General features: G+C 29.5%; 245 protein-coding genes, 11 tRNA genes, 1 pseudogene and 1 riboswitch (2 of these 258 running past the window's edge). Of the genes and pseudogenes, 154 read left to right on the forward strand and 103 right to left on the reverse strand.

What is annotated here, in order from left to right; all coding sequences use genetic code 11:
• From ACTTA6_RS01480 to ACTTA6_RS01500, 5 genes are all read left to right on the forward strand, one after another.
• Positions 1-10,703 carry the 3' portion of a VCBS domain-containing protein gene (locus tag ACTTA6_RS01480; protein WP_440680356.1) on the forward strand. It extends 3,034 nt beyond the left edge of the window, so the window shows 10,703 of its 13,737 coding nt (coding positions 3,035-13,737); its start codon lies beyond the left edge, outside the window; the stop codon is at positions 10,701-10,703.
• Between the two features lie 14 nt (positions 10,704-10,717).
• Entirely contained in the window at positions 10,718-11,431 is a 714-nt protein-coding gene (locus tag ACTTA6_RS01485) for an efflux RND transporter periplasmic adaptor subunit (protein WP_440614207.1), read from the forward strand.
• A complete protein-coding gene (locus tag ACTTA6_RS01490) occupies positions 11,428-12,762 on the forward strand; it encodes an HlyD family efflux transporter periplasmic adaptor subunit (protein ID WP_440680357.1) in 1,335 nt (444 codons plus the stop codon). The genes ACTTA6_RS01485 and ACTTA6_RS01490 overlap by 4 nt, the downstream gene beginning before the upstream one ends.
• Entirely contained in the window at positions 12,759-14,861 is a 2,103-nt protein-coding gene (locus ACTTA6_RS01495; RefSeq protein WP_440680358.1) for a site-2 protease family protein, read from the forward strand. Before ACTTA6_RS01490 ends, ACTTA6_RS01495 begins: the two co-directional genes overlap by 4 nt.
• A gap of 125 nt (positions 14,862-14,986) precedes the next feature.
• Positions 14,987-15,316 carry a hypothetical protein gene (locus ACTTA6_RS01500; RefSeq protein WP_440680359.1) on the forward strand — a complete coding sequence of 110 codons (330 nt, stop codon included), beginning with the start codon at positions 14,987-14,989 and terminating at the stop codon, positions 15,314-15,316.
• Here ACTTA6_RS01500 and ACTTA6_RS01505 read toward each other — a convergent pair.
• From ACTTA6_RS01505 to ACTTA6_RS01520, 4 genes are all read right to left on the reverse strand, one after another.
• Positions 15,305-16,309, reverse strand: a complete 1,005-nt coding sequence (locus ACTTA6_RS01505) for an Ldh family oxidoreductase (RefSeq protein ID WP_440680360.1) — start codon at positions 16,307-16,309, stop codon at positions 15,305-15,307. The genes ACTTA6_RS01500 and ACTTA6_RS01505 overlap by 12 nt on opposite strands.
• Entirely contained in the window at positions 16,310-18,235 is a 1,926-nt protein-coding gene (locus ACTTA6_RS01510; RefSeq protein WP_440680361.1) for an ABC transporter permease subunit, read from the reverse strand.
• Positions 18,235-19,032, reverse strand: a complete 798-nt coding sequence (locus tag ACTTA6_RS01515) for an ATP-binding cassette domain-containing protein (protein WP_179850418.1) — start codon at positions 19,030-19,032, stop codon at positions 18,235-18,237. Before ACTTA6_RS01515 ends, ACTTA6_RS01510 begins: the two co-directional genes overlap by 1 nt.
• A gap of 87 nt (positions 19,033-19,119) precedes the next feature.
• The gene (locus tag ACTTA6_RS01520) at positions 19,120-20,061 is read right to left on the reverse strand and encodes an ABC transporter substrate-binding protein (protein ID WP_440680362.1); all 942 of its coding nucleotides are present in this window, start codon (positions 20,059-20,061) and stop codon (positions 19,120-19,122) included.
• Positions 20,062-20,262: 201 nt separating this feature from the next.
• Between ACTTA6_RS01520 and ACTTA6_RS01525 the strand changes: the two genes are divergently transcribed.
• From ACTTA6_RS01525 to ACTTA6_RS01535, 3 genes are read left to right on the forward strand one after another with little or no spacing between them, the layout of a single operon-like run.
• Positions 20,263-21,609, forward strand: a complete 1,347-nt coding sequence (locus tag ACTTA6_RS01525) for an aspartate aminotransferase family protein (RefSeq protein WP_440618275.1) — start codon at positions 20,263-20,265, stop codon at positions 21,607-21,609.
• Between the two features lie 30 nt (positions 21,610-21,639).
• The gene (gene ald, locus ACTTA6_RS01530; protein ID WP_440651546.1) at positions 21,640-22,758 is read left to right on the forward strand and encodes an alanine dehydrogenase; all 1,119 of its coding nucleotides are present in this window, start codon (positions 21,640-21,642) and stop codon (positions 22,756-22,758) included.
• 2 nt (positions 22,759-22,760) lie between these two features.
• Positions 22,761-25,205, forward strand: a complete 2,445-nt coding sequence (locus tag ACTTA6_RS01535; protein WP_440680363.1) for a GcvT family protein — start codon at positions 22,761-22,763, stop codon at positions 25,203-25,205.
• A gap of 9 nt (positions 25,206-25,214) precedes the next feature.
• Here ACTTA6_RS01535 and ACTTA6_RS01540 read toward each other — a convergent pair whose 3' ends face one another.
• Positions 25,215-25,688, reverse strand: a complete 474-nt coding sequence (locus tag ACTTA6_RS01540) for a DM13 domain-containing protein (protein ID WP_440680364.1) — start codon at positions 25,686-25,688, stop codon at positions 25,215-25,217.
• 58 nt (positions 25,689-25,746) lie between these two features.
• Between ACTTA6_RS01540 and ACTTA6_RS01545 the strand changes: the two genes are divergently transcribed.
• Positions 25,747-25,823: transfer RNA gene (locus tag ACTTA6_RS01545), tRNA-Met, on the forward strand.
• A 372-nt stretch (positions 25,824-26,195) separates the two neighbouring features.
• On the opposite strand, the gene amt is transcribed toward ACTTA6_RS01545, so the two are convergent.
• The 3 genes from amt to ACTTA6_RS01560 all read right to left on the reverse strand — a co-directional run bounded on the left by amt (position 26,196) and on the right by ACTTA6_RS01560 (position 29,697).
• Entirely contained in the window at positions 26,196-28,355 is a 2,160-nt protein-coding gene (gene amt / locus ACTTA6_RS01550; protein WP_440618281.1) for an ammonium transporter, read from the reverse strand.
• A 4-nt stretch (positions 28,356-28,359) separates the two neighbouring features.
• Positions 28,360-28,701: a hypothetical protein gene (locus ACTTA6_RS01555; protein WP_440618282.1), complete on the reverse strand. Its 342-nt coding sequence runs from the start codon at positions 28,699-28,701 to the stop codon at positions 28,360-28,362.
• Between the two features lie 468 nt (positions 28,702-29,169).
• The gene (locus ACTTA6_RS01560; protein WP_440618283.1) at positions 29,170-29,697 is read right to left on the reverse strand and encodes an adenine phosphoribosyltransferase; all 528 of its coding nucleotides are present in this window, start codon (positions 29,695-29,697) and stop codon (positions 29,170-29,172) included.
• 33 nt (positions 29,698-29,730) lie between these two features.
• On the opposite strand from ACTTA6_RS01560, the gene ACTTA6_RS01565 reads away from it, so the two are divergent.
• From ACTTA6_RS01565 to ACTTA6_RS01600, 8 genes are read left to right on the forward strand one after another with little or no spacing between them, the layout of a single operon-like run.
• A complete protein-coding gene (locus ACTTA6_RS01565) occupies positions 29,731-30,603 on the forward strand; it encodes an S-methyl-5'-thioadenosine phosphorylase (RefSeq protein WP_440680365.1) in 873 nt (290 codons plus the stop codon).
• On the forward strand, positions 30,600-31,670 hold the full coding sequence (gene mtnA, locus ACTTA6_RS01570) for an S-methyl-5-thioribose-1-phosphate isomerase (protein ID WP_440680366.1): 1,071 nt from the start codon (positions 30,600-30,602) through the stop codon (positions 31,668-31,670). The genes ACTTA6_RS01565 and mtnA overlap by 4 nt, the downstream gene beginning before the upstream one ends.
• Entirely contained in the window at positions 31,667-32,299 is a 633-nt protein-coding gene (locus ACTTA6_RS01575) for a class II aldolase/adducin family protein (protein ID WP_440680367.1), read from the forward strand. The genes mtnA and ACTTA6_RS01575 overlap by 4 nt, the downstream gene beginning before the upstream one ends.
• A 3-nt stretch (positions 32,300-32,302) precedes the next feature.
• Positions 32,303-33,343, forward strand: coding sequence for an adenosylmethionine decarboxylase (gene speD, locus ACTTA6_RS01580; RefSeq protein ID WP_440680368.1), 1,041 nt, complete (start codon positions 32,303-32,305; stop codon positions 33,341-33,343).
• A 57-nt stretch (positions 33,344-33,400) separates the two neighbouring features.
• Entirely contained in the window at positions 33,401-34,252 is an 852-nt protein-coding gene (locus ACTTA6_RS01585; protein ID WP_440680369.1) for a transporter substrate-binding domain-containing protein, read from the forward strand.
• A 44-nt stretch (positions 34,253-34,296) separates the two neighbouring features.
• Complete coding sequence (locus ACTTA6_RS01590; protein WP_440680370.1) at positions 34,297-34,989, forward strand: ABC transporter permease; 693 nt, start codon at positions 34,297-34,299, stop codon at positions 34,987-34,989.
• Positions 34,989-35,666: an ABC transporter permease gene (locus ACTTA6_RS01595; RefSeq protein ID WP_440680371.1), complete on the forward strand. Its 678-nt coding sequence runs from the start codon at positions 34,989-34,991 to the stop codon at positions 35,664-35,666. The genes ACTTA6_RS01590 and ACTTA6_RS01595 overlap by 1 nt, the downstream gene beginning before the upstream one ends.
• A 1-nt stretch (position 35,667) precedes the next feature.
• Complete coding sequence (locus tag ACTTA6_RS01600; RefSeq protein ID WP_440680372.1) at positions 35,668-36,456, forward strand: phytanoyl-CoA dioxygenase family protein; 789 nt, start codon at positions 35,668-35,670, stop codon at positions 36,454-36,456.
• Here the strand turns inward: ACTTA6_RS01600 and ACTTA6_RS01605 are convergent.
• Positions 36,446-36,835 (reverse strand): DUF6165 family protein, encoded by a 390-nt coding sequence (locus ACTTA6_RS01605; protein ID WP_440618291.1) that lies wholly within the window; start codon positions 36,833-36,835, stop codon positions 36,446-36,448. The genes ACTTA6_RS01600 and ACTTA6_RS01605 overlap by 11 nt on opposite strands.
• Before the next feature lie 32 nt (positions 36,836-36,867).
• Here ACTTA6_RS01605 and ACTTA6_RS01610 point away from each other — a divergent pair, with 32 nt between their 5' ends.
• Positions 36,868-37,809, forward strand: coding sequence for a glycosyltransferase family 9 protein (locus ACTTA6_RS01610; protein ID WP_440680373.1), 942 nt, complete (start codon positions 36,868-36,870; stop codon positions 37,807-37,809).
• On the opposite strand, the gene ACTTA6_RS01615 is transcribed toward ACTTA6_RS01610, so the two are convergent.
• The gene (locus tag ACTTA6_RS01615) at positions 37,799-38,872 is read right to left on the reverse strand and encodes an AbrB family transcriptional regulator (RefSeq protein WP_440680374.1); all 1,074 of its coding nucleotides are present in this window, start codon (positions 38,870-38,872) and stop codon (positions 37,799-37,801) included. The two genes, ACTTA6_RS01610 and ACTTA6_RS01615, sit on opposite strands and share 11 nt — an antisense overlap.
• A gap of 80 nt (positions 38,873-38,952) precedes the next feature.
• On the opposite strand from ACTTA6_RS01615, the gene ACTTA6_RS01620 reads away from it, so the two are divergent.
• The 3 genes from ACTTA6_RS01620 to ACTTA6_RS01630 are packed head-to-tail and all read left to right on the forward strand — an operon-like array spanning position 38,953 to position 41,928.
• Positions 38,953-39,933: a tripartite tricarboxylate transporter substrate binding protein gene (locus ACTTA6_RS01620; protein ID WP_440680375.1), complete on the forward strand. Its 981-nt coding sequence runs from the start codon at positions 38,953-38,955 to the stop codon at positions 39,931-39,933.
• 28 nt (positions 39,934-39,961) lie between these two features.
• Positions 39,962-40,432, forward strand: a complete 471-nt coding sequence (locus ACTTA6_RS01625; protein WP_023855083.1) for a tripartite tricarboxylate transporter TctB family protein — start codon at positions 39,962-39,964, stop codon at positions 40,430-40,432.
• Complete coding sequence (locus ACTTA6_RS01630) at positions 40,429-41,928, forward strand: tripartite tricarboxylate transporter permease (RefSeq protein ID WP_440614239.1); 1,500 nt, start codon at positions 40,429-40,431, stop codon at positions 41,926-41,928. Before ACTTA6_RS01625 ends, ACTTA6_RS01630 begins: the two co-directional genes overlap by 4 nt.
• Here the strand turns inward: ACTTA6_RS01630 and ACTTA6_RS01635 are convergent.
• The 3 genes from ACTTA6_RS01635 to ACTTA6_RS01645 are packed head-to-tail and all read right to left on the reverse strand — an operon-like array spanning position 41,925 to position 44,448.
• Positions 41,925-42,815 carry a DMT family transporter gene (locus tag ACTTA6_RS01635; protein ID WP_440614240.1) on the reverse strand — a complete coding sequence of 297 codons (891 nt, stop codon included), beginning with the start codon at positions 42,813-42,815 and terminating at the stop codon, positions 41,925-41,927. The two genes, ACTTA6_RS01630 and ACTTA6_RS01635, sit on opposite strands and share 4 nt — an antisense overlap.
• Positions 42,812-43,894 (reverse strand): glycosyltransferase family 4 protein, encoded by a 1,083-nt coding sequence (locus ACTTA6_RS01640; protein ID WP_440614241.1) that lies wholly within the window; start codon positions 43,892-43,894, stop codon positions 42,812-42,814. The genes ACTTA6_RS01635 and ACTTA6_RS01640 overlap by 4 nt, the downstream gene beginning before the upstream one ends.
• Positions 43,894-44,448, reverse strand: a complete 555-nt coding sequence (locus tag ACTTA6_RS01645) for a thioredoxin family protein (protein ID WP_440614242.1) — start codon at positions 44,446-44,448, stop codon at positions 43,894-43,896. The genes ACTTA6_RS01640 and ACTTA6_RS01645 overlap by 1 nt, the downstream gene beginning before the upstream one ends.
• Before the next feature lie 20 nt (positions 44,449-44,468).
• Between ACTTA6_RS01645 and ACTTA6_RS01650 the strand changes: the two genes are divergently transcribed.
• Genes ACTTA6_RS01650 through ACTTA6_RS01660 form a run of 3 tightly spaced genes read left to right on the forward strand, consistent with a single transcriptional unit; the run spans position 44,469 to position 46,228 of the window.
• Positions 44,469-44,981 carry a gamma carbonic anhydrase family protein gene (locus ACTTA6_RS01650; protein WP_440614243.1) on the forward strand — a complete coding sequence of 171 codons (513 nt, stop codon included), beginning with the start codon at positions 44,469-44,471 and terminating at the stop codon, positions 44,979-44,981.
• Positions 44,982-44,992: 11 nt separating this feature from the next.
• Entirely contained in the window at positions 44,993-45,913 is a 921-nt protein-coding gene (locus ACTTA6_RS01655) for an ROK family protein (RefSeq protein ID WP_440614244.1), read from the forward strand.
• 24 nt (positions 45,914-45,937) lie between these two features.
• Positions 45,938-46,228 carry a DUF1330 domain-containing protein gene (locus tag ACTTA6_RS01660; protein WP_262589034.1) on the forward strand — a complete coding sequence of 97 codons (291 nt, stop codon included), beginning with the start codon at positions 45,938-45,940 and terminating at the stop codon, positions 46,226-46,228.
• Here ACTTA6_RS01660 and ACTTA6_RS01665 read toward each other — a convergent pair.
• On the reverse strand, positions 46,225-46,830 hold the full coding sequence (locus ACTTA6_RS01665) for a flavin-binding protein (protein WP_440614245.1): 606 nt from the start codon (positions 46,828-46,830) through the stop codon (positions 46,225-46,227). The genes ACTTA6_RS01660 and ACTTA6_RS01665 overlap by 4 nt on opposite strands.
• A gap of 3 nt (positions 46,831-46,833) precedes the next feature.
• Positions 46,834-47,709 (reverse strand): NAD(P)-dependent oxidoreductase, encoded by an 876-nt coding sequence (locus ACTTA6_RS01670; RefSeq protein ID WP_440614246.1) that lies wholly within the window; start codon positions 47,707-47,709, stop codon positions 46,834-46,836.
• 11 nt (positions 47,710-47,720) lie between these two features.
• On the opposite strand from ACTTA6_RS01670, the gene ACTTA6_RS01675 reads away from it, so the two are divergent.
• The 5 genes and pseudogenes from ACTTA6_RS01675 (at position 47,721) to ACTTA6_RS01695 (ending at position 51,757) form a co-directional block, all read left to right on the forward strand.
• Positions 47,721-48,929, forward strand: coding sequence for an MFS transporter (locus ACTTA6_RS01675; RefSeq protein WP_440614247.1), 1,209 nt, complete (start codon positions 47,721-47,723; stop codon positions 48,927-48,929).
• A gap of 44 nt (positions 48,930-48,973) precedes the next feature.
• A pseudogene (gene rpoZ, locus ACTTA6_RS01680) lies at positions 48,974-49,354 on the forward strand (DNA-directed RNA polymerase subunit omega); the annotation flags it as partial.
• A gap of 180 nt (positions 49,355-49,534) precedes the next feature.
• The gene (gene dusA / locus ACTTA6_RS01685; protein WP_440614248.1) at positions 49,535-50,527 is read left to right on the forward strand and encodes a tRNA dihydrouridine(20/20a) synthase DusA; all 993 of its coding nucleotides are present in this window, start codon (positions 49,535-49,537) and stop codon (positions 50,525-50,527) included.
• A gap of 40 nt (positions 50,528-50,567) precedes the next feature.
• On the forward strand, positions 50,568-51,353 hold the full coding sequence (locus tag ACTTA6_RS01690) for a sulfite exporter TauE/SafE family protein (protein ID WP_440614249.1): 786 nt from the start codon (positions 50,568-50,570) through the stop codon (positions 51,351-51,353).
• 2 nt (positions 51,354-51,355) lie between these two features.
• Positions 51,356-51,757 carry an HIT domain-containing protein gene (locus tag ACTTA6_RS01695; RefSeq protein ID WP_440614250.1) on the forward strand — a complete coding sequence of 134 codons (402 nt, stop codon included), beginning with the start codon at positions 51,356-51,358 and terminating at the stop codon, positions 51,755-51,757.
• A gap of 102 nt (positions 51,758-51,859) precedes the next feature.
• Here the strand turns inward: ACTTA6_RS01695 and ACTTA6_RS01700 are convergent, their stop codons facing one another.
• Complete coding sequence (locus ACTTA6_RS01700; RefSeq protein WP_440614251.1) at positions 51,860-53,314, reverse strand: phosphomannomutase/phosphoglucomutase; 1,455 nt, start codon at positions 53,312-53,314, stop codon at positions 51,860-51,862.
• 179 nt (positions 53,315-53,493) lie between these two features.
• On the opposite strand from ACTTA6_RS01700, the gene ACTTA6_RS01705 reads away from it, so the two are divergent.
• The 3 genes from ACTTA6_RS01705 to ACTTA6_RS01715 are packed head-to-tail and all read left to right on the forward strand — an operon-like array spanning position 53,494 to position 57,072.
• Positions 53,494-55,431 (forward strand): ribonucleoside-diphosphate reductase subunit alpha, encoded by a 1,938-nt coding sequence (locus ACTTA6_RS01705; RefSeq protein ID WP_440614252.1) that lies wholly within the window; start codon positions 53,494-53,496, stop codon positions 55,429-55,431.
• Positions 55,422-56,435 (forward strand): ribonucleotide-diphosphate reductase subunit beta, encoded by a 1,014-nt coding sequence (locus ACTTA6_RS01710; RefSeq protein WP_440614253.1) that lies wholly within the window; start codon positions 55,422-55,424, stop codon positions 56,433-56,435. The genes ACTTA6_RS01705 and ACTTA6_RS01710 overlap by 10 nt, the downstream gene beginning before the upstream one ends.
• Before the next feature lie 4 nt (positions 56,436-56,439).
• On the forward strand, positions 56,440-57,072 hold the full coding sequence (locus ACTTA6_RS01715; protein ID WP_440614254.1) for a class I SAM-dependent methyltransferase: 633 nt from the start codon (positions 56,440-56,442) through the stop codon (positions 57,070-57,072).
• Between the two features lie 2 nt (positions 57,073-57,074).
• Here the strand turns inward: ACTTA6_RS01715 and ACTTA6_RS01720 are convergent, their stop codons facing one another.
• Genes ACTTA6_RS01720 through ACTTA6_RS01735 form a run of 4 tightly spaced genes read right to left on the reverse strand, consistent with a single transcriptional unit; the run spans position 57,075 to position 61,316 of the window.
• Complete coding sequence (locus ACTTA6_RS01720) at positions 57,075-58,199, reverse strand: bifunctional 2-methylcitrate synthase/citrate synthase (RefSeq protein WP_440614255.1); 1,125 nt, start codon at positions 58,197-58,199, stop codon at positions 57,075-57,077.
• Complete coding sequence (prpB, locus tag ACTTA6_RS01725; protein WP_440614256.1) at positions 58,199-59,095, reverse strand: methylisocitrate lyase; 897 nt, start codon at positions 59,093-59,095, stop codon at positions 58,199-58,201. The genes ACTTA6_RS01720 and prpB overlap by 1 nt, the downstream gene beginning before the upstream one ends.
• On the reverse strand, positions 59,095-60,597 hold the full coding sequence (locus ACTTA6_RS01730; RefSeq protein WP_440614257.1) for an MmgE/PrpD family protein: 1,503 nt from the start codon (positions 60,595-60,597) through the stop codon (positions 59,095-59,097). The genes prpB and ACTTA6_RS01730 overlap by 1 nt, the downstream gene beginning before the upstream one ends.
• A gap of 53 nt (positions 60,598-60,650) precedes the next feature.
• The gene (locus ACTTA6_RS01735) at positions 60,651-61,316 is read right to left on the reverse strand and encodes an HAD family hydrolase (protein ID WP_440614258.1); all 666 of its coding nucleotides are present in this window, start codon (positions 61,314-61,316) and stop codon (positions 60,651-60,653) included.
• 69 nt (positions 61,317-61,385) lie between these two features.
• Between ACTTA6_RS01735 and ACTTA6_RS01740 the strand changes: the two genes are divergently transcribed.
• The 4 genes from ACTTA6_RS01740 to ACTTA6_RS01755 all read left to right on the forward strand — a co-directional run bounded on the left by ACTTA6_RS01740 (position 61,386) and on the right by ACTTA6_RS01755 (position 66,730).
• On the forward strand, positions 61,386-62,009 hold the full coding sequence (locus ACTTA6_RS01740; protein WP_440614259.1) for a DapH/DapD/GlmU-related protein: 624 nt from the start codon (positions 61,386-61,388) through the stop codon (positions 62,007-62,009).
• 3 nt (positions 62,010-62,012) lie between these two features.
• Entirely contained in the window at positions 62,013-63,833 is a 1,821-nt protein-coding gene (glmS, locus tag ACTTA6_RS01745; protein WP_440614260.1) for a glutamine--fructose-6-phosphate transaminase (isomerizing), read from the forward strand.
• A 35-nt stretch (positions 63,834-63,868) separates the two neighbouring features.
• The gene (locus tag ACTTA6_RS01750) at positions 63,869-65,236 is read left to right on the forward strand and encodes a class II 3-deoxy-7-phosphoheptulonate synthase (RefSeq protein WP_440614261.1); all 1,368 of its coding nucleotides are present in this window, start codon (positions 63,869-63,871) and stop codon (positions 65,234-65,236) included.
• 153 nt (positions 65,237-65,389) lie between these two features.
• On the forward strand, positions 65,390-66,730 hold the full coding sequence (locus ACTTA6_RS01755; RefSeq protein WP_440614262.1) for a hypothetical protein: 1,341 nt from the start codon (positions 65,390-65,392) through the stop codon (positions 66,728-66,730).
• Here ACTTA6_RS01755 and ACTTA6_RS01760 read toward each other — a convergent pair.
• The gene (locus tag ACTTA6_RS01760) at positions 66,701-67,393 is read right to left on the reverse strand and encodes a glycosyltransferase family 2 protein (RefSeq protein WP_440614263.1); all 693 of its coding nucleotides are present in this window, start codon (positions 67,391-67,393) and stop codon (positions 66,701-66,703) included. The genes ACTTA6_RS01755 and ACTTA6_RS01760 overlap by 30 nt on opposite strands.
• Positions 67,394-67,436: 43 nt before the next feature.
• On the opposite strand from ACTTA6_RS01760, the gene nadE reads away from it, so the two are divergent.
• The 6 genes from nadE to rpsD are packed head-to-tail and all read left to right on the forward strand — an operon-like array spanning position 67,437 to position 73,410.
• Positions 67,437-68,174: an NAD(+) synthase gene (nadE, locus tag ACTTA6_RS01765; RefSeq protein ID WP_440614264.1), complete on the forward strand. Its 738-nt coding sequence runs from the start codon at positions 67,437-67,439 to the stop codon at positions 68,172-68,174.
• A 45-nt stretch (positions 68,175-68,219) separates the two neighbouring features.
• Positions 68,220-69,575, forward strand: coding sequence for a cysteine--tRNA ligase (gene cysS, locus ACTTA6_RS01770; RefSeq protein WP_440614265.1), 1,356 nt, complete (start codon positions 68,220-68,222; stop codon positions 69,573-69,575).
• Positions 69,572-71,173, forward strand: coding sequence for a citramalate synthase (cimA, locus tag ACTTA6_RS01775; protein ID WP_440614266.1), 1,602 nt, complete (start codon positions 69,572-69,574; stop codon positions 71,171-71,173). The genes cysS and cimA overlap by 4 nt, the downstream gene beginning before the upstream one ends.
• Before the next feature lie 2 nt (positions 71,174-71,175).
• On the forward strand, positions 71,176-72,039 hold the full coding sequence (locus ACTTA6_RS01780; RefSeq protein WP_440614267.1) for an urea carboxylase-associated family protein: 864 nt from the start codon (positions 71,176-71,178) through the stop codon (positions 72,037-72,039).
• Positions 72,039-72,752, forward strand: a complete 714-nt coding sequence (locus tag ACTTA6_RS01785) for an RNA methyltransferase (protein ID WP_440614268.1) — start codon at positions 72,039-72,041, stop codon at positions 72,750-72,752. Before ACTTA6_RS01780 ends, ACTTA6_RS01785 begins: the two co-directional genes overlap by 1 nt.
• 40 nt (positions 72,753-72,792) lie before the next feature.
• A complete protein-coding gene (rpsD, locus tag ACTTA6_RS01790) occupies positions 72,793-73,410 on the forward strand; it encodes a 30S ribosomal protein S4 (protein WP_440614269.1) in 618 nt (205 codons plus the stop codon).
• A gap of 9 nt (positions 73,411-73,419) precedes the next feature.
• On the opposite strand, the gene grxD is transcribed toward rpsD, so the two are convergent.
• Genes grxD through sfsA form a run of 9 tightly spaced genes read right to left on the reverse strand, consistent with a single transcriptional unit; the run spans position 73,420 to position 80,639 of the window.
• Positions 73,420-73,752 carry a Grx4 family monothiol glutaredoxin gene (grxD, locus tag ACTTA6_RS01795; RefSeq protein ID WP_440614270.1) on the reverse strand — a complete coding sequence of 111 codons (333 nt, stop codon included), beginning with the start codon at positions 73,750-73,752 and terminating at the stop codon, positions 73,420-73,422.
• The gene (locus ACTTA6_RS01800) at positions 73,752-73,982 is read right to left on the reverse strand and encodes a BolA/IbaG family iron-sulfur metabolism protein (RefSeq protein WP_440614271.1); all 231 of its coding nucleotides are present in this window, start codon (positions 73,980-73,982) and stop codon (positions 73,752-73,754) included. Before ACTTA6_RS01800 ends, grxD begins: the two co-directional genes overlap by 1 nt.
• A complete protein-coding gene (gene purL / locus ACTTA6_RS01805; RefSeq protein WP_440614680.1) occupies positions 73,982-76,174 on the reverse strand; it encodes a phosphoribosylformylglycinamidine synthase subunit PurL in 2,193 nt (730 codons plus the stop codon). The genes ACTTA6_RS01800 and purL overlap by 1 nt, the downstream gene beginning before the upstream one ends.
• Complete coding sequence (gene purQ, locus ACTTA6_RS01810) at positions 76,171-76,854, reverse strand: phosphoribosylformylglycinamidine synthase I (RefSeq protein WP_440614272.1); 684 nt, start codon at positions 76,852-76,854, stop codon at positions 76,171-76,173. Before purQ ends, purL begins: the two co-directional genes overlap by 4 nt.
• A gap of 3 nt (positions 76,855-76,857) precedes the next feature.
• Positions 76,858-77,100, reverse strand: coding sequence for a phosphoribosylformylglycinamidine synthase subunit PurS (gene purS / locus ACTTA6_RS01815; protein WP_440614273.1), 243 nt, complete (start codon positions 77,098-77,100; stop codon positions 76,858-76,860).
• Positions 77,097-77,882, reverse strand: coding sequence for a phosphoribosylaminoimidazolesuccinocarboxamide synthase (gene purC / locus ACTTA6_RS01820; protein ID WP_440614274.1), 786 nt, complete (start codon positions 77,880-77,882; stop codon positions 77,097-77,099). The genes purS and purC overlap by 4 nt, the downstream gene beginning before the upstream one ends.
• The gene (gene purB, locus ACTTA6_RS01825; RefSeq protein ID WP_440614275.1) at positions 77,882-79,174 is read right to left on the reverse strand and encodes an adenylosuccinate lyase; all 1,293 of its coding nucleotides are present in this window, start codon (positions 79,172-79,174) and stop codon (positions 77,882-77,884) included. The genes purC and purB overlap by 1 nt, the downstream gene beginning before the upstream one ends.
• 3 nt (positions 79,175-79,177) lie before the next feature.
• On the reverse strand, positions 79,178-79,948 hold the full coding sequence (gene map, locus ACTTA6_RS01830; protein ID WP_440614276.1) for a type I methionyl aminopeptidase: 771 nt from the start codon (positions 79,946-79,948) through the stop codon (positions 79,178-79,180).
• Positions 79,941-80,639 (reverse strand): DNA/RNA nuclease SfsA, encoded by a 699-nt coding sequence (gene sfsA / locus ACTTA6_RS01835; RefSeq protein ID WP_440614277.1) that lies wholly within the window; start codon positions 80,637-80,639, stop codon positions 79,941-79,943. Before sfsA ends, map begins: the two co-directional genes overlap by 8 nt.
• Before the next feature lie 20 nt (positions 80,640-80,659).
• Here sfsA and ACTTA6_RS01840 point away from each other — a divergent pair, with 20 nt between their 5' ends.
• The 8 genes from ACTTA6_RS01840 (at position 80,660) to ACTTA6_RS01875 (ending at position 86,842) form a co-directional block, all read left to right on the forward strand.
• Complete coding sequence (locus tag ACTTA6_RS01840; RefSeq protein WP_440614278.1) at positions 80,660-81,409, forward strand: competence/damage-inducible protein A; 750 nt, start codon at positions 80,660-80,662, stop codon at positions 81,407-81,409.
• Complete coding sequence (locus ACTTA6_RS01845) at positions 81,409-81,810, forward strand: gamma-glutamylcyclotransferase family protein (RefSeq protein ID WP_440614279.1); 402 nt, start codon at positions 81,409-81,411, stop codon at positions 81,808-81,810. The genes ACTTA6_RS01840 and ACTTA6_RS01845 overlap by 1 nt, the downstream gene beginning before the upstream one ends.
• A gap of 7 nt (positions 81,811-81,817) precedes the next feature.
• A complete protein-coding gene (locus ACTTA6_RS01850; RefSeq protein ID WP_440614280.1) occupies positions 81,818-83,110 on the forward strand; it encodes an NAD(P)H-dependent oxidoreductase in 1,293 nt (430 codons plus the stop codon).
• A 44-nt stretch (positions 83,111-83,154) separates the two neighbouring features.
• Positions 83,155-83,240, forward strand: a tRNA-Leu gene (locus ACTTA6_RS01855).
• A 4-nt stretch (positions 83,241-83,244) separates the two neighbouring features.
• Complete coding sequence (locus ACTTA6_RS01860; protein WP_440614281.1) at positions 83,245-84,015, forward strand: NAD kinase; 771 nt, start codon at positions 83,245-83,247, stop codon at positions 84,013-84,015.
• 54 nt (positions 84,016-84,069) lie between these two features.
• Positions 84,070-84,300: a hypothetical protein gene (locus ACTTA6_RS01865; protein WP_440614282.1), complete on the forward strand. Its 231-nt coding sequence runs from the start codon at positions 84,070-84,072 to the stop codon at positions 84,298-84,300.
• A 21-nt stretch (positions 84,301-84,321) separates the two neighbouring features.
• Complete coding sequence (locus tag ACTTA6_RS01870; RefSeq protein WP_440614283.1) at positions 84,322-85,119, forward strand: hypothetical protein; 798 nt, start codon at positions 84,322-84,324, stop codon at positions 85,117-85,119.
• Between the two features lie 49 nt (positions 85,120-85,168).
• A complete protein-coding gene (locus tag ACTTA6_RS01875; protein WP_440614284.1) occupies positions 85,169-86,842 on the forward strand; it encodes a hypothetical protein in 1,674 nt (557 codons plus the stop codon).
• A 128-nt stretch (positions 86,843-86,970) separates the two neighbouring features.
• Here the strand turns inward: ACTTA6_RS01875 and ACTTA6_RS01880 are convergent.
• Positions 86,971-87,046, reverse strand: a tRNA-Thr gene (locus ACTTA6_RS01880).
• A gap of 33 nt (positions 87,047-87,079) precedes the next feature.
• Positions 87,080-87,823, reverse strand: coding sequence for a 23S rRNA (guanosine(2251)-2'-O)-methyltransferase RlmB (gene rlmB, locus ACTTA6_RS01885; RefSeq protein ID WP_440614285.1), 744 nt, complete (start codon positions 87,821-87,823; stop codon positions 87,080-87,082).
• Between the two features lie 130 nt (positions 87,824-87,953).
• Between rlmB and ACTTA6_RS01890 the strand changes: the two genes are divergently transcribed.
• The 42 genes from ACTTA6_RS01890 to ACTTA6_RS02095 all read left to right on the forward strand — a co-directional run bounded on the left by ACTTA6_RS01890 (position 87,954) and on the right by ACTTA6_RS02095 (position 117,506).
• Positions 87,954-88,039 (forward strand) — tRNA-Tyr (locus tag ACTTA6_RS01890).
• A 46-nt stretch (positions 88,040-88,085) separates the two neighbouring features.
• Positions 88,086-88,159, forward strand: a tRNA-Gly gene (locus ACTTA6_RS01895).
• 49 nt (positions 88,160-88,208) lie between these two features.
• A complete protein-coding gene (gene tuf / locus ACTTA6_RS01900; protein WP_262589086.1) occupies positions 88,209-89,399 on the forward strand; it encodes an elongation factor Tu in 1,191 nt (396 codons plus the stop codon).
• A gap of 10 nt (positions 89,400-89,409) precedes the next feature.
• A tRNA-Trp gene (locus tag ACTTA6_RS01905) sits at positions 89,410-89,485 on the forward strand.
• Between the two features lie 17 nt (positions 89,486-89,502).
• Positions 89,503-89,694, forward strand: coding sequence for a preprotein translocase subunit SecE (gene secE / locus ACTTA6_RS01910; RefSeq protein ID WP_262589088.1), 192 nt, complete (start codon positions 89,503-89,505; stop codon positions 89,692-89,694).
• Positions 89,694-90,224, forward strand: coding sequence for a transcription termination/antitermination protein NusG (gene nusG / locus ACTTA6_RS01915; RefSeq protein ID WP_262589089.1), 531 nt, complete (start codon positions 89,694-89,696; stop codon positions 90,222-90,224). The genes secE and nusG overlap by 1 nt, the downstream gene beginning before the upstream one ends.
• Positions 90,224-90,649 (forward strand): 50S ribosomal protein L11, encoded by a 426-nt coding sequence (gene rplK / locus ACTTA6_RS01920; protein WP_262589090.1) that lies wholly within the window; start codon positions 90,224-90,226, stop codon positions 90,647-90,649. The genes nusG and rplK overlap by 1 nt, the downstream gene beginning before the upstream one ends.
• Positions 90,649-91,338, forward strand: coding sequence for a 50S ribosomal protein L1 (gene rplA / locus ACTTA6_RS01925; RefSeq protein ID WP_440614286.1), 690 nt, complete (start codon positions 90,649-90,651; stop codon positions 91,336-91,338). The genes rplK and rplA overlap by 1 nt, the downstream gene beginning before the upstream one ends.
• 5 nt (positions 91,339-91,343) lie before the next feature.
• The gene (rplJ, locus tag ACTTA6_RS01930; protein WP_428081222.1) at positions 91,344-91,862 is read left to right on the forward strand and encodes a 50S ribosomal protein L10; all 519 of its coding nucleotides are present in this window, start codon (positions 91,344-91,346) and stop codon (positions 91,860-91,862) included.
• 6 nt (positions 91,863-91,868) lie between these two features.
• Complete coding sequence (gene rplL / locus ACTTA6_RS01935; RefSeq protein WP_440614287.1) at positions 91,869-92,234, forward strand: 50S ribosomal protein L7/L12; 366 nt, start codon at positions 91,869-91,871, stop codon at positions 92,232-92,234.
• Positions 92,235-92,290: 56 nt separating this feature from the next.
• Complete coding sequence (gene rpoB, locus ACTTA6_RS01940; protein WP_440614288.1) at positions 92,291-96,376, forward strand: DNA-directed RNA polymerase subunit beta; 4,086 nt, start codon at positions 92,291-92,293, stop codon at positions 96,374-96,376.
• Positions 96,376-100,548 (forward strand): DNA-directed RNA polymerase subunit beta', encoded by a 4,173-nt coding sequence (rpoC, locus tag ACTTA6_RS01945; RefSeq protein ID WP_440614289.1) that lies wholly within the window; start codon positions 96,376-96,378, stop codon positions 100,546-100,548. The genes rpoB and rpoC overlap by 1 nt, the downstream gene beginning before the upstream one ends.
• A gap of 169 nt (positions 100,549-100,717) precedes the next feature.
• Entirely contained in the window at positions 100,718-101,089 is a 372-nt protein-coding gene (gene rpsL, locus ACTTA6_RS01950) for a 30S ribosomal protein S12 (RefSeq protein ID WP_075506813.1), read from the forward strand.
• A complete protein-coding gene (gene rpsG / locus ACTTA6_RS01955; protein ID WP_075506812.1) occupies positions 101,089-101,559 on the forward strand; it encodes a 30S ribosomal protein S7 in 471 nt (156 codons plus the stop codon). The genes rpsL and rpsG overlap by 1 nt, the downstream gene beginning before the upstream one ends.
• Before the next feature lie 6 nt (positions 101,560-101,565).
• Positions 101,566-103,644, forward strand: coding sequence for an elongation factor G (gene fusA / locus ACTTA6_RS01960; RefSeq protein ID WP_440614290.1), 2,079 nt, complete (start codon positions 101,566-101,568; stop codon positions 103,642-103,644).
• Positions 103,644-103,952 carry a 30S ribosomal protein S10 gene (rpsJ, locus tag ACTTA6_RS01965; protein WP_023853699.1) on the forward strand — a complete coding sequence of 103 codons (309 nt, stop codon included), beginning with the start codon at positions 103,644-103,646 and terminating at the stop codon, positions 103,950-103,952. Before fusA ends, rpsJ begins: the two co-directional genes overlap by 1 nt.
• A 2-nt stretch (positions 103,953-103,954) precedes the next feature.
• A complete protein-coding gene (gene rplC, locus ACTTA6_RS01970; RefSeq protein ID WP_440614291.1) occupies positions 103,955-104,665 on the forward strand; it encodes a 50S ribosomal protein L3 in 711 nt (236 codons plus the stop codon).
• Positions 104,665-105,288, forward strand: coding sequence for a 50S ribosomal protein L4 (gene rplD / locus ACTTA6_RS01975; protein WP_440614292.1), 624 nt, complete (start codon positions 104,665-104,667; stop codon positions 105,286-105,288). The genes rplC and rplD overlap by 1 nt, the downstream gene beginning before the upstream one ends.
• 1 nt (position 105,289) lies before the next feature.
• Positions 105,290-105,583 carry a 50S ribosomal protein L23 gene (gene rplW, locus ACTTA6_RS01980; RefSeq protein ID WP_262589101.1) on the forward strand — a complete coding sequence of 98 codons (294 nt, stop codon included), beginning with the start codon at positions 105,290-105,292 and terminating at the stop codon, positions 105,581-105,583.
• 4 nt (positions 105,584-105,587) lie between these two features.
• Positions 105,588-106,427 (forward strand): 50S ribosomal protein L2, encoded by an 840-nt coding sequence (gene rplB / locus ACTTA6_RS01985; RefSeq protein WP_075506807.1) that lies wholly within the window; start codon positions 105,588-105,590, stop codon positions 106,425-106,427.
• Positions 106,427-106,717 (forward strand): 30S ribosomal protein S19, encoded by a 291-nt coding sequence (gene rpsS, locus ACTTA6_RS01990; protein WP_075506806.1) that lies wholly within the window; start codon positions 106,427-106,429, stop codon positions 106,715-106,717. The genes rplB and rpsS overlap by 1 nt, the downstream gene beginning before the upstream one ends.
• 2 nt (positions 106,718-106,719) lie before the next feature.
• Positions 106,720-107,118: a 50S ribosomal protein L22 gene (gene rplV, locus ACTTA6_RS01995; RefSeq protein WP_440614293.1), complete on the forward strand. Its 399-nt coding sequence runs from the start codon at positions 106,720-106,722 to the stop codon at positions 107,116-107,118.
• Complete coding sequence (gene rpsC / locus ACTTA6_RS02000) at positions 107,102-107,782, forward strand: 30S ribosomal protein S3 (protein ID WP_075506804.1); 681 nt, start codon at positions 107,102-107,104, stop codon at positions 107,780-107,782. Before rplV ends, rpsC begins: the two co-directional genes overlap by 17 nt.
• Positions 107,782-108,192, forward strand: a complete 411-nt coding sequence (gene rplP, locus ACTTA6_RS02005) for a 50S ribosomal protein L16 (protein ID WP_075506803.1) — start codon at positions 107,782-107,784, stop codon at positions 108,190-108,192. Before rpsC ends, rplP begins: the two co-directional genes overlap by 1 nt.
• Positions 108,193-108,384 carry a 50S ribosomal protein L29 gene (gene rpmC, locus ACTTA6_RS02010; RefSeq protein ID WP_075506802.1) on the forward strand — a complete coding sequence of 64 codons (192 nt, stop codon included), beginning with the start codon at positions 108,193-108,195 and terminating at the stop codon, positions 108,382-108,384. It abuts the gene before it with no gap.
• Positions 108,377-108,613 carry a 30S ribosomal protein S17 gene (gene rpsQ / locus ACTTA6_RS02015; RefSeq protein WP_428080011.1) on the forward strand — a complete coding sequence of 79 codons (237 nt, stop codon included), beginning with the start codon at positions 108,377-108,379 and terminating at the stop codon, positions 108,611-108,613. The genes rpmC and rpsQ overlap by 8 nt, the downstream gene beginning before the upstream one ends.
• Positions 108,613-108,981 (forward strand): 50S ribosomal protein L14, encoded by a 369-nt coding sequence (rplN, locus tag ACTTA6_RS02020; protein ID WP_008544079.1) that lies wholly within the window; start codon positions 108,613-108,615, stop codon positions 108,979-108,981. The genes rpsQ and rplN overlap by 1 nt, the downstream gene beginning before the upstream one ends.
• 1 nt (position 108,982) lies before the next feature.
• Positions 108,983-109,228, forward strand: a complete 246-nt coding sequence (gene rplX / locus ACTTA6_RS02025) for a 50S ribosomal protein L24 (protein WP_262589105.1) — start codon at positions 108,983-108,985, stop codon at positions 109,226-109,228.
• Positions 109,228-109,782, forward strand: a complete 555-nt coding sequence (rplE, locus tag ACTTA6_RS02030; protein ID WP_262589106.1) for a 50S ribosomal protein L5 — start codon at positions 109,228-109,230, stop codon at positions 109,780-109,782. The genes rplX and rplE overlap by 1 nt, the downstream gene beginning before the upstream one ends.
• 2 nt (positions 109,783-109,784) lie before the next feature.
• Positions 109,785-110,090 carry a 30S ribosomal protein S14 gene (gene rpsN, locus ACTTA6_RS02035; RefSeq protein ID WP_075506797.1) on the forward strand — a complete coding sequence of 102 codons (306 nt, stop codon included), beginning with the start codon at positions 109,785-109,787 and terminating at the stop codon, positions 110,088-110,090.
• 11 nt (positions 110,091-110,101) lie between these two features.
• Positions 110,102-110,497: a 30S ribosomal protein S8 gene (gene rpsH, locus ACTTA6_RS02040; protein ID WP_440614294.1), complete on the forward strand. Its 396-nt coding sequence runs from the start codon at positions 110,102-110,104 to the stop codon at positions 110,495-110,497.
• Positions 110,497-111,036 carry a 50S ribosomal protein L6 gene (gene rplF / locus ACTTA6_RS02045; protein WP_262589108.1) on the forward strand — a complete coding sequence of 180 codons (540 nt, stop codon included), beginning with the start codon at positions 110,497-110,499 and terminating at the stop codon, positions 111,034-111,036. Before rpsH ends, rplF begins: the two co-directional genes overlap by 1 nt.
• The gene (gene rplR / locus ACTTA6_RS02050) at positions 111,036-111,392 is read left to right on the forward strand and encodes a 50S ribosomal protein L18 (RefSeq protein ID WP_440614295.1); all 357 of its coding nucleotides are present in this window, start codon (positions 111,036-111,038) and stop codon (positions 111,390-111,392) included. Before rplF ends, rplR begins: the two co-directional genes overlap by 1 nt.
• Positions 111,393-111,394: 2 nt before the next feature.
• Positions 111,395-111,910: a 30S ribosomal protein S5 gene (gene rpsE, locus ACTTA6_RS02055; RefSeq protein ID WP_075506793.1), complete on the forward strand. Its 516-nt coding sequence runs from the start codon at positions 111,395-111,397 to the stop codon at positions 111,908-111,910.
• Positions 111,910-112,362 (forward strand): 50S ribosomal protein L15, encoded by a 453-nt coding sequence (gene rplO, locus ACTTA6_RS02060; RefSeq protein WP_075506792.1) that lies wholly within the window; start codon positions 111,910-111,912, stop codon positions 112,360-112,362. The genes rpsE and rplO overlap by 1 nt, the downstream gene beginning before the upstream one ends.
• A 9-nt stretch (positions 112,363-112,371) precedes the next feature.
• A complete protein-coding gene (gene secY / locus ACTTA6_RS02065) occupies positions 112,372-113,652 on the forward strand; it encodes a preprotein translocase subunit SecY (RefSeq protein WP_440614296.1) in 1,281 nt (426 codons plus the stop codon).
• Entirely contained in the window at positions 113,653-114,216 is a 564-nt protein-coding gene (locus ACTTA6_RS02070) for an adenylate kinase (protein ID WP_440614297.1), read from the forward strand.
• Positions 114,217-114,271: 55 nt separating this feature from the next.
• A complete protein-coding gene (rpsM, locus tag ACTTA6_RS02075; RefSeq protein WP_075506789.1) occupies positions 114,272-114,655 on the forward strand; it encodes a 30S ribosomal protein S13 in 384 nt (127 codons plus the stop codon).
• A gap of 2 nt (positions 114,656-114,657) precedes the next feature.
• Complete coding sequence (rpsK, locus tag ACTTA6_RS02080; protein ID WP_075506788.1) at positions 114,658-115,107, forward strand: 30S ribosomal protein S11; 450 nt, start codon at positions 114,658-114,660, stop codon at positions 115,105-115,107.
• Positions 115,107-116,135: a DNA-directed RNA polymerase subunit alpha gene (locus ACTTA6_RS02085; RefSeq protein ID WP_075506787.1), complete on the forward strand. Its 1,029-nt coding sequence runs from the start codon at positions 115,107-115,109 to the stop codon at positions 116,133-116,135. Before rpsK ends, ACTTA6_RS02085 begins: the two co-directional genes overlap by 1 nt.
• Entirely contained in the window at positions 116,135-116,578 is a 444-nt protein-coding gene (gene rplQ, locus ACTTA6_RS02090) for a 50S ribosomal protein L17 (RefSeq protein WP_440614298.1), read from the forward strand. Before ACTTA6_RS02085 ends, rplQ begins: the two co-directional genes overlap by 1 nt.
• A 10-nt stretch (positions 116,579-116,588) precedes the next feature.
• Positions 116,589-117,506 (forward strand): RluA family pseudouridine synthase, encoded by a 918-nt coding sequence (locus ACTTA6_RS02095; protein WP_440614299.1) that lies wholly within the window; start codon positions 116,589-116,591, stop codon positions 117,504-117,506.
• On the opposite strand, the gene lipB is transcribed toward ACTTA6_RS02095, so the two are convergent.
• A complete protein-coding gene (gene lipB / locus ACTTA6_RS02100; RefSeq protein WP_440614300.1) occupies positions 117,484-118,101 on the reverse strand; it encodes a lipoyl(octanoyl) transferase LipB in 618 nt (205 codons plus the stop codon). The genes ACTTA6_RS02095 and lipB overlap by 23 nt on opposite strands.
• Before the next feature lie 61 nt (positions 118,102-118,162).
• On the opposite strand from lipB, the gene mgtE reads away from it, so the two are divergent.
• Positions 118,163-119,536, forward strand: a complete 1,374-nt coding sequence (gene mgtE / locus ACTTA6_RS02105; RefSeq protein WP_440614301.1) for a magnesium transporter — start codon at positions 118,163-118,165, stop codon at positions 119,534-119,536.
• Here the strand turns inward: mgtE and panC are convergent.
• Positions 119,533-120,378, reverse strand: coding sequence for a pantoate--beta-alanine ligase (gene panC / locus ACTTA6_RS02110; RefSeq protein WP_440614302.1), 846 nt, complete (start codon positions 120,376-120,378; stop codon positions 119,533-119,535). The genes mgtE and panC overlap by 4 nt on opposite strands.
• A gap of 4 nt (positions 120,379-120,382) precedes the next feature.
• Between panC and ACTTA6_RS02115 the strand changes: the two genes are divergently transcribed.
• Together ACTTA6_RS02115 and ACTTA6_RS02120 are read left to right on the forward strand one after the other, a co-directional pair.
• Positions 120,383-121,198: a sugar phosphate nucleotidyltransferase gene (locus tag ACTTA6_RS02115; protein WP_440614303.1), complete on the forward strand. Its 816-nt coding sequence runs from the start codon at positions 120,383-120,385 to the stop codon at positions 121,196-121,198.
• Positions 121,195-122,490, forward strand: a complete 1,296-nt coding sequence (locus ACTTA6_RS02120) for a UDP-glucose dehydrogenase family protein (protein WP_440614304.1) — start codon at positions 121,195-121,197, stop codon at positions 122,488-122,490. The genes ACTTA6_RS02115 and ACTTA6_RS02120 overlap by 4 nt, the downstream gene beginning before the upstream one ends.
• Before the next feature lies 1 nt (position 122,491).
• Here the strand turns inward: ACTTA6_RS02120 and ACTTA6_RS02125 are convergent, their stop codons facing one another.
• The 7 genes from ACTTA6_RS02125 to ruvX are packed head-to-tail and all read right to left on the reverse strand — an operon-like array spanning position 122,492 to position 129,193.
• On the reverse strand, positions 122,492-122,953 hold the full coding sequence (locus tag ACTTA6_RS02125; protein ID WP_440680376.1) for a RidA family protein: 462 nt from the start codon (positions 122,951-122,953) through the stop codon (positions 122,492-122,494).
• Position 122,954: 1 nt separating this feature from the next.
• Entirely contained in the window at positions 122,955-123,269 is a 315-nt protein-coding gene (locus tag ACTTA6_RS02130; protein WP_440614306.1) for a hypothetical protein, read from the reverse strand.
• A complete protein-coding gene (topA, locus tag ACTTA6_RS02135; protein ID WP_440614307.1) occupies positions 123,269-125,851 on the reverse strand; it encodes a type I DNA topoisomerase in 2,583 nt (860 codons plus the stop codon). The genes ACTTA6_RS02130 and topA overlap by 1 nt, the downstream gene beginning before the upstream one ends.
• Positions 125,852-125,888: 37 nt before the next feature.
• The gene (gene plsY / locus ACTTA6_RS02140) at positions 125,889-126,467 is read right to left on the reverse strand and encodes a glycerol-3-phosphate 1-O-acyltransferase PlsY (RefSeq protein ID WP_440614308.1); all 579 of its coding nucleotides are present in this window, start codon (positions 126,465-126,467) and stop codon (positions 125,889-125,891) included.
• A gap of 2 nt (positions 126,468-126,469) precedes the next feature.
• Positions 126,470-127,756, reverse strand: a complete 1,287-nt coding sequence (pyrC, locus tag ACTTA6_RS02145) for a dihydroorotase (protein WP_440614309.1) — start codon at positions 127,754-127,756, stop codon at positions 126,470-126,472.
• Positions 127,757-128,695: an aspartate carbamoyltransferase catalytic subunit gene (locus tag ACTTA6_RS02150; RefSeq protein ID WP_440614310.1), complete on the reverse strand. Its 939-nt coding sequence runs from the start codon at positions 128,693-128,695 to the stop codon at positions 127,757-127,759. It abuts the gene before it with no gap.
• A gap of 42 nt (positions 128,696-128,737) precedes the next feature.
• Complete coding sequence (ruvX, locus tag ACTTA6_RS02155; protein ID WP_440614311.1) at positions 128,738-129,193, reverse strand: Holliday junction resolvase RuvX; 456 nt, start codon at positions 129,191-129,193, stop codon at positions 128,738-128,740.
• A 50-nt stretch (positions 129,194-129,243) separates the two neighbouring features.
• Between ruvX and gatC the strand changes: the two genes are divergently transcribed.
• Genes gatC through ACTTA6_RS02190 form a run of 7 tightly spaced genes read left to right on the forward strand, consistent with a single transcriptional unit; the run spans position 129,244 to position 135,893 of the window.
• Positions 129,244-129,531, forward strand: a complete 288-nt coding sequence (gene gatC, locus ACTTA6_RS02160; RefSeq protein ID WP_075506772.1) for an Asp-tRNA(Asn)/Glu-tRNA(Gln) amidotransferase subunit GatC — start codon at positions 129,244-129,246, stop codon at positions 129,529-129,531.
• Positions 129,531-130,988 (forward strand): Asp-tRNA(Asn)/Glu-tRNA(Gln) amidotransferase subunit GatA, encoded by a 1,458-nt coding sequence (gene gatA / locus ACTTA6_RS02165; RefSeq protein ID WP_440614312.1) that lies wholly within the window; start codon positions 129,531-129,533, stop codon positions 130,986-130,988. Before gatC ends, gatA begins: the two co-directional genes overlap by 1 nt.
• Entirely contained in the window at positions 130,985-132,448 is a 1,464-nt protein-coding gene (gatB, locus tag ACTTA6_RS02170) for an Asp-tRNA(Asn)/Glu-tRNA(Gln) amidotransferase subunit GatB (RefSeq protein WP_440614313.1), read from the forward strand. Before gatA ends, gatB begins: the two co-directional genes overlap by 4 nt.
• 4 nt (positions 132,449-132,452) lie before the next feature.
• Complete coding sequence (locus ACTTA6_RS02175; protein WP_440614314.1) at positions 132,453-133,103, forward strand: O-methyltransferase; 651 nt, start codon at positions 132,453-132,455, stop codon at positions 133,101-133,103.
• A complete protein-coding gene (trhO, locus tag ACTTA6_RS02180) occupies positions 133,103-134,008 on the forward strand; it encodes an oxygen-dependent tRNA uridine(34) hydroxylase TrhO (protein ID WP_440614315.1) in 906 nt (301 codons plus the stop codon). The genes ACTTA6_RS02175 and trhO overlap by 1 nt, the downstream gene beginning before the upstream one ends.
• Before the next feature lie 20 nt (positions 134,009-134,028).
• The gene (locus ACTTA6_RS02185; protein ID WP_440614316.1) at positions 134,029-135,366 is read left to right on the forward strand and encodes an MATE family efflux transporter; all 1,338 of its coding nucleotides are present in this window, start codon (positions 134,029-134,031) and stop codon (positions 135,364-135,366) included.
• Complete coding sequence (locus tag ACTTA6_RS02190; RefSeq protein ID WP_440614317.1) at positions 135,366-135,893, forward strand: thermonuclease family protein; 528 nt, start codon at positions 135,366-135,368, stop codon at positions 135,891-135,893. Before ACTTA6_RS02185 ends, ACTTA6_RS02190 begins: the two co-directional genes overlap by 1 nt.
• A 3-nt stretch (positions 135,894-135,896) precedes the next feature.
• On the opposite strand, the gene ACTTA6_RS02195 is transcribed toward ACTTA6_RS02190, so the two are convergent.
• From ACTTA6_RS02195 to ACTTA6_RS02210, 4 genes are read right to left on the reverse strand one after another with little or no spacing between them, the layout of a single operon-like run.
• Complete coding sequence (locus ACTTA6_RS02195) at positions 135,897-136,460, reverse strand: sarcosine oxidase subunit gamma (RefSeq protein ID WP_440614318.1); 564 nt, start codon at positions 136,458-136,460, stop codon at positions 135,897-135,899.
• Entirely contained in the window at positions 136,453-139,458 is a 3,006-nt protein-coding gene (locus ACTTA6_RS02200) for a sarcosine oxidase subunit alpha family protein (protein ID WP_440614319.1), read from the reverse strand. Before ACTTA6_RS02200 ends, ACTTA6_RS02195 begins: the two co-directional genes overlap by 8 nt.
• Positions 139,459-139,463: 5 nt before the next feature.
• Positions 139,464-139,739, reverse strand: coding sequence for a sarcosine oxidase subunit delta (locus ACTTA6_RS02205; RefSeq protein ID WP_075506763.1), 276 nt, complete (start codon positions 139,737-139,739; stop codon positions 139,464-139,466).
• On the reverse strand, positions 139,739-140,992 hold the full coding sequence (locus ACTTA6_RS02210; protein ID WP_440614320.1) for a sarcosine oxidase subunit beta family protein: 1,254 nt from the start codon (positions 140,990-140,992) through the stop codon (positions 139,739-139,741). Before ACTTA6_RS02210 ends, ACTTA6_RS02205 begins: the two co-directional genes overlap by 1 nt.
• Before the next feature lie 67 nt (positions 140,993-141,059).
• Between ACTTA6_RS02210 and ACTTA6_RS02215 the strand changes: the two genes are divergently transcribed.
• Positions 141,060-141,151 (forward strand) — tRNA-Ser (locus ACTTA6_RS02215).
• Here the strand turns inward: ACTTA6_RS02215 and ACTTA6_RS02220 are convergent.
• On the reverse strand, positions 141,152-143,338 hold the full coding sequence (locus ACTTA6_RS02220) for a lytic transglycosylase domain-containing protein (RefSeq protein ID WP_440614321.1): 2,187 nt from the start codon (positions 143,336-143,338) through the stop codon (positions 141,152-141,154).
• Between the two features lie 43 nt (positions 143,339-143,381).
• On the opposite strand from ACTTA6_RS02220, the gene dapA reads away from it, so the two are divergent.
• Genes dapA through recO form a run of 10 tightly spaced genes read left to right on the forward strand, consistent with a single transcriptional unit; the run spans position 143,382 to position 150,704 of the window.
• Positions 143,382-144,257 carry a 4-hydroxy-tetrahydrodipicolinate synthase gene (gene dapA, locus ACTTA6_RS02225; protein ID WP_440614322.1) on the forward strand — a complete coding sequence of 292 codons (876 nt, stop codon included), beginning with the start codon at positions 143,382-143,384 and terminating at the stop codon, positions 144,255-144,257.
• Positions 144,257-144,727 carry an SsrA-binding protein SmpB gene (gene smpB / locus ACTTA6_RS02230; RefSeq protein ID WP_440614323.1) on the forward strand — a complete coding sequence of 157 codons (471 nt, stop codon included), beginning with the start codon at positions 144,257-144,259 and terminating at the stop codon, positions 144,725-144,727. Before dapA ends, smpB begins: the two co-directional genes overlap by 1 nt.
• Entirely contained in the window at positions 144,693-145,211 is a 519-nt protein-coding gene (folK, locus tag ACTTA6_RS02235; RefSeq protein ID WP_440614324.1) for a 2-amino-4-hydroxy-6-hydroxymethyldihydropteridine diphosphokinase, read from the forward strand. Before smpB ends, folK begins: the two co-directional genes overlap by 35 nt.
• A gap of 20 nt (positions 145,212-145,231) precedes the next feature.
• On the forward strand, positions 145,232-146,977 hold the full coding sequence (locus ACTTA6_RS02240) for a RelA/SpoT family protein (protein WP_440614325.1): 1,746 nt from the start codon (positions 145,232-145,234) through the stop codon (positions 146,975-146,977).
• Positions 146,934-147,521 (forward strand): orotate phosphoribosyltransferase, encoded by a 588-nt coding sequence (gene pyrE, locus ACTTA6_RS02245; protein WP_075506756.1) that lies wholly within the window; start codon positions 146,934-146,936, stop codon positions 147,519-147,521. The genes ACTTA6_RS02240 and pyrE overlap by 44 nt, the downstream gene beginning before the upstream one ends.
• Positions 147,518-148,237, forward strand: a complete 720-nt coding sequence (locus ACTTA6_RS02250; RefSeq protein ID WP_440614326.1) for a pyridoxine 5'-phosphate synthase — start codon at positions 147,518-147,520, stop codon at positions 148,235-148,237. The genes pyrE and ACTTA6_RS02250 overlap by 4 nt, the downstream gene beginning before the upstream one ends.
• Complete coding sequence (acpS, locus tag ACTTA6_RS02255) at positions 148,237-148,620, forward strand: holo-ACP synthase (RefSeq protein ID WP_440614327.1); 384 nt, start codon at positions 148,237-148,239, stop codon at positions 148,618-148,620. Before ACTTA6_RS02250 ends, acpS begins: the two co-directional genes overlap by 1 nt.
• Complete coding sequence (gene lepB / locus ACTTA6_RS02260) at positions 148,620-149,357, forward strand: signal peptidase I (RefSeq protein ID WP_440614328.1); 738 nt, start codon at positions 148,620-148,622, stop codon at positions 149,355-149,357. Before acpS ends, lepB begins: the two co-directional genes overlap by 1 nt.
• Positions 149,357-150,022, forward strand: coding sequence for a ribonuclease III (gene rnc / locus ACTTA6_RS02265; RefSeq protein WP_440614329.1), 666 nt, complete (start codon positions 149,357-149,359; stop codon positions 150,020-150,022). The genes lepB and rnc overlap by 1 nt, the downstream gene beginning before the upstream one ends.
• 1 nt (position 150,023) lies before the next feature.
• A complete protein-coding gene (gene recO, locus ACTTA6_RS02270; RefSeq protein ID WP_440614330.1) occupies positions 150,024-150,704 on the forward strand; it encodes a DNA repair protein RecO in 681 nt (226 codons plus the stop codon).
• Here the strand turns inward: recO and hemB are convergent, their stop codons facing one another.
• Positions 150,705-151,694 (reverse strand): porphobilinogen synthase, encoded by a 990-nt coding sequence (hemB, locus tag ACTTA6_RS02275; protein WP_075506750.1) that lies wholly within the window; start codon positions 151,692-151,694, stop codon positions 150,705-150,707.
• Between the two features lie 73 nt (positions 151,695-151,767).
• Between hemB and ACTTA6_RS02280 the strand changes: the two genes are divergently transcribed.
• From ACTTA6_RS02280 to ACTTA6_RS02330, 11 genes are all read left to right on the forward strand, one after another.
• On the forward strand, positions 151,768-152,406 hold the full coding sequence (locus tag ACTTA6_RS02280; RefSeq protein ID WP_440614331.1) for an aspartyl/asparaginyl beta-hydroxylase domain-containing protein: 639 nt from the start codon (positions 151,768-151,770) through the stop codon (positions 152,404-152,406).
• 1 nt (position 152,407) lies between these two features.
• Positions 152,408-152,833, forward strand: coding sequence for a ribose 5-phosphate isomerase B (gene rpiB, locus ACTTA6_RS02285; protein WP_075506748.1), 426 nt, complete (start codon positions 152,408-152,410; stop codon positions 152,831-152,833).
• A 6-nt stretch (positions 152,834-152,839) separates the two neighbouring features.
• Entirely contained in the window at positions 152,840-154,147 is a 1,308-nt protein-coding gene (gene glyA / locus ACTTA6_RS02290) for a serine hydroxymethyltransferase (protein WP_075506747.1), read from the forward strand.
• 3 nt (positions 154,148-154,150) lie between these two features.
• Positions 154,151-154,609, forward strand: a complete 459-nt coding sequence (nrdR, locus tag ACTTA6_RS02295; protein ID WP_075506746.1) for a transcriptional regulator NrdR — start codon at positions 154,151-154,153, stop codon at positions 154,607-154,609.
• A complete protein-coding gene (gene ribD, locus ACTTA6_RS02300) occupies positions 154,590-155,702 on the forward strand; it encodes a bifunctional diaminohydroxyphosphoribosylaminopyrimidine deaminase/5-amino-6-(5-phosphoribosylamino)uracil reductase RibD (protein WP_440614332.1) in 1,113 nt (370 codons plus the stop codon). Before nrdR ends, ribD begins: the two co-directional genes overlap by 20 nt.
• The gene (locus ACTTA6_RS02305; RefSeq protein ID WP_440614333.1) at positions 155,695-156,288 is read left to right on the forward strand and encodes a riboflavin synthase; all 594 of its coding nucleotides are present in this window, start codon (positions 155,695-155,697) and stop codon (positions 156,286-156,288) included. The genes ribD and ACTTA6_RS02305 overlap by 8 nt, the downstream gene beginning before the upstream one ends.
• Positions 156,275-157,375: a 3,4-dihydroxy-2-butanone-4-phosphate synthase gene (gene ribB / locus ACTTA6_RS02310; protein WP_440614334.1), complete on the forward strand. Its 1,101-nt coding sequence runs from the start codon at positions 156,275-156,277 to the stop codon at positions 157,373-157,375. Before ACTTA6_RS02305 ends, ribB begins: the two co-directional genes overlap by 14 nt.
• Entirely contained in the window at positions 157,375-157,764 is a 390-nt protein-coding gene (gene ribH, locus ACTTA6_RS02315; protein WP_440614335.1) for a 6,7-dimethyl-8-ribityllumazine synthase, read from the forward strand. The genes ribB and ribH overlap by 1 nt, the downstream gene beginning before the upstream one ends.
• A complete protein-coding gene (locus tag ACTTA6_RS02320) occupies positions 157,761-158,162 on the forward strand; it encodes a transcription antitermination factor NusB (RefSeq protein ID WP_262589163.1) in 402 nt (133 codons plus the stop codon). The genes ribH and ACTTA6_RS02320 overlap by 4 nt, the downstream gene beginning before the upstream one ends.
• Positions 158,155-159,114 (forward strand): thiamine-phosphate kinase, encoded by a 960-nt coding sequence (gene thiL, locus ACTTA6_RS02325; protein WP_440614336.1) that lies wholly within the window; start codon positions 158,155-158,157, stop codon positions 159,112-159,114. Before ACTTA6_RS02320 ends, thiL begins: the two co-directional genes overlap by 8 nt.
• A 76-nt stretch (positions 159,115-159,190) precedes the next feature.
• Positions 159,191-161,296 (forward strand): sodium-translocating pyrophosphatase, encoded by a 2,106-nt coding sequence (locus ACTTA6_RS02330; RefSeq protein WP_075506739.1) that lies wholly within the window; start codon positions 159,191-159,193, stop codon positions 161,294-161,296.
• Here the strand turns inward: ACTTA6_RS02330 and bamE are convergent.
• Positions 161,283-161,765 carry an outer membrane protein assembly factor BamE domain-containing protein gene (gene bamE, locus ACTTA6_RS02335; protein ID WP_440614337.1) on the reverse strand — a complete coding sequence of 161 codons (483 nt, stop codon included), beginning with the start codon at positions 161,763-161,765 and terminating at the stop codon, positions 161,283-161,285. The genes ACTTA6_RS02330 and bamE overlap by 14 nt on opposite strands.
• Between bamE and ACTTA6_RS02340 the strand changes: the two genes are divergently transcribed.
• Genes ACTTA6_RS02340 through ACTTA6_RS02365 form a run of 6 tightly spaced genes read left to right on the forward strand, consistent with a single transcriptional unit; the run spans position 161,764 to position 164,278 of the window.
• Positions 161,764-162,231 carry a ubiquinol-cytochrome C chaperone family protein gene (locus ACTTA6_RS02340; RefSeq protein ID WP_440614338.1) on the forward strand — a complete coding sequence of 156 codons (468 nt, stop codon included), beginning with the start codon at positions 161,764-161,766 and terminating at the stop codon, positions 162,229-162,231. The two genes, bamE and ACTTA6_RS02340, sit on opposite strands and share 2 nt — an antisense overlap.
• Before the next feature lie 2 nt (positions 162,232-162,233).
• A complete protein-coding gene (gene rpmF, locus ACTTA6_RS02345) occupies positions 162,234-162,416 on the forward strand; it encodes a 50S ribosomal protein L32 (protein WP_023853776.1) in 183 nt (60 codons plus the stop codon).
• Positions 162,417-162,429: 13 nt separating this feature from the next.
• Entirely contained in the window at positions 162,430-163,431 is a 1,002-nt protein-coding gene (plsX, locus tag ACTTA6_RS02350) for a phosphate acyltransferase PlsX (RefSeq protein ID WP_440614339.1), read from the forward strand.
• Complete coding sequence (locus ACTTA6_RS02355; protein ID WP_440614340.1) at positions 163,432-163,731, forward strand: HU family DNA-binding protein; 300 nt, start codon at positions 163,432-163,434, stop codon at positions 163,729-163,731.
• Entirely contained in the window at positions 163,724-164,086 is a 363-nt protein-coding gene (locus ACTTA6_RS02360; RefSeq protein WP_440614341.1) for a MerR family transcriptional regulator, read from the forward strand. Before ACTTA6_RS02355 ends, ACTTA6_RS02360 begins: the two co-directional genes overlap by 8 nt.
• On the forward strand, positions 164,087-164,278 hold the full coding sequence (locus ACTTA6_RS02365; protein ID WP_023853780.1) for a 50S ribosomal protein L33: 192 nt from the start codon (positions 164,087-164,089) through the stop codon (positions 164,276-164,278). It abuts the gene before it with no gap.
• Between the two features lies 1 nt (position 164,279).
• On the opposite strand, the gene ACTTA6_RS02370 is transcribed toward ACTTA6_RS02365, so the two are convergent.
• Complete coding sequence (locus ACTTA6_RS02370; protein ID WP_075506733.1) at positions 164,280-164,570, reverse strand: chorismate mutase; 291 nt, start codon at positions 164,568-164,570, stop codon at positions 164,280-164,282.
• Between the two features lie 88 nt (positions 164,571-164,658).
• Between ACTTA6_RS02370 and ACTTA6_RS02375 the strand changes: the two genes are divergently transcribed.
• Positions 164,659-165,639 carry a COX15/CtaA family protein gene (locus ACTTA6_RS02375; RefSeq protein WP_440614342.1) on the forward strand — a complete coding sequence of 327 codons (981 nt, stop codon included), beginning with the start codon at positions 164,659-164,661 and terminating at the stop codon, positions 165,637-165,639.
• Between the two features lie 27 nt (positions 165,640-165,666).
• On the opposite strand, the gene ACTTA6_RS02380 is transcribed toward ACTTA6_RS02375, so the two are convergent.
• On the reverse strand, positions 165,667-166,995 hold the full coding sequence (locus ACTTA6_RS02380) for an O-acetylhomoserine aminocarboxypropyltransferase/cysteine synthase family protein (RefSeq protein ID WP_440614343.1): 1,329 nt from the start codon (positions 166,993-166,995) through the stop codon (positions 165,667-165,669).
• Positions 166,996-166,997: 2 nt separating this feature from the next.
• Positions 166,998-167,064, reverse strand: a riboswitch (SAM riboswitch).
• Between the two features lie 142 nt (positions 167,065-167,206).
• Here ACTTA6_RS02380 and rplM point away from each other — a divergent pair.
• The 7 genes from rplM to ACTTA6_RS02415 are packed head-to-tail and all read left to right on the forward strand — an operon-like array spanning position 167,207 to position 172,440.
• Complete coding sequence (gene rplM, locus ACTTA6_RS02385; protein WP_440614344.1) at positions 167,207-167,665, forward strand: 50S ribosomal protein L13; 459 nt, start codon at positions 167,207-167,209, stop codon at positions 167,663-167,665.
• A 1-nt stretch (position 167,666) separates the two neighbouring features.
• Entirely contained in the window at positions 167,667-168,104 is a 438-nt protein-coding gene (gene rpsI, locus ACTTA6_RS02390; protein ID WP_440614345.1) for a 30S ribosomal protein S9, read from the forward strand.
• 33 nt (positions 168,105-168,137) lie between these two features.
• Positions 168,138-169,160 (forward strand): N-acetyl-gamma-glutamyl-phosphate reductase, encoded by a 1,023-nt coding sequence (gene argC, locus ACTTA6_RS02395; RefSeq protein ID WP_440614346.1) that lies wholly within the window; start codon positions 168,138-168,140, stop codon positions 169,158-169,160.
• A complete protein-coding gene (locus ACTTA6_RS02400; protein WP_440614347.1) occupies positions 169,157-169,381 on the forward strand; it encodes a hypothetical protein in 225 nt (74 codons plus the stop codon). Before argC ends, ACTTA6_RS02400 begins: the two co-directional genes overlap by 4 nt.
• Positions 169,378-170,670: a homoserine dehydrogenase gene (locus ACTTA6_RS02405; RefSeq protein WP_440614348.1), complete on the forward strand. Its 1,293-nt coding sequence runs from the start codon at positions 169,378-169,380 to the stop codon at positions 170,668-170,670. The genes ACTTA6_RS02400 and ACTTA6_RS02405 overlap by 4 nt, the downstream gene beginning before the upstream one ends.
• Positions 170,670-171,572, forward strand: coding sequence for an AEC family transporter (locus ACTTA6_RS02410; RefSeq protein WP_440614349.1), 903 nt, complete (start codon positions 170,670-170,672; stop codon positions 171,570-171,572). Before ACTTA6_RS02405 ends, ACTTA6_RS02410 begins: the two co-directional genes overlap by 1 nt.
• Positions 171,573-171,588: 16 nt before the next feature.
• Positions 171,589-172,440: a DMT family transporter gene (locus tag ACTTA6_RS02415; RefSeq protein ID WP_440614350.1), complete on the forward strand. Its 852-nt coding sequence runs from the start codon at positions 171,589-171,591 to the stop codon at positions 172,438-172,440.
• 543 nt (positions 172,441-172,983) lie between these two features.
• On the opposite strand, the gene ACTTA6_RS02420 is transcribed toward ACTTA6_RS02415, so the two are convergent.
• The 3 genes from ACTTA6_RS02420 to ACTTA6_RS02430 are packed head-to-tail and all read right to left on the reverse strand — an operon-like array spanning position 172,984 to position 174,197.
• On the reverse strand, positions 172,984-173,259 hold the full coding sequence (locus tag ACTTA6_RS02420; RefSeq protein ID WP_440614351.1) for a methylated-DNA--[protein]-cysteine S-methyltransferase: 276 nt from the start codon (positions 173,257-173,259) through the stop codon (positions 172,984-172,986).
• Positions 173,240-173,677: an N-acetyltransferase family protein gene (locus ACTTA6_RS02425; protein WP_440614352.1), complete on the reverse strand. Its 438-nt coding sequence runs from the start codon at positions 173,675-173,677 to the stop codon at positions 173,240-173,242. The genes ACTTA6_RS02420 and ACTTA6_RS02425 overlap by 20 nt, the downstream gene beginning before the upstream one ends.
• A 43-nt stretch (positions 173,678-173,720) precedes the next feature.
• Positions 173,721-174,197 carry a DUF2938 family protein gene (locus tag ACTTA6_RS02430; RefSeq protein ID WP_440614353.1) on the reverse strand — a complete coding sequence of 159 codons (477 nt, stop codon included), beginning with the start codon at positions 174,195-174,197 and terminating at the stop codon, positions 173,721-173,723.
• Between the two features lie 312 nt (positions 174,198-174,509).
• Here ACTTA6_RS02430 and ACTTA6_RS02435 point away from each other — a divergent pair, with 312 nt between their 5' ends.
• The gene (locus ACTTA6_RS02435) at positions 174,510-175,463 is read left to right on the forward strand and encodes a site-specific integrase (RefSeq protein ID WP_440614354.1); all 954 of its coding nucleotides are present in this window, start codon (positions 174,510-174,512) and stop codon (positions 175,461-175,463) included.
• On the opposite strand, the gene ACTTA6_RS02440 is transcribed toward ACTTA6_RS02435, so the two are convergent.
• From ACTTA6_RS02440 to ACTTA6_RS02485, 10 genes are all read right to left on the reverse strand, one after another.
• Complete coding sequence (locus tag ACTTA6_RS02440; RefSeq protein ID WP_440680377.1) at positions 175,453-176,157, reverse strand: FkbM family methyltransferase; 705 nt, start codon at positions 176,155-176,157, stop codon at positions 175,453-175,455. The genes ACTTA6_RS02435 and ACTTA6_RS02440 overlap by 11 nt on opposite strands.
• A gap of 43 nt (positions 176,158-176,200) precedes the next feature.
• Positions 176,201-177,181: a glycosyltransferase gene (locus tag ACTTA6_RS02445; protein WP_440614356.1), complete on the reverse strand. Its 981-nt coding sequence runs from the start codon at positions 177,179-177,181 to the stop codon at positions 176,201-176,203.
• Complete coding sequence (locus ACTTA6_RS02450; RefSeq protein ID WP_440614357.1) at positions 177,178-178,026, reverse strand: glycosyltransferase family 2 protein; 849 nt, start codon at positions 178,024-178,026, stop codon at positions 177,178-177,180. Before ACTTA6_RS02450 ends, ACTTA6_RS02445 begins: the two co-directional genes overlap by 4 nt.
• On the reverse strand, positions 178,027-180,144 hold the full coding sequence (locus tag ACTTA6_RS02455) for a glycosyltransferase (protein ID WP_440680378.1): 2,118 nt from the start codon (positions 180,142-180,144) through the stop codon (positions 178,027-178,029).
• Positions 180,122-180,382, reverse strand: coding sequence for a GIY-YIG nuclease family protein (locus tag ACTTA6_RS02460; RefSeq protein WP_440614359.1), 261 nt, complete (start codon positions 180,380-180,382; stop codon positions 180,122-180,124). The genes ACTTA6_RS02455 and ACTTA6_RS02460 overlap by 23 nt, the downstream gene beginning before the upstream one ends.
• A gap of 18 nt (positions 180,383-180,400) precedes the next feature.
• Positions 180,401-180,475 (reverse strand) — tRNA-Glu (locus tag ACTTA6_RS02465).
• A 41-nt stretch (positions 180,476-180,516) separates the two neighbouring features.
• Positions 180,517-181,464 carry a class II fructose-bisphosphatase gene (glpX, locus tag ACTTA6_RS02470; protein WP_440614360.1) on the reverse strand — a complete coding sequence of 316 codons (948 nt, stop codon included), beginning with the start codon at positions 181,462-181,464 and terminating at the stop codon, positions 180,517-180,519.
• Positions 181,464-182,456 carry a putative transporter gene (locus tag ACTTA6_RS02475; RefSeq protein WP_440614361.1) on the reverse strand — a complete coding sequence of 331 codons (993 nt, stop codon included), beginning with the start codon at positions 182,454-182,456 and terminating at the stop codon, positions 181,464-181,466. Before ACTTA6_RS02475 ends, glpX begins: the two co-directional genes overlap by 1 nt.
• Positions 182,457-182,459: 3 nt before the next feature.
• On the reverse strand, positions 182,460-182,741 hold the full coding sequence (locus ACTTA6_RS02480) for an ETC complex I subunit (protein ID WP_440614362.1): 282 nt from the start codon (positions 182,739-182,741) through the stop codon (positions 182,460-182,462).
• 5 nt (positions 182,742-182,746) lie between these two features.
• Positions 182,747-182,823: transfer RNA gene (locus ACTTA6_RS02485), tRNA-Pro, on the reverse strand.
• Positions 182,824-182,917: 94 nt separating this feature from the next.
• Between ACTTA6_RS02485 and ACTTA6_RS02490 the strand changes: the two genes are divergently transcribed.
• Genes ACTTA6_RS02490 through ACTTA6_RS02500 form a run of 3 tightly spaced genes read left to right on the forward strand, consistent with a single transcriptional unit; the run spans position 182,918 to position 185,115 of the window.
• Positions 182,918-183,388 (forward strand): zinc-ribbon domain-containing protein, encoded by a 471-nt coding sequence (locus ACTTA6_RS02490; RefSeq protein WP_440614363.1) that lies wholly within the window; start codon positions 182,918-182,920, stop codon positions 183,386-183,388.
• A gap of 6 nt (positions 183,389-183,394) precedes the next feature.
• Positions 183,395-184,576: a Na+/H+ antiporter NhaA gene (nhaA, locus tag ACTTA6_RS02495; protein ID WP_440614364.1), complete on the forward strand. Its 1,182-nt coding sequence runs from the start codon at positions 183,395-183,397 to the stop codon at positions 184,574-184,576.
• Positions 184,573-185,115: a glutathione peroxidase gene (locus ACTTA6_RS02500; RefSeq protein ID WP_440614365.1), complete on the forward strand. Its 543-nt coding sequence runs from the start codon at positions 184,573-184,575 to the stop codon at positions 185,113-185,115. The genes nhaA and ACTTA6_RS02500 overlap by 4 nt, the downstream gene beginning before the upstream one ends.
• Here ACTTA6_RS02500 and ACTTA6_RS02505 read toward each other — a convergent pair.
• The 9 genes from ACTTA6_RS02505 to rarD are packed head-to-tail and all read right to left on the reverse strand — an operon-like array spanning position 185,110 to position 193,546.
• On the reverse strand, positions 185,110-185,880 hold the full coding sequence (locus ACTTA6_RS02505) for an MBL fold metallo-hydrolase (RefSeq protein WP_440614366.1): 771 nt from the start codon (positions 185,878-185,880) through the stop codon (positions 185,110-185,112). The two genes, ACTTA6_RS02500 and ACTTA6_RS02505, sit on opposite strands and share 6 nt — an antisense overlap.
• 5 nt (positions 185,881-185,885) lie before the next feature.
• The gene (locus ACTTA6_RS02510; protein ID WP_440614367.1) at positions 185,886-186,647 is read right to left on the reverse strand and encodes a TatD family hydrolase; all 762 of its coding nucleotides are present in this window, start codon (positions 186,645-186,647) and stop codon (positions 185,886-185,888) included.
• The gene (gene metG, locus ACTTA6_RS02515) at positions 186,640-188,181 is read right to left on the reverse strand and encodes a methionine--tRNA ligase (protein WP_440614368.1); all 1,542 of its coding nucleotides are present in this window, start codon (positions 188,179-188,181) and stop codon (positions 186,640-186,642) included. The genes ACTTA6_RS02510 and metG overlap by 8 nt, the downstream gene beginning before the upstream one ends.
• Positions 188,174-189,103 carry an AAA family ATPase gene (locus tag ACTTA6_RS02520; protein ID WP_440614369.1) on the reverse strand — a complete coding sequence of 310 codons (930 nt, stop codon included), beginning with the start codon at positions 189,101-189,103 and terminating at the stop codon, positions 188,174-188,176. Before ACTTA6_RS02520 ends, metG begins: the two co-directional genes overlap by 8 nt.
• Positions 189,100-189,714, reverse strand: coding sequence for a dTMP kinase (gene tmk, locus ACTTA6_RS02525; protein WP_440614370.1), 615 nt, complete (start codon positions 189,712-189,714; stop codon positions 189,100-189,102). Before tmk ends, ACTTA6_RS02520 begins: the two co-directional genes overlap by 4 nt.
• Positions 189,707-190,858 carry a D-alanyl-D-alanine carboxypeptidase family protein gene (locus tag ACTTA6_RS02530; protein ID WP_440614371.1) on the reverse strand — a complete coding sequence of 384 codons (1,152 nt, stop codon included), beginning with the start codon at positions 190,856-190,858 and terminating at the stop codon, positions 189,707-189,709. Before ACTTA6_RS02530 ends, tmk begins: the two co-directional genes overlap by 8 nt.
• Positions 190,851-191,690 (reverse strand): SPOR domain-containing protein, encoded by an 840-nt coding sequence (locus ACTTA6_RS02535; RefSeq protein ID WP_440614372.1) that lies wholly within the window; start codon positions 191,688-191,690, stop codon positions 190,851-190,853. The genes ACTTA6_RS02530 and ACTTA6_RS02535 overlap by 8 nt, the downstream gene beginning before the upstream one ends.
• Complete coding sequence (locus ACTTA6_RS02540) at positions 191,680-192,681, reverse strand: lytic murein transglycosylase (protein WP_440614373.1); 1,002 nt, start codon at positions 192,679-192,681, stop codon at positions 191,680-191,682. Before ACTTA6_RS02540 ends, ACTTA6_RS02535 begins: the two co-directional genes overlap by 11 nt.
• Positions 192,668-193,546 (reverse strand): EamA family transporter RarD, encoded by an 879-nt coding sequence (gene rarD / locus ACTTA6_RS02545; protein ID WP_440614374.1) that lies wholly within the window; start codon positions 193,544-193,546, stop codon positions 192,668-192,670. The genes ACTTA6_RS02540 and rarD overlap by 14 nt, the downstream gene beginning before the upstream one ends.
• Positions 193,547-193,631: 85 nt before the next feature.
• On the opposite strand from rarD, the gene ACTTA6_RS02550 reads away from it, so the two are divergent.
• Positions 193,632-193,721 (forward strand) — tRNA-Ser (locus ACTTA6_RS02550).
• Between the two features lie 5 nt (positions 193,722-193,726).
• On the opposite strand, the gene ACTTA6_RS02555 is transcribed toward ACTTA6_RS02550, so the two are convergent.
• Positions 193,727-193,984: a succinate dehydrogenase assembly factor 2 gene (locus tag ACTTA6_RS02555; RefSeq protein ID WP_440614375.1), complete on the reverse strand. Its 258-nt coding sequence runs from the start codon at positions 193,982-193,984 to the stop codon at positions 193,727-193,729.
• 23 nt (positions 193,985-194,007) lie between these two features.
• Here ACTTA6_RS02555 and recG point away from each other — a divergent pair, with 23 nt between their 5' ends.
• Positions 194,008-196,059, forward strand: coding sequence for an ATP-dependent DNA helicase RecG (gene recG, locus ACTTA6_RS02560; RefSeq protein ID WP_440614376.1), 2,052 nt, complete (start codon positions 194,008-194,010; stop codon positions 196,057-196,059).
• Here the strand turns inward: recG and ACTTA6_RS02565 are convergent.
• Positions 196,056-196,712, reverse strand: a complete 657-nt coding sequence (locus tag ACTTA6_RS02565) for a DUF502 domain-containing protein (RefSeq protein ID WP_440614377.1) — start codon at positions 196,710-196,712, stop codon at positions 196,056-196,058. The genes recG and ACTTA6_RS02565 overlap by 4 nt on opposite strands.
• 112 nt (positions 196,713-196,824) lie before the next feature.
• Here ACTTA6_RS02565 and ACTTA6_RS02570 point away from each other — a divergent pair, with 112 nt between their 5' ends.
• Complete coding sequence (locus ACTTA6_RS02570; protein WP_440614378.1) at positions 196,825-197,652, forward strand: M48 family metallopeptidase; 828 nt, start codon at positions 196,825-196,827, stop codon at positions 197,650-197,652.
• Between the two features lie 10 nt (positions 197,653-197,662).
• Here the strand turns inward: ACTTA6_RS02570 and ACTTA6_RS02575 are convergent.
• The 6 genes from ACTTA6_RS02575 to ssb form a co-directional block, all read right to left on the reverse strand.
• Positions 197,663-197,738 (reverse strand) — tRNA-Lys (locus ACTTA6_RS02575).
• A gap of 152 nt (positions 197,739-197,890) precedes the next feature.
• Complete coding sequence (gene tgt / locus ACTTA6_RS02580) at positions 197,891-199,003, reverse strand: tRNA guanosine(34) transglycosylase Tgt (RefSeq protein ID WP_440614379.1); 1,113 nt, start codon at positions 199,001-199,003, stop codon at positions 197,891-197,893.
• A gap of 8 nt (positions 199,004-199,011) precedes the next feature.
• Complete coding sequence (locus ACTTA6_RS02585) at positions 199,012-199,572, reverse strand: peptidylprolyl isomerase (protein WP_262589211.1); 561 nt, start codon at positions 199,570-199,572, stop codon at positions 199,012-199,014.
• On the reverse strand, positions 199,565-200,059 hold the full coding sequence (gene coaD / locus ACTTA6_RS02590) for a pantetheine-phosphate adenylyltransferase (protein WP_440614380.1): 495 nt from the start codon (positions 200,057-200,059) through the stop codon (positions 199,565-199,567). Before coaD ends, ACTTA6_RS02585 begins: the two co-directional genes overlap by 8 nt.
• On the reverse strand, positions 200,059-202,638 hold the full coding sequence (gyrA, locus tag ACTTA6_RS02595; protein ID WP_440614381.1) for a DNA gyrase subunit A: 2,580 nt from the start codon (positions 202,636-202,638) through the stop codon (positions 200,059-200,061). Before gyrA ends, coaD begins: the two co-directional genes overlap by 1 nt.
• Positions 202,639-202,643: 5 nt before the next feature.
• On the reverse strand, positions 202,644-203,096 hold the full coding sequence (gene ssb / locus ACTTA6_RS02600) for a single-stranded DNA-binding protein (protein WP_262589214.1): 453 nt from the start codon (positions 203,094-203,096) through the stop codon (positions 202,644-202,646).
• Between the two features lie 89 nt (positions 203,097-203,185).
• Between ssb and uvrA the strand changes: the two genes are divergently transcribed.
• Together uvrA and ACTTA6_RS02610 are read left to right on the forward strand one after the other, a co-directional pair.
• Complete coding sequence (gene uvrA, locus ACTTA6_RS02605; RefSeq protein ID WP_440614382.1) at positions 203,186-206,038, forward strand: excinuclease ABC subunit UvrA; 2,853 nt, start codon at positions 203,186-203,188, stop codon at positions 206,036-206,038.
• A gap of 50 nt (positions 206,039-206,088) precedes the next feature.
• Positions 206,089-206,691 (forward strand): urate hydroxylase PuuD, encoded by a 603-nt coding sequence (locus tag ACTTA6_RS02610; RefSeq protein ID WP_440614383.1) that lies wholly within the window; start codon positions 206,089-206,091, stop codon positions 206,689-206,691.
• On the opposite strand, the gene secF is transcribed toward ACTTA6_RS02610, so the two are convergent.
• The 13 genes from secF to ACTTA6_RS02675 are packed head-to-tail and all read right to left on the reverse strand — an operon-like array spanning position 206,688 to position 217,479.
• The gene (gene secF, locus ACTTA6_RS02615) at positions 206,688-207,584 is read right to left on the reverse strand and encodes a protein translocase subunit SecF (protein ID WP_440614384.1); all 897 of its coding nucleotides are present in this window, start codon (positions 207,582-207,584) and stop codon (positions 206,688-206,690) included. The two genes, ACTTA6_RS02610 and secF, sit on opposite strands and share 4 nt — an antisense overlap.
• Positions 207,584-209,137: a protein translocase subunit SecD gene (secD, locus tag ACTTA6_RS02620; protein ID WP_440680379.1), complete on the reverse strand. Its 1,554-nt coding sequence runs from the start codon at positions 209,135-209,137 to the stop codon at positions 207,584-207,586. Before secD ends, secF begins: the two co-directional genes overlap by 1 nt.
• Before the next feature lie 13 nt (positions 209,138-209,150).
• Positions 209,151-209,441 carry a preprotein translocase subunit YajC gene (gene yajC, locus ACTTA6_RS02625; protein ID WP_262589219.1) on the reverse strand — a complete coding sequence of 97 codons (291 nt, stop codon included), beginning with the start codon at positions 209,439-209,441 and terminating at the stop codon, positions 209,151-209,153.
• Between the two features lie 53 nt (positions 209,442-209,494).
• Positions 209,495-210,754, reverse strand: coding sequence for a serine--tRNA ligase (serS, locus tag ACTTA6_RS02630; RefSeq protein ID WP_440614386.1), 1,260 nt, complete (start codon positions 210,752-210,754; stop codon positions 209,495-209,497).
• Positions 210,747-211,517 carry a twin-arginine translocase subunit TatC gene (tatC, locus tag ACTTA6_RS02635; protein ID WP_440614387.1) on the reverse strand — a complete coding sequence of 257 codons (771 nt, stop codon included), beginning with the start codon at positions 211,515-211,517 and terminating at the stop codon, positions 210,747-210,749. Before tatC ends, serS begins: the two co-directional genes overlap by 8 nt.
• Positions 211,510-211,728 (reverse strand): Sec-independent protein translocase protein TatB, encoded by a 219-nt coding sequence (tatB, locus tag ACTTA6_RS02640; RefSeq protein WP_262589222.1) that lies wholly within the window; start codon positions 211,726-211,728, stop codon positions 211,510-211,512. Before tatB ends, tatC begins: the two co-directional genes overlap by 8 nt.
• Positions 211,729-211,733: 5 nt before the next feature.
• Entirely contained in the window at positions 211,734-211,934 is a 201-nt protein-coding gene (tatA, locus tag ACTTA6_RS02645) for a twin-arginine translocase TatA/TatE family subunit (RefSeq protein ID WP_262589223.1), read from the reverse strand.
• Positions 211,935-211,980: 46 nt separating this feature from the next.
• A complete protein-coding gene (gene scpB / locus ACTTA6_RS02650; RefSeq protein WP_440614388.1) occupies positions 211,981-212,682 on the reverse strand; it encodes an SMC-Scp complex subunit ScpB in 702 nt (233 codons plus the stop codon).
• Entirely contained in the window at positions 212,675-213,418 is a 744-nt protein-coding gene (locus tag ACTTA6_RS02655) for a segregation and condensation protein A (protein WP_440614389.1), read from the reverse strand. The genes scpB and ACTTA6_RS02655 overlap by 8 nt, the downstream gene beginning before the upstream one ends.
• 9 nt (positions 213,419-213,427) lie before the next feature.
• On the reverse strand, positions 213,428-214,378 hold the full coding sequence (locus tag ACTTA6_RS02660) for a glycoside hydrolase family 3 N-terminal domain-containing protein (protein WP_440614390.1): 951 nt from the start codon (positions 214,376-214,378) through the stop codon (positions 213,428-213,430).
• Positions 214,368-214,631, reverse strand: a complete 264-nt coding sequence (locus ACTTA6_RS02665; RefSeq protein WP_262589227.1) for a hypothetical protein — start codon at positions 214,629-214,631, stop codon at positions 214,368-214,370. Before ACTTA6_RS02665 ends, ACTTA6_RS02660 begins: the two co-directional genes overlap by 11 nt.
• Positions 214,631-216,364, reverse strand: a complete 1,734-nt coding sequence (gene argS / locus ACTTA6_RS02670; protein WP_440614391.1) for an arginine--tRNA ligase — start codon at positions 216,362-216,364, stop codon at positions 214,631-214,633. The genes ACTTA6_RS02665 and argS overlap by 1 nt, the downstream gene beginning before the upstream one ends.
• Complete coding sequence (locus tag ACTTA6_RS02675; protein WP_440614392.1) at positions 216,361-217,479, reverse strand: deoxyguanosinetriphosphate triphosphohydrolase; 1,119 nt, start codon at positions 217,477-217,479, stop codon at positions 216,361-216,363. The genes argS and ACTTA6_RS02675 overlap by 4 nt, the downstream gene beginning before the upstream one ends.
• A gap of 50 nt (positions 217,480-217,529) precedes the next feature.
• Here ACTTA6_RS02675 and ACTTA6_RS02680 point away from each other — a divergent pair, with 50 nt between their 5' ends.
• Both ACTTA6_RS02680 and xth read left to right on the forward strand, forming a co-directional pair.
• The gene (locus ACTTA6_RS02680; RefSeq protein WP_440614393.1) at positions 217,530-217,847 is read left to right on the forward strand and encodes a HesB/IscA family protein; all 318 of its coding nucleotides are present in this window, start codon (positions 217,530-217,532) and stop codon (positions 217,845-217,847) included.
• On the forward strand, positions 217,847-218,623 hold the full coding sequence (gene xth / locus ACTTA6_RS02685; RefSeq protein ID WP_440614394.1) for an exodeoxyribonuclease III: 777 nt from the start codon (positions 217,847-217,849) through the stop codon (positions 218,621-218,623). Before ACTTA6_RS02680 ends, xth begins: the two co-directional genes overlap by 1 nt.
• On the opposite strand, the gene ACTTA6_RS02690 is transcribed toward xth, so the two are convergent.
• The 4 genes from ACTTA6_RS02690 to ACTTA6_RS02705 are packed head-to-tail and all read right to left on the reverse strand — an operon-like array spanning position 218,615 to position 221,588.
• Positions 218,615-219,613, reverse strand: a complete 999-nt coding sequence (locus ACTTA6_RS02690) for an Ldh family oxidoreductase (RefSeq protein WP_440680380.1) — start codon at positions 219,611-219,613, stop codon at positions 218,615-218,617. The two genes, xth and ACTTA6_RS02690, sit on opposite strands and share 9 nt — an antisense overlap.
• Positions 219,613-220,011, reverse strand: coding sequence for a Fur family transcriptional regulator (locus ACTTA6_RS02695; protein ID WP_440614396.1), 399 nt, complete (start codon positions 220,009-220,011; stop codon positions 219,613-219,615). Before ACTTA6_RS02695 ends, ACTTA6_RS02690 begins: the two co-directional genes overlap by 1 nt.
• Before the next feature lie 25 nt (positions 220,012-220,036).
• On the reverse strand, positions 220,037-220,840 hold the full coding sequence (locus tag ACTTA6_RS02700; protein ID WP_440614397.1) for a metal ABC transporter permease: 804 nt from the start codon (positions 220,838-220,840) through the stop codon (positions 220,037-220,039).
• 1 nt (position 220,841) lies between these two features.
• Positions 220,842-221,588 carry an ATP-binding cassette domain-containing protein gene (locus tag ACTTA6_RS02705; RefSeq protein WP_440614398.1) on the reverse strand — a complete coding sequence of 249 codons (747 nt, stop codon included), beginning with the start codon at positions 221,586-221,588 and terminating at the stop codon, positions 220,842-220,844.
• Between the two features lie 70 nt (positions 221,589-221,658).
• On the opposite strand from ACTTA6_RS02705, the gene ACTTA6_RS02710 reads away from it, so the two are divergent.
• From ACTTA6_RS02710 to ACTTA6_RS02730, 5 genes are all read left to right on the forward strand, one after another.
• Entirely contained in the window at positions 221,659-222,759 is a 1,101-nt protein-coding gene (locus ACTTA6_RS02710; protein ID WP_440614399.1) for a zinc ABC transporter substrate-binding protein, read from the forward strand.
• Positions 222,760-222,891: 132 nt separating this feature from the next.
• Positions 222,892-223,773 carry a phytanoyl-CoA dioxygenase family protein gene (locus ACTTA6_RS02715; protein ID WP_440614400.1) on the forward strand — a complete coding sequence of 294 codons (882 nt, stop codon included), beginning with the start codon at positions 222,892-222,894 and terminating at the stop codon, positions 223,771-223,773.
• A gap of 50 nt (positions 223,774-223,823) precedes the next feature.
• Positions 223,824-224,048, forward strand: coding sequence for a DUF6552 family protein (locus tag ACTTA6_RS02720; protein WP_440614401.1), 225 nt, complete (start codon positions 223,824-223,826; stop codon positions 224,046-224,048).
• Positions 224,048-224,479: an arsenate reductase ArsC gene (locus ACTTA6_RS02725; protein ID WP_440614402.1), complete on the forward strand. Its 432-nt coding sequence runs from the start codon at positions 224,048-224,050 to the stop codon at positions 224,477-224,479. Before ACTTA6_RS02720 ends, ACTTA6_RS02725 begins: the two co-directional genes overlap by 1 nt.
• Positions 224,469-225,125 carry an MIP/aquaporin family protein gene (locus ACTTA6_RS02730; protein ID WP_440614403.1) on the forward strand — a complete coding sequence of 219 codons (657 nt, stop codon included), beginning with the start codon at positions 224,469-224,471 and terminating at the stop codon, positions 225,123-225,125. The genes ACTTA6_RS02725 and ACTTA6_RS02730 overlap by 11 nt, the downstream gene beginning before the upstream one ends.
• Here the strand turns inward: ACTTA6_RS02730 and phoB are convergent.
• The 6 genes from phoB to ACTTA6_RS02760 form a co-directional block, all read right to left on the reverse strand.
• Positions 225,114-225,794: a phosphate regulon transcriptional regulator PhoB gene (gene phoB / locus ACTTA6_RS02735; RefSeq protein ID WP_440614404.1), complete on the reverse strand. Its 681-nt coding sequence runs from the start codon at positions 225,792-225,794 to the stop codon at positions 225,114-225,116. The genes ACTTA6_RS02730 and phoB overlap by 12 nt on opposite strands.
• Positions 225,795-225,796: 2 nt before the next feature.
• Complete coding sequence (gene phoU, locus ACTTA6_RS02740) at positions 225,797-226,489, reverse strand: phosphate signaling complex protein PhoU (protein WP_262589241.1); 693 nt, start codon at positions 226,487-226,489, stop codon at positions 225,797-225,799.
• 3 nt (positions 226,490-226,492) lie between these two features.
• Positions 226,493-227,254, reverse strand: coding sequence for a phosphate ABC transporter ATP-binding protein PstB (pstB, locus tag ACTTA6_RS02745; protein ID WP_440614405.1), 762 nt, complete (start codon positions 227,252-227,254; stop codon positions 226,493-226,495).
• The gene (gene pstA / locus ACTTA6_RS02750; RefSeq protein ID WP_440614406.1) at positions 227,254-228,516 is read right to left on the reverse strand and encodes a phosphate ABC transporter permease PstA; all 1,263 of its coding nucleotides are present in this window, start codon (positions 228,514-228,516) and stop codon (positions 227,254-227,256) included. Before pstA ends, pstB begins: the two co-directional genes overlap by 1 nt.
• Complete coding sequence (gene pstC, locus ACTTA6_RS02755; protein ID WP_440614407.1) at positions 228,509-229,912, reverse strand: phosphate ABC transporter permease subunit PstC; 1,404 nt, start codon at positions 229,910-229,912, stop codon at positions 228,509-228,511. Before pstC ends, pstA begins: the two co-directional genes overlap by 8 nt.
• A gap of 110 nt (positions 229,913-230,022) precedes the next feature.
• Positions 230,023-230,686, reverse strand: partial view of a substrate-binding domain-containing protein gene (locus ACTTA6_RS02760; protein WP_440614408.1) — the 3' portion only. Its footprint extends 356 nt past the window's final position; only the last 664 of its 1,020 coding nucleotides appear in the window; the start codon falls outside the window, past its right edge — the gene reads right to left on this strand; it ends in the stop codon at positions 230,023-230,025.

Raw genomic sequence — 230,686 nt, forward strand, 5'->3', positions numbered from 1 at the left:
GAACTTTAACAGTTGCAAACAGTGCCAATGCTAATGTTTCAGGATCTTATGATGCAACAGGTGAAAATTCTGGGGATGTAATTGATACAAGTTCTGCATCACATTCAGACTCTGATGCAGATGCAAGCTCTTCCTTAACAGTTACTGCTATTCGAAAAGGACAAGAAGGTGGAAGTGGTGACTCTGGAACAGTTGGAGTTGCGCTTACGGGTACTTATGGCCAATTAACAATCGCAGCGGATGGATCTTATAGTTATATTGCAAACCAAAGTGCTGCAAACGCTTTAGCAGCAGGTGAAAGTGCTAATGATTATTTTACCTATACTGTCTCAGATGGTACTGCAACTGATACTGCACAAATCACAATAACTGTTCTTGGTTCAAATGATGCGCCTAGTGCAACAGCTGATACAGGTTATATCCAAGAAGGAAAAACATTAACAGTTGCAGATGGAGCTTCAGCTAACGATGCTGATAGTAGTTCTAATACAAATGATGCAACAGGAGATCATTCAGGTGATATTTCTGCAAATGATACTGATCCTGATACAAATGATACATTAACTATTACAACATACTCACACACAAGTTCTACGGGTCAAGGTGGAGCTGCTGGTGGATCAAATAGTAATAGTGGTACTGCAGGAACTGATAGTGTTGTGGGTGCTTATGGTACGTTAGATTTAGAAGCAAATGGTTCTTATACTTATACAGCAAACTCAGACATTACTGATTTAGAAACAGATGATGAAACATTTACAGATGTCTTTACTTACACACTTTCAGATGGAACAACTACTACTACTGCAACCATCACCATTACTATTGAAGCTTCAGGAGATGTAACTGCACAAAACGATACGGGTACAGTTAATGAAGATGCAACTCTAACAGTTTCTAATAGTGGTAATGCAACAAGTGTGGCTACAGCTACATTCAGTTCCTCAGATTCAAAATCTCTCAGTGGCCTATCAACCCGATCTTCTGGTGTAGTATTTAATGATGATGGAACCAAAGTGTATACCTCTGATGCTCTTAATTCTAGAATATATGAATTCCCTCTATCAACTGCCTTTGATGTATCCACCGCAGGTAGTTCTTCTAATTTTAGCCATGGTACAAATGCGAATTCTGTATCGTTTAATAATGATGGAACAAAAATGTTTGTACTACAAGCTACTGGTCATGAACTTACCGCAGTATCAATTGTAAGAGAATACGGTCTTTCAACAGCATTTGATGTAACCACTGCAAATACTTATACAGCAGGTACCCTTACTACCCAAGATTCAGTTATGACCGGGTTAACTTTTAATAACGATGGAACCAAGATGTTCACCACTGGTCTCAATAATGATAGTGTATATGAATACGCCCTGAGTTCGGCTTTCGACGTTTCAACACTTTCATATACTGATAGTGTTAGTGTTTCATCTCAAGATACATCTCCACAAGAAATAAAATTTAATAACGATGGAACAAAAATGTATATCTCAGGTTCTGTAGGTAGTGAAATTCACGAATACACGTTGTCAATTGCTTTTGATATTTCATCTACCGTTACCTATAAAGGTGCTTATGATGTTGACCCTGCAGAGAGTCATACTGGGGCGGTGGGTTTTTCTTTTAATAATGATGGAACAATACTATTTACTACAGGTACTGCTAGCGCTAAAATTAACGAACATAATTTAACAACTCCTTTCAGCCTAGTGGATGTCTCTGGGGAAAATACTGGAGATGTTATTGATACAAGCTCAGGATCTAATTCAGATAGTGATGCTGATAGTGATACATTAACTATTACAGCCATTAGAACAGGTTCATCAGAGGGAAGTGGCACAGCAGGTACAGTTGGTGCTGCACTTACTGGTACATATGGTCAATTAACAATTAATGCTAATGGTTCTTATACTTATGTTGCCAATCAAGCAGCAGCTGATGCTTTAGATCCAGGTGATACTGTAACAGATACGTTCAATTACACAGTTTCAGATGGTAATGGTGAAGATGATATTGCTGTTTTAACAATTACAGTTGTTGGTATTAATGATGCTCCAACTGCAGTAGATGATACTGACTCAGTTACAGCTGGAAACACAGTTACTGATACCACAAATAGTGCTGGAACTTTAGTTTCAGATGATACAGATCCTGATGCAAGTTCAAGCTTATACATTACACAAGTAACACCATCAGGAGGATCTGCATCCCAACTTACATACAACTCTACAAAAACTTCAAATGCTACAAATATTTCAGGATCTAAAGGTACTTTAACTATTGGATCAGATGGTAGTTATTCTTATGCTGCAAACTCTGATGCAACAACAGGAAATGATGTTTTCACCTATACTTTAACGGATGGAACATCCACAACGACAGCTACATTAACCATTTCAGTTACGGCTATCTCAAATAATGCACCAACAGCATCTAACTCAACTGTTTATATTAATGAAAATAACCAAGTATCTTCTGCAGGAGATAGAACACCATCAAATATCACAAAAATATTTGCAGCGAGTGATTTCAACTATTCAGACAGTGACAGTGATAGTTTGTCAAAAATTCAAATTACTACATTAGAAAGTGCAGGTGCATTAGAATATTCATCTGATGGATCAACATGGACTGATGTAACTTTAAACCAAGAAATTACAGCAACTGATATTGGTAACAATAAATTAAGATTTACACCAGCAGCAAATTCAGAAAGTGATGTAACTTTTGGATTTAAAGTTCACGATGGAACTGAGTACAGCTCATCAGCTTACACAATGACAGTATCTGTTAATGCTGCCCCTAATGTAACTGATACTACAGTTGCAGGAACTGTTGCTGCAGGAGCAACTACTTCAAGTGCTGATATTCATGATATTGTAGCTGATAGTGATGATAATGATAGTGTTTTAGTTGTAACAGGTGTTGCATCAGGAAATGAAAGCTCGAATAATACAATTATAACTGATGCAACAGGAGTTGGCTCAGCTGTATCAGGCACTTATGGTTCTTTAACAGTTGCTGCAGATGGAACTTATACATATACAGCAAGTGCAACTAATAGTATTGCATTTGGTGCAACTGCAACTGATACCTTTACATTTACAACTCGTGATAATGAAACAAATTCAGGTTCATTTGCTTATGATGTTGGTACAATTACATTTACTGTTGGAAGTTCAATTTCTTTAACTGATGATACTGATAGTGTTAACGAAGATGCAACGGTAACAAAAACTGGTGCACAAGATGATGTTTTAAACGATGATACAGCCGATAGTAATGGTTTAGTTGTAACTCATATTAAAAAAGATGGTGGATCAAACTCAGCAGTTACAAGTAGTAGTACTTATAATTCAAATGGAACATCAGTTACAGGTACTTACGGTACTCTAACAATTGGTGCAGATGGTTCTTATACTTATACAGCTGATCAAGCTGCAGCTGATGCGTTAGATGCAAGTGATCAAGTAACTGATGTTTTTGTTTACACAGCAGATGGCGATACAGCAAATTTAACTATCACAGTTACAGGTGTTAATGATGCACCAGTTGCTCAAGATGACGTTGGTGTAATTAGAGAGAATGCAACATTAACAGTTGCAAATAGTGCTAATGCAAATGTTTCAGGATCTTATGATGCAACAGGTGAACATTCAGGAGATGTAATTGATACAAGCTCAGCCTCACATACTGATAGTGATGCTGATGACAGTGCTTCTTTAACTATCACAGAAATTAGAACTGGAGCCACTGAAAACGCAGGTACAGCAGGTACAGTTGGTGCTGCTTTAACAGGAACTTATGGTCGATTAACAATTAATGCAAACGGTTCATATTCTTATGTAGCAGATCAAGCTGCTGCAGAAGCTTTAGATGATAGCGAGTCGGCAGTAGATAGTTTCAATTATACTTTATCAGATGGAACAGATACCGACTTTGGAGTAATTAGAATTACAGTCCTTGGTTCAAATGATGCGCCTACAGCTGTTAATGATACCGATACTGCAACAGAAGGATCTGTTACAACAGTAACAGGATCTGAAGATGATGTTTTAAATGATGACAGCGATGTTGATGTTGAAACAATTACAGTAACAAATATCTCTCACACTAATGGAAATTCAGGAAGTGTAACAGCAAGCACTACTTATTCTAATGGTCAATCTATTGCTGGTACTTATGGTACTTTAGTAATCGGTGCAGATGGTTCTTATGAATTTACACCAAATGATGTTTTAGGTGCTAGTGAGACAGGTAATGATGTTTTCACTTACACAGTTTCAGATGGTACAACAACTGATACAGCTACACTAACAATTACCACAACAGGTGCTAATGATACTCCAGTTGCTGATAATGAAACAGGTGCTGTAAATGAAGATGCAACTTTAACAGTTACAGATGGAACTTCAGATTTATTACATGGTGATACCGATGCTGATAGTAGTGACACTTTAACAATAACAACTTATTCTCATACATCAGCTACAGATCAAGGTGGAGGAAGTGCATCAACTGGAAACGGCAATAGTAACACTGCTGGTAGCGGAGCTGTTGTTGGTTATTATGGTACTTTAACTCTAGCAGCAGACGGGACTTATACTTATGCTGCAGACCAAGATGTTGCAGATGCTCTTGATGCAAGTGATACAGCAACAGATGTATTCACTTATACTGTATCCGATGGTAATGGTGGAACTGATACCGCAACTCTTACAATTACAATAACAGGTGTTAATGATGATCCAGTTGCAAATGTTGACACAGGTGCAGTTAATGAAGATGCTACACTTACAGTATCAAGTGCTGCAAGTGGTGTTATTCAGGATAATGATACAGACGCTGACACAGATGATACTGTTTCTTCATTAGAAATAACTACAATTACATTTAATGGTTCAGACTCGGCAGTAACTAGTGGAAGTACATATAATTCTGGGACACCAACTTCAGTTACCGGAACATATGGTACACTTACAATTGGTGCTGATGGTACTTATAGTTATATTGCAGATCAGTCAGCAGCTGATGATTTAGATGCAAGTGACACTGCAACAGATGTCTTTACTTACACACTATCCGATGGAACTGGCACAGATACAGCTACCCTAACAATTACAGTTACAGGAATAAATGACGCTCCAGTTGCAGTCAACGATACGGATGCAGTTAATGAAGATGCAACGGTTACTCAAAGTTCAGGTGCAGGATTATTAGTTGCTGATGACACTGATGCTGATGATAGTGCATCGTTAACTGTCACTCAAATTGCTGTTACCGGTGGATCTAATTCAGCTGTTAGTTCTGGAAGTTCATATAATTCTAGTGGAACATCAATAACAGGAACTTACGGTACGTTAACTGTAGGTGCAGATGGTACCTATACTTATGTTGCAGACCAAGCAGCAGCTGATGCTTTAGATGCAAGTGATACTGAAACTGATAGCTTTACTTATACAATGTCAGATGGCACAGCCACAGATACTGCTACATTGATTATAACTGTCACAGGTGTCAATGATGATCCAGTAGGTGTTGCAGATACAGATTCTGTTCAAGTAAGTAGTACTGTTACAGACACAACAAACAGTGCAGGTACTGTTATATCAGATGATACAGATGCAGACGATAGTTCTTCTTTAACTGTTACAGCCATTCAGCATAGTGGAGCAGGAAGTGCTACTTCTGTAACTGCTGGAACAACTAGAGCAGATGGTGCTTCAAGCGTTGGTACTTATGGTACTTTAACCATCGGTGCCGATGGTTCTTATTCTTATGTTGCAGGTTCAAGTGTTGGAACAGATGTATTTACTTACACAGTTTCTGATGGAACAGCTACAGTAACAACTACTTTAACTTTTACTGTTAGCAATGGAAATCCTCCAGTAGGTGTCAATGACACAGATAGTGTCAATGAAGATGCCACAGTTACTCAAAGTTCGGGGGCTAGTTTGTTAGTTGCAGATGATACTGATGCAGACGGCAACTCATTAACAGTTACACAAATTGCAGTTACAGGAGGATCCAATTCAGCTGTTTCTTCAGGTAGCACATATAATTCAAGTGGTACACAGGTTACAGGAACTTATGGTCAATTAACTGTAGGTGCTGATGGTTCTTACACATATACAGCTAATCAAAGTGCTGCGGATGATTTAGATGCAGGTGATACTGTTACTGATAGTTTTACTTACACAGTATCAGATGGAACTAACACAGATACAGCAACATTAATTATTACAGTAACAGGTATTAATGATGATCCAGTTGCAGTAAATGATACTGATGCAGTCAATGAAGATGCAACGGTTACACATTTAACAAATAGTGCAGGCACTTTAATTTCAGATGATACCGATGCAGATGATAGTGCCTCTTTAACAGTAACTCAAATTGCCGTTACAGGCGGATCTAATAGTTCAGTTGCAAGTTCAAGTTCTTATAATTCTAATGGTACTTCAATAACCGGTACTTATGGTACTTTAGTAGTAGGTGCTGATGGTACTTATAGTTATATTGCAGATCAGTCAGCAGCTGATGATTTAGATGCAAGTGATACGGCTACTGATAGCTTTACTTATACTGTCTCAGATGGAACAGCTACAGACACTGCAACAATTATCATTACAGTGACAGGAATAAATGACGCTCCAGTTGCAGTCAACGATACGGATGCAGTTAATGAGGATGCAACAGTAACACAAAGTTCAGGCTCAAGTTTATTAATGGCTGATGATACAGATGCTGATGATGATGACAGCTTCACAGTTACACAAATTGCAGTAACCGGAGGTTCTAACAGTGCTGTAACAAGTGGTAGTTCTTATAATTCAAACGGAAAAACAGTTACAGGAACTTATGGTCAATTAACTGTTGGTGCAGATGGTACTTATACTTATGTAGCCAATCAAAGTGCAGCAGATGATTTAGATGCAAGTGATACTGTAACTGATAGTTTCACTTATACAATATCTGATGGTGATGCTACAGACACTGCAACATTAATTATTACAGTAACAGGGGTTAATGATGATCCAGTTGCGGATAATGAAACTGGTGCGGTTAATGAAGATGCAACACTAACAGTTACTGATGGGACTTCTGACTTGTTACATGGTGATACTGATGCAGATGATAGTGCATCGTTAACAATTTCTGCAATTAGAACTGGAGCTGAAGGAGCAAGTGGAACTGCTGGCTCAATTGGCTCAGGTTTAACAGGTACTTATGGAACTTTAACTGTAGCAGCAGATGGAACTTATACATACATTGCAGATCAAAGTGCTGCTGATGATTTAGATGCAGGTGATACTGCAACAGATGTATTTACATATACAGTATCAGATGGAACTGCAACCGATACAGCAACACTTACAATTACCATTACAGGTGTTAATGATGCTCCAGTTGCAGTCAACGATACGGGTGCAGTAAATGAAGATGCAACACTGACTGTTTCAAGTGCTGCTAGCGGAGTTGTTCAAGATAATGATACCGATCCTGATACAGATGATACTGCAGCATCACTTGTTGTTTCTCAAATAGCTGTAAGTGGCGGATCTAACTCAGCAGTAAATTCTGGGAGCACTTATAATTCTGGTACACCTACAACAGTTACTGGAACATATGGACAATTAACAATTGGTGCAGATGGTACTTATACTTATGTAGCCAATCAAAGTGCTGCAGATGATTTAGATGCAGGTGATACTGTTACTGATAGTTTCACGTATACAATATCTGATGGAACCGCGACAGACACCGCAACATTAATTATTACAGTAACAGGGGTTAATGATGTGCCAACTGCTTCGAATAAAACAGTAACTACAAATGAAGATACAGCTTATGTATTTTCAGCATCTGACTTTGGATATACAGATGCGGATGACGATGATGCTTTAGTAAGTATAAAAATTACTACACTAGAAGATGCGGGTGCTTTACAATATTATAATGGAAGTACTTGGGTAGATGTAACTTTAAATCAAGTTATAACAGCAACGGACATTGCTGCAAATAAATTGAGATTTAACCCAGCTGCAGATGAAAACGGATCTTCTTACACTACTTTTAATTTTACAGTAAACGATGGGGATTCAGATAGTGCTACTCCTAACACAATTACTGTAAATGTTACTCCTGTTAATGATGCACCAGTAGCGGACAATGAAACAGGTGCAGTTAATGAAGATGCAACACTAACCGTTACAGATGGAACATCAGATGTTTTACATGGTGATACTGATGCTGACAGTGACACTTTAACAGTTACTTTAATTGGTATAGGCACAAACTCTGATCAAGCAGTTGCATCGTCAAGTACATATAATTCTAATGGAACAACTGTAACAGGTACATATGGACAATTAACAATTGGTGCAGATGGTACTTATACTTATGTAGCCAATCAATCTGCAGCAGATGATCTAGATGGATCAGATACAGCAACTGATACGTTTACATACACTGTTTCAGACGGTAATGGTGGAACTGATACTGCTACGTTAACCTTTACAGTTACAGGAGTTAATGATGTTCCAACAGCAGCAGATAACACAGTTACAACTACAGAAGATACTCCATATGTATTTAGCACATCTGACTTTGGTTATACCGATGCAGATGATGATGATGCATTGGTAAGTGTTAAAATTACAACTTTAGAAGATGACGGTGCGCTTCAATACTATAACGGTACAACTTGGACAGATGTAACCTTAAATCAAGTAATAACTACAACTGATATTTCAAATGGATATTTAAGATTAAATCCTGATGCAAATGACAATGGCTCGCCTTATACAACATTTGCTTTTACTGTTAATGATGGAGATGCAGATAGTGCTACTCCTAATACTATGACAATCAATGTGACATCAGCAAACGACGATCCAGTTTCAGATAATGAAAGCAATTCTGTTACAGAAGGTAATACTTTAACAGTCACAGATGGTAGTGATGATTTATTAGATGGGGATACTGATACAGACGGTGATACTTTAACTGTTTCAGGTATTAGAACGGGTAGAGAAAGTGGTAGTGGTACATCAGGCACAATTGGATCTGCATTAACAGGAACTTATGGAACATTAACTGTCAATTCAGATGGAACGTATACTTACACACCTAATGATATTTTAGGAGCAGGTGACACAGGTAGAGAATATTTCACATACACAGTTTCAGATGGTAATGGAGGAACTGATACTGCAGAATTAGCATTTGTTGTAACTGGTATTAATGATGATCCAGTTGCTACGAATGATAGTAATACAATAGATATTTCAACAAGTTCAACTTTAACAGCAATTAATAATTCAATTAAAGATGTATTAACAAATGACAGTGATGTCGATGTCGGTGATACTTTAACTGTATCTGCAATTAGAACAGGTGCTACTGAAGGAGCAGGAACAGCTGGAACAATTGGTAGTGGTCTTGAGGGCACTTATGGAACATTAACTATGAATGCTAATGGTAGCTACACTTATGTGGTTAATGCTGGGCTTAAAGATACACTAGATCCTGGTCAAATTGTTTTTGAATATTTCAATTATACTTTGGCTGATGATAATTCAGGTACTGATACTGGCTCAATAATTGTTAAATTACAAAATGGTGGAGCAAAAGTTAATGAAATAAAAGAACAAAAAGCTGAAAAGAGAATTGAAAAAAAAATAAAGAAAGAATCTAAAGTTACAATCAGAAAACTAAAAGTAGAAGGTGATAACGAAGTAGAATTAAGTTTAAATAAATTTGAATTTGAAAAAACTATTAGAAAAACTTCATATTCACAAGGTTTAAAACTAGTAGATCTTGTTGCTGAAACCGAAAGTGTTCAATTATCAGATGGTGCGTTAGCAAAAGTTAACGCTAAAGAAAAATCAGATGCATTAAAACTTAACTTTAAGGTTATGAATGAAATTGATAACGAGATTATAAAGTTTGAAGGTAAAATGGCTGATGGTTCTGATTTACCAAGTTGGATCAAAGTTAATTCTAAAACAGGTAAAACCACAACAACTATTCCAGATGGTGTAGATAAACTTGATATTATTATTATTGCAACCGATAAGAAAAATGAGACAAGAGAAATCACTATTGAAATTGATCCAGAGCAAATCAAAAGAGATAAACAAATTGTAAAAGTCGCTAAAAAAGTAAATGCATTAATTTCAGTTGGCTCAGATGGAAATATTAATTTAATTAGACAAAAAGCAGATGGCACAATTGATACTGTTCCTACACAAAACTTAAACTTTAATAATCAAAGAGATATCAAAGATATTATTGAAGCCTTCAAACCTGAGAGAATTTTCCAATTAAGAGCGATTAATAATGGAACAGACATAGCTATTAATCTTTCAACTGAGATTTTAGGAAGTTTTGAGAGAATAAAACTTGTTTTAAAAGATGGATCAGAAGTTCCAGAATGGTTAGAATATGATCAGGCAACAGGTGAAATTATAGCTGCAAATCCACCAGAAGATCTATCATTATTAGAATTAAAATTAATTATCGAAAGAGATGGTGAGATAATCGTTAAAGATTTAGAAATTGATTTAGGAAACACTGATGTCTCAGAGTTTATTGATCTTGAAGAAAAAAATAAGTTTGTTGCATTTAACGACCAATTAGAGAGAGAATTTAATGATTGGGATGATTATGGCAATAATTTCATTAATAGATTATAATTTTTACTAATTTCATGAAACGCTTATTCTATATATTTTCTGTTTGCTTAATATTTCTAACACCTATTAGTGCTGAAGAAATGGAAGCAAGAGCTTTAGTAAATGCCACTGAAAAAGTATCGATATCTAGTGAAATAGCAGCAAGAGTAGAAAGTATAAATTTTTTTTTAGGGGATGCATTTAAAAAAGGAGATGTTCTTGTTAGCTTTGACTGTGAAATCTACAAAGCTCAAAGAGATGTGATTAAAGCAGAATATACAAGTGCTTCTATCCAATTAGAAAGTGACAAAGAATTATTAGACATGAGGTCAATTGGGAAACTACAATATCAATTAACAGTTTCAAATTATGAAAAGGCGAAAGCCGAATTAAATATTGCAAACTTAAATCTAGATCGTTGTGAAATTATTGCACCTTACGATGGCAAGGTGATGGATGTTTATACAAGTGTATTTTCGAGTATTGAACAACGACAACCCTTGATGGATATTGTTGGTGATGGTTTGTTAGAAGCCGAAATCGTAGTGCCTAGCAGTTGGTTGAAGTGGTTAAAAAAAGATCATGCTATAAAAATTATTATAGATGAGACAGGTGAAACTTTAGATGCAACAGTTATAAGCTTAGGTGCAGCTGTTGATGCTGCTAGCCAAACTATAGAACTTAAAGCCCAATTTAATAAAAAGTACAATAAATTAATTCCGGGTATGAGTGGGATTGTTAAGTTTTGAGTAAAGATAAAAACATTAAAGTTGCTCGTTTAATTGGTTTAGAAAAAAAAGCTAGAGAAGCAAGTTCTAAAGATGAATTATATTTTGTTATTGTAAACGAAACTAGACAAATCATTGATTACGTTAACTCATTTTTATTAATTAAAACACCTACAGATAAATTTAAAATTAAAGCAACTTCAGATCTTGCAACAATAGATAGAACTTCACCTTTACTTACCTTTATAGAAAACTTCATTAATAATGATAAAACAATCGATACAAAAGAAATTCAAAACCTTGATGTTGAAAAAATATCAAAAAATATAAAAGCTGAAAAACCAAAAAACCTTCCACAAAATATTTTGTTTATCCCAATTATTTCACCTCAAAAAGGGATGCAAGGCTATTTATTATTAGGAAGGCAGAAACAATTTTCTGATAGTGATACTGAACTGTTAAGGCATTTATCCATGTCTTATGGTCATGCCTTTAATTCTTTTTTAAAAGATATTTCAATTAATAATTATTTTAAAAAATATTTTACGGGAAAAAAATCCTGGAAGATTTATTTATCAATATTCATTATACTTTTTTTACCATTAAGATTAACAAGCACAGCTCCAGTTGAAGTTGTTGCTAAAAAGCCAAAACTAGTAACAGCTCCTTTTGATGGTGTTGTAAAAGAGATCGTTGTAAATAATAATGATAAAGTAAAATTTGGTGACCTATTAATATTACTTGAAGATATTGAACTTAATAATAACTACAATCTAGCAAAACAATCTTTGCAAGTTACTCAAAAGGAATTGCTTAGAAGTAGACAGTCTTCATTTTCAAACAATGAGGAAAAAGCAAGATTAGCAGAGCTAGTTGCACAAGTAGAATTAAAGAAAGCAGAGGTTGCGTCTGCTGAAGAAAAATTAAAAAACACTAAATTATTTGCCAAACAAAAAGGTATTGCAATTGTTGATCAAAAAAATGATTGGCAAGGAAGACCTGTTAAAGTAGGTGAAAAAATAATGACAGTTGCAAACCCTGATGAAGTTGAATTTTTAATTTGGTTGCCGGTAAAAGATAGCTTGGTTATAAAAGAAAATTCAAAAGTAAAAGTATTTTTAGATGTAAATCCAATTAGTTCGTTAAAGGGAAAATTATTAAGAGCATCTTATGCTCCATCATTGTCACCTGAGGAAGTTTTATCTTACAAAATAGGAGCAAGTTTTGATGGTAAGAAACCTCCTAGAATAGGATTTAGAGGTACTGCAAAAGTTTATGGATCAAGAGTGCCATTATTTTACTTTGTATTAAGAAAACCAATTACATTCATGAGACAATATATTGGAATATGATAGTTCCATATTTAAGACAAGACTTAGAGATTTTCAGAGGAAACAGTAGAGAAGATGGTTTGCCTGCTTGGCTTTTATATGATGCTGTAAGAAACAAATATTTCTCACTTGGTTTGACTGCATTTAAATTGATTAAAAATTGGAAGGGTGGAGAAGATATTAAAAATTTCGAAAAGAAAATTAACTCATCAGGAATTGCTACTAGTGAGGAAGAGATTAAAAGTTTTATAAATTTTCTACATCAAAACAATTTAATTATTCAACCAACTGGTCAAAATATAGCTTATTTAATGCAACAGAAAAACAGCATGAAAAAAAGCTGGCTGATGTATGCAATACATAGTTATCTTTTTTTTAAAATTCCATTATTTAAACCTGATGACTGGCTTTCCAAAACTTTAAAATACGTAAAGCATTTTGCTTCAAAAAAATTTAGAAACTTGGTTTATCTTTTTGGCTTCATTGGATTATTTTTAGTTTTTCAACAACTTGAAACGTTTAAGAGTACGTTTTTATATTTTTTTTCCTTTCAAGGTTTAATGTTGTATTTTTTAACCTTAGTTTTTGTAAAGTGTCTTCATGAATTAGGACACGCCTATATTGCTAAACATTATGGATGTAGAGTATCAGCAATTGGAATAGCATTTTTAGTATTCTTTCCTTTTTTATATACAGATACAACAGATGCTTGGAGACTTCGAAATCACAAAGAAAGATTATTAATTAACTTTGGTGGAATACTAACCGAATTACACTTGGCTATCATAGCAACTTTTCTTTGGGCAGTATTGCCAGATGGGGGATTTAAAAGTGTAGCATTTTTTATAGCAACAACATCTTGGATTTCCTCATTAACAATTAATGTAAGCCCGTTTATGAGGTTCGATGGTTATTATGTGTTCTCAGACTGGTTGAAGGCTGAAAATTTACAACCAAGATCATTTGCACTTGCAAGATGGAAGATAAGAGAAAGTTTATTTGGATTAAATCATCCACCACCAGAAGAAATCAATCCATCAAGAAGATGGACGTTTATAGTATATGCTTGGACAACTTGGGTTTATAGATTTTTCTTATTTCTTGGGATTGCTTTGTTAGTTTATCATTTTGCTTTTAAAATATTGGGTATCATATTATTTGTAATTGAAATTCATTGGTTCATTTTACTGCCAATTATTCGAGAGATTAAAAATTGGTACAAATTAAAATCTGAAATTAAATTTAATAAGCAAACCACAAGAACTTTAATAATCCTTTTGTCATTTTTTATGATTTTGTTTTTACCTTGGAAGTCTTCTTTAAAAATTCCAGCTGTATATGTTTCTGAGCAATATTCAAAAGTGTATGCGCCTTATCCATCAAAAATTAAAAAAATTCTAGTAAATAAAGATGATGCGGTAGAGAAGGGACAAGAATTGATAGAACTTTATTCACCTGAGTTAGATAGAGAAATTTTTTCAATTAGTAGAAAAATTCAATTAACAAAAACAAAGATCAATAGATTGAGTAAATCTGCAGGAAATATGGATCAATTTTTAACATTACAACAAAGTTTAATTGCTCTTCAAACAGAAATGACTGGTTTAACAAGAATTAAAAATAAGCTTATTATTAAAGCGCCGATCAAAGGAAAAATAAAAGATTTTTATGATCTTTCCGAAGGTATGTGGGTTAGTAATTTTGATCAGTTACTAGAAATTGTTCATTATGGAACAGGTAAAGTCAGAGGATTTATTAAAGAAGAACAAATTGAAAGATTTTTAAAGAAAAACCCTGCAGTATTTATTCCCAATGATGGTATTCATGATAAAGTTTATTTAGTTTCAAAATCTTTAGATCTATCAGCTATTACCAATCTTCCTTATATCTCTTTAAGTTCAGCTCACGATGGACCAGTTGCCGTAAGGAATTTTACAGGAGGAAAATTTCAATATAGACCTGAAACCGCACACTATATTGCAGAATTTGATCTTGCTAAAAAAAGTGAAATTCAATTTGAATTACCAGGCTATGTTCACATTAAAGGCAGCAGATATAGTCCGTTTGCAAATTTAACTAAAGGTGTGATTGCTATAATTGTAAGAGAAAGTGGATTTTAAATTAATTTAGTTTTGACCCTTTTTTAAAAAATTTAATATAAGTTTTATCAAAAAACTCATTTTGGGCATCTCTAATATTTAAAAATTAAATTACTAATGATTATATAACATTGTGTTTAAAGATTATGAGTTCAGAAAACTTAAATAGTACATCTGTTGAAATTGAGAACTTCTCTCAAATTACCGAAGCTCCACAAAGAGTAACTGAAGCTCCACAAAGAGTAACTGAAGCTCCACAAAGAGTAAATGTAGATGTTCTGAAGCAAAGACTTCTTGAAGAGAAAAAAAAAGGAATTGAGAACTTCTCTCAAATTACCGAAGCTCCACAAAGAGTAAATGTGGATGTTCTAAAGCAAAGACTTCTTGAAGAGAAAAAGAAGGAAAAAATAAAAAGAACAATTATAGTTTCTTCTGTTGTTGCTTCTTTATTAGTTTTAACTTCTTTAATTTATTAAAGTTTCTAAATCTTTTTTAATAATATCTGGAATATTGATTTCTTTTTTAAGATTTTGTTTGTAACGATTAAATTTGTTTTGTCCTGGATACATTATTTCTTTAACACCTTTGATTTTAGGAAGTTTTTTAATTGTTTTAATATTGTCTTTAATTCTTTGATTATAATTTTTTTGAAATAAGTTTGCTTTAAACGTTATAAACAAATGTCCAATATTTTGTGGTCCTGAAAAATCATCAAAAGGATCTTTAACACGACCCGCATGATTTCCTCCAGTTAGTACTCCACTTAAAATATCAACCATCCAAGCAAGTCCTGAACCTCTAAAACCAGCAATAGGTAACTGAACTCCTGCTAATGCTTTTTTTGCATCAGTAGTTGGTTTTCCAAATTTATCTAAAGCTACACCTGCAGGAATTGTTTGATTGTTTCTTGCAGCAACTCTAATTTTACCTCTGTTAATCATTGAGATTGATGTATCTAAAATAAAAGGAATTTTAGAACCAGTAGGGGTTCCAAAACAAATTGGATTAGTTCCAAATAAAGTTTTTAATGCACCATGAGGAGCAACTGCTGGAGGAGCATTTGTATAAATCATCGCTATTAAATTTTTTTTAACAGCTTGTTCTGCGTAATAACCTGACAATCCATAATGACCACTATTTTTTACCGCAACCATTCCTATTCCAGTTTTTTGTGTATGCTTAATTGCAGTTTTAATTCCAAGATCAGCAGCTACAAATCCAATACTGTTATTTGCATCAATATGAGAAATAGAAGATGAAATTTTTTTAATTTTTATTTTTGGTTTTGGATTAATTACTTTCTTGGAAATTCTATCACAATACATTTTAAGTCTTGATAAACCATGACCATAAGCACCAACTAGTTCTGCATTAATTAAAGCATTAGCAGAAATTAAAGCATGATCTTTACTCAAACCAAACTTTTGAAAAATTTTAATTACTTGATTTTTTAATAAAGGAGTTTTCATTTATCCTTTTCCACGCCATGGAATAGTTTTATCGATTATTTTTCTTAAAGTAACATCGAACAATAAACCAAGAAGACCCATTATAAATATCGTTATCCAAATAACTTCGTACTGGAAGTATTTTTTAGCAACGTTTTCAACAAAACCAATACCTGTTGTTCCAGCTAAAAATTCTGCTGCGACTAGTGTCCCCCAACACATACCAACTGCAACCCTTATTCCAGTTAAAATTTCTGGAAGAGAATTTGGAAAAATTACATATCTTAATATTTGTTTTTTTGTAGCTCCTAATGAGTGAGCAGCATGAATTTTTGATAATTGAGTTCCTGATGCTCCAGCTCTTGCTGAAATAATCATAATGGATAAAGAGACCATAAATAATAAAAATATTTTTCCAGAGTTATCAATTCCAAGTACAGAAATAATTAAAGGAGCCCAAGCAAGTGGTGGGACCGGTCTATAAAGTTCAATTAATGGATCAAAGAAGCCTTTTGCAAATCTATTAAGACCCATAAATAATCCTAATGGAACACCAATAATAATTCCAAACACTAATCCTAAAAATACCCTCATAAAAGAGTCCCAGATATGCCCGTATGGAACTGGAACTTTGAATAGTTTAAAGTCACCACTAACAACTTTTAAAACATTGCTTTTAAAGTTCTCTTTAACTATTCCATCTTTTGTATGAACCGGATATTCACCAGGCAAAATATCAGCTATCCAATCTGGTAAAACGAAGCCAATCATTTTACTTACATCAACCATTTCAATCCATAAAAGAGGAACATTTTTGTATCCAACACTTGGTTTAGACATCAATACAAACTTATTAAAAGTATCAGATGGTTTAGGTAGCCATCTACCAGAACCTTGTTCTGAACAAGTAGGTCCACTTGCTACAATTGTTCCAGCAGGAAATAAAAGTATATCGATTAATCTTAATCCAGCTTGTTCTTTATTTTGTAACTCATCAAACTCTATGATTGCTGCTTGCATTTCATTTAATGCATTAGGAGGGTAGATACTTGCAAATTCTATTCTTCTTGCAATTTTAACTATATTTTTTGCATAGTCAGATGCTATCTCTTCACTATCATCCAAACCTTTTCTGTAAGCTTTAATGTCATCTTTAAGTTGTTTAATTGAGCTTTTGAAAGGTGGGTTATGGTTTTTTAATTTAAAGAACTTGTCGTCAATTTTTTTTAATTCTGCTGCAGCTGCACTAAATTTTAAACCTTTATTCGTTTGAGGTGCAGTTGGTATTTCAATTGTATTTTCAATAGAACCACTTCCAGAGTCAATTGTGGTAATTCCCCAGCCACCTTGTTCATCAATAAGTTTTTGTCTTTCAGTTTTTTGAGCATCTGTTTCAAAAGGATAATCTTTTTTTTGGAAGTTTGAACTTAGAAGTTTTATTTCCTCCGTTATTTCTTGAAGTTTAATTTTGGTATCCATTTCCATTAATTCTTCACTTGTTAGAAGTGGAATTAATTTAGAAGTTCTATCAATGTAGCTTACAAGAATTGTTTTTTGTTGATCATTTAGATCTGGAGATCCTTTTATTTCATTTGCAATTTTTACAAGATTTTTATTTTCAATTTTAATAATGGATGTACTTTTGAACTCTCTTTCTTCAATAGGGAACTGATATTTTAAACCTAATAACGACTCATTTATTTTAGCAACCTGACATAATTCATTTGCTGATTTTGGATAAAAACCTTTTGCTATATCCCATGAATAATAAAGCCATAGCATTAAGATCGCACTACTACCAACAATTACCCAGTGCGTTCCACCTTTAGCTCTTTCTGGGTTTCCAAAAACAGCATCTACTTTTTCAGTTCTGATTAATCTTCTTCCATAAAGAACACACCCAATAACAGAAACGATAATAAGTATTGTTACAAATTGTGTTAACATTAATTATCTTTCCCCATTATCTCTTCTTCCATGTTCCAGATCATTGATAAAATTTCTTCTCTAGTAGATGAAAATTCTTTATTTTTTTTAATTTCTCTTAAATCTTGAGTAAGACCCATTTCTGCAAATGGAAGATTGTACTCTTTATGTATTCTTCCAGGTCTTGGTGCCATTACATATAATCTTTCACCTAGTAAAAGAGCTTCTTCAACAGAGTGAGTAATTAAAATAATTGTTTTTCCAGTTTCTTTCCAAATTTTTAAAACTAAAGACTGCATCTTTTCTCTTGTTAATGCATCCAAGGCACCCAATGGCTCATCCATTAAAATTAAATCAGGGTCATTAATTAGACATCTTGCAAGAGCAACTCTTTGCTGCATACCACCTGATAATTGATAAGTAGGAGTGTTACCAAATCCTTTTAACCCAACTATATCTAACCATTCTTCAACTTTTTTTGCTGTTACTTCCGGATCCTCACTTTTCATACGAAGACCAAAGTTTACGTTTTCAGCAACTGTTAACCATTCAAATAAAGCACCTTGTTGAAAGACCATTCCTCTTTCAACACCAGGTCCATCTATTTCATTATTGTTTAAAGTAATCTTTCCTGAAGTGGGTCTTAAAAATCCTGCGGTAATATTTAATAAAGTTGTTTTTCCACAACCAGATGGGCCAAGAACAGTAAGTAGTTCTCCTTTTTTTAAAGTAAAACTAACATCTTTTAATGCATGAACTGTTTCTCCTTTTGGAGTTTTAAAAATCATATTTAGATTTTGAGAAACAAGATCACTCATAGCGCCCTTATATTAGAAATTTTTTAAAAAAAATAGGCACTAATTTTTAAATCAGTGCCTATTTAAAAAAGTCTTAAACCTTTAAAATTATAAAGGTAAGAAACTTGTGTCTACGTTACCAGCTGGAGTTCCCATTCCTTTTAAGAACCCATCTAGGTTTCCGCTCTCCATAGAAGCTTTAGTTTCTTCTGGAGTTAAGAATTTAAATCCACTTAAAGTTTCTTTCATGTCAGCAACAGTCATTTCAGAAGCTTTTGACATAGCATTCATATCAGATTTACCTGATCTGTATCTGTCGTTTGCTTCGTGAGTTACTTCGATGAAAGTTCTTAGCATTCCTGGATTTTCTTTCATGAATTTATCTGTAACAGATGTGATATCTATACCTAAGATACCAGCAGCTCTTGCTTCATCTACAGTTAATAATCTTGAACCAACTGCAGTTGCCGCTTTAATAGAGTTACCACCAAATAAACATGCCATTACAACATCACCACTTACTAATGCAGCAGCACCTTCTTCTGGGTCCATTTGAATGATATCCATTTTGCCTCTGTCAGCACCAACAACTTTCATACTTTCATCAAAAACGTATTCAGCCATTGTTCCAAGTGGAACAGCAACTTTTTTACCTTCTAATTCAGTAGCGTTAGCTTTTGTAATTCCAGATGCATTTGATGTTACACAAGTAGTTCCACCCATTCCGTATTCCATAGCAATATCCACTAACTTAAGTGGTGCATTAGATTTTACAGCATTGATGAAAGGTACTAAACCTTGTGAGTAAGAAATATCAATGTCTCCTGCTAACATTGCATCAGTCATTGCTCCACCGTTAGTGAAGTTTGTCCACTTAACTGGTACACCAAGAGCTTTTGCAAAATTTTTCTTCTGCATGTCCTCTAGATTTGGACTTGGCCATTCTAGAAAGTATGCAACTCTAACTTCAGTAGCTGCAGAGTTTGCAACTGAAATTGAAAGGTTAAGAGCAAAAATAGATCCTAGAATAAAACTTAGTATTTTTTTCATTTATTCCCCTATGTTAATTTAATTAAATTAACCTTATTTAAATTCAATTTAGAGCGGTTGTAAAACAAAAAGATAGGTTCAATTAAAAGTTGTATACATATGACGCATCATTTTGGATGGTCAAAATATTTCTAGCAAACTAATTGATTTAGTCTAATAGTTGGAAATATTTATAACAGTTAATAAAGAGAGAAAAAATTTATGAGCTCAGAAACAAGAACTTCAGTTCCAAATTCATTAAATGAACATTGGATGCCGTTTACATCGAATAAAGATTTCAAAGCAAACCCAAGATTAATTACTGAAGCAAAAGGAGTTTATTTAAAAACTCACCATGGAAAAACACAAATTGATGCGAGCTCAGGATTATTTTGTAATCCATTAGGACATGGAAGAAGAGAAATTACAGAAGCAGTTACTAAACAATTAGAGACTTTAGATTATGCTCAGCCTTTCCAACAAGGTTTTGGTGGTTCATTTGAATTAGCTACAAAAATTTCAAAACACACTCCAGGTGATTTAAATAAAATGTTTTTTACTATTTGTGGTTCAACTGCTGTTGAGACTGCAATTAAGATTGCTGTTGCTTATCACAGAGCAAAAGGAAACGCTCATAGATTTAGATTTGTAGGACGTGAAAGAGGTTATCACGGGATGAACATTGGATGTGTTTCAGTTGGTGGAATGATCAATAATGTTAAAACATTTGCAAGTATCTTGATGCCAGGTGTTCAACACATGAGACACACACATTTACCAGAACACAAATTTGTTAGCGGTCAACCTGAAACAGGAGGAGATCTTGCAGATGACTTAGAGAGAATTGCAAGTAACTTTGGACCAGAAAATATCGCAGCTTGTATTGTAGAACCAATTGCTGGATCTACTGGAACTTTAGTTCCACCTAAAGGATATTTACAAAGATTAAGAGAGATTTGTGATAAGCACGGAATACTTTTAATTTTTGATGAAGTAATTACAGGATGGGGAAGAACTGGTTCAGTTTTTGCAAGTCAAGAGTTTGATGTTACTCCAGATTTAATGACTATGGCTAAAGCAACAACTAACGGTGTTGTTCCAATGGGAGTAGTTGCATGTAAAGATGAAATTTATGATGCAGTAATGGATTCTTCTCCAATGGGATCAGTTGAATTATTTCACGGTTATACTTATTCAGGAATTCCAGTTGCAGTAGCAGCAGGTTTAGCTGTTCAAGATATTTTTGAAAAAGAAGATATCTTTAACAGAGCAAAAAATTTAGCACCTTATTTCCAAAAAGGATTATTTTCTCTTCAAGACTTAGAGTCTGTTGATAACATAAGAGGTTACGGAATGATGGGTGGTATTGATATGAAAATGAATACCAAACCAGGTAAAGCAGGTTATGAATGCTTTAAAGCTTGTTACGAAGCAGGAGTAAACTTTAAAGCAACTGGTGACTGTTTAATTATCGCCCCTCAATTTATATGTGAAGAAAAACATATAGATGAGATCATTGATAAACTTAGAACAGGTATTACGAACTATCAAAAAAACCAAAAGAACTAATTAGTTTTTTAAAAGACATGGAGAGTGCTTATGAAGATAGGCGTACCTAAAGAGATAAAACCTCAAGAAAATAGAATAGGACTAACACCAGATAGTGTTAAGACTTTGGTTTCAGAAGGTCACGAAGTTATTGTTGAAAACAATGGTGGTTTTGAAGCTGGATTTGAAAATGATCAATATACAAATGCAGGTGCAAAAATAGCAAGTACAGCAGCTGATATTTTTAATGATGCAGATATAATTGTTAAAGTTAAAGAACCTCAAAAAGTTGAAGTTGATATGATTAGAGAAAATCAAATTGTTTATACATATCTTCACTTAGCTGCAGCGAAAGAATTAACTGAAGGATTAATTAAATCAAAAAGTGTTAATATTGCTTACGAGACTGTAACAGATGATAATGGTAGATTACCACTGTTAGCGCCAATGAGTGCAGTTGCTGGTAGAATGTCAGTACAAGCTGGCGCTCATTGTTTAGAAAAAAATCAAAGTGGAAGAGGACTTTTGTTAGGTGGTGCTCCAGGTGTAACTGGTGGAACTGTTGTAATTTTAGGTGGTGGTGTTGTAGGTGAAAATGCTGCAGTCATTGCAACAGGTATGCAAGCTAAAGTTCATATTGTCGACAAATCTGAAGCTAGATTAAAACAATTAGTAGAGATGTTTGGTGATAAAATTATTCCAGAGCAAAGTGATAAAATTGATCTTCCAAAGTTAGTTTCTGAAGCAGACTTATTAGTTGGTGGAGTTTTAATTCCAGGTGCAGAGGCTCCAAAATTAGTTACTAAAGATATGATCAAAAGTATGAAGAGAGGTTCTGTTATTGTTGATGTTGCAATTGATCAAGGTGGATGTGTTGAAACAAGTAAACCAACTACCCACGGTGAGCCAACTTATATTGTTGATGATGTTGTTCATTATTGTGTAGCAAATATGCCAGGTGGAGTTCCAAGAACTTCTACTTTAGCTTTAAACAATGCAACGTTACCTTATCTAGTTAAACTTGCTAACAATGGTTATCAAAAAGCATTAAGTGAAGATAAAAACTTTTTGGCTGGATTAAATGTTCATAAAGGAATGGTTACTTATAAGGCAGTTGCAGATGTATTTGGTCACAACTTTGTAGATCCAGGAGAAGCTGTCAAGCATTAGTAATGGAAAAAAAGTATCCTTCTAGCACAAAGGTAGTTGTTGTTGGAGGCGGAGTTATTGGTTGCTCTGTTGCTTATCACTTAACAAAATTTGGTTGGAAAGATGTTGTTCTTTTAGAAAGAGATCAATTAACATCAGGTACAACTTGGCATGCAGCAGGATTAGTTAGTCAGTTAGGACCTACAGCAGCCGTTACAAAGATTAGAAAATATACTTTAGATCTTTATAAAAAATTAGAAAAAGAAGTTGATCATTCGGCTGGTTTAAGAATTAATGGAGCTTTATCTATTGCTCAAACTGATGCTAGATGGCAAGAACTTCAAAGACAGGCAACTACGGCTCAATTGTATGATGTTGATATTAAGATTTTAGATAAAGATCAAATAAAGAAAAATTATCCAATCATGTACACAGAGGATTTAAAAGGTGGTGTGTTAATGCCTGGTGATGGTGCAGCTGATCCAAGTGGTGTTACACACATGTTAGCAAAAGGAGCAAGATTAGGTGGGGCAAAAATTTTTGAACATTCTCCTGTTGAAACAATTTTAACTAAAAATGGTAGAGTAAGTGGTGTTAGGATTAATGGGCAAGATATTGAATGTGAGTATGTGGTTCTTGCAACAGGTATGTGGTCTAGACAAATTGGAGAAAAAATAGGAGTTAGTATTCCTTTATATCCTGCAGAACATTTTTATGTAATTACAGAACCAATTGAAAATCTTTCACCAACATTACCTGTAATAAGAGATTTTGACAGCAGTACTTATATTAAAGAGGATGCTGGAAAGCTTTTAATTGGAATATTTGAAGGTAAATCAATTCCAGCATTTAAAGATACTAATAAAGTTCCAGAAGATTTTTCATTTGGTGAATTTCCAGAAAATTTTGATCATTTTGAACCTTATTTAGAACAATCTATGAAAAGATTTCCAGTTTTAGAGCAAGCTGGAATTAGAAAGTTTTTTTCTGGTCCAGAGTCTTTTACACCTGATACCAATTCTTTATTAGGTGAAGTTCCTGAAGTTAAAAATTTATTTGTGAGCTGTGGTTTGAATAGCATCGGTATTGGTAGTGGAGGAGGAGTTGGAAAAGTAACTGCAGAATGGTTAATGACTGGTCATATTAACGAAGATATTTTTAATTACGATATAAAGAGATTTCAAAAGTTTCATTCAGAATTAGGTTTTATTAAAGATCGTATTACAGAGTCACTTGGAGACTTGTATGGAATGCATTGGCCTTATAAACAATACAAAACATCAAGAAATGTAAAAAAATTACCATACCACGATGAATTAAAAAGTTTTGGCGCATGCTTTGGAGCTTCGGCTGGATACGAAAGACCAATGTGGTTTGCTTTAGATGGTGAAAAATCAGAGTACGAATATAGTTACAATTATCAAAATTGGTATCCATCAGTTGAATACGAAACTAACAACACACTAACAAATGTTGGATTATATGATTTGTCTCCATTTTCTAAATTTGAAATTAAATCTGAGAAAGCGCATGAAGATCTTCAGAGAATTTGTACTTCAAATATAAAACAGGAACCTGGAAAATGCACTTATACACATATGCTTAATAATGATGGAGGAATTGAAACTGATCTTACAGTAGTTTGTATTGATCAAAATCACTTTAGAATAATTAGTTCTGCAGCAACAAGAGAAAGAGATAAATTTCATATTAAAAAGCATTTATCGGATAATGTTGAGTTAACTGACATTACTGATGATTATTGTGTGTTTGGAATATTTGGGCCAAAGAGTAGGCTGTTAATGCAAGATTTAAGTTCAGATGATTTTAGTAATGAAAATTTTAAGTTTGCGAATTCGAAATATATAGAAATTAACGGAACTAAAATATGGACCCAAAGATTATCTTACGTTGGAGAGTTAGGTTATGAGCTTTATGTTAAAAATTCTGATTCTAAAAATATATATGAGAAATTAATAGAAAAAGGTAAAAAATATAATTTATCTAATTGTGGAATGCATGCGTTAGATACTATGAGAATGGAAAGTGGTTTTTTACATTGGGGCCATGATATTTCACCAGAGGAAAATCAATACCAAGCAGGTCTTAACTTTACAATTAGCTATAAGAAAGAATTTAATTTTATTGGAAGAGAAGCACTAGAAAAAATTAAAGATAAAAAAGTAGATAGGAAATTTGCTATGTTTGTTCTTAAAAATAATGAACCAGGAAAACCTCTTCTGCTTCACGATGAACCAATCTATTTTGATGATAAAATAGTTGGAAGAACTACATCGGGTAATTATTCTTTTAACTTCAAAAAAAATCTTGCATTTGGTTATATAAATAATGACTATACAGATGATGAACTTCTAAATGGAAATATTTCAATTGAAATAGAGAAAATTAAATATCCTGCTGAAATTATCTTCAAACCATTAAAGCAAACTAATTTTAAAAATAGTTAATTAAAAAGATTATTGGTATTTAGCTGCAGTTATAAATTCACTAAAACTTTCACACCAAATAACTATGGTATTGAATTTACTTACATCTACATTTGAGGGAACATCAACAACAAAGTTTTCAAAGCTTTTAACCTCTGCAACATATTTGGCACTATCTTTAATTGGCAAAAATTCATCTTCATGTTGTGTAAATTCATTTGTTAGATAAAGTTTGTAATCTGGCCCGGGTGCAATTGCTCCATTAACTGTAATTTTTGTGTTTGAAATTGTAACTTTTGCTTCTCCCCAGTGAAATGGATCACTTCCTCTTAAATCTCTTACAAACTCAGTTTGATATTGAGATTTATTTTCATACTCATTAATTTTACTTACCTCGACTGACTCTGGTGCAGTTAAAATTGGTAGAAAATATACACCTAAACCAAACCCAATTATTAAAAAGAAAAAGTGACTGATAAATAGAAAAGTAATTTTTTTTTTCATAAGAAATTTACTTATAGTTGAAAGAGTTAATAAATGTAGTATAAATCTTTCACTTTATGGCGGGGTAGCTCAGTTGGTTAGAGCGCGGGACTCATAAGCCCGAGGTCAGTGGTTCGATCCCACTTCCCGCTACCATTCTAGACGATCGTAAGCGTTTTGCTCCAATAGTGCTCCAATGGGAATTGGTTATTAGTTTAAGTTTCTTTAATTTTTCACCAAATAGAATTTCAGTTCAGGATTTTATAATCTTGTATTATGGTATTTGATACTCTAACAGTGTTTTATTTTTTTGTGATGTATAGAAAAAAATTTCTACTTATGAATAGTTAAATTATTAAGAATTAGAATATAAAAAAAAATCCATTTTAGAAGAAAGGAGAGAAAAGATGAACTTTTTAAACAATTGGTTACACGGTTAGCACTACTATAATTATGTAGACAAGAGATGAAGCTAATGAAAGTACTAATAAAATATCCGATAATTAATATTATAGAAGAGAGTAATAATTATTTCCCAAATCCAACAAATGTCATATCATCATTTAACTCAACTGGTTTATTGCCAGTAAATGTAGTTTTGATCATTAAAGCTCTTGTAGTTGCTTCAATTTCTTTTTTAATTTGTTCATTTTTATTTTCTAATAAAACTTTTTTAATTCCTTGTTCCCCTATTTCATTTCCATTAGAATCAAAAATTTCAGATAATCCATCTGTGTAAATATAAAATCTTTTATTCTTCAAATTTATTTTATTAATTTGATAATTTTTTGGATCATTAACTTCTGCTATACCAAGTGGGAATAATTTTTCATCTTCAATTTTTTCAAAACTATCATTCTTAAGTTTTACAATTGGTGTTTGATGACCGGCATTTACAAATCTCATTTCTTCACTATCTTTATTGTAAATTCCAATTATTGCAGTAGCAAACATCCCTCTTGTTTTAGTTAAGAAAATATCGTTATTTATTTTTTGAGCCACTTCATCAATACCATGTTTGTTTCCAACCAACATTTCAAACAAAGTAATGGATTTAGCCATCACCATAGCAGCATTTATTCCCTTACCTGCTACATCTGCAACAATAAAATAAACATCTTTGTTATGAGGATAGATATCAAAAAAATCTCCTGATAATTCCCTAGCTGGAATGTTTTGGCCAAAAACAGGATATTGGGTAAGATCTCTTTCTGGTTTAAAGTTTTTTTGAACTTCTACCGCAAGGTTTATTTCTTTTAAAACTCTAGACCTCCACATTTCTACTTCTTTTTCTGATTTTTCTAATTTAGTTAACATTTGGTTTACGTAATAACCTATAATTCCAAAGTTAGTAAAAGGGTCTTGATTAGTTCTTAACTTTAAATCTTTTGTTTTAATTTGTGTTTTAAGAAATTTAATTAGGTCTAATTCAGTTGTATTTTCATCGTGTTCAGCAATATTTAATCCTAATTCTTCATCAATTCCTGTAACTCTTAATTTATAAAATTTATTTACTGTTTTTAAAATTAAAAATGTTGAACTAAATGCAAATAACCCAACAACTAACACTCCTACTAATTGTGATTTAAGAATATCAAATCTTGAAGCGTTATTAAAAAAATCATTATCGATATTAGCAAACAATGCAACAGCAATTGTTCCCCAAATACCTGCTGATAAATGAACTGGAACAGCACCAACAACATCGTCTATCTTAAATTTTTCTAAAAGCTCATCAGCTTTTAAAGCAATCAATGAAGCTATGGCTGCAATTGTTAAAGCCTGAATTTGATCGATTATATTTGCTGAAGCGGTTATGGAAACCAATCCTGCTAATGGAGCAATTAAAATTGCTCTAGGAGATATATTTTTTTGTTTAAAGTAACCGTAAAGAACACCTATTAACAATCCTCCTGAACCACCTGCAAAAGTATTCATCATTATGCGTGGAACATTAAAATCTAATTTTCCATTACTTGCGCCATTAAAACCAAACCATCCAAACCATAATAAAAAAATTCCAAAAATAGCTAATGGAAAACTAGTATACATTTTTATATTACCAGTGTTGTTAAATCTTCCTGTTCTAGGGCCAATTACAATTAAAGAAGCTAAAGCAATCCAACCACCAACAGAATGCACAATAGTACTACCTGCAAAATCATAAAAACCTAAAACAACCAACCAACCAGGATCAGCATTAGCTCCATAATCTGCTATAACTAACGAAGCCCAACCCCAATGACCAACAATTGGATAAATTAAACCAGATGTAATTAGTGAAATTAAAATATAAGCTTCAAATTTAGTTCTCTCTGCTATTGCACCTGAAATGATACTTGTTGCTGTTGCAACAAATACTGCTTGGTATAAAAAATAAACTTGATAAGCGCCATAATCTGAAGTGAAGAAAAAAAATTCTGTACCAAAAATTCCATAAAAGCTTGATCCAAACATCAAGCCAAAACCAAACATCCAGAAAACTGTAATTGCAACAGACATGTCTGTAATATTTTTTAAAGCAATATTGATGCTATTTTTGGGACGAGTGATACCTGCTTCTAAACACATGAATCCACCCTGCATAAGAAATACTAAGCAAGTGCAAATTAAAACCCAAAGAGTATCTATTTGTGAAGTAAAAATTAACTGAAACGTGTCTAGCTTTTGTGCTAGCTCTTCAACCATTTTTTTAATTTACAGATTTAAGAATTTTAACACCATCTTTTGCAGAGTTTATATACTCATTGATGGTAGTAACTTTTTTTACTTGAAAACCATTGTTTTCTATAATTTTCTTAAATTCATCTTCTGTAATGTTTGCTTTATTTTTTGAAGCAACCATTGCAACTCCTTCTGGCCAAGCTACTTGAACATGAGTTTTAACACCAGCTTTATCTGTCAAAGCTTTTAAAAGTTTAATTTGGCAATCCATACAAACTAAACCATTAACCTTTCCAAGAACAGTTTCAGCACTGCAGGTAATTGTTGAAGAAAATAACAATATTAAGAGAGCTAAAATATTTTTTTTCACATTAATATTTTTACTTTTTTTTTGCTAAGTTTAAATTAATAAAATAAGCGATGTTGTTCAATTTGAGTTTTTTTATCTGTTATTCCAACAAATTGGTATAACTGAAATAGCGTTTTCGCTATCTTTAGTTTTTACAATTCACATTATTTCATTCAATGTTTGAAATTATTAATATATTTTTTTATCAAAGCTTAAGGATATTTGTAGGAGTTTTCTTATAGGTTTTATTCTATTTTCTTTGTATTTTAAATTTATTAAATAATATTTAATTGTTTAATAAAATATCTTTGCTCCATATACGCTCCAATGACATTGGTTCTTGACTAAGTTTCTTTAATTTGATTCAATATGTATAGAAAGGAAAGAGAGCATTTACAGGAGTAATTGTTCTAGTTGAGTAGAGCAGGGTTCATGGCGATAGACTCATAAGCCCGAGGTCAGTGGTTCGATCCCACTTCCCGCTACCATTTAATGTCCTGGAAATTCTATTAAGTTTTCAACTTTATAATTTTTATTTACCAAATTATCTGATCCACCTAAATCAAATAAATTAATAACAAAAACAAATGCAGCTACTTTTGCATCACACATTTCAACCAATTTAGCAGCAGCTTCTGCGGTGCCACCAGTTGCAATTAAGTCATCAATTATTAAAACAGACTCATCTTTTAAAATAGAGTCTTTATGAACCTCAATAGTTGCAGTTCCATATTCTAATTCAAAATCTACTGAATGTACTTCAGCTGGTAACTTATTTTTTTTTCTCAACATTATAAAAGGTTTTTTAAGTATATAAGAAACAGCAGAGGCAAACACGAAACCTCTTGATTCTATTGCAGCAATTTTATCAATTTTGTATTTTTTAGATCTTTCAATAATTTGATTAATTGTTTCAGCAAAAGCTTCCTCATTTTTAATTAGAGTAGTTATATCCCTAAATAAAATACCTTTTTTAGGATAATCAGGAATTGATCTAATATGATCTTTTAAATTCATAATACTCAATTATAAATAAATATATTTTAAATTATGACAACAAATAAATTAGCGATAATTGGTGGAAGTGGTCTTTATGATGTTGAAGAATTTACTGACAGAGAATTATTACAAATTGATACACCTTGGGGTAAACCATCTGATCATATATTAAAAACTAATTATAAAAATAAAGAAGTATATTTTTTACCTAGACATGGAAGAGGGCATTTTGTTTCTCCATCTAATATAAATTTTAGAGCAAATATCGATGCGTTAAAACAGTTAGGTGTTACTGATATTGTTTCAGTTTCAGCCGTAGGATCTTTGAAAGAAGAGTTGCCACCTGGAAAATTTGTTATTGTTGATCAGTTTATTGATAGAACTTTTGCAAGAGTAAAAACTTTTTTTGATGATGAAATCGTTGCCCATGTATCGATGGCACATCCTACATCTAATGGACTAATGAATGCTTGTGAAGAAGCAATCAAAAAATCCAATATAGAATATCAAAGAAATGGAACTTATGTTGTTATGGAAGGTCCACAATTTTCTACATTGGCAGAATCTAATTTATATAGATCTTGGAAAGCAGATGTAATTGGTATGACTAATATGCCTGAAGCAAAATTAGCTAGAGAAGCTGAAATAAGATATGCATCAGTTTCAATGGTTACAGATTTTGATTGTTGGCACCCAGATCATGAAAATGTTGATGTTCAACAAGTAATAAAAGTTTTGTTAGGAAATGCTGAAAAAGCAAAAGTTATGATTAAAAATTTAATTGATGATTTTGAGAACCATATAGATGCAAATGATCCAACCAATAATTGCTTAGATGTAGCTATTATTACTGCTCCGAAAAAACGAACCCAAAAAACAATAGATAAGTTAAAAACGGTTGCAGGTAGAGTTTTGAGTAAATGAGAATTCAAGGAAAAGAATACCGAACAATATGGTACGAGGATAAAATAGTAAAAATAATTGATCAAACAAAACTTCCACATCAATTTATAATAAAAGATCTTAAATCAGTTAAAGATGCAATAAATGCAATCAAGGTTATGGAAGTTAGAGGTGCTCCTTTAATTGGGGCAACAGCTGCTTATGGAATAGTTTTGGCCATTCATGAGAACAACTCTCAAGAATTTATAAGTAAATGTTCAGAAGAATTAATTAAATCAAGACCTACTGCGATAAACTTAAAATGGGCAGTTAATCGTGTGATGAAAAAATTATCTGGCATCAATAGTGATCAAATTTTAGATATAGCTTTAAAAGAAGCTAAGGAAATTTGTGATGAGGATGAAAAATTTTGTGAAAATATAGGTATTAATGGATTAAAAATAATTGAAGAAATTTACAATAAGAAAAAAAGTACAGTAAATATTTTAACTCATTGCAATGCAGGTTGGTTAGCAACTATTAATTGGGGAACAGCAACTTCACCTATTTATCATGCTCATAAAAAAGGAATTCCAGTTCATGTCTGGGTAGATGAAACAAGACCAAGAAACCAAGGTGCAAATTTAACTTCATATGAGCTAAATGAGGAAGAAATTCCAAATACAATTATTGCTGATAATACTGGAGGGATTTTAATGCAAAGAGGCGAAGTTGATATGTGTATTGTTGGAACAGATAGAACTTTGTCCAATGGAGATGTATGCAATAAAATTGGAACTTATCTAAAAGCTTTAGCTGCACATGATAACAAAGTCCCTTTTTATGTTGCACTTCCAAGTTCAACAATTGATTGGAATATCAAAGATGCAAAAGACATTCCTATTGAGGAAAGAAATTCTCAGGAATTGTCTCATGTTGAGGGTATTGATGAAAACAATCAAGTTAAGAAAGTTTTGATATACCCACAAAAAAGTAAAGCAATGAATTTAGCTTTTGATGTAACTCCTGCAAAATATGTAAGTGGATTAATTACTGAAAGAGGAGTATGCAAAGCTTCCACCGATGGACTAAAAAACTTATTCAAATGAAAAATTTAAGTTCTGAAATTATTCGATATTCAAAAATGTTGAATACAAAAAAATTATCAGCTTTAAGATCTGGAAATATCTCAGTAAGGTATAAAAATGGTTTTTTAATTACCCCGTCTGGAAAAAAATACTCAACTTTAAAAAATAAAGATATAGTTTTCGTTTCATTAGACGGTAAGTTTGACAAGAAAAAAGGTATTCCCTCTTCAGAATGGAAATTTCATCAAGATATTTATAAAAATAAAAAAGAAGCTAAAGCTATTGTTCATGCTCATTCAACAAATGCAACTGCCGTATCTACTCATAATAAAGGAATACCTCCTTTTCATTACATGGTTGCAATGGCAGGTGGCTATGACATTAAATGTGCAAAATATGCAACCTTTGGAACAAGAGAGTTATCTATAAATATTTTGAGAGCTCTAAAAGGTAGAAAAGCTTGCTTAATTGCAAATCACGGTCAGATTGCATTTGAAGATAATTTACCAAAAGCTTTTGAGTTAGCTGAAGAGGTTGAAAATATATCGCTTCAGTATATAACGAGCCTGAAATTGGGTAAGCCTAAAATTCTTTCTATAGCAGAAATGAATAAAGTTTTATCCAAAGCTAAAAATTATAAAAAAGGATAGCTAATGACCAAAGTTGGAGAACATATAACTCTAGACATCATTGGAACTACAAAAGAGTACGATCCTTCTGTTTATGAAAAAGTAATTCATGAAATTGCAAAAGCTGCAAAAGTTACAATATTAAATATTTCTAAATATAAATTTGAACCACAAGGTTTCACAATATTGGCTCTTTTAGCAGAAAGCCATATTAGTTTTCATACATTTCCTGAAAAAGGAATAATCAGTTTTGATTTTTTTACTTGTGGAAAAGTAAGTCCGACAGTTGCAATTAATATAATTAAAAAAGAATTTGAACATACAAGAATTGTTAAAAAAGAATTTAATAGAGATACAAAATCACTTTATCATGACATTTATAGTTCTCCAGGTTTACAAAAATCTTATGTAGTAAATGATGTTTTGGAAGATTTTAAATCCAAAGTTGGTCAACATATTGAAATTTTAGATCTTGAGCAGTTTGGAAAATCATTGTTTATAGATGGTGAAATTCAAGTTGCTGCAACCGATGAACACTTATACAGCTCTACATTTGTTGGTTCAGGTTTAAATTTAAACAAAGATAATGAAAGAGCAGCTATCATCGGAGGTGGAGATGGTGGAGTTGCAAGAGAATGTATTTCAAAAAATTTTAATTTTATTGATTGGTATGAGTTAGATCCAGAAGTTGTTGATGTTTGCAACAAACATCTTGGTGATATTGGAAAAAAAGCTACAGAAAAAAATTCAGTTAAATGTGTATGGGGAGATGCATTTGAAAGTATTAAATCAGTTGCTGATGATACTTACGATCATATTTTTGTAGATTTAAATGATGACCAGTTTTGCATAGATCTAGCAGCAAAAAATATGGACTCATTGGTTAGAATATTAAAACCAAAAGGGGTGATAACAGCTCAAGTTGGAAGTCAGGATAAAAAACCTAAGCAAGTTGATAGTTGGTTAAATGTTTTTAATCAAAATTTTGGTAATGCTAAATTATCTAGAGTTTACATACCAAGTTTTGATTGTGCTTGGAACTTTTCATCTTCAATAAATCATTAATTTTTCTTTTTTCTTTCTAAAAATTGTGAAATAATTATTCCAATTAAAGGAGAAAAAATGAATATATTCAAAAAAACTATTTTAACAGTTCTGGCTTCTTTTTTAATCATCGGAAATGTTTCTGCTGAGAAAATTAAAATTGGAACTGAAGGTGCTTATCCTCCATGGAATTCAAAAGATGCTTCTGGCAATTTAATTGGATTTGAGGTTGAGCTAGCTCAAGAGCTTTGCAAAATTATGAAGTATGAGTGTACAATCGTTGAGCAAGATTGGGATGGAATGATACCTGCATTAGTAATGAGAAAATTTGATGCAATCATGGCCGGTATGTCAATCACTGATGAAAGAAAGAAAACAATTACTTTCTCACAAGGTTATGCTGATGAAGTTGCATCTCTTGCTGTAATGAAAGGTTCAAGCTTAGAAGGCATGAATACACCAGAAGGTATCAACTTATCTTTAGGTGGTTCTAGTGTTAAAAAAGCTCTCAAAACTCTAACTGATGCTCTAGCTGGAAAAACAGTCTGTACTCAAACAGGTACAATTCACCAAAACTTTTTAGAATCTGGTGATATTGGAAGTGTAAATGTTAGAACTTACAAAACTCAAGACGAGGTAAACTTAGATTTAACTTCTGGAAGATGTGATGTTGCACTTGCTGCAGCTGTAGCGTTTACAGATTATGCAGATAAATCTGGTAAGCCAGTTGTTTTAGTTGGACCAACTTTTTCAGGAGGTGCATTTGGAAATGGAGTTGGTGTTGGAATCAGACAAGCTAGTGATAGCAAAATCGGAAAAAGAGACGCTAAAATCTTAAAAGATTTCAATAAAGCAATTAACAAAGCTAGAAAACAAGGAATAATAAGCAAACTTGCAATTAAACATTTTGGTTTCGACGCTTCTATGTAATTAATTTTGGATTTGGCGACTATAATATATAGTCGCCAGTCTATATGGAACTTCTTGCATTTGGAAAAACAGGTTGGGGTGACGAGTTATTTTACGCAACCTTAATGACTGTTGCTGTATCTGTTACAGCGATGTTAGTTGGCTTCCTGTTTGCTTCAATTTTTACTCCTTTTAAACTTTCAAAATATAAAACACTAAACTTTATAGGTAATTTTTACACGACAGTAATTAGAGGTGTGCCAGAACTATTAGTAATATATTTATTATTTTTTGGGGGGAGTGGTGCAATCATGTATGTTGCATCAATATTTGGTTATTACGAATACATAGAGATTAATGCATTTATTACTGGCGCAGTTGCGATTGGTATAATTTCAGGAGCTTACTCAACAGAAGTTTTTAGAGGAGCCATTCAGTCTATTGATAAAGGGCAGTTCGAAGCTGCTAAAGTTTTAGGAATAAGCAAGTTTGGTCAATTTTATAAAATAATTCTTCCTCAAATGTTAAGATTAGCAATTCCAAATTTAAGTAATGTTTGGCAAATTACTTTGAAGGATACCTCTTTAATATCAGTAACTGGTTTGGTCGAAATCATGAGACAATCTTATATTGCTGCAGGATCTACAAGAGATCCATTATTTTTTTATTCTTTTGCAGCAGTTCTATATTTATTGCTCACTTACATAAGTATGAAGTTAATTAATAAATTAGAAGCAAAATATAGTAGGGGTTATTAATGGATTTTGATTTAATGATCACTAGTTTTCCAAAACTCTTAGGAGCAACTGTTATTACTTTAAAACTTTTATCAGCATCTTTGTTTTTTGGATTATTTCTTGGATTATTTTTTGCAATCTTAAGATTAAACAAAAATATATTTATTAATAAATTTGCTTATGGATACTCTTATGTTTTCAGAGGTACTCCTTTATTAGTTCAAATTTTTATTATCTACTTTGGATTAGGACAAATTGAATATTTAAGATCAACAGTTTTATGGGTTGTTTTAAAAGAGCCTTATTGGTGTGCAATTATTGCCTTTACATTAAATACAGGCGCATACACGTCTGAAATCTTAAGATCTGCATTTCAAACTATAAAACCAGGAATTATTGAAGCTGGGAAAAGTCTAGGTATTTCAAACAAAATTATATTTTATAAAATTCAACTACCTATTGCGATTAGACAATCTCTTCCTGCCTATGGAAATGAAATAATTTTAATGATGAAAGGCACTTCGTTAGCAAGCACAGTAACACTAATGGACTTAACTGGTGTTGCTAAATACATCATATCAACAACATTTAAGCCTATAGAAGTATTTATTGTGGCTGGTGGAATATATTTGTTTATGACTTTTGTTATTCATAATGTGATTAAGTATTTAGAAAAAAAATATAGCTTCCAACAATAAAATGTATCTTTCTCAAAAACAGATTGATGATTATCAAAATCTTGGTGCAATAATAATTAAAGGTGCATTTCAAGATTGGATTGAGCCATTAAGAAATGGTTTTCAAAAAGTTTTAGACAACCCTAGTCAACATGGAAGGGAAAATGTGAGTGTGAATGAGGGAAGATTTTTTGAAGATTATTGCAATTGGGAAAGAATAAAAGAATTCAAAAATTGTATGTTTAATTCTCTTGCTGCTCAGATAGTTGCTGAAGCTACAAATTCAAATTCTATACAAATTTTTCATGACCATCTTTTTATAAAAGATCCAGGTACAAACAAAGAAACACCTTGGCATCAAGACATGCCATATTATTGTGTTGATGGAGATGATACAGGAAGTTTTTGGATACCATTAGATGAAGTAAATAAAGAAAATACCCTTAAATTAATTTTAAGATCACATAAATGGAAAAAACTTTTAAAACCTACTAAATGGTCTAATGATCAACCTTGGTATGAAGATGACAGTTCATTTATGAATCTTCCAAAAAAAGAAGAATTTGAAGAAGATGTATTAGTTCCCGACCTAAAATTAGGTGATGCAGTTTTATTTAATTTTAAAACTGTTCATGGTTCCACAGGAAATCAAAGTTCTCAATCTCGTAGAGCATTTTCTATGAGATTTATAGGTGATGATGTTACTTTTGTTAAAAGAAGTGGCCCAACATCACCACCATTTGATGGAATTAATTTAAAATCAGGAGATCTGATGAGAGAGGATTGGTTCCCAAAAGTTTTTAGTAACTAGTATACTCTTTAATCTCTTTAATAGCAGAGCCAGTATGGTTATTCATTTCTAATTTTATTTTTGCACGATCATCATTTAAAAAATGAACGTCTCTAGAAAGTTTTATAAATTTTTCTCCAAAATCTTTATTTTTTTCACAATCTCTCTTGTCATCTTCAATAACCCAAAGTTTAGCATTTATATCTTTTAAATCTTGAAATAATTTTTCAAGTTTCTCATCAGACTTAACATTTTTTTCTAACTGATTTTTAAGAATAGAGTGCTCGTTATTTATAAAACTTAATTTTTCTGGGTCTTTAATTTTACCTTGTTTAATTTCTAATATTGAAATCTTATCTAAAAGCTCTCCAACTGAAACCTCTACTATAATTTTATTCATAAAACTTTATACTATGTTAAGTTGTTAGAATTATGTCTAATATTTTAATTATTAAACATGGATCCTTAGGCGATATAGCTCAAGCATGTGGGGCAATTCAAGATATTTCTGAAAATCATAAAGATGATCAAATTCACTTATTAACAACAAAACCTTATTTTGAACTATTTAAAAAAAACCCACATATTTCAAATGTTATTCTAGATAAGAGATTATCAAAGATTAACTTAATTTATTTATATTTACTAATGAGAGAGATTAAAAAACATAATTTCTCAAAAGTTTATGATCTTCAAAATTCTAGCAGAACATCATTTTACAAAAATATATTATTTCCTAAAGCTGACAAAACTATTTGGTGTTCAACAGAAACAACTCTACCAGAAGGAACAACTAAAAAAGATTTTGATAAAGATTCTGTTCTTTCAAGATTTGATCATCAGTTAAAATCTTCAGGAATTAATACCAATCATACAATAAAACCAGACTTTTCGTGGAGTACAGTTGATATTTCAGAAATAAAAAACAATTACGAACTAGATAAATACATAATACTTTTTCCTTTTTGCTCACCTCATTTAACTTCAAAGAAATGGCCTTACTATAACGACCTAATCGCTATGATTAATAAAAAATTCGAGAATAAATTTAAAGTAGTTTCTGCACCTGGACCAGATGAAATTAAAGATGCAAAAAATATAAATGCTTTATGTGTTTTAGATAATGGCAAAGCTTTAAATATTTCACAATTATCTGCATTGATTAAAGATAGTTCATTTGTGGTCGCTAATGATACTGGACCCGCTCATATAACCGCACACTTAGGATCAAGGGGTGTTGCTTTATTTGGTTCTCACACTACTCCATTTAAAGTCAGTATTGAAAGAGATAACTTTACAGCAATACAAGCCCCCGAATTATCAAAACTCTCAGCAGAAAAAGTTTTTGAAAGACTTTCTAAAATTATTTCTTAATTTTTTCTAAAACTCTTAAAAATATTGGAACTGTGAAAAGTATAAACAGCAATCTTATTATATGGTGAAAAGCAACAAAGTCTGGGTCTAAATCAAAAGCAATTGCTATAACTGCCACTTCATAAATTCCTCCAGGACTAAAAGATAATATTAAAGTTAAAATATTTGTATCAACAAAGAATGTTGCAACAAATGAAGCAAGTAAGCCCAATGTCACCAATATTACTGTCGCCACAATACTATGCAGTGAATTGTTTGCAATTTCCTTCACTGTTTTTTCAGCAAATCTACATCCAACAGAAGAACCAAGAATTAACAGACAAAAATTTACTGTTTCGTTTGGCAATTTATACGTTGCTACATCTGTAATTTGTAATAGGCCGCTTGCAAATAATGTTCCTGATAATAAGGCTGCTGGCACTCTAATTTTCTCAAAAACAAAAATAAAAAATAAAGAAGCAACAATAAGTAAAATTAAATTTAAATGATTTTGAGCCAAGTAATTAAATTCATCATTTAACAAAACATCATTTTGAGTGTTATTTACTATAATAAATGGAATGACGGTTATTATGATGATTAATCTAATTAAGTGAGAGGTTGCAACTTGAGATAAATCCGTTTTTTCATTTTCAGCTAAAATCATTAAAGGACCCAGTGCACCTGGAGCTGCTGAAAAGATTGAAGCTTTTTCTCCATAACTTGCAAATTTTTGGAGGTATTTAGCAACAACTAAAATACAAATTATTATGTAGATTAACATAATTAGCGAAGTCCAAATCCAATCAAACATTTGATTAAATAGATTTTGATCTATGTAATTTCCAATATGCAAACCTAAAATAATTAGAATAAAGCTCAAAACAATTTTAGGCATAATGATTTTTATTCCTGATAAAGCAGCAATTGATGTGATAATCATTGGACCTAAAAACCAAGCAAGTGGAATATTTAATTGTTCTGCAATTATTGCACTTGGTACACTTATCAAAAAAACAGTTATAAATTTTAATGTAAATAACTGAGACAAATTTTCTTTAATTTTCTGTGTTGATGAATTCATCTTTAAATTTCTATATCATTGACACTACTTTATATTAAATGTTTAATATAATTTAATTAATAAACAAGAAGAGAGGTATTATGAGTAATCTTAAAAAATTATTTTCAGTATTATTCTCAGCAATCTTACTATTCTCAGCAACTACCACTAGCTCAGTAGCAATTGATAAATTGCACTTTGTAATCGGTGGTGGTGCTGGTGGTGGTTGGGATGGAACTGCTAGAGGTACTGGAGAAGCTTTAACAAAAGCTGGTATGTTAAAAAGTGCATCATTTGAAAATATGTCAGGTGGTGGTGGTGGTAAAGCACTTGCTTACATGATTAATACTAAACCTGCTAATACAGTTTTAGTTCAATCTACACCATTAGTATTAAGATCAATTACTAGACACGAAGGTTACGTAAAAGGTAGTGGAACTTTATCTTATAAAGATGTTGTGCCGATTGCTGGTGTTATTGGTGACTACGGTGCTATTGCAGTTGCAAAAAACTCACCTTACAAAAACTTTAAAGATGTAGTTGATGCATACAAAAAAAATCCAAGCTCAATTAAAATGGCTGGTGGATCAGTAAGAGGAAGTATGGACCATTTAATTGGTGCTTTAGCATTCCAAGCTGCAGGTGCAGATCCAAATGCTGTTGCATACATTCCTTACGATGCTGGTGGAAAAGCTTTAGCTGGACTTTTATCTGGAGAAACTCAAATTATTTCAACTGGTTTAGGTGAATTGATGGGTGCAAGAGACCAAGTAACAATCATTGGTATTACTGCTCCTTCAAGAGTTTCTGATGCACCAGATGCACCAACTCTTAAAGAACAGGGTTATGATGTACAATTCGTTAACTGGAGAGGTTTCTTTGGCCCTCCAGGCATGAGCAGCGCTGATAAAGCAGCAATTGCAAAAATGCTTGGCGATGTACAAAAAACTCCTGAATGGGAAACAGTAAGAGCAAGAAATGCTTGGGTTAATATTTATAACCCTGAAGGTAAGTTTGTATCTTTCCTAGAAAAACAAACTGAAGAAATGACAGCTCTTATGAAAAAACTAGGAGTTATCTAACCTTTGGTTAGAAATTAAAATTAGAGCAGTGAATATAAATACTACAAAAATTATATCACTGCTCTTTTTTATTTTTTCAGCATTTTATTTATATTTAGCTTATCAAATTCAAGTTTTCACATTCGATGAAAATGCTCCATTTAATGCTAGAACATTTCCAATTTATTTAGGTTATGCAGGATTATTTTTTTCTGGATTAAAACTTATTTTACCAGACCCAAACACAATTAAAGTAGAGCATAAAAATTTAGAGTATAAAAAAACTGGTATACTAATATTAATCGCAATTATTTACGGAGCTACAATTTTAAAAGTTGGTTATTTTTTAACAACTTCATTATTTTTATTTGCTTCATATTATTTTTTAGGAGAACGAAGGTGGATTTTAATGTTTTTATTATCCTTTCCATTTGTTGCTGCCTTTATGTATTTGCTTCATGGTATTCTTGATATTTATTTAAGAGATCCATTTTTACAATTAATTGGAGTAATGGGATGATTGAAGGAATACTAATTGGATTAACAACTGCACTTACGCTTCAAAATATATTAATGGTAATGGTTGGTTGTTTCTTTGGGACAATTATTGGAATGCTTCCTGGTCTTGGTCCAATGACTGCAATTGCTTTAATGATACCTATTACATATGGTTTTGAACCTGCAACTGGATTAATTTTAATGGCTGGAGTTTATTATGGAGCAGTATTTGGTGGATCAACTTCTTCAATACTATTAAATGCTCCCGGTGTTCCAGGAACAGTTGCAACTTCATTTGATGGTTATCCAATGGCACAGCAAGGTAAGGCTGGAAAAGCTTTAGCAATAGCTGCATGGAGTTCATTCGCTGGTGGAACATTATCTGCAATTTATTTATTATTTATGGCACCAAGTTTATCTAAAGTAAGTTTATCTTTTAGATCACCTGATTATTTTGCTTTGATGATTTTAGGTTTAACGGCCATTGCAGCTTTCTCATCTAAGGGACAATTTTTAAAAGCAATGATGATGGTTGTTTTAGGCTTGATGTTAGCATCTGTTGGTCAAGATAGTTTGTCTGATATTACAAGATATACATTTAACAATATGAACTTAACTGATGGTATTAGCTTTGTATTAGTTGTGATGGCAACTTTTGCGATGAGTGAAGCTTTAACAATTATTTTAAAGAGAAATGATCCAACAACTGCTGCTAAACAAGTTTCATTAACTGAATTAGGCTCAATTAAGATTAATAAAGAAGAACGAACTAAAATGTATAAAACAATTCCAAGATCATCAGTAATTGGTTTTTTAATTGGTGTTTTACCTGGAGCTGGCGCAACAATTGCATCCTTTTTAGCTTATGGAATGGAACGAAACGTAGTTAGTGATCAGGAAAAAGAAAAATTTGGTAAGGGAAGCGTAAATGGTTTGTCAGCACCAGAAACTGCAAACAATGCTGCTTGCTCTGGTTCTTTTGTACCAATGCTTACTTTAGGAATTCCTGGAAGTGGAACTACAGCTGTAATGCTTGGGGCTCTTTTAGGTTTTGGTGTTCAGCCTGGTCCTAGACTTTATATGACCAATCCAGAGATTTTTTGGTCTATTATCATGTCTATGTATATTGGAATGGTAATACTTCTTATATTAAACTTACCACTCATTCCCTATATAGCTAGAATTCTTGCTGTTCCTAAAAATTATTTAATACCTTTAATTTTATTTTTTTCTGTTACTGGGATTTACGTAATGTCATTCAATAATTTTGATATTTATTTAATGATTGGAATTGCAGTAGTTGCAACGTTTTTAAGATTATATGATTTCCCTATGCCACCTTTGATATTAGCTTTTGTACTTGGTGGATTGATGGAAGAAAACTTAAGACGTTCTTTATTATTAAGTAATGGTTCTTGGGAATTTTTGTGGGACAGAACATTAACTGCATGTATCCTAGCTACTACAATTTTAATTGTAGTTTGGCATATTTACAAAACCTTTAAGAGAAAAAATTAAGATTTAATATCTATTCGTTTTCTTATTATTTCTTTATTGAGCTTCATTTCACGGTATGACATAATGAAAACTCCTAAAAATATTATACTTGCACCAATCCAAGTAAAGAGATCAGGAATTTCGCTAAACACAAAGTAACCAATCAGAGATGCAAATACTAAACTCAGAAAAGAATAGGGTTGGGTCATGCTTACATCAACTAATTTATAAGCGTGATTAATACAAAGATGCAACAATGTGCCAGAAAGACCTGCAAAAAATAAATAAATCAAAGTTTGTAAACTAGGTGTTTGCCAATAAAACAATGCAATAAAGAAACTAAAAATAGTCATATAACAGTATCCATAAGATAAAATTGTAATCGAACTATCCTCTTTTGTTATAGTTTTTGTAATTATAATCACTATTGACCACATAAAAGAAGATGCCAGCGCCATATACACTCCAATAGAGATGTCAATCATACCTGGTCTTAAAATTACTAACATGCCAATAAATCCTAAAACTAGCGCAAAACTTCTGTAGATATAAATTTTTTCTCCAAGAAACAAAACAGCCAAAATAGTTACTATGAAAGGAACAACAAAAGATATTGCGGTAGCTTTTTCAATTGGCATCATTGTTAAAGCTGAGAAATATAAAAGCATTGAAGGTAAGTTTAAAACTGCTCTAAGAAAATGTTTTTTATGATGATTTGATTTAAAAACTGCAAACTTAGTTTTTAACATATAAGGAAAAATAATCAGGAAACCAAATAAAAATCTAAAAAAACCTGCCACATAAACATTAACTTCCTCTTGTGCTAATTTTAAAAAGGTTAACATTAATGTTCCACAAAAAACTGAGATTATAATTAAAAAAATTGCTAATTTATTATTTGAAATCAATTTAGTATCTTTTTGTATTCCTCAATTATTTTTGACCATTGAAATTTATTCACAAATTCTTTTGCATTTTTTCCATATTCTAAATATTTTTTATTTTCTAACATTGAGTTAATTGAGGAATAAATATCATCAAGATTATTTCCATCACATATTAAACCAGTTTTTTCATGATCTATTGCATCTGCCGCACCTCCATCTTTACCACCTATAGATGGTACACCGTATTGTGCTGCTTCAACATAAGCAATTCCAAACCCTTCAACAGATTTTTTATGAATTACAGAAGGCATTACAAATAAATTTGATTTAGCGATTAGTGCATTTTTTAAATCATCACTTATATCTTTAAAAAACATTACTTGTTCATCTAAATTTAATTCTTTTACTAATTTTTTAATATTTTCTTCTTCATCACCGTATCCAATACAAATATAGACAATATCTGGATAAATTTGTTTTAGATTTCTAAGAGCCATCACTACTTTTTCATGATTTTTCCTTTTATCAAATCTTGAAACAGTAATTAATCTTGGAGTTTTGACTTTTAGTAAGCTTTCAACTTTTTCTAATGATTTTTCGTTTAATTCTTTTGGTAGATCTACTCCACAATTTATAACAACAATTTTATTTTCATTAACACCACATTCAATAGCAAGGTTTTTAGTATATTGTGAGTTAGCAATAACTTTTTCTACATTGTTAAGAACATTTAAAACTCTTTTATTTTGATTTGACCCTTTAGGATGATTGATTTCTTTACCATGTATAAGACAATATTTTTTTTTGGAAGTTTTAATTAATTCTAAACTTTTCCAATGATCTCCAATTATTCCTTCAACCTTATTCTCTTTGATAAATTCATTAATTAATTGAGCTTTTCTATATTTTCTAAGAAGTTTTATTCCACCAACTCTTTCAATTGAAAACGAAGCTTGTTCATCAAAATCTTTATGATTATCAATATAATCTGCAAACACTTTGATCATAAAGTTTTTAGATAACTCTCTTGATAAACCCCACATCAAGCTCTGCATTCCACCAAGTTCAGGAGGAAAAGATCTGGTAACAATTAAATACATTAATTAGTTTTCCACTTTATGCTGCAGCCAGCACTAGGAATTTGTTCTTTAGGACCTTCGCCTGTTTCAGCAATTTGTTTCAAAGCTTTTAACAAATCACTTTCACCTTCTTTAACGGGTATAAGATTTCTTAACTCTCTTAATCTTCCTCGATATTGAAGTTCTAAATTTTTGTTATAACCAAAAAAATCTGGTGTACAGACAGCGTCATATGCTTTTGCAATATTTTGTATTTCATCGATTAAATATGGAAAATTAAAATTATTATGTTTAGAAAATTTAATCATATTTTCAAAAGAGTCTTCAGGATAATTCTCAGCATCATTTGCACAAATTGCAACTGAATTTATTCCAATTTTTTTTAGTTCATTACAATCTTCAACTATCTCTTTTGTAACTGCTTTTACGTAGGGACAATGATTGCAAATAAACATTATCAAAGTTCCATTTTCTCCTTTGATATCATCTAAAGAGAGAATTTTATTTTCAGTTGATTTTAATTCAAACGGAATAGCTTTTTGACCAAAATCACATATTGGAGTTTGTATTGGCATACTGTAAGAATATATAAATTATGTTTTATGATTTAAAAGATAAAAAACCAAAAAACTCTGGCGAAAATTGGGTAGCTCCTAATGCAACTATAATTGGAGATGTTACATTGGAGAAAAATACAAGCATTTGGTTTAATGCTGTTTTAAGAGGCGATATAGAAAATATTCACATAGGCGAGGGATCTAATATTCAAGATGGCAGTGTTTTACATACAGATCCCGGGTGTCCTTTAAAAGTAGGAAAGAATGTTACTGTAGGTCATTTAGTGATGCTTCATGGTTGTACCATTGGAGATAATAGTTTAATTGGAATTGGGGCAGTAATTTTGAACAAAGCAAGTATAGGGAAAAACTGCATCATTGGAGCAAAAGCATTAATTACTGAGAATAAAGTGATACCTGACAATTCATTAGTAGTTGGTTCTCCAGGAAAGGTTATAAGAGAAGTGACTGCTGAAGAAAAAAAAGCTGTAGAGGAAAACACTAAACACTACCAAGATAACTGGAAGAAATATTCGAAATCAATATTTTAAATATTAAATCTATGAATAAAAAATTTAAAATCGGTATTGATTATGGAGGTACTAAGATTGAAGGAATTTTAATTGATGATAAAGGAAATCAAATTGAAAGAAAAAGATATATACACGAAAAAAATTATAGTTCTGGAATTCAAATAGTAAAAAAACTTGTTGATGAATTTGATAAAATTAGCAACCAAACTTGTAGTGTAGGACTAGGCTTGCCGGGATTTTCATCAAGAGATACGGGGTTAGTAACTAATGCTAATTGTTTGTGGTTAAATGATAAGCCATTTGAAAAGGATTTAGAAATTGCTTTAAAAAGACAAGTAAAATTAATGAATGACGCTAATTGCTTAACTTTATCTGAAGCAATAGATGGTGCAGGAAAAAATTATGAAACTGTTTTTGGAATAATAATTGGCTCAGGTTTAGGTGCGGGTTTGTCTCACAAAAAAGAAATTATTGAAGGAGCTAATCAAATAGCAGGAGATTGGGGGCATCAACCATTACCTTATCCAACTGATGAAGAAATTAAACTTGATGTTAAATGTCCTTCAGGGAATTGTGGAAGACCTTTATGTGCAGAACAATTTATTTCAGGAACTGGTTTTACAAATATATTTAATAAAAAATATAATACAAATCTTACAACCAAAGAAATTGTAGAATTAGATAAAAATAATGATGATCATGCTAATTTAGAATTTTCTTTATATGAGGATAGAATGGCAAGATTATTAGCTGTAATGATTGGGATTTTTGATCCTAGTGCAATTGTCTTAGGCGGAGGGATGTCAAATATTGATAGACTTTATAACAACATTCCAAAATTAATTCCCAAATATACATTTGCAAAAAAAATAGAAACGAAAGTTTTAAAAAATCTACATGGTGACTCAAGTGGTGTGAGGGGAGCAGCTTGGCTTTGGAATAATGAATAGAGCAACTAAAAAAGGGAGATAATTATGTCAGCAGGTTACGTTATAGCTCAATTAAAAGTAACAAATCCAGAAAACTATAAAGAATATGTAGCTAAAGTTACAGAGGTTGTAAAAAAATTTGGTGGAGAATATCTAGTTAGAAATGGTGAATATCAAGTAGTAGAGGGCGAAGATAATTTTCCAAGATTAGTAATCATTAAATTTCCATCATATGAAAAAGCTTTAGAATGGTATCACTCTGATGAGTATAAGCCAGTTAAAGATATTCGTCTTCAAAACTCTGAAGGAAGCAATATAATTGTAAAAGGGATTTAAGGTACTAACCAGGTATCTTTATTATTTACTAAATCAAATTTTGCTCTTCGATGACCTTTAGCGGCTAAATATAACCATTCTATTGATTTTATTTTGCACTGAATAACCGTAAAGTTTTTGTAACCTTCTTCACTTTGTTCTTTAGTGTAATCAAAATTATCAAGCTCAGGTTTCAGTCCAGATGTAGGAGTATCAGACACAGTTCCTGGTCCATTATCAACTAAATAACATTTTCTAGATATGTGTTGGGTTTTTGACCAAGATTCTTTAGTAACTTCGTTATTATGATTAATGGTACACTCTACTTTTAGCCTAACCTGAATTTTTTCATCTTTATCATAAAATAACATTGCTGCATTTTTGTTAGATTTTAATTTTTTAATTTTATCAGAACGAATATCGCTATGATACTGAACTAAGTTATTAGATTGATCTGATTTTCGAAGAACTACAATTCTACCATCTAAATCAGATTGGCTTCCACATATAAAAACAGGTATTCTAAAAGGTGAGCTTCTGTCTTTGACAGCATTATCCAACATAGACCAAATTTTCTTTTTGATCTCTACAAAGTCCTCATAATAAGGAACAGTATCAGTCACAAATTATTTTTTCTTTTTTAATCGAGCAATAAGTGCAGAGCTATCCCAACGGTTACCACCCATTTCTTGTACTTCCGCATAGTAACCATCTATGATTTCTGTAATTGGCACAGGTGAACCATTTCTTTTTGCTTCTTCAATTGCAATTTTTAAATCTTTTCTCATCCAATCAATTGCAAATCCATAATCAAACTTATCATCTGTCATAGTTCGATATCTATTTTCCATCTGCCAAGACTGTGCTGCACCTTTAGATATAGTTTCCATTACTTTATCCATATCTAAACCTGCGTTTATTCCAAAATTAATTGCTTCTGATAAACCTTGCACTGCTCCAGCAATACACATTTGATTCATCATTTTAGTAAGTTGTCCGCTTCCACAAGATCCAATTAATTTTACTTTTTTACTGTAGCAATCAATTATTGGTTCTGCTTTTTTAAAAACTTCTTCATCACCACCAACCATTACAGTAAGTATTCCACCCTCCGCACCAGATTGACCTCCAGATATAGGCGCATCTAAAAAATCAAAACCTTTATCTTTTGCAGCTTTATATAATTCTCTAGATACTTCTGCGGATACAGTTGAGTTATCAATAAATATTGATCCAGCTTTTGCTGTATTAAATAATCCATTCTCTCCTGTAGCTACTTCTCTTAAATCATTATCGTTACCTACACATGTAAAAATAAAATCCGCACCTTCTGCTGCCTGAGCAGGAGTGTCAGCCATTTTTCCTTTGTATTCACCAATCCATTTTTCAGCTTTTGATTTTGTTCTATTAAAAACAGTTACATTGTGTCCGGCTTTTGATATATAACCAGCCATTGGGTAGCCCATAACCCCAAGACCTATGAAAGCAACATTACAAGTCATAATTTTTATCTATGTTTAAAAGTTTAAGTTTAAAAGTAATTATATTTGGTTTTATTTTTACATTTTTTTCAAGTTTTGGACAGAGTTATTTTCTTGGTTTGTTTAACACTGGTATTAGAGAAACTCTTTCTATTTCTCATGGACAATTTGGATCAATTTATGCTTCCGCAACTTTATGCAGTAGTTTTATATTAATATGGGTTGGAAAAAAAATAGATGATTTTAGTGCAATTAAATTTGCATATTTTGTAATTATATCATTAAGCATATCTTCATTTATATTTTCTAAAATCAATTCAATAGTTTTTTTATTTTTAGCAATTTTTTTAATGAGGTTATTTGGTCAGGGGCTGATGTCTCATACTGCTAGTACTACAGTTTCAAGATATTTTGACAAATCCAGAGGAAAAGCATTAAGTACTTCTTGGCTAGGTTTGTCATTAGCAGAATTTATTTTACCAGTTTTAATAGTATATTTTTTAACTTTCATTCATTGGAGAGAGTTATGGGTAGGATTTTCTTTACTTATTATTTTATTTCTACCTGTTGCCTCAATGTTTTTAATAAATAATTTAAATATTAATTCTAGAGAGTCTGACAGTAATAATGATTCTCAAGAAGATACAATTAAACAATGGTCTAGAGGAGAAGTATTAAAAGATTATAAGTTTTATATTATATGTGGGAACTTATTAGCAATGCCATGGATTTTTACAGGCTTTGCAGTTTTTCAATCATTTGTTCAAATTTCTAAGGGATGGGGTCCATATGTGATAGCTCAATCTTTTATGGCCTATTCGATTTGTTCTGTTTTGACTTTATTTATGACTGGTATTTTAATTGATAAGTTTTCAAGCAGGAAATTATTAATTTTTACAAACATTCCTATGTTGATTGCTGCTTTGATATTGATATTTTTTGATCATCCTATCGTTTCATTTATTTTTTTAGGATTATTAGGAATGACCAATGGTTTTGCAAATGTTTTAGGTACATCTACATGGGCAGAATTATATGGTGTAAGATTTATTGGAGGGATAAAAGCTATGACTTCTGCTTTAATGGTTTTCTCCACTGCTTTTGGAACTGCTTTATATGGATTTTTAATAGACAAAGGTTTTGGTATTGAACAAATCACTACTTTTTCCGCAATATACGTTGGATTTATGCTTGTACTTTTATTCATGATAAAAAATAAGTTAAATCCCCATTATTTGTAAAAATATCCCTTGATTTTATTTGACTCACTGTGTAGATACTGCGCATGGCTAGAGTAACAGTAGAAGACTGCATAGATAAAGTAGAAAGTCCTTATGAACTTGTTTTAGTAGCTAAAGAGAGAGCTACTCAACTTAATGCTGGTTTAGAACCAACAATAGATAGAGACAATGATAAAAATACAGTGATATCTTTAAGAGAAATTGCTGAAGAAAAAATCAAAGTATCAGATTTAACTGAAAGCGCTGTTTACAAACTTAGAAAACACGTTGAGCAAGTTGATGACGGTGTAGAAGACGATGAAGATATAGGTGATGATTTTGAAAATCTTTACAAAGGAGAAATTTCAAAAAGTGGTACTCCAATTTTACCATCTAAAAGAGCAAGAAAAACTCCAGAAAAAATTCAAGTATCAAAGGAAGATTTAGCTGAATTATCTGAAACAGCTACACCTGAAGTTGACGCTTCAGTTGGTCAAGAAACTATGAATGAACAAGGTGAAGTTTCATTAGATGAAGTTTCAGAATCAGAAAATCAAGAGGCAGATGTTGCTTCTGAAGATCCAGAAGCTTCAAACTCATAAAAAAATAATATAAAGTCTTAGTTTATGAATAGGTTGGTATCAGTTGCTCCTATGATGGATTGTACAGATCGTCATGAAAGATATTTTTTAAGACTAATATCCAAAAATATACTTCTTTATACTGAAATGGTTGTCGATGAAGCAATCAATAGAGGTGATAAAAAAAAATTACTCGAATTCAATATCAATGAAAAGCCAGTAGCACTTCAATTGGGTGGATCTTCACCCAAGTTACTTGCGGAGGCAACAAAAGTTGGAGAAGACTTTGGTTACGATGAAATTAATTTAAATTTAGGCTGTCCAAGTAGAAAAGTAGAGAAAAATAAATTTGGTGCTTGTTTAATGAAAGAGCCAAACTTAGTTGCAGATTGTCTAGCTGAAATGCAGTCAAAAACTAAATTACCTGTAACCATAAAAACTAGAATTGGATATGACAATGTCGAAGATTATGAGAACTTACATAATTTCATATCTACTCTAAAATCCACAGGTATTAAAACTTTTATTATTCATGCAAGAAAGGCTATGCTTGGCAAGTTTACGCCTAAACAAAATCTAAATATTCCGCCTTTAAAATATGAGTTTGTTTATAAATTAAAAGAAGATTTTCCAAATGAAGAAATAATAATAAATGGGGGAATAACTTCTGTAGATCAAATTAAACCACATTTAGAAAAAACAGATGGAGTTATGATTGGAAGAGCTGCTTATCATACACCTTATTTGTTAGCAGATATTGAGAGAGAAATTTTTAATAATGAGGATATTCCTAGTAGGCAAGATGTTGTTGAGCAATTAATTCCTTATGTAAAAGATGAATTGAAAAAAGGAACTCGGTTAAATCAAATCATGAGACATACATTAGGTTTGTTTCACGGTCAATCTGGTGCCAGCCATTGGAAAAGATATTTAAGTGAAAATATGTGTGTGAGAGATGCTGATGTAAAAAAAATTGATCACATAATGGATAAAATTAAATACAACAATGTTGATGTGAGAGAAGGTCAATCTGCTTAGTTCAATCTTAGCAAATGAATATATCTATATAGTTTTATTAATGGTTTTGACTGCAATTCCAGTTGGATTTGTAGCTGGCCTTTTTGGTATTGGTGGCGGTTTAATAACTGTCCCGTTTCTTTATTACATATTTGGCAAACTTGGAATTGATCAAGCTTATATAATGCACTTAGCGGTAGGAACTTCTTTTGCAATAATAATTCCAACATCAATAGTCTCAGTTTTAACCCATCATAAATTTAATTCAGTCGATTTTAATGTAGTTAAAAGCTATGGTTTTTTTGTAGTTGCAGGAGTTGTTTTGGGAACAATATTTGCTGCAACTTTCAAAACAAAATCATTAGTACTTTTTTTTGCAATCGTAATCTTTTTTTTAGGAATTTATTTACTTACGATTAAAGAAAAGGAGCAAAATGTAATATCTGAAATGAAATTGTATTTAAAAATAATACTTGGTGCGATTGTTGGATTTATTTCAGCTATAACAGGTATAGGTGGTGCTGTTATGAATGTGCCAATCCTTAAATTTTTCGGTTATTCAATTAATAAAGCAATTGGAAGTGCTGCAGCGATTGGTTTTTTAATTGCACTATTTGGTGCTACAGGTTTTTTTATTTCAGGTAGTTATTTAAAAACAAATTTACCATTTAGTATTGGATTTTTAAATGTACCAGCTTTTTTAATCTTCATTCCGATTACAACTTTTATGGCAAGAATAGGTGCAAGAACGGCTCACAGAATAGATAAAAATAAAATTAGTAAATTACTTGCTATTTTCTTACTATTCGTAGCAGTTAAGTTTTTCTACGAATATATTAAATTATAAGCATGTCGTTTAAGTTAAATAGGAAATTTTTAAAGACTTCACATCATCTTATTGATCTTAAATTATGCACTATTAGGTTAAACGATAATTCTAAATTTCCATGGATAATTCTAATTCCCAAAAGAAATAAGATTACCGACATAAGCGATCTTAATTCTAAAGATCAAACTCTGCTAATGAAGGAAATTGTTTATGCAAGTAAAGTAATGAAAAAATTATTTAAAACTTCGAAGCTCAATGTAGAAAAAATTGGAAATATTGTTCCTCAGTTGCATATACATATTATTGCTAGAAGTAAAAAAGATAGTTCCTGGCCATTATCTGTATGGGTTGTTAAGGGAAAAAATTACCCAAAAACAGCTCTAAAAGTAATAGTCAATAAATTAAGAAAAGCTCTAAAATAAAAAGAGGTGACTTCAGTCTCCCTCCATCACCTCATCTAATTTTTAAATGATTCTTTACAGTTTTATGAACACTTATTAGTTGAAAATTAACTTTATTAAGCACTAAATTTTTTGATCGTATTCGCCTATTTTCCCCGTTTTTTGAAGTAAATCGTCAATAAAATCAAAAATTTTCTTCTTTCTATTATCTGAGGTCGGGCTTTCAGTTACAATTACCAATGAAGGTTTATTAGATGATGCTCTTATTAATCCCCAAGATCCATCTTCAAAAGAAAATCTTACACCATTAACTGTAAGAACTTCGGTTATTACCTGATCATCAATTTTAGTTTTATTATTTTTTAATTGTTCTACTTTTTTAACTAATTCTTCAACTACTTGATATTTTTCTTCATCTTTACAAAATGGCGCCATCGTTGGTGTTTGAAAAGTATTTGGTAATTCATTAATTATTTCACTCATTTTTTTATTTTCATTATCTAATAAATGACAGACTTGAATGGCTGAATTTATTCCGTCATCATAACCATATCCCAAAGGCTGATTGAAAAAGAAATGTCCACTTTTTTCAAAGCCTGCTAATGCCTTTTCAGTGTTAACTTTACGTTTAATATGGGAATGACCTGTTTTCCAATAAATTGTTTCACAATTGTTTTCTAATAAAATTTTGTCTTTTGAGTATAAACCTGTTGATTTTACATCTACAACAAATTTAGAATTTTTGTGTTTAGTAGATAGGTTTCTTGCTATTAGTAAACCAATTTTATCAGAGAATATTTCGTTACCTTCATTATCAATAACACCAACTCGATCTCCATCACCATCAAAGCCAAAACCTATATCAGCATTATTTTCTTTTACCACTTTAGCAATTTCATAAAGCATTTCTAAATCTTCTGGATTAGGATTGTATTTTGGAAAATTCCAATCTAGGTTACAATCTAACTCGATCACTTCACACCCAATACCCCTTAAGATATCTGGTGCAAAAATACCTGCAGTTCCATTACCACAAGCAACAACAGCTTTAATTTTTTTATTTATTTTGTTTTTATTAATGAGGTTATTTTTATAAATTTTATCGAAATCTTTTATTTCTTTTTCGTTTCCATCACCCTTTGAAAACTTTTCATTTAAAGTAATTTCTTTTAATTCTTTCATCTCTTCAGGTGCATGAGTTAATCCTTTTTTGATACCCATTTTTACACCAGTCCAACCATTTTCATTATGACTTGCTGTAATTATAGCAACTGCATCTGCATCTAAATTAAATTGTGCAAAATAAACCATTGGAGATAATGACAAACCAATATCTTCTATATGACATCCTGTTGACTTTAATCCTCTTTTAAGTGAGGTTTTTATCTCCTCACTGTAAGATCGATAATCATGTCCAACAATAATTCTAGGATGATCTTTTTTGGTGTGATTTTTTATTTGTGTTCCAAGTCCTTTGCCGAGATTCTCTATTCCTGCTGAGTTTATGTCTTTCTCATACAACCAACGGGCGTCATATTCTCTAAAACCATAAGGATCTATTTTTAAATTTTCACTCATTTATCCACTACTTACTCTTTTTATGTTAATTTCTTTAAAAAAATTTTATTTTTTTATTGATAATCATATTGTCGCGTTCTATAAATGTTCCATTGATTAAACGTTTATTTAGTATACTTAATCAAAGCGCCTACAACATATAGTTGTTTTCGCAAAACTAAAATAATATAATAATAAATATGAACAAGATTCTATCTCAAGCCCTCAAGAAAGCTGTCTCTGAATATAGCCCAGAAGTTAAAGAAGTTTCAAAAGCAAATAAGCCTGATTTATTTTCTTTAAATAATGAAACAGAATTATTTCAAAACGACAAAGGTATAATAATCAAAATTGATCGTTCTAAAGATTCGAAACTTACAGATTTTGGTAAAGCAACTTTAAAAGATAGATATCTTGGTTTAAACGAATCTTATCAAGATTTATTTGCAAGAGTAGCAAGCACTTATGCTGATGACAATCTACATGCACAAAGAATTTATAATTACATAAGCAATCTTTGGTTTATGCCAGCAACACCAGTTTTATCAAACGGTGGAACTAAAAGAGGTTTACCTATTTCATGTTTTTTAAATGAAGCATCTGATAGCTTAGGTGGAATTTTAGATCTTTGGAGTGAGAATGTTTGGCTTGCTGCGAAGGGTGGAGGAATTGGAAGCTACTGGGGTAACCTAAGATCTATTGGAGAAAAAATTGGCAGAGTTGGAAAAACTTCAGGAATAATTCCTTTTATTAAGGTAATGGACTCTTTAACAATGGCAATTAGCCAAGGTTCATTGAGAAGAGGTTCTGCTGCTTGTTATCTTCCTATCGATCATCCTGAAATAGAAGAGTTTATTGAAATGAGAAGACCAACTGGTGGAGATCCAAATAGAAAAGCATTAAATTTACATCATGGTGTTTTAGTTTCAGATGCTTTCATGAGAGCAGTTGAAACGGATGAACAGTGGGCATTAAAAAGTCCAGCAGACGGAACTGTGCAACAAACCATTTCTGCAAGAAATTTATGGATAAGATTATTGACTGCTAGAATTGAAACTGGTGAGCCTTATATAATTTATATAGATACAGTTAACCGACAAATTCCTCAACATCATAAGTTAGCAAATCTTACTGTTAAAACTTCTAACTTATGCAGTGAGATAACTCTTCCCACAGGAATTGATAAAGACGGTAGAGATAGAACAGCGGTGTGCTGTTTATCATCTTTAAATTTAGAAAAATATGAAGAATGGAAAGATGATCCAGATATGATTAGTGATGTAATGAGATTTTTGGATAATGTGTTATCTGATTTCATTAACAAAGCTCCTGAACAATTTAAAGATGCTAAATACTCTGCTGAAAGAGAGAGAAGTGTTGGTTTGGGTGTGATGGGCTTCCATTCTTTCTTACAGAAAAATAGAATTCCACTTGAGTCTGTAATGGCAAAATCATGGAATAAAAAAATATTTAAAAACATTCATGAAAAAGTTAATCAAGCTTCTAAAGATTTAGCTGAAGAAAGAGGAGCGTGTCCTGATGCTGCAGAGTATGGTTATCAAGAAAGATTTTCCAACAAAACTGCAATTGCACCAACAGCATCAATTTCTATTATTTGTGGAGGAGCTTCTCCAGGAGTAGAGCCCATTGCAGCAAACAGCTATACTCACAAAACTTTATCTGGTTCGTTTAATGTGAGAAACAGATATCTTGAAGAAATTCTTGAAAGTCATGGTAAAAATGATGAGGAAACTTGGTCTAGTATTACTACAAACCAAGGCTCAGTTAACCATTTAGATTTTTTAACTGATTTAGAAAAAGATGTATTTAAAACTGCATTTGAACTTAATCAAAGCTGGATAATTGAATTGAGCGGAGACAGAACTCCTTTTATTTCACAAGCTCAATCAGTTAACTTATTTTTACCTGCAGATGTTCATAAAAAAGAATTACATAAAATTCATTTTGATGCGTGGAAGAAAGGTTTAAAGAGCCTTTACTATTGTAGATCAAAATCAATTCAAAGAGCTGAGAATGTTAACGACTCTAAGTCAACAGACATCATGGCTAATGTATATAAAAATAAATCAACAGAAAATAGTGAACCAGAGTACGAGGAGTGTTTATCATGTCAGTAGCAGAAAAAGTTAAGTCAGAAATTATTCAACCACAAAAAAACAATAATGGATTGCTTGTTGCAAATCCAGTTTACAAACCTTTTAGATATCCATGGTGCTATGATGCATGGTTAACTCAACAAAGAATTCACTGGTTACCGGAAGAGGTTCCACTTGGAGATGATGTAAGGGATTGGCAAAAAAATCTTTCAACTTCAGAAAAAAATCTATTAACACAAATTTTTAGATTTTTTACGCAAGCAGATGTCGAAGTTAGCAACTGTTATATAAGACATTACATGAATGTATTTAAACCAACTGAAGTATTAATGATGATGTCATCTTTTGCTTCAATGGAAACTGTTCACATTGCTGCTTACTCACATTTGTTAGATACAATTGGTATGCCAGAGTCTGAGTATTCAGCATTCATGAAATACAAAGAAATGAAAGATAAATACGATTACATGCAAGGTTTTGATGTTAAATCAAATCATGATATTGCAAAAACAATTGCTGTATTTAGTGCTTTCACAGAAGGTCTTCAGTTGTTTGCAAGTTTTGCAATTTTGTTAAACTTTCCAAGACATAACAAGATGAAAGGAATGGGTCAGATTGTTACTTGGTCGGTGAGAGACGAAACATTGCATTGCAATTCGATGATCAGATTATTTAAAGATTTCATTAAAGAAAATCCTGAAACATGGACACCTCAATTGAAAAAAGAAATTTATGAAGCTTGCAGAACAATTGTTGAGCATGAAGATGCTTTTATTGATTTGGCTTTTCAAATGGGTCCAATGGAAGGTTTGACTGCAGATGATATTAAAAAATATATTCGATTTATTGCAAATAGAAGATTAGATCAATTAGGATTAGAAGCGATCTATGACATTGATAAAAATCCATTAACTTGGTTAGATACAATGTTAAATGCTGTAGAACATATGAACTTCTTTGAAGGAAGAGCTACAGAGTATTCTAAAGCATCAACCCAAGGAACTTGGGCAGAAGCATTTAGTTAATCTTTTGGAATATAAAAAATATTACCGTAAAACCAGCTTAAAACAAAAAGGTGTTGGTTCTTTCTTTTTAGAAGAAGTTTCAAAGTATAAACCTAGAGCCTTTTTGGAAATTGGGGTTTTTCACGGAGTTACTGCTCGGAATGTTTGTGAACTATTATCCAAAATTCATGGAAAAAATTTTAAATACGTTGGTTTAGATCTTTTTGAAGAAAGTGATGAAAACAAAAATGAGGTAATCCCAAACACCACTTTTTCTTCAAATCCTATAAAGAGATTTTATTTTAAATACATAAAAAGACAAAACCCATATAGCTTAGAAGCTGTTGAGGAATTACTAAAAAAATTTAAAGACAATATTCATTTGATAAAAGGTAACTCTCACAAAATTCTTCAAAAAATAGATATGTCTAAAATTGATTATGTCTTTTTAGATGGTGGTCACGAATATAACACTGTTTTAAATGATCTTAATTGTTGTTATGAAGTAATTAATAATAATGGAATAGTTTTATGTGATGATTACGATCTTAATCAAGCACCTGGTGTAAAAAAAGCGATTGATGATTTTGTAACTGAAAAACAATTGAAATGCTCAATAATATGCAATGGTAGATTTGCAAAAATTCAGAAAAATTAATCCTATCTATAATTTAATTCCATCACTTTTCTGTGCTTGCTACCCTTATATTTAGCAAGTGGTCGAATAAGTTTGTTGGCAGCGTGTTGTTCCATAATATGAGCTGACCAGCCTGTAATTCTAGAAATAACAAAAATAGGTGTGAAAAAATCAGTATCAAATCCCATTAAATGATACATTGGACCAGTAGGGTAATCCACGTTGGGGTGGATATTTTTCTTTTTGATCATAACTTTTTCAACAATATCGTAAATTTTTTCAAACTTTTTATCTTTTTTAAGTTTAGCAACTTTGCCAAAATAATTTCTCATAGTTGGAACCCTAGAGTCTCCTGATTTATAAACTCTATGACCAAATCCCATAACTACTTCTTTATTTTTAAGAGCATTGTTAATCCATTTTAACGCGTTTTCTGGTTTTTTAATTTTGTTCATCATGTGCATTACTTCTTCATTCGCACCACCATGTAATGGACCTTTTAAGCTGGCAATTGCACCTGTAATTGCTCCATGAATATCAGATAAACTACTTGTAATTGTTCTAGCAGTAAAAGTTGAAACATTGAAGCTGTGTTCAGCGTATAATATTAGAGAAACATCAAATGCTTTAACAATTTCTTTTTGAGGCACTTTTCCAAAACACATATAGAAAAAATTTTCCGCAAAAGTTAAATTCTTTTTAGGCTTAATTATTTTTTTACCACTTCTAATTCTGTAAAAGGCAGCAAGAGCCGTTGGTGTTTTAGCAAAAATTCTTAATGCTTTTCGCATATTAGACTCTGGAGTAGAGTTAGAGGTTTCTTTGTCTTCTAATCCCATTACACTAACAGCAGTTCTTGCAACATCCATCGGATGGGATTTTTTTGGCATGTGTTTTATAATTTCATATAAATTTTTTGTAAGCTCTCTATTATTTCTCTCCTCTTTTTCAAATTGTCTTAATTGAATAGTGTTAGGTAGATCTTTATTTAAAATTAAATAAGCAACTTCCTCAAATCTGCAATATTCACATAAATCTTGAGCAGCATAACCTCTATATGTCAGAGAGTTAATCTCCGGCATAACTTTTGAAACTTCAGTTTCATCTACAACAATTCCAAGTAAACCTTTTTTAATATCATCACTCATTATTCATGTCCTTCTGTACTAAAATTATAAATTTTTTCATCTAAAGAATTGTATTTTTCGTATTCCACCAATTCATACAATCTTTTTCTTGTCTGCATCTTATCTATTATATTATTTTGATGTCCATTTGCATAAATGTCTCTTAATCCATCTTCAACATTTTTCATTGCTAGTCTTTGTGTAGTTACTGGATATATAACAATATTATAGCCAAGGTTTTCTAACTCCTTATAGTTTAATAACTTGGATTTACCAAATTCTGTCATGTTAGCTAACAAATAACATGAAAGTTCTTTTCTTACTTTTTCAAAATCTTTTTCATCATGTAAAGCTTCAGGAAATATAATTTCAGCTCCAGCATCAATATAAGCTTTGCATCTGTCAATCATTTTATCAATTCCCTCAACACTTTTTGCATCTGAGCGTGCTATGATTTTGAAATTTTGATCTTTTTTTGTAGCTACACATTCTTTTATTTTTGAAACCATGGCCTCTGTTGAAACAAGTTCTTTATTATCTAGATGCCCGCATCTTTTTCTTTCAATTTGATCTTCCAAATGAACACCAGTTAATCCAAACTCCTCGAAAGTCTCTATAGTTTCTTTACAAGATTTAAATCCTGTATCTATATCAACAATTGTTGGAAGATTTGTTACCCTAGATATTAAATAAGATCTGGTACTCACATCTTGAAGTGTTGTTAAACCAATATCAGGAAAACCAAGATCATTAGCCATAACACCTCCTGACACGTAAACAGCATCATAACCAATTTCCTCAATCAATTTAGCTGTTAGAGGATTGTAAGCTCCAGGAACCCTCAGAATTTTATTTGATTTAAGTTTTTGGTCGAAATCTATTCTTTTTTGGCTTGGTTCTTTTTCAACAAAGTGCATTAAAAAATTCCTTTTTTCAAATTTCTTTTTAACTTACTTTTTTTAATCTCAATATTAAGTTTATCTAATTGACCATCTTTTAAGTTTTTTAGGTTTTGAACATTTCTTAAAAAACGAGCACTCTCTTTTTTATCTAAAATGCCATCTGTTAAAGTTAAAAATTTATTTATATAATTCTCTCTTTTAAATGGTCTTGCTCCATATGGATGAGCATCAGCTCGATCAAGTTCTTCAGTTACTTTTTTCCCACTGTTCAATGTAACAACAACTTTTGCTCCAAAAGATTTCTTTTTTGGATCTGGATCATGATATTTTTTTGTCCATTTTTTATCTTCATAGGTTGTTATTGAATTCCATATCTTAATAGTACTTTTTCTGTTAGCTCTTGATTTTGTATAAGATTTTACATGATGCCAATCACCATCTTCTAGAGCGACTGCAAAAATATACATTATAGAGTGATCCAATGTTTCTCTACTTGCATTTGGATCCATTTTTTGTGGATCATTTGCACCTGTCCCAATTACATAATGTGTATGATGACTAGTATGAATATCTATTTTTTTGATTTGATTTAAATTTGGTATTTTAGTTTTTAATTTCTTTGCAAGATCTATCAAAGCCTGAGATTGATACTCTGCAGAATATTCTTTTGTATAAGTTTCTAATATAGCTTTTTTACTTTCTCCTTTTTTAGGTAATGGAACTTTATATTTTGCTTTTTTTCCATCAAGTATCCTTGCAATTACACTGTCTTCACCTTCATAGATTGGACTTGGAGCACCTTCACCTCTCATAACTCTATCAACAGCCTCTATTGCAAGTTTACCCGCATGTGCAGGTGCATATGCTTTCCAACTAGATATCTCTCCTTTTCTTGATTGTCTTGTAGAAATAGTTGTGTGTAGTGCTTGCTGAACTGCTTGATAAATTGTTTCAGTATTTAATTTTAACATCGATCCTAATCCTGCAGCAACACTTGGACCTAAGTGAGCAATGTGATCTACTTTATGCTTATGTAAACAAATACCTTTAACTAAATTCACCTGAACTTCATAAGCAGTAATAATTCCTCTTAATAGATCTAAACCACTTTTTTTATTTTGTTGAGCTACGCTTAAAAGTGGTGGAATATTATCACCTGGATGACTGTAATCTGCAGCTAAAAAAGTATCATGAAAATCAAGTTCTCTTACAGCAGTTCCGTTTGACCAAGCTGCCCACTCGCAATCAAATTTTAATTTTGAATTAACACCAAAAAGAGTTGCTCCATTTTTTCTAGAATGCTTCAAAGCCATCTCTCTTGATGAAATAACGGGTTTTCTATTCAAAGAAGCAATAGCAACTGATGCATTATCAATAATTCTATTGATCACCATTTCAACTGCTTCTTTATTTAATTTGGCATTATCACTTGCAATTTCTGCAATTTTCCAGGCAAGTTGTTTTTTCTTAGGTAAATGAATTTTAGACGGAAAAACTTTAACTGTATGTAGTAACAAAATAACTCCTTATAAGTAATTTTGTTTTAATAGCTAAAATAAATTAATCAATATTAAAGATATTCAGATATGATTTTTTCAATGCCAACAAAATCTTTTATTAAGTGATTATGGTAGATTTCATCAGACCTTTTTTCTGTATATCCATATTTTAATAGTATCATTGGAATATCTGCTGCTTTTGCTGAGTTTGCATCAGTTTCGCTATCTCCAATCATGATAGATTTTTTCAAGTCTCCATCTAAAATTTCTATTACTGTAGTTAAGTGTCTAGGATCAGGCTTACAATAATCAAATGTATTGTATCCTGCCACATACTCAAAGTAATCATAAATTCCTATTTTTTTTAAAAGATCAACAGCAAGATGTTCTGTTTTATTAGTACAAACTGCCATAGATATTTTTTCATTTTTGCACCAATTTAAAAATTCTTTTACTCCATTTATTAAAGTGCTTTTGTTATAAATATTCTTTCCATAGAAAGACAAAAATTCATCAGTCATTTCGTTTTGAATTTTTTCATCAAACCATTTCCATTGACCGTTAGCTTTTGCCATCATAGCTTTTGCACCTTTACCAACTGCATTTTTTAATTCACCTAATGTTTTTGTTGGATAACCAAATTTTTTCATTACATGGTTGTGTGCTGTTATTAAATCTGGCGCTGTATCTATTAAAGTTCCATCTAAATCAAATAATACTGTAAATTTTTGTTTCATATCAAAAGTATTTTAAAGAAATAATTTGTGAATTAATTAACATATATACTTAATGTAAAGAAAATCTAGATGAAACTTACAAAGCAGCAAAATAATCAAAACAAACTTCGAAATAAGTTTTTAAAAGCTGGTGTTAAAATGATAGGTCCTGAAACTATTTTTTTTTCAAATGACACCAAAATTGGAAAAGGAGTTACAATCGAACCATATGTGGTAATTGGTTCGAAAGTTAAAATAGGAAATAATGTTGTTATTAAATCTTTTTCGCATTTAGAATCTTGTAAGGTAGAAAATAAAGTTGAGATAGGTCCATATGCAAGAATTAGACCCGATACAATTCTTAAAGCAGGTTCAAAAGTAGGTAATTTTGTTGAGGTAAAAAAATCAATTATTGGAAACAAATCAAAAATTAATCATTTATCTTATGTTGGAGACAGCGAAATTGGTAAGATGGTAAATATTGGTGCTGGAACAATTACTTGTAATTATGACGGTATAAAAAAAAGTAAGACAGTAATAAAAGATAAAGTATTCATAGGATCAAATTCATCTCTAGTAGCACCTGTAAAAATTGACAAAGAAAGTATTGTTGGTGCAGGATCTGTAATAACAAAAAATGTTAAAAAAAAATCTTTAGCACTAACTAGATCTGTACAAGTAGAAATTAAAAATTATAAAAGAAAGACAAAATAAATTATGTGCGGAATAATAGGAATATCCAGTAACAAGTCTGTTTCTGCTAATATTATAAATTCTCTAAAAAAACTTGAATATAGAGGTTATGACTCTGCTGGAGTTGCAACTTTATTTGATGGTCAGTTAAATGAGGTTAAATCTGAGGGAAGAGTTGATAATTTAGAACAAAACTTTGATCTAAAAACTTTAAAAGGAAATATAGGAATAGGTCATGTCAGATGGGCTACTCATGGAGTTCCAAATAGTATTAATGCCCACCCACATTCATCAGACAGCGTATCAGTTGTCCATAATGGAATAATAGAGAATTCAACAATTCTTAAAAAATATTTAATTAACAAAGGTCATACGTTTAAATCTCAGACTGATACCGAGGTTATAGTTCATTTAATTACAGAAAATTTAAAAACAATGGAACTTGAAGATGCAATAACCAAAACCTTAAAACAGCTTCATGGAAGTTTTGCATTAGGTATAATTTTTAAAGATATTCCAGATTTAATTGTAGGGGCGAGGAGAGGCTCACCATTAGCTGTTGGTTATGGTCCTAATGAAAATTACTTAGGGTCAGATTCTTACGCTTTAAAATCAATGACAAACAAAATTACTTATCTTGATGATGGAGAATTCTGTATTGTTAAAAAAGATCAAGTTCATTTTTATAATGAGGAGGGCAAGAAAATTAACAAAAAAATTTTAGAATTATCATCTAATGAGTCAAGTTATGATAAAGGTGACTTTAAACATTTTATGGCTAAAGAAATAGAAGAGCAGCCCGTAACAATTAAAACAGGAATCAAAGAGTATTTAGATAGCGCAAATAATGAGATAAATATTTTCAATTTTCCTTGGAAAATTAACGAAATTAAATCAGTTACTTTAATTGGCTGTGGCACTGCTTACCATTCTTGTTTAATGGCTAAATATTGGTTTGAAGAATTAACGTCTTTAGATGTTAATATCGATATAGCTTCAGAGTTTAGATATAGAAAAAATAGATTTAAAAAGGACAGTTTGTATATTTTTGTTTCCCAATCAGGTGAGACTGCGGATACTTATGCAGCTTTAGATCTTTGTAACAAAAATAATATGAAGACATGTGCTGTAGTTAATGTAATTGAAAGCTCTATAGCAAGAGACTCAAATTTTGTTTTACCAATTCACTGTGGACCCGAAATTGGAGTTGCATCAACAAAAGCATTCTTAGGTCAAATACTTGTTTTATATATTTTAGCTTTAAAAATTGGATCTTTGTCTGGTCAAATAGATAAAAAAAATTATCAAGAAAAAATTAAAGATCTTAAAAACTTACCAAGCTTAATAGAAAAAACTTTATTAATAGATAATGATATTCAAGCAATATCTTCAACATTCAATGAAGCTAAAGGATCTATGTTTCTTGGAAGAGGTTTCTCTTTCCCAATAGCTTTGGAAGGAGCATTGAAACTAAAAGAATTATCTTACGTTCACGCTGAGGGTTATCCTGCGGGAGAAATGAAACATGGACCACTAGCGCTGATAGAGGAAGGAATGCCAGTAGTGGTTTTAGCTCCAAGAGACAATTACTATAAAAAAACAATTTCTAACATGCAGGAAGTTATAGCAAGAGGTGCCAAAGTACTTTTAATTACAAACAAGAGCAAGGATGAAATTGTTTCAGAGAATATTTGGGAAACTATTGAAGTTGAAAATACCAATGATGATCTATTGCCATTCCTTTTAACAATTCCACTACAAAAGCTTGCTTATTATTCAGCTTTGAAAATGGGTTATGATATAGATAAGCCAAGAAACTTAGCTAAATCCGTCACAGTTGAATAAAGTTTAAACTCTGCTAAAACACCCCTAGGTTGAATATGAAAAATTGGAAAAAAAATAGTTGGAGAAAATATCCGGTTAAACACATACCGGAATATCCAGATAAAAAAGAACTTAATAAAGTTTTAGATAAAATTGGAACTTTTCCTCCTTTAGTATTTGCTGGAGAGACTAGGCATCTAAAAGATCAATTAGCTGATGTTGTAGATGGAAAAGCATTTTTACTTCAGGGTGGAGATTGTGCAGAAAGTTTTGCTGAATTTAACCCTGATAATTTAAGAGACACATTTAAATTAATTTTACAAATGTCTTTAGTTTTAACTTATTCAGCTTCATTACCAGTCGTTAAAGTTGGAAGAATTGCTGGTCAATTTTCAAAACCAAGAAGTTCTCCAGTTGAAAATAAAGATGGTGTGGAGCTTCCTAGTTATTTAGGTGATAACATAAATGGAATGGAATTTACCGAAAAAGCGAGAATTCCTGACCCAAAAAGATTATTTAAAGCTTATTCTCAGTCAGCGTCAACTCTTAACCTTATAAGAGCATTTTCAAAAGGAGGTTTTGCAGATTTGAACAAAGTTCATTTATGGAATTTAGGCTACATTAAAAAAAGTCCAGAAGCAAAAAAATTTAAAGATTTAGAGGATAAAATTGCAGATGCCATAGCATTTATGAGAGCGTGTGGAATTACATCAGATTTTAACAATAGATTATACACTGTGAATTTTTGGACATCACACGAAGCGTTACTATTACCTTTTGAAGAGGCAATGACTAGAACAGATTCTACAACAGGAGAGAACCATGACACTTCAGCTCATTTTGTTTGGATAGGAGATAGAACAAGACAACTTGATGGAGGACATGTAGAGTTTTGTAGAGGAATTGAAAACCCCATAGGTATAAAATGTGGACCAACACTAAAACCAGATGATTTGATTAATTTATGTAATCGAATTAATCCAAAAAATGAAAAAGGTAAAATAACTTTAATTTCAAGATTTGGTGCAGATAATGTTTCAAAATTTTTACCAAAATTAATTAGATCAATTAAAAAAGAAGGATTGAATGTAATTTGGTCTTGTGATCCATGTCATGGAAATACAATTAAAGCTGCAACAGGTTTCAAAACTAGACCATTTAATAGTGTATTGAACGAAGTAAAAAATGTTTTTGCCTGTCACCATAGTGAAGGAAGTTATGCTGGTGGTCTACATATTGAGATGACAGGTCAAGATGTAACAGAGTGTATTGGAGGTTCGCAAGAAATTTCTGAAAAAGATCTTTCTTCAAGATATCATACACATTGTGATCCGAGATTGAATGCTAATCAAGCTTTAGAATTAGCATTTATGATTTCAGATGAGATTAAAAAAAATTCAAAATATTTTAAAGAAGCAATCTAAATATTTTTGACCAATAATAAATTTTTTTATAAACATTTTCTTAAGATTTTAATTGGGATTTTTTTATTTTATTTAGTTTTTCAATTAAATTTTTATCGGCACTGGTCATCGATAAGTGATCAGGATTTAACCATAATTCATAACAGCTTACTATTGAACTCAGGATTAAAAGCTGAATATCACGATCACCCAGGACATACATTAATATATTTTCTTTCTATATGGTTAGAATTTTTAAAAAGTTTATCATTAGTTTCTTTCTCATCGTACAATGATATTCAAAATTCCCAAATTTTAGAAAAAGATTTTACACAGGTTGTAATATTTTCAAGGTTATTTAATTTTTTTATTTCATTTTCTATAGTTTATTCAATTTCAAATATTCTTAAATTAAACAAAGTAGAGAGATTAACTCGATATTTATTAATTTTATCAATTATTTTTAGTCAAACTTTCTTAAATTCTATTGGACATATTAGGACAGAAATGTTGTCAGCTGGGTGTATATTTTTAGCTTTGTTATATTTTTTAAAGTTAATTAAAAATAATTTTTTAAATAGAAAATATATAATTTTTTCTGGTTTCTTTGTGTTGTTGAGTATATTTTGTAAGTGGCAATCGATTTTTGTTTTAGTTGTTTTTCCATTTATATTTTTAATGTATGAGAAAAAAAAGATATTATCATCATTAAATAATTTTGAGCTAAGATATATACATATATATTTTAATTTATTCTTTTTAGTCTGCATTGGACTCTTGTGCAAAAAATATATGCATGGTTTGAATTTAATTATCATACCTTTCGCATTAATTTTTCTTATTTTTTTTATTTCTATTATTAATGAAAGGTATTTTAACAAAGAAGAATTTATAAATATTTTTATATTTTATTTTTTAATAGGTATAGGTTTAGGTTTTATTTTATTAATCGCTTTCAAACCTTTTCATACAAATAATATTGGAATGGTTTTAAATTTTATAGGTTCAGGAAATATGTTTATTTCATCAGAAAATCCTTATACTTATAAATTTAGTGATATTTTAGAATTGTTAATACTTTCCATTAAAAATATTGACTATTACACTGCTAAGATTGTTTCAAATAGGTTTAATGAAATATTTATATTCTTATTATTTTTATATATTTTTTTAAATGATTTTAACAAAAAAAATATTAAAGTTTTTATAAACTATATATTTATTTTATTTTTTATAATTGCAATTTTTTCTACAAGACCTCAGCTAAATTATACAATTTATATTGCACCAATTATGTATATTTTTTTTGGAATAATAAATATTTCAAATAAAAAAATTTTTAATACATTAATTTCATTAATAATTATTTTCAATTTTGTTAATTCTTTTGAAATAATTCAAAATCATAAGCTAATTACGGAATATGAAAGTATTTGTAATCAAACAAGTCTTAATAAAAAAAATTTTTTTTGGGATAGAATGAGGTCAGATATTTTTATTAATATTTGCAAATAATTTTATCATTGAAATCAAAATTTTATAACCATCTACAAAAGATCTAACCTTTATTTCTCCAGTTATTCTTTTTCTTTCTATTGTAGGTATTGAGTTATATTTAAATTTACCTTTATGTACTTTAATTGGTAATTCAACACAAAAGCCAAAATCATTAAATGTAAAATTTATTTTTTTAAACTTTTCATTTTTGCATATGAAAAATGTATGCAATATATCATTCATCTTTATTCCAAAAAATATTTTTCCAATTAAGGTAAAAATTCTATTTCCAATATGTGTCAATAATGTATCATCTAGGCTACCAGCTCCCTGTCCATATCTTTCAGCAAATACAAAGTCCGAGTTTGAGTTTACAATTTTTTCTATAAGATTTTTAATATAGGTTGGATTTTTTGAACCATCTCCATCAAGAATTATACTATAATCTGAATTTGCTTCATTAATTCCTTTTATTATTGCATCTCCATAACCTAACTTAATCTGTTGAATTATAATTTTGCAATTATATTTTTTTGCAATTTCAATTGTTTCGTCATTTGATTGTCCATCAACAACAATTATTTCACAAATATTATCATTAAATTTTGAAAGTTCATTTAAAAGTATATTCAAACTATCTTCTTCGTTTAAAGTAGGAATGATTATGGATACTTTTGTCATATTTTAAATTTTTATTATAATGTTATATCTATATTAATTAATCATGAATACTTCTGAAAAAGCGAAATTTATATCTGATTGGATTATGAATTATGTAGACAATATGCCTTTAAAGGCACAGTCTCTTGTTATAGGAATATCCGGAGGCATTGACTCATCTGTTTCAAGCACCTTAAGTGCTATGACGGGTTTGAAAACAATTGTTTTGTCGATGCCAATTAAACAAAAATCACATCAACACGATCTAAGTTTAAAACATCAGGAATGGCTAGTAAAAAATTTTAAAAATGTTGAAGCACATACAATTAATTTAGATGAATTGTTTTTGGCATTTAGCTCAAGTTTATCTAAATTTGACAACGAGCATGGAATGGCAAATTCTAGAGCAAGATTAAGAATGACCACTCTTTACCAAGTGGCTGCTGCCAACAAAGGAATAGTAGTTGGAACTGGTAACAAAGTGGAAGACTTTGGTGTTGGTTTTTATACAAAATATGGAGACGGTGGAGTTGATATTTCACCAATAGCGGATTGCAATAAAACTCAAGTATGGGAACTTGGAAAAGAGCTTGGAATATTAAATGAAATAATTGAAGCTGCACCTACCGATGGATTATGGGATGATGGTAGAACAGATGAGGGTCAGCTTGGGTTAAAATATGAAGAACTTGAGGAAGCTATGGATAATCCCAAATCATCCAACAGAGCAAAATACGAAACCATTAGAAAACAAAATTTGCATAAAATGGAGCCTATTCCAGTATGCAAAATTCCAAATTAATCAAATAGATTCACAAATCTATAATTTAAGTATATTTCTAAAATTATGAGTAATGATATTTTTTTAACGAATAATCTTACAAACAGAAAAGAAAAATTTGTTCCAATAGATGAACAAAATATAAGAATGTATGTTTGTGGACCAACAGTTTATGATGATCCTCATATTGGAAATGCAAGACCAATAGTTGTTTTTGATATCCTTTATAAAATTTTTAAGAAAAAATATTCAAAAGTTACTTATGTTAGAAATATTACAGATGTAGATGATAAAATTATTAAATTTTCAAAAGAAAATAATATTTCAATTTCAGAGTTAACAAATAAAGTTACAGAAAGTTTTGGTGAAGATTGTAATTATTTAAATTGTGAAATACCAACTCATCAACCCAAAGCAACTGAAAATATTGATTTGATGATTAAAATGGTTTCTGAATTAATCAAGAAAGGTTTTGCTTATGAGAATAACAACCATGTTTATTTTGAGGTTAAAAAGTTCAGTGATTATGGTCAACTATCAAACAAAAAACTAGAAGACCTAATTGCTGGATCAAGAATTGAAATAAGTGAAAATAAAAAAAATTCAGAAGATTTTGTTTTATGGAAACCATCAGCAAGTGACGAACCTTATTGGGATTCCCCATGGGGAAAAGGAAGACCCGGATGGCATTTAGAATGTTCAGCAATGTCAAAAAAATTTTTAGGAGATGAGTTTGATGTTCATGGGGGCGGTATAGATTTAATATTTCCCCACCATGAAAATGAAATAGCACAATCAAGATGCGCTAATGGTACAAAAGTATTTGCTAATTATTGGTTGCACAATGCATTTATTACTATGTCCAATGAAAAGATGGCAAAGTCTCAAGGTAACATTTTAAAAATAAAAGATTTTAGAAATAATATTAGTGGCCAGATTTTAAGATTAGCTTTAATGAGCGCACATTACAAACAACCACTGGATTGGAATGAAAAGCTTTTAGAAGATTGTCAAAATACAATTAACAAATGGTACAATCTTTATGTAGATATTAAAAAAAATACAGATGTCTCAAGTGAAATTCTTCAACCCCTATATGATGATTTAAACACACCAGGTTACATAGCAAATTTACACAAATTATATGAAAAAGCACTAAAAGGTAATGACAATGATAAAGCTTTATTTGTTTCTGCTTGTCGATTTGTAGGTTTATTAAATCAAAACAAAGAGGAGTGGTTAAGTTTCAAGAAAAGTAAAGCCTCTATTTCTGAAGAAGAAATATTGAGGAGAATTGACGAAAGAAACAAAGCAAGAGAGAAAAAAAATTATGAAGAAGCTGATAAAATTAGAAATGAACTCTCAGACAAAGGTGTTTTAATAGAAGATAAAGATGGTAAAACGATTTGGAAATTTAAATGAATAAAGAACAACTATATATTTTTGATACAACATTACGTGATGGTGCACAGACACAAGGTGTCGATTTTTCTATTGATGATAAAGAAAAAATTGCATCTGCACTTGATTTGTTAGGAGTAGATTATGTTGAAGGAGGTTGGCCCGGCGCTAATCCAACAGATACAGAATTTTTTAATAAAAATCATAATTTTAAATCAACTAAACTAACTGCATTTGGGATGACAAAAAAATCAGAGCATAGCGCTGAAAACGATCCAATGTTGTCATCATTAATTAATTCAAAATGCTCATCTGTTTGTTTATTTGGTAAATCATGGGATTTTCAAGTGAAAGTTGCCTTAGGAATTACTAACGAGCAAAATTTAAAGAACATAAGTGAAAGTGCAAAGCACATAGTAAAATCAGGTAAAGAATTTATGTTTGACGCTGAACATTTTTTTGATGGATATAAATCTAATTCTGAGTACGCATTGTCTTGTTTAAAAGCTGCATATGAAAATGGAGCAAGATGGATTATTTTATGTGATACTAATGGTGGAACACTACCTCATGAAATTTCTAAAATTGTAACTGAAGTAACTAAATATATTCCGGGAAAAAATTTAGGAATACACGCTCACAATGATACTGAAAACGCTGTTGCTAATAGTCTTGCAGCAGTTCAAGCTGGCGCAAGACAGGTTCAAGGTACTATAAATGGATTAGGTGAAAGATGTGGTAATGCAAACTTGATGTCATTAATACCTTCATTTTTCTTAAAGAAAGATTTTTCCGATAAATTTGAACTTAGTATTAAGAGAGAAAATTTGAAAAATTTAACTCAATGCTCAAGATTACTAGATGAAATATTAAATAGAAAACCCAACAAACATTTACCTTATGTTGGTGCATCAGCTTTCTCACATAAAGGTGGAATGCATGTATCTGCAGTTCAAAAAGATCCAAAAACTTATGAGCACATTAATCCTGAAGAGGTTGGAAATTCTAGAAATATCGTAGTTTCAGATCAATCAGGACAATCAAATATAATGTCTAGATTAAATTCAATTGGGATTAATGTTCAGAAAAGTGATCCAAAAATAAAAAAACTTTTAGATGAAGTAAAAGATAGAGAGTTCATTGGTTATAGTTACGATGGTGCTGACGCTTCTTTTGAATTATTAGCTAGAAGACTAATGGGAGAAATACCAAGATATATATCAATCAATGAATACGATGTTTCCGTAAAGAAAGATAAAACTGGAGAGATAATATCATATGCTAAAGCTCAATTAGAAGTGGATGGAGACAAAATTTTATGTGAGGGAAAAGGAAATGGACCTGTGAACGCCTTAGATAACGCAATAAGAAAAAACGTTAATAAGCTTGCAAAATATTCAGAGTATTTGAAAGATTTAAGGCTTGTTGATTATAAAGTTAGAATTTTGAATACAGGTACAGAAGCAGTTACAAGAGTTAGTATTGAAAGCACAGATGCAAAAGGAGTGAACTGGTTCACAATTGGAGTATCACCTAATATAATTGATGCTTCATTCAAGGCTTTAGTGGATAGTTTAGATTATAAATTATTTAAGGATAAAGCGCCTGGAAGTTTATAAAAATGAAAATTAAAAAATTTTCAGAAAAACCAACAGATATCGATAGTAGAATAGGGGCAAAGCCTATCGTTTGTTATCCAAATACCACTATCGAAGATAAAAATTTAAGTATTTTACATTCTGCAAGAGAGCATTTGGTTAAAAAAGATGAAGTAATCATACCTCCAAGAGACGCGAAAACATTTGAGGTTAAATTTGGGGAGTTTTTCAGAATTGAAAGTGTAGATGGCCCACAGGTAGGAGATCTAAATTTATTTAATTTAAATAATCTAGAGGAAAAATTTTATTCAGGAAAAACAAGAGCTTTATATGGAACACATCTTTCTGTTGGAGACAAAATGTTTAGTAGTTTTCCATATCTAAGGTCTTTGGCTACAATAACTTGGGATACTTTGGATTGGTATGATTATGATAAAGACGGTGGTTCTGTTCATGATGTAATTGGTACTAGATGTGATCCTTATACTTCTAAACTTTTAAGTGATAATGATTACCACTATTGCTGTCATTCAAATCTGACAAGAGCACTAGTCAAAGAAAAAAATATTCAATTAGATCATGCTGAAAAAATAGTTCATGATGTATTAAATGTATTTATGCTTACTGGTTTTACTAATGATACTAAACAATATTTTATGAAAGCTAGCCCTGTTAGACCTGGGGATTACTTAGAGTTTTTTGCTGAAACAGATATATTTGGAGCTCTTTCTGCTTGTCCCGGAGGAGATTGTGGATCTGAACATTCCTCTGATGTTGCAAAATGTTATCCATTAAAAGTTTCTATTTGGTCAGTAGATCCCAAGTATTTAACAGATATTAAACCATCTGCTGTTTCTAGTTATAACAGAAATCATGGCATTGATTAATGTCCATTAATAATATCTCTTTTATTTTACATAAACCTCAGCTTTCAGAAAATATCGGAGCTTGTGCCAGGGGAATGAAAAATTTTAATTTTAAAAAATTAATTGTTATTGATCCAAAACCAATTTTTCCAAACGATAAAATTTTAGCAACATCAGTTGGTTCTAAAAATATTATTAACACAGCAAAGAGTTATGATAATTTAGAAAATTCTTTAAAGAATATAGACACTGTTATTGCGACATCTGCAAGATTTAGAAATAAAAATATAAAACACATTCAATTAGAAGATTTAAAAAAAATTAATTATAAAAAAAAAGTCGCCTTCTTATTTGGATCAGAAGCATCAGGTTTATCAAATAATGAAATTAGCTATGCAAATTACACACTTCAAATTCCGACAAATCCTGATTTTAAGTCGTTAAACCTATCTCATAGTTTGATAATTATTGCTCAATATGTATCAAGTATTCTTTATTCAAAAGTGTCCTCTTTTAATAAATCAAATAAGGTAAAATCTGCCTCTAAAAAAGAGATAGTTGCAATGGCAAATTTATGTATCCAGAATCTGGAGGAGATTAATTTCTTCAAATCAAAAGAGAAGAAGCCAATAATGCTAGAAAACCTAAGAAATATCTTTTACCGAATGGAATTATCATCAAAAGAATCACGCATTTTATCTGGTGTATTTGCGAGTTTAGGTAAAAAACGTTGATTGACAAAATTAAGAGTAAGTTTATAAAGCCCACTATTAAATGACAAAAAGATTAAACTCTAAACATAAAGTAGATAGAAGATTAAAAGTTAACCTTTGGGGTAGACCGAAAAGTCCTTTTAACACTAGAGCATATGGACCTGGTCAGCATGGTCAAACAAAAACATCTAAGCCTTCAGATTACGGAATTCAGTTACAAGCTAAACAAAAATTAAAAGCTTACTACGGAAATATTAATGAAAAACAGTTCAGAAATATTTACAAAAAAGCAGTTATGCTCAAAGGAGACACTGGAGAAAATTTAATTGGTCTTTTAGAGAGAAGATTAGATGCAGTGATTTACAGAGCAAAATTCGCAACAACTATTTTCTCAGCTAGACAACTAATCAACCATGGGCATGTAAGAGTAAATGACAAGAAAGTTAACATTGGAAGCTATTTAGTAAAAGAAGAGGATACAATTGAAATTAGAGATAAATCTAAACAATTAGCAATCATTGATATCGCTCTAGCAAATAAAGAAAGAGAAACACCTGAATACATCCAAATGGATGAGAAAAATAAAAAATTAAAATTTGTAAGAATTCCTAAATTTGAAGAAGTTCCTTATCCAGTAATAATGGAACCTAATCTTGTAATTGAATATTACTCTAGATAATTTCTTAATTTAATTTTTAAAATTAATACCTTTATCTTCGAGAACTTTTTTAAGTTCTCCGTTTTCGTACATTTCTTTTACGATATCACATCCACCAACAAATTCTTTTTTAATATACAATTGAGGAATTGTTGGCCAATCACTGTAAACTTTAATACCTTCTCTGATGTTTTGGTCTTCTAAAACATTTACTCCTTTAAAATTTACTTCAAGAATTTTTAATATATTTGAAACAGCCATTGAAAAACCACACTGTGGAGCATCAGGTGTTCCTTTCATAAATAAACAAACATCATTGTTGTCTATATGATTTTGAATTATATTTTTTGTATTATCGTCCATTATTGCTCCTTTGTTTTAATTGCTAGGGCATGTAATTCATTTCCCATACGTCCTTTTAGAGAATTATATACCATTTTATGTTGTTCAATTTTACTTTTTCCTGAAAACTGAGAAGAAGTCACAGTCGCTGAATAATGATTTCCATCACCTGCTAAATCTTGAATCTCCACAATAGCATCAGGCATTGCTTCTTTAATTAAACTCTCAATTTCTTTTAAATCCATTGCCATTAGTTACTCATATAGTCTGTAAGCCACTTTGTATTTGAACTTGTTAATTCGTCAATTGTAACTTTTGTCTTATCATCAAAATATAGTTCATTTTCACTGATTGTACCAAGTTCGTCAAAATGAACAGCATTTTTATTCAATATATTTGTGACTTTTTTTAAATCTTTTTTACTAACCTCAATAATGTAACGCCCTTGATCTTCACTAAAGAAATATTCCAATTCATTGATTAAATATTTTGGTTTATTTAAATTTATTCCTTTTTTACCTTTGATGCACATTTTGGCTACCGCTGTAATAATTCCACCTAAAGAAACATCATGAGCACTTTTGATTAGGTTACTTTCGATAAGTTTCAATAAAGTTTCTCCATTATTTTTTTCATTAAATAAATTTATTTCAGGAGGAGGACCATTTTTTTCATCTAATACATTTCTTGCAAATAAAGTTTGATCTAAATGTCCCTCTGTTTTTCCAATAACCAAAACCACATTATCAATCTCTTTAAAATCCATAGTGATCATTTTATTATAATCCTTTATCAAACCCACACCTCCAATAGTGGGAGTTGGCTTTATACCTTCATCTTTAGTTTGATTATAAAAAGAAACATTTCCTGAAACCACTGGGAATTTTAAATATTCACTTGCTTCACCAATTCCTTGAACACATTCGACAAACTCACCCATATTTTCTTCATTCTCAGGGCTTCCAAAATTTAAACAATTAGTAATAGCTATAGGTTTTGCACCAACAGCAATTAAATTTCTAAAACTTTCACAAACAACTTGTTTTCCACCGGTAAGGGGGTGAGCCCAACAATATACAGCAGAACTGTCGACTGAAGCAGCTACGGCTTTATTTGTTCCATGCACTCTCACAACTCCAGCATCCCCACCTGGTTTTTGAATAGTATCCCCCATAACCGTATGATCATACTGTTGCCAAATCCAATCTTTGCTACAAATATTTGGGTTTGATAAAACTTTTTTCAGAACATCTATAATTTTGAAATTTTTTAAATCTTCTTTTTTAATTTTATTCTTTTTAGGTAGCTTTGCTTTTTTCCATTTACGATCGTACATAGGTGAATTTTCGACTAATGTATTCACAGGGATGTCCGCTACCTTTTCATTGTCAAAGTAAAGTTGTATTTTTTTTGAATTAGTAGTTTTGCCAATTACTGAGAAATCTAAATTCCATTTATCAAATATTTTTTTTGCTTGTTTTTCTTTTCCATTTTCTAAAACAATCAACATTCTTTCTTGGCTTTCAGAGAGCATAATTTCATAAGGTGTCATCTTAGTTTCTCTGCAAGGAACTTTGTTTAGATTTATTTCAATTCCAAGATTTCCTTTTGATGCCATTTCTATACTTGATGATGTTAATCCAGCAGCTCCCATATCTTGTATAGCTATAATTGAGTCACCAGCCATTAATTCTAAACAAGCTTCCAGTAAAAGTTTTTCAGTAAAGGGGTCTCCAACTTGAACAGTGGGTTTCTTTTCCTCTATTTTTTCATCAAAACTTGCTGAAGCCATGCTGGCTCCATGAATTCCGTCTCTACCTGTTTTTGAACCAACATAAATAACTGGCTTGTTTAAACCAGTTGCTTTTGAGTAAAAAATCTTATCTTTTTTAACCAACCCCAAGGTCATTGCATTAACCAAGATATTTCCATTATAAGAACTGTCAAAACTCGTTTGCCCTGCAACAGTTGGAACACCCATACAATTTCCATATCCTCCAATTCCATGAACAACACCTCTTAAAAGATTTTTTGTCTTTTTGTGCTGAGGGGAACCAAAATGAATAGAGTTTAAATTTGCAATAGGTCTAGCACCCATTGTAAATACATCCCTCATAATCCCACCAACGCCAGTTGCTGCACCTTGATAGGGCTCAATAAAAGATGGGTGGTTATGGCTTTCAATTTTAAAAACAATGGCATCATTATCTTCAATATCAATAACACCAGCGTTTTCTCCGGGACCTTGAATGACTTTTTTTCCTTTTGTTGGAAGTTTTTTTAAATGAAGTCTTGAAGATTTATATGAGCAATGCTCATTCCACATCGCAGAAAAAATACCGAGTTCAGTAATATTTGGTGTTCTTTTTAATAATTCACAAATTTTAGCATATTCATCTTTTTTTAAACCATGATCAATAGCCACTTGTTCGTTTACCATTATTTTAAATTATTAATTAAATTATTAAAAAAAATTGAACCATCTTCTCCTGATAAGCAATTATCAATCATTCTTTCAGGATGAGGCATCATACCTAAAACATTTTTTTCTTTATTAAAAATACCAGCAATATTTTTAATGGAACCGTTTGGATTGAATTGTTCTTCTATTTTTCCATTTTCATCACAATAATTTATTGCAACTTGTTCATTATCTTCAATTTCTTTTAATTGATCTTTTGTACAAAAATAATTTCCTTCATTGTGAGCAATATGAAATTCCAAAACATCATTTTTAATATTATTAAAATAATTATTTGTTTTATTGTTAATTTTTACAAATACATTTTTGCAAATAAATTCTAAATATTTATTTCTTAATAACACACCGGGAACTAGTCCAGTTTCAACTAATATTTGAAATCCATTACAAATTCCCATTACCATACCACCAGAGTTGGCGAAATTAATGACTGACTTCATAATTTTAGACTTTGATGCCATGCTCCCACATCTTAAATAGTCACCATATGAAAATCCTCCTGGTAATACAATTAAATCACTTTTTGGAAGTTCAGCATCATCATGCCAAACCATTTTATTCTTGAATCCAAACTTTTTTAGAGCAACATCTATATCTCTATCACAATTGGATCCAGGAAAAGTAATGACAGATGATTTCATTGATTACTTTAGATCGATAATTTTATAGTTTTCAATTACAAGATTGGCTAAAAGTTTTTTACACATTTCTTCAACTTTATCTTTAGCTTTTATTGGATCATTTTCTTTTGTATCAATTTCAAAATATTTACCTTGTCTAACTTCATCAACATCATCAAAGCCCATTCCATCTAAAGTTTGATGAATAACTTTACCTTGTGGATCTAGCACATCTTTTTTTAAAGTGATTACTACTGAGATTTTCATTTCTTTTCTCTCTTAACAGATGATAATTTTGTTACATTTACTGCACTTACATTAGATTGTTCGTGCAAAATACCTAATCTTTTAGCAACTTCTGTGTAGGCTGGAATTAAATCACCTAAATCTTTTCTAAATCTGTCTTTATCAAGTTTTTTATCAGTAATACTGTCCCAAAGTCTGCATGTATCTGGGCTAATTTCATCTGCTAGTATTACTTCTTGCTTCCCATTAGATTTTAATCTTCCAAATTCTAGTTTAAAATCAATCAACTTAATTCCAACTCCTCTAAACATACCAATCATAAAGTCATTAATTCTCAAAATCATTTTTTTAACCTTATCAATTTCATTTTTAGTAGCCCAATCAAAGGCTATTATGTGTTCTTCTGCAATTAGAGGGTCACCTAACTTGTCATCTTTTAAACAGTATTCAATTAATGGTTCTTTTAAAACAGTTCCATCTTCAATACCTAGTCTTTTAGTGATAGATCCTGTTGCAACATTTCTAACAATAAATTCAATTGGAATTATCTCAACTAGTTTTATTATTTGTTCACGCATATTTAATCTTTTTACTAAATGATTTTTAATTCCTATTTGGGATAAGTTTGAAAGAATATGTTCAGATATTCTATTGTTTAAAACACCTTTACCTTCAATTGTAGTTTTCTTTTGATTATTAAATGCTGTAGCGTCGTCTTTAAAATATTGAATAACTATATTTTTATCATTTGTTGCATAAATGATTTTTGCTTTACCTTCGTATAGTTTTTTTCCTTTTTTCATTATTTAAAAACTCTTCTAAAGATCAAATTCACATTTTTAAAGTGTTTTGCGTAACTAAATATTGATTTAAGCCTTTTCGTTGTAATTTTGCTCATAATAAACTTATCATTAGATATCACATCAAATAAATTTAGATTTTCTGCAAAACATTTTTTCGCATAAGATTGAACCATTTTGTAAGATTTTTCTCTACTTAAACCAGATTTGGTTAATTCTAGCATAACTTCTTGAGAGAAAATTAGTCCTTTTGTTATATTCAAGTTTTCTAACATTTTTTTAGGATAAACAATCATGTTATCCAAAATATTTGTTAATCTAACTAATGCAAAGTCTGTTGTAATATTTGCATCAGGACCAATGTTTCTTTCAACACTTGAGTGTGAAATGTCTCTTTCATGCCACAGCGCTATATTTTCTAAAGCTGGTATGACAGCACTTCTAACCATTCTAGCTAAACCAGTTAAGTTTTCACTTAAAATTGGATTTTTCTTATGTGGCATCGCAGACGATCCTTTTTGTTTTTTTGAAAAGTACTCTTGTAATTCATAAACCTCTGTTCTTTGCAAATGTCTTATCTCAATTGCAACTCTCTCAATTGAACCTGCAATAATACCTAAAACTGAAAAATAAAATGCATGACGATCTCTTGGTATAACTTGCGTTGAAATTGGCTCAACTTTTAAACCTAATTTTTTTGCAACATGTTTTTCCACATTAGGGCTTATATTTGCAAAAGTTCCAACAGCTCCTGATATTGCACAGGTTGATACCTCATCTATTGCATCTTTAAGTCTTTTTCTGTTTCTTTTAAATTCTTCGTAAAAAGAAGCTAATTTTAATCCAAAAGTAACTGGTTCAGCGTGAATTCCATGACTTCTTCCCATACATGGAGTCATTTTATATTTTTTTGCCTGCTTCTTAAGTACTTTTAAAAATTGATCGATATCTTTAAGAATTATTTTTCCAGATTGAACTAATTGAATATTAAAACTGGTATCAAGTACATCTGATGAAGTCATCCCTTGATGCAAATATCTTGCTTTAATTCCTGCTTTTTCTGTAACAGAGGTAAGAAAAGCTATAACATCATGTTTAACTTCAGATTCAATTTTATGTATTCTATTTACATTGATGACTGCTTTTTTTCTAACAATTGAAGCTACCCCTCCTGGTATTTTACCAAGTTTTTCCATAGCCTCAGCAGCCGCAACCTCTACATCTAGCCAAATTTTATACTTATTTTCCTCTGACCAAATATCAGTTAATTCTTTTCGAGAGTATCTTTTAATCATTAATTATAAGTATGGAGGCTTTGAATAACCTTTAGCAGATTCTGTAAAGATTTCATAACCATTTTCAGTAATTCCTAACGTATGTTCAAATTGAGCTGATAAAGATTTATCTTTAGTGACAGCAGTCCAACCATCATTTAACATTTTAACATCATATTTACCTGAATTTATCATAGGCTCTATTGTAAAAGTCATTCCAGGTTTTAACTCTGGTCCTGAGTTTTTATTTCCATAATGTAAAATGTTTGGTGGTTCATGAAATGTTGTACTTATACCGTGACCACAAAAATCTCTAACAACAGAGTATCCTTTTTCTTCAACAAATGATTGAATTTCGTGACCAATATCACCTAATTTAACTCCTGGTTTTAAAATTCTAATTGCTCTCATCATAGACTCATATGTTGCATCTATTAGATTATTTAATTTAATTGGTGTTTTGCCAATGCAAAACATTCTACTGGTATCACCATAATGTTCATCTACAATTGCAGTGACATCAACATTTACGGCGTCACCATCTCTTAAAACTCTATCCGAAGGAATTCCATGACACACAACATGATTTAATGAAGTACATAAAGATTTTGTAAAACCTCTATAGTAAAGTGGAGCAGAGTGTCCTCCATTATCTCTTATAAACTCATATCCCAATTTATCTATATAATCTGTTGAGACACCTTCCTTAATGTTATCAGTTAACATATCAAGTGTCCTTGCCGCTAAATCACCAGCAACTCTCATTTTTTCAAATTTTTCTTTATAATCACTCATCTAAAATTTTTAGTTTTTTATCTATAATAATTTTTTTTGAACTTAAATCACATCTATAAGCTAGAAAATTTACCCCAGCTCTTTTAGCTTTTTTATAATTTTCATAATATTCTTCATCGATATCTTTAGCTATTTTAAAATATTTCATATTTTGAATTTGAACTAAAAATATCAAATAACCTTCATAACCTTTATTTATGGCATCAATAAGAGTTAATAAATGCTTAGATCCTCTTGAAGTAATAGCATCTGGAAACTCAGCGGTTTCTTTATCTCTAAATAAAGTAACGTTCTTGACCTCTACAAAGCTTTTTTGATTTTTTTTTTCTAGTAAAAAATCAAATCTAGTTTCCTTATTAAAGAATACCTCTGGATTTATTTTATCATTATTTTTTAATTCTTTGATCAAATTATTTTTGATAGCATGATTTACTATCTTGTTAGCCATATGGGTATTGACACCTACTAAATTTTTTCTTGATTTAATTATTTCAAGTCCAAACTTTAGTTTTCTCTTAGGGTCATTATTTGGAAGTAAATAAACTTCATTACCTTCATCTAATAAACCTTTCATAGAACCTGTGTTAGGACAATGAGCTGTGACAATTTCTTTACCAAGTTTTATATCGGTAAAAAACCTTTTGTAACGTTTGATTAGTTTGCCTTTTACTAAAGACTTGGTAAATTCCATCAGTAAATTATATATTTCATATGGATAAAAATGCAAAATTTAAAGCTTCAATTTTAATCATTGGTAATGAAATTTTATCTGGAAGAACTCAAGATACTAATACATCAACATTAGCAACCTGGTTAAATTCTATAGGGGTAAAGGTTCAGGAAGTTAGAGTAATTCCCGATGTAGAAAATATTATAGTTGAAACACTCAATTTACTTAGATCAAAATATGATTATGTTTTTACAACTGGTGGTATTGGTCCTACTCATGATGATATAACAGCTCAATCAGTTTCAAAAGCATTTGGAATAAAATATGAAGTTCACAAAGAAGCATTCAAAATTCTAGAAGAATATTATCAACCTGGAGAATTTAATGAGGGAAGACAAAAAATGGCATGGATGCCTGAAAATGCAAATCTTATTTTAAATCCAACAAGTGGCGCACCAGGTTTTAATGTTGATAATGTTTTTTCTCTTCCAGGAGTTCCTTCAATTTTAAAATCAATGTTAGGTGGATTAACAAATAATATAGTTGGTGGAGAACCAATTAAAAGTCACACTATTAGTTTAAAAACAGTTGAAAGTGAAATAGCAAACTCTTTAACTAAAGTTCAAAATGAAAATAAAGATGTTGAAATTGGCAGTTATCCTTTTTTTCATGCAGGTAAACTGGGAGTTTCAATTGTAATCAGATCAGAAGACCAAAGTAAGATTGATAATTGTAATTTACAAATTTTAAAATTTGTTAATGAAAAAAAAATTGAAGTAGTGGATCGTTGATGTTGTATTTTGCTTATGGTAGTAACCTCCATCACTTTCAAATGAAACGTAGATGTAAAGACAGTATTTTTTTAAAAAAAATAAATTTAAAAGATTTTAGACTAACTTTTAGAAGCAAATATAGAGCCGCAGATATTGAGCCTAAAAAAAAATCTTCTGTGCCTGGAGCTCTTTTTGAAATTTCTAAAAGTGATGAAAAAAAATTAGATGTTTATGAGGATTTTCCTATTCTTTATAAAAAATATTATTTTAGTTATTATGGAAAAAAAGTAATGACCTATACAATGGTTAAAAAATCTCCATTTAAATTTCCAACAGAAAGATACCTAAATGTAGTTAAAAGGGGTTATAGAGATTGTAAGCTTGATAAAAAATTTTTAATTAAAGCACTACAAGCATAATATAAAAATGTTTTTACACACAAAATTAGAGACTAGAGAAAAACCTATTAAAATAGCATTTATTGGGTGTGGAAAGTTTGTAAGCATGTTTTTAGCCCAATATAATCATTTAAATAAAATAAAAATTGATAGCATTGTTGATATTGATGTTGATCAAGCAAAAAAAAATTGCATTAACAGCGGCCTTAGCTCAGAAACAATTGAAAAAATAAATTTTTCAAATTCAATTGATGAAATTATAGATCGAGAGATTGAAATTTTTATTGAAGCTACTGGAAATCCAATAATAGGTACAGTTCATGCGACTAAAATTATAAAAAGCAAAAGGCATGTTATTTTAGTTAATGTTGAGGCAGATATAACATGTGGAAAATATCTATCTGATTTAGCTGCAGAAAATGAAGTAATTTGTTCAATGGCATATGGCGATCAACCATCATTAATTTTAGAACAAATTGAGTGGGCAAGATTAAATGGTTTTGAGGTTGTTTGCGCTGGGAAAGGAACGAAGTATCATCCTAGTTTTGAATATTCAACACCAGAAACTGTTTGGGGTCATTATGGCTTAACTAAGGAAAGAGCAGAAAATGAATCTGGAATGAACCCTAAAATGTTTAACAGTTTTTTATGTGGAGATAAATCAGCAATAGAAATGTGTGCGGTAAGTAATGCAGCAAATCTAAATTGTCCAAGTAATGGTTTAACTTTTCCACCTATTGGTGTCTATGACATAGCAAAGAAAATGATACCTAAAAAAGATGGAGGATTAATTGATAGTGAAGGCCAAGTAGAGGTTATTTCAAGTATCGATTTAGAAAAAAAAGAAATTGGAAATGATTTAAGATGGGGTGTTTACATTGTTTTAAAAGCAAAAAATGAATACGTAAAAAATTGTTTCAAAGATTATGGAATGGTTACAGATTCATCTGGTAATTATTCTGCAATCTGGAGACCCTATCATTATATAGGATTAGAACTTGCTCAATCCATATACTCTATAGCTTTAGATAGTAGGGCAACTGGTTTTACAAAAAATTATAATGCTGAGGTTGCTAGTATTGCTAAAAAAGATTTAAAAAAAGGTGAAAAACTTGATGGTGAGGGTGGATTTTGTGCAAGAGGTAGATTGATAACTTCAAAAAAATCAAAAAAAGAAAAAATATTACCATTAGGTCTTACTGATAATGCAATTTTGAATAAAGATATAAATAAAGATGAAACAATAAAACTTGATGATGTAATACTTGATTTACCTAATGAGGTAATAGAGGCTAGAGATTATCAGTACAATTTAATATAGTTGAGTTATAAATAATTGAAGATATAACAATGAAATTCATTAATGCCCTCGTGGTGAAATTGGTAGACACAAAGGACTTAAAATCCTTGCCGCTTGCGGAGTGCCAGTTCGAGTCTGGCCGAGGGCACCATTAAATGAGTAAACTTCAAATAATTTCTGACTCAAATAAAAAATCTTTGAAAATAAAAAATTTGTTATTTAAGAAAATTAAATCTAAAAATTTTAAAAAAGAAAATCTTATAATTGTTATTGGAGGTGATGGTTTTATGCTTCAAACACTGAAAAAGAATAAAAATTCGAATAAACACTTTTATGGCATTAATTCTGGAAATTATGGTTTTCTTATGAATAAATTTTCCTCAAAAGATATAATTAAAAATTTATTAAAAGCAAATATGGTCTCAATTTCTCCTTTAGAAATGATTGTTAAAAATAAAAAAAATCAAATAAAAAGATCTATAGCAATCAACGAAGTTTCAGTACTAAGACAGAGTAGACAGGCTGCATTTTTATCAATAAATCAGGGATCAAAAAAAATTATAAAAAAATTAGTATCCGATGGTGTTCTAGTTTCCACACCTGCAGGCAGCACAGCTTACAATTTATCGGTACATGGACCTATTTTGAGTTTACATTCAAAAAAATTATCTATATCCCCAATCAGTGCTTTTAGACCACGAAGGTGGAAAGGAAAAATTGTTAATGACAAAACTAAAATAATTATAAAAAATTTAAATCCCTTAAAAAGACCAATTAGTGCTGTTGCTGATAACTTTGAATTCAGAAACGCAAAATTAATCACAATTAAAAAAAATGAAAAAATTAAATTTGATTTGATGTATGATAAAAACAGAAGTTTGCAAAAAAAAATTAAAATTGAGCAGTTGAGAAAAGAAACAAGTTAATTTTTATAAATTGAGATTGAAAAGATTTAGAAACAGTATATTTATAATCAAAAAATGAATTATAAATCATTATTATTAAACTCTTTTATTTTCTTTTTAATTCTAACCAATAATTCTTATGCCTATTTAGATCCTGGTAGCGGAAGTTTTCTATTGCAAATTGTAGCCTTAGTTGCATCATTTTTTTTAGTTTTATGGAATAAAATAAAAATTATTATAACTTCAATAATATTAAAAATTAAATCAATCTATCAACTTTTTAAAAAAAAATTTTTTAAAACATAAAAAAAATTAATTAATAAAATTATGACATTTAATATTGGATTAATTTTTCAAGAAGGTCCAATAGCTAGATCGTATTTAGAAGTTTTAAGTTTAAAAAAAATTAAAATCAATAAATTATATTATTTAAATAATAATTTATTATTTTCAGGTTATTTAAATTCTAGAATAAAATTTTATACAACCAATTCTTTTGCAATCAAATTTTTGTCAGTAAAAAATAATATTTCCTTTTTAAAAAACTTACAAAATTATTTTCATTTAAGTGAGGATTTTTTTCAGAATATTTATTTAAATAAAATTATAAAATTATCTAAGTTTAATTGTGATTTTGTTGGGGAAAGTTTAAATTCAGATAAATTTATTCAAAGTTTAAAAAAGGATAATAATGAAATTTTGTTAAATACCACTAATAAAATATATAAAGATATTTTAAATTATAAAAATAATATTTTACATATTCACCCAGGTTTTCTTCCTGATATTAGAGGAGCAGATGCATCCCTATGGTCAATTTTAAAATTAAATTGCTTTTCAAGTTCAGCAATTTATATAAATAAAAAAATTGATGAAGGTAAAATACTTTATCGAGAAAAGCTCGCATACAAAAAATTTAAACTAGATAACATTTATAGTGAAAATGATTTACATAAAATATGGTTTTCCTTTATTGATCCTGCTATCAGATCTTCAAATTTAATGAATATTTTAGAAAATAATATTTTACTATCAGAACCCAAAATAGAAAACATTGAGGGTGAATATTTCTCTTTTATGGAAAATAAGAGCAAAATTAATTTATTAAAAGATTTTTTCTTTTAATTTCATAAAAATATTGTCTAATTTAGAATAAATAATTAATAAAGTTGATATGCCTATTTTTAATTTAAGAAAAACTAATTTAAATATGAATGATTTTTTTTCTATTTCATCTTTTATTTTATTTTTAATTTTAATACTTGTTCCTTTAGATGTGATGATAAATAATTTGGATGAAATCCCAAAAATTATCGATAGTACTACCTTGGCTATCTATCTAATGAATGTTTTTTTTATTTATACTATTTTTTATGTAATAAGTTACAAATTCGAATCTTTTTTTAAAAATAAATATTTTATTTATTTCCTAACTATCACTTTAGTTTGGATTATTTTAAATGGTACTCTGCTACCATCGATAAGTGGAAAAGTAGATTTTTGGAAACAATATGAGGATTCTTTCAGATTAAGACATCTATATATTTTTAAATTAATCATCACTTTATTAATTACATTTTTAATATTCAAAATACAGGTTTTTAAAAACAACTTTATGAAGTTGATTTTTTATTATTTTATATTTCTATTTATTATAAATTTATATTTTTTATTTAATAATTTTTTAATTTTAAATAAAAATGTAAAATTTGATGTAAATGAACTGAATTTAGGCAAAAACAATATCATAACCATATCTTTTGATGGTATTAATGGAAACATTATCTCAGAATTAATAAATGAAGAAAAAAATAAAAAAATATTTAGAGATTTTGATTTATATTCAAATTACATAGTAACTTTTCCAGCGACACTTATATCCATCTCAAGTGAATTAACTGAACAGACTGATTTAGAAACAATTAACAACGATAATTTAATTATAAACAAAAACAAAACAAATTTTAAAAATATTTATACTTACGGGTCGTACAATAAAATTTTTAATGGAAATAATCAGATTTTTGAGGGACAATATTTCAAAAATAATAATTCTGTAAAGTTAAATGCTTTTTTTCAAACTGTTTTGTTTCCTTCATTTGCTAGATGGTTAACAATTAAGGTTTATTATTTGTATGAATATGGCTGGAGAAATACTAAATTTTATAATTATATATTAGAACTAACAAGTTTAAATTTCTTTAATGATAATCAGGCGACCTTTAATGATATTAATAGAATTAGTTTCTATGAAGTTTTAGAAATTTTTAATCAAAGAAATTATTTAAATTCAAATACAAATAATGCTTTTTTTTTCCATTTCAATTTTTCACATTGGTATATTCTTTTTGATGAAAATTGTAATTATGTTCCCATACTCGACTCTAATGGAAATATAAATAAGTTACAAAATTTTGAGGGAAATGTTAAAAATACGAAATGTATATTAAAAAAAATTAGATCCATAATTAAATCATTTCAAGATAGTGGTATTTACGACGAGAATACGATTATATTTAAATCTGACCATGGAAAACCAAAGAGCTATCATAAATCAGATAAATTTAATAAGGGAATAAATGAAAATATGAGATGGAGCGTTGGTAGATACAATTCTTTTTTAATGATCAAAAAAAAAAATATATCAAAAAATAATATAAATATTATAGATGAAAAAGTTGGCTCAAAATTTATATATGATTTTTATTGTGAAAATTTACCTTTTAATGTGAAATGTAAAAGAAAGAGTAAAAATATAGTTTTTATTCCGACTAATGAAAGTGCTTTTCATAATTTTAAAGATTTTAAAAAAATAAACTTAGATCAATTTTTCTCATTATATTTTTAATTTAAAAAGACTTGAAAAAAATTAACCTAGTTTTACTCCTTTCTATTCTAAAGTCTTATTAAATGATTTTTATATTAAAAAAAAAATTTAAGTAAAATTGAGTTTGTTGAAAATAAATGAGATTTTAGTGGTGCCCCCGCACGGATTCGAACCGCGGACCTATTGATTACAAATCAATTGCTCTACCAACTGAGCTACAAGGGCATGCGCAATAATTATTAATTATTTGTTAAATAATCAACTCTTTTTTTTTAAATAACTTAGGTGATGAAACACTATTGCTGCACTATTTGATATATTCAAACTTTCTATTTCTTCATTAATGTCAATTTTGACAAAAAAGTCAGCATATTTTCCAGTGTGTTGCCTCATTCCAAATCCTTCTGATCCAAAAAGTAAAATATTATTTCCCTCCCATTTGATATCAGTAAAATCTTTTTGGCCTTTTGAGTCAAAACCGTAAACCCAAAAATTTTTTTCTCTTAAATTTTTTAAGGTAGAATTAATATTTGAAACTTCAAAAATATTTACATGCTCCATACACCCACTCGCTGATTTATACATTAGTTTACTGTCCTTTGGGAAATGTCTCTCTTTAATTATTACACCATCAATATTAAAAGATGCAGCACTTCTAATAAGTGAACCTATATTTCTTGGATCAGTAACTTCATCCAAACATACAAAGGTTAAATTATTTTTTTCTTTAATAAATTCTTTTAATTCTGGTTGATCTAAATGTTCAATCTCTGCAACATATCCATTATGTATCAATTGTTCTTTTGATGAATATTTGTCTAATTCTTTTTTTGATTTAAAGTAGACCTTTACCTCTTCAAGAAGATTTTTATTTGGATTTTTTCTATGAATATTTTTTTTAGCATCCTCTGTTAAAAACACTCTTAAAACTTTCCTATTTGGATTACGTAATGCTTCCATTACCGCATGTTGACCAACAATAAAAAAAGATGATTTATTCATAAAATTATGATGTGTTTTACACGTTTTTTAATAGTTTTTCTTAATAAATCACGTGTTGCATTTGGTTAAATAAAATATATAAAACGCATGTAATTTGAAGCTATATTGAACAAGGGGACACTTCCCCAAAGGAGGGGTTCCAGAGCGGTCAAATGGGGCGGGCTGTAAACCCGTTGACTTCGGTCTTCGAAAGTTCGAATCTTTCCCCCTCCACCATTTAATATAATTTTAAATAACAATGGAGTGTTACTCTTGGGGTTGTGCGGGTGTAGTTCAATGGTAGAACGCTAGCCTTCCAAGCTGGATGTAAGGGTTCGATTCCCTTTACCCGCTCCAAGAAATTAAAGTAAGAAACAAAAAAAAAAAAAACTGAGGTTAAAAAGAAATGTCAAAAGAAAAATTCGTACGAAGTAAACCCCACTGTAACATTGGGACTATTGGTCATGTCGACCATGGTAAAACAACTCTTACTGCAGCTATAACAAATGTATTAGCTGAAGCTGGTGGTGGAACAGCTGTAGCATACGATCAAATTGATAAAGCTCCAGAGGAAAAAGAAAGAGGAATTACAATTTCAACAGCACACGTTGAATATGAAACTGAAAAAAGACACTATGCTCACGTAGACTGTCCTGGTCACGCTGACTATGTAAAAAATATGATTACTGGTGCAGCACAAATGGATGGAGCAATATTAGTTGTTAATGCAGCTGATGGTCCTATGCCACAAACAAGAGAACATATTCTTTTAGGAAGACAAGTTGGTATTCCAGCAATTGTTGTTTACTTAAATAAAGTTGACCAAGTTGATGATAAAGATATGATTGAACTTGTAGAGGAAGAAATTAGAGAACTTTTAACTTCATACAAATATCCTGGAGATACAACTCCAATCGTTAAAGGTTCGGCTTTAGCAGCAGTTGAGAAAAGAGATGATGAAATTGGAAAAAATTCAATTTTAGAATTAATGAAAGCTGTTGATGAACATATTCCGCAACCAGCTAGAGAAGTTGACAAACCATTCTTGATGCCAGTTGAGGACGTATTTTCAATTTCAGGAAGAGGAACAGTTGCAACTGGAAGAGTAGAATCTGGTGTAATTAAAACTGGTGAAGAAGTTGAAATCGTTGGAATTAAAGAAACAAAAAAATCAGTTTGTACTGGTGTAGAAATGTTTAGAAAACTTTTAGACTCTGGTGAAGCTGGTGATAACGTAGGAATTTTATTGAGAGGTATTGAAAGAACTGACATTGAAAGAGGTCAAGTTCTTTGTAAGCCTGGATCAATAACTCCTCACACTAAATTTGAAGCTCAAGCCTATATTCTTAAAAAAGACGAGGGTGGAAGACACACTCCTTTCTTTACAAAATATAGACCGCAGTTTTATTTTAGAACAACAGACGTTACAGGGGAAGTAGAATTACCAGCAGGTACTGAAATGGTTATGCCTGGTGATGATGCTAAATTTACTGTTAAACTGATTACACCCATTGCAATGGCAGAAAAATTAAACTTTGCTATTAGAGAAGGTGGTAGAACTGTTGGAGCAGGAGTAGTAACTAAAATTATAGAGTAACTCTATAAATAGGAGTGTAGCTCAATTGGTAGAGCGCCGGTCTCCAAAACCGGAGGCTGAGGGTTCGAGTCCCTCCGCTCCTGCCAATTTGAGCTAAAGAATTATGAAGAACCCGATTAAATTTATTCAGGAAGTAAAACAAGAGGCTTTCAAAGTTACTTGGCCTACTTGGAAAGAAACTTTGCAAGGTGCTTTAATGGTATTTGTTATGGCAGTTGTAATGTCTTTATTCTTTCTCTTATTAGATCAGGTTCTTAAATTCTTCTTAGAATTGTTGTTAAAGGTGAGTATTTAATGAAAAATTGGTACATTGTTCAATCACACTCCAGTTTTGAAAATAAAGTTGCTTCATTAATTAAAGAAGAAGCTGATAAGGCCAAAATAAGTGAGAAATTTGAGGAAATTATAGTTCCAACTCACGATGTTACAGAAGTTAAAAGAGGAAAGAGAATACAAAGAAAAAAGAAATATTTTCCTGGATACGTACTAATTAAGAGTGAAATGGATAACAATATTTATCATATGATCAAAGGAATAAAGAGAGTTAGTGGTTTCCTTGGATCAAAAGGCATCCCAGTACCTGTTTCTGATAAGGAAGTTGAGAAGATTTTAGGCCAAATTAAAGATGGTGTGGCTCAGCCAAAATCTGGTATAGATTATAGCGTTGGTGAAAAAGTTCAGGTTGTTGATGGTCCATTTGCATCATTTAATGGAATGATTGAAGAAATTGATGAAGAAAAAGCTAGACTTAAGGTGTCAGTTTCTATATTTGGTCGTCCAACACCGGTAGATTTAGAATATAACCAAGTTGAGAAAGTAAGTTAATGGCAAAAGAAATAAGTGGATTTATAAAGTTACAAATTAAAGGCGGACAAGCTAATCCCGCTCCTCCTGTTGGTCCTGCTTTAGGTCAGCGTGGCGTTAATATAATGGAATTTTGTAAAGCATTTAATGACAAAACAAAATCTATGGCTGGAAAACCTGTTCCAGTTGAAATTACTGTTTATAAAGATAAAAAATTTGATTTTAAAATTAAATCACCACCAGCATCTTTTTATATTAAAGAAGCTGTTAAATTAAAAGGTGGATCAAAAGAGCCAGGGAGAAATATTGTAGCTTCAATTTCAAAAAAACAATTAGAAGATATTGCTAAAGAAAAAATGAATGATTTAAATGCCCACGATATAAACGAAGCAGTAAAAATTATTGCAGGTTCAGCTAGATCAATGGGTATAGAGGTGAAAGAATAATGGCTTCAAAAAGATATAAAAAATTGCCAGAAAAAACTAAAGACTTAAATGCAGAAGCTATTGAAAAATTATTACCTGAACTTAAAAAAAACTGTACAACAAAATTTGATGAATCTCTAGATTTAAGTTTTCAAATAAATAACAAACAAAAGAAAAGTGAAGTCAACATTAGAACTGTAGTAAATCTTCCAGGAGGAACAGGCAAGAAAGTAAAAGTTGCTGTTGTTTGTGAAGATAATAAAGCTCAAGAAGCCAAAGATGCAGGCGCAGATATTGTTGGTGGAGATGAATTTGTTGAACAAATAAAAGGTGGGGATTTAAATTTTGAAAAATTAATTTGTACACCAGGAATGATGATTAAACTTTCGAAATTAGGAAAAGTTTTAGGTCCAAAAGGATTAATGCCAAATCCAAAACTTGGTTCAGTATCTGAAAATATTAAACAAGCAGTTACTGATGCAAAATCAGGACAAGTTGAAATTAGAAATGATAAAGATGGAAATATTGGGGTAAGTATTGGAAAAAAATCTTTCAGTGATGATCAATTATTAAAAAATTATAATGCAATAATAGATGCATTAGAAAAAGAAAAGTCTAACAACACACTCAAAGGTGATTTAATAAAAGGTGTTTTTGCAACTTCTACTATGGGTGTTTCATACAAAGTTAAATTAGGAAAATCGATATAGTTATGATGAACAAAGAACAAAAGAAAAATTATATTGAAGAAATGACTTCTAAATTTGAGAGTAGTAAAGCTGTGATGGTTACACACTATCAAGGCTTAACAATGACTCAATTAGATGATTTAAGAGCAAAAATGAGAGAGCATGGTATCGTCTTTAAGATTACTAAAAACAGAATCACAAAATTAGCATTAGAAAAAACTAAGTGTAAAGATTTATCCAATCTTTTCACAGGTCCAACAGCGGTTGCATTCGGTGAAGATGCAATAATGTCTGCAAGGATCTTATCCAAATTTGCTAAAGATAATGAAAATCTCAAATTAATTGGTGGAATAATGGATGATGAGGTCCTGGATCAGGCCGGTGTCCAAAATGTTGCTAGTTTACCTACACTTGATGAAGCAAGAGCTAATATTGTAGGTATTTTAAACGCTCCAGCCTCAAAATTAATTAGTATTTTGCTTGCACATTCGGAAAAAATGAGTAGTTTGTCCGCAGAAAATTCTGAAACACAACCCAAAGAGTAGAAAAATATGCCTGACCTAAATAAAATTATTGAAGACTTATCAAGTTTGACTGTCGCTGAAGCAGCCGAACTTTCAAAACAGTTAGAAGAAAAGTGGGGTGTAACTCCAATGGCAGCAGCAGCTCCAGCAACAGCAGGTGGTGCAGCTCCAGCAGAAGAAAAAGATGATTTCACTATCATGTTAGTTTCTGCAGGTGATAAAAAAATTAATGTTATTAAAGAAGTAAGAGCGGCTACTTCATTAGGTTTAAAAGAAGCAAAAGATCTTGTAGAGGGTGCACCAAAAGAAGTTAAATCAGGTGTTAACAAAAAAGAAGCTGAAGAGATCAAAGCTAAATTAGAAGCTGCTGGCGCAAAAGTAGAACTTAAATAAATTAATTAGAAAGAATTCAAATACTGATTATTTTTAGTCAGTATTAATAAATATAGATGCAATTATCTTTTACTGAAAAGAAAAACATTAGAAAAAGTTTTGGTAAACTAAAAGAAAGCTTATCAATTCCAAATCTTATTGAAGTTCAAAAAAATTCTTACAAAGAATTAACCGAATTCTATGCTGAAACCGAATTAACAAAAGGTTTTGATAGAGTTTTTAAGAGTATTTTTCCAATTGAAGATTTAAATGACAAAGCAACTCTTGAATATGTTTCATACAGGTTAGAAAAACCTAAATTTGATGTTGAAGAATGTATAACAAGAGGTTTAACTTATTCTTCAGCTCTTAAATGTACTTTAAGATTAGTTGTTTACGAAATAGATCAAGAAAACAATACTAAAGATATTTTATCAGCAAAAGAACAAGAAGTTTACATGGGTGAAGTACCTATGATGACTAATAGTGGGACGTTTATTACCAATGGTGTTCAACGTGTTGTTGTAAACCAAATGCATAGAAGTCCAGGAGTTTTCTTTGACCATGATAAAGGAAAAACTCATGCAAGTGGAAAATTATTATTTAATTGTAGAGTAATACCTAACAGGGGATCATGGTTAGATTTTGAATATGATGTTAAAGATTTTTTATATTTTAAAATTGATAGAAAGAAAAAAATATTTGCTTCAACGTTACTTTTAGCTTTAGGTTTTTCTAAATCAGAAATTGTTGATGAGTTTTATGATAGTGAGCAATATACTTTTGATCCTAAGACAGAAAAATGGAAAACTAAATTCAATCCTGAGAATTATAAAGCTAAAAACTTTTCAGAAGAAGTAATTGATGCAAAAACTGGTGAAGTAGTAATAAAATTAGGTGATAAAATTAATTTTTTAAATGCTAAAAAATTAGCTAATGACGGACTTAAAGATATTTTAGTTTCAAGAGAATCTCTTTTTGGAAAATTCTTACATAGAGATGTTAAAGTAAGTGATGAAGAAGAAGGTACTTTTAAAATTGGTACCGAACTTAATGATACAATTATTCAACAAATACTGGATGCGAATATTCACAATTTACAAATATCCGTAACAAATTCCATAAATAAAGGACCATATTTATTAACAACCGTTTTGGCTGACAAAAATAACTCTAAAGATGAAGCTATAACTGAAATATATAAAATGCTAAGACCTGGTGAGCCACCAACAATAGAGATAGCCACACAAATATTTAACAATCTTTTCTTTAGCTCAGACAGATACGATCTATCTGATGTTGGTAGAGTTAAAATGAATTCAAGATTAAACCAAGAGTGTTCTGATAAAATTACGATCTTAAGAAATGATGATATTATTGCAATTATTCACAAAATGTTAGATTTGCGAGATGGTAAAGATGATGTTGATGATATCGATCATTTAGGAAATAGAAGAGTACGTTCTGTTGGTGAATTAGTTGAAAACCAAGCGAGAATTGGTGTTTACAGAATGGAAAGGGCTATTAAAGAAAAAATGACCACTTTAGATGTTGAGTCAGCGATGCCACAGGATTTAATTAATGCAAAACCTTTAACTGTTTCACTAAAAGATTTTTTTGCTAGCTCTCAACTTTCACAGTTTATGGATCAAACGAACCCATTGTCAGAAATTACACATAAAAGAAGAGTTTCTGCTCTTGGACCAGGTGGACTAACAAGAGAAAGAGCAGGATTTGAAGTTCGAGACGTTCACCCAACTCATTATGGAAGAATTTGCCCAATTGAGACTCCAGAGGGGCCAAACATCGGTTTGATAAATAGTTTATCAACTTATGCAAAAATAAATAAATATGGCTTTATTGAAAGCCCATATAAAAAAGTAAAAGATGGAGTTGTACAAGATAAAGTTGAGTATTTATCTGCAATGGAAGAAACCAAATTTACAATTGCTCAAGCAAATACAAAGTTAGATAAAAATGGAAAGATAGTTGAGGAGCTTGTTTCTTGCAGACAAAATTTAAACTTCCTTTTATCAAAACCAGATGCAATTGATTATATCGACGTTTCACCAAAACAACTTGTTTCTGTTGCAGCATCTTTAATACCTTTCTTGGAAAATGATGATGCTAACAGAGCTCTAATGGGTTCAAACATGATGAGACAAGCAGTTCCTCTTTTAAAACCAGAATCACCATTGGTTGGTACTGGAATTGAAAGTGATGTGGCTTTAGACTCTGGTGTAACGATTGTTGCCAAGAGAGATGGAGTTGTTGATAAAATTGATGGTAAGAGAATTGTTATTAAAGTAACAGAAGAAACTGATTTTAGTGAGTCAGGTGTAGACATTTATAACTTGCAAAAATTTAAAAGATCAAACCAAAATACATGTATTAACCAAAGACCACTTGTTAGAGTTGGTGATAAAGTTAAATCTGGTGATATTATTGCAGATGGTCCATCAACAAAATTAGGTGAATTAGCACTTGGAAAAAATGTAACAGTAGCTTTCATGCCATGGCAAGGTTACAACTTTGAAGACTCAATTTTGATTTCAGAAAGATGTGTAACTGACGATGTATTTACTTCAGTTCATATTGAAGAATACGAAATAATGGCAAGAGACACTAAATTAGGAGAAGAAGAAATTACTAGAGATATTCCTAATGTTAATGAAGAAGCTTTGAAAAATCTTGATGAGTCAGGAATAGTTTACATTGGAGCTGAAGTAAACGCTGGTGATATATTAGTTGGAAAAGTTACACCAAAAGGTGATTCAGCATCAGGACCAGAAGAAAAACTATTAAGATCAATTTTCGGAGAGAAAGCTATTGATGTCACTGATACATCTTTGAGAATGTCACGAGGTGCTAGTGGTACGGTTGTTGATGTAAGAGTATTTAACAGACATGGTATTGAAAAAGACGAAAGATCAATAACTATTGAAAGAGCTGAAATTGAACAAGTTCAACAAGATAAATTAGTAGAGGAAGAAATTTTAGAGAGAAGTATTAAACAAAGAGCTTCACAAATTTTATCAGGATCATCATTAACTAAAAAAGTAAAAGATTTATCTGAAGGAACAAAACTTGATTTTGATGCAATCAATAATCTTTCTATAAATGATGTATTTAAAATAACAGTTGGAAATGTAAATGATGAAGCAACTTTGGCACAACTTAAAAATCAATACAACAAAGCAAAACAAGACATTACAGAAAGATTTGAAGATAAAGTTTTGAAAATTAGAAGTGGTGATGATTTATTACCAAGTGTTATGAAAATGGTAAAAGTTTTTGTAGCTATTAAGAGAAGATTAAGACCAGGTGATAAAATGTCAGGAAGACATGGTAATAAGGGCGTTGTTAGTAAAATAGTGCCAGTTGAAGATATGCCATACAGAGAAGATGGTAGACCAGTTGATATTGTTTTGAATCCTTTAGGTGTTCCAAGTAGGATGAATGTAGGTCAAATTTTAGAAACTCACCTAGGTTGGGCTTGTAAAGAATTTGGTGAACAGATTAAAAATTTAGTTAACGAAAATAATAAAAAGATCGAAAGAACTGAAAAAATAGAAAAATTTTTAAAATCTGTTTATGGAGAAGACACTTTCAATGAAAAAGTAGATAAATTAAGTAAGAACGAATTTAAAGACCTGTGTGAAAACTTACAAAATGGTATTGCAATATCAACTCCTGTTTTTGATGGTGCTAAAGAGAAAAATGTAACTGACATGTTAGAGTTAGCGAACTTGCCAGGATCTGGACAAACTTATTTATGGGATGGAAGAACTGGAGAAAAATTTGATAGACCAGTTACAGTTGGAATAATTTATATGTTAAAACTTCATCACTTAGTTGAAGATAAAATTCACGCAAGATCTACAGGTCCTTACAGTTTGGTTACACAACAACCTCTTGGTGGTAAAGCACAATTAGGTGGTCAAAGATTTGGAGAAATGGAAGTATGGGCTCTTGAAGCTTACGGAGCTTCTTATACTTTACAAGAAATTTTGACTGTAAAATCTGATGATGTTGCTGGAAGAGTTAAAGTTTACGAAACTATAGTTAAAGGTGAAGAGAATTTCGAGTCTGGTATTCCAGAGTCATTTAACGTCTTAGTTAAAGAAATTAAATCATTAGCATTAAACGTGGAGCTTAATTAATGAAAAAAGAATTAACTGATTTATTTAAAGGAAGCGAAATTTCAGAAGCGCAAAATTTTAATAGCATTAAAATTTCTTTAGCTAGTCCTGAAAAAATTAAATCTTGGACATTTGGTGAAATTAAAAAACCAGAAACTATAAATTATAGAACATTTAGACCAGAGAAAGATGGTCTATTCTGCGCAAGAATTTTTGGACCAATCAAAGATTACGAATGTTTATGCGGAAAGTATAAACGAATGAAATTTAGAGGTATTATTTGTGAAAAATGTGGCGTTGAGGTAACAAAATCTAATGTAAGAAGAGAGAGAATGGGTCACATTAATCTTGCAACTCCTGTGGCACATATTTGGTTCTTGAAATCATTACCAAGTAGAATTGCACTTGCAGTAGACATGAAGTTGAAAGAGATTGAGAGAGTTCTTTATTTTGAAAACTTTATAGTAATCGAACCAGGATTAACTGGCCTTCAAAAAAACCAACTTTTAAATGAGGAAGAATTAGCAAAATATCAAGATGAATTTGGAGAAGAAAGCTTTACTGCAGGTATTGGAGCAGAAGCTGTTCTTGAGATGTTAAAAAATCTTGACTTAGAATTAGAGAGAAAAAATCTTGTTAGCTTTATTAAAGAGACTAAATCTAAAGTTAATGAAGAAAGAGCAATTAAGAGATTAAAATTAATAGAGTCATTTATCGAAACTGGTCAAAAACCAGAGTGGATGATTATGACTGTGGTTCCAGTTATTCCGCCAGAATTAAGGCCATTGGTTCCGCTAGATGGTGGTAGATTTGCTACTTCAGATCTTAACGACCTATATAGAAGAGTTATTAACAGAAATAATAGATTAAAAAGATTAATGGATCTTAAAGCTCCAGACATCATTGTTAGAAATGAAAAAAGAATGCTTCAAGAGTCTGTTGATGCTCTTTTCGACAATGGAAGAAGAGGTCGTGTTATTACTGGAACAGGTAAAAGACCACTTAAATCTCTTGCAGAAATGCTTAAAGGAAAGCAAGGTAGATTTAGACAAAACTTGTTAGGGAAAAGGGTAGATTACTCTGGAAGATCAGTAATCGTTGTCGGTCCAGACTTAAAATTACATGAGTGTGGATTGCCAAAAAAAATGGCTTTGGAGTTATTTAAACCATTTTTATACGCAAGATTAAATAAATTGGGATTAGCATCTACAATCAAACAAGCTAAAAAATTAGTAGAGAAAGAAACTAATGCTGTATGGGATGCATTAGAGTTAATCGTAAGAGAACACCCTGTTTTATTAAACAGAGCACCAACACTTCATAGACTTGGTGTTCAAGCTTTTGAACCAAAATTAATTGAAGGTGATGCAATTGAGCTACACCCTTTAACTTGTGCAGCTTTTAATGCTGATTTTGATGGTGACCAAATGGCTGTTCATGTACCTTTAAGTTTAGAAGCTCAGTTGGAAGCAAGAATATTAATGCTATCAACAAACAACATTCTATCTCCTTCAAATGGTAAACCTATTATTGTTCCAAGTCAGGATATGATTTTAGGAATATATTATCTTTCTCAGGAACCAGTATCGGATAAACCATCTGGATACTTTACTAATTCTGATCAAATAGAGTTTGCATTGTCTTCAGGTGAAATTAACGTTCATAGTACTATAATTTCAAGATATGAAACTGTTGATGAAAAAGGAAATAAGAAGATTGAAAAATACACATCAACTGCAGGAAGATTTTTATTAGCCAACCTATTACCAAAAAATAGCAATATTAAATTTTCATTAGTTGATAGATTGCTACCAAAAAAAGTTGTTTCTGAGATAATTGATGTGGTTTTCAGATTCTGTGGTCAGAAAACGACAGTTATTTTCTGCGATAAGCTTAAAGATTTAGGATTTAAGCATGCATTTAAAGCAGGAATTTCATTTGGAAAAGATGATTTAATTATTCCTGAAAATAAAACTCAATTAATTGATGATACTAAAAAATTAATTGCTGATTATGAAACTCAATATGCTGAAGGTTTGATTACAAGAGGCGAGAAGTACAACAAGGTTGTCGATGCATGGTCTAAATGTACTGATAAAGTTGCGGGTGAAATGATGAAAAGAATTTCTGCAACTGAAAAAACAGAAGAGGGCTTAAAAATAAATTCAGTATTTATGATGGCGGATAGTGGTGCAAGAGGTTCAGCAGCGCAAATGAAACAATTAGCTGGTATGAGAGGATTAATTGCAAAACCTTCAGGTGAAATTATTGAAAGTCCAATTATCTCCAACTTTAAAGAGGGTTTAACAGCCTTAGAGTATTTTAATTCTACACACGGAGCAAGAAAAGGATTAGCAGATACCGCGCTTAAAACAGCAAGCTCTGGTTATTTAACAAGAAGATTGTGTGATGTTGCTCAAGATTTAACAGTAACAAAAATTAAATGTGAAGAACCAGGTTTTATTGAACTATCAGAGATCTTAGAGGGTGGTAATGTAGTTGTTAGTTTGGCAGAAAGAGCACTGGGTAGAGTTACAGCTGCTGAAGTGAAAAATCCTTTGAGTGGTGAAGTAATAATCAAAAAGTCTGAAATGATTGACGAGGCAGGCTGTGATAAAATTGATGCAGCAGGTGTTAAATCTATAAAAGTTTATTCAGTAATGACTTGTAGTTCTAAAGAGGGTGTTTGTGCTACTTGTTACGGAAGAGACTTATCTAGAGGTAAAATGGTGCATGTCGGTGAAGCAATTGGTATGATTTCAGCTCAATCAATTGGAGAACCAGGTACACAGTTAACGATGAGAACATTCCACGTTGGGGGAACAGCTTCGGTTAAACAAGATAACCAAATTATCAGCAAAAGTGATGGAACATTAAAAATTATTAACTCAAATATTCTAGAAGACTCTAAGAAGAATTTAATTGTTATGGGGAGAAATACTCAACTTTCTATTGAGGATGATAAAGGAGTTCAAATAGCAGTTTATAAAGTTGCTTATGGATCAAGATTATTTTTTAATAATGGAGATAAAGTTAAAGCAAATACAAAAATTTGCGAGTGGGATCCATATACAACTCCAGTTATTGCTGAAAAGAGTGGTATTGCAAGTTATGTTGATTTAATAGATGGTGTTTCAATTCAAGAAACTACTGATGATGCAACTGGTATTTCATCAAAATCTGTGATTGATTGGAGAGGTCAATCTAAGAGTACAGATTTAAAACCAAGAATTACTTTAAGAGATGAAAAAGGAAATGTAATTAAAAAAGCAGATGACAATGAAGCTAGATATTACTTAGTACCAGATTCGATTTTATCAATTAAAGATGGTCAAAAAGTTTACGCTGGTGATGTTATTGCAAGATTACCTAAAGAAACAACGAAAACTAAAGATATTACTGGAGGTCTTCCAAGAGTAGCTGAACTTTTTGAAGCTAGAAAAGCTAAAGACAGTGCTATTATTGCCGAAAACGATGGAAGCGTTGTTTTTGGAAAAGAAGTTAGAGGTAAACAAAGAATTTCGATTGTTCCTGAAGACGGATCAGAACCATCAAATTATTTAATTCCAAAAGGAAAACACATTAACTTTAATCCTGGTGAAAAAATTCAAAAAGGTGAATACCTTTTAGATGGACAGCCATTACCGCATGATATTTTAAGAATTTTAGGTATTAAAGAATTAACAGAATATTTTGTTAATCAAGTCCAAGAAGTATATCGATTACAAGGTGTAATTATTAACGATAAACATATTGAAACAATTCTAAGACAAATGCTTAAGAAAGTTGAAGTTAAGGTATCTGGAGATTCAAGCTATTTACCGGGTGAAGTAGTTGATAGAATCAAGTTTGATAATACTAATGAAAAATTAGTTGCTGAAGGCAAAACTCCTGCAGTTGGAGAAAGAGTTTTAATGGGTATTACTAAAGCTTCACTTCAAACAGAATCATTCATTTCTGCTGCATCTTTCCAAGAGACAACAAGAGTATTAACAGACGCTGCAATTAAAGGGAAAGTTGATCCATTAAACGGTTTAAAAGAGAACGTAATAGTTGGAAGATTAGTTCCTGCTGGAACGGGTAATATCAAGAACAGATGGAACAACAAGGCCTTAGAAGATGATAATAGCTTCTTAGCAGAACAAGATAAACTTGAAGCTTCTGAGCCTGAAGAAACACAAGTAAATCAATAAAAAAATCACCTAAAAATTGCAGTTTTAGTTTGACAATAGCTGATTAATAAGTATTTTGGCGATGTTTTTGGTTGGAATGTAGTGCTCTTGAGGTACTAAACGCTGCCACAAAATAACCTGTCAGTTATTTTCATCTCAAAAATAAATTAATTAATTTTAAAAAAAAATTATGCCAACTATTAATCAGTTGTTAAGAAAAAAAAGAGTTAAACAAGTTTCTAGGAACAAAGTTCCTGCTTTACAGAAGCAACCTTTGAAAAGAGGTGTTTGTGTTAAAGTTTATACAACCACTCCAAAAAAACCAAACTCTGCATTAAGAAAAGTTGCTAGAGTTAGATTGTCAAACGGTTTTGAAGTAACTGCTTATATTCCAGGCGAAGGTCATAACTTACAAGAACACTCAGTAGTACTAATTAGAGGTGGAAGGGTTAAAGATTTACCTGGTGTTAGATATCATATCTTAAGAGGAAATTTAGATACACAAGGTGTTGCAAATAGAAAACAGAGAAGATCTTTATACGGAACAAAAAAAGGTAAATAATGTCTAGAAAAAAAACTCAACCCAAAAAAAATGTAGTTCCTGATCCAAAATTTAATTCAACTATAATTCCAAAATTAATAAATAACATCATGTATGATGGTAAAAGAGGAATTGCTGCAAAAATAGTTTATGAAGCAATAGAGAAAATCAAAACAAAAACTAAAGATGAACCTATAAATATTTTTAATGAAGCAATTAACAACATTAAACCAACTGTAGAAGTTAGGTCACGAAGAGTAGGTGGTGCAACTTACCAAGTGCCTGTTGAGGTAAAAAGTAAAAGAGCCCAAGCGCTTGCAATAAGATGGTTAGTTGATTCAGCTAGAAAAAGAAAAGACAAACACATGGCAGATAAAATTTTTAACGAACTGTATGATGCTTATGAAAAAAAAGGTGCTGCAGTAAAAAAACGAGAGGATGTTCATAAAATGGCAGAGTCTAATAAGGCATTTGCTCATTTTAGATGGTAAAAAATTATGGCTAGAACTCATAAATTAGATAAATATAGAAACATTGGGATCATGGCCCACATAGACGCTGGTAAAACAACTACTACAGAGAGAATTTTATATTATACAGGAAAAAGTCATAAAATTGGTGAAGTACATGATGGTGCTGCAACAATGGATTGGATGGAGCAAGAACAAGAGAGAGGTATCACAATTACTTCTGCAGCAACAACTTGTTTCTGGAATGACCACAGAGTTAATATAATTGATACTCCGGGCCACGTCGATTTTACAATTGAAGTAGAAAGATCTTTAAAAGTACTAGATGGTGCTGTGGCTGTATTTGATGGAGTTGCTGGTGTAGAGCCTCAATCTGAGACAGTATGGAGACAGGCAGACAAATACAAAGTTCCGAGAATTTGTTTTGTAAATAAACTTGATAGAACTGGTGCTGATTTCTTTAGATGTGTTGATATGATCAGAGATAGATTGGGTGCTAAACCATTAGTTTTACAAGTACCTATTGGAATTGAAGCTTCATTAACTGGTGTTGTTGATCTAGTTAAAATGAAAGCCCAAGTATGGAAAAATGAAGCACTAGGCGCAGAGTGGGAATATAAAGATATACCTGATGATTTAAAAGAAATTTCAGAAAAATACAGAACCGAACTAATTGAGTCTGCAGTTGAGCAAGACGAAAAGTTAATGGAAGCGTATTTAAACGGCGATGAAATTAAAGAGGAAGATTTAGTTAAATGTATCAGAAAAGGAACTTTAAATTTTAGCTTTGTTCCTGTTTTAACTGGTTCAGCTTTTAAAAATAAAGGTGTTCAACCTTTATTAGATGCTGTTATTAATTACCTTCCAAGTCCAGTAGATATTGGATCTATTAAGGGAACTAAAGTTGGTTCAGATGATGAAATTGAAATGAAGTTTGAGGATGGATCATCTTTTTCAGGTTTGGCATTTAAAGTTGCAAATGATCCTTTTGTTGGTTCATTAACATTTGTTAGAATTTATTCCGGTACAATTAAATCTGGTACAGCTGTGTACAATTCTTCATCAGATAAAGAAGAAAGAGTTGGTCGTATGCTTTTAATGCATGCAAACTCTAGAGAAGATATTAAAGAAGCAAATGCAGGTGATATTGTTTCCTTGGCAGGTTTAAAAAATACTATGACAGGTCATACTTTGTGTGACAAAGAAAATCCTGTTTTATTAGAGCCAATGGAATTCCCTGAACCAGTAATTGAAATTGCTGTTGAGCCTAAAACAAAAGGTGACCAAGAAAAAATGGGTGAAGCTTTAGCAAGATTAGCTAAAGAAGATCCATCATTTAGAGTATCATCTGATGAGGAATCTGGTCAAACAATCATCAAAGGTATGGGTGAGTTACACTTAGATATTATTGTTGATCGTATGAAAAGAGAATTTAAAGTTGAAGCAAATGTTGGAGCTCCACAAGTTGCTTACAGGGAGACAATAGAAAAATCAGCTGAATTTGAATATATACATAAAAAACAAAGTGGTGGCGCTGGTCAATTCGCTAAAGTAAAATTATTTGTTGAACCTCAAGAACCAGGTAAGGGTAGAGAGGTTGAAAGTGCCATTAAAGGTGGAGCTATTCCAAAAGAATTTATCCCCGGTGTTGAAAAAGGTATTGAGACAGTTTCTGATAGTGGAATATTAGCAGGTTTTCCTATGATTGATTACAAAGTAACGATTGTTGATGGTTTGCATCATGATGTAGACTCAAGTGTTCTAGCATTTGAACTTGCCAGCAGAGCATGTTTTAAAGAAGCTTGCACTCAAGGTGGATTAAAGCTTTTAGAGCCCATCATGAGAGTGGAAGTTGTTACTCCAGAAGATTATATGGGTGATGTAATTGGTGATCTAAACAGTAGAAGAGGCCAAATTAGCACTCAAGAGCAAAGAGGTAATGCAACTGTAATCACGGCAATGGTTCCTTTAGCAAATATGTTTGGCTACATAAACAATCTAAGATCAATGTCTCAAGGAAGAGCGCAATATTCAATGTTCTTTGATCATTATTCTAAAGTTCCACAAAACGTTCAAGATGAAGTAACTAAAAAGGTAGCAGGTTAATGGAAAAACAAAATATTAGAATTAAACTAAGAGCATACGATAATAAAGTTTTGGATGCTTCTACCGAAGAAATAGTTAATACAGTTAAAAGAACTGGAGCTACTATAAAAGGTCCAATACCACTTCCTACTAGAATTGAAAGATATACAGTTTTAAGATCTCCACACATTGATAAAAAAAGTAGAGAGCAATTTGAGTCTAGAACTCACAAAAGATTAATAGATATTATAGAACCAACACCACAAACAGTAGAAGCTTTAATGAAATTAGACTTAGCTTCAGGTGTAGATGTGGAGATAAAAATTTAATTATGAGCGAGATAGCTTTATTAGGTAAGAAAATTGGCATGACTAGAGAATTTTATAAATCTGGTCAGTTGGTGCCTGTTACAGTTCTTAAAGTTGAAAAAGCTAGAGTTATTCAAGTAATTGAAGAAGAAAAAAGAGGCTACAAAGCTGTTCAACTTGGATATGGAAAAATTAAAAATTCAAAATTAACAAAAGCAATGAAAGGTGTTTTTGCAAAGAAAAACACTGAAGCTAAGAAAAAATTAAAAGAATTTAGAGTAAACGATACTTCTGCTTACAAAGAAGGAAATGAATTTGGTTTAGAAATTTTTAAAGATATAAAATTTGTAGACACAAGATCAAAAACGATTGGTAAAGGTTTTGCTGGTGCAATGAAGAGACATAATTTTGGAGGCTTAAGAGCTAGCCACGGTGTTTCTATTTCTCATAGAGCTCATGGTTCAACAGGACATAGTCAAGATCCAGGTAAAGTTTTTAAAGGAAAAAAAATGGCTGGTCATATGGGTGATAAGTTAAGAACAATGCAAAATATCGAAATAATAAAAACAGATTTAGAAAATGAGTTACTTTATTTAAAGGGATCCATTCCAGGATCAAAAAATGCTGAAGTGATGGTTAAAAAATCAGTAAAAAATATAAACAAAATGACAATCAGTGAAAAGCAAGCTGCTGCTGAGGAAGCAAAAAAAACACCAGATAAAAAGAAAAAATAATGAAATTAGATAAAATTAGCATAGACGGAAAAAAAGATACTATTGAAGTCTTAGATAAAATATTTTCTGCAAAAATTAATCAAAAGTTAGTTGCTAGTGTTTTATACAAAACAAATGCCAACTACAAAGGTAGACACGCTAAAACTAAACAACAAAATGAAGTAAAAGGTCCAACATCAAAAATTTATGCACAAAAAGGAACTGGTGGAGCAAGACATGCTAGTAGAAAAGCTCCTATTTTTGTTGGTGGTGGTATAGCTCATGGTCCAAAAGGTGAATTAGCTTACAAAAAAAGAAAGTTAAATAAAAATGAAAAGAAACAAAGTGTTGCTTCTTTAATTACTGAAAAAAATAATAATAAGAACTTATTAATTTTAAGTGATTTTAATTCTGAAATTAAAAAAACAAAAGAAATGAATTCAATAATTAATAAACTAGAGATTTCTAATTCATTAATTATACTTGATAAAAACTCTAAAGATAAGATAGAAAAATCTGTAAGAAATATTCCTAACGTAAAAGTTACTGACGTAAATCATTTTAGTGCTTACGATATTATAAAATTTAAGAAAGTAGTTTTTACTGAAAGCTCAGTAAAAGAATTGGAGAAAAGGTATTCTTAATATGGATAAAATTCATTTATACGACAAAATTCTTTTTCCAGTTGTTACTGAGAAATCAACAAATCTATCAGAATTGAACAAAATTACTTTTAAGGTTCCTGATGGTGCTAATAAAAAAAACCTAAAAAAAAATATTGAAAAAATTTTTAAAGTTAATGTCACTAAAATTAACATCATCAATAAACAAAATAGAACTAAACTCACTAGAGGTAAAAAAGTGAAAGTTTCAGGATACAAAAAAGCAATTATAACTCTAAAAAAAGGTCAAAGCATTGATCTAACAACAGGAATTTAAGAAAATGGCATTAAAAACTTTTAAACCATACACAAAATCTACCAGAGGTACTATTTTAGTTGATAGAACAGGTCTATGGAAAGGCAAACCTTTTAAAACTCTTGTTTCTCCAAAAAATGCTATGAAGGGTCGAAATAATAATGGACACATCACTTCAATTAACAGAGCGGGTGGTCATAAGAAGATGTATAGACATGTTGATTTTTATAGAAAAAAATTTGACATGGAGGCTACTGTTGAAAGAATAGAATATGATCCGAATAGATCTTGCTACATAATGTTGGTTAAATTTGAAGATGGAACACATTCGTATTTTTTAGCTCCTCAAAAAATTAAAGTCGGAGATAAGATTGAGAGTGGATCGAAAAAAGAAATTAAAATTGGAAATTGCATGCCGTTACAAGATATACCTGTTGGTATCAATATTCATAACGTTGAAATTCAACCAGGTGGTGGAGGTAAAATAGCTAGAGCCGCTGGTTCTTCAGTTACAATTAGTGGATTAGATGGAAATTATAGTTTAATTAAATTAGCGTCAGGTGAAGTACGTAAAATAGACTCTAGAGCTTTAGCTACTATTGGAATTTTAAGTAATCCTGATCAAAAAAATATTAAAATTGGAAAAGCTGGTAGATCAAGATGGTTAGGAAGAAGACCTCATACTAGAGGTGTTGTTAAAAATCCAGTTGATCACCCACATGGAGGTGGTGAAGGTAAGTCAGCAGGAGGAAGGCATCCAGTGTCTCCAACAGGACAATCAGCAAAAGGTTTAAAAACTAGAGATAATAAGAGAACAGATAAATTTATAGTTAAGAGAAGAAATAAAAGGAAGGATACTAAGTAATGGCTAGAGCTGTATGGAAAGGACCATTTGTTGAAGAAAGCTTGATGAAAAAAGTAGACAAGTACAAAGATGATCCGAAGAAAATTCCAATTAAAACTTGGTCTAGAAAATCTACTATTCTTCCAGATTTTGTAGGGGTAGCTTTTCAAATATATAATGGTAAAAAATTTATTCCAATAACAGTATCAGAGGATATGGTTGGTCATAAATTAGGAGAGTTTGCGCCAACAAGAACTTTTTTTGGACACACACCAGCCGATAAGAAAGCTAAACCAGCAGAGAAAAAATAATTATGGGAAAGAAAAAGAAAATTGATAAAAACAATAATAAGACTGTAAAGTCTATAAACAATGGAATTAGATCTAGCGTAAGAAAGATTAATCCAATTCTAAAAAGTATTGTTGGTAAAAAGGTTGATGTAGCTATTAGAGACCTGCAGTTTTCAGAAAAAAGAGTTACAAGAGATATTAGAAAGACAATTAGTTCAGCTGTTGCAAACGCTGAAAATAACTTTCAATATGATATTGACAATTTAATTGTCAAAGAAGCGTATTGTGGAAAAAAAATTGTTATGAAAAGATTTAGACCAAGAGCAAAAGGTAGAGCGGCACCAATTTTAAAACCTTGGTCAACAGTAACTATAATTTTATCAGAGGCAAAACAAATGGAGAAACATGGGACAAAAGGTTAATCCTGTAGGTTTTAGATTAGGTGTAAACAGAGGTTGGGACTCTGTTTGGTATGCTAAGAAAAAAGATTTTGGCAACTATCTAATTGAAGATTTTAAAATAAGAGAATACATCAAGAAGAATGTAATTAATTCAGGTGTATCTAAAGTGATGATAGAGAGAACATCAAACAAATGTTATGTTACAATTTACACATCTAGACCTGGATTTGTAATTGGTAAAAAAGGTAGTGATATTGATAAAATTAAAAATAACTTATCAAAATTTACGACAAATGAAGTCAACTTAAATATCAAAGAGGTTAAAAAACCTGAAACAAACGCATATTTAGTTGCTGAAAACATTGCACAACAGTTAGTAAAAAGAATTTCATACAGAAGAGCCATGAAAAGAGCTATGCAATCATGTATTAGATTAGGTGCAAAAGGGATTAAAGTTTCAGTAAGTGGAAGATTAGGTGGTAATGAGATCGCTAGAACTGAATGGTTAAGAGATGGTAGTATACCATCACACACTTTAAGAGCAGATATAGATTATGCAGAAGCGGAAGCTCTTACAACATATGGAATTATTGGAATTAAGGTTTGGATCTATAAAGGTGAAGTTTTTGCAAGAGAATTTAGCCAAGAAACAAACAAAGTCACTCCAAAGGAAGGTAAACAATAATGCTTCAGCCAGTAAGAACTAAATGGAGAAAAGCTCATAAAGGAAGAATTCACGGTAATGCTACTAGAGCAAGTACTATTAATTACGGTGCATATGCCCTGAAGGCATTACAGCCTGAAAGAGTTACTGGAAAACAAATTGAAGCTGCTAGGGTTGCTTTAACTAGACACATGAAAAGACAAGGAAGAGTATGGACAAGAGTTTTTCCAAATATTCCAGTTTCTAAAAAACCTATAGAAGTTAGAATGGGTAAAGGAAAAGGATCACCAGAATATTTTGCTTGTAGAGTGAAACCTGGTAGAATTTTATTTGAAGTTGATGGTGTTTCTGAACAAATTGCCAAAGAGGCACTTTATAAAGCTTCAGCAAAGTTACCAATAAAAACAAAGACAATAAAAAGATTTGCATAAATGAAAAAACAAGAGATTAAAAAATTAAGCAAAGATGAGGTTATCAAAAATATTGATAAGCTTAAAAAAGATTTATTTAATTTTCGATTTCAAAAAATGAATTCTCAAATAACTAATCCTGCAAAAATTGGAGAAACAAGAAAAACAATTGCAAGATTGAAAACAATTTTAAAAGGAAAATCAAATGCCTAAAAAAATATTAACAGGAGTGGTGATAAGCGACAAACCTAATAAAACAATTACAGTTATGGTAGAGAGAAAATATTCACACCCTGTATTGAAAAAAGTCATTAGAGTCAGAAAAAATTATAATGCTCATGATGAAAATAATACATTTAAAACAGGTGATAAAGTTTCAATTATTGAAAGCAAACCATTTTCAAAAAATAAAAAGTTTCAAGTTATGGAGAATAATAAATAATGATTGGTGTACAGACAGAATTACAAGTTGCTGACAACACTGGTGCAAAAAGAATAGAGTGCATCAAAGTATTGGGTGGATCTAAGAGAAGATATGCCAGCATTGGAGATACAATTGTAATTGCTGTGAAAGAGGCTATCCCTAAGGGCAAAGTAAAGAAAGGAACCGTTCATAAAGCTGTAGTAGTAAGAGTTAAAAAAGGAATTCATAGAAACGATGGATCAAAAGTAAAATTTGATAATAATGCTGCAGTATTAGTTGACGATAAGGGTGAACCAGTTGGTACTAGAATATTTGGCCCTGTTACTAGAGAATTAAGAAGTAGAGGGCAAATGAAAATAATTTCACTAGCGCCGGAGGTTTTATAAGATGATTAAAAAAGGTCTAAAAGTAAGAGTGCTAACTGGAAAAGACAAAAAAAAAGAGGGTGAAGTTATCGAAATCGACAGAGCAAATAATAGAGCCAAAGTAAAAGAAATTAATATGGTTAAAAAACACGTTAAAACAACAAAAGAGAAAAAAGGTGGTATTTTTTCAAAAGAAGGTTTTATTCATTTATCAAATTTAAAATTAATAGATGAAAAAGCAGAAAAGAAAAAAGAGGCTAAGAAATAATGACTCCAAGATTAAAAGAAATTTTTAATAAAGAAATACAACCAGCTTTAAAAGACCAATTTGGCTTCAAAAATATTTACATGGCGCCAAGAATTGAAAAAATTGTTTTAAATATGGGTCTTGGTTTAGATGGTTCAGACTCTAAAATTCTTAAATCGTGTGAAGAGGATATGGCTAAGATAACAGGCCAAAAACCTGTAACTACAAAATTCAAAAAATCTGTAGCTAATTTTAAGACAAGAAAAGGATCTAATGCAGGCTTAAAAGTAACTTTAAGAAAAAATAAAATGTATGAATTTTTAGATAGATTAGTAAATATTGCTCTTCCTAGAATTAAAGATTTTAGAGGATTGTCGCCAAAAGGTTTTGATAAATTCGGAAATTATACTTTTGGCATAAAGGAACACATCATTTTTCCAGAAGTTAGTTTTGATAGAGCTGATAAAGTTAGAGGCTTAGATATCGTTATTGTTATAAAAGCTATTAACAAAGAGCACAGCTTTGCATTGTTAGAAAAAATGAATTTTCCGTTTATTAAAAAAGGAGACAATTAAAAATGGCTAAACTTAGTGCTGTAAATAAAAACAAAAAAAGAATTAAACTTTCAGACAAGATGTTCAAGAAAAGACAAAATTTAAAAAAAATAATAATGGATAAAAAACTTCCATTAGAGGAAAGATTTAAGGCGCAGCAGAAATTATCAAAATTGCCAAGAAATTCAGCTAAAACAAGAGTGATGAATAGATGTGAGATAACAGGTAGACCACATGGTGTTTATAGAAAATTGAAAATATCAAGAATTGCTCTTCGACAATTAGGTTTACAAGGAAAAATACCTGGCTTAGTTAAGTCGAGCTGGTAGGAAGGAAAATTATGAGTTTAAGTGACCCAATAGGAGATATGATAGCTAGAGTTAAGAACGCTCAAGCAAGAAATCATAAAAAAGTAAATCTGCCATCATCAAACTTTAAATCAAAAATTGCAGATATACTAAAAAATGAAGGTTTTATAAAAGATTTTAAAATTAGTTCAGAGGATAATAAACCAACATTGTCTTTAGAACTTAAATATCATTCTGGTAACCCAGTAATTAGTGCATTTGAAAGAGTTTCTAAACCAGGAAGAAGAATTTTTTCTAGTGCTGAAGGTTTACCTAAAATTAATAACGGTCTAGGTATTGCAATAGTTTCTACACCAAAAGGTGTAATGACTGATATTGACGCCAGAAAACAACGTGTTGGTGGAGAAATTATTTGTAAGGTATTTTAATGTCTAAAATTGGAAAAATAAATATATCAATCCCAGAAAAGGTTAAAGTTGCTTTAGCTGGCAACATTATAAATATAGAAGGGCCACTAGGAAAGAAATCAATAAATATTGATTTAGATATGTTTAATTTGGATATCAAAGAAGGAAAAGAGATTTCAATTAAACCAAAAAAAATTGACCAAAATTCAAAAAGACTTTGGGGTATGAACAGAAGTTTAATTAATAATGCCGTGATTGGCTCGAGTACTGGCTACGAAAAAGTGTTAGAGCTTGTAGGTGTTGGATATAGAGCGGCATTAAAAGGAAATCAGCTAAATTTACAATTAGGCTACAGTCATGATATTGATTTTGACATTCCAGAAGGAATTAAAATTGCTGTAGAAAAACAAACTACACTTAAGATCACTGGATCTGACAAACAATTAGTTGGTGAAGTTGCATCAAAAATTAAAACATTTAGAAAAATTGAGCCATATAAGGGTAAAGGTGTTAGAGAAAAAGGCCAATATGTACTTAAAAAAGAAGGTAAGAAAAAATAATGAAACTAAACACTAGTATTAGAAAAAGATTTAGAGTTAGCAACAAAGTAAAAAAAGTTGCTCCAAAAGATAGATTTAGATTAAGTATTTCAAGATCTGCCAAAAATATTTCAGCTCAAATCATTGATGATACAAAAAAAGTAACTTTGTTATCAGCTTCATCCATTGAGAAAGATGTAAAATCATCTGATAAAATTAACAAAACAGAGCTTTCAAAATTAGTTGCCCAAAAGCTTGCAAAAAAAGCTCAGGAAAAAAATATTACAAAAATTTATTTTGATAGAGGATCTTATAAATATCATGGTAGAATTAAAGCATTTGCAGACACGTTAAGAGAAAATGGGATGGAATTTTAATTATGGAAAATAACAAAGACAAAAAAACAGACGATATTTTAGAAAAGTTAGTTCATATCAACAGAATTACAAAAGTTGTAAAAGGTGGAAGAAGATTTGGTTTTTCAGCTCTTGTAGTGGTAGGGAATCAGGCTGGAAAAATTGGAATAGCACACGCGAAAGCAAAACAAGTTCCAGATGCAATTAAAAAAGCTAATGAAATGGCGAGAAGAAAATTAACACATATACCTTTGAGAGAAGGAAGAACAATTCATCATGATGTAAAAGCTAAAGATGGCTCTGGTAGAATAGTTTTAAGAGCAGCATCAAAAGGTACAGGTATTATTGCAGGTGGTCCAGTTAGAGCAGTATGCGAAGTATTGGGTGTAAAAGATATTGTTGCTAAATCAATGGGCACATCAAATGCACACAATGTGATTAGAGCTACTATGAAAGCTTTAATGAAACAAAATTCACCAAAACAAATTTCAGCAATAAGAAATAAAAAAATATCAGAAATTATTGAAAAAAGAGGATAATGATTACATTAAATACAAGACAGAAAATTAATAAACCTAAAATTAGAGTAGGAAGAGGTATTGGTTCTGGAAAAGGTAAGACATCTGGGAGAGGTGTTAAAGGTCAAAAATCTAGATCTGGTGTTGCAATAAAAAGTTTTGAAGGTGGTCAAATGCCTTTATACAGAAGATTACCTAAAAGAGGTTTTAATCCAATTTCAAGAGAAAACATTGCAATTTTAAACTTGGAAAAAATTCAGTCTTATATTGATAAAAAAAATATTAATCCAAATGAAGTGCTTAATTCTTCATCTCTAAAAAAATTAAAATTAATAAACAAAAACTCTACAAAATTAAAAATATTAGGTACTGGAGAGTTAAAAGATAAAATTAATATTGAGGCTGACTTGGCATCAAAATCAGCAATAGAAAAACTAGAAAAAATTGGTGGATCTATTCAATTAAAAAAATAATTTGTTTAAATGAGCGCATCATCTTCAACAAATGATCTAAGAAATAGAATAATTTTTACCATAGCAATTCTTGCGGTATATAGATTTGGTACGTTTGTTCCTTTACCGGGAATTGACCCAGAACAATTAAAAATCATGATGGACGGTAATCAAAAAGGGTTACTTGGTATGTTCAATGTTTTTGCTGGCGGTGCCGTCAGTAGAATGGCAATTTTCGCGCTTGGTATAATGCCATACATATCATCAGCTATTATAGTTCAGTTGTTAACAGGGGTTTCTGATTATTTTAAGAATTTAAAGGCTCAGGGAGAAACTGGCAGAGCAAAGATTACTCAAATTACAAGATATGGAACAGTTTTACTCGCTACAGTTCAAGGTTATGGTTTATCGGTAGGTTTAGAGTCTTCTGCAGATTTAGTAATTAATCCAGGAGCATTTTTTAAAATTACAACAGTAACAACCATTGTTGCCGGTACAATTTTTCTTATGTGGCTAGGTGAACAAATCACTCAAAGAGGAATTGGAAATGGAATTTCTTTAATTATTTTTGCGGGTATCGTTGCTGAAATACCTAGAGCTTTAGTTACAACTTTTGAATTAGGTAGAACAGGCGCTGTATCAACTTTCATGATCTTAGCAATTTTTGTTCTTTTAATATTAACTATTTTATTTGTTGTTTTTATGGAGAGAGCTTTAAGAAAAATTCTTATCAATTATCCTAAAAGACAAATGGGAAACAAAATGTATGGTGGAGAGTCTTCTCATTTGCCACTTAAAATTAATCAAGCAGGAGTAATACCAGCAATTTTTGCCTCTGCTTTATTATTGTTACCAGTAACTTTTTCTAATTTTTCTTTTTCAAACAATGAAACTTTTTTAAACTTAAGTTCTTATTTTACTCAAGGTCAGCCTTTGTACATGTTGCTATATGCATCTGGAATAATATTTTTCACATTTTTCTATACTTCAATTACATTCAACCCAACTGAAACTGCAGAAAACTTGAGAAAATATGGTGGCTTTGTCCCAGGAATTAGACCTGGTGAAAGTACAGCATTATATATTGAAAATATTTTAACTAAACTTACTACATTAGGTGCTCTATATTTGACACTTGTATGTTTAATGCCAGAATTTTTAATAGCTAATTACCCAATTCCTTTTTATTTGGGTGGTGCATCTATTTTAATTGTTGTTGTTGTAGCCATTGATACTGTAACTCAAATTCAAACAAGATTAATGAGTTCTCAATACGAACAATTAATTAAGAAAACTAAATTTGGAAAGTAAGTGAATATAGTTTTGTTTGGACCACCTGGCGCTGGCAAAGGTACTCAAGCTAAATATTTAGTAAAGAAATTAAATTCCTTTCAAATCTCAACGGGTGAACTTTTAAGAGAAGAAATATATAAAAATTCAGATATTGGTAAGACGATAACTAATGACATGAAAAATGGTAAATTTGTAAGTGATGAAATCGTAAATAAGCTTATTGAAAATTTAGTTTCTGACCCTCAAAAAAAAAATAGATTAATATTTGATGGATACCCTAGATCTTTGAGCCAAGCAAAAAATTTAGATATCTTACTCGAGGCATCAAATCAAAAGATAGATTTAATTTTGTATCTCAAAGTTGATAAAGATACAGTGGTAAAAAGACTAGAGAAAAGAAAAATTATAGAAAATAGATCAGACGATGAAACAAATACTATTCTAAAACGTTTTGATACATACATGAACACAACAGAGCCAGTGCTGAATTACTACTCAGAGAATCCTAAATTTAAGGAAATTGACGGCAGCTTAGAAATAGACGAAATAACAAGGAAAATAGAGACTTTTATAAATGTTTAAGACGTTGACTTTGATTAATCTTCTTATATAAAAGGCACAATTTATCACAAAAATTATGGCTCGTATCGCAGGTATAAACATTCCACAAAATAAACTTGTCCACATTGGACTTACATATATTTATGGAATTGGAGATAAATTCTCACAACAAATTTGTTCATCTCTAGAAATTCCAAGAGCCAAAAGAGTGAATGAGTTAACTGATGATGAAATTTTAAAAATAAGAGAATACATCGATCAAAATTTTAAAGTCGAAGGAGATCTTAGAAGAGATTATTCCTTAAGTATTAAAAGATTAATAGATCTTGCATGTTATAGAGGAACAAGACATAGAAAAAAATTACCTGTAAGAGGTCAAAGAACAAGATGTAATGCAAGAACAAGAAAAGGAAAAGCAATCGCTATTGCAGGGAAGAAATTAACACCAACTAAAAAATAATAATGGCAAAAACAGAAAAAACTGACAATAAAGATCAGAAGGTAGAAAAATCTTCTAAGAAAAGTGCAAAGAGTTCTTATTCAAAAAAGAAAAAGATAAAAAAAAATATTTTAAATGGGATTGCTTATGTGCAGTCAACATTTAATAACACAATAATCTCAATTGCTGATACAAATGGCAATGTAATATCCTGGGCATCTGCAGGACAGAAAGGATTTAAGGGATCAAGAAAATCTACACCTTATGCAGCTCAAATAGCAGCGGACTCTGCAGCATCAAAAGCATTAGAGTATGGAATGAAAACTTTATCTGTTGAGGTAAAAGGACCTGGTTCAGGAAGAGAAACAGCATTAAGAGCTTTACAAGCAAGAGGTTTTAAAATTTTGTCAATTAAAGACACAACACCAATGCCTCATAACGGAACTAGACCACCAAAAAAAAGGAGAGTTTAATGGAAGTAGAAAATGTTAATGTTAAAAATTGGAAATCTTTGATTAAACCATCTAAATTAGATGTTCAAATTAGTGATGACTTAACACATGCTAAGATTATAGCTGAGCCTCTAGAAAAAGGTTACGGATTAACTTTAGGAAACTCCCTAAGAAGAATTTTGCTTTCTTCAATCAGAGGAGCTGCAGTTACTTCGATACAAATAGACGGTGTTTTACATGAATTTACATCAATTAAAGGTGTAAGAGAAGATGTAACAGACATAGTATTAAATGTTAAATCACTAGCTTTAAAATGTAATTCTGAAGGTACAAAAAAATTAGTTTTAGACGCAAAAGGTCCAGGTGAAATAAAAGCTTCTGACATTGCTCCTGTGACTGATGTAGAAATATTAAATCCTGAATTAGTAATTTGTAACTTAGATGAAAATACTACTTTTCATATGGAAATGAATGTAAACACTGGAAAAGGTTATGTTCCAGCTGAGCTAAATAAACCAGAGGAGCCACCATTAGGTTTAATTGCCATTGACTCTTTGTATAGCCCTGTAAAAAAAGTTTCTTATTCTGTTAGCACAGCAAGAGAAGGTAAGGCTCTTGATTATGATAAATTGACAATGGAAGTGGAGACTAATGGTTCAATTTCTGCAGAAGATGCTGTTGCGTATTCTGCTAGGATTTTTCAAGACCAGTTGAAAATGTTTGTTAATTTTGATGAGCCAGTTGAAGCTCCAGTAAAAGAAGTTTCATCTGAACCTGAGTTTAATAAGAATTTATTAAGAAAAGTTGATGAATTAGAGCTATCTGTTAGATCAATGAATTGCTTAAAAAATGACAATATAATTTATATTGGTGATTTAGTTCAAAAATCTGAAGGTGAAATGTTAAGAACACCAAATTTTGGTAGAAAATCCTTAAATGAGATTAAAGAAGTTCTAACTGGAATGTCTCTGTATTTAGGAATGGAAATACCTAACTGGCCACCAGATAATATTGCAGAAATGTCTAAAAAATTAGAGGAAGCAATTTAATGAGACACGGCTTAGCCAACAAAAAGTTAAATAGAACTTCTGAGCATAGAAAAGCTCTGTTAAAGAATATGTTAAATTCTTTAATAAAATATGAACAGATTAAAACTACATTGCCAAAAGCAAAGTTTTTAAGACCTCAGGCTGACAAAATTATTACTTTAGGTAAAAAAGATACTTTGCAAACAACTAAGATGCTTGTGTCTCAATTGCAGGATGTTAAATCAGCTAATAAAGTAAAAAAAACTCTTTCTAAAAGATATTCAAATAGAAAAGGTGGCTACACTAGAATTATTAAAGCAGGTTTTAGATATGGTGATAATGCTCCAATGGCAATTATAGAATTTGTAGATAGAGATGTTGAAGCCAAAAGAGTAGATAAGAAGAAAAAAGATACATCAAAAGAAGCTCTAAAAACAGAAGAAAATAAACAAGCTACAGCTTAAATCCTAAGTCATGAACAAGTCATACATCGTTGATTCAACGTGTAATGATATGCGTATTGATAGATGGATGAGATTTAATATTGGAAAAATACCTCAAGGTTTAATTGAAAAATATCTTAGGACAGGAAAAATTAAAATTAACAAAAAAAAAGTTAAAAGTTCTCATAAAATAAAAAAAGGAGATCAAATAAATATCTTTAATATTGAATTTAAAGAAAGAGTAGAACAAAAAAAAATAAAATTTTTACCAACTAAAGAAATAATAAAATCAAACGAAGATCAAATAATTGATGATAATGATAATTTTGTTGTATTAAATAAAGCATCCGGAATATCAGTACAAGGTGGTACAAAATCTAAAAAAAACTTAGTTGATATTTTCGCAAAGAGTGAAATTTTTAAAGGAACAAAACCTTATTCTGTTCATAGATTAGACAAAGATACATCTGGTGTATTTATAATGGCGAAAAATAGAGAGAGCGCACAGTTACTAACATCATTATTTAGATTAAGAAAAGTTCACAAAACTTATCTTGCCATATGCCAAGGAGAAATAAATAAAAATACAGGTGTTTGGGATGATGACTTAATAAGATATGATGGAGATAAAAAGTTAGTTGAAAAAGCGAAAACTATATTCAAGGTAATAGATAAAAATTCTGAAGCATCTTTATTGGAGTTAAAACCAATAACTGGAAGAAAACATCAGTTACGTAAACAACTTTTTGCAATTGGAAATCCTATATTTGGTGATACCAAATATAAACTATCTAAGTCAGATAAAGGTATAAATAAAAATCTTATGCTGCACTCGTATCAAATTAAATTTAAAATTAATGATATGAAGCATACTTATTCAGCTTTATTACCAGAATATTTTAAAAAGTTATTAAAATCAAAAAGACTTAGTTTTTCAAATTTGAAATAAAATTTTCAATAATTTCATTATTCAAGTTAGAGTAATCTTGTTTTGAAATTTTTTTTAAATTTGTAACACCTTTATCGGAAATTCCACATGGTACTATTTTTTTGTAATTTTCTAAGTTGTTATCAACATTTATTGCAAATCCATGATATGCAATCCATTTTCTCACCCTAATACCTATTGCAGCAATTTTTTGAATTTCATTTTTGTCTTTATACCATATTCCAATATTTTTTTTATCAGGAAATGTTTCAATATTATATTTTTTCAAACTTTGAATAATTGTATTTTCAATAGTTGTAACAAATTTTCTAATGTCTTTTTTTTCTCTTAGATCAATAACAAAATAACAAATTAATTGACCTGGACCATGATACGTAATTTTTCCACCTCTGTTTGTTTTTAATAGATCAATTGATTTATCAATTATTTCATTTTCTTTGTATGATGTACCTGCAGTAAAAATTTCGGGATGCTCTAAAATCCAAATTAATTCTTTTTCTTTATTAGCTGCAATATTTTTTAATCTAGACTCCAAGAGATCAATTGCTTCAAAATAATTTACCGGTTTTATTGACTTTTTGATCTCTATATCCATTTAAAATTTGTAATATTTTAATTATGTATTAATAGTGCACAACTAAATTATAGGTACATTTATGTCTTTAATTAAAAAAACTAAAGATAAAAAAGTAAATTTTGAATTCAATAAAGAATATTTGAGAGTTGTTACCTCTAAAATAGCTAACAATGATGCAAAATTTATTAACGATTCATTTAATGAAATGCACCCTGCTGATGCAGCAGACATAATTGAACACTTAAGCATTAGTGATAGAGAAAGTTTAATTAAATTAAACAATTTTAATATTGATGCAGAGGTTTTTGTAGAATTAAATGAGTCTATACAAACTGAAATAATTAAATATTTATCTTCAGATTCAATTGTAACTATTCTTACTAACCTTGAATCAGATGATGCTATTTCGATTTTAGAAAATGTACCCGAAGAAGATAAGAACACTATATTAAGCTCATTACCACCTAAAGACAGATTTGCTCTGTTAGAAAGTTTAAGCTATCCTGAAGATACTGCTGCTAGACTTATGCAGCGTGAGTTTACAGCTATACCAAGCAACTGGTCTGTAGGTCAAACAATTGACTATTTGAGAGAAAATAAAGATTTGCCTGAAGAATTTTTGGAAATTTTTATTGTTAATGAAGAATTTAAACCTATTGGAACAGTTCCATCATCAAGAGTGCTTACTTCACCAAGAGACACAAAAATGGCAAGCATCATGTCAGAGTCTCAACTATTAGTTCCTGTTGATATGGACAAAGAAGAGGTGGCTAATCTATTTGAAAATTATAATCTAAATTCAGCAGCCGTAATTGATAAAAATAATAAATTGGTAGGAATGATTATGAACGATGATGTTCTTACAGTCCTAAAAGAAGAGGCTGAGGAAGATGCATTAAGACTAGCAGGTGTAGGTGACGAGGAAATTACTGATGGTGTTGTTACAAAAACTAAAAGGAGATTTAATTGGCTTTTATTGAATTTATTTACAGCCTTTTTAGCAACTTGGTGTATTAGCTTGTTTGGAGCAACTATTGAGCAAATGGTTGTTCTTGCTTTTCTGATGCCTATTGTTGCTTCAATGGGTGGAAATGCAGGAATGCAAACATTAGCTGTTACAGTCAGAACAATTGCTACAAATGACTTAACTCAAAATAATTTTTCATCAAATGTTTTTAAAGAATTTTCAATTGGTATATTAAATGGAATTATATTTGCTGCCATAAGTGCTTTAATAGTTCAAATTTGGTTTCAAGATAGTATTCTTTCATTAATCATTTCAATATCAATGGTACTTACTATGATTATAGCTGGACTGTTTGGAATACTTGTTCCTTTTACTTTAAAAAAAATGAATATTGATCCCGCAATTGCATCGAGTGTTTTTGTTACCACTATTACTGATGTTATAGGTTTTGTATCATTTTTAGGTGTTGGGGCTTACTTTCTCTAAAAATTATCAATTAATCTTACGTTATCAATGTAATACGCAACAAATAAACGTGAGCCTTTAACAGTATTAGATATTTTAAGATTTTTAATTGATCTTAATTCTAAGTATTCAATATTAATTTTTAAAAATTTCTGAAAATATTTCATTTGAATTTTTAAATTTTGTTTTATTTTTTTATCATTTGCTAAATTTTTTTTTAATTTAATTAGACTTTTACTTAAGAAACTTGCTTTTTTAATTCCATTTAAATCCAAATGATTATTTCTTGAAGACAACGCTATTTTGTTTTTATTTCTAATCGTTTTGCATGGAACAATAGAAGCTTTATATTTATTTTTTAGATAATTTTTTATTAAGAAATATTGTTGATAATCTTTTTTGCCCATAAATATTTTTTTTGGATTTACTAAATTAGTTAATCTTCCCATTACATCTAGCACCCCTTCAAAATGACCTTTTCTAAATTTGGCGCATAAAATTTTATCTTTTTTTGTGATTTTTATGTTTGATTTTTTATTATTATTGTAAATATCTTTAAATTTTGGAATGTATAAGAAATCTACCTTTTTAGTTTTTTTTAAAATTTTAATATCCTCTTTAATATTTGTTGGATAGTTTTTGAAATCTTTTTTATTGTTAAATTGTTTGGGATTAACAAAAATACTTACTATTGTCTTTTTGCAAGTTCGATTTGATCTTTCTATAAGTGATAAATGACCCTCATGTATACTCCCCATTGTGGGAACAAAGCCAATATCATTAAATGGCCTTAAAACTTTAAATAATGAATTATTATTTAATATAATTTTCATTTGTATTAGAAATCTAGATAAGTAAAACATTTATATGATTAAACAAGCAATTATTCCTCTAGCAGGTCAAGGAACTAGACTTTTGCCTTTAACAAGTGTTTTTGCCAAAGAACTGCTCCCAATAAATGGAAAGCCAGGTATTGAGTATATTTTAGATGAGTGCATTGAAGCAGGAATTAAAGAAATTGTTCTTATCATATCAAATAAAAAAAAAATGATTAAAAATTATTTTTATAGTGACACTTTTTATAAAAAAATTATTAAAAAAAAAAAAGATCCCAGAATAATTGCTGAATATAAAAAAATATTAAAATATAAAAAACTAATAAAATTTGTTTATCAAAATATACCTAAAGGAACAGGTGACGCTGTTTTTAAAACAAAAAAATATATAAAAGATAAATATTTTTTAATGTTGCTACCAGATGATTTGATAATAAAAAAAAACTGTTCTAAAGATATGATTAAAGTACATCAAAAGTACAAATCCTCTGTAATGGCTAGTATGAAAGTTAATTCTAAAACAGTTTCAAGATGGGGCATCTATAGTTTAAACAAAAAAATTTCCAAAAATGATTATTTTATTGATGATGTAGTTGAAAAACCTTCAACTAAAAATGCTCCATCTAATAAAGCAGTAATAGGAAGATATATCCTTCCCAAAACTATATTTAATAAATTAGCCAAACAAAAACCTGGTAACGGTGGTGAAATACATATAACAGATGCTATTCAAACTTTAATAAAAGAAGGTGAAAAATTTATTGCTCATAATTTTTCAGGTAAATATTTAGATTGTGGGACAATGCAAGGATTTATTAATTCTAATAAAGAAATAGGAAAAATATGAAACTTTGTATGATAGGTACTGGTTATGTTGGTTTAGTGAGTGGCGTTTGTTTTTCAGACTTAGGTAATGATGTTATTTGTGTAGATAAAGATAATAACAAAATTAATAATTTAAAAAATGGTAAAATACCTATCTACGAGCCAGGTTTAGAAGAATTAGTCAAAAAAAATATAAAAAATAATAGATTAAATTTTTCAACAAATTTAAAAGAATCTGTAAGAAAATCTGACATAGTTTTTATATGCGTTGGAACACCAACAAAAAAAAATAGTAATAGCGCTGACCTTTCTCAGGTTTATTCAGTTGGAAAAGAAATATCTAAATCAATTAACAAATTTAAAATAATTATAACAAAATCAACTGTTCCTGTTACTACAGGTGATGAACTAGAAAAGATTATTTCAAAAAAAGTAAATAAAAGATTGTTTTCAGTAGTGTCTAATCCTGAATTTTTAAGAGAAGGTGAGGCGATTAGAGATTTTATTTATCCTGATAGAGTTGTAGTTGGTTCAAACGAAGAAAAATCAAAAAAAATACTTAAAAATTTATATTCTCCATTAATTTCCAAGGGTGCAAAATATGTTTCTACAAATAGAAGAGCTGCTGAGTTAATTAAATATGCTTCTAATGCTTTTTTAGCAACTAAAATTACATTTATAAATGAAATTGCTAATTTATGTGAAAAAACTGGTATCGATGTTGAAGATATATCCATAGGAATTGGACTTGATAAAAGAATAGGAAGTAGATTTTTAAGATCTGGTCCTGCATATGGAGGTTCTTGTTTTCCAAAAGATACTAAAGCTATTGTGTCTACAGCTGATAAATTTAAATCTAATCTATCTGTAATTAAAAGTGTTATTAAATCTAATCAGAATAGGACAGATTTATTACTTAAAAGACTTCATTCAATAATTAAAAAATTTAATAATAAAAATGTTTCATTTTTGGGAGTTACATTTAAAGCAAATACTGACGATATGAGAGACTCTTCAAGTTTAAAATTAATTCCTTATCTATCCAAAAAGGGAGCAAAGATTAAATATTATGATCCCACTGGTTCAAAAAAAGAATTCAATAATTTAAAAAATGTTGAATTTGCTAATTCAATACAAAACTGTATTCTAGGTTCAGACCTTATAATTATTCATACTGAATGGAATGATTTTAAATCAATTAATTTTAAAAAACTTTCTAAGAATAAAAAACTTATTATTTACGATATGAGAAATTTATTCTCACCAACTAAAATCAAGAAACTAGGTATAAAATATTTTGGTATAGGAAGATAATTTAGTTTAACTCAAATATAGCATCAACTTCTACAGATACTCCAAGTGGTAAACTGTTAGTACTTACTGCAGCTCTTGTATGTATGCCTGCATCTCCAAATATTGATGCGATTAAATCTGAAGCTCCATTAATTACTTTTGGTTGTTCGGTAAAGTCATTTGTCGAATTAACAAATCCAGTTAACTTGATACATGATTTTATTCTAGATAAATCACCATCACAAGCAGTCTTTGCTTGAGAAACCAAGCTCAATCCACATCTTTTCGCAGCTTCGTAGCCTTGCTCTGTACTTAAATCTTTACCAACTTTACCTTTAATTAACTCTCCGTTTTCATTTATTGATATTTGACCTGAAATAAAAAGTAGATTACCAGTTACTTTAGTTGCAACATATGAGCCAACAGGAGGTTTTGCTTTTGGTAAAATAATATTTAATTCTTTTATTTTTTTTTCAAAATTCATTTTATTTCTCTGTGAATTCTTTGTGTGATTTACTATTTTTAAATTTAATTAATTTCTCTTTTAAATTTAATTTATTAAGTTTTTTTTTTCCTTCTTTATATTTTTCAGAAGTTTTTTCTTTGATCAATTCAGCTTTTTCTGAAGTTTTTTCTTTAATCAATTCTGCTTTTTCTGAAGTTTTTTCTTTAATCAATTCTGCTGTACATTTTGCATATTCTTTACTTAATTTATCAAATTTATTACAATCATCTGCCACAGACAAGTTAACATTAGTGATTGTCAAAATTAATAAATAAGCAAGTAATTTAATTTTCATTATTTTTTAGTTTTTTTCTTCTTTTTAGTTTTATCGTATTCTTTCCTTTTCTCAATAAGGATTAAGGCCTCTTCCATAGTAAGCTCTGTTGGATCTTTTTCTTCAGGAATTGTTGCATTTAAAGATTTATATTTAATGTAAGGACCATATTGCCCCTTCATAACCCTAACTGGTTTTTTATCTTCTGGATGTTCTCCTAAATCCTTAATAATTGAAGAAGACATTCTGCCTGGTTTCGCTTCAGCAATTAGGGTAATTGCTCGATTTAATCCTATAGAGAAAATTTCTTCTACATTTTCTATTCTAGCAGATTTGTTTTCACACTTAAGATAGGGACCAAATCTTCCAGTATTTAAAATAATTTCTTTTTGATTATCAGGGTTGATTCCAATTGATTTTGGTAGAGAGCATAAAAACTGAGCTTTTTCTAAGTCTATACTTTCCAACTCTAAACCTTTTGGTATAGAAACATTTTTAATTAATTCATTAACATCTGGTTTAGATTTTTTGGTTTTTCTTTTCTTTTTAGTTTTTATCTCTTCTAATTCCTCTTCCTTAAGTTTTTCATATTGCAGATAGGGACCAAATCTTCCATTTTTCAGATATATATCATTACCATTTTCATGTTTTCCTAAAAATTTAGGTTCTGCTAACTGCGATTGAGCTGCTGCTTTTGCTTTAGACAAGGGTCTAGTAAATTTACACTCTGGATAATTTGAACATCCTATAAAAGCTCCACCTCTAAAACTATTTTTAAGACTTAGTGAACCAGTATCACATATCTGGCATTTTCGAACAATTTTTCCATCTTTATCAGTATCAAAAATTAAAGCACCTAGACTTTCATTTAAAAGATCTAATACTTCTCTAGTTCTTTTCTCTTTAACTTCAGAAACATTATTATTAAAATCTTTCCAAAACATCTCTAAAACTTTTATCCAGCTTTCTTTACCAGATGTAATTTCATCTAATTGATCTTCCAAACCTGCAGTAAAGTTATAATCAACATATTTAGAAAACAATTTTTCTAAAAATGCAGAGATAAGTTTGCCACGATCTGTTGGAAAAAACCTTTTATTTACTATTTCCGCATAACCTCGATTAGCTATTGTAGAAATTATACTTGCGTAAGTAGAGGGTCTACCAATTCCTAATTCTTCTAATTTTTTGACCAAACTTGCTTCAGAATATCTTGGAGGTGGCTGTGTAAAATGTTGTTCATCTATTAATGCTTCAATATTAATTGGCCCTTTAGACATTTCTGGTAAAATTTCTTCATCATCATCTTTGCTTGTATTTGAGTAAACTTTTAAAAAACCATCAAATTTTAATACAGAGCCACTTGCCTTACATATTGTCTGATTATCCTCTGACTCTATTGTTATGGTATTTCTGTCAAATTGGGCAACTTCCATTTGTGAGGATAAAGCTCTGGACCAAATTAAATTGTATAGTTTTTGTTGATCACTGCTTAAATATTTTTTTAAAGTATCGGGTGCTCTATTTATATCTGTCGGTCTAATAGCTTCATGAGCTTCTTGTGCATTTTTAGCTTTTTTACCAGAATAATTATTTGCAGATGCAGGCAAATATTCATTACCATACTCATTTTTAATAAAATTTCTAAAATCATTTACTGCATCCGCTGATAAATTAGTTCCATCAGTTCTCATGTAAGTAATCAATCCAACAGTATCCCCATCAATCTCAACACCTTGATATAGTTTTTGTGCAATTTGCATTGTTCTTGAAGCTCCAAAACCCAATCTACTAGATGCTACTTGTTGTAATGTAGAAGTTGTAAATGGACCTGACGGGTTTCTTTTTACAACTTTTGAAGAAATATCTGTTATTTTAAATTTTTTCTCTTTTATTTCTTTTATTGCTTTTTCAATACTATTCTTGTCTCTAAAAGTAAATTTTTCTATTTTGTTACCATTAAATTGTGAAATGCTTGCAGTAATAGTGTTTTTATTATCATCTCCAAATTTAAGAGTAAGTGTCCAAAATTCCTCTGGATTAAATAATTCTATTTCATGCTCTCTTTCAGTGATTAATTTTAAAGCTACAGACTGAACTCTTCCAGCTGATTTTGAACCAGGTAGTTTAGTCCAAAGTATTGGAGAAATATTAAAACCAACCAAGTAATCAAGAGCTCTTCTTGCCATGTAGGCATCCACTAACAAAGGTTCGATTTGTCGTGGATTTTCAATGCCATGTATCACGGCTTTTTTTGTTATCTCATTAAAAACAACTCTTTCAATTTCTTTATCTTTTAAAAGTTTTTTTTCATCAAGATATTCTTTAACATGCCATGCTATAGCTTCTCCTTCACGGTCAGGGTCGGTAGCTAGTATTATTTTAGAGGATTCTTTAGCAACATCGGTTATTTCTTTTAAATATTTTTTTGAAAAACTATCAACTTCCCATTCCATCTTAAAATTATGATCAGGATCAACCGATCCATTTTTTGATGGCAAATCTCTTATATGACCATAACTAGCTAAAACAGTATAATCATCGCCAAGATATTTGTTTATAGTTTTAGCTTTTGCGGGACTTTCAACTATGACTAGATTCATAATTTAACAAACTACTTAAAAGTGTTTGATAGTCAAATTAATAAATTTTAGTCTTGTTTTCTTCTTTATTTATCAGTCGTTTAATATTTTCTCTATGTGTATAAAATATTAAAATAAACATTATTCCATAAAATATTTTATTTCCTGTAGCATCAAAAAGTAATAAATAAATAGGAACTGAAAAGGATCCAATTAGAGATGCTAATGACGAAAATTTAGAAATAAAAAAAGTTATTAGCCAACAAATACCAAAAACTATTCCAAAAATTATATTCATACTGCATAATATACCAACATAAGTTGCGACTCCCTTTCCACCTTTAAACTTTAACCAAACTGGAAAAACATGACCTAGAAAAGCACATAAAGCTGATACATAAATCAGATCAGGAAAATTTACTTTTACATATAAAACGGGAATAATTGCTTTGACAATATCAAGTACTAAAGTTGAATAACCAATAAATTTATTTCCTGTTCTCAGAGCATTTGTTGCACCAATGTTACCTGATCCAATTTCTCTAATATCTTTTTTTAAAAATATTTTAGTTAATATTAACCCAAAAGGGATAGAACCCATTAGGTACGAAACAATACCTATTGTGAATAATTCCATTTTTATATCTTAAATAATTCTTTACCTTTTACAAATGTATTGGTTACTTTTCCTTGAAGTTTTTTGTCCTCAATAGACGTATTTTTGGATTTAGAAATTAAATTTTCTTTTTTTACAATCCAAGGTTTATTTATATCAACTATACAAAAGTCAGCATTATTACCAATTGAAAGATTTCCTTTATTGATATTTAAAATTTTAGCTGGATTAGATGTTAGTGCTTGGATTATTGTTTCAAGTTTTACAGATCCATTATGAAATAGTTCTAAACTTAAAGACAATAAAGTTTCAATACCTGAAGCACCTGTTGCTGCTTGAGAAAATGTCAATCGTTTTGATTCTTCATCTTCAGGTTTATGATCTGAAACAATGACATCAATTGTTTTATCTTTTAATCCTTGGACTAAAGCCAATCTATCTTCTTCTTTTCTCAATGGCGGAGATAATTTTAAAAATGTTTTAAAATCTCCAATATTATTTTCATTTAAGGAAAGGTTATTTATTGAAACTCCACAAGAAAATTTAATATCATTTTTCCTTTCTTTGATGATTTCTACTGATTTGCCTGATGATAGTTGAGATATGTGATATCGACACTTTACTTTTTCTAACAATGTTAAATCTCTTTCAATAATTATTCTCTCAGCCACATCTGGTATACTTGATAATCCAAGTTTTGTAGCGATTATGCCCGAATTTATCATGCCGTTTTTTGCTAACTCATAATCCTCAGCATGTTGCATTATTAGGCATCCTAAATCCTTTGCTGAATTCATTATTCTTGACATTAATCTAGTATTTTGAATTGTCTTTACACCATCTGTAAAAGCTACAATTCCTTTATTAGCTAATAATCCAAACTCTGTCATATTAGTTCCCTCAACATTTTGTGTAAGAGATGCGCATGGAAATATATTAATCTTAGATTTATCTCGTCCTCTCCGTTTTAAAAAATCTACAATTGAAACATTATCAATTACAGGATCTGTATTAGGCATTGTTACTACGGATGTTACACCTCCAGAAAGTGCTGCATTACTTAAAGTTCTAAAATTTTCTTTATACTCATACCCAGGTTCTCCAACAAAAACTCTCATATCAACTAAACCAGGGAATATATATTTTCCTTTTAAATCAATTGGTTTTTCTCTAGATGGTAAATTATTTGTATTTACTTTTTTTCCTATTGCTTCAATTTTACCTTCTTCTCCAACAATTAGTCCTCCATTTTCATTTATTGAATTTTGAGGATCAATTATATTTGCGTTAATAAAGTATTGTTTTTTCATTTATTCACAAAATATTTTTAAACAAGCCATCCTAACGGCAACTCCAAGTTCGACTTGCTCTTTGATTACACTTTTATTTATATCGTCAGCCAATCTTGTATCTATTTCGATACCTCTATTCATTGGGCCAGGATGCATTATTAGTGCATCAGGTTTAGCATGATCTAATTTATCAGGTGTTAAACCGTAATATTCATAATACTCTCTATTTGATGACAAATAAGAACTTGTCATTCTCTCATTTTGTAATCTTAGCATCATTACAATGTCACAATCTTTCAATCCTTTTTTCATATCGGTAAAAGTATTAACACCAAACTTTTCAATTTCTTTTGGCATCAAATTTGTTGGGGCAACAATATTTACTTCAGCACCAAGCATCGTTAGTAAATAAATATTTGATCTTGCGACTCTTGAGTGGAGAATATCTCCACATATAGCAATTTTTAATCCTTCAATTTTTTTTTTTCTATTTCTTATTGTTAAAGCATCTAGTAATGCTTGAGTAGGGTGTTCACGTCTGCCATCACCAGCATTTAATACTACACAATTTACTTTCTGAGATAATAAATTGCATGCTCCAGAGTCTTGATGCCTTATTACAATAATGTCAGGATGCATCGCATTTAAAGTCATTGCTGTATCAATTAAAGTTTCACCTTTTTTAATTGCTGAATTATTCATATTCATTGACATCACATCAGCACCAAGTCTTTTTCCAGCTAACTCAAATGAACTTTGTGTTCTTGTTGATGGTTCAAAAAATAGATTAATTTGAGTTTTGCCTCTAAGAACATCATTTTTCTTGTTCTTACTCTGATTTAATTTAATGAAAGTTTCAGATTCATCTAAAATGTAGTTTATATCACTAACTGATAGATCTTGGATACCTAACAAATGTTTTTGAGAAATTTTAATAGCTTTGATGTTTTTTGCCATTAAAATTAACTCTATAACTATAAAGCCATTGAATGGCAAGGATTAATTATTTAGATAGTCTATAGCTCCCTGAAGAATAAAAGCTGCTGCGTTCTGATCTATATTCTTTTCTCTTTTAGATACATTAACATCTAATTGGCTTGATAAATTAAAAGCTCCAACAGTTGACAATCTCTCATCCCAGAGACAAACATCAACATCTATCTCTTTATCTATATTTTTAGATACATCATTGACCGACTGTGCTGAAGAGCCTGAAGATCCATCCATATTTAAAGGGTAACCAATGATAATTGCCCGGATATCATTCTCTTGAATAATGTTTTTTAGCTCTTTAATTAATTCATTATTTTTTGATTTATGTATAGTTTTATAAGGGGTAGCAATTAATTGCTTTTCGTCACAAATTGATACACCAATTCTTTTTGAGCCTAGATCTAAACCTATCAAACGACATTTTTCTGACTGTTTTTTTTTAAATTCTTCTATTGTGATCATGTTGTATATTTTAAACTATAGTGATAGTTTGCGTCATATTTAAATATCATATGAGCATCGATCTTAAAACCATAAAGCATATATCTAAATTATCAAGAATTTCTGTAGATGAGAAAAAAGCTGAAAAACTTGCAAGTGATTTGAATTCAATTTTTGATTTTATTGAGAAACTTAATGAACTTAAAACTGAAAATGTTGAACCACTTACATCTGTGGCTGAAACAACTTTAAAATTAAGACCTGATGAAGTTAAAAGTAAAAATTTAAGGGAACAAATAATAAAAAATTCTCCAAAAGATAATGAAGACTATTTTGTTGTACCAAAAGTTATAGAATAATGTCTGATATAACCAAGCAAACACTTTCTGAATTAGTTAATAATATTAGAGAAAAAAAACTCTCTTCTTCAGAAGTTACTAGAGCTTTTGTTGATAGATCAGAAAAATCCAAAGAATTAAACACTTATATTACTGAAGATTTTAGTAATGCTATAGATAAAGCTAAAAAATTTGATGACAAACCAAATTTAGATTTAAAGTTACCAGGAATTCCTATGGCTGTAAAAGATTTATTTTGTACAGCTAATGTAAGAACAACAGCTGGTAGTAAAATATTAAATAATTTTATACCTACTTATGAGTCTACTGTTACTCAGAATATTTGGAATGAAGGAGCAATTCTTATTGGTAAATTAAATTGTGATGAATTTGCAATGGGATCTTCAAATGAAACAAGTTTTTTTGGAAATGTTCAAAACCCAATTGATAAAAATTTAGTTCCAGGTGGTTCATCTGGAGGTTCATCTTCTGCTGTAGCAGCACAACTAACACCAATTACAATTGGAACAGATACAGGTGGATCTATTAGACAACCGGCGTCATTTACAGGAACAGTGGGTTTAAAACCAACTTATGGTAGTTGTTCTAGATATGGAATAGTTGCTTTTGCATCTTCTCTTGATCAAGCTGGTCCAATGGCTCAAAATGTTAAAGATTGTGCTTTGTTGCAAGAGGTAATTAGCTCATATGATCAAAAGGACTCAACTTCTATTGATTTTAAAAGAAACCAATACAGCAAAGAATTAACAAAAGACATTAAAGGAAAAAAAATAGGTATACCAAAAGAATATAGAGTTGATGGAATGCCAAAAGAAATTGATGATCTTTGGCAGAAAGGTATTGAGTACGCTAAAGATTGTGGTGCAGAAATAATCGATATTTCTCTTCCACACACAAATTACGCTTTACCAACTTACTATATAGTGGCACCAGCTGAAGCATCTTCTAATCTTGCAAGATATGATGGTGTTAAATATGGTTTTAGAGCTGATGGAGAAAACCTAATTGATATGTATGAAAAAACTAGATCAGAGGGATTTGGAGCTGAAGTTCAAAGAAGAATAATGATAGGTACATATGTTTTATCTTCAGGTTATTACGATGCATATTATTTGAAAGCTCAAAAAGTTAGAAAACTAATTAAGAATGATTTTGATGAAGCGTACAAGAAAGTAGATGCAATATTGACTCCATCAACACCTAGTTCCGCTTTTAAAATTGGTGAAAAAACAAATGACCCAGTTTCAATGTACTTAAACGATATTTTTACTGTTCCAGTAAATTTAGCAGGTTTACCAGGAATTTCTATTCCTGCTGGTCATGACAGCAAAGGTTACCCTTTAGGTTTACAAATTATTGGAAAAGCATTCGATGAACAAAATATCTTAAACATTGCTTATGCAATGGAAGAAAAAATTAATTTTAAAAATAAAATTACCGATTGGTGGATTAAGTGAGCAAAGAAAAGTCAGAATATTTAATTAATAGAAATGACAATCAATACGAAGTTGTCATTGGTTTAGAGGTTCATGCTCAAGTACTTTCCCAATCAAAGTTATTTTCTACGTCAGCTACTAAATTTGGTGCTGAACCAAACACACAGGTAAGTTTAGTAGACGCTGCTTTTCCTGGAATGCTTCCAGTGATCAATGAATTTTGTGTTAAGCAAGCAATCAAAACTGGAATAGGATTAAAAGCTAAAATTAACAAAAGATCAGTATTTGATAGAAAAAATTATTTTTATGCTGATTTACCACAAGGATATCAAATCTCTCAATTTAAGGACCCAATAGTTGGTGAAGGTAAAGTTATTTTAGATATGCCAGATGGTCAAAAAGAGGTTGGTATTGAAAGATTACACTTAGAACAAGATGCGGGTAAAAGTATCCATGATTTAGATCCAAAAAACACCTTTGTTGATTTAAATAGATCAGGAGTAGCTTTAATGGAAATTGTTAGCAAACCAGATTTAAGATCACCAGAGGAAGTTAATGCTTATATTAAGAAATTAAGATCAATAATGCGATATTTAGGAACTTGTGATGGTAATATGCAAGAAGGATCTTTAAGAGCAGACGTTAATGTTTCTGTAAGAAAAAAAGGATCAAAAGATTTTGGTACCAGATGTGAAATTAAAAATGTCAATTCTATTAAATTCATGCAAATGGCAATCGAATATGAAGCAAATAGACAAGTTGATTTAATTGAAGATGGACAATCTGTTGATCAAGAAACAAGACTTTTTGATACTAAAAAAAATGAAACAAGATCCATGAGATCAAAAGAAGATGCTCATGATTATAGATATTTTCCAGACCCTGATTTATTACCATTAGAAGTTTCTGATGAATTCATAAATCAATTACAATCAGAAATACCAGAGTTACCTGATGAAAAGAAAAAGAGATTTATAGATCAATTTAAATTAACTCCATATGAAGCAAATATCATGGTTTCAGATATAGAAACCTCAAATTATTTTGAAGATGTTGTTAAAAAATCTGACGTTAAATTAGCAACAAACTGGATCATAGGTGAATTATTTGCTGCACTTAATGAAAAAAATTTAGAAATAACCGATAGTCCAATTAGTGCTGGTAATTTATCAAAATTAATTAATTTAATTAAGGATGGAACAATTTCTGGAAAAATTGCAAAAACTGTTTTTGAACAAATGATGGAAGGGGACAAGGATCCTAAGAAAATTGTTGAAGAAAAAGGTTTAAAACAAGAAAGCGATCCAAAAGCTTTAGAGGCTTTAATTGATAAAGTAATTGATAGTAATAGAGATAAAGCTACTGAATATAAATCTGGTAAAGTTAAATTATTTGGCTTCTTTGTTGGACAAGTAATGAAAGTTTCAGGTGGTAAAGCTAACCCTCAGCTAGTAAATGAGATTTTAAAGAAAAAACTTTAGGTTCATGGGCTCAGACCTAAAAATTAGCAACAAAATTCAAGAGTACATTTTAAATAATGGACTAGATATTCATCCAGTTCAAAAAGAAATCATTTCTTATAATGAGTCTCTGGGAGATATTAAAAGGATGCAAATATCTATCTCACAATCTCAATTTTTACATTTAATAGTAAAAATATCTAATGTTAAAAAAATACTAGAGATTGGTACTTTTACTGGCTTAAGTGCTTTATCAATGTCTCTTGCTTTACCAGAAGATGGTAGAATTATTGCTTTAGATAAAAATGAAGAAACTAACAAAATTGCAATAAAATTTTTTGAAAAAGCAAAACAAAGTCATAAAATTCAAACAATAATTAAACCTGCTTTAGAAAGTTTAAATGAATTAAAAGAAAACGATTTTGATTTAATTTTTATTGATGCTGATAAGAAAAATTATAAAGAATATTATGAAAAATCTTTAATATTATTAAAGAAACATGGCTTAATAATAATTGATAATGTTCTATGGTACGGTCAAGTTGTTGATGACAATTGTGATGACAAAATTACTTTAACTATTAAAGATTTTAACAATTATGTTTCTAAAGATAAAAGAGTTGAAAAAATTATAGTACCATTAGGAGATGGTATGACAGTTTGTAGAAAATTATAATGTTTGATGTTTTTGGATTTTATAAGTTTATTAAAATTTCTTATTTAAAGAAAAATCAAAAAATACTTCACGAGCAATTATTAAACACAAATATACGTGGAACAATTATTATTTCTAAAGAAGGTTTAAATGGAACAATTGCTGGAAAAAACAAAGACATTAAATTGATCAAAAATTATTTATACAAATTATTTAAATTTGAAAAATTTGATAGCATTAACAATTCAAAAAGCTCTTTTCAGCCGTTTCATAAACCAAAAGTAAAAATTAAAAAAGAAGTGGTTCCAATGAATTTAAGTTTAAAAAAGAGAATTAAAAAAAAGGATAGTCATGTTAACCCTCAAAAGTGGAACTCTTTAATAAAAGACAAAAAAACAGTCTTAATTGATGCAAGAAAACCTTTTGAATATAAAGTTGGAACTTTTAAAGGTTCAATTAATCCAGGTGTAGATAATTTTCGAGATTTTCCAAAATATCTTAAAAAATTAAAAAAAAATCAACCTATTGCTATGTTTTGTACTGGAGGTATTAGGTGTGAAAAAGCGTCAGTCTTTTTGGAAAATAAAGGATACAATAATGTCTACCAACTTAAGGGTGGTATTTTAAACTATTTAAAAAAAACAGACCCAAAAAAAAGTTTATGGAAAGGTGAGTGCTTCGTCTTTGATAACAGAATTAGTTTAAAGCATGGTTTGAAAATAGGTTCTTACTCAATGTGTAGTGGTTGTAGAAAGCCTATTTCTACAAAAGATAAAAAATCTAAAAAATATGAAGAAGGTGTTTCTTGTCCAAATTGTCACGATAATTTAACAAATGATCAAAAATCAAGATTTAGAATGAGACAAAAACAAATTAACCTTGCCAAAAAAACTGGAAAAAGTCATATCTTTCAAAAAGAATATTAAAATATTTTTAGTTTAAAGAAATGAATTTATTAAAAGATGAAGTCTCTCAACTTATAAAAAAACTTGCAATACCAGCAAGTGTTGGAACATTATTTCAAACATTATACACTTTAGTTGATACTTTTTATGCTGGGAAAATTTCGCCTGAAGCTTTATCTGCTTTAAGTAAATCCTTTCCAATCTACTTTCTAATTATTGCTACATCTATTGGTGTCACTGTTGCCGGTACTTCATTAATTGGAAGTAGTATTGGTGAAAAAAATGATAAAAATGTGTTAGGTTATTTTACAAATATCATTCTTTATTCAGTAATAATTTCAATAATTGTATCAATAATCGGTTTTAGTTTCTCTGAAAAATTATTTTTAACCATGAATTCATCAAGAGAAGTAATTACCCTTGGCCTTGAGTATACTAATGTAATATTTTATGGAACTATTCTCTTTATCATGGTTGTTGCTTTAAACTCATTTCTTCATGCTGAAGGAGATACAGTTACATATAGAAATGCTCTTATATTATCTTTTTTTTTAAACATTTTATTAAATCCAATATTTATATTTGGATTTTTATTTATCCCAGCTTTTGGTGTTGCCGGCATAGGTTATGCAACTTTGATTGCCCAATTTCTTTCTTTAATAATTGTTTTAATCAAATTGTTAAAAAATAATCGTATTAAAGAGATCACTATTCAAAAGTTTAAGATTAAATTTTTCTACATTAAAAACATTTTCTTCCAATCAATGCCAATCACAATAGCTATTCTTGGTTATTCAATTGCTGCAACGATTGTATTTACTTATGTTGCATTTACAGGAGAATATGCTGTAGCTGGTTATGGAGCAGCAACTAGGATAGAGCAGGTTGTCTTACTACCTGTATTAGGGATAAATACAGCAATAATATCAATTATTGCTCAGAATATAGGTGCGAAATATTATCATAGAGTAAAACAATCTTATTTTACATCAGTAAAATACGGCTTGATTATAATGTTAGCGTCTGGAGTTTTAGTATTTTTAACTGCAGATCTGATGCCAAAATTTTTCTCATCTAATACGGAAGTTATTGAATATGGGTCAATGTATTTAAAAATTTCTGCATTTATCTTACCAGCATACCCAATTTTTTTTCTATCAAATGGTTTTTTTATGGCTTTAAAAAAATCTGAGAAAGCAATGATTAACAATATATTAAGGAACGTTTTGGTTCCATTTTTATCTTATTATATAGCACGTTCTATTGATGCAGACTTTAAAACTTTTTTTTATATCTGGGCAATATTGCAATGGTTAATATCAATCTTACTATTCTTTTATGTTAAATATTATATTAACAATAAACTAACTACTGGTTAATGTTTTATACAAAAAAGAAATTGATAATTTTGATAATTATTTCATCTATATTTTTTATACTTACATACAACGATGTAAGATCTGAAAATATAAATAAAATATCGGGTTTTGCTAAAGTTGTTGATGGAGATACAATTAAAATCAATTCAAAAAAAATTAGATTATACGGTATTGATGCACCTGAAAAAAAACAAAAATGTAAAAAAACTTATTTAACAATATCTTTTATGTCTTTTACTAAAGATTATATGTGTGGAGAAGTATCTACTCAAAAGTTAATTAAAAAAATTAATAAACAAAAATTAAATTGTAATATTTTAGATGTTGACAGGTATAAAAGGTTAATAGGAGAGTGTTTTAAAAGAAATATAAATTTAAATTCTTGGATGGTTTCAAATGGTTATGCAGTAGCATATAGAAAGTATTCTAAAAAATATGTAACTGATGAAATTAATGCCAAAAATAATAAATTAGGCATTTGGCAAGGTAAATTTGAAATGCCATGGGATTACAGGCGAAAAAATTAATCTTTATAGTCTTGAAGAACTGTCTTCCATCCATTCCCAAAGATGTTTAGCAAATGATCTTCTGACAAATAAATTAACAAAATCTTTGTCTTTATTGTGAATAATAACATCTATGTGATTTAGCAAAGTTTGAGTAGTTGACCCTTTTTTTTCACGAAATAAGTTAAAATTAAAAGGACATCCTGAGGAAAAAAGTTCATATATTTTTTCACCTTTTATCTCTAATTGAACAAATTGGTCAGTTACATCAGTTACTGCTCCTAATGATGTTTTTGAAATATTGTTAAATAATATATCATTTAATTGGTATGTATTGGTTTCTTTGCTAGTAGTCTCATTTGATACAATCATCCATTCATCTGGACTTAACCATATCGCAGTAAGTTTATCACTAGATGAGGATGTATTTGCTTCTGTTGGCAAAATCATATTTAAAGTTTTTCCTACATTTGTAAAAAATTCTCTTGTTTTGCCTCTTAAATTTAATTTCATTATTGGTGCAATTTCTTTTATGGACACACCGTTGTTATTAATTTCACTATTTGTTACTTGATTATAACTAAGCATTTAATCTTTCATTAGTTTGATCAAAAAATACTGGATTTGAAACAGTTACATTAATTGTTTTATCTTCCATAGGGATAAATAGTTTTTTACCCATCATATCTTTCCCACCTCTGACAACAGCTAGGGCTATAGATTTATTTAAATTAGGGCTAAAGTAACTTGATGTTACATGACCAAGCATTTCAACAGGACTTTTATTTAGTTCAGAAACAATTTGTGCTCCTTCCTCTAATACAACATTAGGGTCATCTGTTAATAATCCCACCAATTGTTTTCTGTCTTCTCTCATAGTATCTGATCTGTAAAGAGATCTTTTGCCAATAAAATCATATTTCTTTTTACTAACAATCCAATCCATCTGTAAATCTATTGGTGTCATTGTTCCGTCTGTATCTTGGCCAACAATAATAAAACCTTTTTCAGCTCTTAGTAAATGCATCGTTTCTGTACCATAAGGAGTAATATTAAATTCTTTACCAGCCTCAATACATTTCTCCCATAGATCTTTTCCATAACTTGCTTGCACGTTAATTTCAAAACTTTGCTCACCAGTGAAACTTATTCTCATAATTCTGCAAACAATGCTTCCGATTTTTGCTTCTTTAAAAGACATGTGTGGAAAATTTTCATCAGACAAATCTAAATCAGGAATAATTTTTTTTAGGATTTTTTTACTATTTGGGCCACACAAACTTGCTGTAGCAAATTGATCTGTAACTGAAGTTAAATATACATCTAATTCTGGCCATTCAGTTTGAAGGTAATCCTCTAATTTTCCAAGAACATTTGCTGCACCACCAGTTGTTGTTGTCATTAGATAGTGATTTTCGCCTAAACGTGTAGTAACACCATCATCATATACCATACCATCTTCATTTAACATTAAGCCATATCTACATTTGCCAATACCAAGTTTTGACCATGCATTTGTATAAACTCTATTTAAAAACTCTGAGGCATCACTTCCTTGTATATCAATCTTACCAAGTGTGGACGCATCCAATATTCCTGAACTTTCTCTTGCAGCTTTGCTTTCTCTTTGAACTGCTTGGTGCATAGTTTCACCATTGATAGGGTAGTACCAAGCTCTTTTCCATTGACCAACATTTTCAAATTCTGCTCTATTTTCAACATGCCAATCATTCATAGGTGTTCTTCTAAAAATATCAAAAAACTTACCAACATTACGTCCTACAATTGTTCCAAATGTTAAAGGAGTATAAGGAGGTCTAAAAGTAGTCGTTCCAAGTTCTCCCATCTTAACACCTGCTGTATCTGCTATTATTCCCAAAGCATGCATATTTCCTAATTTTCCTTGATCAGTTCCCATCCCAGTTGTTGTATATCTTTTGACATGTTCGATAGATCTGAAACCCTCTCTTAGTGCTAATTTTATATCCTTTGCAGTTGCATCATTTTGAAAATCAACAAAAGGCTTAGTTTTGCCTAAAGTTTTATCAGACGGTAATAACCATATATTTCTTTTTGAAATTTCTTGGTCGTTATTAACAGTAATATTTTCAAAATCTGTTTTATTTATATCTAAAAAATCTTTTAGTTTTTCATTTAAGTTTTTAAGTATTTCATCAAGCTTAAAATCCCCACAACAAGATCCAACACTTATTTGATCTGAATTATTTTTATTTGGAATAAATATTTTTTTATCCTCATCAAAAGCAAGTTTGCTACCTGACTGAGTATATAGGTGAACAGCCGGAGTCCATCCACCAGCAACCCCCAAACAATCACATAAAATAGAAATTTTATTTCCAGTTACTGAAGTTCCATCATTTGATAGTTTCATTATTGAGACATTGTTTAATCTTTTATAACCAGAGGTATCAACAACTGTATGTTCCCAGTATATCTTTATACCTGCATCAATAACTCTTTTTTCTAAATTTGTTTTGGATTGCTTTCTAATATCAACTACTGCTTCAACTTTGATACCTTTATCGTTTAATGAAAGTGCACTTTCATATGCACTGTCATTATTTGTAAAAAATACAATCTTTCTACCACAGGCTACACCGTAAAAATCACTATATTTTTTAATTGCAGAAGAAAGCATTATCCCAGGTCTATCATTATTATTAAATACCATCGGTCTTTCCAAAGCACCTGTTGCTAAAATCACCTTCTTTGCTCTTATTTTAAGTAACCTTTGTCTAATTTTATTTGTCTTATCTTTTTTTTCTAAATGATCTGTTAAATTCTCTCTTGCTAGTAAATAATTATATTGATGGTACGCAGCAACACTTGTTCTAGTTTTTATTTCTAAATTTTTAATATTTTTAAGTTCTTCAATTTCTTTTTTTAACCATTCAGATGAAATTTTGTTATCAATTTTATTACTTTCATTGTTTTCATAAATAGTTGATCCTCCCAATTCATTTTTTTCATCTAAAAGTAAAGTTTTGTAGTTATTCTTTGCAGCATTTTTAGCTGCTAGAATTCCAGATATACCTGCGCCAACTACAAGAACATCACAATGAATATTTCTGTGATCATAAATGTCAGGATCGTTTGATGTTGGAGATTTCCCCAGTCCTGCTGAGTGTCTTATAAAGTATTCATATTTTTCCCAGAAGCTTGCAGGCCACATAAATGTTTTGTAATAAAATCCTGCAGGAAGTAGGGGTGATAAAAAATTATTTATTCCACCAATATCAAAGTTTACACTTGGCCAGCAATTTTGACTTGATGCCTCCATACCTTCATATATTTCAACTTCAGTTGCCCTAACATTTGGTTCAGTTCTATTAGTATTGGGATTAATTTGAACAATTGCATTGGGCTCCTCAGAACCTGATGTCATTATACCTCTTGGTCTGTGGTATTTAAAACTCCTACCTACTAAATGAACATTATTTGCCAATAAAGCAGAAGCAAGCGTGTCTCCTTTAAATCCATAATAAGTTGTACCATTAAATTTAAATGAAACTCTTGTTGTTTCATCAATATATTGACTAGATTTAACTCTTAAATTTTCTGACATTTGTTTTATATCGAAGGGGGTTTTTCTCCCATTTTATAGATTGCTTTAATCTCATCATTCGAAGTGTCTCTAATCATATTAAACCATTTACGACAACCATGAGCATGGTTCCATCTTTCATATTGAACACCTTTAATATTTTTTCTCATAAATAAATATTCTGCCCATTCATCATCACTAAGTTCTGTCGGTTGTTTTGGTCTTTCAATATGAGCTTCACCACCAGCTTTAAATTCTTGCTGATCTCTCTCACCACAATATGGACAATTAATAACAAACATTAGTGAGCAACTGCTGCAGCGCCATGTTCATCAACAAGGTCTCCACTTACAAATCTATTTAAATTAAATGCTGCGTTGAGTTTGTGTGGCTCATCATTAGCAATTGTGTGTGCAAACAAATCTCCTGATCCAGGTGTAGCTTTAAAACCCCCTGTACCCCAACCACAATTAAAATAAAGTCCTTTGATAGAAGTTTTACTTATTATTGGACTTGCATCAGGACATATATCCACAATTCCTCCCCATTGTCTTAGCATTCTCATTCGGCTGAATATTGGATACAATTCTAAAATAGCATTTAGAGTACCTTCAACTATTTGATGACTTCCTTTCTGAGTGTATGAAACATAATCATCTGTTCCAGCGCCAATAACTAATTCACCTTTATCAGATTGACTTACATAAGCGTGTACAGCATTTGACATAACAACTGTATCAATAATTGGTTTCACCGGTTCCGACACTAGTGCTTGAAGAGGTTTACTTTCTAGAGGAAGTCTTATTCCAGCCATATTAGCGATCACACTTGAATGTCCAGCTGCCACAACTCCAATTTTTTTTGTTTTAATAAATCCTTTTGTAGTTTCTAGACCTTCAACATTATCACCATTTCTTTTTATACCTTTTACTTCACAATTTTGAATTATATCAACACCCATTTCATCAGCACCTCTAGCATAACCCCAGGCAACAGCATCATGTCTTGCTGTACCAGCTCTTCTTTGCAATGTACCACCAAGTACAGGATATCTTATATCTTGAGATGTATTTATAATTGGACAAAACTTTTTAACTTCTTCTGTGCTCAAATAAACAGCATCAATGCCATTTAGTCTATTTGCGTGTGTTCTTCTTTTTAAATCTCTTACATCTTGCAAATTGTGAGCAAGATTCATTACACCTCTTTGACTAAACATTACATTGTAGTTTAACTCTTGAGATAATCCCTCCCAAATTTTTAGAGCGTGATCATAAAGTCCAGCACTAGCGTCCCATAAATAATTTGATCTAATAATTGTAGTGTTACGACCAGTGTTTCCTCCACCAATCCATCCTTTTTCAACAACGGCAATATTTTTCATATTGTGTTTTTTTGCTAAATAGTATGCTGTCGCTAAACCATGACCACCTCCACCAACTATAACAGCATCATACTCTTTTTTTGGAGTAGGGTCTTTCCATGCTCTTTGCCAATTCTCATGGTATGAAAGAGCGTTTTTGATTAATGAAAATACTGAGTATTTATTTCCCATAATAATCGAATAATTACTTTATAAATATTGAATTTTCAATAAAATCACTTATTACACAATGTCATACGGAGAGATGGGTGAGAGGCTGAAACCAGTCGTTTGCTAAATGACCGTGCGAGGAAACTTGTACCGAGGGTTCGAATCCCTCTCTCTCCGCCACTAATATAAAGGCTGATCTTTAAAAAAATCTTTCATTACTATTGGGTTTTGTTCCAGCACATATCTGTAAACATTATAATTTTCCAATACACGCTGAACATAGTTTCTAGTCTCTCTAAATTTAATCAGCTCAACCCAATCAACATAATTTATTTGTTTTTTTTGTGGATCCTTATTTAATTTTTTCCAATATTTAACTCTATTTGGGCCAGCATTGTACGCAGCTATTGCAAATGGATAAGCCCCATCATATTGCTGAATTAAACCAGCAATATAATGAGACCCTAAATTTATATTGTACTCTGGATCGGTTGTTAATCGAGATTTTGCGTAAGGAAGCTTTGCTTGTTTAGCAACTAATTTTGCTGTGTAAGGCATTAATTGCATTAAACCTTTTGCACCCGCATGACTATTTGCTTTTAAATCAAATTCACTTTCTTGTCTTATAATTGATAAAATTAATGCGCTTTCAGGAATCTTTCTTCCATTAATGTATTTAGGTGTGCTTATTAATGGATAATTGTATTTGTTATGAAATCTTTTTTGATAAGAGGCAATTTTTGATACTTGTATTGCAAAATCATATCTACTGATACTTGTAGCAAGTTCAGCAGCTAAAAGTTCACTGCCTTCAGAAACGTTATCATTAGCAAGATGTCTTAAGATGAATTTTGTATACTTGTCTTTATCTAACTCATGTAAAAGATGTGTAATTTTTACTAATTCTTTATTAAAAAAAGCTTTTCTATATTCATCTTCAACCAACATTGTTTTATCAAGTTCAAATTTTCCATTAGGATTAATTTTTAAAAATGCTAGTTGTCCGTAATATGTAGTTAAATATTTTGTAGCCTCTTTATACCATTTTTCCGATTGATCCTTATCTTTTAGTTTTTCATATGATCTACCTAACCAATATGCGCCCCTAGAAACACTTATTGGATAATTAACATTATCAAAAAAGTTTTTAAAATGATCTTTAGCAAGAAGTGGATCATTTAAAAAACTTAGTGCTATCCAACCACTCATCCATTCTGCCTCTGCAAATTCAGACCCTTCAGACATTCCGTGATTGCTACTAATTTTATAAGCTAGTTCATATTGTTTTTTATAAATTAACTTTCGAGAAATAATTTCTCTTTCTTTCCACCATTTATCAGGTCTAACTAAATAATCTTTATCATTTCTTATCTTGAGCAAAATTTCAGTAGAAGACTCCAATCGTCCTTTTTTTCTCCTCCACTTTAAACGATCATAATTTAATCCAGCATCATTTTTAAATTTATTTGGAACATTTTTGATTGCTTGATCTACTCCGTATCCCTTGGTCATCAAAATATGTCTTGCTGTATAGAGCAATTCATAGTCTTTAGGTAAATATCTGATTAGTCTTTTTAAATCCCAATGATCACTATTCCATGCAAGATGATCAGCTCTCTTAATATAGTCATTTGCATCAAGATATTTTTTATATTTTTTTCTGAAAAACCTTAACTCACTTTTTGATAAATCTGCAGAAATCCATCCATTTTTAATTAGAGCAATACCTTTTGCTTTATCTCCTGATAAAATATGACTTTCACCTAAAATCATCTTACCATATCCACTTAAAGGTTCATTTTTTGAAAACCAATTGATTATTTTTCTTGGAGAAACTTTTTCCGTAGAAAGTTTATGCTCAGCCAAATATCTCAATCTATCTATTCTTGGATAATCTGAATTTTCTTCGATAAAGACTTGGTAATCAAAAAATGACTCTTGATTACCTGTAGTTAATAAATGTCTCCATTTTATAAAATTATATATAGATCTATCTTTAGCTTTTTTTGAGATTTTAATTGCAGATTTCCACTGGCCTTTTTGCATTTCACCAATGGCTTTTTTTGCAATCCCAAAATCTTTTTTATTATAAAATTTAGAAATTTTTACTGTTTCTGAATTAATTAATCCTCTAATAACTGGTTTTTTTTTAGGTAAAAGAAAACTAAGTTTGGTTTCTTTTTTAGCTACCTTTTTCTCAACTTTAACTTTTGAAGGTTTTTTTAGAGGTTTGATTGTGTTTAATATTATTTTTTTATTTAATTCCTCAGAGGATAGCGATGGTTTTTTTAAAGGTACAATCTGTGCACCACTGAAATTAAAGCTAATCAAGGAAGTTATTATTAAAAATAATAATTTTTTAATCATAATCTTTTGGTATATGAATCTTTAAACTATGTTATAAGTATTTATGTTCAAAGGATCAAATGTTGCTTTAATTACGCCGTTTAAAAACAATCTCTTAGATGAGGAGGCGTATATTAAATTAATACATTTTCATATTGAAAATGGAACTAGTGGGCTTGTACCTGCTGGTACAACAGGAGAATCCCCAACATTAAGTCATGATGAACATCAAAAAGTAATTGATCTCTGCATAAAAGAAAGTAATGGAAAAATTCCAGTTATAGCTGGAACAGGTTCAAATTCTACTGAGGAAGCTATTTCTTTAACTTCACACGCTGAAAAGGCAGGTGCAAATGGTGCTCTAATCGTAACACCTTATTATAATAAACCTACTCAAGAAGGTTTGTACCAGCATTATAAAGCTATAAATGACAAATGTGGGATACCAATAATAATTTATAATATTCCAGGTAGATCAGTTATTGATATGAATGTTGATACAATGGCAAGACTGTTCGAGTTAAAAAATATAGTTGGTGTAAAAGATGCCACTGGAGATTTGGACAGAGTTGATCAACAGTTATCAAAAATGGGTAAAGAATTTATTCAATTGACTGGTAATGATGACAATGCACTAGAATTTAATAAAAGAGGTGGAGTAGGCGCAATAAGTGTAACAGCAAACATAGCGCCAAAACTTTGTTCAGATTTTCAAAAATTTTCTAAATCTGAAAATGATATCAGTGAAGCTGAAAAATTAGATAAAATTTTACAGCCAATTCATCATTCAATGTTTGTTGAAAGTAATCCTAGTCCAGTAAAATATGCTGCTAAATTATTAAATCTGTGCGAAGATGATGTTAGATTGCCTCTGGTAAAAGTTACCGATCAAACTAAGGAAATTGTTAAAAAGTCTCTTCAGTCAGCAAAATTGATTTAATGAACAAAAAAACCAATTCTGGTTTAAAAATAATTTGTTTAAATAGGAAAGCTAGTTTTAATTATTTTTTTGAGGATATTTTAGAAGCAGGAATTGTTCTTAAAGGTTCTGAAATTAAATCAGTAAGAGATGGAAAAGTTAATATAGCAGACTCTTATGCAGTTGAAAAAAATGGAGAAATAATTTTAATTAATTCTCATATTTCACCTTACAAACAAGCAAGTTATTCCAATCATAACCCAACCGATGAAAGAAAGTTGCTACTAAATAAAAGAGAAATAAACAAATTGATTGGAAAAATGCAAAGAGATGGCTTTACTATTGTTCCAACAAAAATGTATTTTAAAAAAGGAAAGGCCAAAATTGAATTAGCAGTTGCTAAAGGAAAGAAGGAATACGATAAAAGAGCAACAAAAAAGAACAGAGACTGGAACCGTGAAAAGGCAAGATATATCAGAAAATCAAGCTAAAATTGTTTACTTAGGTATTGGCTCTAATTTGGGTGATAGAAAAAAAAATATAGAAATTGCAAAATCTCATTTAAGCGAAAATAATCTAGATTTTTTATCTATCTCAAGTTTTTATGAAACACCTTCTTGGCCGGACCCCAAAAAACCTAAATTTTTAAATGTAGTTATCAAGGCAAAGTTTTGTTTTGATCCTGAAAGTCTCCTTAAAATATGTAAGAAAATTGAAATTTTACTAGGAAGAAAAAAAGGTAAAAAAAATGATCCACGTATTTGTGATATTGACATTATTGATTTTAATAAAAAGATTTTAAAAGTAAAAAACAAATTAACTTTGCCTCATAAACTTATGCATAAAAGAAATTTTGTACTCATCCCTTTTTTTGAAATTCAAAAAGAATGGCATCATCCAATTATTAAAAAAGATCTTAAAAGCTTGATTTCTTCACTCTCTCAAGCAGACATTAGGTCTATTAAACAAATTTAAATTAATGTTATAATAGGGTTATGCTAAATTCTAATGAACTAATTAATAAAGTTAAAAATTATAATAAATTTTTAAATCCTGAAAAATTAGATAAAGCTTATAATTTTGCCGTAAAGGCCCATAAGAGTCAAAAAAGAGCTTCCGGTGATCCTTACTCTGTACATCCAATTGAAGTTGCAAATATTTTAACAGAGTTAAAATTAGACAGTGCTACAATTGCCACTGGGTTATTGCATGACACTATTGAAGATACCTTTGCAACTTATGAAACAATAAAAGCTGAATTTGGTGATGAGGTTGCTGACTTAGTAGATGGTGTCACTAAAATATCTGTTTTTGAAAATACAGCTGGATCAAATTCTAAAGTAGAAAACTTTAGAAAATTAATTTTAGCAACATCAAAAGATATTAGAGTTTTATTAGTAAAAATTGCAGACAGATTGCACAACATGAGAACGATTAAAGCAATTACTAAAGTGGAAAAAAGACAAAGGATTGCTCAAGAAACAATGGAAATTTATGCTCCATTGGCAGACAGAATGGGTATGCACAGAATACGTGATGAGCTTGAAGATTTATCGTTTGAAATTTTAAATTACGATGCGAGAAAATTAATAAAAAAAAGACTTGATGAAATAAAATTAGATAGAAAAGATATTTTTGAAGAACAATCATATGAACTCAGTGAAATATTGAATGATCACGAAATTAATGCTGAAATTTATGGAAGAGAAAAAACTCCATTTTCAATATGGAGAAAAGTTCAAAAAAAAAGAGTTTCATTAGAGCAGATAACAGACATCATTGGCTTTAGAATTATACTAGATACTATTGATGACTGTTATAAAACTCTTGGTATATTTCATAAGAAATGGAACTGTATTCCTGGTAAATTTAAAGATTACATCTCTTCGCCCAAAATAAATGGATATAAGTCAATTCATACTTCAGTTATTGGTTCAAATAAAAAGCCTATAGAGATTCAAATTAGAACTAAAGAAATGCATGACTTTGCACAAAGAGGTGTTGCATCGCATTGGCAATATAAATCTTCTGAAAAATTTAATTCATTAAGTTGGAAAGAGTATGATTGGTTAAAAGATTTAGTGGAGATTATTGAAAAAAATGAAAATCCTGAGGACTCTTATGAATATACAAAGCTTCAAATGTTTCAGGAAAATGTCTTTTGCTTCACACCAAAAGGATCTGTAATTAAATTGCCAAAAGATGCAACAGCAATTGATTTTGCTTATGCTGTTCACACTAAAATTGGTAATTCCGCAATTGGTTGTGAAGTAAATGGAAATAACTGTGAATTACAAACAATATTAAGAAATGGTGATAGGGTTAACATTCTCACATCTAAAAATAGTTCACCATCTCTGCATTGGATACCTACCACCAAAACAGGTAAAGCAAGAGCTGCTATTAGAAGATATTGGCATGACAAAGGTGAACAAAAAGAGGAAAAAACAAAAAAATATAACACTACACTTTGGATTTCATTACCTGATAAACCCGGTCAACTTGGTGATATAAGTTCTTTAATTGGAAGTCATAAACTTAACATTTCTAATTTAGAGATGGCGGGTAAAAATCCAAACTATATTAATTTTAAATTTAGATTAATAATCAGAAATCTTAAGAATTTTACAAATTTTATTGCAGAGCTAAAGCAAAAAGGTATAAAATTTAAGATAATTAGACACGAAGAAAAAAGAAATGCTTTCACTCAAAAAATCCTTAAATATTTTAAAAAAGACTGATGCGTTATTAGAAGGACATTTTGTTTTATCCTCAGGACTACACTCTCCAAAGTATATTCAATGTGCTAAACTTTTAAGCTTTCCTTATTTAGCTGAAAAAATTTGCAAATCACTAGCAAATAAAATTAAAAAAAATTTTAAAAAAATAGATTTAATACTCGCTCCTGCTATGGGTGGTGTAATAATAGGCTATGAAATTGGTAAAATTTTAAAAAAAGAAACAATTTTTTGCGAAAGGGTGAATGGAAAATTTACTCTCAGAAGAGGTTTTAGTATAAAAAAGGGAGCAAGAGTTTTAATTATAGAAGATGTGATTACGACAGGTAAATCTAGTTTGGAATGCGTAAAACTTATAAAAAAATCAAATGCAAGACTTGTTGGATTTGCTTCTATAATTGACAGATCAACAAAAAAATCTCTGAAAATAAAAAATAAAATTGTTTCTCATTTAAAAATAGATGTGCCTAGCTATAACCTTAAAAATATACCTAAATCTCTAAAATCAATTCCCATTACTACTCCAGGAAGTAGATTTATTAAGTGAAAAGATTAGGTGTAAATATAGATCATATTGCAACACTGCGTAATGCACGTGGTGAAAAACATCCTAATCCAGTATTTGCAGCAAAAAAAGTTATAAAATTGGGTGCAGACTCCGTAACTATTCATTTGAGAGAAGATAGAAGGCACATAAATGATTTAGATACTAAAGAGATTTGTGCTTTGAACAAAGTGTTAGTGAATCTTGAAGTCTCAATGAATAGTGAAATAATTAAAAAAGCTTTACGATATAAACCAAATTACATTTGTATTGTTCCAGAAAACAGAAAAGAAATAACCACAGAAGGTGGTTTAAATCTAAAAGATAATTATAAAAAATTAAAAGAAATAATTTTCAAATTTAAAAAGTCAAATATTAGAACTAGTTTATTTATCAACCCCAACTTAAATGATATTAAACTTTCAAAAAAATTAAATGTGGATTGTGTTGAAATCCACACTGGAAAACTAGCTAATTATGTTAAATCGCATAAAAATTTTTCAAGCGAATTAAATAGAATTAAAAAAAGCTCAAAACTTGCATCTAAGCTAGATATAGAAGTACATGCAGGTCATGGTTTAGATTACAAGACTACTAAAATTTTAACAAAAATTAAAGAAATCGAGGAATTCAACATAGGACATTTTATTATTGGAGAGTCGATATTTTATGGTCTACCCAAAGTAATTAAAGATTTTAAAAAAATTATTAAAAATTAATGAAAATTTTAGGTATTGGAGTTGATATAATTGAAAATAAAAGAATTAAAGAAGCTATAAAAAATAAATCTTTTATTAATCGAGTTTATAGTGTGAGAGAGCAAAGACAATCAAACTTAATAAAGAATAAAGTGGCTTTTTTTTCAAAAAGATTTGCAGCAAAAGAAGCATTTGCCAAAGCTTTGGGTACCGGATTTAGAATGAAATTGAACTTTAAAGATATAGAAGTAGTTAACGATAAAATGGGTAAACCAAATTATGTTACAAACAAAAAAATCACCAAAATGATCCAAAATAAATTTAAAATTAAAAAATATAATTGTTTTCTATCCATTTCGGATGAAAAAAAATATTCAACAGCATTTGCTATTATTCAATCATAATGAAATTAGATAAAAAATTTTTTTCAGAAAATATAAAAACTTTATTTTATGCTTTGATAATTGCAGTAATAATTAGATCACTTTTAGTGCAACCTTTTTATATACCTTCTTCTTCGATGGAACCCACATTACTTGTAGGTGATAGATTATTTGTTACAAAATATTCTTATGGGTATAGTAAACATTCTTTCCCTTTTAGTCCGCCAATACTTAGTAAAAGAATAATGTTTAAAAGTCCTGAAAGAGGGGATGTAATTGTATTTAAAACACCAGCTGACAATAGAACAGATTATATAAAACGTTTAATTGGGTTGCCAGGAGATAAAATTCAGTTTATTGACGCCAATCTATATTTAAATAGTAGCGAAATACTTAAATCTAAAATCCCACTTAAAACAAAAATTTATTGTGGTGACACAACAATAGATGTCTTAAAGTTTGAGGAAAAATTACCTAACGGTAAAAAATTTCATACAGTTTATTTAAAAAATTATACATATCAAAATTCAGATGTTTTTACAGTTCCAGATGATCATTATTTCTTTTTGGGTGATAATAGAGATTGTTCTAAGGATAGTAGATTTCTTTCAAGTGTTGGTTATGTTCATAAAGATAACCTGGTTGGTAAGGCTCAATTTATTTTTTTTTCATCTGATAAAAAAATAGGAAGTTTTATTGAATTTTGGAAATGGCATAAATCTATAAGATTTAAAAGAACCTTTAATGTTATTGATTAATGAAAATAAAGCATCAAGAACTAGAAAAAAAAATAAATATAGTTTTTAAAAACAAAAATTTATTAGACCAATCTCTTACTCATAAAAGTTTTAATTCCTCTAAAAATAATGAGAAAATTGAATTTTTAGGTGATCGTGTACTAGGACTGGTCATGGCTAAAAAATTATTAGAAATTTATCCCAATGAAAAAGAGGGAATACTTGATAAGAAATTTGCTTCACTTGTTAATAAAAAATCTTGTCTTGAAATTGCAAAATCAATTAATTTAGAAAAATATATTAAAACTTTTAATCCAAGAAATAAAAAAATAAAAATTGAAGATAAAATTATTGCAGATAGTTGTGAAGCTTTAATAGGAGCAATTTATCTCGATAAAGGCTTTAATATTGTTGAAAAATTTATTTTAAAGCAGTGGGAAGCAAAAATTAGCGATAGTATTGTTACCGAAATTGATGCCAAAACCAAGTTACAAGAACAAACATTAAAAAAATTTAAAAGTCTTCCTAAATATAAATTAATCTCAAATACTGGTCCAAGACACAAACCTGTATTTAAAGTAGGGGTAAAATTACCCAATACAAAATACTTTATTGGCATTGGCAATTCCAAAAAAAATGCCGAGCAAAGTGCAGCTACAGAGTGTTTAAATAGTTTCAATAAATAATATGAATTGGTCTGATGAAGGTTTTTTAATAAGTAAAAATAGATATAACGAAAACTCCTTAATTGTAGAAATTTTCACCAAAGAAAAAGGTAAAGTATCAGGCATCATATTTGGTGGAACATCAAAAAAAATTAAAAATTATCTGCAAATAGGAAATAAGTTGCATGTTAATTATAATTCAAAAAATGAGAATAAGATTGGCTATTTTAAAGTTGAAATTTTAAATGCTTACAGCCCTTTGTATTTTGATGATAGACAAAAATTATCATGCTTAACTTCTGCAATGAATTTGATTAAAATTTTAACAGCAGACGCACAATCAAATGAAAAAGTTTTTTTCATAATTCAGAATTTTTTTTTAATTTTACAAGATAAAAATTGGTTAAAAAAATATATTTTTTGGGAATTAGAATTACTCAAAATATTAGGTTATGATTTAGAATTAGAAAACTTAGTAGAGAAAGATACTGAAAATAACGAAACTGTTTACTATGTTTCATCATCAAATGAAAAAAAATATGTTCCAAACTTTCTTATTGAAAAAGATAAAGAGGTTGAAGATATTAAAATTTTACTAAAAGGTTTGAAGTTAGTTAATGACTATCTAGATAAAACAATTTTAAAACCAAATAATATTAATTTTCCAAACAATAGATTGTTATTTCTAAATACTTTAAGGTGATTACTTTATTATTTTGTCAATTCGATCAGCGTAATAACTCACAATCGCATTTGCACCAGCTCTTTTAAAAGATACTAAACTTTCATACACTGCATCTTTATTTACAAGGTTTTTATTAATAGCATTTTCTATTAGACTGTACTCACCAGATACTTGATATGCAAAAACTGGGATTTTGAATTTTTCTTTAATTGATTTAATTATATCCAAATATGGCATTCCTGGTTTAACCATAACCATATCAGCTCCTTCTTTTATATCCAAAGCAACTTCTCTTAATGCTTCATCAGAATTTCTAAAATCCATTTGATATGTTTTTTTATCACCCTTTAATGAACTTTTTGATCCCACAGCATCTCTAAAGGGACCATAAAAGCTGGATGCATATTTTGCTGCATAAGATAAAATCTGAACGTCTTGGAAATTGTTTTGATCGATTGCTTTTCTAATTTTACTAATCCTTCCATCCATCATATCTGATGGAGCTAAAACATCACAACCCATTTCAGCTTGAAGTAAAGATTGGTTTATTAAAACTTGTATTGTTTCATCATTTAAAATTTTATTAGATTTGATTAATCCGTCATGTCCATGAGAGGTATAAGGATCTAATGCAACATCACACATAATTCCAATTTGATTTTTGTATTTTTTTTTAATCATTCTTGATGCTCTACAAACAAGATTATTTTCATTGAGCGCTTCTGATCCTAGTTCATTTTTTAATGACTTTTTTGTGTTTGGGAAAAGGGCAACCATCGGAATTCCTTTGCTTATCGCTTTATCAATAATTTGACCGATTCTATCCACTGAATACCTGTAGACGCCAGGCATTGATTTTATATGTTGTTTTTTATTTACTCCATCAATAAGAAAAATTGGAAGAATAAAATCATTAGGACTTAGGGTATTTTCCTGTATTAGTTTTCTAGTCCAAGAAGATTTTCTGTTTCTTCTTAATCTTAGGCTTGGATATTTTCCTACAATCATGTTTAAATTTACTTTATTAATGCGACAAATGTATTATACAAATAACTCTTAATTTAAGTACAAAACCATTTTTATGAGCATTGATAACACAAAAGTTGTAAACCTAAACCTAAAAAAAGAAGAAAGAGTTTTAGATTTTAGCGATTTTCAAAAACAAAACTTGAAATTTGATATAAACAAACTTCAAGAGGCCTATAACCAAATTATTAAGACAAAAAAATTCGAAGATGCTGGAATAACACACTTTGGAGCAATTTCATTAACTCAAATTCCTGGTGATCCTGACTCAATCAAAGGCAATAAAGCTAGAGGTGTTTACTGGACTAAACCTGATAAAACTGGACAAGAAGTTTCTAGAGATGTTGAAATTGATGAAGCAGCTTATTCTGAATTTATAAAAGATTATGAGAACACTTATTTTAAAGAAGTTTATGATGTTTTATCAAGCAAATACAAATTGGGTAGAGTAAGAATTTTGCTAAAAGAACCAAGATCAACTTTAAGTTGGCATAGAGATCCAGAACCAAGATTGCACATTCCAATTGTAACTAATCCTGGATGCTTAATGGTTATAGATAATGTTGCAAAACATATGCCAGCAGATGGTTCTGTGTGGGTGACTAATAACACAAAATATCATAATGCATTTAATGGTGGTGAAGAAAATAGAGTCCACCTTGTTGCTTGTGTGCTAGATTATAAATTCAATTAATTTGAAAAAGATATTTATTTCATCAGACCACGCTGGTTTTAAACTTAAAGAAGCAATTAAAATTTATTTAGAAAAGAAAAAAATTAATTTCCAAGATTTTGGTCCCTCAAATGAGAATAGCGTTGATTACCCAGATTACGCACATAAAGTTGCAAGAAAAGTAAATTCATCAAAAAAAAATATTGGTATTTTGGTATGTGGATCAGGAACTGGAATGAATATTGCGGCAAATAAACATAAAAATGTTAGAGCCGCTCAATGCTTTAATGAAAAATCGACCAAATTATCTAGATTGCATAATGATGCAAATATCATTACATTAGGATCGAGATTACTAACTAAAAAAAATGCATTAAAATTTATTAGCATTTTTTTAAATACAAAGTTTGAAGGTGGGAGACACTTAAAAAGAGTAAAAAAAATATAATTGATTATGTCTAGTGAAAAAAGTTATTTAAACGATAGTTATAAGAGTTTCTTTGAAGATGGTTTGTCTAGCAAGGACCCTGAATTATATAAAGCTATAAAAGATGAACTCTTAAGACAACAACAACATATAGAATTAATTGCTTCAGAAAATATAGTTTCACAAGCAGTTCTTGAAGCTCAAGGATCAGTTTTAACTAATAAGTATGCCGAAGGATATCCTGGAAAAAGATACTATAATGGTTGCGAACATGTAGATGTTGCAGAAAGTCTTGCAATTGAGAGATTAAAAAAATTATTTAATTGTAAATATGCAAATGCACAACCGCACTCTGGAGCACAAGCAAATGGAGCTGTATTTTTAGCTTTATTAAATCCTGGAGATACATTTATGGGAATGAGTTTAAATTCAGGTGGACACATAACACACGGATTGAAAATATCTATGTCAGGTAAATGGTTTAACGCTATAGGTTATGACGTTGATAAAGAGTCTGAGCTTATTGATTATGATAATGTTGAAAGACTTGCTTTAGAACACAAGCCTAAATTAATAATAGCAGGCGGCAGTGCTTATTCTCGAGTAATAGATTTTAAAAGATTTAGAGAAATAGCTGATAAAGTAGGAGCCTATTTAATGGTTGATATGGCACATTTCTCAGGACTTGTGGCTGGTAAAGGTTATCCAAATCCATGTGATTATGCTCATGTTGTAACCTCAACTACACATAAAGTATTTAGAAGCGCAAGAGGTGGAATAATTTTGTCTAATGACGAAGAGCTAGGTAAAAAGTTTAACACAGCTGTTTTCCCTGGTTATCAAGGTGGACCTTTGATGCATATTATTGCAGCTAAAGCTGCTGGTTTTCTAGAGGCTCTTCAACCAGATTTTCAAGATTATATAAAATCTGTTTTAGCTAATGCAAAAATCTTAGCCGAAACTTTAAAAAACAATGGATTTAAAATTTATTCAGATGGAACTGATACTCATTTAATGCTTGTTGATTTAAGACCTTTTAATGTTAAAGGAAATCTTGCAGCGGAAAGTCTATCAAGAGCTAACATAACGTGTAATAAAAATGGAATACCTTTTGATACAGAGAAGCCAATGATTACATCGGGTATTAGATTGGGTACTCAAGCTGCTACAACACGTGGATTTGGATTAAATGAATTTAAAACTGTAGGTGAATTGATAACAAAAACTATTAAAGGTTTATCTGAAAATCCTGATGATAACAGTAAAGTTGAAAACGAAGTAAGAAATGAAGTTATTAATCTAACTTCATCATTTCCAATATATAAAAATTTATAAATAATGATTTGTCCTTGTGAAAAAAAAGGTGATACATCTGTTGTAGATTCTAGACCAACTGAAGATGGAACTGCAATCAGAAGAAGACGATTATGTATATGTGGTGAAAGATTTACTACCTTTGAAAGAATTCAATTTAGAGAATTAATGGTTGTTAAAAAAAATGGAAGAAAATCTTCTTTTGACAGAGATAAATTATCTAAATCAATCTATATAGCACTAAAAAAAAGACCAATTGATACTGAAACTGCAGAAAAATTTATAAGTAAAATCTCAAGATCATTAGAAGAACTTGGACAAACAGAAATATCAACAAGTACAATTGGAACAATGGTTATGGAAGGATTAAAAGAACTTGATCCTGTAGCATATGTGCGTTTCGCTTCCGTTTATAGAAATTTTAGAGAAGAAAAAGACTTTGTGCAATTCGTGGACAGATTAGATGTCTACAAAAAAAGATAATTTTACCAGCAAAGATAAACAATTCATGCAAATTGCCCTTAATTTGGCAATTGCTCGTGAAGGTTTAACCGGTACAAATCCATCTGTTGGATGTGTAATTGTTAAAAATAATAAAATTATATCTATAGGACAGACTTCTCATGATGGAAGGCCTCATGCTGAACGAAATGCAATTAAAGACTCTATTGAAAATGTTGCTGGCTCAAAGATGTATGTCACATTAGAACCTTGTTGTCATAAAGGAAAAACACCACCTTGTACAAATTTAATAATTAAATCAAAAATATCAGAAATTATTTATTCAATTTCTGATATTGATGAGCGTGTTAGTGGCAAATCTTTTAAAGTTTTAAAATCAAGTAAAATAAAAGTTAGAAAAAATCTTTTAAAAAAAGAAATTAGTCGGTTTTACTATCCTTATTTTTTTAACAGAAAAAACAAAATACCTTTTGTTACAGGTAAAATTGCAGTTTCAAAGAACAATTTAATTTATAGTAAAGAAAAGCAAAAAATTACTAATATTTATTCTGATAAGTTTTCGCATTTTTTAAGATACAAAAATGATACGATACTAATTTCATACAAAACCTTAAATAAGGATAATCCAAAACTTAGTTGTAGACTTAAAAACAAAAATAATTTTTCACCTATAAGAGTTATTTTAGATAATAAGCTAAATTCTAATCCAAACTCTTATTTAATAAAATCTGCAACTAAAATAAAAACAATTATTTTTTATAATGAAGCGACAAAATCAAAAATCTCATTATTTAAATCTAAAAAAGTCTTATTAATCAAATCTAAAATTAATAAAAATAAAGAATTCAAATTAAAAGAAATATTAAAAAAACTTTATACTTTAGGATGTAGAAATTTATTGGTTGAAGGTGGAGATAAACTTACAAAATCATTCATAAATGATAAAATTTTTAATAAGTTTTATTTGTTTAAAAGTTCAAATAATTTATCTAAAAATACAGAATTTGTTGAATTTAACAGTTTAAATACTTTAAAATCAAAATATAGATATACTTCAAAACTAAATCTGAAATTAAAAAAAGATAAAATAGAATTATATAAAAATTATGTTTAACGGAATTATATATAACCAAGGTACTGTCAAAAGTATTACTAGAAGACCAAAAGGCATCAATATATTTGTTAAAAGTAACTTAAAGGTTTCATCAAAAAATATGGGATTGTCAGTTGCATGTGATGGGGTATGTCTCACACTAATTTCCTATAAGTCAAAAATAATGGAATTTTATTTATCTAATGAAACTTTAATTAGGTCCAAATTTAAATTTCTCAAAACAAATGATGTTTTGAACTTAGAATTACCTTTGAAATATGGAACTAAAATTTCTGGCCATATTTGTCAGGGTCATGTGGATACGGTTGGAATAGTTAATAGTATTAGTAAAATAGATAAATCTTATCTTTTTGATTTTGAGATACCAAAAAAAGAAAGAAAACATTTAATAGAGAAGGCGTCAATATGTGTAAATGGTATCTCTCTTACAATTTCAAAAATTACAAAAAAAGGTTTTCAAATTTGGATTATTCCCCATACTTATAAAGAGACCAATTTATCTACTTTAAAAAAATCTAGTTTGGTAAATATTGAGATTGATATCTTGTCTAAATATGTAAGAAATTATTTTAATGACAAAAAATAATTTTGCATCAATAGAAACTATCATCAGTATTGCCAGAAAAGGTGGAATGTTCATTTTAGTTGATGATGAAAAAAGAGAAAATGAAGGCGATTTAGTAATATCCACATCAGATACTAATACAAAAAACATAAATTTTATGGCTAAGTATGGCAGAGGTTTAATTTGTTTAGCTTTAGATAGCGTTCAGGCCAAAAAATTAAACCTTTCATTAATGTCACCAATTAATCAATCAAGAAATAAAACTGCATTTACCATTTCTATCGAAGCTAAAAAGGGAATTACAACAGGAATTTCAGCAAAGGATAGAGCCAAAACAATTAAAGTAGCTTCAAAGAAAAATGCTAACAAAAATGAAATTGTATCTCCAGGTCATGTGTTTCCAATAATAGCAAAAGATGGAGGTGTACTTGTTAGAGCTGGTCACACAGAAGCTTCGGTTGATATTTCAAAATTGGCAAAAAAAAATAATTCAGCTGTTATTTGTGAAATCATGAATGAAGATGGAACAATGGCCAAAGGTAGGGATTTATTTAATTTTGCAAATAAGCATAAACTTAAAATAGGTAAGATTGAAGATTTGATTGCTTATAGACTTAAAAAAGAAAAATTAATTAAATTAAAAAAACAAAGCTCAATAATTGTAAAAAACCAAAAGTATAATATTCGAATTTATGAAAATTTAATTGATGGTGCAGAACATTTTGCTCTAATTAAAGGAAAAATAAAAAAGGGTATTACTCCAAGGGTAAGAGTAATCTCTTCAAATGTAGTTCAAAATTATTTAATAAATCAACAATTACCAAACTCATTTAACAAAACTTTAAATTATTTTAAAAAATATAACAATTGTGTATTAGTCTTTATTAAAGACTCTAATTTAAAATCTGTAACACAAACTTTGAAAGATTATAAAAATAAAGATTTTTATAAAAAGGGTAATGACAAATTAATAAGAAATTATGGAATTGGAGCTCAAATTATAAAAGATTTAAAAATTAAAAATATGATACTAATCACGAAATCTCCAAAAAAAGTTATTGGTTTAGATGGTTATGGTATAAAAATTACTAAACAAGAATTGATATAATGAAGAAAAAAATTTTAATTGTTATTGCTGATTATTACAAAGATATTGCAGATGGGTTACTTAAGAGTGCTTTAAAATTAATCTCAAAAAAAAATAATATAAAAGTGATTAACGTTCCTGGAGCTTTTGAAATACCTGTAACTATTTCAAAAAACATAAATAAGTATGATGCCTTTTTAGCTCTAGGCTGTGTTATTAAAGGTCAAACTCCTCACTTTGATTTTATTTCTCAAGCAGCAACTAATGGTATTATGGAATTATCAATTTCAAGTAAAAAACCAATTGGGAATGGAATAATTACTTGTTTGAATATGTCTCAAGCTAAAGCGAGAAAGAAAAAAGGTGCGGAAGCAGCTGAAGCAGTAATTTCTGTTCTATCTCAAAAATGAGAACACATTTTAATCCAAAAAATAATCCTAGGGTTATAATAATTCAAAAACTCTATGGTAAATTTTATAACGAAGATGATGAATTACAGTTTCCAAAACACAGATTTAAAAAATTTATTAAAGATATTGTACTAGGAACTATTGAGAGAAATGATTTAATTATAGATGAATTAAAAAATAAATTAGGTGATGAATTTGTTTTTGAAAATTTAGATAAGGTTTTTCAAACTATTTTAAAAGCTGCTACATATGAATTAATGTACAAACCTAATTTATCCTTAAACATTATCATTAAAGAGTATTTAAATTCATCAAATTATTTCTTAGAAAATTCACAAACTAAGTACCTAAATGCTTTGCTTGATAATGTTGGAAAAAAATTAAGAACAAATGCATGAATTTGAATTAATAAATAATTATTTTTCTAATATTTCTAAAAAAAATAAAGCTGCTTTAAATTTAAATGATGATGTTTTTTTTGATAAAAAAAAAGGATTAGTTATTTCAGTAGACACATACAACATAGGTACACATTTTATAGATTTTAAAAGACCAGATTTAGTTATTAAAAAAATTTTAAGATCTTCAATTTCTGATTTGATTTGTAAAGGAGTTAAGCCAAAATATTATTTTATTGCTGGATCAGGAAACAAAAAAAACTTTACAAAAAACAATCTTAAAAAAATATCTACTTCTTTGAGGGAAGAGCAGAAAAAATATAATTTATTATTAGGAGGAGGGGATACAACTTTTTCTAATAAACTTAGCTTTACAATAACCTCAATTGGTTACTCAAAAAAAATAATCTATAGAAATCAATCTAATGTAAATAATGATATATATGTTACAGGAAATTTAGGTGATAGTTTTATCGGACTACAGATTTTAAAAAATAAAATTAAGTTGAATAAATCTAAAACGAAGTATTTTATAAATAAATATTATATGCCCGATATCCAAAATAAGTTTTCTAAAAATTTACTTTCTCTAGCAACAAGTTCTATGGATATATCTGATGGTTTAATCGCAGATTTGAATAAATTAATAAACAAGCAAAATGTTTCTTATAAAATTTATGAAAAATTTATTCCTGTATCAAGAAATCTTAACAACTTAATTAATAGCAAGAATTTAAATAAAATTGATCTAGTTTCTAATGGAGATGATTATCAAATTTTGTTTACCGCCAAATCAAATAATGCCAGAATCATAAATAAATTAAGTAAATCTCTCGGTGTAAAAATTTCTAAAATAGGAACTATTTTATCTGGTAAAAACAAGTCTTTAATTTTAGATCAAAAAGGCAGAGAAATCGCCAATAATGTAAGTGGTTATGTCCACCAATTTTGAAGTTAATTATTGTCTTTTTTGACTTTTTTTGTATTGTCCGGGCTTAAAAAATTAACAACCAACAACTAAGGGTTATATGAGTGCAACTGTCGAAACTATTTTATTATACACAATCGGAGCCGGTTTTTTATCTATCGTTTACGGGTTCTTAACTGGAAAAAACATTTTAAATTCAAGTGCAGGAAATGCAAAAATGCAAGATATTGCATCAGCTATCCAAATTGGAGCAAAAGCTTATCTAGCAAGACAATACAAAACAATTGCAATTGTTGGTGCAGCTGTTCTTGTAATTGTTAGTATTGCATTCAGTCCATTAGTTGGTCTTGGTTATTTAATAGGTGCAGCATTATCTGGTATTGCAGGATATGTTGGTATGTTAGTTTCAGTGGAAGCTAACGTTAGAACTGCTGAAGCTTCAAGAAAAGGTCTAGCTCAAGGTCTTTCAGTTGCTTTTAAGTCTGGTGCTGTAACTGGTATGTTAGTCGCTGGTTTAGCATTGTTGGCAATAGCAGTTTATTATTTTTTATTATTGAAATTTGAAGTAGATGAAAGAGAAATAGTGAATGCTCTAGTTGCTTTAGGGTTTGGTGCTTCTTTGATTTCAATTTTTGCAAGATTAGGTGGAGGTATTTTTACTAAGGGTGCAGATGTTGGAGCTGACCTTGTTGGTAAGGTTGAAGCTGGTATTCCTGAGGATGACCCAAGAAATCCAGCAGTAATTGCTGACAACGTTGGAGACAACGTTGGTGACTGTGCTGGAATGGCAGCAGATTTATTTGAAACATATGCCGTTACTATTGTTGCAACTATGGTTTTATCATCAATTTTCTTCGTAGGTGATCTTAATATGATGATCTATCCTCTTACAATTGGTGCTGCTTGTTTATTGACATCTATTATAGGTACATTCTTTGTTAAACTTGGAAAAGATAACAATGTGATGAACGCATTATACAAAGGATTTATTGTATCTGCGGTTGCATCATTAGCTATTCTTTGGCCTGTAACTGATCATGTAATTGGTTTTACAAATGAATACACTGTTAATGGAAATACATTTAATGGAATGGATTTATATTACTGTGGAGTAATTGGTTTAGTTATTACTGGTTTGTTAATCTGGATTACAGAATATTACACAGGAACAAGTTATAGACCTGTTAAATCTGTAGCTTTATCATCAACAACTGGTCATGGAACTAATGTTATTCAAGGTTTAGCTGTATCAATGGAAGCAACAGCTATACCTGCATTAATCATTGTTGCAGGTATCTTAATTACAAATTCTATTGCTGGCCTATTTGGTATTGCAATCGCTGTTACAACAATGCTTGCATTAGCTGGAATGGTTGTTGCATTAGACGCTTACGGTCCAGTAACTGATAATGCTGGTGGGATAGCCGAAATGTCTAACTTGGATAAAAAAGTTAGAAAAACAACAGATGCTTTAGATGCCGTTGGTAACACCACAAAAGCTGTAACAAAAGGATATGCAATAGGTTCAGCTGGTTTAGGTGCGCTAGTTTTATTTGCGGCTTACACTGAAGATATTAAACACTTTTCTAAAGAAGCAGGTTCTGCTCTTGAAGGAATAGTTGTAACTTTTGATTTATCAAATCCATATGTTGTTGTTGGTTTATTAATCGGAGGAATGTTGCCTTACTTATTTGGTTCTATGGGAATGCAAGCAGTTGGAAGAGCAGGTGGTGCTGTAGTAGTAGAAGTAAGAAGACAGTTTAAAAAATTCCCAGGTATTATGAAAAGAAAACAAAAACCTGATTATGCAAAATTAGTTGACTTGTTGACTGTTGCTGCAATTAAAGAAATGATAATTCCATCATTATTACCGGTGTTATCACCTGTAGTTTTATATTTTATAATTCTATCAATAGGCGGTCAGGTAGCTGCCTTAGCTGCAGTTGGAGCTATGCTTTTAGGAGTTATTATTACAGGACTATTTGTAGCTGTTTCTATGACTGCTGGAGGCGGAGCATGGGATAATGCTAAGAAATATATTGAAGATGGAAATCATGGTGGAAAAGGTTCAGAAGCTCATAAAGCTGCTGTAACAGGTGACACTGTTGGAGATCCATATAAAGATACAGCAGGTCCAGCTGTTAATCCAATGATTAAGATTACAAATATTGTAGCTTTATTATTGTTAGCAGTTATCGCTGGCTAATTTCTTTACGTTTTTTGGCCCTCGTACCAAGAGGGTCATTAATCTTTTGTCTCATACTAGACATAAAATCATAAATAAAAGAATTCCTTTTAAACCCAGCTTGTGTTGTGGCTTCGACAATTTTAATATTTTCCATATCGTCCTTATTGTAAAATTCCTTCTTTTTTAAAATTCCATATTTATCTATTTCTAAAACGAGGACATCATTTTTAAAAATCTTCATTCTACCCAAGTTTTTTAGTTGTGATTGTGTTTGCTTTCTCTCTATATATATCCAAACATCATTATCGAATTTACTTGTTGTAGATGGGACGCCTAATATTTTTTTAATATCATTTTTGTTTGTTTGATTTACTATAAGTGTTTCTTGTTTTTTCTCTAAAAATGGAACACCATGGTGCTTAACAACAGGTTTAAATGAACAATTTGAAAGTATTAAAAATAAAAAAAATATATATAATTTATTCATGAGTAATGAGTATATACATATTTATAATAAATTGATTAATTTCACTAGAAATAAAGATTTATATAAGGATTTAAATAGAGAAGATAGCTTTTCTGATCGGTTGACTTTATTTTTACTTCATTTTTCATTTTTTCTCAAAAATTATAAAAATGAAGAAAATAAAAATGTTTTACAAGAAATTTATGATTTCAACTTTAGACAATTAGAATTAAGCATTAGAGAAATAGGATATGGAGACCAATCTATAAACAAAAAAATGAAAGATTATATCAATTTGTTCCATTCTATGGTTTCTGAGATTCATTTTTGGGATGATTTATCAAAATCAGGTAAAATTGAAAAATTATCAATATTTTTAGAAGATTTTAATAATATTAATGATTTACTTGATTATTTTGATGAATTTAACTTAGATTTGTCAAAAAAAACTTTGAATTATTATTTAAAAAGTGTAAGTAACCCATAATTATGGCTGTACCAAAACGAAAACAAACCCCTTCCAGAACTGGAATGAGGAGGGCACAAACAATGAAATTTTCAACTAAAAATATAGTTGAGGATAAAAAATCAGGTGAATACAGACTTTCTCATCATCTAGATTTAAAAACTGGTATGTATAAGGGTAGACAAGTTTTAGACCCAAAAGAATAGTATAATAATCTAAATGTCAGAAAAAATTAAAATTGCAGTTGATGCAATGGGAGGTGATGGTTCACCAAAAAAAGTTATAGATGGTATTGTTTACAACCATCAATCAAATAAAAACATTTTTTACAAAATATTTGGAGATAAAAATAAAATTTCTCCATTAATTGAAAATAAAATTAATAAAGAGTTCTATGAAATTTTTCATACAGAGAATGCAATTAAAAGTACGGACAGTCCTTTAGAAGGTGCAAAAAGAGGAAAAGACACAAGTATGTGGCTTGCTATTCAAAGTGTTAAAGAAAAGCATGCTGATATAGTTATATCTGCTGGTAATACTGGCGCTCTATTAGTTGTATCAAAATTGAATTTAAAAATGATTGAAAATATAGATAAACCAGCTCTATCTGCGTTGTGGCCAAATAAAAAAGGCATGAGCGTTGTACTAGATCTTGGGGCCAATATTGAATGCAGTGCAAAAAACCTAAGTGATTTTTCTTCGATGGGAGCTGCACTTTATAACTCGTTATATCCAAATGAAATGGCCAATGTTGCTTTATTGAACATTGGTTCAGAAGAATTAAAGGGTAATGAAGTAATAAAAGAAACATATCAAATTCTTAATGACAAAAAATCTGAAAATTTTAATTTTTCAGGATATATCGAGGGTAATCACATAATGGATGGTGAAGTTGATGTAATTGTATCAGATGGATTTACAGGAAATGTAGCATTAAAAACAGCAGAGGGAACTGCAAATTTTATTACAAGTGAATTAAAAAAAGCGATGACTGGAAATTGGATAGGTAAGTTTTCTTCACTTTTAAATATTGCAAATCTAAGAAAATTTAAAAAAAGATTAGATCCAAGACTTTACAATGGTGCAATTTTTATAGGATTAGACTCTCCAGTGGTAAAAAGTCATGGTGGTACTGATTACGTTGGCTTTGCTAACTCATTAGATGTTTGCCATAGAATTGTTAAAGGTAATTTGATAGAAAAGATTAAACAGATTCTTTAAATGAGAATAAATTTAACTAAAAAAGATTTAGTTAATTTAGTTTATATGCAACTAGGTTTTTCTAAACAGATTTCAGAAAATTTAATTGATGATTTTTTATCAACAATTGTTTCCAACATTAAATCTGAGAAAAAGCTAAAATTATCTAAATTTGGAACTTTTTCTATTAGACAAAAAAAAAGTAGAATTGGTAGAAACCCAAAAACTAAGGAAACTAAAATAATAACTAGTAGGGATGTTGTTTTGTTTAAACCTTCAAAAGAATTTAAAGAGTTTATAAATCTTAAAGATTATGGATAAAGCTGATCAGGCTTATAAAACTATTGGTGAAGTTGCTAAAATTTTAGACTTAAAAGTCAATAAAAGAGGTTCTTTGCCTACTCACATAATAAGATTTTGGGAAACACAGTTTAAACAAATCAAGCCAAAAATTCTTAATTCTAATAGAAGATATTATGATGAAAAAAATATAGATCTTCTTAAGAAGATTAAATATTTGCTTAAAGATCAAGGTATGACAATTAATGGAGTTAAAAAGATCCTTGATAATGTAGATACTTTAAAGCTTGACGAAATGGCAGATAAATCTATAAAAGCTGAAAAATTAAAAATTAAGTTAACTAAAATATCAAAAATTATAAAAACACTAAAGTAAATGGCAAAAAAAACACACGTAAAAGTTAGAATGGTACCTGAAGCTAAACCAGATAGTCCTTACTTTTATTATGTAAAAAAACCCGCTGGTGGCGAAAAAGCTAAAGTAAAATTATCTGCAAAAAAATACAATCCTGATACCAGAAAACACGAAATGTTTGTGGAGAAAAAGCTTCCACCACATAGTAAATAAACTATTTTTTTTTAAAATTTCTTCTTTCGTAATCAATATAAGACCAAATCATATTTTTCCAAATACGATTAGTTATTTTTGGATCTATGCCTTGTTTTAAGGATTTTGCTTTAATTTTTTTTAAAATAAAATTAATTCTTTTCTTATCTACGATTTCTTTTTTAAATTCTTTGAGCTTTAAAACTTCCTCAACTAGCTTTGTTCTATATTTTATAAGTGATAACAGTTTATTATCTAATTTATCTAGCTTGACTCTTATTAAATCTAGTTTTTTTTTATTATTTGGCGACATTTAATTTATTGGAATACTTAATAATTATTATATTTATCTGAGCATGTACAGTGAGAATAATCATTTAAATAATCAACTTAAATTGTGGATGTTATCATTATTAGTTTTAGTTTCTTTAATAATTTTGGTTGGAGGCTTGACTAGATTAACTGACTCCGGTTTATCAATTACTACTTGGGAATTATTTGTTGGTTTTTTTCCTCCTTTTACAAATGATAAATGGTTAGAATATTTTAGTTTATATAAAACAATTCCTGAATACAGCCAACAAAACTTCAATATGACTCTTGATGAATTCAAAATAATATTCTGGTGGGAGTGGGGACACAGGCAGTTAGGGAGAATAATTGGTTTAACCGTATTACTCCCAATGGTTTATTTTTCATTAAAACAAGGAGTTTGGATTATAAAAAAATATGGACTTATTTTTTTACTGGTTTGTTTTCAAGGATTTTTAGGCTGGTACATGGTATCAAGTGGATTAGTTGAAAGAATTGATGTTAGTCATTATAGACTAGCAATACATTTGGTAACAGCTTTTATCATTTTATCAATTGTATATTGGCAATTTTTAAAATTATCATCCTCTTCAAATCAAAATGATTCTATTAATCTTTTTATAGTAAAAATTTTTTTAGTTTTATTATTTTTGCAACTAATTATAGGCGCTTTTGTATCTGGTATGGATGCTGGTAAAATTTATAACACTTGGCCATTGATGGGTGTTAATTATTTTCCTGATGATAGTAGTTTTAAAGAGTTTTTGAATTTAAAAGTTTTTGATAATCCCTCTATTGTTCAATTTATACATAGAAATTTAGCATACTTAATTATAGTCATTTATGCCTTAATCCTCTTTAAGGTAATTAATACTGGAAACAAAAAATTATACAAACCTATCACAGTAATTGGTTTGACTTTGGCATTTCAAATTTTTCTTGGAGTGATAACTATTTTATCTGGAGTAAAAATGTTATTTGCATCTTTACACCAGATAAATTCTATTTTGATAATACTTTCAACTTTGTATTTTATATTTATCTCAAAATACAAAAGAGAGATTAATTAATTTCTATTTGTAGACATATAAATAAAATTAACTAACTGCTTTTAAATTACCTTTTGATGATTTGTCTAAAGCTTGATCTAAATCATCAATGATATCATCAATATGTTCTAAACCAATACAAAGTCTAACATATCCTGGCGTTACACCTGAAGCAGCTAATTCATCCTCATTTAATTGGCTATGAGTAGTTGTTGCTGGGTGTATTGCTAAACTTCTAGCATCACCTATATTTGCAACGTGATAAAACATTTTTAAAGCCTCAATGAACTTTTTACCAGCCTCGATACCACCAGCTAATTCAATACCAACTAAAGCACCATTACCATTTTTAAGATATTTTTTTGCTCGACTTGATATCTCTTCATTATGTTCAGTGGAATAAATTACTCTCTCAACAGCTTTATGATTTTTTAAGTACTCAACCACTTTTGCAGCATTATCACAGTGTTGTTTCATTCTTAAAGCAACTGTTTCAAGTCCTTGTATGACGCCAAATGCATTATCTGGAGAAAGTGCTGATCCTAAATCTCTTAGCAAGGTCACTCTTGCTCTTACTGCAAAAGCAACATTTGCACCTGTCAATTCAGGCACTGCTTTACCCCAAACAACACCACCATAACTTGCATCAGGTTCATTAAATAGTGGCTGTCTTTTTGGATCTGCTGTCCAATCAAAATTTCCACCATCTACTAGCGCGCCCCCAACCACTGTTCCATGACCTGCTATATATTTTGTTAAAGAATAAACAACCACAGCAGCACCATGTTCAATTGGTTTACAAATTACAGGAGCAGCAGTGTTATCTAAGATCAATGGAATGTTATATTTTCTACCAATATCTGAAACTTCTTTAATTGGAAAAACTCTTAAATATGGGTTTGGTAATGTTTCTCCATAAAAAGCTCTAGTTTTATCGTCTATTGCTTTTTCAAAGTTTTTTGGATCTGAAGGATCTGCATATCTTACTTCTATACCAAGCTTGCTTAAAGTATGTGTAAATAAAGAAACTGTTCCGCCATATAGATCTGTTGAACTAACAATATTGTCTCCGGCTTGAGCAACGTTTAATATTGCAAAAGTAGAAGCGGTTTGTCCAGACGCTACAGTCAAACTCGCAAGTCCACTCTCAAGAGCAGCGATTCTTTTTTCCAACACGTCATTTGTTGGATTCATTATTCGTGTATAGATGTTTCCAAACTCTTTTAACGCAAATAAATTAGCTGCATGTTCAGTGTTATTAAATTGATACGAGGTTGTTCTATAAATTGGAACAGCTACAGAATTTGTAGCTGGATCACTTCTGTAATCTCCACCATGTATCGCAATAGTTTCTGGATTATTTCTTTTTGTACTCATTTTTACTCCTTTTTTAGTGCTTTTGCTTTATGCAAGGCGCACAATACAGTTCAAATGCCTACCGATTTAAAATTTAATGAAAATTCCATTTTAGCAGTTTTATGCCCGCAATAGGATCAAATCGGCAAGAGATAAATAGCATATTAGTTATGTTTTACAAGCTAAATATAAAATTGACTTTGAATAATTTAATAGTATTAATCCTCGCACAATGACAAAATTCACAAAAAAAGATCAAGTTACATCATCTTGGTATGAGATAGATGCAAAAAATGCAGTTGTCGGAAGATTAGCAACCGTTGTATCTAATATTATTAGAGGTAAAAATAAGACTACTTATACACCTCACATGGATGATGGAGATTTTGTTGTAGTAAAAAATATCGAACAAGCAAAATTTACTGGTAAGAAGTTTCAAAATAAAAAGTACTATAGACATACAGGACATCCTGGTGGAATTAAAGTTACTACACCAGAAAAACTTCATGAAAAAAAACCTGGAGAAACTTTGAAACTAGCAGTTAAAAGAATGTTACCAGGTGGTGTTTTGGGTAGAAAACAATTAACAAAATTAAAAATTTATTCAGGAAGTGAACATCCTCATGCTGCACAAAATCCAAAAGTTATTGAATTAGATAAACTAAACAATAAAAACATTGCAAGAAACTAATATGGAAAACGTACAATCAAACACAAAAACTCCAAAATTAAAGTTAGATTTTAAAGATAGTAAGTACGCGACAGGTAGAAGAAAAACTTCAATAGCGAAAGTTTGGTTAAAAAAAGGTTCTGGTAAAATTTATGTAAATGGCAAATTATATAATGAATATTTTGCTGATGAAATTCACAAAATGCAAATTACAAGACCTTTTGAGATTATAAATCAAGCTACAGATTATGATGTTAGATGTAGCGTGAAAGGTGGTGGACCTACAGGTCAAGCTGGAGCAATGGTTCATGGTATTTCTAAAGCTTTGGTTCTCTTTGATGAAAATTTAAAAACAACATTGAAAACTGAAAAGCTCACAACCAGAGACTCTAGAGCTGTTGAGAGAAAAAAACCTGGTAGAAGAAAAGCTAGAAGAAGCTTCCAGTTTTCTAAAAGATAATTTTTTTTACAATTTAAACTGCTATAATAAAAAATGCCTAAGCTTAATGCATTAGTTGCCGGATCTACAGGATATATTGGTGTTCAATTAATCAAGTTATTAATTAACCACAAATATATTAATATTAAATATCTATGTGGAAATTCGTCTGTTGGAAAAAATATTTCTTATTATGATAAATCTCTTTCAAAAAAAAAATTACCTAAAATCGTAAAATTTAATCCTAAATTGTTAAATGATATTGATGTAGTCTTTACAGCTCTACCAAATGGTGAAGCTCAAGATATAGCAAAAAAACTTAATGATAATATTACTCTAATTGATTTAGCAGCAGATTTTAGATTAAAAAAAGCTAATGATTATTTAAAATGGTACAAACAAAAACATAGAGCTCCAAAACTACAGAAAAAAAGCATTTATTGTTTACCTGAAATAAATCGTGATGAATTAAAAAATCACAATATTATTTCATGTCCAGGATGTTATCCAACATCAATATTATTACCTCTTGTTCCGCTAATTAAAAAAAAATTAGTTAAATTAGACAATATAATTATTGATTCAAAATCTGGATATTCTGGTGCGGGTAGAGGAGTTCATAAAAAATATAAAGATAAGAATTTATACGAGTCTTTAAGTGCTTATGGTGTCGGTTTTCATAGACATAATTCTGAAATTCATCAATTTTTAGGCAAATTTACAAATAAAAATTTTCAATTTAGTTTTACTCCACATTTATCTCCAATGTTTAGAGGTATATTGAGTACAATTTATTTAGATTTAGATAAAAATGTTAATCAATCAAAAATTATCAAAACACTTAAGATGTTTTATAAAGGAGAAAATTTCGTTAAAATATTAAACTCTGATAAACTCTTGAGCACAAATGATGTTATCAATACAAACAATTGTTTTATCACAGTGTTTAAATCAAAATATAAAAACAAAATAGTTATTATTTCTGCAATAGACAATTTAATCAAAGGTGGAGCAGGTCAGGCTGTTCAAAATTTAAATAATAAATTTAATTTTCCTGAAAGAACTGCTTTAAAATGAAATATTTTTTAATTATTTTTCTAATTTTTTTATGTAATTGCTCTTTAAATAAAGATTCTCAGTATTGGACAGAACATCCTGCTGAAAATAAAAAAAATCAAAAAAAAATAACTGAAATACTTAAAAAGTCAGACGATATAACAAAAATGACATTAGAAGAATATGAGATTTATATAGCTGACTATACTAAAAAAAGTAAATATCCAGATATAAGCAAATGAAAAATATAGTGAATGTTGCAGTTGTTGGACTTGGTCAAGTAGGTAATTATTTATTTAATGAATTAATTGTTAAAAAAAAAGATATTGAACTTAAAACAGGCAAAAGAATTAACGTAGTAGCTATTTCTGCAAAAAATATAAATAAAAAAAGAAAATATAAAATTAATAGAAAAATTTTTTATAAAAACCCTTTTGAAATTTTTAAAAAAGAAAAAGTTGATATATTATTTGAAGTAATTGGACAATCTGATGGGGTTTCTAAAAAATTAGTTGAAACTGCTTTAAAGAATAAAATTCATGTAATTACTCCAAATAAAGCTTTAATTTCAAAACATGGAAACAATTTAGCAAAACTAGCTGAAAAAAATAATGTAAATTTAGAATTCGAAGCATCTGTTGCTGGTGGGATACCGATATTGAGATCTATTAAAGAAGGATTAGCTACTAATAAATTATCTAAAGTTTATGGAATTTTAAATGGTACTTCAAATTATATATTATCAGAGATGGAAAATTCTGAGCAAAATTTTGTAGATGTTTTGAAAAAAGCTCAATTGCTTGGTTATGCAGAACCAGGTAATCCTAAATTAGATTTAAGTGGTTTTGATGCATTTGCAAAAGTAAGAATTTTATCTGCTTTAGCTTTTAATAGTAAAATATCTAATAAAAAATGTTTAATGGAAGGAATAGAAAAGATTGATTTAAAAGATATTAAAATTGCAAATCAATTAGATTTAAGAATTAAACTACTGGGTATCTCTGAACTCAAAAATAACCAACTTTTTGAAACTGTTCATCCATGTCTTGTAAGTAAAAAATCCTATATTGGTAATGTAAATGGAGTAATGAATGCTGTGATCCTTAATGGCAAGCCAGTAGGAGAAAGTTTGTTACAAGGGGAGGGTGCTGGACCAGGTCCTACTTCATCATCTTTATTATCTGACTTATTATCTATTTTAAGAGGAAATATCAAAAAGCCATTTGGTGTAAGTGTAAATAAGCTTAAAACTTTAAAGACTTACAACGTAAATAATTATGTTAATTCTCTATATTTAAGATTTGAAGTTAAAGATAAACCAGGCGTTTTATCTCAAATAACCAATCGTTTAGCTAAATATAAAATTTCTGTAAAAAGATTAATTCAAACTCCAGATAAAAAAAATAATAAAGCTACAATCGTTATAGTTACTCATAAAACCACAGAATTAAATTGTAATAGCTGTTTATCTATATTTAAAAAAAATAAGAATATCTTAAAATCACCTACGTTAATTAGATTGCTTGATTAATGGAAATATATTTCAAACTTATTGAAGTATTATTTCCTGTATTTTTTGTTGTTGGGATTGGATATTATCTTGGTAAGAAAAAACCAGATTTCGATAATTCCTTTATAACTACTTTTGCCTCAAATGTTGGTACGCCTGCAATGGTTATATATTCTATTACTTCTACAGGTATAACATTTGAACAATATACCAGTTATTTTATTTATTATTTAATTGCTATTGCTGGTTTTGGTTTAACAGGCATAATTATTTTATATCTATTAAAAACTAAAGATATCATTAGAGAAATCCCAGTTTTTCTTCTTCCTAATAATGGAAATATGGGTATTCCTATTTGTCTTTTTGCTTATGGTTCACAAGGTTTAGGAATAGCTGCATCAATATCTTCGCTTATAATTTTACTTCACTTTACATTGGGAGTGTTTCTAGCCGACAGAAAATTTGACTTTAATATTTTAATTAAAAATCCACCTTTTTACGCAATTATATTTTCAGTTACTTTTATTTATTTTGAATTGGAGATGCCTAAAGCAATTATTAATTTAACTGAATTGTTAACATATACAGCAATTGTTTTAATATTAATGTCTTTAGGAATTGCATTAACAAAATTAAAAGTTTTTTCTTTCACCAATTCAATAATTGCCTCTATTGGAAGAGTAATCATTGGACCCATAATTGGTTTTTTAATTGTAATTTTTTTCGATCTTTCTGGATTTGGTGCAGGTGTAATTTTAATTCAATCTTCTATGCCAAGCGCTATTTTAAATTATTTAATTGGATCAATGTACTCACCAAAGGAAATAGTCGATAACATTGCTAGCACAATTGTTGTTTCTACATTAATGTCATTTATTACAGTTCCAATAATTGTATTCTTTGCTTTAAAATACTTCTATTAAGATATATCTTTCAGCTGTGAAGGCTATAATTTTAAATGCGTCTGCTTGGATGATTGTCCCTGTTATGGATGCGTTTGCTAAATATTTAAGCTCATCAATGGATGTTTTACAAATAACATGGGCTAGATATTTTTTTACCGTAGTTTTTACTCTGTCTTTAATGCTTATATTTTATAGACAGTCATTAGTTTGGACTAAAAAACCGGCTCTTCAACTAATAAGAGGTTTGATATTTGTTTTTTCTACGTATTTATTCTTTTATGCGATTTCTGAAATTTCACTCCCTAAAGCTTTAACTTTAGCATTTGTAGCACCAATTTGTGTCACAGCTTTATCTCCATTTTTTTTAAATGAGAAAGTAGGGGTGAAAAGATGGACTGCTGTATCGTTAGGGTTTGTTGGTACTTTGATTGTTATTAGACCTGGATTTATTGAACTTAATCTAGCTACTTTAGCTGCTTTAGGTAATGGAATTTGTTATGGATTTTACCTTATTATAACAAGAAAACTTAGCACTTCAGATAACCCTCTTTTAACGCTTTTGCTTTCAGGTTTAATAGGAACGGTCATTATTAGCCTATTTATGCCTTCTGTATGGGTAAATCCGACTACAAATCATTGGATTTTAATGGCTTTAATCGGCCTTATAGCCTCTGTAGCCCATCTTTTCTTAATTTTATCACTCAAATATGCTGATGCTTCGAAATTAGCTCCTTTGGGCTATACAGAAATCATAACAAACATATTAATTAGCTATTATTTCTTTCATGAATTACCAGATAATTGGACTTATTTAGGTCTTTTTATAATTGTCTTAAGTGGTCTCTATATAACACGAAGAGAATACATTTTAAAAAGGAGTAATTAATAGTATTTATTTGTGTACTAATTATTAATGTTTTACATTAATATATACAAATAAATTATTGTAATTATTGAATAAATTATTTATATATAAATATAATTAAAATGCATTAATATTTGTTGAAGTCGAGTAATATTTTGGTTTTTTAATTAAAATCATTAATATTAATAGCTTTTTTGGACCACATTGATTTAGAAAAAAAACTAATTTTAGTTAAAGCGTTGAAAAATAATATAAATTGCTAGAAGTGTTTAATTCCAACAGTTTTTTACTAATAAAATTCTAAAGTAAATTTTTTAAGCAAAAATTGAAGATCAGGTAACATAAAAAACCTTTAAAATAAAGCAAATTTAAGACATTAAAAAAGGGTTGATTTCATTGAATAGTAGAGCATTGCAGTAATAGAATATGCTCTTTAATCGCCCATAGAGGGTACTTATTTAGTTATATTTAGATATGTAGTACAACTGAAGGGTGAATGGTGCTATTTGCATGATTATTTATGAAAATCGTCTAAAAGTCTTTATTTTCAACGCTTTTTTTACCTTAAATGTCCACTTTTTCAGATCTAAGTAAACGTAGTTTGGTCTTAATTCCACCTTTTCCTGAGTATCCTCCGAGCGACCCATCAGTCCTAATTACCCTATGACAAGGTATTTTTGGAGGATATGGGTTTTTCCCAACTGCATTTGCTACTGCTCTATGAGCTTTTGGCTTTCCGATAGCTTTTGCCACCTGAAGGTAGGTTCTGACTTCTCCTCTAGGTATTTTTTTCAAGTAATTCCAAACTTTTATCTGAAATTTAGTCCCTTTTAATTTCATATAATTCAAATCCTGTATTTTTAGCAATCTTATCATATAATTTTTTTGCTGTCTCATTGGAAGAGTGGGTTATCCATCGTATTCCTTCCCAATTATTTTCTTTAGATAAAGATTCTAGGTATTTTATAAGTTTTTGAGCTATTTTTTGTCCTCTAAAATTTTCATCTACAAATAAATCATCTAAAAAACAAATATATTTACCTTTAATTGGTCTTGGCATTGTTCTATAGTGAGCTATTCCAACGATTTTATCGTCTAATTCGTAACATATTCCATTAACAACATGATTTTCATTGTGTATCCAACTCCATAAAGTATCTAAAACCTCTTGTTTCATAGGAACTTTATAAAATCCAGCATACCCACAATATAATTTTATCCAATTTTCCTTATCTTTTCTTTTAATTTTTCTTATCATTTACATTAATAGTATTAAATAAAATATTGTAATTATTAATTTATTAAATTGTAAACCATCTAAAACCTTCATACATAGCTACCCCATATAATGAATGCCTAATAAGAAAAATAATAGAAGTTTCAATTGTTTTATCAGTATTTCTTGCAAAAATATCTTGTCCTGTGAAAGGTAAAAATACCAAAAGTGGAGCTAAAGTTGTTATTGCTCCAAAAATAAGCCCTGAAAAATAAGACATTTTAATTCCACCATAAATAAAGATAATATAATAAATAACTGCCCAAGATATTGATATAAAGTAATGAAAAACCCATCCAAGTAATACTTCATATTTAAATTCAGGTTTTTCAATAATTGTTGGGTTAAAAAAAGTACCATTTTTTATCATATAATAGGTCCATCTACCTACAATGCCCCAAGAGGGTTCTGGAATACCTATTTTTTTTAATAAATAACCCAAAATATCTAAAATGATGCAAGAAAATATGCCTGCAATTAAAATGCTTAGAATATCAATCAATATGAACTCAATAAAAATTTAAAATAACAAAGCAAACTATAAAGAAAACAGCTAAAATAGACAAATAGATCGTTTCTAGAGTTTTTCCAGTTTTTTTATTTTGAATAAAGCTTAATATTACGAAACCAATTGAAGTTATTAAAAAATATATTGGTTCAATTACACCATTTATGCCCATTTTTTAATCTTATTTCATCCATGTTTTTTCTCAATATTACTAATTGTCATCATAAATGATTAATTATTTTATTTGACATTAGAATACTCCTAATATATTACTAATGATAATTAATTGTTATCAATAGTAATTATATGACTGAGTTAACTACAGACCTAAAATCACTTCATGAGGCAACCTTAAATAACCTTAAAAGTTCTAAGGCAAATAATACCTTAAGAGCATACAATTCTGACTATAAAGACTTTGGAGCTTTCTGCTCAAAACATGGTTTAAATTCATTGCCAACTGAACCAAAAATAGTTTCATTATATCTTACCCATCTCTCTAAAAACTCAAAAATAAGCACTTTAAGACGACGGCTGGTATCAATAAGCATGGTTCATAAGCTGAAAGGTTATTATTTAGATACAAAACATCCAATCATAGTTGAGAATTTAATGGGGATAAGAAGGATAAAAGGAAGCAAACAAATAGGTAAAAAACCATTATTAATCAATCATTTAAAATTAATAATTAATGTTATTAATCAACAAAAGATTCATGATTTTAAAAAGTTAAGAGACAAATCAATTATCTTAATAGGGTTTGGAGGTGGTTTCAGACGAACAGAGCTCATTTCCATTGATTATGAAGATTTGGAATTTGTACCTGAGGGGCTTAAAATTAATATTAAAAGGTCAAAAACGGATCAATTTGGTGAAGGTATGACCAAGGGACTGCCCTACTTCACTAATGAAATTTATTGTCCAGTACTTAATTTAAGAAAATGGTTAGAAGTTTCAAAAATTAAATCAGGGCCTATTTTTAGAAGATTTTCTAAAGGTTTGACTATAACAAACAAAAGGCTAACAGATCAGTCAGTTGCTTTATTAATTAAAGAATATTTAAATTTAGCAGGTATTGATAGTAAAAATTTTGCAGGACATAGTTTAAGATCTGGTTTTGCAACAGTAGCTGCTTCATCAGGAGCAGACGAAAGAAGTATAATGGCTATGACAGGTCATAAAACAACGCAGATGGTTAGAAGATATATTAGAGAAGCGAATTTGTTTAAAGATAATGCTTTAAATAAAATTAAAATTTAACATTAAATAAATTAGAATCTTTTTTTACAAACACACAATCAAATTGTATTAAAAATGAATTTATTTCACCTAGTCTTTTTAAATCAAATATATCATATAGCTTATAGTTTTTATTATCCATATAGGTCATAATTTCATTAAATAATGGAGCTTCTTTATTATAATTATGTAAAGAAACTTCCAAAATAATAATTTCGAAAAAATTTATATATTCTTTTAAACCATCAAGAACTTTAAGTTCAGCACCCTGAACGTCTAGTTTAATAAGATTATTACTGTGATTTTTAATAATAGATGGAAGTTCTTGGATTAAAGTTGTTGACTTAATTTCTTGAATTAATCTTTTATGATTTGTTTGTTCTTCAAAAATTGAAGAACCATAACCCATGTTATAAAATGTATAATTAGCATTATCATTAGATAAAAGACAAATTTTAAATTGTAAATTATTGTATTTTTTTTTTAAACTCTCTAACTTATGTAAATTGTTTATATCAGCGTCAAAAAGAAAATAATCAGCATTAGGATAATACTTTATAATTTTCTTGGTCCATTGACCATAGCCACAACCAATATCAACTATAATCTTTGGTTTAAAGTTTTTATTTTTAAGTAAATTTAATATAATTTCAGTATTTGTAACTTGATTTTTATTTTGATACTTATGGTTCAATTTATGATTATTAGAAATCATAAAATTAAATAGTCTAGATATCCTCTCAAAAAATTTATTAAATCTAATCATTTATGTTATTTAAAAATTCAATAGCTGTATTTTTCCATTTTTTTAACCCTCTTAAATTAATAAGGTTTTTTCTTATATCAGACCATAATTTATGGTCATCAAATAAAGCTGTTGTATAATCCGCAAATTCGTTAGAGTTTTTTGCAACAAAACCTGTTTTATAATGTTGAACTCTTTCACTTAAACTACCGATACCGAGTGTGATTATAGGAACGCATAGTTCTCTAGCTTCTTCAGCTGCAATACAATATAATTCAGCTTTATGACCAGGAATTAAATAAATTCTAGAATTTAAAATATCATCTATTAATTTTTCTTTTTCACCAAATACTCTATTAAAAATATTATAATTTTCATAATTTTCTTTAACAGGAGTAATTAATAGTTTTTTATTTTTATTCTTTGCAAAAATTTTGTTTTTCCAAATATTGATTAATAAATTCAAATTTCTATCTGGATATGAGGTAAAAATAGCTTGGTTATTTAATACCTGACTCTGAATTTGAGAATTTAAAAAAATATCGTCTACAGCCCATGAGATTGTAAATGAACCAAAAAATCTTAATAACATATTGCGATTAGATTTATGATATTTTCCTAATAAAACAATTTTTGGTTTGTGCTTCAAATATGAAATAAGTTGACCTTTTCTAACGAACTTTTCTATAGATTGAATACTGTGAGATATTGCTATTTTTTTTGTTGCGATAATTTTATCAAATAATTTGATATCATTATTGCTAATTGCTAAATCAAAATGTGGTTTTTCATTAACACTATTTAAATTTATCCAATTAACATTATCAATTTTACTATTTATTTTGCAATTATTAAAAATTGTTACATCATGATTTAATTTAGAGAACTCTCTTGATAAATTAATGAGAACATTTTCAGCTCCACGAAGCTTATTTGAATATATATCCTCAGAAGTATAAGAAATATTTACATTGTCTAAAAAGCAAATTTTCATTTTCTAAATAAAAATAAAAAAAATTTTTGGATTTTACAAAACAATAGATCTTTATAAAAATAAAAATTTTTATTTGGTTCATCTAATTCATCAAAATATTCTGTATTTGATCTTAAATAATATTTTTTAAAAAAACTTATAGTGATTCCCCATTTTTTTAAAAATTGTCTAGAACCTTTATTTCTTATAAGCCCACTTTTTTTTCTTAATGAAATTGATCCAAAATGATAAACTTTTAATTTTGACAAACCTTTAAATATTCTTACTCCTTTATTCCATAACTTCATGTTAAGATCAGGATCAGAGGCAAAACCAGGATTAAATTCTTCACTGAATCCTCCTATTTCATCCCATATTTCTTTTCGTATTAAATGTGGGGCCCAATTCGATCCTTGATAATCAAAATAATTAAGTTTTTTATAATTGTTTAATAATTTTTCTTCATTAAAATCTTCTACTTTATCTCCACAATCAAATCTAATATGTCCACCATTAGGATCTATCATTGTACCTGAAAAATAGTACAAGTTTGTTTTTGTTTTATTTATTTCGTTAAATAATATTTCATCCCATTCAGGACAAAAATACATATCATCGTGTGAATAAATTATATAATCAGTAATCGCTTTTTTTGCTGCTAAATTTGCTGCTGAACATAAACCAATATTTTTTTTTGAATAAGTGTGCTCTATATTATTTTCTTTAACATAATCCAAACTTCCATCTGATCCTTCATTTATATGTAAAATTATCTGATGATTAAATTTAGAATTTTTTTTTATACTATTTACACATAATTTTAAGTACTCAAAGTTATTAAACGAAGGAATTATTATTGAAAACATTTAAAATAAAGAACTTAATTTACCTAAAGATATATCAATTATGTGTTTAGCAATTCTTTTTTCGTTAAAAAGTTTGAAATATTTTTTTTTACCATTTTTAGCAATTTTCTGTCTTAATCTATCATTTCTGGAATAAAATTTAATTTTGTCTGATAAATCAATTATATTTTTATAAAAAATTATTTCATTCTTATTAAAAAAATCATTCATCATTACTTTTTCATCTATAAATGTAAGTAATCCATTACCCATAATTGATGCTATTCTATTACTTGAGTAATACTTTGTTGGTTTACCTCTGCTTAAATTAAGACCCATTTTTGAATTAATTAATGCATTGTTAAATTGATTACCCCATATAGGCTGTTTGTTTGCAAATCCATAAAAATCATATTTTATATTAGAAATTTTTTTAACCAATTTATTTAGGAAGTAAATTCTATCATCTTCTACACCTTCTTTAAGCGTGGCTCGATTAACCCCATGACTCATTGCATAAAATAAATCTTTTTTAGGTTTCATTTTATAAACTTCAAAAGTTTCTATATTTTTATCCACAGGTACAAAGAAAAAATTAAAGTTATTATTATTTATATTTTTTTTTAAAATTGATGGATCTGTTGTTATAAAGTTATGATCTACAAAATCTGAATATAGTTTAATATTTTCAATATTTTGTTTTGAATAATTGAGACTAGGCATTAGTGGATCTTCGTTCCACTGTGACAAAATAAGATTTTTATTATTAGATTTTAAAGCATCGAGGGTATTGAGATCTATATTTTTAGTATGTCCAAAAAAAACAAGATCTGGGTTGTAATTTTTGAAAGTATCAATCAAGAAAGTTTGAAAATTGTTTCTGTTAGGGATTAAACTAAAAGATTTATTGTTCCTTAAGAAGTCTCTATCACTAATTTCAAGAACATCATGACCATTTCTTACAAAACCATTTGTAAATTTTTTACCTAATGAAATATTATATAGTCTATGATTAAGTTTTTGACCCTGGTTGTATAAATTTATTATCTTTAATTTTTTCCTATTAAAATTAATGTTAAAAAAAGGAACACAGCTTTCACGTATTTGATCTATTATTTTTGTATTTTTGCTTATTAAATGTTTAATATTTTTTCTACCTAAAGATTGTATAATTTTTCTTTTTTTATAATTTGTTATTAATTTTTTAATCTCAAAGTAAAGTTCATTTGAATCAAGTTTTTTTAAAATAATAGCAGAGTTAGTGGTTTCTTTTAAACCGCCTTTGTTACTAATTATTGTGGCGCATCCTCTAGATGTAGCTTCTAATGATGTTCTTCCAAAAGGCTCCTCCCATCTGGATGGAGCAACTGCAATTTCAGATCTATTTAAAATATTTAAAGTTTTTTTATGATCAAGAAATCCAAGCTCTTTGTGTCTTGGGTGATTAACATAAATGCTTCTTCTATCTTCATCCCCTATTGAATATGCACTCCACTTGGGATATTTTTCTAGTATTCTTGTTACCGCATCCTTAAAAATATCATATCCTTTAGAATAATTTAATCTTCCCACAAAAATTATGTTTTTTTCTTTCTTAGCTTTTTTTTGTTTATTGACACTTGGATAAACAACTTCAGTTTTAGTTTGTAATTTTTGATCTATATTTAAAAAAAATCTTCCTCTAACCCATTCACTGACAAATATAATTTTTTCAACATTATCTAGTATTTTTAATCTTTCTTTGACTGATTTTGATCCCTTCATAGATATAGGATCATTATGAAAATAAAAAATAAATTTACTTTTAACTTTATTTGTCAATTTAAATAGTAACAGTGGCCTATTGTGAATTTCTATGATATCAAAATTATTATTATTAATTTCTTTTCTTAATTTTTCCGCATATTCATAAGTAGTACTTTTTAATTTTGTATTTATATTTTTTAAATTTATATTTTTATAATTTTTACTTAAATAATTTTTTGATTTCGTGTGACCATAAATAATATTGTTTTTTTTATATTTTGATTTTTTAAAAAATTCAGAAACCCAAAGAGAAGCAGCTGATGCTTTGTCAAATGTATAGTTTTCTTTATAAGGTAAGATAGTTGCTATATTAAGATTTTTTTTTATATTCATATAATAATCTCAATCTTTCTTTTCTATCCTTTTTTAACCTATATTCAAATGAAAGTGCTTTTGATTTTGAATAAAATTTTTTTTTGTAAATAATTTCCCATTTGTAGCCTTTAGTAGACTTAGCACCTAAATTTGAATTATGCTTATCTAATCTTTTGTTTAAATTATTAGTATATCCAACGTACGTTTTATTTCTGTAGGTATTTAGAGTTTTAATGAAATATACGTAATAAACCATGAGAGGTTATCTAAATAATGGCGGTCCCTAGGGGAATCGAACCCCTCTTTCGAGGATGAAAACCACGTGTCCTAACCGATAGACGAAGGGACCAAATTGCTGCTTTTTATTGTAAAAAAGACGATTAATCAAGCTTATCGTAATAATTTTTGATTTAATTTTACAACCTTTTTAAGGTTTGAGTGTTTATGTGTCACTAAAGTCTCTGAAATAAATTTATCTTTTTCAATTTTTATGCCTGAAACCAAATCACCGGAGGTAATACCGGTTGCACAAAAAATAGAGTCACCTTTTACAATTTCATTTAAATCATATTTTTTTGTAAGATCACTAATTCCCATTTCTTTAGCTCTCTCCTTGTCTTTATCTGTTTTAAATAAAAATCTACCTTGAAAACTACAATCAAAAGTATCTAATGCTGCAGCTGCTAAAACACCTTCAGGTCCTCCTCCAGTTCCCAAAAAAATGTCAACAGAATATTTTTCATCAGTTACTAATAACGCTCCAGAAACATCTCCATCAATAATAAATTTAATTTTAACTTTTAAATCTTTTAATTCTGCAATAATTTTGTTGTGTCTTGGTCTATCCATAATACATGCTGTTAAATTTTCAGGTTTTTTGTTTAAGTATTCGCTCAAATTAGAAATATTTTTTTTGACTGAATAATCTAAATCCACAACATTTTTTTCTTTTACTTTAGTGGCAATTTTTTCCATGTAAGTTTCAGGAGCTTTAAATAGATTGTCTTTTTCTGCAATTGCAATTACTGATAAGGCGCCTGGGAGATTGTTAGCTGCAAAATTAGTTCCTTCCAATGGATCTACAGCTATATCAAGCTCAGGACCATTTTTAGTTCCAATTTTTTCTCCAATGTACAACATAGGTGCTTCATCTAACTCACCCTCGCCTATTACTATTTCAGCTTTTATATCCATATTGTTTAACTCTTTTCTCATAGAGTCTACAGCTGCTTTATCAGCTGCTATTTTATCTTTTTTTCCAACAAAATATGATGAGGCAATTGCCGCTCTAGAAGTTACTTTAACAAATTGATCAATAAATTTTTTATCAATGGCCATTAAGCTTTTTTATCAATTAAATCTTCCTGTAAAATTTTTGACTCAAATTCTCTTAAACGTTTATAAACACTTGCAAGTTCAATTATAGTTGGCCAAGCTTTTAATATATATTGCATAGAACCTTCAACTCTACCAAAAGCTCTAATTATCTGTTGCATTACACCAAGTGTAACGGCTCCAGCTACGATTGCTGGTGCTAAAAAAACATATGCTGATAATACATTTGCTTGTAAGTATGCAATTCTACCAATGTTAAAATATAAGTATCTGATATAACTTAAGAAGTGAATATTTCTTACACCATCAAATAATTCTTCAATAGTTTTTGGACGAATGGTTTCATCATCTTCTGCAATTACAAGAATTTTTCTATAAGCTGCTTCCTTTTTTTGGAGATCATACTCAACACCTACTAACCTTAAAATTAAACCAAGCAAAATCAAAAATATGGTCCCACCTACCGACCAAATTAAAGCACCAATTATTAATCCATAATCCCAGTCACCAAAGAAAAAAATTGGAATTCCAACACTTAAACCAAATAAAATTGGCATAAATTCAACAAGTATCATTAAAGCTTCAATTAAACTTGTTCCTAGTGACTCCATTATTCTTGAAAATTTAATGGTATCTTCCTGAACTCTTTGTGCAGCCCCTTCTATCTTTCGAGCTTTATCATACACACTATGATACCACTCTACCATAGCAGTTCTCCATCTGAACAAATAGTGTGAAGTAAAAAAACTAACAACAACTGCTACACCTACGTACATAGCAGCTAAAGTTATAAAAGATAATAAGCTTGCCCAATACTCTTCTATAGTAATAGAGTTTGGTGCGCCTAAGGCTTTTTGAATCATATCGTAGAACTGACCAAACCATTCATTAATTTTTACATCAATTTTAACTTGTATCCAAAGTGATGATAAAATTATCACTGAACCGATCCATGACCATAGCAACCAATTTTTTTGAGTGAAAAACCTAAACATTTTTTATTTTAAAAAATTATCAGCGTAAGATTTTTTTACTGTTTTTCTTTTTCTAGGTTCAATTAATTCAAATTCTATTTTCTTTTTTTTTGCATAATTGATTGCAAGCTCTTTTGATGAAAATTCTAATTTTAATTCCGAATAAGTATCCGACGAACTTTCCCAACCCATCAATGGGTTCTTTGTTGGATCTTTAGTTTTAAATTCTAATATCCATTTGTCATTTTTAGCTAAACCTGATTGCATTGGGTTTTTATTAGGAATGTAAATTATTGCTTTTTTCATAATGATGGTCGGAGTGGCAGGATTCGAACCTGCGACCCTCTGGTCCCAAACCAGATGCGCTACCAGGCTGCGCTACACTCCGATCGAAGTACTAATACAGTAGTTATTGATAATTTCAATGTATAAAGAAGCCTAAATTAAAAGAATTTTGAGTAAAATCTGTTATATAACGAAGCATGATTATTACTTGTCCATGTGAAAAGAAACAATTCAAAATTGATAGTTCGTTAATTCCCAATGAAGGACGTGAGCTGCAATGTGGATCATGTGAAAAAGTTTGGTTTTACAAACCACAAAATGAAAGTGAAGCTCCATTAAATTTAAATAATAATATTTCTATAAATAACACTGAACAAAATCAGGTAATAAAAAAAAACCTGGATATTAGCAAAACTTTACAACAAGAAAAAATAATTGAAGCTGAAATAGAAAAAGAAAACTTAAAAACAGTTGAAAAGTTAGAAGGTAAAAAATCTAAATTATTTTCTTATTTGATAGTTTTTATTATATCTTTTGTCGCTTTAATAATCTTGGTTGATACACTTAAAACACCACTAATTAATGTATTTCCTGGACTAGAAGTAATATTATTCAACCTTTTTGAAACATTGCAAGATATAAAACTATTTATTATAGACCTAATTTAAAATCTTATGATTAATTATATATCTAAACCTTTTAGATGGTTTTTTAAATTAGAAGCTGCAAGCGGACTTGTTCTATTATTTGCTGCAATAATTGCATTATTTATAAGTAACTCAGGATTAGCAGATTTATATTTTGCTACTTTAAATAAATACTTATTTATAGGTATTAATAATTTTGGTCTAAAATTATCTGTATTACATTGGATCAACGACGCCTTAATGGCTATATTTTTTTTCTTTGTTACATTAGAAATAAAAAGAGAATTTCTACAAGGTGAACTTTCAAATATTAAACAGGCTTTACTGCCAATTATAGCCGCTGTAGGAGGAATGTTGGTTCCTGCACTATTCTATGTTTTTATTAATTTAGGCGATAGTGAAACTTTAAATGGATGGGCAATTCCATCAGCCACAGATATTGCTTTTTCTTTAGGAGTTTTGTCATTACTAGGAAAAAGAGTCCCTTTATCATTAAAAGTATTTTTAACAGCATTAGCTATAATTGATGATTTAGGAGCAATAGTAATAATTGCTCTATTCTACTCTGGAGATTTAAGCATTAAGTATTTAACATTAATGCTGTTAGCTTTTATTGTTTTGTTGTTAATAAATAAATTTAATATTAAAAAATTCTTACCTTATTTAGTAGTTGGGCTTTTCCTTTGGGATTTTACTCACAACTCAGGTATCCACGCTACTATTGCTGGTGTTTTGCTGGCTATGACAATCCCACATAGAAAAAAAGACAAAGATTTTTCTTTATTAATAAAAATAGAACATGCAATTAGTCCTTATGTTGCTTTTGGAATAATGCCTTTATTCGCGTTTGCTAATGCAGGCGTTTCTCTTGAAGGCTTATCTTTCGATTCATTGTTAGATAAAGTTCCATTAGGTATTGTACTTGGTCTATTCTTGGGAAAACAACTTGGTGTATTTATATTCTCTTATATATCAATAAAATTAAAAGTAGCCCAAATGCCAAACGATACAAGTTGGTACAATTTTTATGGAGTTGGAGTTCTTACTGGTATTGGTTTCACAATGAGTTTGTTTGTAGGAAATTTAGCTTTCGTTGAAAACATGCAATATATGGATGGTGTAAAAATCGGTGTTTTGACTGGTTCTTTACTATCTACTTTATTTGGTTATTTTTTAATATTACTTACTCCAAATAAACCTAAGAAATGAAAAAAGTAGTATTTCTATTTTCTATATTTATGATTTTTTTTAAAACCTCAGCAACAGCAAACTATGAAAAAAAGTTTTATGATTTTACAATTGAAAGCATAACCGGTGAAACAATAAATTTAAATGATTACAAAGATAAAGTTATTCTAGTAGTTAATACAGCTAGTTTTTGTGGTTTCACCAAACAATATGACGAATTGCAGGAATTATGGGATTTATATAAAGACAAAGGATTAGTTGTTCTTGGTGTCCCTTCAAACTCTTTTAATCAAGAAAAAAAAAATAATGCAGATGTAAAAGAATTCTGTGAAGTAAATTTCAATATCAATTTTCCACTAACAACAATCACAGAAGTTAAAGGAGAAAATGCTCATGAACTTTTCAAATGGGCAAAAGATAATCATGGTAAATCTGCTGTTCCAAAATGGAATTTTCATAAAATTTTAATTAACAAAGAAGGAAAAGTTGAAGATACATTTGCATCTTTTACTAAACCAATGTCAAAAAAGTTAATTAAATCAATTGAAAATATTTTATAATTCTAAAGTTAAACCATCATGAGCAGGTATAACATTTTTAGGTAATAACCTTTTAAGTACTTTATAATCTAAAACTGGTGATAAATTTGTAAGAATAGCTTTTTTGGGATTGAACATTTTGATTATATTAAGTGAACTTTCCAAGTTGAAATGTGATGGGTGAAAATTGTACCATAAACAATCAATTATTAAATATTTCAAGTTTTTAAAATATTTGAAATCTTTTTTAAAAATTTTACTTACATCACTGATATAAGCTAATTTTTTATCAATAATAAAACAATTTGAATCAACCTTACCATGCTCAACCGTAATAGATTGAATATTAATTTTTTTATTTTTATTTCTTGTATAAATATTTTTTGGCAATTTATTTAAATTTAATGTTGCTGGATATTCTTTTGAGTAACTTTTGAAAATGTATGAAAATGAATTTTTAAGATATTTTGAAGTATCACTATCCGCATAAACATCAATTTGTTTTCTGCTATTTATATAAAAAGATCTTAAATCATTAATTCCATGAGTTTGATCTCCATGCATATGAGAAAAAAGAACTTTATCTATTTTTTTAATTTTATGTCTTAAAAGTTGTTCTCTTAAATCTGGTGAAGTATCTATTAGTATATTTTCATTAGTAGTTTTCAATAAAGCTGAGCATCTTGTTCTGTAATTTTTTTTATTATTTGGGTCACAATTTCCAAAAAAACCATCTGGTCTTGGTACACCCATTGAACTACCACAGCCTAAAATAATAAATTTCATATTTGTTAATTAAAAAAAATTTTATTAAAATTATTTGTAGTAATCTCTATCAGTTCTTTTTTTGAAATATTCTTTATTTCAGCTAATTTTTCAGCTGTAAAATTGATAAATGATGGTTCATTTTTTTTTCCTCTATTTGGCACTGGCGCTAAAAAGGGACTATCGGTTTCAATTAAAATATTTTCATTTGGGATTGATTTAAATGTCTCTTGCAAATCAACTGAATTTTTAAAAGTAATTATTCCACTAGCAGAAAAGTAAGAATTTAAAGATAATAATTTTTCTGAAAATTCTTTTGAACCAGTAAAACAATGCATTAAAATTTTAATATTCTCATCTTTATATTGATTTAGAATTTCAAATGTTTCGTCTTCAGCATTTCTTGAATGAACAATTAGAGGAACATTGGTCTTTATTGAAGCTTCTATATGTTCTTTAAAACTGGCAATTTGTTTATCTTTTTCACTATTATTATAATAAAAATCTAATCCAGTTTCACCAATACCTATAATTTTTTTGTTATTTTTTAAGTTATCAATAATTTCATTGGCAGTAATTATGTTTGTAGAACTTTCATGTGGATGAATTCCAATTGTACCATAAATCATCTCATCTCTATAAACTAGTTCCTTAACTCTAGAGAAACTTTCATGAGACGTTGATATTGTTAATAGTTTTTCAACACCCACATCTTTTGACCTTTGTAAAACATTTGTTAAATCACTCAACAAAGGTTCGTGATCTAAGTGACAATGGGAATCAATCATTATTTTTTTCTATTTTTTTAAATAATATATCAATTTTATTAATATTATTTCCTTTAGTTAAATACTCATTATCTGTAAGGGAATTTAATTTTATTTGATCTTCATTAATATTAAAAATTTTTAGTGCTTTTAAAGAAGACTCTGGAATAATTGGATATAATAAGAAACTTATTTTTCGAACAATTTCTAATGTAGTATAGATAATTGTGTTTAATCTGATTTGGTCATCTTTTTTTTTCCACGGTTCTTGATCATTAAAATATTTATTTGCCTCAAATAGTGAATTAACAATGTAGTCTATATAAAAGTTAATATTTTGATGATCAATTTTAGATCTAATATTATCTAAATTTTTTTTATACTTGTCTAAAATTAACAAATCTTCATCTAGAAATTTAATTTCAGAAGGAATTTTTCCATCACAATTTTTGATCGCAAAAGCGGTAACTCTTTGACATAAATTACCATAGTTATTTGCTAAATCACTGTTTATACAATCTTCCAATCTTTCTTGAGAAATATTACCATCATTGCCAAAAGAAACTTCTTTGATTAGATAATATCTTAATGGATCTAACCCATACTCATCAATTATTTCTAATGGATCCAAAATATTCCCTTTAGATTTGGACATTTTTTCCTCTCCGGATAAAATCCAACCATGACCATAAACTCTTTTTGGTACTTCAATCTTGGCAGCTAATAAAAAAGCTGGCCAATAAACAGCATGAAATCTAAGTATATCTTTGCCAATTAAATGCATTGATGCAGGCCAAAATTTTTTGAATAATTCATCATCTTTATTTGGGTAATTTAGTGCGCTTAAATAATTTGCAAGTGCATCTAGCCAAACGTAAATTACATGATTTTTATTACTTGGAACTGGTATACCCCATGAAAAACTTTTCCTACTAACTGATAGATCTTTTAGACCACTTTTTACAAAACTAATAACTTCATTTCGTCGAGACTCTGGATAAATAAAATCAGGATTATCTTCATAATATTTTAAAAGAGGTTTTTCCCATTTTGAGAGTCTAAAAAAATACGACTCTTCTTCAATCCATTCGACAGGTGATTTTGATGATATAGCTATTTTTTTACCATCTATTTCTTCTATCTCATCTTCGCTATAAAAAGCTTCATCTGATACTGAATACCAACCAGAATAATTTGATAGATAAATATCATCATTCTTTTCAAGTTCAGACCAAAGATATTGCACTGTTTTTTTATGCCTCTCTTCGGTTGTTCTAATAAAATCAGTGTTGCATAAATTTAGAGTATCTGAAAGATCTCGAAAAGTTTTGCTTATTTGATCACAAAATTTTTGAGGAGTCTCCCCTGCTCGTTCAGCTGATCTTTGAATTTTTAAACCATGCTCATCTGTACCGGTTAAAAAATGTACTACATAATCATCAATGATTTTAAATCTTGCAAAAAAATCAGCAGCTATACTTGAGTAGGCGTGACCCATATGAGGTTTAGCTGATGGATAGTAAATAGGTGTTGTAATATAAAAATTTTTATCCATTTAAAACTTTATCTTCAAATTCCATAAATAATGTCTCTTCGTCTAAATTATAAATTTTAGTATCATTAATTTTTTTTAAAAAGTAATGATAATGGTGAAATAATTTAATATTTTTCGTAGATATATTGTTTCTAAAATAAACTTCAATAAAAGAATAGATTAATTGAATAATTGGTTTGTTTTTTTTGTAAGTCTTACTTGATATTAGACTTTGCAAAAAAGTGTCTAAATTATAATCCTTAAGATTTAAATCAAAGTTTTCTGCAAGATTTAATAATTCATATAATTTACCTGGTGTTGTAAAGTAATTTACTAAATCTTGATTTATAAAATTATAAACATCATCGTTTATTAATTTATTAACAATTTCAATAGATTGAGCATTCGTTAGAAAAATTTTGAAATTTAAACATCTAGATTTAAGAGTTGGTAAAACTCTTTTATTATTATTAATTAAGATAAAATTAATATTTTCGTTAGGTTCTTCCAAGACTTTTAGTAATGCATTAGTAGAATTCAAATTTAATAATTCTATATTATCTATTAAAACAAATCTTTTTTTATTATTAAATGAAGATTTATTTAGATTAACAATTAATTCTCTTATTTGATTTATATCAATGTTTTTTTTATCTTCAGCTACGTCTATAAGATTAAAATTTGGATTAGATTTATTTTGTATAAGTTTGAATGATTTATTTTCTAAATTAATTTTATTATTTTCAACATCATAAGAATGTTCTTCATTTTCTGATAATACAAAGTTTATTAGATGATAACCTAATGTTGCTTTACCAATACCCTTTTCACCAGATAAAAGAATTTTATTTGGTAATTTATTATTTAAATATAATTTAGATAAATGGTTGAAAATCTCTTGATGTTTGAACAAATTAAGTTGTGTAGAAGAATTTAGTCTCATTTAATTAATTTTTTAACATGATTGATAATTAATTTTTCATTTTTCTTAATATCTAAATTTGAATCAATTATCTTGTATTTTTTCTTATTTAGTTTTGACATCTTAAGAAATCCATTTTGAACTTTGTTATAGAAACTGGTATTAAATTGATCATATCTATTTAAAGATTTTCTCATTTTTAATCTTAAGAAAAGATTTTTTTTATTTACAACATTAAGAAATGTAAAATTAACCTTAATATTTTTTAATAAATATTTATTAATTATATTTATAATTTTAATATCAACACCCATACCATAATGTTGATATGCAATTGTAGAGTCTATAAATCTATCAATTAAGATAACTCTTTTTTTATAATATTTTTTAATAAGATTAATATTTTCACTTCTGGCAGCTAGATATAAAAGTAAATCAGTTTTTACATTAAAATTGGATTTCTTATTTAATATTAATTTTCTAATTTTTTCAGAATTTAAACTCCCTCCTGGTTCTCTGATTTTTAAATATTTAACTTTATTTTTGTCTAAATACCTTGAAACAATTTTAATATGATGACTTTTGCCACTGCCTTCTATACCTTCAAAAACAATTATTGGCTTCTTAGACATCGCCCCAAATTAAGTAGTTTAATGATTTAAGCAATCTAGAAAAGAAATTTACTTTTTTAATTTCTTTTAAAGCAAGCAAATCATACTCACCTACTAATTCTTGGTCATAAACTACTTTTAATGTTGCAACTTTTTGATCTTTGTTTATTGGTGCTTCTACAGGACCATCATAATTTACAGAAACCTTTAATAATTTTTTTTTGGCCTTTTTAATAGTTTTGTAAATATCTTCATTTGTATAAACATCAACTGTATCTTCTTTTCCCAACCATACGTCAATTTTTTGAAAAGGTTTATTAGCTTCAGTAATTTTAACTAAATCAAAATTTGTAAGTCCATAAGTTAACATTTTAGTACTTTCTTTTGATCTGGCGTTTTTTGAATTAAAACCACTGCCAACAGCAATTAATCTTCTTCCATTTCTCTCTATAGACGAAGCTAATGAATATTTTTCTACAGCTAAATAACCAGTTTTGATACCATCTGCTCCAAGATTTTTATATAGCAAAGGATTTCTATTACCTTGTGTTATTGGATCTCCTCCTGTTCTATCCCAAGTAAATTCTTTTTCAGCAAACATTTTATAAAATTCTGGATGTTCTTTAATTAAGTATCTAGACATGATCATTATGTCTCTAACTGTTGAATTATTATCAGGGTGATTAATTCCTGATGAATTAGAAAAGTTTGTATTGTCCATTCCTAACTCTTTAGCTTTTGCTGTCATTAAGATTGCAAACTCTTCTTCAGTACCCGCTATACCTTCAGCTAATGCAATACAAGCGTCATTACCGGATGCTATGATTATACCTTTTAGTAAATTTTCGACAGAAACCTCATCACCTACCATAATAAACATTGAGGAATAACCTGATGTAGATAATCGCCAAGCTTTTTCTGAAATGATAAATTTTTCATCCATACTTAAATCTCCTGACTTAATTAAGTCAAAGGCAATGATTGAGGTCATGATTTTCGTCATGGACGCAGGATAAATTGATAAGTCCGCTTCTTTTTCAAAAAGAATTTCACCAGAATGATAATCTTGAATTATTGCAGTTTTTGCTTTCACATCAAAATTAGCAAATGATTTAGATGCAAATAAAATGAATATTAAAATAATTAAATTTAATTTTTTAAACATCTTTAATAATTTTTAGGTTTTCAAAATTTAGTTTTTCTATTTCGTCAAATGACTCTTGAATTTTTTTTATATCATTAAATGGACCTAATAATACCCTATATTTTGTTTGAGATAATTTTTTTATAACAGGATTTGTTATCTTTGTTTCATCCTTAATTCTTTGGATCATATTTTCAGCTGAATCTTTATAATAAAAATCTGCAATTTTAATTGAATATAGAAAATTACTTTGAGAAGTCTTAGGCAATTCCTTTTTCTCTACAGTTCCTAAATTATCTATGGTTATTCCATCCACAGGAGCCTTTTGAGCTACTTTTTTTTCTTCATCAAACGTTTTAGCTTTTTTTGCTACAAAAGTTGATTCATTAGAAATTAGAGATAATTCAACATAGGGTTCATTTTCATCAAGCAATAATTCATCAACAATTCTTTTGGAGATTACTGAATTATAAAAATTTGAAAAAATTGCTTTATTAGATATCACTTGCGCAATAACAGTTTTTGTATTTTCAGGGTTAGTAATTTTCACAAAAGAATTTTTTCTAATTTTGGTATGAAAAATAAACAAACCTCTGTTATCGAGTTTTTTTGAAATACTTTTTTTATTAAAAAGATTTTCGTCGTAAATTAATGCAAAGCCTTGGTTGGTATACTCTCTATCAAAAATATATTTAGAACTATCTTCTTCATCTTCATCTGAAGATTTTAAAGTTGTTTCTGCTGTAGATGTATCTGGTTCTGTCTTAATAGTTTTTTTTTGAGTTGTTTCTAATTGTTTGCATCCAATAAAAATAATAAACAACAATAATTGCAATATTATTTTAAAGTTCATCTTTGAATTTATCCTTCAATGTGCAGACGGCTAAAGCAAATCTTAAAGATCTATTCCATTGTAAAATTATTTCATAATTATTAAATACCACATAAGCTGGATTTAATGTTTCCGCATCAGGAATTATATCTTTATCTGGTGTTATTATTGCAACTTCTAATTCATCATAATTATTTGAAATAATTGAATTGTTCTGAATGTATTGTCTAAAAAACTTTAATTGTTTCTTATCATGTAATTTTTTTGCAGAAATATTTAAATATTTTTTTGGAATATCATTGTTTAAATCAATTCTATAAAAACATGGTTCATTAGATTTCCAACCTATTTTCTTTAAATAATTACTCGCTGAAGCATACGCATCAGGGTTACTTTTTAAATTTATTGAACCATTGCCATCATAATCTGTTGCATAATTTTTCATAGTAGAAGGCATAAATTGGAAGTAACCAAAAGCACCCGCCCAAGATCCATATAATGTTTTATAATCAATTTGATTTTTCTCAATTAAATTTAAAAGTATTAAAAGTTCTTTGGTAAAAAATTCTGATCTTCTTTTGTCAAAACTTAATGTAGCTAGTGAAGAAAGAATGTCCATTTTACCAACATAAGTTCCAAAATTTGTTTCTATACCCATTAATGATAAGAGAAGTTCTTTTTCTATGTTAAATTCATTTTCAACAGAGGTAATTAAATTTAAATTATCTATATAAAGTTTTTTTCCTTTTTTTACTTTTTGGTCAGAGGTTCTTTTTGATATGTATGTTTTTGTATCTTCATAAAATTCTGGTTGATATCTATCATATTTAATTACATCGGGTAAAAACTTAGTATTAGACATAACTAGATCAAATGTTGCTTCAGAAATATTATTTTCTAGAGCAATTTTTTTGAAATTATTTTTCCATTTTTCGAATTCTATATTGATATCTGCTAAAGTGTTTGAATGAAAAAAAAGAGATAAAATCAGTATAAGTTTAATTAGTTTCATATAAATCTCTCAAATATATTATTACAGCAATCCAGATTAAAATGAAACTTACTAGTTTATTAAATGAGAAAACTTCATCGTAATAAAAAAAACCTAGTAAAAATTGAAGAGTTGGTGTGATATAGAAAATCATCCCAGTCGGACCTAACCCACATAATTCAACTCCTCTTACATATAAAAATAAAGGGATTACTGTCATTGGACCTGCCAACAATATTATTAACATCATTGGAGGGTTGGATAACGAGAAATTATTGTAACCATTAACTGCAATGAGGTAGAAAGCAACAATTGCAATTGGTAATATAAATAAACTTTCTATTAAAAGTCCAATATCAGTATCAACATTAACCTTTTTTCTTACTAAATTATAAAAGCCCCAACTTAGTGCTACAAGTATACCGACCCAGGGAAGCGATTTTAAACTTACAAAAATTAAATACAAAATTGATAAAATAACTAAGGTAATTGAAAATATTCTTTTATTATTTAATTTTTCTTTAAAAAAAATATAACCAAGAAGAACACTTAAAATTGGCATTATAAAATAACCAAAACTAGCATCTATAATTCTATTAGTAGCAATAGCATAAATCCAAACGCCCCAATTCATAAAAATCAAAAAACCTGAAATAAAAAGGTAAATTAAATTTTGTTTACTTTTAATTATCTTAAAAAAAATATCCCACTTTGAAAAAAAGAAAGTTGTTAATATTAAAGTCAAAGTAGTCCATAAACATCTGTGGACTACTAGTTCTATATAACCAATAAAAGTAATATATTTAAAATATAAAACCCCAAAAAAACCCCACCAAAAAGATCCAAATCCAGCAAGTAAAAGGCCTTTATTAAATTCTTTGTTCATGTAGCTTTGATATTAATCGTTAATGAGTTTTTTTCGACTATTTTATGGTTGAATTAAATAATTATAATTATAAAACCTTGCTCACGGAGAGATGGCTGAGTGGTTGAAAGCACCGGTCTTGAAAACCGGCAAAGGGGCAACTCTTTCCTGGGTTCGAATCCCAGTCTCTCCGCCATCAACTTAATATTTAAAATTTTTGAACAATAAGCTTATATTGTTTTTTTCTATTTCGAATTCAGTATCAAAACCATTATAGAAATTATACAAATTTGTGTCATCAATATTAAGAAATTTATCTAGATCGATTAAATCCTCTTTTTGCAAATCATTGATGTATTTTTTTACAAATTTACCTAAGAGCTTATCCATCTCCTTGGTACCTCGATAATTGGAACGATAAATAATTTTTTTTTTTAATTCATCTATATTGAGGCTCATTATTAGAATATAATTAATTTATCATGGATAATAAAACTAATTTTGAATATTTATTATCTGACCTAACAGTTTTAAATGGCGTTGGTGCAAAAACAACAAATTTACTTAAGAAAAAGAATATAAATAATATTTTTGATTTACTTTGGAAACTTCCAAAGGCTTATACAGATAGAAGTTTATCAACAAAAGTAAAAGATTTAAAGATCGGTGAAAATCAAACTGTTACTGTTGTAGCAAATAAATATTTGTTTCCAAGAATTAGAAAATTACCAAATAGAGTTAAGTGTTCTGACGAAACAGGTGAGCTAGATTGTGTTTTTTTTAATAGTTATGAGGGATATATTAAAAAAATATTACCTTTAGGAAAAGAAATAACTGTAAGTGGGAAAATTGGCTACTTTAAAAATAAATATCAAATAACCAATCCTAAATATGTATCGGAGGACTCAAGTTTAATTAAACAAGTTCATAATAAATATTCATTAACTGAGGGAATTTCTGAGAAAATTTATAATAAAATCATAAAACAAATAATAGATAAATTACCGAACTTAAAAGAATGGCACTCAAGTAAAATTTTAAATAAATTCAATAATATCAATTGGAATGATGCTATTAGAGAATTACACAAGCATGAAAATATAGGAAAATACAAAGATCATTTTTATCAAAGACTTGCCTTTGATGAAATATTTGCAACATTTTTAGTTAATTCAGAAATAAGAAAAAAAATTAAAAAAGTTAAGAAAAAAAATAAAATTATTAATTTAAATAAACAAAAACAACTTATTAATAAATTAGATTTTTCATTAACTAATGATCAGATCAAATCAATTAATGAAATTAATGAGGATTTATCATCCTCAACTAAAATGTTTAGATTATTACAAGGAGATGTTGGAAGTGGAAAAACAATTGTTTCATTATTAGCTGCATTCAATACTATCAATTCTGGTTTTCAAGTAGCTGTTATGGCCCCTACTGAAATATTAGCAAGACAACATTATAATTTAGCAAAAAAAATTTTTCCATCAAACATATCAACAGAGTTAATTTCTGGTAAATCTAGCTACAAAGAAAAAAAATTAATCCTCAATGAACTAATAAATAATAAGATTAATATAATTTTTGGTACTCATGCTATTTTTCAAAAAACAGTTAAATTTAAAAAATTAGGATTAATTATTATTGACGAACAACATAAGTTTGGTGTTAATCAAAGAAAAAGATTATCTGACAAAGGTGGGAATGATTGTGATGTATTATTGATGACTGCCACACCTATTCCACGAACTTTAACAATGACAATTTATGGTGATATGGATTTATCAATTATTAGAGAAAAACCTAAAAACCGTAAAATGATAAAAACTTACAGTAAATTAGAAAGTAAAATTGATGATGTAATTAAATTTATAAAAAAAGAAATTAATTCAGGAAATCAAATATTTTGGGTCTGTCCATTAATTGAGGAGTCTAAAAAATTAGATCATACTTCTGCAATTCAAAAATTTGAATATTTAAAAAAATTATTCCCTAAACAAGTCTCTATTCTTCATGGAAAAACAGATATAAATGAAAAAGATGAAATTTTAAAAAGATTTTTAAATAAAGAATTTAAAATATTAGTATCTACGACCATTATCGAGGTCGGAATAGATTTTCCAAATGCCAATGTAATTGTAATTGAAAATGCAAATAAGTTTGGCCTATCTCAGCTTCACCAATTAAGAGGTAGAGTTGGTCGTGGAGAGAAAGAAGCAACTTGTATTTTGATGTTTAAGTCAAATTTGAGTGAAAATGCTAAAAAAAGAATAAACATATTAAAAGAAACTAATGATGGATTTGTTATTTCTGAGGAAGATATGAAGATCAGGGGTTTTGGTGATATATTGGGTTTTAAACAAAGTGGAGTTAAAAATTTTAAATTAGCTGACCAAATTCAGAATAGTGACTTATTTGAATTAGCTGAAAAAGAAATAAAAAGAATTGAACTTGAAAATGAAAATTTAAGTAAGTTTAAACCATTAATTAAATTGTACGACAGAGCAGATATAATTAACGATATAGCTTAATTTTTTTCAGTTGTTGTTGTGCCAGCTGATACAATAAATTTTGAAGCTTCTTCAAAAGTCATGTTTAAAAATATAATGTCATCTTTTGGAAACATTAGCAAAAAACCACTTGTTGGATTTGGAGTTGTTGGAACAAATACATTAATTAATTTTTGATTTGTTTTTTCAGCAATTTCTCCAGAATTTTCTTTAGTAGCAAAACCTACAGCCCATACACCTTTTCTTGGATATTCAACAAGAACAACACTCTTACTTTTACTGCCACTTTCTTTAAATGATTGTGACATTTGTTTAATTGCAGACCAAAAAGTTCCTAGGAGTGGTATTTTTTTAAATAAACTGTCTATTAACTGAAGAAATTTTTTCCCCAAATAAGATAAAGATATAAATCCAATGATTGTTATGAAAATAATTGAAATAATTATCTCTAGGCCGGGAATATTAAATGGTAAATAATAATTAGGATTTATTTGAGACGGTAAAATTTTTGAAGACGTATTTATTAAAAATTTACTTAAATAAATAGTTAGTCCTATTGGTATTAAAACAACAACACCAGTAAAAAAATAATTCCTAATTTTTAAAGATAAAATATAAAACCATAGACCTATAATTTCTCTTTTTTTTATAGGTTTCTTTTTGGTTTCTTTCATTTATTAACTATAACTAGAATATGTAACAAAAATTATTGCAATGATAAATAATAATACTAAAATTTTATTATTAAGATTCATAATGATAAATTATTACCAATTTTAGAATGAAATGAATAGAAGAAAATTTTTAACATATGTTGGATGTGGTTGTGGAAGCATACTTCTACATTCATGCACAAGTGCTCCAATTACTGATAGAAAACAATTAAAATTAATACCAGAAGCTAAATTAAATGCTCAAGCTGCTCAAATTTATGAGAAAGTTAAAGAAAAAGAGAAAATGAGTGATGACACAAAAACTTTAAATGAAATAAAAGAAATTGGAAAAAAAATGGAAGATTCAATAAGTGAATATTTCTATAGATCTAATTTAAATGATCCAACTGCTAACTTTGATTGGGAATATATATTAATTGATAATAAAAAAGTTAGAAATGCTTGGTGTATGCCTGGAGGTAAAATTGCAGTTTATACAGGTATACTTGATGTAACAAAAAATACTAATGGTCTTGCAGCAGTCATGGGACATGAAGTTGCTCATGCTGTTGCCAAACATTCTGTAGAAAGAGCAAGTAGAGGAGTTTTACTTAACACAGGTACAAGAATTATTGATATTGCAAGTGGAGGTATATTATCAGATATCAACAGAACCACTGGAATGGATACAGTTGGCCTGCTATCTCAAATTGGATTAATGAATCCATTTAATAGAAAACAAGAAAGCGAAGCTGATTATCTTGGCATGATTTTTTCGTCTTTATCAGGATATGATATTAGAGAGACGGTTAAAATTTGGGAAAGAATGAAAGAATTTAATAAAGGCAAAGAACCTCCTCAATTTATGAGCACTCATCCTTCATCTGATACAAGAATTAAACAGTTAAATGATTGGATGAATGAGGTAATTCTTGATTATCCACCGATTGAAATAAGTTAAATTCAAATAGTGGTGAGCCGTGATGGACTCGAACCATCGACCCATTCCTTAAAAGGGAATTGCTCTACCAACTGAGCTAACGGCCCACAAAGATTCATTTTTATGAAAATGAATATGGTTTGTATACAGATAAATTTTAATATTTCAATTCGTTCAATGTAATTTTTATAAAAAGAATTCGTTATAAATGAGGGGTTTTTATTGTAAAGTTGTACACATAATAGCACAGTTAATATAACTACAACTTATCAATGTATTTATCGTGAAAATCATCGAAGGTGTTATTCATAATACTTTTTCTGATTTCAGACATTAATTCTTGATAAAAATTTATATTATGAAGTGTTAATAACATTGATGCTAATATTTCATTGGTATTAAACAAATGATTTAAATAGTTTTTTGAATATTTATTTAAATTTAAATTTTCACAATTAGGATCTAAAGGAGTGTTATCATGTTGATATTTATTATTTTTAATATTTACCCGTCCATTCCAAGTAAAAGCAAGGCCTGTTCTACCAGATCTAGTTGGAAGAACGCAATCAAACATATCTATACCTCTTTTTACAGCTCCTAAAATATCCGTAGGTGTACCAACTCCCATTAAATAATGAGGTTTTTCCTCTGGCAAATGCTCTTTAATACCATCCAAAGTAGTAAACATTTCCTCCTGAGTTTCACCTACAGCTAATCCTCCGACTGCATAGCCATCAAATCCAATGTTTGTAAGACCTTCAAGTGATTTTAATCTTAAATCTTTAAATAATCCTCCTTGAATAATTCCAAATAAACCTTTGTGAGGATTATATCCAAATGCCTTTTTAGATCTTTCAGCCCAATACAAAGATAGATCCATAGATTTTTTTATTAAATTATAATCTTCAGTTTTTTTTGGACACTCATCCATTATCATTACAATATCTGAGTTTAAGCCTAATTGAATCCTAATACTTTCTTCAGGGCTTAAATAAAATTTTTTTCCATCAACGTGTGAATTAAATATTGCTCCTTTTTCACGATCTATTTTATTTAACTTTGATAGAGACATTACTTGAAAACCGCCCGAGTCTGTAAGTATTGGTAAATCACAATTCATAAACTCATGTAAACCGCCCGTAGACTGAATTCTTTCCACTCCAGGACGGATCATTAAATGATATGTATTAGATAGTATTATTTCTGATCCAGTTTTCTTTATATCGTCGATTGTACAAGCTTTAACTGTTGCTTGTGTGCCAACTGGCATAAATGCTGGAGTATTAACCTCACCTCTATGAGTTTCTATAACACCTCGTCTAGCAAATTTATCCTTGTTTAAAACTTTAAAGGCAAAATTTTTTAATGCCATTTAATATTTTACAAAGATTTAAAGCTTATAATTTTATCAGGATCTGTTACAGCGCCGTTATTATTTTGGTCACCTCTTTTAATTTTATCTACAAACTCCATTCCTTCAACAACTTTACCAAAAACAGTATACTGTCTGTCTAAAAAAGGAGCAGGTTGAAAGCAAATAAAAAACTGGCTATTTGCACTATTTGGATCTTGAGCTCTAGCCATAGATAATGTGCCTCTGTCATGAGGTAAACTATTAAACTCTTGCTCTAAATCAGGCATATCAGATCCACCCATACCTGCTCTTCTTAAGTCAAATTCCTTAGACTCTGAATTTCCAAATTTAACATCACCTGTTTGGGCCATGAAACCATCTATAACTCTATGAAATACAACGTTATCATATTTTCCACTATTAGCTAACTCTTTAATTCTTTTGACATGGTTTGGTGCCACGTCCTCAAATAATTCAATTTTTACATCACCATCTTTAAGTTTTAAAATCATTATATTCTCCTCAGCTATTAATTGATTTGCACTAATAAAAAATAAAATAAATATGTACGATAAAATTCTATTCATATTTTTCTTTTAAAGATTTTATTGTGCTTTTGGTAGTAAATTTTTTAATATTTCCATTTAATTTTACAATTTCTTTAACAAATCTAGAAGATATAATTTGATTTTCTATATCTGACATTAAAAAAATTGTTTCAATATTTTGGTTAAGCTTTCTATTCATTCCTGCAAGTTGAAATTCATATTCAAAATCAGATACAGCTCTTAAGCCACGCAATATGATATTTGATTTATATTTTTTGCACAAATCTGTAGTTAATGAACCAAAGGAAACAACGATAATTTTTTTTTTATTTAATTTTAAATCCTTGAATAAAGCTTTATTTACAATTTCTATTCTTTCTTCTGAAGAGAATAAATAATTTTTATTACTTACATCCGAAACACCAACTACTATTTTATCAAAAAGCTTTAGTGCTTTTTTAATAACATCTATATGACCATAAGTAATTGGATCAAAAGTTCCTGGATAAATAGCAATTTTACGCATTAAATTAAATTATCATCAATTTTAATTGCAGAAACAACTTTTTCATCACCAGATAATTTTATTATTCTTACACCCTGGGTATTTCTACTTGCAGTTCTAATTTCTTTAACCGCTACTCTAATAACTCTTCCTTTATTCGTAGATATTAAAATTTCATCACCTTCAAAAACAGGAAAAGATGATGTTATATTTCCATTTCTTGGTGAATTTATAATTCCAATAATGCCCTTTCCTCCTCTGTTAGTAACTCTGTAGTCTATATGAGAAGTCTTTTTACCATAACCATTTTCACTTATTGCTAAAACAAATTTTTCTTTTGCTTTTAATTCTGATTTTTCTTCTTTTGATTTTTTTCCATTTTTACTTAATTTATCGTTATCAATAACGGACAACGAAACAATTTGATCACCAGTTGCGAGTTCAATTCCTTTAATTCCTTTTGAAGATCTTCCCTTAAATACTCTTAGTTTTCTAGCTTCGAAACGGATACATTTACCAAATCTAGTACTTAGAATTATATCTTGATTATCTTTACAAATTTTTACTCCAACAATTTTATCGTTGTTATCAAGTTTCATTGCAATTTTTCCTGAAGCATTAATGGAAGAGAAATCTTCTAAACTATTTTTTCTAACTTTACCTTGCGCTGTTGCAAAAATAATTTGATAATTTCTTGAATCTGTATCTTCATCAGGCATTGGCATAATTGAACTAATGGATTGGTGACTTTTTAATGGAAGTATATTGAATAAAGATTTACCTTTTGAAGCCGATGATCCTTCGGGTATTTTCCAAGCTTTAATTTTATAAACGAGCCCTTCTGTAGAAAAAAATAAAACTGATGTATGCGTATTTACCGAAAGAGTTTGTATTACAGAGTCTTGATCTCTGGTGGTAATACCCGATTTACCTTTACCACCTCTTTTTTGTTGTTTCACGTTATTTAATGAGCCTCTTTTAATATACCCTTGCAAAGTTACTGTAATAATTACAGATTGTTTTTGAATTGTTTCCTCGATGTCGTAATTTAATACCGCATCAATAATTTTAGTTCTTCTAGGAACAGCAAATTTTTCTTTAATATTTTTCAATTCTTCGCTTATTACTCTCAAAAGCTCTTTTTTAGATGATATAATTTTTTTATATTTTGCAATTAACTCAGCTAATTTTTTAATCTCAACTTCAATTTCATTGATACCAAGAGCTGTTAATTTCTGTAACCTTAATTCTAAGATAGCTAAAACCTGTGGTTCAGATAAAGAATAAATATTTTTACCTTTTTTTCCCTCTACTAAAGAAATTAGCTTTTGTGATTTGTTTATTTTCCATTTAGTTCTAAGTATAGCATTTTTTGCATCCTCAGGTGTTTTGGAAGATCTAATGATTTTTATAATTTTATCTAAGTTTTCTACTGCAACAGATAGACCAATTAAGATATGAGCTCTTTCCTCTGCTTTTTGAAGATCAAATTTTGTTTTTTTGATTACTACATCTTCTCTAAAAGATAAAAAATTAGAAAGAAATTCTTTTAATGTACATGTTTTTGGTTTTCCTTCTACTATTGCTAAAGTGTTAAAACCAAAAGAACTCTCTATTTGAGTGTTTTTGTAAAGTTGTCTTTTAATTGTTTCTGGTTCAACACCGTTTCTTAAATCAATAGCAACTCTTATACCTTCTCTATTAGACTCGTCTCTTATATCTTTAATACCTTCAATTTTCTTTTCTCTAACTAATTGTGCAATTCTTTCATTTAGTACAGCTTTATTTACTTGGTATGGAATCGAAGTAATTACTAATCTATCTCTACCATTCTTTAAGCTTTCAACTGATACTTCACCTCTAATTTTAAATGAGCCTCTACCATTGTTGTAACCCTGTTTAATTATATCTTTGCCGATTATTACTCCTCCAGTAGGAAAATCTGGTCCTGGAATATGTTTCATTAGCTCTTTTATTTTAATATCTTTATTGTCTATTAAAGCTAAAGTTCCATCAATTATCTCACCTAGATTATGAGGAGGAATACTAGTTGCCATTCCAACAGCTATACCTCCAGCCCCATTAACTAACAAATTTGGAAATTGTGCAGGTAATACGCTAGGTTCTTTCTCTGTTTCATCATAATTACTTTTAAAACTAATCGTATTTTTTTCGATATCATCAATCAAATATTGTGAAACTTTTGATAATCTTGTTTCGGTATACCTCATAGCAGCAGCTGGATCACCATCTATGGATCCAAAATTACCTTGTCCTTGAACTAAAGGTAAGCTCATTGAAAAATCTTGCACCATCCTAACTAAAGCGTCATATACTGATTGATCACCATGAGGATGATATTTACCAATTACATCCCCGACTATTCTTGCTGATTTTCTGAATTGTTTAGACCAATCATAACCACCTTTGTACATTGCATAAAGAATTCTTCTATGAACTGGTTTTAATCCATCTCTTACATCAGGTAATGCACGACTTACAATAACACTCATAGCATAAGACAAATAAGACGAGCTCATCTCGTCATGCATAGAGATTAGATTAATATTCTTATCTTTTGGTTCTTCAGTTTTTTGCATAGAAATTAAAATGGTATTTCGTCATCCATATCATTTGACACTTGAGAAGAATCCTCAATATTGTTTTGTTGAGTTGTGTCATTCTGAATTCCACCACCTGTATTTCCTCCACCTAACATTGTAAGTGAAGAATTGTAACCTTGTATAACAATTTCTGTTGAATACTTATCCTGGCCAGATTGTTCATCTTTCCATTTACGTGTTGTCAGTTGTCCCTCTACATAAACTTGTGCGCCCTTTTTTAAATATTGTTGAACAACATTTACCAATCCTTCATTGAATACAACTATACGGTGCCATTCAGTTTTTTCTTTTCTTTCACCAGTATTTTTATCTTTCCATGTTTGACTGGTTGCAAGACTTAGTCTAGCTACACTCTTTCCGTTTACCATTTGTTTAATTTCAGGGTCTGCGCCCAAACGACCAATTAATAATACTTTATTTAAACTTCCAGCCATAATATTTTAATATTTGTTAAATTAATTAATAAGATTTATATCACAATTCTTCTGAATATTAATTTTATTGACTCAAAGCAACTAAAAATATGATGAAAAAGATAGTTATTAAGGGCGCTAAAGAACACAATTTGAAGAATGTGACTGTAGAAATTCCAAAAGATAAATTTGTAGTGATAACAGGTTTGTCTGGGTCAGGAAAATCTTCATTAGCTTTTGATACCATTTATGCAGAAGGTCAAAGAAGATATGTCGAGAGCTTATCTGCTTATGCTCGTCAATTTTTAGATAAAATGAAAAAGCCTAATGTTGATTTAATTGAAGGCTTAAGTCCAGCCATAGCAATCGAACAAAAAAACACTTCAAAAAATCCCAGATCAACTGTTGCAACTGTTACAGAAATTTATGATTATATGAGGGTTCTTTATGCAAGAGCAGGCATACCCTATTCTCCTTTTACAGGTAAGCCAATAACCTCTCAAACAATTACTCAAATTGTTGATTTAATTAAAAAATTACCAAAAAAATCTACAATTTATATTTATGCTCCAGTAGTTAGGGGTCGTAAGGGTGAATATAAAAAAGATATTTTAAGCTATAAGAGACGTGGATTTAGAAAAATAAAAATTGATAATGTATTATACGATATAGAAAAATCTCCTAACCTAGATAAAAAATTAAAACACGACATTTCAATTCTAGTTGATAGAATTGTACTTAATTCAAAACTTGGAAACAGATTAGCTGAAAGCGTAGAAACAGCTGTAAATTTAGCTAATGGATTAGTTTTTGTTGAATACGAAGATGAAACTCTTCCTCAAAAATTTAGAAAAATTGAAAAATTAATTTACTCCACAAAGTTTGCTTGTCCAGAAAGTGGTTTTACTATCGAAGAAATAGAACCAAGATTGTTTTCATTTAATAGTCCCTATGGTGCTTGTGAAGAATGTGAAGGTATAGGAATGAAATTAAATGTAGATCCAAATTTAGTAGTTCCAGATGAGCGAAAAAGTTTAGCAGATGGGGCAATTGAACCATGGGCCAAATCGACAACTTTATATTATGCCCAAACATTAGCTTCTCTTGCAAAGCATTATGAATTTTCTCTTGATGAAAAATGGAAAAAACTTCCAAAAAAAATAAAAGATATAATTTTATATGGTTCAGATGAGGACGAAATTAAATTTAATTATGATGATGGATATGAAAAATATTCATATAAAAAAACTTTTGAAGGTGTGATTAATAATCTTGAAAGACGTTTCTTAGAATCTGATAGTGAATGGAAAAGAGAAGCAATAGCCGAATATCAATCTGATACTGCATGTGAAGCTTGTAATGGTGATAGACTTAAAGAAGAGGCATTATGTGTTAAGATTAATGATTTAAATATTAGTGAGGTCACTAAAAAATCAATTCATGATGCCGCCGAATGGTTTAAAAGCTTAGAAAACAATTTGGACAAAAGGCAATTTAAAATTGCAGAGCATGTCCTAAAAGAAATAAATGAAAGATTAAATTTCTTACTTAACGTTGGTTTAGATTATTTAACACTATCAAGAGAATCTGGAACTTTATCAGGTGGAGAAGCTCAAAGAATTAGATTGGCATCACAAATTGGATCTGGTTTGACTGGAGTATTGTATGTTTTAGATGAACCATCAATTGGTTTACATCAAAAAGATAACGTTAAATTAATTAATGCATTAAAAAGATTAAGAGATCTTGGAAATACAGTAATTGTTGTTGAACATGATACTGAAACAATGGAAAATGCAGATTATATTATTGATCTTGGGCCTGAAGCTGGAACGAATGGTGGTCAAATAACAGCTCAAGGAACTTATGAAGAACTTAAAAAGGATAAGAAGAGTATAACTGGACAATATCTTGCAAATAAACAAAAAATTGAAATTCCTAAAACTAGACGATTGGCAAAGAATGGTAGATTTGTAGAAATAAATGGTGCTAGTGGAAATAATTTAAATAATGTTAATCTTAAAATTCCTACAGGTACATTTACTTGTGTAACAGGAGTTTCAGGTAGTGGTAAATCTACATTAGTATTACAAACATTATTTCATGCATTAAATTTAACACTTAATAATAAAGCTAGAAAAACCCCCAAAGCATTTAAAGGTTACAAAGGTGTGGAATTAATTGATAAAATTATTGATATCGACCAATCCCCTATTGGTAGAACTCCAAGATCTAACCCAGCTACATATACTGGAGCTTTTGGTCCTATAAGAGATTGGTTTACTAGTTTACCCGAGTCTAAAACTAGAGGTTATAAGCCAGGAAGATTTTCATTTAATGTTAAGGGTGGTAGATGTGAGGCTTGCGAAGGAGATGGTGTTATTACTTATGAAATGCATTTTTTACCAGATGTTTATATTCAGTGTGATGAGTGTAAAGGAACGAGATACAACAGAGAAACTTTAGAGATTAAGTTTAAAGGAAAAAGTATAGCCGATGTTTTAGATATGTCTGTTGATGAAGGTTGTGAATATTTTGAAAACATTTCAAATATTAAATCTAAATTATTAACCTTAAAAAAAGTTGGACTTGGTTACATTAAAATTGGACAACAGGCCACAACTCTATCAGGTGGTGAAGCACAAAGGATTAAACTAGCTAAAGAATTATCAAAAAGATCAACTGGTAGAACTATGTACATATTAGACGAACCAACTACTGGACTACATCAGCACGATATTAAAAAATTACTAGAAATTCTTCATACCTTCGTGAAATTAGGAAACACCGTAGTTGTAATAGAGCATAACTTAGATGTTATAAAAACAGCTGATTATATAGTTGATATGGGTCCTGAGGGCGGTGTTAAAGGTGGTAAAATTGTTGCAGAAGGCAAACCTGAAGAAGTTTGCAAAGTGAAAGAAAGCTACACAGGCCAGTTTTTAAAACCTCTTTTGTACTAAATATAAAAACTTATAAAAAATCTAAATTTAGTGTATATTAATTTAGAATCATGAGCAGTTTATTATCATCACTATCTAAAACAATTCATGCATCGCTTGCATTAGCAATCATATTGTTTTTAGGTCTTTCCTATTTAAATGATGGTATTGTATTCGATACTCTTTTTTGGAGCTGGTTATTTAGATACATTCATGTTGTTGTTGCAATAATGTGGATAGGATTATTGTGGTATTTTAATTTTGTTCAAATTCCAAACATGGGAAAAATACCTGATGAACAAAAACCTGCTATTGGGAAAGTAATTGCTCCTGCTGCATTATTTTATTTTAGATGGGCGGCTGCGTTTACTGTTCTTTCAGGATTAATTTTAGCTCTGTTAAATGGATATTTACATGATGCTATGACTTTTAGCATTGGATCTGGTGTTCCAAAACATACAGCAATAGGAATTGGTATGTGGTTAGGAATTGTAATGGCTTTTAATGTTTGGTTTGTGATTTGGCCAAACCAAAAAAGAGCTTTAGGAATAGTTGAAGCTGATCCAGAAACAAAAGCTAAGTCTGCTAAAACTGCAATGTTATTTTCAAGAACAAATACACTTTTATCTCTACCAATGTTACTTTCAATGGTAGCTGCTCAAAACTTATATTAAACTGTTTTGTTATCGTCTTCTCTTAAGACTGTTTTTTGTGACACTCTTAATCTTACTAAAACTGTATTAGCTATATAAATCGAAGAATAAGTTCCAAACACAACACCAAGTATCATTGCTAAAGAAAAACCTTTTAAAATTTCGCCACCAAAAAAGAATATCGCCAATAAAGCTAACAAAGTTGTAGCTGAGGTTATTATTGTTCTAGATAAAGTTTCATTAATTGAAATATTTGTTAATTCAAAAATTTTAATGTCTGAATATTTTCTTAAATTTTCTCTAACACGATCAAAGATTACAACTGTATCGTTCATAGAATAACCAACAATAGTTAGAACAGCTGCAATAATTGATAAATTAATCTCAAGACTAAACAATGAAAAAATTCCCAATGTAACAATTACATCATGAAATAATGCCAAAATTGCACCCAAACTAAATTGCCACTCGAAACGTATCCAAATATAAATAAGCATTACAGCTAAAGATAAAGAAATTGCTATAACGCCAGCTTTAAGCAACTCAGCACTAACTTTAGGACCCACATTTTCAACTCTTCTAAAATCATAGTTATTTCCAAAAGAACTGTCTAAATCTTTTTTAATTTCTTCTATAATATTTTTTTTATTATCTTTATTTTCAAATTTAATTAGAAAATCAGTTTCATTTCCAAATTTTTTAACAGAAACATCTCCTAAATCCATTTGATTAAATTTATCTCTCAAAGAACTAACGCTAATTTTGCTATCTGATGACCTTAGTTCAATCAATGTTCCGCCTTTAAAGTCTATACCGTAATTTAAACCTTTAAAAATTAGTAATAAAAGTGATGCTGTAATTAAGAATATAGATAGTATGTTAAAGTGATTATAGTATTTATTAAATGCTATCATTAGATTAGTTTTTCCTTATTTTTATTTCTTGTCACATAAAGACTAGTGAACAATCTTGCTATAAAATAAACTGAAAATAGTGTTGTAAAAATTCCAACACCTAGAGTAACAGCAAATCCCTTTACTGGACCAGATCCCATAAAAAATAAAATTATAGCTGCTAATAAAGTAGTAATATTTGCATCAATAATTGCTGTTCTTGATTTTGTGTAACCTCCATCAAAAGCTAAAATATTATTACTTTCATCTTTAAGTTCTTCTTTAATTCTTTCAAAAATTAATACATTTGCATCAACTGCCATTCCAACAGTTAAAATTATACCAGCTATACCAGGAAGAGTTAATGTTGCTTCAAATAAAGTTAAAATACCAAGTAATAAAAATAAATTTATTATTAATGTTACGTTAGTGATTAGTCCAAAAACTTTGTATTTAACAAACATAAAAATAATAACTAATAAAAAACCTATAGCTAAAGCAATCATTCCTGCATTAATCGAATCTTGTCCAAGATCAGGACCCACAGTTCGTTCCTCTATGATTTCTAATGGAGCAGGTAAAGCTCCAGATCTTAATAATAAAGCTAAATCAGTAGCACTTTGAAAAGTAAAACCCCCACTGATCTGTCCAGAACCACTTGCAATTGTATCTCTAACAACTGGTGCACTAATTACTTCTCCGTCTAAAACTATGGCTAATTGTTTTCCAATACCAGTAGATGTCGCTTTACCAAATCGTTTAGCGCCCACTCTATCAAGAGTAAAATTCACAACTGTTTGATTATTTTGAGTATCCATTTTTGGTTGTGCATCTAATAGATTTTCACCACTGATAATTATTCTTTTGCTTACAGTTGCCTCTTCTAAGCCATCTTCAAATTTTAACTTCTCAACACCAAATCTGTCACTTTCGTCATTAGTTACAAATCTAAATGTAAGATTTGCAGTTTTTCCTAATAGTGATTTAATTCTTTGAGGATCATCTAGCCCAGGAAGTTCAACAAGAATTCTATCATTACCTCTTTTTAAAATATTTGGTTCATTAGTACCGACTTCATCTACCCTTCTTCTTACTATTTCTATAGCTTGATCTTGCGATGAAGTTTTAAGATTGATTATGCCTTGTCTTGAAAAACTTACTTTTAAATTGATTCCATTATCTTCGATATCAAGTTGGTGTGATTTAAATCTTGGGTAATAAGGATTTAGATCACTGTTTTCATCTTGAAACACATCTAGCACTGCTTGTTTATCTAAATCAGCAACATTGAAAAAAATATTTTGATTATCAATTTTAATATTATTAACTTTGATGTTTTTCTCTTTGAAATAATTTCTAATAGTGGTTGTTAAATTTTGTAACTTTTGTTCAATTACAGGCTCATTATCAATTTCAAGTAGAAGATAAGAACCACCTTGTAAATCTAAACCAAGATTTATTTTCTTATTAAAAAAACTATCATCGAACTTAAATAAATTTGATAAAGCAATTAAAATAAATAATAAAGAAAATAAAGTTACAAATAAGATTCTTAGTTTAGAAAAATAAAGCACTTATCTTAATTGATTATTTTTTTACTTCTGGAGTATTGTTTAAGAGACTTTGAATACCTGTAGCTTTAACAATTTCTACTTTAACATTTTCAGCTATTTCAACTTCTACTTTGTCGTTATCAATTAATCTTTCTACTCTTCCTGTTATACCGCCTGATGTGACTACTTTATCACCTCTCTTTAAACCTTCGACCATTGCTTTATGCTCTTTAACTTTTTTTTGCTGTGGTCTGATTAAGAAAAAATAAAAAATAACAAAAATTAAAATAAGCGGTATAAATTGACCTATTCCTGAACCTTCCATAAATCTCCTTTAAATTATGGCATTCTTATACCATCTAACTAATTAAAACAACTTTAATTGTTAGAAATCAATTCCATATTGTTCATATAAGGTCTTAGAACTTTAGGAATTATAATAGAACCATCTTTTTGCTGATAGTTTTCCATAATTGCAATCAGAGTTCTTCCAACAGCTAAACCGCTTCCATTTAACGTACCTGCAAAAACATTTTCCTTATTATTATTTTTATATCTTGCCTTCATACGCTGTGCTTGAAACGTCGAACAAGATGAACATGAAGATATTTCTCTATATTTATTTTCTGATGGTAACCATACCTCAATATCATAGGTCTTCTCTGCGCTAAAACCCATATCACCTGAACATAAAATTACTTTTCGATAAGGTAATTCTAATTTATCTAGTATGTCAGTGGCACAATTTGTCATTCTCTCTAATTCTTCTAAACATTTTTCATTCTCAACAATGCTTACCATTTCAACTTTGTAAAATTGATGCTGCCTAATCATGCCCCTTGTATCCTTTCCATAACTTCCAGCTTCTTTTCTAAAACAAGGAGTTGAAGCAACAAATCTCATTGGTAAATTATTAAGATCAATCATTTTATCTTTAACAATATTGGTTAAAATCACCTCTGCTGTTGGTATCAAAAATTTTCTATCTGAACCTTCGTCAAATTTAATTTCAAACTGATCATTTTCAAATTTTGGCAACTGTCCAGTCCCGTACATAGTGCTTTCTGATGCCATTAATGGAGGTGATATTTCCTGATAACCATTTTGATGAATATGCGTATCAAGCATAAAATTTGATATTGCCCTTTCTAAAAGAGCCAATTTATCTTTTACAAATACAAATCTTGAACCAGTAGTTTTTGTAGCTAAATCAAAATCAAGCATTTTTAGTTTTTCACCTAATTCGTAATGTGTTTTAGGTTTAAATTTTAAATTGGGTATCTCTCCTGATTTTAATATTTCTTTGTTATCATTTTCGTCTCTACCATTTGGAACATCTTCATGTGGTATATTAGGTATGCTAGACAGTATAGTATCTAAATCAAACTTAATTTGTTTTTGATCTTCTACAATTTTCTCGAGTTCCTTGCTAATTTCTTTAGATTTCTTAAACAAACTTTCATCTTTTGATTTAGAAATATCTTTTTTTTCTTTTTCTAAACTTTCTTTTTTTTGAATTAAATTTCTATTTTGTTCATCTAATTTTTGAATTTTTTCAAAATTTACTTCTAAATTTCTTTTTTCAAGAGATTTTTGAAATTTGGAAAAATCTTTTCGTATTTCTCTAATGTTATGCATCTTCTTTTTGTAAATTTTTATTTTCTATAAATTTTACTGAAAATATTGATAATTCATACAGAATTAATAAAGGTATTGCTAAACCTATTTGAGTAATTGGATCTGGTGGTGTTAACAATGCAGCTGCTGCAAATATTATAACAACTACATATTTTCTTCTCTCTTTTAAAAATTGACTATCAACTATTCCGATTCTAGCTAATAAACTTAAAACGACTGGTAGCTGAAAACTGATACCAAAAGCAAAAATTAATTTCATAACTAGTGATAAATATTCATTAACTTTAGCCTCTAATTGGATTGGTAAATTTGTAGAAAGACCTGTGCTTTCAAATGAAAGAAAAAATTTAATTGCAAGAGGCATTATCAAATAATAAACCAGCATGCCTCCTAAAAAAAATAATATTGGTGTTAATATAAGGTAAGGCAGAATTGCTATTTTTTCATGTTTGTACAATCCAGGTGCAATAAATTTCCAAATTTGCATCAATATAAATGGACATGTAACAAAAAAAGCAGTGAAGAATGATACTTTAAGATATGTTAAAAAGGTCTCTTGTAAAGCTGTAAATATCAATCTTCTATCAGAGCCGTCTTCTTTTACAGCTCTTGCAAATGGATCAACAAGAAAACCATAGATATGTTCTGCAAATAAGTAACAAATTACAAAAAAGATAAATAAAAAGATAAAGCTATTTATTAACCTTTTTCTTAATTCTGTTAGGTGACTTACAAATCCACCTTCCTGATCTTCATTACTCATCTTTTTTAATTTCTTTTTTTATTTCGTTATCAATTTTTTCTTCATCTATCTCTAGATTTGAAACTTCATTTTGAATATTATTAACGTACCTTTTTGCTGATCCAATCCAGGAGCCTGCTTTCTTTAACATCACTGGAAAATCCTTTGGTCCAAGAACTATTATTGCAATAGCAACAACAATTAAAATTTCAAACCAACCGATAGTAGGCATTTAAATTAATTTTTGTTATCCGAGTCTTTGTTATCGTCAGATATATTTTTTGGCTCTGTATCGTCAGTTACGTCTGACGCCATTCCTTTTTTGAAACTTTTAATACCTTTAGCTACATCACCCATTAAGCTTGAAATTTTTCCTCTTCCAAACAATAAAACAACCAATATAACTACAATAGCTATTTGCCAAATTCCTATACTCATAAAAAACTTATAACCTTTTTAAGGTTATTTTGAAAGTTACTTTTTACTATTCTTTCTCTTCAGGATCTAGAGTGCTATTAAGCATTTCATCTATATTAGAATAAATATCTTCTTTTTTCTCTTCTTGCTTTTCTTTGTAAAATTTTCCAGTCCCAAAAATAGCATTATCAACACTAGAACTATCAATTAAACCAGCAGCTCCTAATTCATCAATTGTTGGAAGATCAGATAATTTTTGTATGTTAAAATGACTTAAAAAATCATCAGTAGTTATATACTGAATTGGTCTACCTGGAACATCTTTTCGACCACCTGGTTTTACCCAATTTAATTCCATTAATATCTCTAAAGTGTTTGTACCAAAAGCAACTCCCCTTATTTCTTCAATTTCAGCTCTCGTAACAGGTTGATGATAAACAATTATAGCCAATGTCTCTACTGCAGCTCTTGATAGTTTCTTTTCAACAGTTTTTTCTTGCGACATCAAACTTGATAAATTTGGTGACGTTCTAAAAGACCACTTATCTTTTATACAAATTAAATTAATTCCCCTGTTGGAATATTCTTGTTTTAATTTTTCTAAAGACTCTGGAACGTTACCTTTTTTAGAAACTTTACTTTCTATAGTGTCTACATCTAAAGGCTCAGCTGCCGCAAAAATAATTGCTTCTATCTCTTTGTCTAAATCTGATAATTTTGATGGAAACTTTAAAACATTATCTTTTGAAGATTTTGCTTTTTTAATCATTTATTTCCTTTACATATATTTCATCAAACAATTTATCTTGTTTGATTGATAAATTTCCTTCTTTAACTAATTCTAGTGATCCAGCAAAAATTCCAGCCTTACCAGTTTTCTTGTATTTTGAACCACTTTTAAAATTACTTGGTATTAATTCATCAAGTTTTTTCCATTCAAATAGTTTGCCAAAAAATTCTCTAATTATTTTAATCCCATCTTCTGTTGTGAACACAGGTAGTTTTGGAATATTCATTTTTTGAAAATCTTTAGTCATTATTATTGTTGAGTAAGCTTTCATTAGTTCAAATAAGCTTAAATTATATTCAGTGCTATAAATTGATCTAATACTTCCTTTCATGCCTCTAGTTCTTATCTCTCTACCTAATCTTTTTCTCTTAAGCATTTGTTCAGATAATAATCTAATTAATTCTAATTTTTTTAGCTGTAATTTTAATTTTTCTGCAACTTCTTGAACTTTAAATTCTTCTTCAGGGGTACCAGGTAAAAGTAATTTTGATTTTAAATAAGCTAACCAAGTAGCCATTAAAAGATATTCAGAAGCAATTTCTAAATTTAAGTTTTTTTCATTAGTAATATATTCATGAAATTGATCTGCTAACTTAGTTATAGATATTTCTTCTAAATCAACTTTTTGAGCTTTTGCTAAATCTAAAAGTACATCTAACGGTCCATTATAATTATTTATATCTACATTAAATAATTTAGAATCATTAGTGGACATGGAAAGATATTAACTTAAAATTTTATAAAATTGAGATGTTTTTTTAAGAATAAAACTATTCACTTGAGGAGAATTTTCTGCAACTATCTTCATTTCTTTCATATTTCCATTGCAATGAAGTGCTATATTACAACCTGCACTGAATAAATTAATAGTATTAAGTTTTAAATCATCACTTAAACTCTTCATTGATAAGTCATCTGAAATTAAAATATTCTTAAATCCTATATTTTTCCTAATAATATTAATTATTTTTTTAGAGTGAGTGGCGGTGTTATTTTTATCAATTCTTGAATAAACAACATGCCCTGTCATTGCAAATAAACATTTTTTCTTTTTGAATGTCCAAAAATCGTTTTTGAGAAGATATCCATATGTTTTATTAATAATCGGTGTTGAATAATGACTGTCGACTTTTGCTAAACCATGACCAGGTATATGCTTCATTACAGTTCCTATTGAGTTATTTTGAAATAATTCAATACAAATATCACCTAATTTAGAGACAATTTTTTTATTTTTTGAATAAGATCGATCATCAATTACTTTGCTTGCTTCATTAACTCTAAGGTCTAAAACTGGAACAGTATTGATATTCACACCAATTAAATTCAATAAATAAGAGGTCTTATCTACAAATAACTTATAAACGATTTCAAATTTTTTTTTATCTTTATTAAACAAATCTCCAAAATATTCAGATGTCATATTATCAAAGGAAATTAAATTTCTTAATCTGTTTACTCTTCCTCCTTCTTGATCAATCATGATTGGATATTTTTTATCCTTAAAAATTTTTCTAATGCTAGAGGTTAATTTTTTAACTTGATCAAAAGATGTAATATTTCTAGTAAATAGGATAATTCCCCAGGGTTTATATTTTTTTAGAAATAAAATTTCATTTTTAGATAATTTTGTTGATTTTAAACCAACTATAAAAGATTTTCTTTTACTTATCATTGTCTAATAATTTCCAAAAATTAAACTTTTTCTTTTTCTTTTTGTTTGTTTGCTTAACATACTCAATCACGTTTTGAGTATCATTCTCTAAAACTGGTAAATTTTTTGAATATAATTTTATTTTCTCATCAATATTTTGATGAGATCTGTATGATTTTTTTTTGTGTTCATCTGAAAAATAATATTTTCCTGTAAAAAAAATAAATAAAAGTATTACTAAAACAAATATTAAGTACTTTATTTCTTTAAGCATTACATTTGATTTGGTGTATCAACACCAACAATATCCATTCCTGTTTTTATTACATTAGAAATAGCCTTCAAAAAGATCAATTTATCTGGTGAGACTGTTTTTTGATCATTAATGAACCTTTTTTCTGGAAATTGTTTTCCTAAATTCCAATACGAGTGAAATTCAGATGCAAGATTGTATAAGTAAACAGGTATTCTATGTGGTTCTAATTTTGTACTAGCTGCATCAATACATTTTGGCCATTCAGATAATTTTTTTAAAATTTTAATTTCATCATTAGAATATTCAAAATTAAAATCATTTAATTCAATTTTTGAATTTAAGTCTTTATCTATATGTCTAAATACAGATGAAATTCTAGCGTAACAATATTGAACATAATATAATGGATTGTCCTTAGATTTTTCTTTGACTGCATCGAAATCAAAATCTAATTCAACATCACTACTTCTGTTAAGCATAATAAATCTTGTTGCATCTCTTCCAACTTCTTCAATCAAGTCATCTACGGTAATATAATCTCCTTTTCTTTTAGACATTTTGAAAGGCTTGTTATCTTTAATTAACTTTACCAACTGACTAATTTTACAAATTAACGTATCTTTTTTTCCAGACAGTGCTTCAACCGAGGAGGTAATCCGTTTTATATAACCTGCATGATCTGCTCCAAGAATATTAATTAAGTAATCAAAATTTCGATCAACTTTATTTTTATGATAAGCAACGTCACTTGCAAAATAAGTCCATGTGCCATCAGATTTTTGAAGTGCACGATCTTTATCGTCACCAAATTCTGTTGATTTAAATAATAATTGCTCTCTTTCAACCCAATCTTTGTTATCTTCACCAGCTGGGGCTTTGATTTTTCCTTTATAAATAAAGTTATTTTTTTCTAAAAAATCTATTACACTTTCAACTTCATTGTTTAATACGATATTTTTTTCACTAACAAAATTATCATGTTTAATACCCAAGCTATTAAGATTGTTTTTGATAAGCAGAAGCGCCTGCTCTATTGATAAGACTGTTAATTTATCTCTAATTTCATCAAAATTATCAAATTTAAGATCTGAATTATTTGAAATTATATTTTTTGCAAAATCAATTAGATAATCACCAGGATACAAATCAGGATTATCTTCAGGAAATGTTTCTTTAAAATGAACTTCTCTAATTCTAAAATATACGGATTTAGTAAAATTTATAATTTGGTTACCATAATCATTAACATAATATTCTTTTGTAACTTTGTGTTTATTAAAAATTAAAACATTAGAGATAACATCACCTAGAATAGCACCTCTGCAGTGTCCTACATGTAAAGGACCTGTTGGGTTTGCTGAAACAAACTCTACTAAATAATTATTTTTTTTCTCCTTGTCATTTATTCCAAAACTATCTGCATTATCTGTGATATTTTTAATAAAATTTGACCAATAAGATGGTTTAAATTTAATATTAATAAATCCTGGTCTGGCTACAGATATTGTTTCAATTTCACTGTCATTATTTTTAATGTCGGGAGCAAGTTTTTCTGCGAGCTGTAATGGTGAGGTTTTATTGATTTTTGATAAAACCATCGCAACATTTGTTGAAATATCACAATCAAATTTTGGTGGAGGTATTTCTGCATTAATTCCATTAAAATTCTCTGGAATTTCTAGTTTATTATTTTTATTCAAATCAACGATAACAGATTTAATTTTATCTAAATATAATTCAAAAATATTCATTTATTATCGTTATAAAGGTTAATAGCATATCTATCAGTCATTCCAGATATAAAATCTGAAATAGCTCTATATTTGTCTTTAGTCAATTGATCTTTGGACAAAAATTTTCTTGGATTTGATTTAATTATTTTAAACAATTTCTTAATTATTAATTTACCTTTATGATTTTTTTTCAATACTGACTTGTTGTCGTACATTTTGTCTCTTAAGAAAGATTTAATTTCTTTTTCTGCATTCTTAATTTGGTTAGAAAAACAAACGATTAACTCATTAGATTTAGCTACATCTCTTGAGGATTTTACCTTAAGTTTTTGAATATTTTTTTGGGTATTGCTCAATAAATCTTTAACCATGAGATCAATTGAGTCTCTTATAATTTGATAAATTGCAATTTTATAATTTTTATTAGTAATTTTATTTTTATATTTTTTATGAATATTTTTAAAAAAATCTATTTCGATCAATTCCTCCATTTTAAAAAGATTAGCTTTTATTCCGTCTTGAATATCATGATTGTTATATGCAATATCATCTGAAATTGCTGAAATTTGAGCTTCAAGAGAGGGAAATGAATTATATTTAATTTTACCTTTAAAGGTTTTCAGCCCTATTAGCTTGTTAACTAAACCAATATCCTCAACTGGTCCGTTATGTTTAAGAAGACCTTCTAACGTTTCTATAGTTAAGTTTAATCCCTTAAATTTAAAATACTTATTTTCTAAAAACATAACTATTCTTAAAGTTTGAAGGTTGTGATCAAAACCACCATAATTCTCCATGCATTCATGTAAGGCATCTTCTCCAGCATGACCGAACGGCGTGTGGCCTAAATCATGTGCTAAACTTAAAGTTTCGGCTAAATCCTCATTTAATTTTAAATATTTAGCTATTGATCTTGCAATTTGAGCAACTTCTATTGAGTGAGTAATCCTTGTTCTAAAATGATCTCCCTCAGTATTAACAAATACTTGGGTTTTATGTTTTAACCTTCTAAATGATGCACTATGAATAATACGATCTCTATCTCTTTGAAAAGGAGATCGATATTTTGAGTTAGCTTCCTTAATTAGTCTGCCTTTACTTTTGTATAACCCTAACAAAGCGTCTTTTTTCATCCTTTAATTAAAATAATTAAGTATTATATTAGTAATATCAGTGTTGAGACATGATTAAAGAAATTAAATTTACAGATAATGCGTTAAAACAAATAGAAACTTTGTTAGCAAAAAAAGACAAAGGTTCATTTTTTAGAATCGCTATTAAAGGTGGTGGTTGTTCAGGATTTCAATACGAATTCACTTTTGATAAATCAAAACAAGACGACGATTTAAATTATCAAAATATTTTAATTGATAAAACTTCAGCAGATTTACTTAAAGGCTCTGAAGTTGATTATGTTTCTGAGTTAATAGGTGAACAATTTAAAATATCTAATCCACAAACAAAATCCTCTTGTGGTTGTGGTGTTTCTTTCTCACTTTAATGCTGATTTCATCCTGGAATGTCAATTCTGTAAGAGCACGAATTGAAAATATTAAAAGTTATTTATTAAAATATAAACCAGATATTTTAATGATGCAGGAAATCAAAACAGAGGATATCAATTTTCCTTACGATGATTTTTCTTCAATGGATTATGAAAGCCACGTATTTGGTCAAAAAAGTTATAATGGTGTAGCAATTATTTCTAAAAATAAATTAAAAAATATTAAAACTGATTTAATTAAAGATAAATTAAAACAATCAAGAATAATTTCTGCTGAATTTGAATATAAGAAAAAAACTATTCAATTAATTAATATATACACTCCAAATGGAAATCCTGTTGATACTGAAAAATATGACTACAAAAAAAATTGGCTTGATCAATTAATCAAACAACTAAAAACTTTATCTAAAAAAAATCCAAATTTAATTTTAGCTGGTGATTTTAATATAATTCCATCAGCAGAAGATGTTTATAATGTAAAAAGTTTTGAGGATGACGCTTTATACAGGTTGGAAATCAGAAAAAAATTTAGAGAGATGATAAATCTAGGTTTTAACGATGTTTATAGATATTTTAATGAAGAAAAAGAAGGATATACGTTTTGGGATTATATGAGAGGTGCCTGGCAAAAAAATAATGGCATGAGAATTGATCATTTTTTAGTTTCAAATTCATTAATTGATCAAATTAAGGATATAAACATCAACAAAGATCCTCGTGGGAGAGAAAAACCCTCTGACCACACCCCTATTGAAATTACTTTAGCTTAAAGATTTAATTTTATTAACTAACTCTTCGTTTATATTTCTTGGACCAGTGTCCAATCTATTTTTATGACGTCTTTCACCTGGTAATCTTACTTCACCCATTGATTTCATATTCTCAAAAAATTCTTCTGCATGTTTCTGCCAATCAGTACCTGAAGTTTTATCTGGATTTATTGCTAATATAAATTCACCACCGCTTGGAGGTCCACCATCGTTATTATCTTTAGCAGCTGTTTCGTAACTAAAATTATCACCAACTAAAGCGCCCGCTAATAATTCAACCATCATTGCAATTGCAGAACCTTTGTAACCACCGAACGGTAATAATACTCCGCCATCAGCAATTTCACCTGGATCAGTTGTTTCTTTTCCATCTTCAGTCAAACCAGTTCCAAGTGGAACTTTGTGCCCTTCTCTTTTAGCAACCTGAACTTCTCCCATAGCCATCGATGCAGTTGCCATATCATAAACAACAGGTGTATTACCAGGTCTTGGCCAAGCAAATGAAATTGGGTTCGTTCCAAATAATGGTTTTATTGCTCCTGCTGGTGCAACAGCAGGTTTGTAAGATGTACATGCAAAAGCAACTAAACCATCTTCTGCTAACTTTTCTGTTTCAGGCCACATAGCAGCCATATGATGTGAATTGTTTATTGCTAATAGTGCAACACCATTTTCTTTTGCAGCTTTAGCTAATTCTGGCAAACCTTTATTTAAAACAACAGGTGCTAAACAATTATTTCCCTCAACTTTAATTACAGAAGGTGATATTTTTTTAACTTCAGGTTTACCTTTTCCATTAATTTTTCCACTTTTAAGACCAGTTACGTATGCAGGCAATCTAAATAAACCATGTGATAATGAACCATCTCTTTCTGCATTTTTTATTAAATCTGATAAAGTTGATGCTGTTTCATCATCGCACCCATTAGCCAAAAGAGTTTTTTTGGCAAGTTCAAATATTTCATCTAAGGTTAAAGGTACTGTGCTCATTACTTCGATTTACACTTTTTACATAAACCAAAAAATTCTAAATTATACTTATTGTATCTCATTCCTGAGTCATCCTCAAAATTTGATAAATATTTTGAAAGTTTTGAATTATTTATCTCTGAAACTTTTTCACAGCTTTCGCAAATAGAAAAAGCTGTTGCTTTAGAAATTTGGCAACTAGAATTTTGACATGCAATAAAAGCATTTCTACTTTCGATCTTATGGATTTTTCCAATTTCAACTAATTTATCTAAAGCTCTATAAACTTGCAGTGGTGCTTTAATCCCTTTTTTTTGAACATTAAAAAGAATTGAATAAGCCTTCATAGGTTCACCAGATTTATCAATAAGATCAAAAATTATTTTTTGGTTTTTAGAAAGATTATGTTCTTTTTGCATTTATAAAATTCTTATCAATTAGTCATTAGTTTTTCAATTGAATGGATTGCTTTATTTTAAATAAAGACAAAATGAATAAAAATAATGATGCAGCAATTATTGATGGTCCTGAGGCTGTATTAAACTCAAGTGAGGAAAATAATCCCAGTATTACAGATAATAAACCACCTATAATTGAGAAAAATATCATTTTCTGAGGACTGTCTGAGATGTTTCTGGCCATAGCTGCTGGAATGATTAGCATTCCGGTTATTAATAATAATCCTACCATTTTTATTGAAATTGCGATGATTGCTGCCATTAAAATTGTGAATACGGCTTTAGCGCGCTCAGGATTTAATCCTTCAGCCTCCGCTAATTCGTAATTAACAGTAGACGCAAATAAAGGTTTCCATATCAATTTTAAAATCAACAATATGATAGCGCCACCTATCCAAATTATTAGTATGTCATTTTTAGTTACAGCCAATATGTCACCAAACAACAGACCCATTATATCAAATCTAATGAATGTTAAAAAACCTATCACAACCAAGCCTACTGCTAAAGAAGAATGGGCTAACAAACCTAGCAAAGCATCACCAGGTAGATTAGTTTTTTTTTGAAGTTGAATAAGAATTAAAGCAACTACAGATGAAATTACAAAAACAGATAAGGCTATATTTAACTCTAAAGAATAAGCCATGGTCACTCCTAATAAAGCTGAGTGAGAGAGTGTATCACCAAAATAAGATAATCTTCTCCAAATTACAAAACAACCCAAGGGGCCAGTAACTAAAGCCACACCTATTCCCGCAACTAAAGCTCTAATAAAAAAATCATCAAACATATTAATTTTTCTTTATTTGCCCTTCCTCTGAATGAACATGATCATGTTTATGTTCATATACAGAAAGAATTTGAGATGCTTTTTCGCCAAATAAGGTTTTATATTCGGTGTTTTTTGCCACATCCATTGGTGTACCAGAACAGCAAACATGGCCGTTTAAACAAACAACATGATCAGTAGCTGTCATGACAGTGTGTAAATCATGTGAAATTAACAAAATTCCACAATTGAGAGTGTCTGAAATTTTTTTAATCAATTCATAAAGAGCAATTTCACCTGTGTAATCTACACCTTGAACAGGTTCATCAAGAACTAATAATTCTGGTTTTTTTGAAATAGCCCTTGCTAATAAAACTCTTTGAAACTCACCCCCAGATAAATTTCCTAAATTTTTATTTTTTAATTGAATGACACCAGTTAGATTTAAAGCTTCATCTATCGCTTCCTCGTCAATATTTTCTGTCAACAGCATAAAATCATAAACACGAAGAGGTAATGTCCAATCTATAGATATTTTTTGAGGAACATATCCAATCTTGTTAGTATATTTCTCAACATTCCCTTCTATATTTTTATAAATTCCTAAAGCAATTTTTGCAGTTGTACTTTTTCCTGACCCGTTAGGACCAATTAAAGTTACAATTTTTCCTTTTTCAACTTTTAACGAAACACCTTCTACCAACCACTTTCCATTTTGTCGAAAGCCTGCATTATTTAGTTGAACCAAAGTTTTATTCTCAGAATTCATTTATTCCTTGACTTGTAAATGTTATATTATTACATAATGTTATAATATAACAACTTTTAAATAATTACTTATGGTAAATCTAAAAAAATTACCAATAATCTTTTCATTAATATCGTTTTTAACAATATTTTCATCAGCAAATGCTGAAATTAAAGTAGTTGCTTCTATTAAACCAATACATTCATTAGCAAGTTATTTAATGGATGGTGTAGGTAAACCAGATCTAATAGTGGATGGTTATAGCTCACCTCATGGATTTGCAATGAAGCCCTCTCATGCAAAAATGCTTCAAAATGCTGATCTTGTGTTTTGGGTAGGAGAAGATTTAGAAAATTTTTTAGAAAAACCGTTAAGTTCTATCGCAAAAAAAGCTGAAAAAATTGAACTAATAGAAATCAAAGGATTACAAGTATTAAAATTTAGAGAAAGAAATATTTTTGACGAACATGATCATGACGACCATGGACATGATGACGATCACGGTAAAAAAGAAGATGATCACGACCACGATCACGACGATCACGGTAAAAAAGAAGATGATCACGACCACGATCACGACGATCATGGTAAAAAGGAAGACGATCACGACCACGATCACGACGATCATGGTAAAAAAGAAGATGATCACGACGACCATGGACATGATGATCATAATGGACATGCACATGGTGAATTTGATCCACACATTTGGTTGGACCCAATTAATGCAAAAGCTATCTTAAATGAAATGGCAGAACATTTAATTGAAAATGATTCAAAAAATGAAGCTAAATACAAAAGTAATTTAGCTAAGGCTTTGCAAGAAATTGATAAACTTACAATTGATGTAATGACTGATTTAAGTAACAGCGTATCTTCAATTGTATTTCATGATGCTTATCAATATTTCGAGGAAAGATTTAACGTTAAAATATTAGGAGCATTTACTGTTAATACTGATGTAATGCCTGGTGCAGAAAAACTTGCTGAAATAAGAGAAATTATTGAGCATGATAAAGTAGCTTGTGTGTTCTCAGAGCCTCAGTTTAATCCTGCTATTATCAATGCTGTAGCAAAAGATATGAAGATTAAAACTGGTGTTCTGGATCCTCTAGGTGCAACATTAGATCCAGGTAAAGATCTATATTTCAATTTAATTAGAAATATGTCTGCATCTTTCAAAGGTTGTTAATTAAAAATTAGGTTTAATCCGGGAATTTTTTTAAATTCTCGGATTAACATATAACATTCACTGATATTTTTATAATACAATAAGCATTGTAATTTTTTCTAAGAGGATTTATTTTCTTTATAATTTAATTTTATGAACGATTTAAATTTATTTAAAAAAAATGGTTTTCTTGTTAAAGACAATTTAATTTCTCAAACAAAGATAAACAAAATAAATAAAATTGTTAATGAAGTTATTTCAAAAGAGAAAAATAAAAAATATCATAATGGTGTAAATGGAACTCAATCCTATAATAATTACCATTTTGTTTACAATTCAGGCTCATCCAAAAATAAAGAAATTTTAAGACTAAATAATCCTCAGAACAGGCATAAAGTTTTCTATGAATTATCTAGAGATAAAAAGATTATATCAATAGCTAAAAAATTGTTAGGTGGAACAGTTAGATTTCATCTTGGTAAATTAAATTTTAAGCTTCCAAATAAGAAAAAAGGAAGTGAAATTGGATGGCACCAAGATTGGGCTTTTTACCCTCATACAAACGATGATTTAATCACAGTTGGTATATATTTAGATGATTGCTATGAGAAAAATGGACCTCTTAAAATAATAAAAAATTCACACAAAAAGAAATTATACAGCCACCACAGCAAAGAAAATTATTTTGTTGGAAAAATAGATACTAAAAAAAATAAAATAGGAACTAAAGATAGTGTTTCTATAACAGGAACTGCTGGAACAGTTGTTTTTTTTCATTGTAGATCAGTTCATGGGTCTGGACACAACCAAATGAATAACTCAAGACCCTTAATTTTATTTGGTTATAGAGCTTGTGATGCTTGGCCATTAATCAATGATGGAAACCCTCATCCTGAAGTCAATTTAGAAAATTATGATAAAAATATTATTGTAGGAAATAAATCAATAAAACCAAGATTAGCTAAAGTTCCAACAATAATCCCACTACCTAAGAAGAAACATTATGTTTCTATCTACGAACTTCAAAAAAATTAAATTAAATTCTTTTTAATAAATCTTTAACATAACATTCATATAAATTTTGAATGTTATTTATAAAAAAATATCTTAAATGGATCAGCACATTTTTGGTGTTAACTGGTATTTTGCTTACAAATCTTAATGTTTATCCACTGAATATATATTTTCATGGACTGGGTGTTGTTGGATGGACAATTTCAGGTTTCTTGTTAAAGGATAAGGCTATTTTAACTAATTTTGGATTACAAATTCCACTATTTGTAATCGGTATTTACAAAATTATTTTTTAATGAAAAATGTTTTATTTGTATGCACTGGTAATTCTGCAAGAAGTATTATAGCTGAAAGTATTATAAATAACGAATACTCAAATAAATTTAAAGCTTTTAGTGCTGGAAGTAATCCTTCTGGAATAATCAATCAAGATGTTAGAAGTTTTTTAGAGAAAAACAAAAATTATGATCTAAGTAATTATAGCTCTAAAAACTTTGAAGAATTTATAAATAATGAAATTAAAATGGATCATGTATTTACCGTATGCAATAACGCAAATAATGAGGTGTGCCCTATCTGGCCTCAAAAGGAACAAATAATACATTGGGATATTGAAGATCCTGTATCCAAACTTCAAAGTGCAAATAATGAAGAAAAACAAATAATCATTAGAAATACATTTAATATTATTAGTAGTAAAATTAAAGATTGGATAAATGAAAAATAAAAGTAAATATTTTCTTTCAGAATTTATTGGAAGTTGCTTTCTAGTAATGATCATAGTTGGATCAGGTTTAATGGCAGAAAACTTGACCAACGATATAGCTGTAATGTTAATTGCTAATACTATAGCAACAGGTGCAGGCTTATTTGTATTAATCACAGTATTTGCTGATGTATCTGGTTCTCATTTCAATCCATTTGTTAGTATTGCAATGACAATTACAGGAAAATTAAAAAAAAGATTACTTCCATTTTATATTTCTGCTCAAATCTTAGGCTGTATGTTAGGTGTAGCTTTAGCTAACTTCTTTTTTGAACATCAAATATTTGAACTATCTACAAAATCAAGAGATGGCATTTATATATTTGTATCAGAAATAGTAGCTACATTAGGTCTTATAATGATAATTTTTGGTTCAATGAAATCAGGTAAAATTACTGTGGCTGCTTCAGTTGGTTTATATATTACAGCTGGTTACTGGTTTACTTCATCAACATCATTTGCAAATCCTGCAGTTGCAATAGCTAGAACTTTTACAGAATCATTTACTGGTATAAATTATTTAAATACACCATTTTATATAATAGCTGAATTGATTGGAATGATAATAGCTGTTTATCTGGTAAAAAAAGTTTTTTTAAATAAGTGAATAACCAGAAGATCTTACAGTTCTAATTAATTCCTTTTTATTTTTTAAATTTACAGATTGTCTTAATCTTCTGATATGGACATCAATAGTTCTGCTTTCAACATTTACATTATTTGGCCAAACATTTTCTAAAATTTGATCTCTTGAATAAACTCTCTTAGGATTAGTTAAAAAAAATTCTAACAATCTAAATTCTGTTGGTCCAAGCTTAATTTCTTGTTGATCTCTAAACACTCTTTTTTCAATTCTATCTAAGCTTAGGTCTTCATACTCTAAACTGTCAGATACTATATTTGGATTAGATCGTCTTAACACAGCCTTCATTCTTGCCATTAATTCATTAAAGCTGAATGGTTTAGTTAAATAGTCATCTACACCACTATCTAGACCTTTTATTTTGTCTTCCTCTTCACCTTTGGCAGTTAGCATAATCACTGGTAAACTTTTAAAACTATTGTCTTTTCTTATACTTTTACAAATTTCTATCCCTGAAAGATCAGGTAACATCCAATCTAATAATAGTAGATCAGGTTGAAATTTTTTTAATTCTTTTAAACCATCATTGCCATTTAATGATGATGATACTATAAAACCGTTTTTTTCTAGATTATGTTGAACTAATTGAATTATTGAAGGTTCGTCTTCAATAATAAATATCTTACCATTCATTTTTATTGTTGAATAACTTTTCCTTTAGGTCTGCTACCTTTTAAGTATTCACCTTTAATTAAAAAACAAATTGTTTCAGCTATATTAGTTATATGATCTCCAGCTCTTTCAAGATTTTTTGTTGCAAAAATCAAATGGGTTGAAAAATCTAAATTCTTTTTATCTTTTGAAAGAAAATCAATAACACTTTCCATGGCTATATAGGTCAAATCATCAACTTGTTCATCTTTTTCCCATACTTCTTTAGCTTTATCATAATTTTTATTTACGTAACTATCTAGAACATCATTTAATTGTTTAATTACTAAATCTCCTAATCTCTTTAAATTTCCTAATAGTTCCTCAGGCAAATCTAATGGTAAAGGTTTTACTTTTTTTGCGTTACTTTTTGATAGATCACCTATTCTTTCTAAATCTTGAGATATTTTTAAAGAACTGATTGTTTCTCTTAAATCAATAGCCATAGGTGCTCTTTTGACTAGTAATGTCATAATCTGAGTATCTATTTTGGATCTGAATTTATTTATTTCTTCATCGCTTTTAATAATTTTATCAATAGAGTCTTTATCAACTTTGATTACAGCATCCATAGAATCTACCATTTGAGACTCTGTTAAACTTCCCATTTTAATTACTGAATCAATTAAGTATCTTAATTCTTCTTCGTATGATTTTACTGTGTGCTCATTACTCATAATTTATCCAAATCTACCTGTAATATAGTCTTGTGTCATTTTATTGTCAGGATTTTTAAAAATTTTCTCTGTTTTACCTACCTCAATTAACTTACCTAGATGGAAAAAGCCTGTTTTTTGCGAAACTCTAACTGCTTGAGCCATTGAGTGTGTTACAATCACAATTGTATATGTTTTTTTAAGTTCATCGATTAATTCTTCAATTTTTGCTGTTGCTATAGGGTCTAATGCTGAACAAGGTTCGTCCATTAATATAACTTCAGGATTTACAGAGATTGCTCTCGCGATACAAAGTCGTTGTTGTTGACCCCCAGAAAGTCCTGTACCTGGTTCGTCAAGTCGATCCTTCACCTCTTCCCATAGAGCAGCTTTTCTTAAGCTACTCTCAACGATTTCATCTAATTCACTTTTAGTTTCACCTTTTCCATGAATTTTTGGACCATATGAAATGTTATCATAAATACTTTTTGGAAATGGATTTGGTTTTTGAAAGACCATACCTACTCTCTCTCTTAAAGATACAACATCTAAATTTTTGTCATTAATTTCAATACCATCAATTTCTATATTTCCAGTAACTTTACAGATATCAATAACATCGTTCATCCTGTTCAAACATCGAATAAAAGTAGATTTTCCACAACCAGATGGACCAATTAAAGCTGTAACCTCTTTTTCATTTAAATCCAAATTAACATCAAACAATGCTTGCTTCTCACCGTAGTAAACATTTAAGTTAGTTGATTTAATTTTTACTTCGTTCATTAGTTCCATCTTTTCTCAAATTTCTGTCTTAAATATACCGCTAAGAAATTCATTACAATTAAAAAACTTAATAACATCATGATGGTAGCAGATGTTTTCTCTACAAATCCCCTTTCGGCAGACTCAGACCACAAATATACTTGAACAGGTAGAGAGGCTGAAGGATCTATTGGTGTTGAAGGAATATCCACAACAAAAGCAACCATACCAATTAATATTAATGGAGCTGTTTCTCCTAAAGCTTGTGCTAATCCTATAATTGTTCCAGACAAAGTTCCAGGCAACGCTAAAGGAACAACATGATGGAATACAGATTGAAATTTGGAAGCACCAACTGCTAAAGCCCCTTCTCGTATTGATGGAGGTACTGCCTTCAATGAAGCTCTACAAGGTATAATTATCCTAGGCAGTGTCATTAAAGCTAAAGTTATTCCAGCAACTAATGGTGTGGATCTTGGCAATTGGATTATGGCTAATAATATTTGTAAAGCTAATAAACCATAAACTATTGAGGGAACAGCAGCTAAATTATTGATATTAATTTCTATAAAATCAGTAATTTTATTTTTTGGAGCAAATTCCTCTAAATAAATTGAAGCTAACACTGCAACAGGAAAAGCTAATAATAAACAGATAATTATACTGTAAAAAGATCCAACTAATGCACCACCAATACCAGCAAGTTCAGGATCACGAGAATCTCCATTTTTAAAAAAATAATTATTAAAATTCTTAATAATTTTTTTATTTTCAACTAACGTATCATAAATAATTAATTGAAAATCTGATATTCTTCTTCTGTCTTCTGGTAAATCTCTTGGATAATTTCCTTTATGTAACTGATCAATATCATCTGATGCTGTAATCTCTACATTGAATGTTTTTCCAATTAAATTATTATTTTCTAAAAAAGCTCTTTTAATTTCAATCTCAGCATCTGTTGTGAATAAGTCAATCAATTGATTTTCTTGATCTAAATTCTTAGCAGGATAAACTTTTAACAAACTCTCAATAGTAACATCATAAAAATCAGCATCTAAAATCTCATTTTCTGTTGCTCCATTTTGAATTTCTAAAAGTTCTTGATCATAAAAAACTTCAACATTTATAGCTGTTTTCATGAATGCAGAACTTCCTTTTGAAAAAATATTGTGAACCAAAATAATAACAAACAACAATGCTACAAAAATTGATGCTAGACCATAAAATCTAAATCTTTTTTCAGCATTATGTCTTTTTTTTAATCTTTGTTCTTTAGTCATATTTCTCTCGATATTTTTTAACAGCTCTTTGTGCTATATAATTAAGAACAAGGGTTGCTATGAACAAAGTTAATCCTAAAGCAAAAGCAGATTGAGTTTTTGGACTATCAAATTCTTGGTCACCAACTAAAATCATTACAATCTGAGTGGTAATAGTTGTTGTGGACTCTAATGGGTTAATAGTTAAATTTGCTGCAAGACCAGCTGCCATAACAACAATCATTGTTTCACCAATTGCTCTTGATATTGCAAGTAAAACTGAGCCAATGATACCTGGTAATGCAGCAGGTATAACAACTTTTTTTATTGTTTCAGACTTTGTTGCACCTATTGCATAAGAACCATCTCTCAAAGATTGTGGTACTGAATTAATAACATCATCAGATAATGATGACACATAAGGAATGATCATAATACCCATAATTAATCCTGCTGCTAGAGCACTTTCCGATGATACAGTTAATCCTAAATTTTCACCAATTTGTCTAAAAAAAGGACCAACGGTTAGGGCTGCAAAAAATCCATAAACAACTGTTGGAATACCAGCTAAGATTTCAATTATTGGTTTTGATATTCTCCTTATTTTTAGTGAAGCGTATTCTGCCATATAAATTCCAGAAAATAACCCAATTGGAACTGCGACCAACATAGCAATTAAAGCAATAAATGATGTTCCTGCAATCAATGGAATAAATCCAAATGCATCTTTAAGTTCTTCATATTCGGCTGCTGTTATTGCAGAGGCATCACTAACAAAAGCTCTCTGAGGACTCCAATTAGTCCCAAATAAATAATCAAAAATATTTATCACTGAGAAAAACTTTATACTTTCAAATAAAAGTGAAAAAATTATTCCTAAAGTGGTTAAAATTGCAATTAGAGATGAAGCAAATAATAATCCTTTTAAAATTTTTTCAACATCATCTCTTGCTTTGTTGTTATTTTTGATTTTTTTTAACGAATAAATTACTGAAGCAATGACAATAGTAAAAATTAATACTATTTTTGAATTAGTAAAAATATTAATAAATTTTGCATATGAAATTGCACTTTCTTTTAAAATAATATCTATATCTCCAAAAAAAGTACCAGCATAAATAGCTTTAATTTTTTCATAAACTAAATTTGCTTCATTCTTATCATTAAAAATAGCTCCCTTATTTGCAGCAGTTTCAATAATTATTGATTTAATAATTACTGGTTCGAACAATGTCCAGATAACCAGGAACACTAAAGAAGGTATCGAACACCATAATACCAGGTAGTATCCATAAAATTTTGGAAGTGCGTTTAATTTAATATTTTTGTTTATTGAGATACTTTTAGTTTTTGATTTACCGTAAAAAAATAAAGATAATGAAAATATTGATAATAAGAATATTAAGACGAAGTTCATTAGAAATGATGTCTATCTTCTAAATGTTACAGTTTTGTTACAAATTAAATTCTAGATTGAATAAAAAAAAGGCCAGATAAACTGGCCTTTTTTTGAAAATAAGATTTTAATTAATTAATACTTATTGTGTTTAAATCTAATGCTGCAGTTCGAGTAACTTTGTACTTGTCAGATGCTAAAGGAACTAATCCAATTTTTCCCAAGTATCCTCTGTTACCCATAGCTTTTTTAGAAGTAAACTCTTTTAAGTATTCCTCAATACCAGGAACAACACCAATATGTGCTTTTTTAACGTAAAAGAATAATGGTCTTGCAATTGGGTATGAGTAATCTTGAATACCTTCTAGAGATGGTTGTACACCTTCAATAGAAGCTGCTTTTACCTTATCTTTATTTGCCACAAGGTAACTGTAACCAAAGAAACCATAAGCATCAGGGTTTGATGTTAATTTTTGTACAATAAGAGTATCATTTTCACCAGCCTCAACTGCATAACCATCTTCTCTCATTTTTGCACATTCTTTTTTAGCTTTATCACCAAATAAAGATTTTGCTGTTTTAGAGCAACCTTTACCCATCACTAATGAATTCCAAGCATCTCTCGTTCCTGACGTTGGGGGTGCAATTAAAATTTCAATTTTTTTGTTTGGAAGACTTGCATCAATATCACTCCATTTTTTATATGGATTTTCAATAAGTTTACCATCAACATCAACTTTAGCTGCTAAAGCTCTCCATAATTGCTCTTTTGTAAAGTTAGAGTCTGGAGCACTA

It is taken from the genome of Candidatus Pelagibacter sp. HIMB1636 (genome assembly GCF_052047675.1).
GTDB lineage: Bacteria > Pseudomonadota > Alphaproteobacteria > Pelagibacterales > Pelagibacteraceae > Pelagibacter.

What these genes read in the sequence shown, in the direction of transcription:
- rplQ (WP_440614298.1), top strand. Translation starts at nt 116,135, where the DNA reads ATGAGACACGGCTTAGCCAACAAAAAGTTAAATAGAACTTCTGAGCAT.
- pstB (WP_440614405.1), bottom strand. Translation starts at nt 227,254, where the DNA reads ATGAACGAAGTAAAAATTAAATCAACTAACTTAAATGTTTACTACGGT.
- ACTTA6_RS01605 (WP_440618291.1), bottom strand. Translation starts at nt 36,835, where the DNA reads ATGAATAAAATTATAGTAGAGGTTTCAGTTGGAGAGCTTTTAGATAAG.
- ACTTA6_RS01845 (WP_440614279.1), top strand. Translation starts at nt 81,409, where the DNA reads ATGTTGTATTTTGCTTATGGTAGTAACCTCCATCACTTTCAAATGAAA.
- pyrC (WP_440614309.1), bottom strand. Translation starts at nt 127,756, where the DNA reads ATGAAAAAACAATACTTTATTAACGCAAATATAATTGATCCTCAAAAT.
- ACTTA6_RS01615 (WP_440680374.1), bottom strand. Translation starts at nt 38,872, where the DNA reads ATGAATTCATCAACACAGAAAATTAAAGAAAATTTGTCTCAGTTATTT.
- ACTTA6_RS02330 (WP_075506739.1), top strand. Translation starts at nt 159,191, where the DNA reads ATGAGTGCAACTGTCGAAACTATTTTATTATACACAATCGGAGCCGGT.
- ACTTA6_RS02720 (WP_440614401.1), top strand. Translation starts at nt 223,824, where the DNA reads ATGTTATTTATAAAAAAATATCTTAAATGGATCAGCACATTTTTGGTG.
- ACTTA6_RS02655 (WP_440614389.1), bottom strand. Translation starts at nt 213,418, where the DNA reads ATGTCCACTAATGATTCTAAATTATTTAATGTAGATATAAATAATTAT.
- rplP (WP_075506803.1), top strand. Translation starts at nt 107,782, where the DNA reads ATGCTTCAGCCAGTAAGAACTAAATGGAGAAAAGCTCATAAAGGAAGA.
- ACTTA6_RS02120 (WP_440614304.1), top strand. Translation starts at nt 121,195, where the DNA reads ATGAAACTTTGTATGATAGGTACTGGTTATGTTGGTTTAGTGAGTGGC.
- glpX (WP_440614360.1), bottom strand. Translation starts at nt 181,464, where the DNA reads ATGGCCATTGATAAAAAATTTATTGATCAATTTGTTAAAGTAACTTCT.
- ACTTA6_RS01660 (WP_262589034.1), top strand. Translation starts at nt 45,938, where the DNA reads ATGTCAGCAGGTTACGTTATAGCTCAATTAAAAGTAACAAATCCAGAA.
- ACTTA6_RS01800 (WP_440614271.1), bottom strand. Translation starts at nt 73,982, where the DNA reads ATGGCAATGGATTTAAAAGAAATTGAGAGTTTAATTAAAGAAGCAATG.
- ACTTA6_RS01500 (WP_440680359.1), top strand. Translation starts at nt 14,987, where the DNA reads ATGAGTTCAGAAAACTTAAATAGTACATCTGTTGAAATTGAGAACTTC.
- ACTTA6_RS02355 (WP_440614340.1), top strand. Translation starts at nt 163,432, where the DNA reads ATGAGAATAAATTTAACTAAAAAAGATTTAGTTAATTTAGTTTATATG.
- ACTTA6_RS01585 (WP_440680369.1), top strand. Translation starts at nt 33,401, where the DNA reads ATGAATATATTCAAAAAAACTATTTTAACAGTTCTGGCTTCTTTTTTA.
- rpmC (WP_075506802.1), top strand. Translation starts at nt 108,193, where the DNA reads ATGAAAAAACAAGAGATTAAAAAATTAAGCAAAGATGAGGTTATCAAA.
- phoB (WP_440614404.1), bottom strand. Translation starts at nt 225,794, where the DNA reads ATGAATGGTAAGATATTTATTATTGAAGACGAACCTTCAATAATTCAA.
- ACTTA6_RS02510 (WP_440614367.1), bottom strand. Translation starts at nt 186,647, where the DNA reads ATGATTGATTCCCATTGTCACTTAGATCACGAACCTTTGTTGAGTGAT.
- glmS (WP_440614260.1), top strand. Translation starts at nt 62,013, where the DNA reads ATGTGCGGAATAATAGGAATATCCAGTAACAAGTCTGTTTCTGCTAAT.
- ACTTA6_RS02660 (WP_440614390.1), bottom strand. Translation starts at nt 214,378, where the DNA reads ATGATAAGTAAAAGAAAATCTTTTATAGTTGGTTTAAAATCAACAAAA.
- ACTTA6_RS01560 (WP_440618283.1), bottom strand. Translation starts at nt 29,697, where the DNA reads ATGAATTTAAAAGATCATATTAGATCAATTCCTGATTATCCTAAAAAA.
- rpsN (WP_075506797.1), top strand. Translation starts at nt 109,785, where the DNA reads ATGGCTAAACTTAGTGCTGTAAATAAAAACAAAAAAAGAATTAAACTT.
- ACTTA6_RS01690 (WP_440614249.1), top strand. Translation starts at nt 50,568, where the DNA reads ATGGTTTTGACTGCAATTCCAGTTGGATTTGTAGCTGGCCTTTTTGGT.
- ACTTA6_RS02565 (WP_440614377.1), bottom strand. Translation starts at nt 196,712, where the DNA reads ATGAAAGAAACCAAAAAGAAACCTATAAAAAAAAGAGAAATTATAGGT.
- ACTTA6_RS01525 (WP_440618275.1), top strand. Translation starts at nt 20,263, where the DNA reads ATGAGCTCAGAAACAAGAACTTCAGTTCCAAATTCATTAAATGAACAT.
- ACTTA6_RS02400 (WP_440614347.1), top strand. Translation starts at nt 169,157, where the DNA reads ATGAAATATTTTTTAATTATTTTTCTAATTTTTTTATGTAATTGCTCT.
- rpsL (WP_075506813.1), top strand. Translation starts at nt 100,718, where the DNA reads ATGCCAACTATTAATCAGTTGTTAAGAAAAAAAAGAGTTAAACAAGTT.
- tatB (WP_262589222.1), bottom strand. Translation starts at nt 211,728, where the DNA reads ATGCCTACTATCGGTTGGTTTGAAATTTTAATTGTTGTTGCTATTGCA.
- rlmB (WP_440614285.1), bottom strand. Translation starts at nt 87,823, where the DNA reads ATGAATAAATCATCTTTTTTTATTGTTGGTCAACATGCGGTAATGGAA.
- ACTTA6_RS02500 (WP_440614365.1), top strand. Translation starts at nt 184,573, where the DNA reads ATGAAAAAAGTAGTATTTCTATTTTCTATATTTATGATTTTTTTTAAA.
- rplB (WP_075506807.1), top strand. Translation starts at nt 105,588, where the DNA reads ATGGCATTAAAAACTTTTAAACCATACACAAAATCTACCAGAGGTACT.
- ACTTA6_RS01740 (WP_440614259.1), top strand. Translation starts at nt 61,386, where the DNA reads ATGAAACTTACAAAGCAGCAAAATAATCAAAACAAACTTCGAAATAAG.
- ACTTA6_RS02680 (WP_440614393.1), top strand. Translation starts at nt 217,530, where the DNA reads ATGATTAAAGAAATTAAATTTACAGATAATGCGTTAAAACAAATAGAA.
- ACTTA6_RS01750 (WP_440614261.1), top strand. Translation starts at nt 63,869, where the DNA reads ATGAAAAATTGGAAAAAAAATAGTTGGAGAAAATATCCGGTTAAACAC.
- ACTTA6_RS02725 (WP_440614402.1), top strand. Translation starts at nt 224,048, where the DNA reads ATGAAAAATGTTTTATTTGTATGCACTGGTAATTCTGCAAGAAGTATT.
- rplL (WP_440614287.1), top strand. Translation starts at nt 91,869, where the DNA reads ATGCCTGACCTAAATAAAATTATTGAAGACTTATCAAGTTTGACTGTC.
- ACTTA6_RS02305 (WP_440614333.1), top strand. Translation starts at nt 155,695, where the DNA reads ATGTTTAACGGAATTATATATAACCAAGGTACTGTCAAAAGTATTACT.
- argC (WP_440614346.1), top strand. Translation starts at nt 168,138, where the DNA reads ATGCCTAAGCTTAATGCATTAGTTGCCGGATCTACAGGATATATTGGT.
- rpsS (WP_075506806.1), top strand. Translation starts at nt 106,427, where the DNA reads ATGGCTAGAGCTGTATGGAAAGGACCATTTGTTGAAGAAAGCTTGATG.
- ACTTA6_RS02280 (WP_440614331.1), top strand. Translation starts at nt 151,768, where the DNA reads ATGAGCATTGATAACACAAAAGTTGTAAACCTAAACCTAAAAAAAGAA.
- secY (WP_440614296.1), top strand. Translation starts at nt 112,372, where the DNA reads ATGAGCGCATCATCTTCAACAAATGATCTAAGAAATAGAATAATTTTT.
- rplR (WP_440614295.1), top strand. Translation starts at nt 111,036, where the DNA reads ATGAAACTAAACACTAGTATTAGAAAAAGATTTAGAGTTAGCAACAAA.
- rplF (WP_262589108.1), top strand. Translation starts at nt 110,497, where the DNA reads ATGTCTAAAATTGGAAAAATAAATATATCAATCCCAGAAAAGGTTAAA.
- ACTTA6_RS02340 (WP_440614338.1), top strand. Translation starts at nt 161,764, where the DNA reads ATGAGTAATGAGTATATACATATTTATAATAAATTGATTAATTTCACT.
- ACTTA6_RS01655 (WP_440614244.1), top strand. Translation starts at nt 44,993, where the DNA reads ATGAATAAAAAATTTAAAATCGGTATTGATTATGGAGGTACTAAGATT.
- ACTTA6_RS02665 (WP_262589227.1), bottom strand. Translation starts at nt 214,631, where the DNA reads ATGCTTAAAGAAATAAAGTACTTAATATTTGTTTTAGTAATACTTTTA.
- ACTTA6_RS02320 (WP_262589163.1), top strand. Translation starts at nt 157,761, where the DNA reads ATGAGAACACATTTTAATCCAAAAAATAATCCTAGGGTTATAATAATT.
- ACTTA6_RS02365 (WP_023853780.1), top strand. Translation starts at nt 164,087, where the DNA reads ATGGCAAAAAAAACACACGTAAAAGTTAGAATGGTACCTGAAGCTAAA.
- ACTTA6_RS02435 (WP_440614354.1), top strand. Translation starts at nt 174,510, where the DNA reads ATGACTGAGTTAACTACAGACCTAAAATCACTTCATGAGGCAACCTTA.
- ribB (WP_440614334.1), top strand. Translation starts at nt 156,275, where the DNA reads ATGACAAAAAATAATTTTGCATCAATAGAAACTATCATCAGTATTGCC.
- rpsE (WP_075506793.1), top strand. Translation starts at nt 111,395, where the DNA reads ATGGAAAATAACAAAGACAAAAAAACAGACGATATTTTAGAAAAGTTA.
- map (WP_440614276.1), bottom strand. Translation starts at nt 79,948, where the DNA reads ATGAGTGATTATAAAGAAAAATTTGAAAAAATGAGAGTTGCTGGTGAT.
- sfsA (WP_440614277.1), bottom strand. Translation starts at nt 80,639, where the DNA reads ATGGAATTTACCAAGTCTTTAGTAAAAGGCAAACTAATCAAACGTTAC.
- panC (WP_440614302.1), bottom strand. Translation starts at nt 120,378, where the DNA reads ATGTTTTACTTATCTAGATTTCTAATACAAATGAAAATTATATTAAAT.
- ACTTA6_RS02440 (WP_440680377.1), bottom strand. Translation starts at nt 176,157, where the DNA reads ATGATTTCTAATAATCATAAATTGAACCATAAGTATCAAAATAAAAAT.
- ACTTA6_RS02195 (WP_440614318.1), bottom strand. Translation starts at nt 136,460, where the DNA reads ATGCTTAGTTATAATCAAGTAACAAATAGTGAAATTAATAACAACGGT.
- rplD (WP_440614292.1), top strand. Translation starts at nt 104,665, where the DNA reads ATGAAATTAGATAAAATTAGCATAGACGGAAAAAAAGATACTATTGAA.
- ACTTA6_RS01670 (WP_440614246.1), bottom strand. Translation starts at nt 47,709, where the DNA reads ATGACTTGTAATGTTGCTTTCATAGGTCTTGGGGTTATGGGCTACCCA.
- tmk (WP_440614370.1), bottom strand. Translation starts at nt 189,714, where the DNA reads ATGTCTAAGAAGCCAATAATTGTTTTTGAAGGTATAGAAGGCAGTGGC.
- ACTTA6_RS02220 (WP_440614321.1), bottom strand. Translation starts at nt 143,338, where the DNA reads ATGATTAAAAAATTATTATTTTTAATAATAACTTCCTTGATTAGCTTT.
- nusG (WP_262589089.1), top strand. Translation starts at nt 89,694, where the DNA reads ATGAAAAATTGGTACATTGTTCAATCACACTCCAGTTTTGAAAATAAA.
- ACTTA6_RS02175 (WP_440614314.1), top strand. Translation starts at nt 132,453, where the DNA reads ATGGGCTCAGACCTAAAAATTAGCAACAAAATTCAAGAGTACATTTTA.
- rpmF (WP_023853776.1), top strand. Translation starts at nt 162,234, where the DNA reads ATGGCTGTACCAAAACGAAAACAAACCCCTTCCAGAACTGGAATGAGG.
- thiL (WP_440614336.1), top strand. Translation starts at nt 158,155, where the DNA reads ATGCATGAATTTGAATTAATAAATAATTATTTTTCTAATATTTCTAAA.
- ACTTA6_RS01590 (WP_440680370.1), top strand. Translation starts at nt 34,297, where the DNA reads ATGGAACTTCTTGCATTTGGAAAAACAGGTTGGGGTGACGAGTTATTT.
- rplW (WP_262589101.1), top strand. Translation starts at nt 105,290, where the DNA reads ATGGATAAAATTCATTTATACGACAAAATTCTTTTTCCAGTTGTTACT.
- ACTTA6_RS01650 (WP_440614243.1), top strand. Translation starts at nt 44,469, where the DNA reads ATGTTTTATGATTTAAAAGATAAAAAACCAAAAAACTCTGGCGAAAAT.
- topA (WP_440614307.1), bottom strand. Translation starts at nt 125,851, where the DNA reads ATGAATCTAGTCATAGTTGAAAGTCCCGCAAAAGCTAAAACTATAAAC.
- rplJ (WP_428081222.1), top strand. Translation starts at nt 91,344, where the DNA reads ATGAACAAAGAACAAAAGAAAAATTATATTGAAGAAATGACTTCTAAA.
- dusA (WP_440614248.1), top strand. Translation starts at nt 49,535, where the DNA reads ATGAATAGGTTGGTATCAGTTGCTCCTATGATGGATTGTACAGATCGT.
- gatA (WP_440614312.1), top strand. Translation starts at nt 129,531, where the DNA reads ATGTCTGATATAACCAAGCAAACACTTTCTGAATTAGTTAATAATATT.
- ACTTA6_RS02405 (WP_440614348.1), top strand. Translation starts at nt 169,378, where the DNA reads ATGAAAAATATAGTGAATGTTGCAGTTGTTGGACTTGGTCAAGTAGGT.
- hemB (WP_075506750.1), bottom strand. Translation starts at nt 151,694, where the DNA reads ATGATTGTAGGAAAATATCCAAGCCTAAGATTAAGAAGAAACAGAAAA.
- ACTTA6_RS02455 (WP_440680378.1), bottom strand. Translation starts at nt 180,144, where the DNA reads ATGAATATAAAAAAAAATCTTAATATAGCAACTATCTTACCTTATAAA.
- ACTTA6_RS02520 (WP_440614369.1), bottom strand. Translation starts at nt 189,103, where the DNA reads ATGAGACTAAATTCTTCTACACAACTTAATTTGTTCAAACATCAAGAG.
- cysS (WP_440614265.1), top strand. Translation starts at nt 68,220, where the DNA reads ATGAGTAATGATATTTTTTTAACGAATAATCTTACAAACAGAAAAGAA.
- purC (WP_440614274.1), bottom strand. Translation starts at nt 77,882, where the DNA reads ATGAAAAAAGGAAAAAAACTATACGAAGGTAAAGCAAAAATCATTTAT.
- rplM (WP_440614344.1), top strand. Translation starts at nt 167,207, where the DNA reads ATGACAAAATTCACAAAAAAAGATCAAGTTACATCATCTTGGTATGAG.
- amt (WP_440618281.1), bottom strand. Translation starts at nt 28,355, where the DNA reads ATGGTTGAAGAGCTAGCACAAAAGCTAGACACGTTTCAGTTAATTTTT.
- ACTTA6_RS01505 (WP_440680360.1), bottom strand. Translation starts at nt 16,309, where the DNA reads ATGAAAACTCCTTTATTAAAAAATCAAGTAATTAAAATTTTTCAAAAG.
- ACTTA6_RS02425 (WP_440614352.1), bottom strand. Translation starts at nt 173,677, where the DNA reads ATGATAAGAAAAATTAAAAGAAAAGATAAGGAAAATTGGATAAAATTA.
- ACTTA6_RS02460 (WP_440614359.1), bottom strand. Translation starts at nt 180,382, where the DNA reads ATGGTTTATTACGTATATTTCATTAAAACTCTAAATACCTACAGAAAT.
- lipB (WP_440614300.1), bottom strand. Translation starts at nt 118,101, where the DNA reads ATGGATATAGAGATCAAAAAGTCAATAAAACCGGTAAATTATTTTGAA.
- rpoC (WP_440614289.1), top strand. Translation starts at nt 96,376, where the DNA reads ATGAAAAAAGAATTAACTGATTTATTTAAAGGAAGCGAAATTTCAGAA.
- uvrA (WP_440614382.1), top strand. Translation starts at nt 203,186, where the DNA reads ATGATGAAAAAGATAGTTATTAAGGGCGCTAAAGAACACAATTTGAAG.
- ACTTA6_RS02480 (WP_440614362.1), bottom strand. Translation starts at nt 182,741, where the DNA reads ATGAAAAAAGCAATAATTTACATTCCTAATAAAAACCCAATGCAATCA.
- ACTTA6_RS01495 (WP_440680358.1), top strand. Translation starts at nt 12,759, where the DNA reads ATGATAGTTCCATATTTAAGACAAGACTTAGAGATTTTCAGAGGAAAC.
- ACTTA6_RS01850 (WP_440614280.1), top strand. Translation starts at nt 81,818, where the DNA reads ATGTTTTTACACACAAAATTAGAGACTAGAGAAAAACCTATTAAAATA.
- pstA (WP_440614406.1), bottom strand. Translation starts at nt 228,516, where the DNA reads ATGACTAAAGAACAAAGATTAAAAAAAAGACATAATGCTGAAAAAAGA.
- ACTTA6_RS01645 (WP_440614242.1), bottom strand. Translation starts at nt 44,448, where the DNA reads ATGCCAATACAAACTCCAATATGTGATTTTGGTCAAAAAGCTATTCCG.
- ACTTA6_RS02150 (WP_440614310.1), bottom strand. Translation starts at nt 128,695, where the DNA reads ATGGCAAAAAACATCAAAGCTATTAAAATTTCTCAAAAACATTTGTTA.
- pstC (WP_440614407.1), bottom strand. Translation starts at nt 229,912, where the DNA reads ATGAACTTCGTCTTAATATTCTTATTATCAATATTTTCATTATCTTTA.
- ACTTA6_RS02450 (WP_440614357.1), bottom strand. Translation starts at nt 178,026, where the DNA reads ATGTTTTCAATAATAATTCCTTCGTTTAATAACTTTGAGTACTTAAAA.
- ACTTA6_RS02085 (WP_075506787.1), top strand. Translation starts at nt 115,107, where the DNA reads ATGGAAGTAGAAAATGTTAATGTTAAAAATTGGAAATCTTTGATTAAA.
- plsX (WP_440614339.1), top strand. Translation starts at nt 162,430, where the DNA reads ATGTCAGAAAAAATTAAAATTGCAGTTGATGCAATGGGAGGTGATGGT.
- tgt (WP_440614379.1), bottom strand. Translation starts at nt 199,003, where the DNA reads ATGGCATTAAAAAATTTTGCCTTTAAAGTTTTAAACAAGGATAAATTT.
- ACTTA6_RS02695 (WP_440614396.1), bottom strand. Translation starts at nt 220,011, where the DNA reads ATGCAAAAAGAACATAATCTTTCTAAAAACCAAAAAATAATTTTTGAT.
- rpsK (WP_075506788.1), top strand. Translation starts at nt 114,658, where the DNA reads ATGGCAAAAACAGAAAAAACTGACAATAAAGATCAGAAGGTAGAAAAA.
- ACTTA6_RS02710 (WP_440614399.1), top strand. Translation starts at nt 221,659, where the DNA reads ATGGTAAATCTAAAAAAATTACCAATAATCTTTTCATTAATATCGTTT.
- ACTTA6_RS01865 (WP_440614282.1), top strand. Translation starts at nt 84,070, where the DNA reads ATGAATTATAAATCATTATTATTAAACTCTTTTATTTTCTTTTTAATT.
- rpsD (WP_440614269.1), top strand. Translation starts at nt 72,793, where the DNA reads ATGACAAAAAGATTAAACTCTAAACATAAAGTAGATAGAAGATTAAAA.
- yajC (WP_262589219.1), bottom strand. Translation starts at nt 209,441, where the DNA reads ATGGAAGGTTCAGGAATAGGTCAATTTATACCGCTTATTTTAATTTTT.
- ACTTA6_RS02205 (WP_075506763.1), bottom strand. Translation starts at nt 139,739, where the DNA reads ATGTTTGTTATTAATTGTCCATATTGTGGTGAGAGAGATCAGCAAGAA.
- ACTTA6_RS02375 (WP_440614342.1), top strand. Translation starts at nt 164,659, where the DNA reads ATGTTATCATTATTAGTTTTAGTTTCTTTAATAATTTTGGTTGGAGGC.
- rplO (WP_075506792.1), top strand. Translation starts at nt 111,910, where the DNA reads ATGATTACATTAAATACAAGACAGAAAATTAATAAACCTAAAATTAGA.
- ACTTA6_RS01600 (WP_440680372.1), top strand. Translation starts at nt 35,668, where the DNA reads ATGTATCTTTCTCAAAAACAGATTGATGATTATCAAAATCTTGGTGCA.
- ACTTA6_RS02370 (WP_075506733.1), bottom strand. Translation starts at nt 164,570, where the DNA reads ATGTCGCCAAATAATAAAAAAAAACTAGATTTAATAAGAGTCAAGCTA.
- tuf (WP_262589086.1), top strand. Translation starts at nt 88,209, where the DNA reads ATGTCAAAAGAAAAATTCGTACGAAGTAAACCCCACTGTAACATTGGG.
- cimA (WP_440614266.1), top strand. Translation starts at nt 69,572, where the DNA reads ATGAATAAAGAACAACTATATATTTTTGATACAACATTACGTGATGGT.
- recG (WP_440614376.1), top strand. Translation starts at nt 194,008, where the DNA reads ATGGATAATAAAACTAATTTTGAATATTTATTATCTGACCTAACAGTT.
- ACTTA6_RS01760 (WP_440614263.1), bottom strand. Translation starts at nt 67,393, where the DNA reads ATGACAAAAGTATCCATAATCATTCCTACTTTAAACGAAGAAGATAGT.
- ACTTA6_RS01785 (WP_440614268.1), top strand. Translation starts at nt 72,039, where the DNA reads ATGTCCATTAATAATATCTCTTTTATTTTACATAAACCTCAGCTTTCA.
- dapA (WP_440614322.1), top strand. Translation starts at nt 143,382, where the DNA reads ATGTTCAAAGGATCAAATGTTGCTTTAATTACGCCGTTTAAAAACAAT.
- ACTTA6_RS01595 (WP_440680371.1), top strand. Translation starts at nt 34,989, where the DNA reads ATGGATTTTGATTTAATGATCACTAGTTTTCCAAAACTCTTAGGAGCA.
- gatC (WP_075506772.1), top strand. Translation starts at nt 129,244, where the DNA reads ATGAGCATCGATCTTAAAACCATAAAGCATATATCTAAATTATCAAGA.
- secE (WP_262589088.1), top strand. Translation starts at nt 89,503, where the DNA reads ATGAAGAACCCGATTAAATTTATTCAGGAAGTAAAACAAGAGGCTTTC.
- ACTTA6_RS02535 (WP_440614372.1), bottom strand. Translation starts at nt 191,690, where the DNA reads ATGAACTTTAAAATAATATTGCAATTATTGTTGTTTATTATTTTTATT.
- ribH (WP_440614335.1), top strand. Translation starts at nt 157,375, where the DNA reads ATGAAGAAAAAAATTTTAATTGTTATTGCTGATTATTACAAAGATATT.
- mgtE (WP_440614301.1), top strand. Translation starts at nt 118,163, where the DNA reads ATGTCTTTAATTAAAAAAACTAAAGATAAAAAAGTAAATTTTGAATTC.
- recO (WP_440614330.1), top strand. Translation starts at nt 150,024, where the DNA reads ATGAATTGGTCTGATGAAGGTTTTTTAATAAGTAAAAATAGATATAAC.
- ACTTA6_RS01840 (WP_440614278.1), top strand. Translation starts at nt 80,660, where the DNA reads ATGGATAAAAATGCAAAATTTAAAGCTTCAATTTTAATCATTGGTAAT.
- rpsG (WP_075506812.1), top strand. Translation starts at nt 101,089, where the DNA reads ATGTCTAGAAAAAAAACTCAACCCAAAAAAAATGTAGTTCCTGATCCA.
- purQ (WP_440614272.1), bottom strand. Translation starts at nt 76,854, where the DNA reads ATGAAATCATCTGTCATTACTTTTCCTGGATCCAATTGTGATAGAGAT.
- rpoB (WP_440614288.1), top strand. Translation starts at nt 92,291, where the DNA reads ATGCAATTATCTTTTACTGAAAAGAAAAACATTAGAAAAAGTTTTGGT.
- ACTTA6_RS01485 (WP_440614207.1), top strand. Translation starts at nt 10,718, where the DNA reads ATGAAACGCTTATTCTATATATTTTCTGTTTGCTTAATATTTCTAACA.
- ACTTA6_RS02555 (WP_440614375.1), bottom strand. Translation starts at nt 193,984, where the DNA reads ATGAGCCTCAATATAGATGAATTAAAAAAAAAAATTATTTATCGTTCC.
- rarD (WP_440614374.1), bottom strand. Translation starts at nt 193,546, where the DNA reads ATGAACAAAGAATTTAATAAAGGCCTTTTACTTGCTGGATTTGGATCT.
- nhaA (WP_440614364.1), top strand. Translation starts at nt 183,395, where the DNA reads ATGATTAATTATATATCTAAACCTTTTAGATGGTTTTTTAAATTAGAA.
- ACTTA6_RS01515 (WP_179850418.1), bottom strand. Translation starts at nt 19,032, where the DNA reads ATGAGTGATCTTGTTTCTCAAAATCTAAATATGATTTTTAAAACTCCA.
- ACTTA6_RS02130 (WP_440614306.1), bottom strand. Translation starts at nt 123,269, where the DNA reads ATGAAAATTAAATTACTTGCTTATTTATTAATTTTGACAATCACTAAT.
- mtnA (WP_440680366.1), top strand. Translation starts at nt 30,600, where the DNA reads ATGAGAATTCAAGGAAAAGAATACCGAACAATATGGTACGAGGATAAA.
- rplK (WP_262589090.1), top strand. Translation starts at nt 90,224, where the DNA reads ATGGCAAAAGAAATAAGTGGATTTATAAAGTTACAAATTAAAGGCGGA.
- ACTTA6_RS02360 (WP_440614341.1), top strand. Translation starts at nt 163,724, where the DNA reads ATGGATAAAGCTGATCAGGCTTATAAAACTATTGGTGAAGTTGCTAAA.
- ACTTA6_RS01565 (WP_440680365.1), top strand. Translation starts at nt 29,731, where the DNA reads ATGACAACAAATAAATTAGCGATAATTGGTGGAAGTGGTCTTTATGAT.
- ACTTA6_RS02410 (WP_440614349.1), top strand. Translation starts at nt 170,670, where the DNA reads ATGGAAATATATTTCAAACTTATTGAAGTATTATTTCCTGTATTTTTT.
- ACTTA6_RS02445 (WP_440614356.1), bottom strand. Translation starts at nt 177,181, where the DNA reads ATGAAAATTTGCTTTTTAGACAATGTAAATATTTCTTATACTTCTGAG.
- ACTTA6_RS02675 (WP_440614392.1), bottom strand. Translation starts at nt 217,479, where the DNA reads ATGAAAAAAGACGCTTTGTTAGGGTTATACAAAAGTAAAGGCAGACTA.
- ssb (WP_262589214.1), bottom strand. Translation starts at nt 203,096, where the DNA reads ATGGCTGGAAGTTTAAATAAAGTATTATTAATTGGTCGTTTGGGCGCA.
- prpB (WP_440614256.1), bottom strand. Translation starts at nt 59,095, where the DNA reads ATGCACTTTGTTGAAAAAGAACCAAGCCAAAAAAGAATAGATTTCGAC.
- ACTTA6_RS01705 (WP_440614252.1), top strand. Translation starts at nt 53,494, where the DNA reads ATGAACAAGATTCTATCTCAAGCCCTCAAGAAAGCTGTCTCTGAATAT.
- rplN (WP_008544079.1), top strand. Translation starts at nt 108,613, where the DNA reads ATGATTGGTGTACAGACAGAATTACAAGTTGCTGACAACACTGGTGCA.
- secF (WP_440614384.1), bottom strand. Translation starts at nt 207,584, where the DNA reads ATGATAGCATTTAATAAATACTATAATCACTTTAACATACTATCTATA.
- lepB (WP_440614328.1), top strand. Translation starts at nt 148,620, where the DNA reads ATGAAATTAGATAAAAAATTTTTTTCAGAAAATATAAAAACTTTATTT.
- ACTTA6_RS02585 (WP_262589211.1), bottom strand. Translation starts at nt 199,572, where the DNA reads ATGAATAGAATTTTATCGTACATATTTATTTTATTTTTTATTAGTGCA.
- purB (WP_440614275.1), bottom strand. Translation starts at nt 79,174, where the DNA reads ATGATTAAAAGATACTCTCGAAAAGAATTAACTGATATTTGGTCAGAG.
- ACTTA6_RS01735 (WP_440614258.1), bottom strand. Translation starts at nt 61,316, where the DNA reads ATGAAACAAAAATTTACAGTATTATTTGATTTAGATGGAACTTTAATA.
- fusA (WP_440614290.1), top strand. Translation starts at nt 101,566, where the DNA reads ATGGCTAGAACTCATAAATTAGATAAATATAGAAACATTGGGATCATG.
- ACTTA6_RS01780 (WP_440614267.1), top strand. Translation starts at nt 71,176, where the DNA reads ATGAAAATTAAAAAATTTTCAGAAAAACCAACAGATATCGATAGTAGA.
- ACTTA6_RS01520 (WP_440680362.1), bottom strand. Translation starts at nt 20,061, where the DNA reads ATGAAAAAAATACTAAGTTTTATTCTAGGATCTATTTTTGCTCTTAAC.
- ACTTA6_RS01540 (WP_440680364.1), bottom strand. Translation starts at nt 25,688, where the DNA reads ATGAAAAAAAAAATTACTTTTCTATTTATCAGTCACTTTTTCTTTTTA.
- ACTTA6_RS01675 (WP_440614247.1), top strand. Translation starts at nt 47,721, where the DNA reads ATGTTTAAAAGTTTAAGTTTAAAAGTAATTATATTTGGTTTTATTTTT.
- ACTTA6_RS02475 (WP_440614361.1), bottom strand. Translation starts at nt 182,456, where the DNA reads ATGTTTAGGTTTTTCACTCAAAAAAATTGGTTGCTATGGTCATGGATC.
- ACTTA6_RS01610 (WP_440680373.1), top strand. Translation starts at nt 36,868, where the DNA reads ATGTCTAATATTTTAATTATTAAACATGGATCCTTAGGCGATATAGCT.
- ACTTA6_RS02095 (WP_440614299.1), top strand. Translation starts at nt 116,589, where the DNA reads ATGAACAAGTCATACATCGTTGATTCAACGTGTAATGATATGCGTATT.
- rpsC (WP_075506804.1), top strand. Translation starts at nt 107,102, where the DNA reads ATGGGACAAAAGGTTAATCCTGTAGGTTTTAGATTAGGTGTAAACAGA.
- ACTTA6_RS02505 (WP_440614366.1), bottom strand. Translation starts at nt 185,880, where the DNA reads ATGAAATTTATTATTTTAGGCTGTGGTAGTTCAATGGGTGTACCAAGA.
- ACTTA6_RS02420 (WP_440614351.1), bottom strand. Translation starts at nt 173,259, where the DNA reads ATGAAATTAAAAGGGACTAAATTTCAGATAAAAGTTTGGAATTACTTG.
- ACTTA6_RS02705 (WP_440614398.1), bottom strand. Translation starts at nt 221,588, where the DNA reads ATGAATTCTGAGAATAAAACTTTGGTTCAACTAAATAATGCAGGCTTT.
- purS (WP_440614273.1), bottom strand. Translation starts at nt 77,100, where the DNA reads ATGAAAATCTCAGTAGTAATCACTTTAAAAAAAGATGTGCTAGATCCA.
- xth (WP_440614394.1), top strand. Translation starts at nt 217,847, where the DNA reads ATGCTGATTTCATCCTGGAATGTCAATTCTGTAAGAGCACGAATTGAA.
- ACTTA6_RS02490 (WP_440614363.1), top strand. Translation starts at nt 182,918, where the DNA reads ATGATTATTACTTGTCCATGTGAAAAGAAACAATTCAAAATTGATAGT.
- nadE (WP_440614264.1), top strand. Translation starts at nt 67,437, where the DNA reads ATGAATACTTCTGAAAAAGCGAAATTTATATCTGATTGGATTATGAAT.
- rpsJ (WP_023853699.1), top strand. Translation starts at nt 103,644, where the DNA reads ATGGAAAAACAAAATATTAGAATTAAACTAAGAGCATACGATAATAAA.
- ACTTA6_RS02200 (WP_440614319.1), bottom strand. Translation starts at nt 139,458, where the DNA reads ATGTCAGAAAATTTAAGAGTTAAATCTAGTCAATATATTGATGAAACA.
- tatA (WP_262589223.1), bottom strand. Translation starts at nt 211,934, where the DNA reads ATGAGTATAGGAATTTGGCAAATAGCTATTGTAGTTATATTGGTTGTT.
- ACTTA6_RS02730 (WP_440614403.1), top strand. Translation starts at nt 224,469, where the DNA reads ATGAAAAATAAAAGTAAATATTTTCTTTCAGAATTTATTGGAAGTTGC.
- ACTTA6_RS02125 (WP_440680376.1), bottom strand. Translation starts at nt 122,953, where the DNA reads ATGAATTTTGAAAAAAAAATAAAAGAATTAAATATTATTTTACCAAAA.
- ACTTA6_RS02540 (WP_440614373.1), bottom strand. Translation starts at nt 192,681, where the DNA reads ATGAAACTAATTAAACTTATACTGATTTTATCTCTTTTTTTTCATTCA.
- rpsI (WP_440614345.1), top strand. Translation starts at nt 167,667, where the DNA reads ATGGAAAACGTACAATCAAACACAAAAACTCCAAAATTAAAGTTAGAT.
- ACTTA6_RS02240 (WP_440614325.1), top strand. Translation starts at nt 145,232, where the DNA reads ATGCTAAATTCTAATGAACTAATTAATAAAGTTAAAAATTATAATAAA.
- rpsM (WP_075506789.1), top strand. Translation starts at nt 114,272, where the DNA reads ATGGCTCGTATCGCAGGTATAAACATTCCACAAAATAAACTTGTCCAC.
- ACTTA6_RS02380 (WP_440614343.1), bottom strand. Translation starts at nt 166,995, where the DNA reads ATGAGTACAAAAAGAAATAATCCAGAAACTATTGCGATACATGGTGGA.
- ACTTA6_RS02190 (WP_440614317.1), top strand. Translation starts at nt 135,366, where the DNA reads ATGTTTTATACAAAAAAGAAATTGATAATTTTGATAATTATTTCATCT.
- coaD (WP_440614380.1), bottom strand. Translation starts at nt 200,059, where the DNA reads ATGCGTAAAATTGCTATTTATCCAGGAACTTTTGATCCAATTACTTAT.
- ACTTA6_RS01630 (WP_440614239.1), top strand. Translation starts at nt 40,429, where the DNA reads ATGATTGAAGGAATACTAATTGGATTAACAACTGCACTTACGCTTCAA.
- rpsQ (WP_428080011.1), top strand. Translation starts at nt 108,377, where the DNA reads ATGCCTAAAAAAATATTAACAGGAGTGGTGATAAGCGACAAACCTAAT.
- ACTTA6_RS01510 (WP_440680361.1), bottom strand. Translation starts at nt 18,235, where the DNA reads ATGTTAACACAATTTGTAACAATACTTATTATCGTTTCTGTTATTGGG.
- ruvX (WP_440614311.1), bottom strand. Translation starts at nt 129,193, where the DNA reads ATGATCACAATAGAAGAATTTAAAAAAAAACAGTCAGAAAAATGTCGT.
- rplE (WP_262589106.1), top strand. Translation starts at nt 109,228, where the DNA reads ATGACTCCAAGATTAAAAGAAATTTTTAATAAAGAAATACAACCAGCT.
- rplX (WP_262589105.1), top strand. Translation starts at nt 108,983, where the DNA reads ATGATTAAAAAAGGTCTAAAAGTAAGAGTGCTAACTGGAAAAGACAAA.
- glyA (WP_075506747.1), top strand. Translation starts at nt 152,840, where the DNA reads ATGTCTAGTGAAAAAAGTTATTTAAACGATAGTTATAAGAGTTTCTTT.
- acpS (WP_440614327.1), top strand. Translation starts at nt 148,237, where the DNA reads ATGAAAATTTTAGGTATTGGAGTTGATATAATTGAAAATAAAAGAATT.
- ACTTA6_RS02715 (WP_440614400.1), top strand. Translation starts at nt 222,892, where the DNA reads ATGAACGATTTAAATTTATTTAAAAAAAATGGTTTTCTTGTTAAAGAC.
- ribD (WP_440614332.1), top strand. Translation starts at nt 154,590, where the DNA reads ATGTCTACAAAAAAAGATAATTTTACCAGCAAAGATAAACAATTCATG.
- argS (WP_440614391.1), bottom strand. Translation starts at nt 216,364, where the DNA reads ATGAATATTTTTGAATTATATTTAGATAAAATTAAATCTGTTATCGTT.
- ACTTA6_RS01710 (WP_440614253.1), top strand. Translation starts at nt 55,422, where the DNA reads ATGTCAGTAGCAGAAAAAGTTAAGTCAGAAATTATTCAACCACAAAAA.
- tatC (WP_440614387.1), bottom strand. Translation starts at nt 211,517, where the DNA reads ATGAGTAATGAAGATCAGGAAGGTGGATTTGTAAGTCACCTAACAGAA.
- rplC (WP_440614291.1), top strand. Translation starts at nt 103,955, where the DNA reads ATGAGCGAGATAGCTTTATTAGGTAAGAAAATTGGCATGACTAGAGAA.
- rplV (WP_440614293.1), top strand. Translation starts at nt 106,720, where the DNA reads ATGGGAAAGAAAAAGAAAATTGATAAAAACAATAATAAGACTGTAAAG.
- speD (WP_440680368.1), top strand. Translation starts at nt 32,303, where the DNA reads ATGACCAAAGTTGGAGAACATATAACTCTAGACATCATTGGAACTACA.
- ald (WP_440651546.1), top strand. Translation starts at nt 21,640, where the DNA reads ATGAAGATAGGCGTACCTAAAGAGATAAAACCTCAAGAAAATAGAATA.
- bamE (WP_440614337.1), bottom strand. Translation starts at nt 161,765, where the DNA reads ATGAATAAATTATATATATTTTTTTTATTTTTAATACTTTCAAATTGT.
- rpsH (WP_440614294.1), top strand. Translation starts at nt 110,102, where the DNA reads ATGAGTTTAAGTGACCCAATAGGAGATATGATAGCTAGAGTTAAGAAC.
- rplA (WP_440614286.1), top strand. Translation starts at nt 90,649, where the DNA reads ATGGCTTCAAAAAGATATAAAAAATTGCCAGAAAAAACTAAAGACTTA.
- metG (WP_440614368.1), bottom strand. Translation starts at nt 188,181, where the DNA reads ATGGATAAAAATTTTTATATTACAACACCTATTTACTATCCATCAGCT.
- ACTTA6_RS01695 (WP_440614250.1), top strand. Translation starts at nt 51,356, where the DNA reads ATGTCGTTTAAGTTAAATAGGAAATTTTTAAAGACTTCACATCATCTT.
- nrdR (WP_075506746.1), top strand. Translation starts at nt 154,151, where the DNA reads ATGATTTGTCCTTGTGAAAAAAAAGGTGATACATCTGTTGTAGATTCT.
- scpB (WP_440614388.1), bottom strand. Translation starts at nt 212,682, where the DNA reads ATGATTAAAAAAGCAAAATCTTCAAAAGATAATGTTTTAAAGTTTCCA.
- ACTTA6_RS02210 (WP_440614320.1), bottom strand. Translation starts at nt 140,992, where the DNA reads ATGGGAAATAAATACTCAGTATTTTCATTAATCAAAAACGCTCTTTCA.
- phoU (WP_262589241.1), bottom strand. Translation starts at nt 226,489, where the DNA reads ATGAGTAATGAGCACACAGTAAAATCATACGAAGAAGAATTAAGATAC.
- pyrE (WP_075506756.1), top strand. Translation starts at nt 146,934, where the DNA reads ATGCTTTCACTCAAAAAATCCTTAAATATTTTAAAAAAGACTGATGCG.
- rnc (WP_440614329.1), top strand. Translation starts at nt 149,357, where the DNA reads ATGAAAATAAAGCATCAAGAACTAGAAAAAAAAATAAATATAGTTTTT.
- ACTTA6_RS01860 (WP_440614281.1), top strand. Translation starts at nt 83,245, where the DNA reads ATGAGTAAACTTCAAATAATTTCTGACTCAAATAAAAAATCTTTGAAA.
- ACTTA6_RS02690 (WP_440680380.1), bottom strand. Translation starts at nt 219,613, where the DNA reads ATGAGCACAGTACCTTTAACCTTAGATGAAATATTTGAACTTGCCAAA.
- serS (WP_440614386.1), bottom strand. Translation starts at nt 210,754, where the DNA reads ATGCATAACATTAGAGAAATACGAAAAGATTTTTCCAAATTTCAAAAA.
- ACTTA6_RS01640 (WP_440614241.1), bottom strand. Translation starts at nt 43,894, where the DNA reads ATGTATTTAATTGTTACCAGATCTTTTCCTCCTGAACTTGGTGGAATG.
- ACTTA6_RS02530 (WP_440614371.1), bottom strand. Translation starts at nt 190,858, where the DNA reads ATGTTTAAAAAATTAAATTTAATTATTTTAATATTCATTTTATTTGCA.
- ACTTA6_RS02185 (WP_440614316.1), top strand. Translation starts at nt 134,029, where the DNA reads ATGAATTTATTAAAAGATGAAGTCTCTCAACTTATAAAAAAACTTGCA.
- ACTTA6_RS02115 (WP_440614303.1), top strand. Translation starts at nt 120,383, where the DNA reads ATGATTAAACAAGCAATTATTCCTCTAGCAGGTCAAGGAACTAGACTT.
- ACTTA6_RS01875 (WP_440614284.1), top strand. Translation starts at nt 85,169, where the DNA reads ATGCCTATTTTTAATTTAAGAAAAACTAATTTAAATATGAATGATTTT.
- ACTTA6_RS01575 (WP_440680367.1), top strand. Translation starts at nt 31,667, where the DNA reads ATGAAAAATTTAAGTTCTGAAATTATTCGATATTCAAAAATGTTGAAT.
- ACTTA6_RS02570 (WP_440614378.1), top strand. Translation starts at nt 196,825, where the DNA reads ATGAATAGAAGAAAATTTTTAACATATGTTGGATGTGGTTGTGGAAGC.
- ACTTA6_RS01620 (WP_440680375.1), top strand. Translation starts at nt 38,953, where the DNA reads ATGAGTAATCTTAAAAAATTATTTTCAGTATTATTCTCAGCAATCTTA.
- smpB (WP_440614323.1), top strand. Translation starts at nt 144,257, where the DNA reads ATGAACAAAAAAACCAATTCTGGTTTAAAAATAATTTGTTTAAATAGG.
- trhO (WP_440614315.1), top strand. Translation starts at nt 133,103, where the DNA reads ATGTTTGATGTTTTTGGATTTTATAAGTTTATTAAAATTTCTTATTTA.
- ACTTA6_RS01535 (WP_440680363.1), top strand. Translation starts at nt 22,761, where the DNA reads ATGGAAAAAAAGTATCCTTCTAGCACAAAGGTAGTTGTTGTTGGAGGC.
- plsY (WP_440614308.1), bottom strand. Translation starts at nt 126,467, where the DNA reads ATGGAATTATTCACAATAGGTATTGTTTCGTACCTAATGGGTTCTATC.
- ACTTA6_RS01720 (WP_440614255.1), bottom strand. Translation starts at nt 58,199, where the DNA reads ATGAGTGATGATATTAAAAAAGGTTTACTTGGAATTGTTGTAGATGAA.
- grxD (WP_440614270.1), bottom strand. Translation starts at nt 73,752, where the DNA reads ATGGACGATAATACAAAAAATATAATTCAAAATCATATAGACAACAAT.
- ACTTA6_RS01870 (WP_440614283.1), top strand. Translation starts at nt 84,322, where the DNA reads ATGACATTTAATATTGGATTAATTTTTCAAGAAGGTCCAATAGCTAGA.
- ACTTA6_RS02700 (WP_440614397.1), bottom strand. Translation starts at nt 220,840, where the DNA reads ATGTTTGATGATTTTTTTATTAGAGCTTTAGTTGCGGGAATAGGTGTG.
- ACTTA6_RS02610 (WP_440614383.1), top strand. Translation starts at nt 206,089, where the DNA reads ATGAGCAGTTTATTATCATCACTATCTAAAACAATTCATGCATCGCTT.
- gyrA (WP_440614381.1), bottom strand. Translation starts at nt 202,638, where the DNA reads ATGCAAAAAACTGAAGAACCAAAAGATAAGAATATTAATCTAATCTCT.
- ACTTA6_RS01700 (WP_440614251.1), bottom strand. Translation starts at nt 53,314, where the DNA reads ATGAGTGAAAATTTAAAAATAGATCCTTATGGTTTTAGAGAATATGAC.